Genomic DNA, 225,707 nt, shown 5'->3' on the forward strand with positions numbered 1-225,707 from the left:
ATATTCCACATCATGTTACCCAACGCGGCAACGGGCGGGCGCAAACCTTCTTCTGCGATGATGACTATGCGCTCTATCGCGATCTCCTGGCCCATCATTGTCGTGCCGCTGGCGTAGAGGTCTGGGGCTGGGTGTTGATGCCCAACCATGTTCACCTCATCCTCGTTCCGACGGATGCAGACGGTATTCGCCGCGCACTGTCTCGCGTTCATCGCACCTATGCCGGCCATATCCATGCAAGGCTGCGCCGGACCGGCCATTTCTGGCAGGGCCGCTTCGGTTGTGTCGCCATGGATGAAGAGCATCTGGCAGCAGCACTCCGCTACGTCGCCCTCAATCCGGTGCGCGCTCGCCTTGTCGAGCGAGCTGCCGATTGGCGATGGTCGAGTGTCGCGGCACAGTTTGGACTGATTGAGGATGACGGCGTCACGACCACAACACCGGTTCGCGCTCGCTTTCCCGATTTCGCCGCCCTCCTCACTGCCGGAGAAGAAGAGATGGCATTTACCGCGCTTCGCCGAGCCGAAAGCATCGGTCGCCCCATTGGCAATACCGACTTTTTAGACCGGCTCGAAGACCTCACCGACGCCACCCTCAAGCCGGCTCGTCGCGGCCGCAAAGCCAAGGCCGTCGTTGGAGAGAATTAGTGCACTGTCACCGTAATTCCCGATAAAACAGTCCCATCACGATGCGCACGACGTTTTATCACGAAGAACATTTAGAGAACAACCTTATTGACATGCATGATATAGGATGCAACGTTCGCCGAAGTTGCAATTGTCCAAAACTACCACCCAGCGGAATTATAATGCATCTTCACCGAACGAAGCCCATAGCGAGCATTATGTGCCTAGTGGTTAGCGCGTTGCTCTTAAACAGCTGCGATTTGTTTGATTCGAAACTTGTCACGGCCTGCGAGACAATTCTCAAGCAGCGCCTGCTCCCGTCATCGGAATATAAACGCATCAAGGTTTCCGAACTCGACGAACTAGAATTGGATAGAAGATTGCTCGAAAGCTATCTCGTGACGAGACAACAGCGATCCAAAGCGTCGGGCTACCCGCTAGCTATAGACGATGCGTGGATTCAAACTGAACTAAAGGCGTTCGACAATGGCATCTCAAGGCCTTCTTTTTTGGCGCGTCGATAGTTTATGAGACGCTCAATGATCTTCAAGAGCCGGTGAGGCACCTTGCGAAGTGTGTATATGTTGGCAACAAGAGCGACTCGTCTCTCGGGTGGGAAGTTGAAACCACCGTGGATGGGCTGACTGCACTTGAGTGGAGTTACAGCAACATAAAGTCACATTAGGCTCATTAGTCATGGAGCAGCCTGACCCTCTACCCCGCCTCCCGCGCTCTGATCGCCTCCGTCTCCTCCTCCACCGCCTGGCAATAGCGCCCGTCCATCGCCTTCAGCACGGCGATGTCCTCACGGCGCAGGAGGTTGCCGGTCAGTTGCAGCCAGGCCAGCATTTCCTGATGGGAGAGCGGCGCCGGGCCGGAAAGGCCGGGAGCCTGCGCCGAGCGCAGATCCCAGAACCAGTCCCAGAGCGCATGGCCCGCCTCCGGCACCTCGGCCTCCGGGCTGATAAGCTCGAAGGCCTCGTTGCGCTCGCGCCGGGTCTCGCCGTTTGTATCGCGCACGCAATCATAGCGTGCGACGATCCCTACGGCTTCTGAAAGCCCTTCGGCAAGCTCTTCATAAAATTTGCGCGGTCCTCCGAGGCGCCGGCCACCTGGTCGTAGATCCACCCGGCTTCCTCGACGACTTCGCGGGCCTTCTCGAAGGAGAGCACGGGCTGCTCGCCCTTCCACTGCTGCTCTCCCCAGCTCCAGGAAGCGATGGCGGCGGCCGCCTTGTCGAGATATTCGGCCTCGACCTTGCTGGTCGTCAGCTTCTTCTTGCGGCTGGCGAGGAAACGGTCGCTATGCTGGCGAACAATCTTCTTCACCTCGTTGCTCTCGGCCGAGCGGATCATGAAGGAGATGCCGAGCGGCTCCTCGGTGGCCGGATGCAGAAGCTGCAGCTCGAAGAGATCTTCGGAATTGACGAGACTGGAGATATCCAAGGAAACACCTTATCGGTTGGGACATGTGAGAGTGGCCGCGCGCCGCAGGAGAGCGACGCGCGCAAGATTCCGTAAGATCGCGCTTACGGCGTGGTGACGGGATCGACTCGGATCGGCAGCTGGTTGAGGCCGACCTTGAACTTCTCAAGATCGAAATCGTCGGAGCCGCCGCCGGGATAAAGCGGGCCCGAAACGACTCCGCGCGAATAGAACACCGTATTGGTCTTGCCCTGCGGCGCGTTGTTGCGCTCGACCTTGATCGCCATGTTGTTGACGTTGAGCGGGTCGCCGAAGGTGCGCAGGATGTCCTGGCCGGGATCGTCGGCGATGGAGGCGACCTCGAGCTCCGGATCGCCGGCGTTGGAAACGCCCTTCTGCTTCTGCTGCACCGGCTCATCGAGCGTATTGTAGTGGTTGATGGTGGAGTCCGAGCCGAAATCGCCGACCTTGCCGACCTTGCCCACCTGCACCCAAGTGAGCGCGGCATAGGCCGTGGCCGTCAGGTCGGTATTCTGGGGCGTCTCGCATACGTAGACTTTCGAGCCCTTCTTCGTGCTTTTATTCGCCATGGATCATGTCTCCGGTTCAAAGGCGGTGTAGGGAATGGTGACCGGTATCTGCACCCGGTCATCCTCTTGGATCGGGCCTGCGGCCCACGGCTCGCCACTGATCGTGATCTTCACGCCAGAGGCGAATAGCGTCTTGTTGTTGAAATGGTCGATGACCTGGCCGGCGGCATCGAGTGGCTTGATCAGCCCGCCGCCGGCCTTCCAATAGACGGAAACCTGCAGAAGCCCGAGCTTCTGCTGCGGATCGTCGCCAAGCGTCACCTGCCGGGGACGATTGGGCAGGTAGCTGACCGCCAGATAGTTATCCGGCTTAGCTTGCCCCGCCGGCGGAAAGGCAATGCCCGGCTGCGCCACCGGCAATGGCGGCTGAAATTGGAGTGCCGCCAGATGATCCAGCAGCGCAGCCAGAATGAGAGCGTCCGTTGCCGTCGCCATGCGTCACCTTGTCTAAGTTGTTGAGATTTCGAGAGGTCAGTCCGCCGTGTCACGTGCGGCGCGCTCGACGATGTCAGGCCATTGGCGCGCCGCAAGCCGCACCATGCCCTGCCCCGCCTGCCCATCCCTGCCATATTCGACGGCGGCGGCATGGGCGGCGGTGAAACCCATATGGATCAGGCCGCCCAGCGACACGCCGAGGCCGGCCAGATTGACCGGCTGACCGTCATCCTTCCCCTCGGCATCCCCGCTTTGCCGCGGCGGGGCGGAGACCCGGAAGGAATTGACAAGTTCGCCGGAGGCTACCGGCGTAGCCTCGACGATCGCCTCGGCCAGCCGCTGCGCGGAGAAGTTCACCACCTCTTCCATGCGCTTCTTGGTTCGCTCGGCCCAGGCGGCGATGTCATTGGAAAAATTCGAGGAAGCCATGTCGGATACCTGCTGATAAGGTTAGGCGTCATCGGCGGCATCGCCCAGTGAAGAGCCACGCCGCTCGAAATTCAAAAGGGTAAGATGGCCGTAGCGGGCGCGAACCGCAGATTTGGCGGTTCGGGATTCGGCTTTCATCCCACCGCTTTTTTCAATCCCCGGCAACGGTGAAACCCGGTTGAGCAGCAGTATGGCGCGCGCCAACAGCCAAAGCGTCAGGATCGTCTTGAAACGTACGAGCGCCGTCATCGCCGCACCTGCAGCTGCCAGAAGACGATAGTCCCACCTGGCGACAGCGGCTGGATATCGACGATCGCATGCTCGGCGCCGCCGATCAGCACCCTGTCGGCTAATGTTGGCGTGACCGAGAGCCCCTCGGTCGAGAGATAGACCATGCGATCGCCGCGCTGGATCAGCGTGTCGGCGACATGCGCCTGGGATTGGTCGAGATCGACGAGCGAACACGGAAAGTCCTCGCTCGTCTGCACGGGATCGTAATCCGGCCCGGCACTCGTAATGCGCCGCAGAACGGCTTTCTGGCCGAATTTGGCAATCAACCGCTCGGCGGCAACCCGCGCCTTGCCGTAATCGAACGCCTCCATCACACCACCAGAATGCCCGGCAACACCGGACGCAGGAGAGGATAAAGCAGCCCGTCGAGCATGGTCAGGACCGGCTTTGCGGAGGCGATCATGTCGTCGCTCGTGTCGGCAACGGCATATTCCGTCTCCAGCGGTCCCACCTTCTCGCGCTTCACCGTGCGAGCCGCGACGATAACAGGCGTCAGGCTGCCCGGTTCGGAAAGCTCGAGCGCGGCAGCCTCATAGGCTGCGTAGGTCACGGGCAGAGGCGTTGCGTCATCCGCGATCACCGCACCGTTCACCGTCGTCGCCCCGCTACGAGGCCAGGACAGCACCTGATCGTAGCCGCCGGTCCGCCGGCCAGTGAATCTCGGCTCATAGAGAGCATCGATCGCCTGAGATCCGCGCACCAGCGCCGCCAGGCGATCACTATCACTGGCCGCGGCCCAGCCCGCCTTGCCGCGATCGGCAAAATAGGCGTCAGCGGCAGCGAGCGTGCCGTAAAAAGAAACGGACATGAAAGCTCCGATGTCGGTCGTTGGAAAGAAGGGCCCTCCCTCCGCATGAAACGGAGAGAGGGAGTTCAGCGTCAGGCAGCGGTGATCTCGTCACCGTAAGCCATAGCCGCCGGCAGGCGCACCTCGGTGCCTCCAGTGCGGGCGATGATGCCGGTCTCGAAGCTCATGATCGACTTCTGGCGCGGCTGCAGCACCCGGCGCGGCATCGGCAGATGGAAGCGCAGCACCTCCGGATCGCGACGATAGACGACCATGCGGCCGCCGCCATCCTGCGAGGCCGTGGCAAGCTCGCGTAGCGGCTGGATATCGAGCGGCTGGCCCGTCTCGGCGGTATAGACGTTGCCGCGCCGCAGGAAGTCCAACACGGTGATGTAGCCATCGCCATCGGCAAGCCGCTTGGTGGCGATCAGGCGGAAGGCTTCCGGCGGCAGGCGCAGGCTGTCGATCCACTCGACTTCGCCGGTCCGCTGCCGCACGCCGCCGATAAGATCGTTGACATCGCGCAGGATCTGATCGGCCGTCTTGGCGGACCAGTGGGTCGAGCCGCCCGTGCCATCGGCAGTGACATCGACGCGCGACACCTTCGGATCGTTGACGAAACCGGTCCAGCCCTTCTCCGTCGAGCCGATCATGGCGACGGAATTCAGCAGGCGCTCGATCTTATCGGCGGCGAAAATGGCGTTGGAAGCGTTGAGGTCGAGATTGTAGAGAGCGGCCTGATTGACCTCTTCGAGATTCCACTCCCACCCGGAGCCGATCATCGCGAAATCATGGCTGGCGCTGTCGCGGGTCGACTGGTTGAACGGCATATCGGTGCCTGCGGCGGAGAGGAACTTCGCCTCACCAGCGCTGTCGACAGTGAAGAAGGTCGTGCCGGAGGCCCATTCATTGCCTTCGGTGACGACAGGGACATGGAGGCCGTAGTTGAGGGTCGGATAGCGGCGCTGGTAGATGCGCGTCTCGATATTGCGCCCTTGCGCGATGACGAAGGAATAGGCGGCCTGGGCGTCGGCAAACTGCTGTCGAACGAACTGGTTCATGGATTAGGCGCTCCTGTGCTTGAGCGAGATCTCGACGATGTCGCCGTTGCTGCCGCTCGTATCGAAGAAACAATCGGGAATGGGGCCGACGATGCCGGTGCCGGCCGCGTTGACGTAAGTGTCGGTCGTCGGGTTGTAGTAGACCGCATCACCGTCCGAGACGGCGCCGCCCGCCCGCACATACATCTGACCGGAAGTCAGGAATGCACCCGTGACGAACTGGGCATAGCCGCCGGATGGCGCCACATCGGGCAGCACGTTCGGTGTCAGCACGGCAATGCCGATGAACTTGCCGCCTGCGGCAAACGGCGCGACACCATGATCGGCAAGGCCGCGCTGGACAGGCTGCCCGAACTTGATGCCGGCGCCATTTTCGATCGTGCGGCTGATCTTGTTGGCCTTTTCCTCAGAAGCGACCTGCCCGTGCAGGCCCTTCCGAGGAGCGTTTCCATAGGTAGTCTGATAAGTCGCCATTGAAGCGTCTCCTTTTCGTTGACCTGGTTAGGTGGGATTGGCCGCCCGATGCGCGCTCTCGAGGTCACGCACCATGGCGGCGTAAGCGGCAAAGGCAGGGGAAGTGGACGTCTGCGCCGAGGTGATGCCATCTCGGACAGCATCCGCAAAAAGATCCGACTTCTTACGCAGCCCTTCTGCGAGCATGTCGAAGCGCGCATCGATATAGGCGTCGGATCGGCCCTCGATGGCGCCCTCGCCTGCCTTGGCGACGACAACGGCCTTGCGGATCGCGGCGTCTGAAAGACCTGATGTCTGGACGCTGCCGGCAATTGCCTTGGCAAGGCCGATCAGGTCGGCACGCGCCTCGGCGCGACGCTCGATCTCCGCTTCATCGAAAAGCGCCGCCTTCAGCGCATCGAGTTCGGCATCCCTGATCGCGACGGCCTTCTGATGGCCGGCCTCGGCGTCAGCAAGGCGCTGCCGCAATGTCGTGATGATCTCTGCAGCCTGATCGGAGACTTCGATCTCGGTGCCGTCGATCATGATCGTCTTCGTGGGCATCATTCCTTCCTTGCTTTGCTTGTCATCGGAAAGGGGGCGTGGGGCTGCGAGAGGAGAACAGCCCCACGGTGCGGCTGCATCGCCGATGCGGACTTTCGAGCCCGCACGGCCACGGCGCACAATGGCGATATGATTGATGCGAATGTTTCGCTGAATGGCGTCGTAGGCCTCGCCGATGGGCGTCACGCCGGCCGTAAAATCGACGTCGCAGACATAGCCGGCCGACAGTTCCTGCTTGCCGCTTTCGATGTCTCGGATCGTTTCCTCATCGCTGACCATCAACGGTACGCGGAGGAATATGCCATCGCCGGCAATTTCGTCGCCGGTCTGGCCGACAGCATATTTCTTCCAGTTTTCCGAGGTGACCATTTCAGGCGGGTGCTCATTTGTCACCGGCCGGTGAGCGGCACTCTTGAGCGTGTCTTCGGAGAAGACTTCGCCGCCGGGCCGATAGATCCGCACGGTGGGCGTCTCTGGCCTGCCGATCTCGGCGCCGGCGTAGGTTTGAATGCCAGTGCGAGCAATACGGGCATCGGCCACAAGATAGCCGTCTCCCGTCCGTCGCGTTCCCGCGACGGTGACAGTGTCTGTGAAGTTCATGTTGGGATTTCTCCTGGCCGAAGCCGATGTGGTCCGGGTGAAAGCCGCTTGCCTAGGCGAAGCGGCCCCGTCAGCGGCGGCGCCGTGACGGCATCGGGTCGTTAAGTTGCGTCGGAGCTTGTTGCAGATTGCCCGACATCATCCGGCAAGTCCGTTGTCTTTGCCGCCGCTTCCAATCCTGGCAGCGATCCATCTTCCACGAAGGCATTCAGCAGAGCTTCAGAGAGCGCCTGGCGAGGGATGATCTCTTCCCCCGAAACGGAGCCGAACAGGGCTCGCGCCGCCTCAGCCTTCGTCTTGAAGATATTGGCCCGCTCCATTTCGCTCATTTGCTCCAGGGGCGCCCAGATCGAATAGATTGCAGGATCACGCCCGCCTGTGGCCGAGCGAATGAGGCATTCGTCGAGCCGGGACATTGCCGGCGTATAATCGAGCTCCTGGATCGCCTGGATCCCGTCGTGATAATTCTTCATGTCGGCTGTGCCTGTCGCGTTCATCCCGGCGGGCGATTGACCGAGCAACCGGGTGACGGGAATGTCGGCCGCGCCGGCGACAATCTGCAGGAAGGCCATCAGAATATCCGTGAGGCCGGAGAGCGGCGCGCTCTTGCTGTCGTATTCCTCCTCGGCATCAAGAATCAGCGTGCCGTTGACCCCCTTGATGGTGTTGGCGAGCGCGTAGCGACGCAGCACGGCATCTTCATAGGCCTGATTGCCTATATTGGCGGAAAACTGCGGGACCTTGATAATGTCGATCTTGGCCTCGAAGACGAGGCTGGCGATGTTGGCCGCCGTACTGTCGGCGTTCTTGATCGCATCGAAAGTCGCGGCGAGCACGCTTTCACCCCAGGCACAATTACCCATCTCACCAAATTCTTCATTCGGCGTCATCGCCCCTTTGAAGATGACGAGCCTAGACGGATGGATCGTCACCTGCATACCATTGCCACCGGTCAGCGTGTAGAATTTCGGCTTGCCGTACCATTCAGAAGCTGGGTCGCTGTCGATGTCACCAGCAGCCAGTTGGCGACGCGTCAGGACGGTCAGATGCTTGAGACCACCCTTACCGATCAGATCCGCCTCCAGCGGCAGTGCAGGATCGGCATCCTCGGAGCCGATGAACAAGGCGGCACCACCGAAAAGGCGCGCTTTCGTCGATACTTCCAGCACTTTGCCGCGTAGATTGAGCCGGCGCTCCTCGGCATCGATCAATCCGATCTGATCGCTCGCAGCCTGCCAGTTTCGCCATTTCCGGCAGCTATCCAGCGCCGGAATATCGACGATCTTGCGTGGCAGCCAGGAGCCGCGATACGCAGCAATGATCTGCTCGTCCGTCAGGATCGGCTGCGTATAGAAAACAGATGCCGCCTTGTCGCGTTCGGTGCCCATGCGGGATGCAAGGCTCACCAATCCGTCGCGAACCATCGAGAATATCTGCCCCATGGATTGTCCTTTAATGTCATGTGATGAAGAGGCTCGCGACAGCGAGCTAGAAATTCGTGAAGCTGAAAGAGGAACTCAGCGCGAGCTCGTTCAGCGCATCGGCGAAGGCGTCGACCTGATCGTCGAACTGCCCGTTTGGAAAGGCACAGACCTCATCGAGAAATGCCTCGTTCCAGTCCCCGCGCAGAAGCTTGACGTTCCCCGCCTCCGCTTGTGCCGAAGCCGGTTTGGCGCGCGTCGCCTTGTCGCCGGTTGGTGATATAGCCTTTACCGGAAAGCCAGCCAGTAGCTTGATCTTCGTTTCGGCATCAGCCTTCCCAGCCGCGCCCGGGTCCTGCGGCATACGGATCGTCACCGTTGGCCCATCCTGTGACGCCGTGTTCTTCAAATTGCGTTCCACTTCGGCGGGCGACCAGCGACCACGAGCGATGGTTTCGATGTAAAAAATACCATCGACCCACGCGATGCGAAGGCCGACCGTCCAGTCCGGTTGGCGGCCGTGACGCTCTTTCGAGGCGGCGAAATCCCAGGCGCGGCAGCGCCTAGCACCCGCAGGCACCGCCTCGACGATCTCGAAATCGCCCCGCTGAAACAGGCCTCCCGAGCGCGGTGCAGGCCGCTGCTGAAACTGACCGGCAACAGCATAGGAACCGAGCGGTATCTTGTCCCGCTCCACCACTGCGCGCGGAAAACGTTGCGGGAAGAGCAGTTCCCCTTCTTCCGTTCGAGGATCGACAAATCCAATCGATGTCCTGCAACGGCGCTCCGGCTCGAATTCCATGGGCAACATCAGATGCTCGTAGCCGAGCCCGAGAGCAAGGATCGTGCCGGAGACATCCGCCTCGTGCAACCGCTGCATCACGACGACGATCGCCGAGCGCTGGGGATCGTTGAGCCGTGTCGGCACGGATTCGCGAAAAGTTCGCACCGTAGACAAACGTTCCGCTTCGGATTCCGCACCATCGACAGAATGAGGATCGTCGATGATCACCCGATCACCACGTCCCCCCGTAAGCCTTGAGAACGGCACTCCCTGCCGCGAACCCGTGCTGGTGTTGGCGAAGGCCATCTCGCCGGTTCTCGTCAGCTTGACCCGATCGCCCCAGAGCGCCTGATACCATTCAGACGCGACGAGATCGCGCATGCGCCTGTTGTCGCGTTTTGCGTAATGTTCCGAATAGGAAGCGCCGAGATAGCGCATCTGCGGCTTGCTCTTCGGCCCCCATTCCCAAGCCGGCCAGAAGACGCCACACAGGAGCGACTTCATCGTGCCCGGCGGAACATTGATCAGCAACCGCGTAATGTCACCCGCGGTCACCGCTTCGAGATGCTTGCAGATCGCGTCGATATGCCAGCCATGGACATAGTCGACAGCGGGTTCGACCACATGCCAGGCCTCTCGAACGAACCCTGTCAGCGATTGGCAGTTGGCACGTATCCGCTCCGCATCAGCGGCGATCTCCCGAACACGCTTGGCCTGCTCGCGCTCAGCTATCCGCCTCGCCTTCTCCTCCCGGACCGCCGTCATCATCATCGCCCGATCCGGCAAGCGGACCGAAGAGGGATTCGAGTATCGCAAGCTGCTCATCCGTTGCATTGGTTAAGTCTATGGTGAGACCTCGGTCTCCCTTGCTCCCGACACCCGAGCGCTCGCTCGGCTTCTGGTGAACATAGGAGGCTGCTATCTTCGCCATTTCATCGCGCCGCTTCTGATCCGCCTCGTGGTCGCGCATCACCTTCAACATGTAATCGAGCGGCGTATCGCTGGAATTGGCCTTGCGACGGCGCGCACGCGGCTTGCGCGGCACGACCGGCTTGTCGGCATTGGACATGCTTAAAATTTCCGATGGAATTTTAAAGGAAAACAAGCGGTTCAGGACATCGCTTGCGGTCGGCAGTGCATCGCTGCAGCTGTTCTCATCATGCCAAAATAGATACCCCAATTCGGCGGGTTTGGCGACACCCCTGGAGGACGATGGCGCTGCAAGGAATGGAGATCTTGACGGTGGGCGCAGATAATTAACTGAAATTACGGGGAAATATCGCACTGTCCGGTCCGACGAAATGAGCGAAATTGTCTTCATCTCATCGCAACATGCCTCAGCTTGCGACATATCGATGATGCGGATACGCGACGCAATGCAGTCGAGCAAACATCTGAAGCGGGTCGCCGCTATACTTTCGGAGCTCGCCATGGAATGCATGGCACCGCCAAACTCGCCGACTTTGATCAGCCGCAGCGGAGACGGCATCCGATAATGCTAAAATGAGCGAATGAGGGAACATATTGGAACATCGCTTGAAGAGCAGCGTGGACCTAGACTGGGTGCGGCAGTTCATTGCTACCAATCTTCCGATTCTGCCCGTTCCCGGCATTCCGCAGATTCGCCTGCACAAAGCGGGTCCGCGCAGCGGATTGCGGCGCCTTGCGGAGAGAGATCCGCAATTCGGCTCGCCTTATTGGGCACATCATTGGGGAGGAGGCTTGGTGTTGGCTCGCTATCTTCTCGACAGACCGGAAGCCATCGCGGGCCGCCGCGTGCTCGACCTCGGCGCCGGTTCGGGAATCGTGGGCATCGCAGCAGCAAAGGTCGGTGCTCGGGAAGTGTACGCTGCCGACGTCGATCCCTATGCCATCGCAGCCATCGGGCTCAATGCCGCCCTTAATGAGGTCGCAATAAAAGCCGTCCTCGCCGACCTGACGACCGACGAGCCTCCCGCAGTCGATATCATCTGCGTCGGTGATCTTCTCTATGAAGAAGCGCTTGCGAAGGGCGTCACCGGATTTCTGCATCGCTGCGCGGCGCAGGGCATAGAGGTCTTGATCGGCGATCCATGGCGCGCCTACCTCCCGGCATCGCAACTTCGGCTTTTGTCGGAGTATACCGTGCCGGATTTTGGCGAAGGTGCAGCAAGCTCCCGGCGAAGCGGAGTCTTCGCATTCGAGAGCAACATGTCATCATGAAAGGTAAAGGCAATTGGAAGCGTCGGTAGCGGCAAAATCCGGGTTCGGACCGGCTATGCCGCCGCGGTTTAGGCTCTCAATTTCGCGCGCCTGCGGTTGCCGCGCTCCAGTCGCTTCGCAAGTTCGGCAAGCGCCGGGCTTGCCGCATCGAAAACAGGCTTAGCGTCGTCCGCCAGCCAGTGCATTTCGTGCTTGGTCACCTCTGGTTTCACGCGCTCCGAACCGCCCGCTGAGTTCGGCATCATCGGCGCTATGCGCGACCAGTCAGGCTCCTGCAATGTCGGTGAAGTGGCGCGAAGCACGCTCGCGATACTCTGAAATTCGCTCTAGATGCGTCGTTCCGCCGTCCGCCGCACACGTCCCGTTCGAGCACAGAAATCCCGGAAGGATCCGGCTACATAAGGTGCGGCAAGGCAAACGGACCAGCGCGAAAGCAGGATACGACGCTCTTCATCTCGAACATGGATCCGCAGCCAATCCTGCAGGACTTCTTCCGCTCGGCTGATGGCGGCGGCGCTCGGGCGGTAACGAACGCGGATATCTGCATGATCCATCGGTTCGGGCAGAACTTCCGGCCAGAGCGTGCGCATTCTATCCGGGCGAACGCCGCGAACATCGAGGTGCACCATCGTATCCGCTGCCTCAACGAAGCGGCCACGAACGACGAGGCTCAAGTCGGCGATTTCGGCCGCTTGCTGGGACAGATCTTCAAACGGCGAGATGGATAGGTGCATCGAGGCGTCTCTCCAATTCCCAATAGATCAAGGTTCGCAGCGTCGCACGAACCGGCCAGGGCCGCCTCGCCACGGCATTCAGGCGCAGCGAAGCAAGTGCAATGTCATCGAAGGCACCGAGCAAGTCGCCCGGGCGCCGAAGCGCCCAGTCCTGGCGTTGCGCGAGAACGTCGGAGACGGCGCCGATCGTATCGGACCACAACTCGTCCCGATTATTGACGGTTTGGCGGATACAACGCAGCACGAAGACCAGATGTCCGTCACCGTAGCGCCCGCGGATTTCCTGCATCGTCCCACGAGCATGGCTCTCTGCCGGGGCACGCCGGCGATGGACCGGAACGAGTTTTATTCCGAGACCATCGAGAAGAAGGTCGAGCTTACCCTTGGTCATTGACCGAACCGCTCCTTTCTGACGATGCGTTCGCTAGTTCCGTTGCGGCAAAGGAATCACGCCATATTCCCAGAAGCAGAAACCGCGGGGTCGGGCGATCTTGGTTTGAAGAAAGCCTCCGCTTTTGAAATCGCCTCGACTTTTGCGCCATCGCGCAGCATGGGCGTGTTGAGATAGGCGACCATCGCCTCCCCGGCGGCAGCCTTTGCGGCATCCGGCGTGGCAAAGACAATGGGTTCACCTCGCCCGTCTTTGAGGATCTCGTTCGTCGCCCGGTGAACCTTGCGAATCCAGCCGAGATGTCCGCCGGCAACCGCCTCAGTTCCAATTTGAAATTCATTCATAGCAACCTCCCCCAGCCGGCAAGGCCAGGCCTGTATGTTGGGTTTTTGATTGGTTTCGTGGGACAGCATCACTGCCTTCAGCGTCATTCCGTCGGGCGTATTGGCCTTACCGCGCGGTTGGTTCCAGCTCCGGTCAATCGAAAGTGAATCTGGTCGCCCTCAGGGGCCCCGGACTCGTCTTCCGGGCATCCGGATACCAATCTGCAGACGATTGCCTTCAACTCCGCGAGCATGAAGCCAAGGAAGAGTGTCACCCCGATGCAGGCCAAGAAGCCCTCAAGCATTTCAATCATGAGAACCTCCCATGTAGACAGGCTGTTCGGCCTCAAGCTCGGAACCGAGCGTCTCGGCCGGCGTCACGGTTGCGTTGCAGCCTTCACAATGCAGCTCGATGACTTCGGCAATCGACAAGGCCCGATGACACGCCGGGCAACCCCAGAAATGGTCGAAACCACCTGCTTGGACCTCCAATCTCCTGCCTCGCTTATTCGCAATCATGCCACCACCCTTCCAAATTCACCGCCCAACGAACGTCGGACGAGCCTTCATGCCGGCGCCGCAGCGAAATACGCTTCGAGCACCTTGATAAACACCAATTATGTTGATAATACTATTCGTGTCAACATGATTTATGTTGATAATTTTGCGAGGGTCGGAAAATGCAAAAATCAATGGGCGAACGACTGAGGGCGGCGCGCGAAGCCGCAAATTATCCATCGGCAACGAAAGCGGCGGAAGCGCTCGGGGTGAGCCTCTCCACCTATCGTGCCCACGAAAACGGCCAGAACGAGTTCAGCGCCGAGATCGCCAATCGCTATGCCAAGAAGTTCGGCACAACGGCTGGCTACCTTCTGACGGGAGAAGGCTCACATAAGGTGGCGCGCACGATGCCAAACATCGTCACCTCTTTCGATCCGGACGAGCAAGACAACGAGGGATTTGCCGAGGACGGAGGGGAGCTTAGCTACAGTCGCGAACATTGGCAGCCGCAGATCGCCGGGGCGACGCCCGAAGTAGATGTCAAGCTTGGCGCCGGCAGTGGTATCGTTGGCGAAGTCATCAACCTTCCCGTCGGTTCCGGGAATGTTGCCGGGCATAAAATCGTGGCGGAATGGCTCATTCCGACTGGATATCTGCGGAATGAGGCCAAGGCCTCGCCGAACCACACCATCATCATGGAAGTGATCGGCGATTCCATGCAGCCAACCTACATGCCCGGCGATCGCGTCATCGTCGACCTCTCGCAGAACCAGATGACGACGGACACCGTCTATGCCATCAGCGACGGCTACTCCGAGCCGCAGATCAAGCGCCTCCAGCGTGTTCCGTTCAGCCAACCCGGCGAGGTCAAGATCATCTCGGACAACCCGGCGCTGGAGACTTTCACTGTCGAGCTGGAACGCCTGACGATCATCGGCCGCATTTGCGGACACATTGCCCGCAAATAGGAAATCGGCACCTCGGCAACCCGGCTGTCGTGCCAAACCCACGTTCATTGTCAGAACACCGGCTGCCGCAAGCCGAGAACATCTTTGGTGCTCTTTAAACATAAATCATGTTGACATAAATCGTGTTTAGTGCCAATTTTCCCAGCAGAGCCATTTGGCACTGGAAGGAATGAGCCCGAGCAAGCCTAAGAAATCTTGCCCGAAGTCAGCGAAACCCGACAGAGCCATTAATAGCGATTTGAAGGGAGAAGACTGCTAATGCATGCCAAGACCAGTACTGCGACCGAACCCGCGGAAGCGTCTAAAGTGAGCGGATATAAAACTGGACGTGAAGCGCAATCAGCATCGAACGAAGAGATGGGAAGATAATGACCCAGATCGCGGCTTTTTCCTGCGAATATTCGTTCGATGAACTCTCCATCCGCCTCTGCGACCGCTGGGAAACCGGATTGCTGCTCTATGGCCGCGCCGAATTGACGTCGGCCGGAGCTGACTATGAAGATGAGTTTTATGTTTCGGCGATCCGGCTGGATGGCGGAGCGCGGCTGGCAAGGCCAAATGCCCAGAGCGCGGCTAGCAACTTCGAGTCGGAATTGTTTCGACGCATAGCCGCTGTCATCGAAGACGATAGAACGCACCCGGGCCGTCACGCTGCCGAGCTTTTCGCGGATGAGTTGGAGCAATTCAGAGAAGCCGATTGCGATCAAGCCTACAAGATTGGGCGGGAACGGGTCCTCGAGACCTCTGCATAAAGCCTAGCGCGCCCGAGGCGCTGCGCCGCCGCCCTTCCCGTCACTGGTCGCTTCGGACAATCCGAGGCTATCTGCCATTCTGATGAGGTCGGCGATGGAGTCCGCCTGCATCTTACGCATGACCTGGCCGCGATGGACCTTCACGGTGATCTCGCTCAAACCGATTTCGGCAGCGATCTGCTTGTTCAGGAGGCCGCGCGCCACCAATGCCATCACCTCACGCTCGCGCGGCGTCAGCGAGGCGAAATGTTCGTGAAGATTGAGCGCAGCGGCTTCCTTGTGAAGGCGAGCGCGATCCACATCCAAAGCCTGCCGGATTGCGTCGAGAAGATCCTGTTCCCGAAAGGGTTTTAGAAGAAACTCCACCGCGCCGGCCTTCATGGCCCGCACGGACATCGGCACATCGCCATGGCCGGTGAGAAAGATGACCGGCGTCAGATAACCAGCCTTCGCAAGCTCATCCTGAAAATCGAGACCGCTCGCATCCGGCATTCGGACGTCGAGGACGATGCAGGCCGGGCTGTTCGAACGCTGATGCAAAAGAAAATCGCGCGGCGAGGCGAAGCCCCGCGTCTCATAGCCGACGGAACGCAGGAGACTATCCAGCCCGTCGCGCACGGATGGATCGTCGTCGATCACATAAACGGCCGGTCGCTGCTCTTGCATATTCTATCCTCTTGCCTTTCCGTTCACTGGCAGGGTGAAGCCAAATACGGTCCCGTGCGGGAAATTCGGTGCCGCATAGACGGCACCACCATGCGCTTCGATAATCGACCGGCTGATTGCGAGCCCCATTCCCATGCCATTCGGCTTGGTCGTGTAGAAAGCTTCGAATATCCTGCCGAGCCTGGCCGGCGCCACACCAATACCTGTGTCGCGCACGCTGACCGTGATCTTGCTTTCGGCGGCGGCAGCGCTGACGAGCAACTCACGGGCCTCCGCGTCGACATCAGCCAAGGCTTCAATCGCGTTCATGACAAAATTGAGGACCACCTGTTGAAGCTGCACGCGATCGCCGGAAACGAATGGCAGATCATTCGCCAGCTCGGTGCGAAGAAGGATCTGGTTCTTCCGGATTTCGCCGCGAACGAGCTCCAGCACATCGCCAATCGCCTCGATCAGATCGAACATATCGCGCGAAGGAGACGACCGCGCGACGAGCTTGCGAACACGAGCAATGACATCGCCCGCCCTGTCAGCATCCTTGACGATCCGCTCGATGGCCCGCCGTGCCTCCTCCTGATCGGCAGGCGTAGCCGCAAGCCATCGAAGCGCGGCATTGCCATTCGCCGTGATCGCCGTGATCGGCTGACTGACTTCATGGGCAATCGATGTGCCAAGCTCGCCGACAATCATCAGGCGCGACATCCGCGCAAGTTCGGATTGCGCCTCTCTTGCTCTTGCATCAAACGTCTCGATCCTGATCGCCAGATAGGTCGTGGCACCGATGGCAACCAGGCTGAGAATGCCGTTGATCAAGCCGGCGTGGGAGGCGCCGTGGCGTGTCAGAAAATAACTCAGCACCGTAAGGACCGCGCAGACAAAGCCGACGACCGCAATCGCTCCGGTTCGCCCGAAATTGACCGATAGCAGGATCACCGAGACATAGAGAACGGCAAACGCAATCTCCAAATCCGTGATAGTGTCGCCGATAAAGATGAGGCCAGCAAGAACTGCGATGCCGAGCCAGAGCAAAGGCATATCGAAAAGATATTTCAGAAACTCGCGTCTCATGCCTATGGTCCTATCAGCGTTTCGGCACGTAGCGTGCGCGAAAGGCAAACTGCCTCAGCCAACGTGCGAAAACAACCGCAGCCTTCAATCGCCTCATCAGCCTATAGCAATGATTTTATTCAACGAGAGCCTCGGCCCGCCAGCGTGCGGCCGTCACCTGCGGCTCAAGACTGAGCCGGCCGACGATGTGTTCGAGCACGGCATCTTCACGGTGATCGGCGGTAACGATGGCTGCCACCTCCACCCGGTCGCTATCTTCGATATTGACGCTGTCCAGTTGCTGAAGATGCAGTTTGGCTGAACCGAGCCCCTGAAGCATCAATGCACGAACATGAGCCTCACCCTCATTCCGGCAAACCGTGGTCACCGTATATCGAACGATAAGCTCCGTGGTTGCTATGGATTGCCGGGCAATCACTTGGATCAAGGGACGCAGCGCCAGATTGACCAGGATGACGAAGGCCGTCGCAATCAGGGCGTGCAATGGATAGCCAGCACCGGCCACAAGCCCGACAGCAGCGGAGCACCAGAGCGTCGCGGCGGTATTCAGACCCCGAACATTGAGCCCTTCCTTGAAGATGACGCCGGCTCCAAGAAAGCCGATCCCGGAGACGACTTGCGCCGCCACCCGGGTCGGGCTGCCATCCCCTGGAAAGAGGCTCGCAAAATTGACGTATATGGCCGCTCCCAAGGCGACGAGCGTATTCGTCCGCAGGCCGGCAAGACGCTGCCGCCACTGCCGCTCGAAACCGATAATGGCCCCGAACACGAAGGCCGTACCCAGATTGAGAGCGATTTGATCAAGTTCGACGGTCATGATTGTCGTTCCCGGCATAATGATTAAGGAGACGCCGGCGTTGGCTGCGCCGGAGAATGACAAGGCTTTTTCGATTGAGGCACGCTGCCAAGCGAAGCAGCGCGCGCGTCTGGTTCACGGAGAGAAAGCCGCGGAAAAACAGCCAAGTAGCCCATCGCATGAGCCAGTGCGCACCCCATAGGAGTGCCCGCATGGCGGCCAGTCCAGCATGATCCTTCAGGCGCGCCAATCGCGTGCGGACGCACTTCCTTCCACCCAAGTGCCGAGGCTTTCCATTGCCGGGCTTGTTTCGGCTATTCCTGCTGCAAGCCTCCAGAAAGCGGCCAAGTTCTTCGCTGTCCCTGGGCATGACGATCCATCCCGCAGCCGGAAAGGCCGCGCGAGCGCAGATCGCCAGCTGTGACGATCAGCCGGAATCCCCTGCGCTAAGTCCTGCCTTGGCTGCTTATCAAGTTCAAAAATATGATGAGGCCGGTCGCCGCCTCAGCCGGCGGCGGCCCCGCTGCGTAACATTCGACAGCGTGTCTCAACTCGGGTTCTCCAGCGTGAACAGGTCCGCATTCTCGTCGTAGGCAAAATATTCCGCGTAGCGGGCCCAGTTCGTGACCGCCTTGATGGTAATATCCGCGTAATCTTCCGACATGTAATCCTCGAGCTCGTCGCGGAACCGCCGCGCCGGGGCGCGATGGGTTGGGCGCTCGTCGAGCACGCGGCGGATATGCGCAGCTAGCGGCACATAGGTCGCCAGATGCTGTTCGAAAAGCTTCTTGCGCTCGTCGACATCGCTGTCGGAGAAACGCAGGCCTGCCGCGGTCAGCTTGATGTCACCCCCTTCGAGATCGGCGAAGCGCAGGAGCTGCAGCGTTTCCGCGACGGGGAAAAGATCATTGATGCCAAGATGCAGATGCGTGGCCAGCGGCGGCAGGTCGGCCTGACCACGATAAGGCTCGGCGGCAAGCGTCTCGATGAGACCCGACATCAGGTTGGTCGACACCCGAGGCAGTTCCATCGCGATACCCGTCCCGGGGAAGAGACCTTCGCGGGTCGGCACTCCGGTCTTCGCCGTCATCCGCGCGTATATGTCTTCGACCAACATGCGAAATGCCGGGTCGAGGCGGTTGCGCGGCTGCGGCAGATCCACCTTGATTTCAGCGATCACACGACCGGGATTTGATCCGAAGATCAGGATGCGGTCGCACATTAGCACAGCTTCTTCGATGTTGTGCGTTACCATCAGAACCGACTCGATCGGCATGCGCCCTTCGCACCACAGGTCGAGAAGGTCCGTACGAAGCGTTTCCGCGGTCAATACGTCGAGCGCCGAAAAAGGCTCATCCATCAGCAGCACCTTGGGCCGAACAACAAGCGCACGGGCAAGGCCGACACGCTGGCGCATGCCGCCCGACAACTCCTTCGGATAGGCGCTTTCGAAGCCGTCGAGACCGATAAGGTCGATGGCGGCCAGCGCGCGCTTGCGGCGCTCCGCCGCAGCGACACCCTGGGCTTCGAGACCAAGTTCGACATTCTGCAGCACGGTCAGCCACGGGAACAGAGCGAAGCTCTGGAAGACTACGGCAACGTCGGAATTTGGTCCAACCACCGGCCGGCCTTCGAAGGTGATGTCACCTTTGCTCGGGCGGATCAGACCGGCAATTGCGCGCAGCAGCGTGGACTTGCCCGAGCCGGAGCGACCGAGCAGACCGACGATTTCATTCGGATAGAGCTGGAGGTCGACATTGTCGAGCACGACGAGCGAACCCGAAGCGCCTTTGTCGTATGTCTGGCAAACCTGCTTGGCCAGAACCAGCGGTTCGCCCCTTGCGATATCGGCTTTCTTGGAGACGACAGCGTTTTCCATGTTCATTTCTCCGATCTGTGATTAATCGAGACGCAGGCGACGTTCAGCGAAGACGTAGAGCGGCCGCCAGAGCGTTCTGTTGAAAAGGGTGACGAAGATCGACATGACGGCAATGCCGAGAATGACTCGCGGAAAATCGCCCGCTGCGGTCGCCTTCGCGATGTATGATCCGAGCCCAAAGGCTTCGAGCTTCGTATCTCCCCAGCTTGCCAGCTCAGCGACGATGCTCGCATTCCAGGAGCCGCCGGAAGCCGTCAGTGCCCCGGTGACGTAATAGGGGAATATTCCCGGCAGTATCGCGCGGCGCCACCAGGTCCACGAGCGGAGCCGGTAAACCGCCGATGCTTCGCGCAGATCGGTAGGGAAAGCGCTTGCCCCGGCAATCACGTTGAAAAGAATGTACCACTGCGTACCCAGCACCATCAGCGGCGACAGCCAGATGCTGGGGCTGGCACCCGTGGCAACGATCGCAATCACCGCAACCGGAAAGAGCACATTTGCAGGAAATGCGGCGAGAAACTGCGCAATCGGCTGAACCCGCTCCGCAACAGCCGGTCGCAGGCCGATCCAGACACCGAGCGGGACCCAGATCAGGCTTGCGACCGCAATCAGAACCACCACGCGGGCAAGGGTGACGAACCCGCCGGCAAAGGCGATCCAGACATCGGCCCACGACAGCGTCTGGCTGAGATAGGATGCGATGACCCAGATGCTCCATGCGCCAATGGCGGCGATCAGCGAGAACCAGCAGAAATCGATAAGTCCGCTGACAGCACTCTGTTCGCCCCGGCTCTTCGCAATCGCTCTCGGCGCAGACCGGAACCGCAGCAGAAACAATGCGTTCCATACCGCGGCAAATGGCGCGGTCACATGCTTCAAAAGGCGTGTGCGGCGGATCAGCGAATAGACCCAGGAACGCGGCTTCTGCTGGCCGGCGGTCTGCTCGAAACGGAACTTGTCTGCCCAGGCGACGATGGGGCGGAAGAGCAGCTGATCGTAGAGCAGGATCACGATTGCCATCGCGAGCACAGCCCAGCCGACGGAAACGAAATCCTGTTTGTCGATGGCAAGCGCCAGCCAGGAACCGAGGCCCGGAAGCTGCACGGTGGTATCGCCAACCGTGATCGCCTCCGAAGCGACGACAAAAAACCAACCGCCGGACATCGACATCATCGTATTCCAAACGAGACCAGGCGCCGCAAAGGGTGCCTCCAGCCGCCAGAAGCGCTGCCAGGCGGACAGGCGGAACCCGCGGCTGACTTCATCGAGATCGCGCGGCACCGTCCGTAGCGACTGATAGAAGGAAAAAGCCATGTTCCATGCCTGGCTGGTGAAGATCGCAAAGATCGAAGCGCACTCGGCCCCCATCTGGCTTCCGGGAAACAGGCCCATGAAGAAGGTCACCGTGAATGTAAGGAAGCCGAGTACCGGCACCGACTGCAGGATGTCGAGAGCCGGAATGATGATCTTTTCGGCGCGCCGGCTCTTCGCGGCAAGCGTTGCAACCACGAAAGTGAAGATGAGCGAGGCAACGATCGCCGCCATCATGCGCAGCGTCGTGCGCAGCGCATATTCAGGCAGATAGGCAGGATCGAGCGAAATCGGCGCAGTGGAGAGGCTCGATAGCGGCGCCCGCATCTCGCCCACCCCATGAAGGGTGAGATAGGCTGCGGCAGCGATGAAGGCGAAGGCGGCGAGATCGTAGCCATTCGGCAGGATGCGTGCGCCAGCCAACGCGGCAACCGCACTGCGCTCGCGTCGATCATTGGCAAGGAAAACCATGCATAACCCCTTGAAAACAGGATGTTACCAGTAGTGCGCATCCGCATTGCGCTGCATTTGCAACGCCGCGGGATACGCTTGACGGAAAGGTCTAGGCCGCTCGACGACTGTCATCCTCATCGGAGACGGCATTGCCTTCGGTCGTCCAAAAGCACTCCTGCTTCCCTGTCTGGGGATTGGTGTGCCAGACGGCGACCAGGCGCGGACGTCGCGAAGACGTGGTCCAGACGGGCGACGGCGAAAAAGCCGCAGCAGCCGGGACAGGTGCGGTGGAAAACTTGGTTGCGAATCTGCGTTCGCGGAAAAGAATGACGTTGTTCATGGCTCACCTCCATGATCTGCTTGTCGGCAGATCCGTGGGCGAGCCGAACAGGACAGGCTATGCCGTACCGTCGGTCGCCCGGCGATTGCCGGAAGCGGTCCAGGTTGTTGCGATAGCCATCCGGATGCGGCTCGACGCCACAACCGGACAGCGACTAGGGTAGCTGTCCATTTGCTTCTTGTTCTGTTGTTTCGTTAGCCGTTGCAGCTTGTTGCGCAGGCAGAGCCGTCTTGTCACACCCCTCCTGGAGCGTCAATCAAGCGATGGTGCAGTGCAACTATACCAAGGTATAGGCTTTGAAATTTCGGAGCCATCGAGCTTTGCCGTTCGCACAAAAAAACATGACTTTAGGGGAGTTTAGGGCGCTGGCGGAACTTTAGGATCGCCGACCTTGCGGAACGGTTTTTGTCGGAAATTCCCGATTGGTCCGTATGGCTCCTGCATTCAACCCGTGAAGAAGCGGCCGTCCATGGCAGCCCCAAATAGGCCGACCTTCGATTCCAGCTGCCGCCAGGCACAAGATGCGCTCGGCCAGTTCCAGGCCTCGCCAGACAATATCGACCGGATGTCCGATCCCAGCCTCGCAGACAGGCTTTCGGCCGCAAATTCGGCAATGCTGCGCCATAGCGACAAGGCCTGCGTCTTTGTGCGCGGGGTCAGCAAAACCAATCTCGATTTCGAAGTCGACCGATGGCTGTCACGCGTCCCGCCAGGGCGCGGCGACATAAGGTCTCTATTGCTGAGGTTCATAAAAGGGCGGGTTTCTGAGGACAGTGTCAGAGCGATGTAAATGGTGGGCCCGGAGGGACTCGAACCCCCAACCAAGCGGTTATGAGCCGCCGGCTCTAACCATTGAGCTACAGGCCCGGCACGAGAACAGGATTCCCGCGCTAGAGGCTCCGAAGCAATGGTTCCCCGGAAGCCGACTTGGCTCTAACCCAATTTCTCTTTTCGGACAAGGGACTGCCGTAATACCTTCACAATCAATCAGCAAAAGCGAAACTCGAGGGATTATCAACCAAGGAACGAATGATGCTACGGACGAAAACCAGAGATTTTGCTCTTGCCGCTCTTGTCAGCGCCACTTTCTTCATGCCCGCCGCCACTGCCTTTGCCGAAGATGCCAAGCCCCACGAAGCGGTCATCACGGTCACCGGCGAGGGACATGCGGCAGTCGCGCCCGACATGGCGGTGGTAACGCTTGCAGTCGTCCAGCAGGCAAAGACGGCGCAGGAAGCACTCGAGCAGAACAACAAGGCCTTGGGCGCCGTTCTAGTGACGCTGAAGGAGAGCGGCATCGCCGAGCGCGACCTGCAGACCTCGGGTTTCTCCGTCCAGCCGCAATATACCTATCCGAACGAAAAGGATGGTCACACCCAGCCGCCGGTCCTGACCGGCTATCAGGTGACAAACGGCCTGACCGTTCGGGTGCGTGATCTCTCCAAGCTCGGCGGACTGCTCGACCAGGCGATCAAGCTCGGCATCAACCAGGGCGGGGATATTCAGTTCACCAACGACAAGCCGAACGCCGTCCTTGAAGAGGCTCGCAAGATGGCAGTCGCCGATGCAGCCGCAAAAGCGAAGACTTTGACGGACGCTGCCGGCGTCAAGCTCGGCCGCGTCATCGCAATCCATGAAGGTGGCGTCGCCGCCCCGCCGCAGCCCTATATGCGCGCCATGGCTGCCGCGGCCCCGATGGACAAGGCCGTTGCCGTCGCCACCGGCGAGAACGAATACAACGCGTCGGTGAGTATCACCTACGCGATCCAGCAGTAACTAAAACAATTCCAGGAAAAGTGCGCAGCGGTTTTCCGTCCGGAATTGCGGGAAACCAGAAGATGGAGCGGTTCTCGGATCTCGCGAAGAACCGAACCACTCCAAAACAAAACCGCCCTTCGCCCAGATCCCTTGAGGTCGAGCAAAGGGCGGTTCCGCGGCCCCCGCCAATAAGGCGAAAAGGTCAGAAAATGAAGAACGGGCGCACTTGGCGCCCGTTGTGTTTATCGGCGACCGAGCATCGGGCAGCCGCGAACATTGGCAAACATCATCGTATCGGGACCGCGACGACCGAAGCCATCAACGACGACACGACGCGGCGTTACATCCACGACACGGGCGCGGCGCAGGCCATAGCTGCGGGCGACATCCAAAGCCTCACGCGGATCGCAGCCACGGCGACGATCGAAACGCGGCGGCGGGTTGTCGTAATCCGGCGGTGGCGGCCGATGACGGCCCGGACCGACATAGATGTCCAAGTTCTGTGCGGAAGCGAAATCCGCCGTGCCGGTCAGCGCAGTAACTGCGATGGCGATGGCGACCCCCAACTTAGCCAGCAATTGTCTCATTCTGTTCTCCATAGTGCAAAAAGGCTCCTCCCTCTTGCCAGCAACATATGCCGAGCGAGTGCCCATGAGGTAAAGGTGCGATACTGAACACGCTCAGAATCGGCCATTCATCCATTACTCAAGTACAATGAACGCCAAAGCTACACCAGACGTTCGATGATAGCACAGCTTGATAAAACAAGGCCGCCTCGCTTGCCGAGGCGGCTTCGGATCTACCGAATAGGTGTGGAAAACCTGGGCAATCCAGTTACCGCCATTAGCGGCGGATGAGCGGGCAACCCCGCACGTTGGCGAAAACGATCCGATCCGGACCGCGACGGCCGAAACCTTCGACAACGACACGGCGCGGCGTGATATTGTCGATGCGGGCGCGGCGCATGCCCATGTCGCGCGCCTTCTGAACAGCCAGAACCGGCGAGCACGAACGGCCGCGATAGTGCTCGTAGCGAGCCTGCTGGATGCCAGGATGGAAATCATTGGCCGATGCCGTGACAGCGGTTGCAGAAATGGCGCCGAGCGCGATGAGTGCCGCAATACCTGCTTTGGCAAAAAGATTGGTCATGGGTGTTTCTCCTTCTAATCCTTGCTGCGGATTGTTGCCATCCCGATATCCGGCTCGACGCCTTTGGGATTGAGGACACGTTATGTCGGTCAAGCTGAACCGAACGCGAACTGGTCATTCAGATTGTATTCATGGCGGTTAACGATCGGTAAACGGCAGAGTTGCAGCAGATCAGGCGGAAAGATGCAGGACGATTTCGCGCCGGTGCGGCCGGTCGCGATGCTCGAAGAGATAGATTCCCTGCCATGTGCCGAGCGCCAGGCGGCCATTCATGACCGGAATGCCGATCGAGACTTGCGTCAATGCAGCCTTGATATGCGCGGGCATATCGTCCGGCCCCTCCGTCGTGTGCACGATCCAGCGCATCGACGGATCGGAACACGGCGGCACCAGCCGGCGGAAGAAGGCGTTGAGGTCCGTCTTCACATCGGGATCCGCATTTTCCTGGATTAGCAGCGAGCAGGATGTATGCCGTACGAAAACGGTCAAAAGCCCCTCGCCGCCACCGGCCGCAGTCCGCGTGAACTGCGCCGCCTGATCGGTGAACTCGTAAAGCCCCTGACCGCGAGTGGCCAGCGTGATGACAGTTTGCGGCATGGCTTTTCCCGACAATGGCAATGGCAATGGCGATCCACATCACCTCGGGCGCAACCGCCGCATTGTCAAGGCCGCGCAGTCTGGCACCTATGCTTCGACAATAATGCGGAAGCCGCCGTAGATCATGCGCTTGCCATCGAAGGGCATGTTCTGCATCTCGTCCTTAAGGCGAGGATCTGCCATGACTTTTTCCAGGATCTCGTCCCGGCTCTGCCTGGATTCATAAGTGATCCAGGAGAAAACCACGACTTCATCTTCCGTCGCCTGGACTGCACGCGGGAAAGAGGTCAGTTTGCCATAGGGAACGTCATCTCCCATCGCCTCGACATAGCTGAGCGCGCCATATTCCCTCCAGACCTTCCCCGCCTTGTTCGCCAGCGTTTTGTAAGCCTCGATCTTGTCTTTCGGCACAGCGACAATAAAACCATCGACATAGGACATTTCCATCTCCTTTGCTCTATGTTCGCGTTCGAAGGACGATCGACCGCGGCAATATCCGACATAGAGCACACACTTTCTTTGGCCACCTAGCGCCTGCCCGGGGCGCGGCGGAAGTAGCGGTACTGCCAGCCGGGAGGATACACATGCAAATTGAATTCAGAGATGACCCAGATCCTGGAAACGAAGCCCTAAATACGCTCTGGGCAAACGCATGGGATGCCCGCTCCGCTCGGGATTTTTCGCCGATCCTGTCGCGAAGCCTCGCCCATGTCGGCGCATTTGCAGGCACTCAGCTGGTAGGTTTTGTGAATGTCGCCTGGGATGGCGGCATTCATGCCTTCATTCTCGACATCTGCGTGGATCGCGAATTTCGAAGGCAGGGCATCGCAAGCGGCCTTCTCCAAAGGGCGAAGATCCTGACTCGCGACCGGGGCGCTGAATGGCTGCATGTGGATTTCGAACCGCATCTTATCAATTTTTATCGCCGCACCGGTTTTGCGCCTACCGAAGCGGGCCTGATGAGACTGCGCGATTGAGACCACATCATGATCTTTCGAGAAAGTATCAGGCGGATGCACGAGTTTGCAGGTGCAGCCGGTAGCCCGCAGCCGTCAGTTGGTTCTCGATAAGGCAGCACACCAGACTTCCCTTAGAGATACGGCGCGCAACCAGTGAGCGGTGCATGAGCGCGGAGCCCCGTCCCGGCACGGCCAAGCCGGATCGCTAGATCAAGACCGCGGGACTGAAAGTCCGGGCACTGACAGCCGAAGGCCATCTTGAATTCGATATCCGGATGCCAGTGGCAAAAAATCCGGCGATCGAGATGTCAGCCGTTGGCTGGAAAACTCCGGGGAAACAGAAACTGCGATACCTCGAACCGGCACCCTTGCACGGAGAGACACGCTTCAGATGTGCCAGAAACTCCTTGCCTTGGTTCGTTCAAATGTGCCGATTGTCACGTTCGATGTTGTCTCAACTGGAGATTCCCCTCGGCCGATAGATCAAATCGCGGCGACGACGAACTGAGTATTCCTCGTCTGGTCTGCAACGACCAGACGGCAGCCAGCTCAGCCGCAATCGCATCGATCAGGCGCGGTACGTCGCGGCTTGCCGAGCCGTGCAAGGCCTCGGCCACGATCAGCACGGATCGCGTATCCTCGCGCACAGCGGAAAGACCGCTTTGCCGGTTGGTCCAGCGTCGGGCATGAGCTTGTCCGGCCGTGTCTGCGAAGATGACCTCACGGGGTTCCGGGTGCTCTGTCTCGCCGGAAAAGGTCAGATAGGACTCGCTGCCGTGCGCATGGCGCACCTCAAGATCGCCCGAGACCTTTTGACGGTCGAAGACGGCGACGGGAATGGCGAAGGCGATGGAAACGGCATTGCAGAGATCGACGAGGGGATGCAGCCGCGGCAGCGATCCCTCCTGGCGAAAGCGACGCAGCAAAGCCTCCGAAGCGCAGCGATATTGCGTGGGCTTCATTCCCATTTTCGAAAAGGCACGCCGCCAGGCTTGAATTTCCGGCATTTCGCTTTCGCCGCCCTGCGCCAGCCGCTCAGCAGCGACTGTATGATAATGGGCCACGCGTTCCGTGACGGTGACATCGGCGGTGATTCCTTCGGCGAACAATACGCCGGGAACCAGCTCTGGAAACTCGCTCCACATCTCGTTCGAATGACGGAAATACATGACTTCTCCTTCTGCAGTCTCGCTTGGCGTTGCAGAAAACCTCGTCATCGTCGCGCGGTCTTGAATGAAATTGCAGAGGTATCAGCAGGCCGCCGCATAGGCGCCCGGCGAAAGGCCGAAATTGCGCACGAAGAGCCGCGTCATGTGGCTTTGATCGGCAAAGCCGCAGGCAAACGCCACTTCGGCCAGCGGCGTGCCGACCGCGATCAACCGCCGAGCCTCCTGGATGCGTCGCTGCAGCAGATAGGCATGCGGCGTAAGCCCCGTCGCCTTGCTGAATGCCCGCAGGAACTGGAAATGGCTTAGCCCGCAGACGTCGGCGAGTTCAGCAAGAGTGAGTGGTGCTGCAGGATCATCGTCAATCAGTTCGCGGGCGCGACCGATGGCTGCGGGAACGGCGATATCGCGCGGCCCCTGTGCCCCTTCGCTCATGACGGCGGCAACGAGGGACAGCAGCAGCCCATCCTGCAGCAATGCATCCTGCGGCGCGGATTTTCTGGCGAGAAGCGGAAACAAAGCCCTGAACGTCGCAACCAGTTCAGCATTCCGAATGACGGGAGACGGAAATTCGACCGCGCCCATCCTCCCCTCGCCAATGTCCTTCAAGAGATCGGCAATGACGCGCGGATCGAAATAGAGCATCGACCATGCCCGGCTGTCACCGACAGGCATGCCGTCATGCACCTCGTTTGGATTGACGCTGATGATATCGCCGGCCTCGGCCTGCACCATCCCTCGCCCGCTGAGCGAAGCCTGGGCACCAGCCTCGACGAGACCTATGCCGAACTGATCATGCGTGTGTTTGGGAAAGCTGTGCCCCGTTTCCGCCTTCACGGCTTCGATGCTGGCCAGCTGAGTGCGGAATATCCTGAATTGGCCGGACCTCATCCGTGTCGCATCCCCAACGAGATAGCATCCCTGCCTGGGATGCTGGCGAAGCTTAGCGCGGTGCCGTGATGGCTGGCAATCTCGATTGGACACGATCATGCTTATTATCTTTCCGGTGCTTCGGCCCCATCCTCCTGCGTTGTCGCCAAGGCCGCCTGCGTATTGCCGGCGACTGCTGCTGGCAGCGGCGTGCCGCGCTTTCGCTCGCGCGCCAGCGTCAGCAGACCGGAAAAGATGATGAGGAGGATGCCGAAAGCCATGGGCATATCGATGCTATCGTTGAACAGAAGATAGCCGAAGACGATCGCCCAGAGCATCTGGCTGTACTGCGGCGGCGCAACCAGATTGGCCGGAGCCATATGAGCCGCGTTCATCAGCAGCACGTTGCCGAGTGCGCCCAGCAGGCCGTAACTTGCCAGGAAGATCCATTGCGTCGCAGTCGGCGCTGTGACTTCCGAAAGCATGAGGAAGCCGCTGACAGCAAGCGTGCCGAACAAGCCGGCGCCATAGAGCGAGATGCGCTTTTCCTTCGACCCCAGCGCGCGATTGATGACGATCGAAATCGCGGCGGCAAGGCCACCTATCGCGGCACAGAAATGGCCGACCGAGAGCTCGCGAAAACCTGGGCGCAAGACAACCAGCACGCCGACGAAACCGAGAATGACCGCCGTCCAGCGCTGCCAGCGCACATCTTCCTTGAGGAAGATCACCGAGAGGATCGTCACGAAGGACGGCAGCAGGAACAGCAGCGCAAAAGCTTCCGCCATCGGCAGCTTGGTGAAAGCAATGACCGAGCAGATGGCGCCGGTCGCGCCGCAAATGAAGCGCAGCAGCCACATCGGCCGGTTCGAAGTCTTCACCATATCGAGCCAGGCATCCTCCCGCCTCTTCAGGAAGGGCACGGCCGCAAAGCCGAACAGCGCCCCGATGAAAGCAACCTGGTAGGAGGGAACCGCGCCATGTAGAATCTTGATCGAGGCATCGCTGAAGGCAAAGACGGCATAGGCCGAAAAGGCCACGAGAACACCCCGCAAGGCGGAGCGGCCAGCGGCCGCGGAACTGGAATCGGCTGTAATCGAGGACATTGGAATCATGGAAAAGTGCGACGGGAGGGCACTGAATCAGTAGGATACAGGCAATTGTATGATGAAATGATCAGAATTTCGATTGGGCTGGAAATAAACTATTGTTTCAGAGGCGTCTGATGCCCTACCCGACGGACTAATTCGTTGGGAGATTAAGGCTTTTCCATTGATCTTGCGGTATGGAGGCACCAAGGCGGTACGCAAAGGATACCACCCTCATCGCTCCAGCATCGACACCGCATTTTACACCAACATAACGATAACCATCAGACGTTCGATATACCGCCTTGTCCGTCTCTATACTCCGGTTGGCGCTTCGGTTCTCCGAAGCGCTTGGCAGGCCAAAACGAAGTACATGCAACCCAGCAGCATTAAGCTGAGCTGCACCCTCGGCGTTGCAAAGCTGACTCATCCGCATCTGTATAGAAAGTTCCTTCCACTGGGCCAAAAAGCCTTTTGGAAGTCGAGCAAGCTCGTTCGCTGAGTAAAATCGCTTAGCTTGAATAAACGGTCCTGCAGAAGCGGCTGCACCCATTTTTCCAGATACGACAACTCTGGTCTTCTGTTCTCCTTTATTAGGCTTGGAAGCAGAAATCTCCCGTCGCCGCTCGGACATTGGCTCAACAATCAATCCCGTGCCGCTCTGTTCGCCCGCGGTGCCGGAGGAATCATTGTCGTGGCTCACTTGAGGCTGCCCGGAAGTTGTGATGCCCGGCAAGGCGATTTGTGGAGCGTCGCTGTTGGTATTAGCCTTAGTTTCTGCCTGTGTTCCCACAGCCGTCTGATCGAGCTGTCGCTTCTCCTGCGGATCGACTTCGGTTTCCGATGGTAAGTCTGTCGCAAGCAGTTCCGGCTTCGATGTCGAAGCCGTGTCATCTGACGGGTGAGAAGTCGACGAAATAGCACTCGACTGATGGGGCTCACTTTGTACGGTCGACGCTGAACTTTGCGATTGAGACCTGAAAGCCTCATTAGGTGACATAGAATCCGCGAGCTGCGAGATCTTGTCATTTTCTGCTGCTTGCTCGGCAACAGATGACGCGTTGTTATTGGTGGTCGCCGATGCTGTGGACTCTTCTAAAGGTTGGCTATCGTTTACCCTGGGCGATAGCGTCGCGTTCTCCACACTAGGCGTATCGGCTTCTTTCGGTGATGACGAAGCCTCCTTGCTCGGCTCCTTTTCCTGGGAATTGGCTGTCGACTTTGGAGAAGCAGCGGCCGCCTGCTTAACTTCAGGATTCGCTGATTTCCGGTCTGAAGGCTCACTCTTTGCGTCGGCAGGCTTTTCTGCGGCAGACGGCCGCTTCTCCGCCTGCTCTTCAGGCTTATCGGCTTTGGCCTCAGCAGATTTTGCCGCAGGCTTCTCTGCCTGCTCCTTGGCTTGTGGGTCGGATTGCTTTGGCGGCTGTTCGTCCGATTTCTTTCCCTGAGGCTGCTGCGGCTCCTGCTGGGCTTCGGCCGTCTGCTGCGCCGGTTTGTCGTCAGGCTTTTGCGTCGGCTTCGGAGGCTGGTCGGGCTTCTCGTTCGCCTTCGTCGCAAGCTCCTGCTTTTCCTGCTGCTGCGGCACGAGTTCGACGTTGACGCTCTGCTCGAGCTTCGCCTGCGGCGGTGCCGGCAGCAGAGGCAACAGGAAAATGGCGACAAACAGGACGTGCAGAAGGATCGACAGGACAAAGCCCGGCCTCATCTCCTTATCCCGTTTTTCCGCAACCCTTTCCATCGTTCAGCGGACGGCTCGCGAAGAGAAAGCAATCAAGAAGGCATATCGCATCGAATCATTCGATCCTTACCGGCAAACAGATCAGCGAACTTTCAGGTCACCGACATATGGTATCCGACAGCACGTCGGGAAAGGGGCAGGTGCCGAAATCGAACTTGTCAGGCCTCCGCCCAATCCGCAATGGCGCAAAAACAAACCTGCAAGATCGCATGGCTCGAAAAACGGCGCATCCACCGTTAGAAGAACTCGTCCAGCAGCTGATAATAGGCCATCTTTTCCGCCTGCGGCTCAAAATCGCCATAGGCCTTTAGAAACTCGGCAAGCAGATCGCTTCCGAAATTGCGTTCGATGCTGCCGCAGGCAAGCGCGATATCCTGATGGCGATCGGCAATGCCGAGGCGGCCGCAGTCGATATAGCCGCTGAACTCACCATCCTCGGCCATGAAGTTCGGAAGGCAGGCATCACCATGGGTGACGACGAAATCCTCGGTCGCCGGCCGGCGCTCTTCGAGTTCGCGGAAAAGATCCTGCGCAGATCTTCCCAGCCTTTCGTCGTCGAAGTCATCCTCATCGACACGACCGGCAAGCAGATGTGCCTTTGCCTCAGCAACCTTGTTGTCCAGGCGATGATCGAAGGGGCAGCAGGCGATATCGACATCATGCAAGCGCCGCAAAGCATGCGCCAACAGGCGCACGCGCTCCGCCGGCGACATCCCCTCTTCGCTGACGAGATCCGCGCCCCGAAGCGCGCTCATCAACAACCATTCACGCTCTTCGTCTCTCTCGTGGGCGATGACCTGCGGGCAGGCAAAGCCCCGCGAAGCAAGCCAGCGCAGCCTCGCAACCTCCCCCGGCAATTCGCTCAGGGGATGGACAAGCTCGGTCTTGAGGTAGACGGGCGCGCGGCCATCGGCTTCCAGCCGGAAGACATGGGCCGACGAGCGGCCGAGCGCATCCTGCCGCCATTCGTACCCAACCAGCATATCCCGCAGCCGTGACGGCAAAGATAGTTCGAAAGCCTGTGGTTTGCTTGCCATGGCCAAAACCTCAATCCCGATCTGATTTCAATGGAAAACCCGGCTCGCTTTCGCAAACCGGGTTCGATTTCGTGACAATGCCGGCTTGCGGCAGATGTCAGCTGTCGAGGAAGCTTCTGAGCTTGCGCGAGCGGCTCGGATGCTTGAGCTTGCGCAGCGCCTTAGCCTCGATCTGGCGGATACGTTCGCGAGTGACCGAGAACTGCTGGCCCACTTCTTCGAGCGTATGGTCGGTGTTCATACCGATGCCGAAGCGCATGCGCAGCACGCGCTCTTCGCGCGGCGTCAGCGATGCCAGAACGCGGGTCGTCGTTTCGCGCAGGTTCGCCTGGATGGCGGCATCGATCGGCAGAAGCGCGTTCTTGTCCTCGATGAAATCGCCGAGATGCGAATCCTCTTCGTCACCGACTGGCGTTTCGAGCGAGATCGGCTCCTTGGCGATCTTCAGAACCTTGCGCACCTTCTCGAGCGGCATGGCGAGCTTTTCGGCCAGTTCTTCCGGCGTCGGTTCGCGGCCGATTTCATGCAACATCTGGCGCGACGTGCGAACGATCTTGTTGATCGTTTCGATCATGTGCACCGGAATACGGATCGTGCGCGCCTGGTCGGCGATCGAACGGGTAATCGCCTGACGGATCCACCAGGTGGCGTAGGTCGAGAACTTGTAGCCGCGGCGGTATTCGAACTTATCGACCGCCTTCATCAGGCCGATATTGCCTTCCTGAATGAGGTCGAGGAACTGCAAACCGCGGTTCGTGTATTTCTTGGCGATGGAGATGACGAGGCGCAGGTTGGCTTCGACCATTTCCTTCTTTGCGATACGAGCTTCGCGCTCGCCCTTCTGAACCATGTGAACGATACGACGGAATTCCGAGATGGAAATGCCGGTTTCGGTCGCGAGGTTCTGGATCTCCTGGCGGATGTCGCGGATCGTGGTGTTTTCGCTCTTGGCGAATTCCTTCCAGCCGCGGGCTGCCAGATTGCCGATCGACTTCATCCAGTTCGGATCGAGTTCTGCGCCCTGATACTGCTCCAGGAAGCTGTCGCGCTTGACGCCATAGGATTCGGCAAGACGCAGCAGGCGGCCTTCGTTCTGCACGAGGCGCTTGTTGATGTCGTAGAGCTGCTCGACGAGGGCGTCGATGCGGTTCTGGTTCAGCGACAGAGACTTGACCGACTTGACCAGCTCATCCTTCAGCTCCTTGTAGCGGCGCTCCTGCGCCGACGACAGCGTGCCGGAGGCCGACAGGCGCTGCTCGACCTGCTGGTCCTGCAGCTTGCGCAGCTTCTTGTAGGTTTCGGCGATGGTGTCGAGCGTCAGCATGACCTGCGGGCGCAGTTCGGCTTCCATAGCAGCCAGCGACAGGCTGGACTCGTCTTCGTCTTCTTCCTCTTCCTCGATCGGCAGGCCCTCGCCACCGACATTGGTAATGTCGTCCTCGGAGGAGCCGCCGCGGCCGCGACGGGCCTTTTCCTTCTCCTCGGCAGCCTTGCGGTCGGCCTCGATCTTCTCGGGGCTCTGGAACTGCGGGGCCGCCTTGGCTTCAGGACCGGAATAGGTGGTTTCGAGATCGATGATCTCGCGCAGCAGCGTGGTGCCTTCGTTGAGTTCGTCGCGCCAGATAATGAGCGCCTGGAACGTCAACGGGCTCTCACAGAGGCCGCCGATCATGGTCTCGCGGCCAGCCTCGATGCGCTTGGCAATCGCGATTTCGCCTTCGCGCGACAGAAGCTCGACGGAACCCATTTCGCGCAGATACATGCGCACCGGATCGTCCGTGCGGTCGGTCGGCTCTTTCTTCTTGGTGGTCGCAAGCGCGGAACCCGTCGAAGGAGCCAGTTCGCCGCCTTCGCTGTCCTCATCGCCGCCGGCATCGTCATCGTCGTTGGAAGCAGCACCTGCCTCTTCGACATCCTCGTCCTCGATGACGTTGATGCCCATGTCGGAGAGCATGGCCATCGTGTCTTCGATCTGCTCCGACGTCACTTCTTCGGAGGGAAGAACGGCGTTGAGTTCGTCCATCGTCACGTAGCCGCGCTTCTTCGCGGCCTTGATCATCTTCTTGACCGCGTCATCGGAAAGATCGAGAAGCGGGCCGTCGGAGGTGCCGTCGCGTTCGACTTCAGCTTCTTCGTTCTCTTTGACCTTTGTTGCCATCTCTATATCGTCGCTTTCCCTGACGCTGCAAACTTACATGCGGTAGAACATTTCAATCGAGCCGGCGCGCCCTGCGCCAGCCCCGACTCACCGACAAACACCTACGGAATGATCTTTAATGCCCGATTAACCACGATCGCCGCTACCGGAGTGCAAAGCTGGATTGCGTCTAGGTTTCCGGCCATGGTATCAGGTGATCCGCTCGATCCAGTCTTACCGTTCTTTCCGAAGTCAAACGGTGATTCCCAGAATTTTAGTTCTCGTCAAGCTTTTCCAGCAAAAAAGCCCGTTAAATACGCGAAAAAGCCTTATCCACAGGCCCAACGCGTCACAATCAATTGTTTTCCGTATTTAGGAAGTCCCCACGCGATGACAAGAGGATACTAAAGAAACCTGCGCGTTTACGTCATCGGCTTGCATGACCGATGCCGTAAAGCGACAGTTCCGATCAGTTCCAGTCCATGACGACCTTGCCGGAATTGCCGGAGCGCATGGCTTCGAAACCGTCGCGGAAATCATCGATGCCAATACGATGCGTGATGACCGGAGAGACGTCGAGGCCGCCCTGCACGAAGGCAATCATCTTGTACCAGGTCTCGAACATTTCGCGGCCATAGATGCCCTTCAGGTTCAGCATCTTGAAGATGACCTTGTTCCAGTCGATCTCGAAGCCGGCCGGCGCGATGCCGAGAATGGCGATCTTGCCGCCATTGTTCATCTTGTCGATCATGTCGCGGAAGGCCGGTGCCGCCCCCGACATCTCCAGGCCGACGTCGAAGCCTTCGGTCATGCCGATGGATTTCATCACATCGGCAAGGTTTTCCTTCGAGGCGTCGACGACGTAATCGATGCCGACCTTGCGGGCGAGCGCCAGCCGGTTGGGATTGATATCGGTGATGACGACCTTGCGGGCGCCGGAGCGCTTCGCAACCATCGCCCCCATGATGCCGATCGGCCCCGCGCCGGTAACAAGCACGTCCTCGCCCACCAGATCGAAGGAAAGTGCCGTGTGCACAGCATTACCGAACGGGTCGAAGATCGCGGCGATCTCATCCGGAATATCGTCCGGGATCGGAACGACGTTCGATTCGGGAATGCAGACGAATTCGCCGAAGGAGCCGGGGCGATTGACGCCGACGCCGAGCGTGTTGCGGCAGAGATGGCCCCTGCCCGCCCTGCAGTTGCGACATTTGCCGCAGACGATATGCCCTTCGCCGGAAACGCGCTCGCCGACGTGATATTTCGTCACGGCAGAGCCGATCTCGGCGATCTCGCCGCAGAATTCGTGACCGACAACCATCGGCACTGGAATGGTCTTCTGCGCCCATTGATCCCAGTTCCAAATGTGGACGTCGGTCCCGCAGATCGCCGACTTCTTGACCCGGATCAGGACATCGTTCGGCCCGACCTCGGGAACCGGAACATGCTCCATCCACAGCCCGACCTCAGGCTTGGCTTTGACCAAAGCTTTCATCATGTTCGACATGATCGGTTCTCTCCAACCAACTCAAATGATTCCAAGTTCTTTTCCGGCTTCCGCGAAGGCCGCGATCGCCTTTTCGACATCGGCCCTCGAATGGGCGGCCGACATCTGCGTACGGATGCGCGCCTGCCCCTTGGGCACGACCGGGAAGGAAAAGCCGATGACGTAGACGCCCTTCTTCAGCATCAGCGCCGCCATATCCTGCGCCAGCTTCGCATCACCGAGCATCACGGGAATGATCGGGTGATCCGCCCCGGCAAGCGTGAAGCCGAGCTTCGTCATCTCGCTGCGGAAGAGTTCGGCATTGCTCCTCAGCCGCGCCCGCAAGGCGTCGCCATTCTCGATCATCTCGAAAACCTTCAGCGATGCGGCAGCGATCACCGGCGCCAACGTGTTGGAGAAGAGATAGGGGCGCGAGCGTTGCCGCAACCAGTCGACGATCTCGCTCTTGGCAGAAGTATAGCCGCCGGAAGCGCCGCCGAGCGCCTTGCCGAGCGTGCCGGTGATGATATCGATCCGGCCCTCGACGCCACAATGCTCCGGCGAGCCGCGGCCATTCTTGCCGACAAAGCCAACGGCGTGGCTGTCATCGACCATGACCATGGCGCCGTATTTCTCCGCCAGATCGCAAACGCCGCCAAGATTGGCGATGATGCCGTCCATCGAAAAGACGCCGTCTGTCGCGATCAGCTTGAAACGGCTGCCCTCGGCCTTCTTTAACTCCTCTTCCAGCGCCGCCATATCGTTGTTGGCGTAACGGAAGCGCTTCGCCTTGGAGAGCCGCACGCCGTCGATGATCGAGGCATGGTTGAGCGCATCCGAGATGATCGCGTCTTCCTCGGAAAGCAGCGTCTCGAACAACCCGCCATTGGCGTCGAAGCAGGAGGAATAGAGGATCGTATCTTCCATGCCGAGGAAGGCGGAAATCCGCGCCTCGAGCTGCTTGTGCTCTTCCTGCGTGCCGCAGATGAAGCGAACGGAGGCCATGCCATAGCCATAGCGGTCGAGCGCCTTTTTTCCCACTTCCGCGAGTTCCTCATTGTCGGCCAGGCCAAGATAGTTGTTGGCGCAGAAATTGAGCACGCGCGCTCCGCCGTCGACGGCGATTTCACCGGCTTGCTTGGAGGTGATGACGCGCTCGGACTTGTAAAGTCCGGCCTCCTTCAAGCCGGCAAGCTCGCTGCGCAGGTGTGATAGGAATTCTGAGGTCATTGTCGCATTCCGTTGCTGATCATGGCGGAAACAGGCCGAGAGATAACACAGGATTAGCACACCTGCCGCATTCATCAGCGGCAAAAATGCATGAAGCCATGACGCTGGCGCGACATGCCGCCACGCAGTCCGATTATCACCGCCGACATGGCGTCTCAACGCACCATTTATGGCGAATTGCGGTTGCAGCTATTGCAAAAATTACTTGACTCAGTCCATTATCATCCAAGCATAACACTCCGGCTTACACGCCTGACGAGGATATCATGAGCATATTCGAGAGATTCTCCCTGAAAGGGCGGGTCGCCCTGGTTACCGGCGGCGGACGCGGACTGGGATTCGAGATGGCCCAGGCGCTTGCCGATGCCGGCGCGCACGTCATCGTCAACGGGCGGACAGCGGCGACGCTGGATGGGGCCGTCCAAGCGATCCAGGCACGAGGTGGCTCTGCCGAAGCCGCAGCCTTCGACGTCGCCGACCGCGAGGCGCAGCGCGCGGCTATGACGGATATCGAGAAAAACCACGGCCGGTTCGATATATTGGTGAACAATGTCGGCGCGCGCGACAGACGCCTGCTCGCCGACTTCGACGACGAAGCCATCCTTGCCTTGCTCAACACGGATCTTGCGGCCTCGATCATGCTCTCCCGCGATGCGGCCCGCTTGATGAGGCTACACAATCATGGCCGGCTGATTTCGATCACCTCGATCAGCGGTCAGGTCGTCATGCCGGGAGATTGCGTCTACCCGGCAGCCAAGCAGGGGCTGACCGGGCTCATGCGCGGCATGGCTGTGGAGTTTGGTCCGTATGGCATCACCAGCAATGCCATAGCGCCGGGCTGGTTTGCGACGGAAACGAACGCTGCGATGGCCGCGAATGAAGAGCTGATCCCCTTCGTGCGTCAGCGCATCCCGGTTCAGCGCTGGGGGAGGCCTGATGAGATTGCCGGCGCCGCGCTCTTCCTTGCCAGCGACGCCGCATCCTTCGTCAATGGCCATGTCCTGACGGTCGACGGCGGCATGACCGTGCGCATGTAGCCTGGAGATTGCAGCGCTTTCGAACTCCGCCACCAAATATCACCGGCTGGCAAAATCTGAAATCACCGCGAGAAACGCGTCGCCATAGCGCTCGAGCTTCGACTGTCCGACACCCGAAATCCCGAGAAGCGCCTTGTGGTTCTTTGGCCGCTCCGTCGCGAAGGCAATCAGGGTCGTATCGGGGAAAACGACATAGGGCGGCACGCCCAATTCTTTGGCGATCCTGGTGCGTTCGGCGCGCAGCGCATCGAACAGCGCCTGTTCCTCGCCGGCAAGACCATGCGCCTGCCGCTCCGATCGCGCTATTTTTTTGCCGCGACGTCCGGCCTCCGGCCGATCCTTGCGGAAGAACACCTGACGTTCACGTTTGAAGACCGCCCGCGCCTCCTCTTCCAGCTTCATGGCGCCGTAGGCTGCATGATCGACGCTAAGGAAGCCGCTCGCCAGCAATTGCCGGAAAATCGATTGCCAGCTGCGGGCTGAAATATCTTTCCCGGCACCGAAAACGGGCATGTCGACATGACCGAATCGCTCAGTCTTGTCATTGATAGTCCCAGTCAGCACGTCGATGACGTGGCCGGTGCCGAAACGCTCGCCGGTGCGATAGACCGCCGCAAGCGCCTTGATCGCCGCTTCAGTCCCGTCCCAGGTCTCGACTGGTTTCAAGCAGGTATCGCAATTGCCGCAGCCGCCGCCATGAGCCTCGCCGAAATGGGCAAGAATGGCCTGCCGCCGGCAGCCGGCCGTTTCGCAGATGGCAAGCAGCGCATTGAGCTTTCCCCGCTCCACCCGCTTGATGTCATCGGCCGCATTGCCCTCATCGATCATGCGCCGCCGCTGGATGACGTCGGCCATACCGTAGGCCATCCACACATCGGACGGTAGCCCATCACGCCCGGCGCGGCCCGTCTCCTGATAATAGGCTTCGACCGAGCCCGGCAGATCGAGATGGGCGACATAGCGCACGTTCGGCTTGTCGATGCCCATGCCAAAGGCAACCGTCGCCACGAGACACAAGTCTTCTTCCTTCAGGAACGCATCCTGATTGGCGTCGCGAAGCGCCCTGTCCATCCCGGCATGGTAGGGAAGCGCGCGCACGCCCTGCCCTTTCAGCCACTCGGCCGTGTCCTCGACCTTGGCGCGCGAAAGGCAATAGACGATGCCGCTATCGCCGCGATGGCCATCGAGAAAGCGCAGCAGTTGCTGGCGCGGCTGATCGCGCTCGACAATCTCATAGGCGATATTCGGCCGGTCGAAGCTGGTGGTGAAGACCTTGGCGCCTTCAAGCGCAAGCCGCTCGATGATGTCATCGCGGGTATGCGGGTCGGCCGTCGCCGTCAGGGCAATACGCGGCACGCCGGGAAAGAGTTCGGCAAGCCTGCCGAGATCGCGATATTCCGGCCTGAAATCATGCCCCCATTGCGAGACGCAATGCGCCTCGTCGATCGCGAACAGCGCGATCTTCGCTCTGCCGAGCATTTGGCAGAAGCCTTCCGTCACGATGCGTTCCGGCGTCACATACAGTAGATCGAGCTTGCCCACGGAAATGGCGCGATAAACATCGCTCGCCTCCTCGCGCGACAGAGACGAATTCAAGGCGGCGGCGCGGATGCCAAGCTGCTTCATCGCCTCCACCTGATCCCGCATCAGCGCGATCAGCGGAGAGACGACGATGCCGATGCCATCGCGGCAGAGCGCAGGAATCTGGAAGCACAGCGACTTGCCGGCTCCGGTCGGAAACAGCACGACGGCATCGCCGCCGGAAACGACATGCTCGACCACTTGCTGCTGCTTGCCACGAAATGCGGAATAGCCGTAAACGCGCTTCAGGACATCGAGCGGCACAACACCGCCGGCGTGCAAGCCGAACAGGGCGTCATCGGCGGAGAACCGCGGTTCTTGTCTATCCGGCTGTGACATTCATCCCCTACTTTCCCGCGGCACCTTTGACGCGGCCGGAGAGAACGCCGAAGCCATCGATGATCGCCTCCTGGTTTTCCAGCCGCACCGCTTCGAGCTGCACTTCCTGTAAGGCGCGCATCAGCTGCTCGATAAGCTCGCCATCGCCATCTTCCGTCGCCTCGGCGATCGCGCCTTCCAACTCGATCTTGTGCCACCGAAGGGCCTTCGACCGTTTGTGAAGCGCCAGCGCTTGACGATAACCCTCGCGCGCGTCTTCCATCGCCGCGACCTCGGTTGCCGTCCAAAGTCGGGCATTGCGGATCTGCTGCTCGAGACCCTTCAGCAATGCACCAAATTCCTGCTCTTCCAGCTGCTCGACCAGCCGCTCGCGGGTGAGCTGCGGTCCGACGATGGCGGCAGCAATCCCGAGCACCGCAGACCAGAGGCGCTGCAACTCGCGGCTTTCGTAATCGATCGCGGCGATCTCGTCATATTCGTCCTGCAACAGCAGCGGATGATTGACAATGGTCAGCGCCAGGACGCTTTCGCGCAGGCTCGGAACATCCTGATGCCCCTTGATCATGGCCGAGCGCGTCAGCCGATCGGATGCCGTCGTGCTGACTGCCGCCCGATCGCGACCCTGCCCGCCGCGGCCGCCCGAAGAACGGGCATTGCCTTCCCGAGAAAAACCGCGCGCCTGCTGATTGCCGCCACGCTGGAACTGCGGTTGGAAGAGCCCGTTCAGCCGCTCGCGCATGCTCTGTTGGTAATGGCGCCGAACATCCTCGTCGACGATGACGGACACGATGCGCCGCAGCCGTGCCTCAAGCTCCGCGCGCGCCTCCGGCGTCTCGAAGGTGCCGCTGCCGGCTTCCCTGGCCCAGAGCAGATCGGCAAGCGGCTTTGCCTGTGCCATAACCTTGTCGAACGGCGTGCGCCCGTCATGGCGCACGAGATCGTCCGGATCCTTGCCATCGGGCAGCAACGCGAAACGGACCGTGCGGCCCGGTTTGATATGCGGCAAGGCCAGATCGGCGGCGCGATTGGCGGCGCGCATGCCCGCGCCATCGCCATCGAAGCACAACACCGGCTCCGGCGTCATTTTCCAAAGGAGATCAAGCTGGCTCTCCGTCAGCGCCGTGCCAAGCGGTGCGACCGCATTCTCTATCCCCGCCTGATGCAGGGCGATGACATCCATATAGCCTTCGACGGCAATGATGGTGCCGGCCCCGTCGGCACCCTGGGCGGCGCGACGCGCGCGCGCGAAATTGTAGAGTACGTTGCCCTTGTGAAAGAGCTCGGTTTCGTTGGAATTCAGATACTTCGCCGGTGCATCCGGCGACATGGCGCGTCCGCCGAAAGCAATCACCTTCTCGCGCGACGACAGGATCGGAAACATGATGCGATCGCGAAAACGGTCATAGGAGACCGGCACATTCTCGTGCACAACGAGGCCACAGGCTTCCATCTGCTCCTTGAGCACACCCTTGCTGGCGAGATGCTCCTTCAACGCATTGCGGCTGTCGGGCGAATACCCCAAACGGAAGGTCTCGATGGTACGGCCGCTGAGGCCACGGTCGCGCAGATAGGCTCGCGCCCGCGCGCCATTGGCAGTCTGAAGCTGATCCTGAAAGAACTGAGTCGCCATCTCCATGACATCGAGCAGCGACGTGCGTTCCTTCTCCCTCTTCGCCTCCATCGGATCGGCGACCGGCATGGGAACGCCGGCCATGTCAGCGATCTGCTGCACCGCCTCCGGAAAGCTCAAGCCTTCCAGCTCGGTCAGAAAGCGGAAGTGGTCGCCGGTCACGCCGCAGCCGAAGCAATGATAGCGTCCCTTGCGGTCCTCGCAGTGGAAGCTCGGCGACTTCTCGCCGTGGAAGGGGCAGCAGGCCCAGTAGTCCCCGCGCGGCACGTTGGTCTTGCGCCGATCCCAGGTCACACGACGACCGATCACGTCTGAAATCAAAACGCGGTCGCGAATCTCGTCGAGAAACGTATTGGAAAATCGCATGGCTACCTCTGGCTCGCCCCATATAAACAGGAATGATCGGCATTGCCACGACGACCGTAGAGCCACGCGCGGTATTCACAGTCCTTTGCAGGCGATTGCAACTCCTCTTTTCCAATCACAACTTCGTGAAGTCATCGTCGTGATTCAAGCGCAGACATCGGCGCTACAAATTGCCCTCAGCGTTGCCAAAGCGAGCACCCGCATCATCCCCAACCAGACCAACAAGACATTCGCCCTAATGGAAAAACAGTTTCTCTTTTAGAAAAGACGCGGAAAAGCAAAGGCTTGCACATCTTGCGGTGGATTGAGGGGTGTACGGCACATGCGCGCGACAATCGCTGAATGCAGCGCATGTCGGACGCAACGGCTCCTTCCGGTGGCACATTTATGGTATGGTTTGTAAGCCAAACATTATTTTTTTGTAATTTGATTGTTGATGTGCAGCGCAATAGCGTCCTTCTTACGGGGCGAGACAAGCCGGCGAAGAAATTGCTTCGCGACGCGACATGCCGAGACGCCCTAACAAACGGGAAGCCAAAAGCTACATGGCTTTCAGTTTAGGAGAGGAAATAAGCACTCTTATCGCACCGTTAGCCAGTGCGGCCATTTGCTACGGCGATTAATCGCTAGGCCGCGACGACGAACGACAGTGATGAATTGAGTGCATTTTATGCTGGCGCGGGATACCGGCTGCGAGCAGACATGAGGTACCTGCCCCTGCGGCAGGCGTTAAGGTTCAAATGCCCGGACTGCCGCCGCAGGCGTTGGCTCTGCCTCGGAGTTCAGGATTTTCAGTTAGATTCAGCAGATACTCAGGTGGGGCACCATCCCTACCCCCGGCGCCGCCCCACCTGAGTGCCTTTGCAATAGACGTTTGATTTTGGGCCCCACCCTGCGTCATCAAACGCCTGCAAAGCGCAAGAAGGCAGGAGCTCCCCCAGCTCCTGCCTTCTCTAATTTGCGGCAATGACAACGACGAACATCCTTCATGTGGGATATCGTTTCATCCTGCCCGCCGCCATCTTGACGTCGTCGATACGATCTATATTTTTTAGAATATTAAGATATACAATCTTGACGTTCATTCTCTTCGGACAATCTGGAATTTTGTTCAGTTCATCGGAGATGGCTGCATGTCTTTATCCGCCAAAGAACTTGCTCAAGACCCCAATTTTTTCGCTGAAATCCTGAATTATACGCGAGAGATCCTATCCACGTACAACCAGAATCAGCGAATATGTTCCGTCTTCGCTTCGCAACAGCGCTGGCTGATGGCACTCGCCGGTTTCGGATTGTACTATGGCGGCATCGACGGAGAGCCGCGGGGCCTCCACGCAAACCGCTTCGCCACTTATGTGGTCGAGCACGAGATCGCCAGCCACAACACCGCGCTCAGCTTCCTGCAGCAAATGCTGGCCGAAGGATTCTTACGCTATCTGCCCGTCACGACGGATCGCCGCGCGCGGCCGTTGGAGCCGACAGAGGAAGCCGTCCAGCAGCTGGTGAAATGGCTCACCATCCATCTTTCTGTGCTGGACCGGCTGGACGGCGGCAAACGCAGCGCCACGCTCTGCAAACGCCCCGAGCTCATTGCCGCGTTGCAACCCGCCATTTCGGACGGCATCGTCAACAGCAATGATCTTCGCCATCCGGGAAATACGTTCGATCTGTTCACATGGGTCAATTCCGGCGGCGTGATCATGGATTACCTGATCTCGCGCGTCGGGCCGGTGGACATGACAACTCAAAGGGTCGTGGTCGGACGAATTGCCTTCACCGATATCTGCCGCCGCTTTCTCATTTCCAGAACACATGCAAAGCGGCTCATGATCAGAGCCGCGAGAATGCAAAGCATCGGATGGACGGGGTCCTCGGGACGGAGCCAGCTTTGGTTATCCTGCGGCTTTATACAGGAATACCGGAATTTTCAGGCGGAGAAATTCTCCATCATGGACACCGCCTGGAGAAGCGCCTTCGGCTCGCGACAAATCCGCTCGCCGAAGGCAAAACAGGCCTTTACTTCAGCAACTCCTTGAGAATGGCCGAGGCCTTGGCGAAATCCATCTGGCCCGCATAGCGCTCGCGCAGGGCGGCGACGCACTTGCCCATATCCTTCAGGCCCTGCGCGCCGAGTTCGGCAACGATGGCGACGCAGATCTCGCGCACCTTCTCTTCGGAAAGCTGCTCGGGCATGAAGCCCTGGATCACCGTGATCTCCTCACGCTCCTTCGCGGCAAGCTCGGGGCGACCGCCCTCGACATAGATCTTCTCCGACTCTTCCCGCTGTTTGATCATTTTGGCGAGCAGCTGCAGGATCTCGTCGTCGCTTGCCTGCTCCTTGCCGAGACCGCGATTGGCGATGTCCTTGTCCTTGACGGCCGCAAGGATGAGACGCACGGTCGAAAGCCTCGCCGCATCCTTGGCCTTCATGGCGTCCTTCTGGGCGTTGGAAAGGGTTTCGCGGATCATGTCTCTAAACTCCTTGAAGCAGGTGGGCGACGATCGCCCGTCCCCTTATTTCATCTTGCCTGTCTCTTAGACCATCAGCGCCAATTAATGCAATTGCGTCGAGCCGGTCGAAACGGGGCGAATTCCCAGGCAGGAAAGCAAAAGCGTGCATTGACCGGCCCGCCTTGTTTAGCTATGTCCATCACCTGCACATTAGATCGATATGAAGATCTCAAGCCGTGACCTCGGTCGCCGGCTGTACCTTGCTACAAACATGGCGGAAGCCTACGGCCTCTTCAAGGCCGCGCACGACGCCGGAAACGGGATGACTATGACCGCGACAGCCCCATGGACCACCGAAAAGCCGACTGCTCTTCTCGTTCTCGCCGATGGCACAGTCATCGAAGGCAAGGGTATCGGCGCGACCGGTAAGGTCCAGGCCGAAGTCTGCTTCAACACCGCGCTGACGGGATATGAGGAGATTCTGACCGATCCATCCTATCTCGGCCAGATCGTCACCTTCACCTTCCCTCACATCGGCAATGTCGGCACGAACGAGGAAGACATCGAAGACCTGACGCCGGCTGCCCGCCACGGCGCGGTCGGCGTCATCTTCAAGGCCGACATCACCGATCCTTCGAACTACCGGGCCGCCAAGCACCTCGACCAGTGGCTTAAGGCGCGCGGCATCATCGGCCTCAGCGGCATCGACACCCGTGCCCTCACCGCCTGGATCCGCGAGAACGGCATGCCGAACGGCGTGATCGCCCATGATCCGAACGGCGTCTTCGACGTCGAGCAGCTGAAGGTCGATGCCAAGGCCTGGAGCGGCCTCGAAGGCCTCGACCTTGCCAAGGTCGCCTCCTCGGGCCAGTCCTCGCAATGGTCGCAAACGCCCTGGATCTGGAATGAAGGCTATGGCGAACTTGGCGCGGCCGACGCCAAGTACCACGTCGTCTGCCTCGACTACGGCGTCAAGCGCAACATCCTGCGCCTCTTCGCCGGCCTCGACTGCAAGGTCACCGTTCTGCCGGCAACCGCCTCGACCGACGAAGTCCTCGGCCTCAAGCCGGATGGCATTTTTCTCTCCAACGGCCCCGGCGATCCGGCCGCGACCGGCGAATATGCCGTGCCTGTCATCAAGGATCTGCTGAAAACCGAAATCCCGCTGTTCGGCATCTGCCTCGGCCACCAGATGCTTGGCCTCGCGCTCGGCGCCAAGACGGCGAAGATGCATCAGGGCCATCACGGCGCCAACCACCCGGTCAAGGATCATACCACGGGCAAGGTCGAGATCGTTTCGATGAACCACGGCTTCGCAGTCGACTCGAACTCGCTGCCGGAAGGTATTGAGGAGACTCACGTTTCGCTCTTCGACGGCAGCAATTGCGGCCTGCGGGTCGCTGGCAAGCCGGTCTTCTCCGTCCAGCATCACCCGGAAGCGTCTCCCGGCCCGCAGGACAGCCACTATCTTTTCCGCCGTTTCGTTAATCTGGTGCGCGAAAAGAAGGGCGAACCGGCCCTGGCGGAGCGCGCCTGATAGCGCTGACGACATGATTGCATGAGAAAAGCCCCGGATTGGCGACCAATCCGGGGCTTTTCTCTTTGTAAGTCAAGTTGGGAGGTCTTTTCGTCACATCGGTTCAGCGTGCTGAAACTCAGGCCCGCAGGCGGCGCTGCTTGACCACTTCAAGCTCGCTCATCAGGATTTCCTCGAGGAACTCGAAGTCCGACTGCCCGAATTCAACGAGGCCGAACCTCAGCTTGTAGCCCCAGTTCTTGTCCTGGGTGAAATCGAGCCAGCCCAAGAGCGGACGAAGCGGCTGTTCGGGCGCATCAAGCCAATCCACATCCTTGCGGTAGGCCTTTCCGCAGCCCATCTCGGCAAGGTAAGGCTCGCCCTCACGGACAAAACCGATGGCGGTGAAGCTCTGAAAACCGTCTTTCTCGCCCATTTTGATGGATGGGGAGTAGTAAACGATGCCGTCGCCCGGCCTGATCCGCTTCAATGGAGCCCGTTTGCCGTGGTTCACCTGCATGAACCCATGCTGGCGCCCAATGCGCACATGCTCGGCGCTGGCGACGGCCAGCCAGTAGGATCTTTGCTCCGGCTCAGGTCGCCGGGACGATGTATTGGCGTGCGGAAAGAGGCGCACGGCAGCGCCCTGCCGGATGATGTCTTCCCGCGGGAAAAGCGCGGCATCGGTACGATCGCTTGCTTTGAATGTCATGGTCGTCTCCCGTCTTTGGTATGAGACAGTTATAGACGATCATGCTGTCAATTTTTGTCAGCAGTCTTGCGGACTGACAATAGACTCTTCCGTCTCAGCCGGCGGCCTTTTCCGAGCGTACCAGCAGATAGAAACGCGTGCACAGCATCGCAGCCGCGGAGCCCAGGCCAAGCAGGAAACCGAACCATATGCCGATACCCCCGAGGCTAAGCGGGAATGCCAGCAGCCAGGCCAGAAAGAAGCCGATCGGCCAATAGGCAATCAATGCCATGATCATCGGCACGCGAGCATCCTTCAGGCCGCGCAGCAGGCCGCTGGCGATCGACTGCAGGCCGTCGACCAGCTGGAACAGGCCCGCCACGACGATCAGCGGTGCCGCATAGGCGAGCACCTTCGGTGCGTCGACGGAGGTGACATCCAGGAACCAGCTTCCGAACCATGTCGGCATGGTCGCGAACAGGATGCTGCCCAAAAGCGAGATACAGCTCGAAACGACCAGCACGACGATCGCCGCACGCTTCAGGCCGACATGATCCCCTTGCCCATGCGCAACACCGACCCGCACCGTCGCAGCCTGGCTGAGCCCAAGCGGGATCATGAAGGCGATTGACGCCCACTGCAGGGCAATACCGTGCGCCGCAAGCTCGATCGTGCCGATCTGCCCCATCAGCAGCGACGCAGCGGTGAACAGGCTGACTTCGGCGAGAACCGTGACGCTGATCGGGAAGCCGAGGCGGATCACGTCCCACAGAGCATGCCAATCGGGCCGCCAGAAGCGGACGAAAATCTCATAGCGGCGCGTATCCTCATGCGCCTGAACATAGCCGACGATGAAGAAGAAGCCGGCCGTCTGCACGGCCACCGACACGATCGCCGCACCATGCAGCCCCATCGCCGGCAAGCCGAAATGGCCAAGCACGAGGATGTAGGCAAGCACCGCATTCATGACCAACATGGCGATGGTGACCTTGAGGATGATGCCGGCCCGGCCGATGGCGCTCACCAGGGCGCGGATGACATTGTAGAGCAGCCCCGGCAGCACGGCAAAATGACCGATGTCGATATAGCCGCTGGCCAGGCGCGCAACATCCGGCTTCTGCCCGGCCGCCAGTAGGATCTGCTCGGAATAGAGGAAAGCAGGCTGCGCCAGGAGCCAATAAGCCGTGACGACCCACAGGCCCATGCGCAAGGCCCGGCGAACCGAAGCCACATCCCCTTGGCCGTAGGCCTGCGCCACCAGCGGCACCACGGCAATGGAGAAGCCCGAACCGAAAATCAGAATCGTGAACAGGAACTGCGCAGCCAGCACCATTGCCGCCAGTTGTTCCGCACCAAGCCGTCCAACGATCATCACGTCTGTGGTGTTGATGCCGAGCTGCGCCAGCTGCGCGCCGATCAGCGGTATGCCGAGCGCAAGAGTTGCACGAATATGTGCAGACCACGAATTATTGTTGTCATGCGCGTGCGGGCGCGCAGCGAACGGCATATCCATCACGAAAACTCGATCTTTTGAAACGCGCGAACCGCCCTACCAATGCGTGCGCGAGCTTGCGGCATTATCGCAACTTAGGGCAAAAAGCCAGCAGACAAGACCGAAGTGCTAAAGAATTCATCATATCATCAAAATATCTGATGAAATTCTAGGCTGCCTCTCCTGCTTCCGATTGTGCAACCGTCGTCGGCACGGTCTTGCGGACCTTCGTCAGCAGCACCACGAGAGATATGGCAATCAGAATTGCGCTCATGATGAACGGTGCGCCAGCGAAGACCACGGGTGCCGTCGGCTCGGTATAGTAGCTGAAGAGGTATGGGAACAGCACCGGCCCGACAATTGCGGTGATGCTCGTCATGCTGCCGAGCGCTCCCTGCAGTTCGCCCTGCGCCGAAGGCGGAACCTTGCTGGCGGCGATGGAACGAAGCGGCGCATCCGCGACGTTTTCGATAACGGTCAGGACAACGACCGCATAGACCATCCAGCCCTGCCAGGCGAAAGCATAGCCCATCAACCCGAGGCAGGAGAAAGCCAGCCCAAGCAACGCAGTCTTCCACTCACCAAGCACGGGCACCAGACGAGGCAGGACGAGGCCTATGACGATCGCCGCGCCGATGCCGTATACGCCAAGGGAAAAGCCGATTTCTCCCTCGCTCCAATTATAGCGATAGGAGGTGACGAAAGCCCAGACCGCCGGATAGACGCCGTGGGCGAGCCAGTTCAGGAACATCACGACGCAGACCCAGCCGATGCCGTGATACCGCCGTACCTGCCTGAGTGCGCCGAGCGGATTGGCCCGCCGGATATCGAACGGCCGGCGATTCCTGATATCCAGCGTTTCCGGCAGAAGGAAATAGGCTCCGACGAAATTCAGGAACGCCAAAGCGGCGGCGCCGTAGAAAGGCACGCGCGGGCCGAATTCGCCGAGGAAACCGCCGATGACAGGCCCGAGCACGAAGCCGACGCCGAAAGCCATGCCGATCAGGCCGAAATTCTTCGCCCGGTTCTCGTCGTTGCTGATATCGGCGATATAGGCAGAACAGGTCGAGAAGCTCGCACCGCTGATGCCGGCAAGAACGCGGCCGACGAACAGCATCCAGTAGGAGCCGGCGATCGCGCAGATGAAATTATCGATCGCAAACGTCAGCACCGACGCGAGCAGCAGCGGACGGCGACCGAAGCGGTCGCTCAGATTGCCGATCAGCGGCGAAAACAGAAACTGCATCGCGGCATAAGCCAGCAGCAGCCAGCCGCCTTCCGTGGCCGCGGCGCTGACGGAGGCACCCGTCAGCTCTTCCAGATATTTCGGCATTACCGGCATGATGATCGCAATGCCGATGACGTCGAGGAAGAGGATGAGGAAGACGAGGAACAGGCCGCGCCGTGCGAATTTCGGATCGATCATGGAGTTGCCTTTAGGGGCTCCGTCTCCATGAAAGAGACAGAACGTGAACGAAAAATGAGGATGTTCCAATACATAAAGATTTTAGCCGAAACAATCCGTGAACGCTTCAATCTTATTGATTTATCGACCGGTTTTTTTGATCTTTAGGTCTCTGGCGTCCATCTGTCGCGGCTGCGCCGCTGCTCGAGATTGAGGAAATCGACGAAGGCCCGCAGCGGTGCCGGCATGTGCCGGCGGCTGGCATAATAAAGAAACGGACCGGAAAATGCCGTGTCCCATTCTTCAAGGATCGGCACCAGTTCACCTCCAGCGATCTGCGGCGCGATGAACTCCCGAAACGTCCTGATGATGCCAAGCCCGGCGACGGCGGCGCTGCGTTCGATCTCGATCGAATTCGTGGCGACGACCATGGAGGGAGCGATGAAGATCGTCTCGCCGTTCCTTTCGAATTCCCACGGCACGACCGATCCGCTCAGGAAACGATGACGGATACAGCGATGTTCGAGTACGTCGCGCGGATGCTGCGGCGTGCCGTTTGCGGCCAGATATTCCGGCGCGGCGGCAGTAATATAGAATTGTCGCCTTGGCCCGATCGGTACAGCGATCATGTCCTTTTCCAGCCTCTCATCGTAGCGAACCCCGGCGTCATAACCAGCTGCGACCACGTCGATGAAACTGTCTTCAGCAACGATCTCGACGGAGATGGCCGGATACAGCACCAGAAAGCGGCTGATGATATCGGGCATGACGACCATGGCGGCGACGGTGGGCACGTTCAGCCGCAATGTTCCGGCGACGTTATCGCGGAAGCTATTGATATCGTCGAGCGCTATGGCAATCTCGCCCATGGCGGGCGTCAGGCGCTCCATCAGCCTCTCCCCGGCTTCGGTCGGCGTCACGCTACGGGTCGTGCGATTGAGCAGGCGCACGCCGAGGTGCTCCTCCAGCCGCCGAACCGCTTCGCTTAGCGAGGATGCGGAAGCGCCGCGTTTGCGCGCAGCCTCGCGAAAGCTGCGCTCTCGGGCAACGGCGGTAAAAGCAACCAGATCGGCCAGCGGCAAGTCATCCATTGTGCGAAATTCCAAACAACCCGTTTCGATTTACCCGGATTATCGCACAGAGGCCGATGGAGTAAAATATGCCCTGAACATCATAGAGGCTCTGAAAATGAGCGCACGCCTCCGACAAAGGAAAACCACGATGGAAAAGCATCAATTGGGAAAGAGCGGACCGCAGGTATCGGCTCTCGGCCTCGGCTGCATGGGAATGTCGGGCATGTATGGCCCATCCGATCGTGCCGAAAGCATAGCCACCATCCACGCTGCCCTCGATGCCGGCATCAACTTGCTGGATACCGGCGATTTCTATGGCATGGGCCATAACGAGATGCTGATCGGCGAAGCCATTAAGGGGCTGAAGCGGGATGATTTACTCCTCAGCGTCAAGTTCGGCGCCCTCCGCGATCCCGCCGGCGCATGGCTCGGCTACGACGCCCGGCCGGCAGCGATCAGAAATTTCGCCGCCTATTCGCTGCAGCGTCTCGGCGTCGACCACATCGACATCTACCGCCCTGCCCGTCTCGACCCGAACGTGCCGATAGAAGACCAGATCGGCGCGATGGCCGATCTCGTCAAGGCAGGGTACATCCGGCATATCGGCCTGTCGGAAGTGGGCGCTGATACCATCCGCCGCGCCGCCGCCGTCCACCCGATCGTCGACCTCCAGATCGAATACTCGCTGATCTCGCGCGGCATCGAGGACAAGATCCTGCCAACCTGCCGCGAACTCGGCATCGGCATCACCGCCTATGGCGTGCTCTCGCGCGGTCTCATCAGCGGCCATTGGCAGAAAGACAGTGCCCGGAAAGGCGATTTTCGCGCCATGAGCCCGCGTTTCCAGGCCGGAAATGTCGAAAAGAATCTGGAGCTGGTGGAAGCGATACAAGAGATCGCCGAGACGAAGGGCGCCAGCGTCGCTCAGATTGCGATCGGCTGGGTCGCAGCTCAGGGCAAAGAGATCGTCCCTGTCATTGGCGCCCGCCGTCGCGACCGCCTCACGGAGGCCTTGGGAGCGCTGTCGGTCAAATTGTCGGAAACCGATACGGCGGCGATCGAATGCGCCATCCCCAAGGATGCGGCAGCCGGGGGCCGCTATCCCGAAGCGCAGCTCACCCATCTCGACAGCGAGAAGTAATAGACTAACGAAGATGCCCGCTCGCCGGTATTCCGGGAGCGGGCAAGCAAGATCAGACAGGATTGTTCAGCGTATCGCAATCGCTGAGCTTGCCGGAATCGAAGCCCTTCTTGAACCACTTGACGCGCTGTGCAGAGGTGCCATGGTTGAAGCTGTCGGGAACGACATAGCCCTGGCTGCGCTTCTGCAGCGTATCGTCGCCGATCTGCTGGGCGGCATTCAGCGCCTCTTCGAGATCGCCGGCTTGCAGGATGCCCTTCTGCTGCGTGAACTTGCCCCAGATGCCGGCAAGGCAATCGGCCTGCAGCTCGATGCGCACCGACATCTTGTTCGCATCCACCTCGCTCATAGAACGGCGGGCCTGGTTGAATTTCGGCAGGATGCCGAGCTGATCCTGAACGTGGTGGCCGACCTCATGCGCAATCACATAGGCCTGCGCGAAATCGCCGGATGCACCGAACTGATCCTTCATCTGCTTGAAGAAGGCCATGTCGAGATAAACCTTCTTATCGCCTGGGCAATAGAAGGGGCCGGTTGCGGCCGAAGCCTGACCGCAAGCCGAAGGGAAGCTGCCGGAGAACAGCACCAGCTTCGGATCCGTATAGGTCTGCCCCATGGACTTGAAGATGCCGGTCCACGTGTCTTCCGTATCGGCGAGAACGGTGGCGACAAACTGCTTCATCTCGTCATTGGCCGGCTGGCCGCCGCTGCCACTCGAGGTGCTCTGCTGGTAGCCGGAGCCGCCGCCCTCCAGCACGCCGGTCTGCTGCAGCAGTCCCATGACATCGACGCCCATGGCTCTCAGGATCAGGAAGATCACCACAAGGACGATGATGGTACGAAAGCTTAAACCGCCCCCGCCTATGCCGCCACCGGGAAAACGAAAGCCACCGCCCCCCGTACCGCCGCCGATCGGCGACGACCCGCGTTCGTCCTCGATATTGTCGGATTGCCGACGCCCCTTCCAATCCATAGTGCACCTCCTGGCGATGCCTAAAATCAAAGTCCCTTGAGGCATTTATATATCCAGGAACGAGGACAAAGCCAGTTGGCTATCGACAGAAGATCAGGTTAAGCGGCGGCGGTGCCACAATTCTTTGGACACAGCCCATAGAAGAACGAGCGCGATAGCTGCCAGGACGGCAAAGGGTGCAATTTCGTCGCCGGTAAAAACTATCCTGTTCATCATGCGGCCTGGAATGAACGTAAATATCCCAGCGCCGACGATCCCGCCGAAGTAGAGGCCTCTGACGATACGTTTATGCGCCTCGATATTGTGCTTGCGAGCATTGACGATGGCACCCCAGCAACCGAAGAGAACGTATAGCGACAGCAGATGAATGGGGCTGAAACCATAGAACATATTGATCTGGTGAATGAAAAAGCTCGATAGCGCCGTGACCACCATCAGGCACAGCCATATCTTGCCGAGCAGGCGGTGCCTCGGCGTACCCTTGGGTCTCAACAGAAGATAAGCGCCGAGCAAGGCAGCCGGAACGACCGCCGCAACATGAATCTGGATTGCGATCGGGGCATGAAGAAGCGGCTCGAAAGTCATGGTGGGGATCCGGTTGAGTTTGCCGAGCCTTTCCGCGATATTGTTGTTCTCTCAATCGAAATTGCGCGGAAAAACGGGAAAAATTCGTGGATCACACCCTTCTGCAATCCACGCTTCGCGAATTGCAGGTCGTCTGGCGCTCGCCGCGGCTCTGGGCAACCTTCGTCATCGTCGTCCTGATCTTCGCCGTAACCGGCCCCTACGGCACGTTTGCACAACTGGGGCCCGCCGCGCGGCTCGGTTATTGGCTGGCCCTTCATGCCATGGCTTGGTCCATAGCGATTCTTTTTTCGGTTGTGGCCGAACTCCTCCTGCGCAATTGGACGCCAAGCATGTTCGCCCGGATGATGACGGGATCGATCATCGCCGCACTGCCGATCGGCTTCGGCATCTCGCTTGTCGATCTCGCATTCTTCGGCACAGCGCCCACCGTGACGGGCAGCCTGCATCAATCGCTCACGTCAATCCCGCTTTGCCTGCTCTTCTGTTTCCTCGCCTATATGACGATGCACCAGCAGATCGCGATAGCGACCGAAGCATCGAGCGCCGAGAAGCAGGCGCCTGCTCCCGTAAAGACGTCCGAGATAAAGACCCCACCCGCGCAAGCGCCGATCCTGTCGCGCCTGAAACCGGAAAATCGCGGAACGCTCGTAAGGCTTGCCGTACGAGACCACTATACCGAAGTCGTCACCAGCCGCGGCCGCGAACTCGTGCTGCTGCGCTTTGGCGATGCGTTGATGGAACTCGGCGATACCGAAGGCATGCGCCTGCATCGATCCCACTGGATAGCCACAGGCCATGTCGCCGGGTTGAAACGCGATAACGGCAAGCTTTTCGTCGTTGCGCGCGACGGCACCGAAATGCCCGTAAGCCGCTCCTATGCCGAGGCCGTCCGCCGCCGTTTCGGCTAGCGGAGGCAAAGCATGCAGAATTCATGTCGATTCCGCGATTTATGGGGTTCCGTTTGCAAATACATTTGCCTATAAGCCGCTTCTAGCCTGAAAAGACTTGTCCATGCGCCCCCGGCCGGTGATCTCCCACCCTGGCCGGTTTTTCGCGCAACAAAAAAACGGATGTGAGCCCATGCCGAAGCGCCAAGATATCAAATCGATCCTCATCATCGGCGCGGGGCCGATTGTTATCGGACAGGCTTGCGAATTCGACTATTCCGGCACGCAGGCCTGTAAGGCGCTGAAGGAGGAAGGCTACCGCGTCATCCTCGTCAACTCCAATCCGGCAACGATCATGACCGACCCGGGCCTCGCGGATGCGACCTATGTCGAACCGATCACGCCGGAAGTCGTCGCCAAGATCATCGCCAAGGAGCGCCCCGACGCGCTGCTGCCGACCATGGGCGGCCAGACCGCGCTCAACACGGCGCTCTCTCTGAAGCGTATGGGCGTGCTCGACCGCTACAATGTCGAGATGATCGGCGCCAAGCCCGCCGCCATCGACATGGCCGAAGACCGCGCCCTCTTCCGCGAAGCCATGGCCCGCATCGGCCTTGAAACTCCGCGCTCGATGCTGGCAAACGCCACCGACATCAAGGATGCCGACCGCAAGACCCACGAGGCCGAGCGCAGCAAGCTCAAGGCGCAGCTTACCGGCGCCGAGCTCGACAAGGCGCTCGATGCGCTGGAGAACCAGTGGAACCTCGGCGAGAGCGACCGCAAGCAGCGCTATATGAGCCATGCCATGGCGGTCGCTGCGCTAGCACTCGACCATGTCGGCCTGCCCGCGATCATTCGCCCCTCGTTCACGCTCGGCGGCACCGGCGGCGGCATTGCTTACAACCGCTCGGAATTCTTCGAGATCGTCGGCGGCGGCCTCGATGCCTCCCCGACCACGGAAGTCCTGATCGAGGAATCGGTTCTTGGCTGGAAGGAATTCGAGATGGAAGTTGTCCGCGACAAGGCGGACAATTGCATCATCATCTGCTCCATCGAAAACATCGATCCGATGGGCGTTCATACCGGCGACTCGATCACCGTCGCCCCGGCGCTGACGCTGACGGACAAAGAATACCAGATCATGCGCAACGCCTCGATCGCGGTGCTGCGCGAGATCGGCGTCGAAACCGGCGGCTCGAACGTGCAGTTCGCGGTCAACCCGAAGGACGGCCGCCTCGTCGTCATCGAGATGAACCCGCGCGTGTCGCGCTCTTCCGCCCTCGCCTCGAAGGCGACAGGCTTCCCGATCGCCAAGATCGCGGCCAAGCTCGCCATCGGCTACACGCTGGACGAACTGGAAAACGATATCACCGGCGGCGCGACCCCGGCCTCCTTCGAGCCGTCGATCGACTATGTCGTCACCAAGATCCCGCGCTTCGCCTTCGAGAAGTTCCCCGGCGCCTCTCCGGTTCTGACCACGGCGATGAAGTCGGTCGGCGAAGTCATGGCAATCGGCCGTACCTTTGCCGAATCGCTGCAGAAGGCGCTGCGCGGTCTTGAAACCGGCCTGACCGGCCTGGACGAGATCGAGATCCCCGGCACCGAGGAAGGCGAAGGCAGCCGCAACGCCATCCGCGCCGCCATCGGCACGCCGACGCCGGACCGCCTGCGCATGGTCGCCCAGGCGCTGCGCCTCGGCTTGAGCCCGGAAGAGGTGCACGAAGGCTGCAAGATCGACCCTTGGTTCATCGCTCAATTCAAGGCCATCGTCGACATGGAAGCCCGCATCCGCGAGCACGGCCTGCCGACCGACGAAGTCAATCTGCGCATGCTGAAGGCCATGGGCTTCTCCGACGCCCGCCTCGCGACCTTGACCGGCAAACGCCCGAAGGAAGTGGCCGAGCTCCGCAATTCGCTGAATGTGCGCCCGGTCTTCAAGCGCATCGACACCTGCGCGGCCGAATTCGCCTCGCCGACCGCTTACATGTACTCGACCTACGAGACGCCTTTCGTCGGCGCCGCTCGTTCCGAAGCCCAGGTCTCGGACCGCAAGAAGGTCGTCATTCTCGGCGGCGGCCCGAACCGTATCGGCCAGGGCATCGAATTCGACTATTGCTGCTGCCACGCCGCCTTCGCGCTGAAGGATGCGGGCTATGAAGCCATCATGATCAACTGCAACCCGGAAACGGTTTCGACCGACTACGACACCTCCGACCGGCTCTATTTCGAGCCGCTGACGGCCGAAGACGTCATCGAAATCCTGCGCGCGGAGCAGGAAAACGGCGAAGTGGTCGGCGTCATCGTCCAGTTCGGCGGCCAGACGCCGCTGAAGCTTGCCGAAGCGCTCGAAAAGAACGGCATCCCGATCCTCGGCACCGCGCCGGACGCGATCGACCTTGCCGAAGACCGCGACCGCTTCCAGAAGCTCTTGATGAAGCTCGATCTCAACCAGCCGAACAACGGGATTGCCTATTCGGTCGAGCAGGCACGCCTCGTCGCCTCCGAAATCGGCTTCCCGCTGGTCGTGCGTCCGTCCTACGTTCTCGGCGGCCGGGCCATGCAGATCCTCCATTCGGAAGGCCAGTTACAGACCTATCTGCTAGACACGGTCCCCGAGCTGGTGCCGGAAGACATCAAGCAGCGTTATCCGAACGACAAGACCGGTCAGATCAACACGCTGCTCGGCAAAAACCCGCTTCTGTTCGACAGCTACCTCGCCAACGCCATCGAAGTCGACGTCGACTGCCTGTCCGACGGCAAGGACGTCTACGTCGCCGGCATCATGGAGCATATCGAAGAGGCCGGCATCCATTCGGGCGACTCCGCCTGCTCGCTGCCGCCGCGCACGCTCTCGCCGGCCATGACCGATGAGCTGGAACGCCAGGCGAAAGCCATGGCCAAGGCCCTGAACGTCGGCGGCCTGATGAACGTCCAGTTCGCCATCAAGGACGACACGGTCTACGTGCTCGAGGTCAACCCGCGCGCCTCGCGTACGGTCCCCTTCGTCGCCAAGACCATCGGCGCGCCGATCGCCAAGATTGCCGCCCGTGTCATGGCGGGCGAAAAGCTGGATGCGACCTTCGCCGCCTACGGCGAGAAGCCGAATCCGCGCAAGCTGAAGCACATAGCCGTCAAGGAAGCCGTCTTCCCCTTCGCCCGCTTCCCGGGCGTCGATACCCTGCTCGGACCGGAAATGCGTTCGACCGGCGAAGTTATCGGCCTCGACACCGATTTCGCGCTGGCCTTCGCCAAGTCGCAGCTCGGCGCCGGCGTCGAATTGCCGCGTGACGGGACGGTCTTCGTCTCGGTCCGCGACGACGACAAGCCCCGCGTGCTGCCGGCCATCCGCATGTTGACGGAACTGGGCTTCAAGGTGCTCGCCACCGGCGGAACCCAGCGCTTCCTCGCCGAAAACGGCATCGAGGCTACGAAGATCAACAAGGTGCTCGAAGGTCGCCCCCATATCGAGGATGCAATCCGCAACCGTCAGGTCCAGCTGGTGATCAATACCACCGATAGCAACAAGGCGATCTCGGATTCGAAGTCGCTGCGCCGGGCGACGCTGATGCAGAAGGTGCCCTACTACACCACCATGGCCGGTGCAGAAGCCGCAGCCATGGCGATCAAGGCGCTCAAGGCCGGAAACCTCGAAGTTCAGCCGCTGCAGAGCTACTTCTGACACGCAAGAATTGTCGCGGCGGATGTGAGTGGCAATAGCCGGCTTACATCTGCCGCGGTATCATGAGATCCGTGCGACAATTTTGATGCCTGCGGCCTCGTCGCTTGCAGGAGATTGATCTGCAACGCGTGCGAGCAGGGAGTGGCCTTCCTTCAAGCATCGAATCTTCTGGAAATCGGCTGTCGCAATCTGCTATAGATGACAAAATGATGGCTCTACTGGTTCCGAAGTACCGCTTCGGAACCTGTTTTCTTTTGTGTGTGCGAAAGAGCAGCGCAGGGACTGAAGGATAAGGAAAATGGTTGAAAAGGTACCGATGACGCAGAGCGGGTTCGTCAAGCTGCAGGAAGAACTGCGCTGGCGTCAGCAGGAAGAGCGCCCGCGAATCATCGAGGCAATTGCGGAAGCACGCGCCCATGGCGACCTCTCCGAAAACGCCGAGTACCATGCCGCCAAGGAAGCCCAGAGCCATAACGAAGGCCGCATCAGCGAACTCGAAGACCTGACGGCACGCGCCGAAGTCATCGACCTCACCAAGATGTCCGGCTCGAAGATCAAGTTCGGCGCCAAGGTAAAGCTCGTCGACGAGGATACCGAAGAGGAGAGGATCTACCAGATCGTCGGCGATCAGGAAGCCGACGTGAAGGCTGGCCGCATCTCCATCTCCTCGCCGATCGCGCGTGCCCTGATCGGCAAGGAAGTCGGCGACTCCATCGAAGTCAATGCACCCGGCGGCGCCAAGGCATACGAAATCCTCTCCGTTACCTGGGGCTGATTGCCCGTGCGCGATCGCGACATAGCGCATGCAGACGATCTCCGCGAGATCGAGATCATCGCAACGAATTTCAAACGCCGGTTGTCCGGCGTTACGTCGACGATCGTGCAACTGATCCCCAAGCAGATCGAGCTTGGCTATCATATCGCCACTCTCGGCCCCGGCCTGCCGGAGGATCTGCCCAAGCTCGGCTGGCTTAGACTTCCGGGCCTTTGGATGAGGCCACGCCGGCATCGCAAGCGTATCTGGCATGCCCGCCGCAACAACGAGATGCTGGTGGGCCTGCTGCTGCGCTCAGTCCTGCGCATGCCTCTGAAGCTGGTCTTCACTTCGGCCGCCCAGCGCCGCCACAGCGCCTATACGCGCTGGCTCATCAGGCATATGGACGCCGTCATCGCCACCAGCACGCGCTCCGGCAGTTTCCTGGTGGTGCCTCACACCGTTGTCCAGCACGGCGTCGATCTCAATCGCTTTCATCCACCCGAAACTCCCGACGATCGCATGGCCGCTACCGGCCTGCCCGGCACCTATCTGATCGGCTGCTTCGGCCGTGTCCGGCATCAAAAAGGCACCGATCTCTTCGTCAAGGCGATGATAGAGCTCCTGCCACGTTATCCGGATTGGACGGCGATCGTCTGCGGCCGGGTCACGGCCGAACATCGCGGCTTCGGCGAAGAGCTGGAAAAGATGGTCGCGGCCGCCGGCCTCTCCGACCGCATCCGCTTTATGGGCGAAGTCGACGATATCAAGCCATGGTATCGCCGCGCGAGCCTTTACGTCGCTCCGTCCCGCAACGAGGGTTTTGGTCTGACTCCGCTCGAAGCCATGGCGTCGCGCACCGCAGTCGTCGCCTCCGATGCGGGCGCCTATGCCGAGATGATCGTTCCGGGCGAGACCGGTGCCGTCGTTCCCGCTGGTGATGGCGACGCATTGACCAAAGCTATCGCCTTCTATCTGGCCAATCCCGAGGAAGCGCTACGCCAGGGTGACAACGCAGTGCGCCATGTGCGCAGCGAGTTTGCCTTGGAGAAGGAAGCGACCGCCATCGGAGACGTCTATCGGCAGCTGCTTGCCACAGACCGCTAGAGCATTCCGCTTTTCTTCGAATCGCGAAAACGCTCTACCCTCTTATTTCCCAGCGCATTCCGGACGGAAAACCGCTGCGCGCTTTTCCTGGAAATGCTCTAAGCCGACAGATTGACGCCAAGGTCAATGCGGCGCACCTCACGCCCTCAGCGCGAACCTGTCATCGTAGCCGAAATCATATTTCAGCAATGCCGAAACCGGCGAATAGTTGACGAGCGAAACGCCACGCTCCCCGGCCATTTTCCGGGCAAGCACGAAATGTTCGACGATGCGCCCCTCGGCCCGCGCAATGCCGGAGAAGGCGGTATCTCCGCTGGTTTCATAGAAACGAGGCTCGCTGGCGTTGGATATATCGATACCCAGAAAGCCGATGGTTCGATGTGCAGAATACAAAGCAAATTGCAGCGTCGATACAGCGACGGATCCGCCAACGAAAACGCCACGATCCGGCAGGAGTGAAAGACCGGTGGAACCGGCCGCGTCCATCCTTACATGGTGAAGCTTCTTGAGGTCATCGAGCGAGCGGCGCCGAGCGCCATACGGCCGGCGGATGTCGTCGATCAGGATGACCATCTTGTCCCTCAGCCAACTCGCGTCGATTTCGCAAAGAGCCCGCAACACCGAAACGGAAAAGAGACAGAGCGAGCCGGGGGTTATCTTCTCGCGCATCATGCGATGGTGCCGCCAGACGAAGCGCTCGTCCTCGATCGCAACCGCCAGCGGTTCACCAATCCGCTCCCCTGCCAGCCTTATGGCGCCATTCAGAAGGATAGCACTACCGGATTCGACGCCCCCGAGGTCACAGTCACGAATGGATGGCCCCGAACCGACAATATAGATCGTCTCGCCGGACCGTTCGCGCAGCCTGTCCATCCCCGCAAGATCCGCAACCTTAGCGCCGTGATAACGCACGTCGCCCCTGCTTTCGTTGCGAACAATGCTCAGTCCGGGAAACCAATCCTGGACATGAGCCAGCGAGCCGCCAAGGAATACGCGCGTGCCAGACTTGATCAGCGATCGATGCCAAGGCCGGTGCGTCATCTGCCTAGAGCTCTACGAGACCGAGCTTCTTGACTTGTCGGATAGTCAACATCGTGCGCACCGTATCGACATGTTCGTTCGCGGTCAGAACCTCAATGACGAAATCCTGGAATCGGGTGAGATTCTCCGCGACGCAATGTAGCAGGAAATCGCTGTCGCCGGAAACCATCCATGCCTGCCGCACCAGCGGCCACGCCGCGGTCGCGCTGGCGAAAGCCTTGAGATTGGCCTCCGATTGGTGCTTGAGGCCGACCATGCAGAAAGCCACGAGATCGAAGCCCAGCTTCGGGCTGTTCAACATGGCGTGATAGCCTTCGATAACGCCGGCTTCCTCCAGCTTGCGCACCCGGCGCAGGCATGGCGGCGCGGAAATGCCAACCCGATCAGCGAGTTCGACGTTGGTCATCCGTCCGTCCCGCTGGAGTTCCCGCAGAATCTTGATATCGATGGCATCGAGTTCAGCGCGAAGCACTTTCATCGCCTTTCTTTAATTCGCCCTCGCCAGCTTCTATATAAGGCACGAAAATTCGCAAGAAAGTTTCTCCGGGGTAACCGATTCTTACACAAAGCAGATTTGCTCTGTTAGTAATGCAAGGCTGCCCTTGAATAAATGCATAAGGCAATCATAAATGTAGCGGCGGATCGCGAAATCGCCGGCTTTGAGCGTTTGAAGCGGCGGTTTCCCGTTCGCTGAATTGAAAGGACTGACTATGCCTGCCCGCCACACGAAGGTACTCATCATCGGCTCCGGCCCAGCCGGTTATACGGCCGCTGTCTATGCCGCTCGCGCGATGCTGCAGCCGGTTCTGATCGCCGGCCTGGAACAGGGCGGCCAGTTGATGATTACCACGGATGTCGAAAACTATCCGGGCTTTGCCGATCCCATTCAGGGGCCGTGGCTGATGGAGCAGATGCTGCAGCAGGCCCAGCATGTCGGCGCCGAGATCGTCAACGACCTTGTGACCGAGGTCGATACCAATCAGCGCCCCTTCGTCGCCCGCACCGACAGCGGCCAGGTCTGGACCGCCGATACGCTCATCATAGCCACTGGCGCCAAGGCGAAGTGGCTCGGCATCGAGAGCGAACAGCATTTTCAGGGCTTCGGCGTTTCCGCCTGCGCCACCTGCGACGGCTTCTTCTATCGCAACAAGGACGTGATCGTGGTCGGCGGCGGCAACAGCGCCGTCGAGGAAGCGCTCTATTTGTCCAACATCGCCAAATCGGTGACCGTGGTGCATCGCCGCGATACCTTCCGCTCGGAAAAGATCCTGCAGGAACGCCTGTTTGCCAAGGCAAACGTCAAGGTTCTTTGGAATACCGAAGTTGCCGAAATCACCGGCACCCCGGCCAAGCCGCCGATGCCGCCATCGGTGACCGGCGCTCGCCTGCGCGATGCGCGCACCGGCGCCATCACCGAAATGCCGATCGACGGCGTTTTCGTCGCCATCGGTCATGCGCCGGCGACCGAGCTCTTCAAGGGCAAGCTGAAACTCAAGGACAACGGCTATCTCTGGACCGCTGCCGATTCGACCGCGACCAGCGTCGAAGGCATCTATGCCGCAGGGGACGTGACCGACGATACGTTCCGACAGGCGATCACGGCAGCGGGGATGGGCTGCATGGCGGCGCTTGAGGCGGAGCGCTATTTGACCGGGCATATGCCCGTCGCCGTGGCTGCGGAGTGATGCAGCCGATGAGGGGAAGTGGCATGCCATTGGATTGGGACAAGCTGCGTATTTTTCACGCGGCTGCCGAAGCGGGTTCGTTCACCCACGCGGCGGATAAACTGCATCTGTCCCAATCCGCCATCAGCCGACAGGTCAGTGCTCTTGAGCAGGATGTCGGCATCAAGCTATTCCATCGTCATGCCCGCGGCCTGATCCTGACCGAACAGGGAGAACTGCTTTACCGCACGGCCCATGACGTTCTACTGAAGCTCGAAACGGTCAAGATGCAATTGACCGAAACGACCGACAAGCCAAGCGGCAAGTTGCGCGTGACGACGACGGTCGGCCTCGGCCAGGGCTGGCTCACCGACAAGATCCAGGAGTTCCTCCAACTCTATCCCGACATGCAGATCCAGCTCATCCTCGACAACGAGGAGCTGGATGTGAACATGCGCCACGCGGACTGCGCCATCCGTCTGCGCCAGCCGCAACAGTCGGACCTGATCCAGCGCAAGCTCTTCACCGTGCATATGCACGTCTATGCAGCCCCCTCCTACATCAATCGCCACGGCGAGCCGCAATCGGTGGAGGATCTGGACGAGCATCGCATCATCAGCTTCGGCGAGCCGGCGCCCAATTATCTGCTCGACGTCAATTGGCTTGAGATCGCCGGCAGGTCGTCCGACAACAAGCGCATACCGCATCTGCAAATCAACAGTCAGACCTCGATCAAGCGCGCCTGCCTGCTCGGCATCGGCATAGCGGTGTTGCCCGACTACATCGTTGGCCGCGACCCGGGACTCATCCAACTTGCGATCAATGCGGACGTGCCGTCCTTCGACACGTATTTCTGCTACCCTGACGAGATGAAAAACGCAGCAAAGCTCAAGGTTTTTCGTGATTTCATTGTGGCGAAGGCTCGTAACTGGAACTTCTAGTCCAAGATAAGCCACTGATAACGAACTCTTTTTAGCCCCAGTACATCAGCCGCGCGTATGACGCATAGCTGATATGCACAAAGCAGAGTTGAAGCCTGCCCATTTAACTACCATATCGCACTCAGCTGATGCACACGGTGGCTTTCCTCCCAGTTCCACCGCATTGGCTGTTCCCCTCTGGAGGTTTTTAACCTTCATACCTATAGGGCCCTGGTTTACACCGGCGGCCCTTTTTTTTTGCTCTTCTGCCGCCGGCGCTGCAAATGCATAACTGCCATGCACAAAAAAGCATTGCGCACTGCACAAATTAGCATCATAACGCACACAGCTGATGCACACGGTGGCTTTTCCTCCCAGTTCCACCGCATTGGCTGTTCCCCTCTGGAGGTTTTGACCTTCACACCTATAAGGGCCCTGGTTTATACCGGTGGCCCTCTTTTTTTTGCCCATTTTCTAAGCATCCTAACTGGCTGCCATGCAGCAAATAATATTTTGCGGCCGGCCTTGATATATCGAAAATCGTCGATACATAAATCGAAATTATTCGATATTCACCCAGTGAACACCATGGACAAGAGCGAAATCCTCAAGGCCCTCGCCCACCCGGCAAGGCTCGAGATCCTGAACCACCTCAAGGATCCGCACACGCATTTCCCGACGCAGGAGCATCCGCTGGAACTCGGCGTTTGCGCCAGCCAGTTCGAACGCTGCGGCCTGTCGCAATCCACCGTGTCCGCTCATCTCAGCACGCTGCATCGTGCTGGCCTTGTGACGACAAAGCGCCTGGGCCAGTGGATTTTCTACAAGCGCAATGAGGAGACCATCGCGGCCTTCCTCGAAGCCATGCAAAAGGAACTCTGACCATGGCTCTTGCACATCTCGTTCTCGCGCTTAGCCCCTTCGCCACCTCGCGTCTCAAGAATGAGGCCCTCGCCTCCTCCTGATCCCTCTCCTCTTCCCGCCCCCAAAGAAAGGACGAACCATGACCAAACTATTCGAACCGACGAAGCTAGGCGACATCTCGCTTGCCAACCGCATCGTCATGGCGCCGCTGACGCGCAATCGCTCGCCGAATGCCGTGCCGAACGAGCTGAATGTCAAATACTACGCCCAGCGCGCGACCGCCGGCCTGATCATTACGGAAGCAACCGCAATTACCCATCAGGGTCAGGGCTATGCCAACGTACCGGGCCTCTACACCAAGGAAGCACTCGACGGCTGGAAGAAGGTGACGGACGCGGTGCACGCCAATGGCGGCAAGATCGTCGTTCAGATGTGGCATGTCGGCCGCATCTCGCATACCACCCTGCAGCCGAACGGCGGCAAGCCGGTCTCCTCGACCTCCAGGCGCGCCGAGAATTCGAAGACCTATCTGGTCAACAGCGACGGCAGCGGCGGCTTTGCGGATGTCTCCGAACCTCGCGCGCTCGAAACCTCGGAAATCCCTGGCATCGTCGAGGATTACCGCAAGGCTGCTCGCGCAGCGATCGACGCCGGCTTCGATGGCGTCGAGATCCATGGTGCCAACGGCTACCTGATCGACCAGTTCCTGCGCGGCGATGTCAACGACCGCGCCGACCAATATGGCGGTTCGATCGAAAATCGCGCCCGCTTCCTCTTCGAAGTGGTCGATGCCATCACCAAGGAAATCGGCGCCGGCCGCACGGCAATCCGCATTTCGCCGGTCACGCCATCCGGCGATGCTAGCGACGCTGCTCCGCAGCCGCTGTTCACCTATGTCGTCGAAGGCCTGGCGAAGTACGGCCTCGCCTATATCCATGTCGTCGAAGGCCAGACCGGCGGCAAGCGCGACTTCCTGCCCTTCGACTATGAAGCCCTGCATGCGGCCTATAAGGCAGCAGGCGGCAGGGCCGGCTGGATGGTCAACAATGCCTATACCCGCGAGATGGCGATCGAAGCCGTCGAAAGCGGCAAGGCCGATGTCGTCGCTTTCGGCAAGCCCTTCATCTCCAACCCGGATTTCGTCCGCCGCCTGAAGGAAAACGCTTCGCTGGCCCAATGGGATCAGGCAACGCTCTACGGCGGCGGCGCCAAGGGCTATGCCGATTATCCGACGCTGGACGAAGCTGCTTAAGCTCCTGCCGAGACGGATCTCGTCACCTGCAGCCATGCACCCGGCGCCGGGTGCAACGCAGACAAAAAAGCCCCGCAACGAAATGTTGCGGGGTTTGTCCGTTCAGGTAGTTGAAAATCGGCAAGGCACAACCGAATTAACTTGCATATGCGCTTCAAGCGCCCATCCCGACCCGCAATAAAGCCGAAACATGTTCGACTTCTATATCGACCGCTGGTCGTTGACGCAAAACGGCGATCCCATCGTCACCCATTCCAGCCATCTGCTGCCCGTCCTCTGGCGAGGCAAAGCCGCCATGCTCAAGATCGCTTTGGATATTGATGAGAAGTTCGGCAATCGCGTGCTGCGCTGGTGGGACGGCGACGGCACCGCCTTCGTCTACGAACATGACGACGCTGCTGCCCTTATGGAGCGAGCGACCGGAGAAGGCTCCCTGCTCGCCATGGCGATGGAAGGCGAGGACGATGAAGCAAGCCGGATCATGTGCCACACAGCGGCAAGGCTGCACGCTCCGAGGGCAAAACCGCTGCCAACGGATCTGGTGCCTCTGGATCGTTGGTTCCGGGAACTCGAACCGGCGGCCCGCATCCATGGCGGCATGCTTGCCGCTTGCGCGGAGGTCGCCCGACACCTGCTTGCCGATCAGCGCGACCAGACCCTATTGCATGGCGACATTCACCACGAGAACATTCTCGATTTCGGTCCCCGAGGCTGGCTCGCCATCGATCCCAAGCGGGTCTATGGCGAACGCGGTTTCGATTTTGCCAATATCTTCTGCAATCCCGAGCTGCCCACTGTCGCCAAGCCAGGCCGCCTGCAGCGGCAATTGCCGATCGTTTGCGCCGAGGCAGGCCTTGAACCGAAACGCCTGCTGCAATGGATCATCGCCTATGCAGGGCTTTCGGCAGCATGGTTCTTGAGCGACGGCGATACGAAGAACGCGGATTCCGATCTCGCCGTCGCAGGCATTGCCTTTGCCGAACTCGATGCCTGATCAGCGGCTCATGCCGCCGGCAGGCAGCCGATTGCTGCAAGACTTGCTCTCACCGCCGCATCCATCGGCGTATGCGGCTCTTCGCCGAGTACGGCCAGCAGCTTGTCGTTTCTCATTTCCAACGGCACGTCCCAAAGATAGCTCATCTCGCGCAGTTCGCGCATGAAGGGTACGAAAGGGGCAGCCAGCGGCACAATCCACCAGGGAAACGCCTTGACCTTGATCGAACGCCCGAGCACGCGCCGCACGGCATCGACCATTTGAGCGCCATCTCCATCCCAATGGCCGCGCATGTGATATGTGGCGAAAACGGGCAGTTCGTCGCCTTTCTCGATCAGCCGGATCATCGTCTCGGCAACGTCAGGCAGATAGGCCCATTGATGGCCGACCCCACGCTTGCCGGGATAGGTCACGGAGCTGATCAACTTGCCCGGTGTCACCATGGCCTGCGAGAACCAGCTGTTGGCGCGGAATCCACCGAAGAAATCGCCGGCGCGAACGATGATAACAGGCGTGCCATCCTGCTCCGCAGCCGCCTTCAAGCGCCGTTCCATCTGCACGCGAATGGCGCCCTTGCGGGTCTTCGGCCGCTGCGCACTATCCTCGGTGACATTCGGGAAGACATCGGGGCCGAAATTGTAGACCGTACCCGGCAACACGATCCGTGCACCGACTGCCTTTGCAGCGGCGATGGTATTGTCCAGCATCGGCAATACGAGCTGTCCCCAGTTACGGTAGCCGGGCGGGTTGACCGCATGCACGATGACATCGGCTCCCTCGGCTGCCTTCAGTACGTCCTCGGCCTGCATGGCGTCGCCCTGGACCCAATCGAAATATGGCTGGCGGCGTGCCGCTTCGGCAGCGTTACGGCCCAAAGCCCGGATGCGCCAGCCGCGAAGGGCAAGCCCCTGGGCAACGGCGCCGCCGATGCCGCCGGTGGCGCCGAGTATCAAAGCTGTTTTTGCATCTTCTGTCTGGTCGCTCATGGTCATCTCCATCGGTTTCGATGGGCTGACTATGTCGCGTGATCGCGATAAACGAAATTGCCGAAAAATCTGCATATGATATACATAAATGTATGGCTCCGTCATCTGAACCAAGCTGGGATTTCTACCGCACCTTTCTCGCCGTGCTGGAACACGGCTCTCTATCGGCAGCTGCCCGCGAACTCGGCCTGACACAACCGACTGTCGGCCGTCATATCGATGCATTGGAGCAATCGGTCCAGGCTGAACTATTCACCCGTTCGCAGCAGGGCCTGTTGCCGACCGATGCAGCGCTTGTCCTGAAACCCTATGCCGAGACGCTGGCCAGCACGACCGCCGCCCTGTTACGGGCCGCCTCCGGCTCGAAGGACAATGTCAGCGGCACGGTGCGCATCAGTGCCAGCGAAGTCATTGGAACGGAGGTCTTGCCGCCGATCCTCGCTGATCTGCAGGCTAAATATCCCGAACTGGTCGTTGAATTATCGGCTTCGGACGCAGTGGAGGATCTGCTGCAGCGCGAGGCCGATATTGCTGTGCGCATGGTTGCGCCGTCGCAAGAAGCCTTGCTGGCGCGGCATATCGGCGTCATCTCACTCGGCCTCTTTGCCCATCGAGGCTATATCGAGCGGCACGGCAAACCCACAACGATCGAGGAATTGCGCCAGCATAAATTGATCGGCTTCGATCGCCAGACCGCTTATATCAGAATGATGATGAAGCGTTACCCGTTCCTCGACGGTATACGTCTCAGCTTTCGCTCCGATCATAGCACTGCCTTGCAGAATGCCCTGCGTGCCGGCATCGGCATCGGCTTCTATCAGACGCCCTTGGCGAGACGCGACGCAAACCTCGTGCACCTTCTGCCCGAGGTCGAGGTAGCGATCGAGACTTGGGTCGTCATGCACGAAAACCTGAAAACATCGCCGCGTTGCCGCGTGACGTTCGACGCCCTCGTCGCGGGATTACTGGGCTATATCAGGGGAAACGACATCGAGGAGCGACCATAATCGCGTGAGCGACGGTGGAGCCGATAGAGACGACCCAAGCTGGCCAGTGCACTCGAGCACCTCCGCAACAAGCTCGAGCAACTGCTTGCACCTTACGTCTTAACGACAGGGCATATCGGCAGCCCGCCCATCCTCCGCCTCGCCGATGACAAGCTGAAATTGCGCCTGCCGAAATCTGCCGGCACGACGGTGCCAGCAGCACCGCGGAGAAAGGTCACTTCGCCGACGCGATTGCCGAAAAGGCGGCCAGCATAAGGCGCATCGCGCAACGGCTTTGCGTCAACACGTGCCGGAGATCCAAGAGCTAAAGCGCGAGACGCGCGGCTGAACGATCGTGACGCGCATCAGACGCCAGGAGCCGTGTCGACCGGCGGGAAATGCACCTGGCCGTCGATGACTTCCGTTTCCGGTCGGTCGCCGCCATCGGCATATTCCTCATGCCATTTGCCGCTCTCGTCCTGCCAGCTGATTTCGGCTGAGTCGCCTTCGACCTGCTGTTCGGCCGCCACGATCCTGGCTGCCTCCACCGCCTCGGAATGTGTCGGAAACGCTTCCGAATAAACGTCGCGGAAACGATAAGCCCATCCACCGTCATGCGGCACGATTTCGTAAACGACCTTGACCATTCAAACCTCCTTCTCATCTGCCAAGACCTTTGGGACCGGATGTTACCGGCAAGGTCGCGTGCATCTGAGACGGGTTTCGAGTATGCCGCGACGTTTGTGGGTTGGGCAGACACTTATTTCCGCAGTATTCCATTAAACGACACGGACTGCAAATCATGCTCTGCGATTGCGCGCTTGATGTGCGAAATCATTGATTTAGAGTGCAACCGTGAATCGGCATGAAGGGTGAGGAAGTGATTACGGCAAACTGGTTCAGGCAGGAAAAAGCCCTCTTGGTGGCAGTGGCGGTAGCGCTCCTTGCCGTTGCTGGCGAGCATTCCCTGCTGGAAATGGGGCAAGCGGCAGCGATGGCTGCGGCTGCAGCATTGATCGCAACGATTGTATTGGTATCCATGCGCGTTGCCCACCACGCTGAGACGCTTGCAGTGAAAGTCGGCGACCCCTACGGCACGATGATCCTGACGCTCTCGGCCGTTGCCGTGGAAGTCATCATCCTTGCCATCATGATGAGCGGCGAGAGCTCGCCGACGCTGGTGCGCGACACGATTTATGCGGCCGTCATGCTCGACATCAACGGCATCCTCGGCCTCGCCGCCCTTCTCGGCGGGCTGAAGCATGGCGAACAGCCTTACAATGATGATTCCAGCCGGACCTACGGCGTGATGATCCTGACCGCCATGGGCATTTCGATGATCGTGCCGGAATTCATTCCCAGCGTGAAATGGCACTATTATTCAGCCTTCACCATCTTTGCGATGATCGCGCTCTACGGGCTGTTCCTGCGCATGCAGGTGGGCAGGCACAGCTATTTCTTCAGCTATAGCTATCCGCGCACGGAGAAGAAGCTCCCGGCATCCGAGGAACATCACGAGGAAGAATCCACCACGACATCGATTGCGACGATCCTGATCGGCGTCGTCCTGATCGGCGTGCTGGCCGAATTCATGTCCGCTTTCATGGATACCGGTTTGAAAGGTACAGGCGCTCCGCCGGCCATCGCCGCGATCGTCGTTGCCGCCATCTCGGCAGCACCGGAAATCCTGACTGCCTTGCGGGCCGCACTCAGAAACCGCATGCAGGCGACGGTCAACATCGCCTTGGGCGCCTCGCTATCGACCGTCATTCTGACAGTGCCCGTCATGGAGGCGATCGCACTCTACACCGGCCAGCCCTTCATGATGGCCATGTCGCCGGTGCAAACCGTGATGGTGATGATCACGCTGATCGTCGCCGCCATCAACCTCAATGACGGCGAAACCAACGCCATCGAAGGCATGACGCATTTCATTCTCTTTACCACATTCATCATGCTGACGGCGCTCGGTCTTTGATCCCGATTTCAAGGACTTGCACCGAATAGCGGACTCAAATTGCGAAACACCTGAATCAGTTGATGAACTCGAAACCGGTAGCCTGAATACAAAAGGCCCGCCATCTCTGGCGGGCCTTTCATTTGGTTTATCGTCGGCTGCTTACTTGCAGGCTGCGCAGAAGCGCTGGATGCGGCGGCAGGCTTCTTCGAGCAGCTCTTCCGAGGTCGCGTAGGAGATGCGGAAGTTCGGGCCGAGGCCGAAAGCCGAACCGTGCACGACGGCGACGCCTTCCGATTCCAAGAGCTCGGACACGAAATCCTCGTCCGTCTCGATGACCTTGCCGGTCGGAGCCGTCTTGCCGATCAGGCCGGCGCACGACGGATAGACGTAGAAGGCGCCTTCCGGAACCGGGCACGAGATGCCCTTCGCCTGGTTCAGCATCGACACGACGAGATCGCGGCGGCCTTCGAAGATCTTCTTGTTGCGCGGAATGAAGTCCTGCGTGCCGTTCAGCGCTTCGACGGCAGCCCACTGGGCGATCGAGGTCGCACCCGAGGTCTGCTGACCCTGGATCATGTCCATGGCCTTGATGAGCTGCAGCGGGCCGGCAGCATAGCCGATACGCCAGCCGGTCATCGCATAGGCCTTCGACACGCCGTTCATCGTCAGCGTGCGGTCATAGAGGCTCGGCTCGACTTCGACCGGCGTTGCGAACTTGAACTCGCCATAGGTCAGGTGCTCGTACATGTCGTCGGTCAGGACCCAGACATGCGGATGCTTGACCAGCACGTCCGTCAGCGCCTTCAATTCGGCATGCGTGTAAGCAGCGCCCGACGGGTTGGACGGCGAGTTGAACATGAACCACTTGGTCTTCGGCGTAATTGCCTTCTCAAGATCGGCAGGCTGGAGCTTGAAGCTGTTGGCCTGCGTCGTCGCGACGAAAACCGGCGTGCCACCGCACAGCGCTACCATTTCCGGGTAGGAAACCCAGTAAGGCGTCGGGATGATGACCTCATCGCCGGGGTTCAGCGTCGCCATGAAAGCGTTGAACAGGATCTGCTTGCCGCCCGTGCCGACGATGGTCTGCTCCCAGGTATAGTCCAGATTGTTCTCGCGCTTGAACTTGGCGGCGATCGCCTTGCGCAGTTCCGGGATGCCGGAAACCGGCGTGTACTTCGTCTCGCCGCGATTGATCGCGTCGATGGCGGCCGTCTTGATATTATCTGGCGTATCGAAATCCGGTTCACCGGCGCCGAGGCCGATCACGTCGCGTCCTTTTGCTTTCAGCTCGCGCGCTTTCTGGGAAACGGCGATGGTGGCAGAAGGCTTTACACGGGAAAGAGCGTCGGCAAGAAAGGCCATGGTGATCGGTCCTATTCGGTTGAAGTGGGCAGAAAGCCTGTGGACCAGATTTCTGCGCTAAGCTCTATGTCGAATATAGGCCGACGTTTCAAGCGCAAAGGCGTCACAGTGGCTTTATTTCCTGGCTTTCGGGGCTATGTCTTCGATGTCGATTTCGAGCGCCGACACGGTGGCCGCGGCGGTTCGCAACCCGCCATCCACGCCTCTATCCGCCGAACTTCATCCCGTATGCTCCCGCGCACACTTGAATCAATTTGCGAAGCGCTTGATTCAGCCTCTGAAGAGAATCAAGATTTCTCTTTGTAAAATAACAGCTTGTCGCAAATACCACTTCCCGCGAACCTGCGCTAACGCACAGTTGGCCAAAAGGCTCATGCCTCCGCGCGCTCAACGGCTCCGGGGATCGACGGATGGCCGTGCCGAATTCGCAAACACAAAGACGTTATCGACACCGCACACGATCTTGAACGGCAAGTTGCGCGACCCACCTTGCAAAGCAGCGATTTTCGGGGCGGAGTCGAAAACATGCACGCGGCAAGAACGGGAGTTTCGATTGTCCTGGCGGCCTCTGCGCTGCTGTCGGCCGGCGTTGCCTTTGCCGACCCCTCGCAAACTTTCAAGACGCAAAAAGTGACCGTCAAGGTCGAGACGGTTGCCACCGGGCTCGAACACCCTTGGGCGGTCGCCGTGCTACCGGATGGTGCCTATCTCGTCACCGAACGGCCCGGCCGCCTGCGCCTTGTCCGCGACGGCAAAATATCGCCTGCCCTCGCGGGATTGCCCAAAGTCTATGCCCGCGGACAGGGTGGCCTCTTGGACATCGAACTCGATCCGAAATTCGGCAGCAATCGAACCCTTTATTTCACCGCCTCGGTGGCCGGGGATGGCGGCAGCGGCACGGCCGTCTTTCGCGCCAAACTGTCATCGGATGAAAAACAGCTGACCGATGTGACGCGCATCTTCGCGATGAACAAGCTGTCGAGCGGCAATATCCAATATGGCTCGCGCATCGCCATCGCGAGGGATGGCAGTCTCTTCGTCAGCCTCGGCGATCGCGGCGAACAGGACCGTGCCCAGGACTTTCAGGACGACGCCGGCTCGATCATCCATATCGGGGCCGACGGCAGCATCCCTGCCGATAATCCGTTCAAGGACGGCAAACGCGCCCTGCCGGAAATCTGGTCGAAGGGCCATCGCAATCCGCAGGGCATCACCTTCGACCGCGAGACGAACAGGCTCTACACGTCCGAGCACGGCGCCAAGGGCGGCGATGAGATCAACACGCCCGAAGCCGGCAAGAACTACGGCTGGCCGGTCATCTCCTACGGCACCAATTATGACGGTACGAAGATCGGCATCGGTACGGCGAAGAAAGGCATGGAGCAGCCGCTTTTCTATTGGGATCCCTCGATCGCCCCCGGCGGAATTGCCGTCTATCGCGGCAAGATGTTTCCCGAATGGGACGGCAACTTCTTGGTCTCCGCGCTGAAATTCCAGCTGCTGTCGCGCCTCGACCGCGATGGCAGCGGCAAGATCACCGAACGGGAACGCATGTTCGAGGACAAATTCGGCCGCATGCGTGACATCGTCGTCGCGCCCGACGGTGCGCTTCTCATCACCACGGACGAGAATAACGGCGCTCTCTTGAGGGTTTCGCGAGCAGCAGGCTAGGCGGCTCGCGCTGGTCGCTTGCGACGCCTTTCACCCTTGCCGCGCGCAAAAGCAACTGCTAACGGTCATCTCGCTCCTTCCTCCCCTCCCCGCAGGATTAAGATGTCTCGCATACAGGCGAATTTGTTGTTGTTGCTTGCTGCCGCGATCTGGGGCGGCGGCTTCGTGGCGCAATCGACAGCGATGAAGGCGATCGGCCCGCTCTGGTTTATCGGCCTGCGTTTCGCCGTAGCCACCATGGTCGTCCTGCCCTTCGTGTGGATGGAAAACAGAAGAGCCGTAAAGCCGCTGACGTCACGCAACTGGCTCCTTCTCGTATTGATTGGCATTACCCTCTTTGGCGGCGCTGCAACACAGCAGCTCGGGCTTTTGACGACGACAGTGACGAATTCCAGCTTCATTACCGGCTTGTACGTGGTCTTCGTGCCGCTGATTGCTGTCGTCTTCCTGCGCCGCGCGCCGCATTGGATCATCTGGCCCGCGGCGCTCATGGCGCTCTGCGGCATCTACCTGCTGTCGGGCGGCTCCTTCTCGCGTCTGACGGACGGCGATTTCCTGACTGTGGTCTGCGCGCTCTTCTGGGCGGCCCAAATCACCCTCGCCGGCTCGGCCGTCAATGAAACGGGCCGCCCGCTCGCCATTTCCGCCATGCAATTCGCAGTTACGGCCGTGCTCGCACTTGCCGTTGCCGCTGCCATCGAGCCGATCAGCATCGTCGCCATCCGTGCAGCGCTGGGCGAGATCCTCTATGTCGGCATCTTTTCGTCCGGGCTGGCATTCGCGCTGCAGGTGATCGGTCAGCGTTATACGACCGCACCGCAGGCAGCGATCTTCCTCTCCTCGGAAGCCTTGTTCGGAGCATCCCTGGGGGCGCTGTTCCTGGGCGAGACCATGGGACCGGTCGGCTATGCCGGCTGCGCCCTGATGTTTGCCGCCATGCTCGCCGTTGAACTGGTTCCTGAATTGGTTCGTCGACGCAACGCAGCAGCCTGAAAACGCTTAAAATACGCGCTATGGCTGTCTGTCTGCAACGACTTTTCAATTTTTTTTGACGACCGAAAACCGGCGTTCATGCCGGCCAATTTGGGAAAATCTCGTCAAAACTATATCGCGAGCGATGGAAAAACCTTAGAAACTTGTCCGAAAGTGAGAAAATTCGCGAATCGCTATAGCACATTTGCATTACCGTACTGTGCCTCTCCCGATACGTTAAAAAACTTTTGCTTGCCAATTCCCAATAAACACAGCACTCTCAACGATGTTCGGGCATTTTTAGAGCATGGGAAGTCCTAAGAAAAACGCGCGCCGGAGACGCTGATATTCCGGTCAGCCTGATTGAAATGCGGGGTGGCAAACATCGCATCAAGATCATGCCGAGGTATAGGGGACCTTTTCCTTACAATTTCGAGAATTGCCTGCAAGCGCCCGCAAGGGCAACACAGTAATGCTGCCCGTGTGGATGGTGGGCAGAGAGAAAAGGACCTGAGGCATGGCCGAGACTGGCACTGTAAAGTTTTTCAATACCGATAAGGGCTTCGGTTTTATCAAGCCGGACAAGGGTGGCGCAGACATCTTTGTACACATTTCTGCAGTTCAGGCCTCCGGCCTGGCAGGATTGTCGGAAAACCAGAAGGTAAGCTTCGACACGGAACCGGATCGCCGCGGCAAGGGACCGAAGGCCGTCAATCTGCAGATTGCCGGCTGAGACCTTACGGCTATCATTCGAGTTGAGGCCCGGCAGCAATGCCGGGTTTTGTCATTCAGTCTGTATTCAGTTTGCCGCGTATAGTTTGCCCGTCATGAAAAAAGCGGGAATGACAATTGTCCCGCTTTCGTTAGAGGATAGGCCAATGAGCATACTCGGCAAAACCCTCGTCATGTCCGCTGTTGCCGCGGCATTGACGGTCACTTCCATAAGCGCCGCGTCCGCCGATGAATACTGGCGCCATCGCGACCGTGATGGTTGGGCGCTTGGCGCTGCCGGGCTTGCGACAGGCCTGATCGTCGGCTCTGCGATCGCCAGCCAGCCGCGCTATGTCGAGCCGGCGCCGGTCTACGTCGATCCGGGCTACGATGCACCTCCCCCAGCCTACTACTATCGCCCTGCACCCCGTCGCGTCTATGTCGAGCGGGATGTCAGCTATTATGCGCCGCCGACGGCTTCCGGTCTGCGTCCATGGTCTTCCGCATGGATGCGCTATTGCTACGATCGCTACAGAAGCTTTGACGGCCGCAGCGGCACTTTTGTCGGCTATGACGGCATGCGTCATTTCTGCACGGCCGACTGAGTTCCGACCGCAGCCGACCAACCAAGCCGTGAGCTGAAGCCGCCGCTTGCGCGCAGTTGAAGATTGAACTCATTCCTGTCGCAAGATACCATTTTACCGCGTGTCTTGCGACAGCCTTGCCACGACATGGCTGACCGTTTCAGCCTCTCGCCAGCCAATGCCACATGCCGGAGAGCCACCTCCAAGGCACACCGCCGCAATGTCTTGCGGCGATCATATTGCCCCCCTATTCGGGCTGTTGCTGCATCGTGCGGCGCCAGAAAGCTTTCAGAACAGGGTCTGCAAATGGGCGTTAGGAACTATCTAATCGAAGGCGTTTCAGGAAGCGGGAAGACCTCGGTTGCCACTGAATTGCAGCGGCGCGGCTATAACGTCATTCATGGTGACCGCGAGCTGGCGTACAAAGGCGATCCTGAAACAGGGGAACCGCTAGTTGGCGCACCGCAGGCAGGTGGCGGTGCGGACGTGGGTTTCGAGCACCGGCATCACCTCTGGAATGTCGACAAAGTCAAATCCCTGGTTGCCGATCAAAGCCACTCGATCTCCTTCTTTTGCGGTGGCTCCAGGAATCTCCGCCGCTTCATTGGTCTCTTCGATGCGATCTTCGTTCTAAATGTGGATGCAGACACGGTGAGCAGCCGGCTCGCCGACAGACCGGAAGACGAGTTCGCCGGAAAGCCGGCGGAGCTGGACTTCGCTCTAAGGCTGCACGCGACGCAAGAGGATATTCCGAAGAACGCAACAGGCATCGACGCCACTGCCCCGCTCGCCAGCGTCGTCGATGATATTCTTTCCAGATGCGGCGAGCACCGCTAGATTGCCTCCGGCAGCCCCTCAGTGCCTCTTATAGCCCGCGCAGAAAAGGATTGCTGCGGCGCTCGTCGCCGATCCGGCTGCCCGGCCCGTGACCGCAGATGAAGCCCACCTCATCGCCCAGCGGGAAGACCTTGTCGCGAATCGAGTCCAGCAGCTGCTGGTGATTGCCGCCCGGCAGATCCGTTCTCCCGATCGAGCCGCTGAAAAGCACGTCGCCAAGATGGGCAAAGCCCTGCTTCCGGTTGAAATAGATGACATGGCCGGGCGCATGACCGGGGCAATGGAAAACCTCGAACTCGTGCTCGCCGAAGGAAACCTTGTCTCCCTCTTTCAGAAAGCGATCGGGCACCACGTTGCGCACGCCGTCGATGTTGAACATTTTGGCCTTGGCCTCGATATCCTCGAGCAGGAACCGATCATCCTCATGCGGGCCTATCACTTGGATGCCAAGCGCCTCGCGAACCTCGTCCGCGCCGCCGGCATGATCGATATGCCCATGGGTCAGCCAGATGGCCTTCAGGGTGATGCCGTTCTCGCGCACCGTCTGCAGGATGACGTCGACGTCGCCGCCGGGATCGACCACAACGCCTTCCTTCGTATCCGGGTCGAACAGGATGGTGCAATTCTGTTCGAAAGGGGTCACCGGAATGATGCCGGCCTGGAGCATGCCCATGAAACGCCTCGTCTGTCTGAATGTCGTGCCGCCGGTATAGCGGCAAACTCCGCGCAAAACAGCCCCTGAAGGCTGGCGAGCGCCTAGCATATCACGCTCCCACGCCGCGAAATCCGAAATAGTAAAATAACTCCGCCCCTTATGGGATCTCGTTACCAGTCAGCAGCAGGACCAAACCGTGCCGATCGGAACAGAGAAGCGCGCAACGCGTTGAGACTCTGTCTTTAAAGGCAGAAGGAGTGAACCAATGTCCTTGAAGAGAAATCTACTCCTGGCTGGCCTCGCCCTCGTCGGCAGCGCTGGCCTGGCGCAGGCTGAGATGTCCGCCACGACCGCAAGCGACATCGAAGTGCGCTCAGGACCTGGCGCCGAGTTTCCGGCGGTCGGCGTCGCAACGCGTGGCTCGCAAGCGACGCTCGATGGCTGCATCGAAGGCAGTCGCTGGTGCCGGGTGGACGTCAACGGCATGCGTGGCTGGGTCTACGCCCAATATCTCAGCGTCGAACAAAACGGTGAGCGGGTTGTCGTGCAAGACCATCGCGATGACCTCGGCATCCCCACCATTACCTATGAAGAGACCAATTCCATTCAAACGGGAAGCGTCCAGGCCGCACAGCCCGGCCCTAACGATCAGTTGCTCGGCCCCGTTGGGAACGGTGGCGATGTCGTAGCAATCACTCCACCTGACGAAGTCCGCGACTATATCGATGACAATCCGGTCGATACGGTCCAGTTGAGTGGCAATGTCGTCGTCGGCTCCACACTTCCGCAAAGCGTCGTAGTGCACCGCATTCCGGATTACCAATACAGCTATGTCGAGGTGAACCACCAACCGGTGCTGGTCGATCCCGGCACGCATCGTGTCGTCTATGTCTATCAGTGATTCGCGTTTCTAGCTGAGTAAAATGGTGAAATTTGCATGCGGCCGGAAGGCCGCATGCCTCCGCAGCGGATTTCCCCTAGAATTATCAGGGAATTCTCCCGTTTGAGTTGACCTTCTATTTCCACCGACCGGTGCATGATGTAATCCTAATGCCAGTGAGGATTATCGCCGCTCCCGGCATCGATCCGGGGCACGCGAGAGGGCATCCGGAAGCGTCTCCGGAACTATGGGAGAAGGGCAATCATGGGAAGTCTAGGGCCTATCATCACGCAATTGATAGCCGGCGCCATCGGCGGCAACGCCGCAAGTGCCGTTTTGAAACAGGACGGCGTCAATCTTATTGCCAGGACAATTGCCGGCGCCATTGGCGGACTGGGCGGCGGTTTCATCCTCAACCTGATCGGCAGCGAAGCCCTTACCGGCTTGATAGCGCAAGGCATATCCTCGCTGATCGCCGGCGGCGTGCTTTCGGCAATCGTTGGCGCGGTCCTCGGCCGCAAGTCGTAAAAATCAGATCACAGAGGTCGGAGACACCTCCGACCTCTGTGATCATGTGCAAATCTGCTTCAGAGCCGCAGCTTGCTCCAGCGGCAGCTCATTGGCGCCTTTCCACGTGCAAACCATGTGGGGGAGCAGACGCCTGACATCGCCTGTACAGCGTGCTGCGCGGAGCGTGTCAGCACGTTGAAGCGGTCGCTCTGCGAAAGACGCTCTTGTTCCGTCACGCCTCCCACAGGAGCCGCATGTGTTCAGAACGATCTTGCGTTCGCCGGTTGATCGCCATCCCCACGACGCCTGTCCAAGCGAGACAGGGATCGCCCGAAATATGCTGGAGTTTTACTGGGGCGACACTTAATTTCCCGCTACAATAATCTCTTTAGGTCGCGCGGCATTGTGCGGAAGCAACCGATGGCGTAAAATTACGTCAATAGCGCTGACATATTTTTGCGTAAATTTCGCAAATGTCTCCAAAATTAAAAGGAAATGCTACAGTGCCACGACAGACGAGCCAAAACGCGGCAAAGGCGGAGTTGTTGGCAACGCCGATGCAGAATGCGGGGAACATCGATTTCGAGATCATCGAGCTGCTTTTCTTCGCCTACCGCGATTTCGTATCGGATCCGGACCAGATCCTGGTCAAGAGCGGTTTCGGACGGGCACATCACCGCGTCGTGCATTTCGTTAACCGCGAACCAGGCATGACAGTTGCGGACCTTCTGGAAACATTGCAGATCACCAAACAGAGTTTGGCGCGGGTTCTCAAACAATTGATCGATTCGGGTTATATTCGTCAGGTCGCGGGTCCGGAGGACCGGCGACAGCGTAAGCTCTATCCGACACAGGCCGGCCGCGATCTGGCGCTGGCGCTGGCGGAGCCGCAATCGCGCCGTATTGAACGGGCATTCGAGGGCGCATCGGAAGCGACACGCGCAAGTGTGAAGCGTTTTCTGAGGGGGATGCAAACGGAGAAGTGACGGCAGTTCCAGCCGCAAACCGCGAGGAACGCCTCATGTCAATCAACGGGTAGGACAGGATCGAGACGGATCGAATGACCACGACGAAAGCAGTTATTTCGGACGATGCGGCCCATCTTCTGGTCGTGGACGACGATACGCGCATCCGCGCCCTTCTCAATCGCTACCTCATGGAAAAGGGATTCCGCGTCACGGCCGCCGCAGATGGCGCCGAAGCGCGCCGCAAGCTTGAGGGTCTCGATTTCGATCTCATCATCATGGACGTGATGATGCCTGGCGAGTCCGGCATCTCGCTGACCTCGAGCCTAAGGGCTATAAAGAACATCCCCATTATCATGCTGACGGCGCTGGCCGAAGCTGATTCCCGCATCGCGGGCCTCGAAGCCGGTGCCGACGATTACCTGCCGAAGCCCTTCGATCCGCGCGAACTGGTGTTGCGTGTCAACAATATCCTGCGGCGCAATACGCCGGCCGATGCGCCAAAGATCGAGCTTGTGATGTTCGGACCCTATACGTTTTCCTTAACCCGCAAGGAGCTGAAGAGGGCCGCCGAGCTCATTCGGCTGACGGATCGGGAACAGGAAATCATGCTGCTCTTCGCCAAGCGCGCCGGCGAGACCATACCGCGCCACGAGCTTATCGGCAACGAGGCCGAGGTCGGCGAGCGAACCATCGACGTTCAGATCAACCGGTTGCGCCGCAAGATTGAAGACGACCCGGCCAACCCAATCTGGCTGCAGACGGTGCGAGGCATCGGCTACCGCCTGAGCATAGACTAAGCCCGGTATCCAGGATCAGCGGCGATGGTGACATTCGATTCGATCAGACGCGAGCAGGATCACACGCCGTCCAGCGGGCTTCGGTGGTTTTCGCGCTGGATGCGCCGATATGTGCTGCCGACGGGTCTCTATGCCCGCTCTCTGCTGATCTTCATCCTGCCGATGATCATTCTGCAGGCCGTCGTCACCATCGTCTTCATGGAGCGTCACTGGCAGATGGTGACGCAGCGGCTGTCGATGGCGACGACCCGCGATATCGCCGCCATCATCACCATCATTCAAACCTATCCGCAGGATGCCGACTATTCCGCCATTACCCAGATGGCGCGGCAGAAGCTCGATCTCAGCATCTCGATCGAGCCGGGCGGTGAATTGCCGCCGCCACGCGATAGGCCTTTCTTCTCGATCCTCGACGGCATCCTGAGCGATGAGATAAAAGATCAGATCAACCTGCCCTTCTGGATCGACACGGTCGGAAACTCCAGCCTGGTCGAGATCCGCGTCAAGCTGCCCGACAAGGTGCTGCGCGTCTTTGCCAAGCGCAGCCAGACCTATGCCTCCAATACCCATATCTTCATCCTCTGGATGGTGGGCACTTCGCTGGTGCTGATCGGCATCGCCGTGCTGTTCCTGCGCGGCCAGATCCGGCCGATCCTGGCCTTGGCCCAGGCGGCCGAGAGTTTCGGCAAGGGGCAGCGGCTCGAAAACTATTCCCCTCGGGGTGCCGACGAGATTCGGCGTGCGGGCCTCGCCTTCATCCTCATGCGCGAGCGCATCGAGCGGCAGCTCGAACAGCGTACGGCGATGCTGTCAGGCGTCAGCCACGATCTGCGCACGGTGCTCACCCGCTTCAAGCTCCAGCTCGCCCTCGTCGGCGACAATCCCGATCTCATTGGCCTCAACGAGGACGTCGAGGATATGCAAAGCATGCTCGAGGGCTACATGGCCTTCGCACGCGGCGAGGCGGAGGAGGATGTCGGCCAATTCAAGCTCAGCGATATCCTTGACAAGATCCGGCAGGACTTCACGCTGCACGGTAAGTCCATCGACTTTTCCATCGAGGGCGACGACGAGATCTCCGTTCGCCCGAACGCCTTCACCCGCCTAGTCACCAATCTCGCCACCAATAGCCGCCGATATGCCAAGAGCCTGCGCATAGAGGCCAAGCACAGCGCCAAATGGCTGACGATCGTCTTCGACGATGATGGCCCGGGCATTCCCCCCGAAGCGCGCGAGGATGTCTTCAAGCCATTCTTCCGGCTGGATTCGGCTCGCAATCTCGACAAATCCGGCACCGGGCTCGGTCTGGCCATTGCCCGCGATATCGCCCGCAGTCACGGCGGCAACGTCACCCTCGGCGACAGCCCGCTGGGCGGCCTGCGCGCCACCATCCGAATTCCTGCCTGAGGAGACGCCTTATGCCTCTCGACATCGATGGCATGCATTGGCTGAATGCGCCTCCCGTCTGGGAAATGAACCAGGGACGACTGCTTGTGCGCTCGGACGACAAGACCGATTTCTGGCAGGAAACCTATTACGGATTTCATCGCGACAATGGTCATTTTCTTGGGAAACCCCGCCGCGGCGATTTTACCGCGGAAGTGACCTTCATCGGACATTACCGCGAACTCTACGATCAGGCCGGCCTGATGATCCGTCACGACGCCAGGCATTGGCTGAAATGCGGGATCGAATATACAGACGGCGCCAAGCATTTCAGCGTCGTCGCCACCAGCGGCAATTCCGACTGGTCGGCCTTCCGGCTGGACCATGAATTCGACGCCATGTCCGCGCGTGTCACGCGCAACGGTGATGCCCTCTTCGTTCAGTACCGCACCGATCGGATGAACGAATGGCGCATGGCAAGGCTCGCCTGGTTCGATCCGGCACTGGAGGAGGTGTCCGTCGGCCCGGCTTGCTGCTCGCCACAGAGGGAAGGCTTCGAGGCGGAGTTTCTCCACTTCAGCCTGACCGACCCGCTTTCAAGAGACATTCATTGAACCTGTTCCCTTTCGATAACGAAAGGGAACGCAGCTTACATCATCCTCTTGCCGTTCGGCACCGGCTGCGTCACGGCCGCAAGGACGATCGCCCCTGCCTCATCCTCGAAACCCAAGGTCAGCACCTCGGAACGCACCGGGCCGATCTGGCGCGGCGGAAAATTGACCACGGCGAGCACCTGCCGTCCGACAAGCGTCTCCGGCGTATAATGGACGGTAATCTGCGCTGACGAGCGCTTGACGCCGATCTCAGGCCCGAAATCGATCCGTAGCTTATATGCAGGCTTGCGCGCTTCCGGAAAATCCTCGGCCTCGATGATCGTCCCGACGCGAATATCCACCCGCTCGAAATCGCCATAGGTGATCTCTTCCGCCATGCCTCTGCCTTTCCCATGAAAAGCCAGATCGGCTCAGCGCCTCATCGAAGCACTGAATCGATCTGGCTTTTTGTTTTACGCAATTCCGGACAGAAAACCGCTGCGCACTTTTCCTGCAATTGCTCTAGCCGGCCAGCTCCTGAGCCCGTTTGCGCGCCGCTTCCAGGGCTGCATCGAACAGGGGCTGCATGCCGTCTTCCGCCATCAAAACCCCCAGCGCCGCGGCGGTGGTGCCGCCCGGCGAAGTCACGTTCTGACGCAGGCGCGATGCGTCATCGGGGGACTGATGGAGCAATTCACCAGCCCCCGCGACAGTCTCCCGTGCAAGCCGCATGGCGAGGTCCGCCTGCAGGCCGAGCTTGCGCCCCGCCTCCGCCATGCATTCGACGAGATAGAAAACATAGGCAGGCCCGCTGCCTGAAACCGCTGTCACCGAATCGATGTCGGCTTCTTCCGGCACCCATTCGACCGGCCCGGAGACCTTCAGAAGATTCTGAACAAGCTGCCGCTGCTGCTCGCTGACCCTGGCATTGGCAAAGGCGCCGGTGACGCCGCGTCCGACCATGGCAGGCGTGTTGGGCATGGCACGCACCGTCGCGGCTTCTCCCAGATGCTTCTCAAGCGAGGCGATCGTCCTGCCGGCGGCGATGGATACGACAACCGTCTCCGCGCTCAAAATCGCTTTGAATGGCGGCAAAACCGTATCCATGACCTGGGGCTTGACGGCAACAAAGAGGACGCTTGCAATGACACCTGCGGGAACGCCAGTCAGATGGCTGGCGCCCGCATCCGCAATCATCTGCCGCATCGCTTCGGATGGATTGGGATCGACGACAATCACCGAAGATCCGGACACGCCGTTCTTCAGCCATCCCGTCAGCAGCGCGCCTCCCATATTGCCCGCGCCGATCAGGACGATCGGCCCGGAGGACGCCAGGGTGCCGGCGGAATGTTCGCTTGTCATATCACGCTTCGCCTACAGTTTCGAAAAGCACGGCTTCCATGGCGCGGTTGGCATCGAGGCCCGACCATACAACGAACTGGAAAGCCTGATAATACGCCTCGCAAGTGTCAAGCGCATTGGAAAGCAGCACTTCCACCTGTCGATTGGTAGGCTCGGCTCCCCCCGAAAGCAGCAGTGACTGGCGGAAGATCACAATGTCTTCCTGCCGCCACAGATCGAAGTGGCCCATCAGCACCTGTCCGTTGATGCATGACAGCAGCTTGATCACCTCATTGACGCGCGGCTCGGGAACCTTCACGTCGAAAGCGCAGGCGATATGCAGCGCCTCGAACTCTTCCATCCAGGAGAAGGAGACGTGATAATCGGTCCATTTCCCTTCGACGGTCATGGCGAGTTCATCCTCGCCCGACCGTTCGAACGACCAATCATTGTTGGCGGCCACGAACTCGATCATGTCAACCGGATTCGATTGTCGTTCGACTTCCACTTCCATAAGGCTCATGCAGCACCTTCTTGACCGGAACGAATGCAATTTTCCCGTGGTTCAACACTGAAAGAACGCAAACTGCTTTACTCCGGAAACATCTTCGGAATGATGTTGAACGGCTGCCAGACTAGCGTGTCCACCCTGCCCGGAGCTTACCAAGTCCGTTTCGAATCATCATTTAAAATCAGTGTATAGCCGCATGCCCGGCCTGCCAGCCCCTGAGCATCGTTTTTGAAAACGGCGCTGTGGAAAGCTCTTCCGACGCCTATTCAGAAGGGAGTCATAACCGACTCTGGCGATTGGCTTTTTTGCCTATGTCCACAGGTGGATAAACTAATAAAATTTTCAGTAAAAAAATGCGCGGCAAACGCGTGCCGCGCCGATCTACAACGAAAGATTGTTTGCTTGTCAGCCCTTTGAGGCCAGCTTTGCTTCGAGCGCTTCGATTCTCGCGAGCAGCGCGTCGTTTTCGTCGCGCGCCTTGATCGCCATCTCGCGGACGGCCTCGAATTCCTCGCGCTTGACGATATCCATGCTGTTCAGCCAGCGTTCGGCCTGCGCATTGAAAGCGGTCTCGACCTCGCGGCGCACGCCCTGCGCAGCACCGGCGGCATCGGTCATCAGCTTGGCGAATTCATCCAGGATACGGTTCGGTCCAGTGCTCATAGCAATCTCCTTGCGGCCGTCGGCCCGGAACGGTGAGGCATCGGTGTGGGCCAGATAGTGCTGAGGTAGGATTTCCAAGGGGTCGATGCAAGCAAATAGAGATAGGACGGGACAACACGGCCCCGATAACGCGGCGAACAACAAACGACTTGACCGTTTCGGCAGCGAACGCCATGTTCCGCGCACATTTGCATATAGCATGCTCTCATTCCGAAAAGGCAGAGTGCTTTCTGGAATCATGCGACAACGGGCCTGACGATCTTGCTGACATCCGCCAATCTCGCCGCCATCCTGCCGTTTCCGGATATCGATCCCATTGCCGTTTCTCTGGGACCGCTCTCGATCCACTGGTACGGGCTTGCCTATGTGGCGGGTATCCTGCTCGGCTGGTTCTATGCCCGCCGGTTGGTCGACAACGGCAAGCTCTGGCTGAACGACACGGCCCCGATGACACGCCAGCATCTGGACGACTTCATCCTCTGGGTCGCGCTCGGCATCGTCCTCGGCGGCCGCGTCGGCTATATCCTGTTTTACGATCTCGATCAGGTCCTGGCCAATCCCATCCGTGCGATCCAGGTCTGGAACGGCGGCATGTCCTTCCATGGCGGGTTGATCGGCACGACCATCGCCATGTTCCTGTTCGCAAGACGCAACCAGATCCCGGCCTGGAGCATGTTCGATATCGTTGCGGCCGTCGCACCGATCGGGCTTTTCTTCGGCCGCATCGCCAACTTCATCAATGGCGAACTCTGGGGCCGGGTGACGGACGTTCCCTGGGCGATGGTATTTTGCAGCCCGCATGTGATCGCCGCCCATAACGGCGTCTGCCCCGCCGGCCCCGATCCGCGTCACCCGAGCCAGCTTTACGAGGCCGGCATCGAGGGCGTCGTCTTGTTCCTCATCCTCTTCATTCTGACGCGCTGGGCTCTGGCGCTGAAGAAGCCGGGCACAGTCAGCGGCATTTTTGTGATCGGCTATGCTTTCTCGCGTATTTTTGTCGAATTCTTCCGTCAGCCTGATGAACAGCTTGGCTATCTTCTCGGTACGAACTGGCTGACGATGGGCATGGTGCTGTCGCTGCCGATGGTGGCCATCGGTCTTTGGGCGGTCATTCGTGCCCGTCAGGCGGCGGCCAGGCAGACGGCGTAAGTTGGGTTCAATATCGCGTGATCCTTGCAAAAAACGCTTCCCGTTTTTCCGGATCACGCATTAGCGAAAGCAAAGAATGACGACGGCGCTCGGTGAAAAGATCAAAGCCATCATCCGCACGAACGGGCCGCTGAGCATCACGGATTATTTTTCGCTGTGCCTCGCCGATCCCGTGCATGGCTATTACAAGACGCGCGAACCCTTCGGCCAATCCGGCGACTTCGTCACCGCACCCGAAGTCAGCCAGCTCTTCGGCGAGATGATCGGCGTCTTCGTGGTGCACGCATGGCAGCGCCATGGGACGCCGGCAGATGTGCGCCTCGTCGAGATCGGCCCTGGCCGCGGCACGATGATGTCGGACATGCTGCGCGTCATCGGCAAGCTTGCACCGCAGCTCTATGACGCCATGACGGTGCATCTGGTCGAAACCAGCGAGCGCCTGCAAGGCTTTCAGCAGCAGACCCTGGAGGCTCACGGAGCGAAGGTCTCGTGGCACACGGACTTCGGCGAGGTGCCGGAGGGCTTTACCCTGCTTGCCGCCAACGAGCTTTTCGATGCCATCCCCATCCGCCAGTTCGTGCGCACCGCGAACGGTTTTCGCGAGCGCGCGGTCGGCTTGGACATTAACGACGAGCTGACGTTTACCACCGGCGTTGCCACGCTCGATCCCACTCTTCTTCCGGAGGGCGGCCCGCCGCCGATCGGCACCATTTTCGAAGTCGCACCTGCCCGCCAGGCCGTCATGACGACGATCTGCGACAGGCTGGCAGCGCATGGCGGCACGGCACTCGCCATCGACTACGGCCACATGGCGACAGGTTTCGGCGATACGCTGCAGGCCGTGCGCATGCATGAATACGACCCGCCGTTGGAGCACCCCGGCGAAGCAGATCTGACCAGCCATGTCGATTTCCAGCATCTGGCGCAAACTGCGCTCGCCTCCGGCATGCACATCAACGGCTGCTGTCACCAGGGAGATTTCCTGATCGGCCTCGGCCTGCTGGAGCGGGCGGCAGCGCTTGGCCGCGACCAGGATGCGGCAACTCAGGAAAACATTCGCGCCGCCGCGGAGAGGCTGGCCGGTGCCGGTGAAGGCAAGATGGGCGAGCTCTTCAAGGCGCTCGCGGTCTCCAGCCCGGCGATCGACCTCCTACCCTTTCGTCCCGTCAGCTGAACCCTGACCATCAATCCTGCGGATTGACAGCCCGCGTCGGGCTGGGTCAACATCCCCATCAAATTGAACTGCTTCGCCGCAGCTGCGTTATTCATCGCACAACAGGCTAACGAGATATCAAGGAACGCTCCAGTTGCCGACACCAATTGCAAGCACGCTGCTGAGCGCCGCCGAGACGGCCGGCATTCGCCATGGCTATTTCACCCGTGCCGGCGGCGTTTCGGAAGGCATCTATCGCGGATTGAACGTCGGGCTCGGCTCGAAGGACGATCGTGAGCGCGTGCAGGAGAACCGCCGCCGCGTCGCAGACTGGTTCGGCCTCCCCCTGCAACGGCTTGCCACCGTACATCAGATCCACTCGCCGGATGTCGTGACGGTCGACGCACATTATCACGGCAACCGCCCCGAAGCCGACGCAATGGTAACGGCCACACCGGGCATCGTGCTTGGCGTGCTTGCCGCTGACTGCGGTCCCATCCTCTTCGCCGATCCGGAAAATCGCGTCATTGGCGCCGCCCATGCCGGCTGGAAGGGGGCGCTGACGGGCGTGCTTGAAAACACCATCGACGCGATGGAGGCGCTTGGCGCGAAGCGTGAGGCGATCATTGCCTGCCTCGGCCCCTCCATCAGCCAGGCAAGCTATGAAGTCGGCCCGGAATTCGTCGACCGCTTTCTCGCGCACGATCCGGGCTATGCCAAATATTTCGCTTTGTCCGAGCGCGCCGGCCACGCCATGTTCAATCTGCCGGCGCTGACGGTCGACCGCCTGCGCAAGGCGGGCGTGACAGCCGATAGCCTGAACCTATGCACCTATCCTGACTCCGACCGCTTCTTCTCCTATCGCCGCACGACGCATGCGAAGGAGCCGGATTACGGCCGGCAGATTTCGGCCATCGCGATCGGGGAGACGAGTTGATATGGCTCTGCATTTCGAACGCAGCGAATACGACGCACGCCTCGCCCGGCTGCTTGCCAGGATGCAGGAGGAAAAGCTCGACGCCATGCTGCTGTTCGCGCAAGAGAGCATGTACTGGCTGACCGGTTACGACACATTCGGCTATTGCTTCTTCCAGACGCTGGTGGTCAAGGCAGATGGGTCGATGACGCTTCTGACGCGCTCCGCCGATCTTCGCCAGGCGCAGCTCACCTCGGTCATCAAGGATATTCGCATCTGGGTCGACCGCCTCAATGCCGACCCCACCCTCGATTTGAGGGAGACGCTTGCGGATCTCGACCTCCTCGGTGCCCGGATCGGGGTCGAATATGATACGCATGGCATGACCGGCCACATCGCCCGCCAGCTCGATCATCAGCTCACCAGTTTTGGCCAGATCGTCGATGCCTCCTACCTTGTCAGCGGCCTGCGTCTGACCAAGAGCACGGCGGAGATCGCCCATATCGAGCGCGCTGCGGCACTCGCCGATGATGCACTCGATGCCGCGCTGCCCCTGATCAAGCCGGGTGCGGACGAAGCCGATATCCTGGCAGCCATGCAGGGCGCCATCTTCTCCGGCGGTGGCGACTATCCAGCCAACGAATTCATCATCGGGTCCGGCGCGGAGGCCCTGCTCTGCCGTTACAAATCCGGCCGCCGCAAGCTTGATGCCGACGATCAGCTCACCCTCGAATGGGCTGGTGTCGATGCCCATTACCATGCCGCGATGATGCGCACGGTCGTCATCGGCAATCCCAGCCATCGCCACCGCGAACTCTACAGCGCCTGCCTGGAAACCCTGCAAGCGATCGAAACGATCCTGAAACCCGGCCATACGTTCGGCGATGTTTTCGATATGCACGCCAGGATCATGGACGAGCGCGGCCTTGCCCGTCACCGGCTGAACGCCTGCGGTTATTCGCTCGGCGCACGATTTTCCCCCTCGTGGATGGAGCACGAGATGTTCCACATGGGCAATCCGCAGGAGATCGGGGAAAATATGTCGCTCTTCGTACACATGATCATCATGGACTCCGACAGCGGCACCGCCATGACCCTCGGACAGACCTATTTGACGACCTCACAAGGCCCCAAAGCCCTCTCTCGGCACCCACTCGAATTTCTTAACCCTTAGCGGCGTAAGATAGCGATCCTGAACGGGAGGACCGTCGAGAGGAAGGATCGTCGCGCAATGGGACTGGTCAGGACAACATTGAGTGTCGCCGGCTTTTGCCTCGCGCTTTCGGCCTGCAACACCACGGACGCGCTGACGCCGCCCGAAGCCATCGGCGATGCCGGCTCCACTCCTGTCACGCAGCGCGATGTCGAGCGCATCGCCGCAGCACCACAAACCCGCCGAAGCCTTCAAGACACGCAGCAGAGCTATAGCTATCAACAGCAATCCTCCCAGCAAGGCTATCAGCCGCAAAGCTACGGCGGAAACGGCTCGCTCGACGACCAGGCGTCGGCACTGAGGTCGAACGGCACCAACCCCTATGCCTCCCGCCCTCTCGATGACGCCCGCACGGCATCGATCGCGCCTGCGAACAATCAGTTTTCCGAGGCCGATGAGCAGCGCGAGGCGGACCGCCGCCTCTCGGAAGATCCGCAACCGCAGCAGCAACAGGCCGCCGACGATCAACAGCCGGACCAGCAACAGGCATCGCTGCCGCCCACAGCCGCAACCGGCAACAGCAGCATCCGCTTTCTGCCGATCATCGGCGCGCCGGTGCAAGCCGTCACGCCGCTCTCGCGCCAGCTCGGCACGGACGCCCGTTCGCTCGGCCTGACGATCAAAAGCTCCAGCGACGCGAGCGCAAGCTACATCTTGAAGGGCTACCTATCCGCCTTCGAAGACGGGCCGCAAATCTCCGTGACTTACGTCTGGGATGTGCTGGATAGTGCCGGTAACCGCGTACATCGAATCCAGGGGGCTGAAAGTGCGCCGCTGAAGCGCGGTGATCCCTGGACGGCCGTTCCGCCGGCCGTCATGCAGAAAATAGCCACGAAAACCATGTCGGAATTCAATTCCTGGCGCAATTCCAGCGGTGGATAGTCACAAGCTTTTCAGAAATATGAAAGCTAACGCGCCTCTACCCCTTGCATTCGAGAGCGAGGTGATTAAAAGCGCGGCTATCAGGTTGGTAACAGGCGGACCACAATGAAGGTTTTCGCAGGCAATTCGAACCGGCATCTTGCCGAAGCGATCTGCAATTATCTCAACGTTCCCTTAGGCAAGGCTAGTGTCAGGCGTTTCGCCGACCAAGAGATTTTCGTAGAGATCCAGGAAAACGTCCGTGGCGAGGATGTCTTCCTCGTGCAGTCGACATCGTTTCCGACCAACGATCATCTGATGGAATTGCTGATCATGATCGATGCGATGCGCCGTTCGTCGGCGCGGCGCATAACCGCGGTCATCCCCTATTTCGGCTATGCCCGCCAGGATCGCCGCGCTTCCGGGCGTACGCCGATCTCGGCTAAATTGGTGGCCAATCTGATCACCGAAGCTGGCGCCGATCGCGTCCTCACGCTCGACCTTCATGCAGGCCAGATCCAGGGCTTCTTCGATATCCCGACCGACAACCTCTATGCGGTGCCGGTCCTGACTCGTGACATCAAGGCCAACTACGACATCAGCAACGTCATGGTCGTTTCGCCCGACGTGGGCGGCGTCGTCCGCGCCCGCGCGCTTGCCAAACGTCTCGACTGTCTGCTGGCGATCGTGGACAAGCGCCGTGATCGCCCCGGTGAATCCGAAGTGATGAACATCATCGGCGAGGTGGAAGGAAAAGACTGCCTGCTGATCGACGACATCGTCGATTCCGGCGGCACGCTCTGCAACGCGGCTGATGCCCTGCTCGCACAAGGCGCAGCAAGTGTCACCGCCTATATCACCCACGGTGTTCTCTCCGGCGGCGCCGTAACCCGCGTGACGAATTCGAAGCTGAAGGAACTGGTGATTACCGATTCCATCCAGCCGACGACAGCAGTGCAATCGGCGCCCAATATCCGCGTCATCACGACGGCAAGCCTCATCGGCGAAGCCATCAACCGCACCAGCCAGGAAGAATCGGTTTCCAGCCTGTTCGACTAAGATCGGACAGCGTTTCAGGAGGCTTTGGCTTCGGCGGGATGCGTCTGCCTCCATGCCAGCAGACCGATTCCGATCAAGCCGGAGATGAAGACGGCTGCGCCCGACCCCATGATCGACGGAGCGATGCCGAACCATGCAAACAGACTCGGCGACATAAGATAGGCCAGAAACAGGCCGGAAAAGATCGCGCACATCATCAGACGATAGACCTGCCCGAGGCGATGCGGTTCGCTGCGCGTCTGCATCAGATGCAGCATGGCCAGATTTTCGAAGGGACCGTTGATTGCCGCGAAGCACGCGACGATCATCAGCCACATCCGGTCATGCATTAGAGGCAGCAGGAAAACCCCTGCCCCGAAAATCAGCTTCGCCGCGATGATCCAGACGACCGGCCGGCGCGGCTTGATGCTGCTGAGAATGAGGTTGGTCGTGACATTGCCGACACCATAGGCCGTCATCATCAGGCTATAGTCAGTCAGCGGATCGGTGCTGGTTTCGCGCAGATGCAGGATCATGCCGAGCAGGATGCCCATCGCCCAGGCGATGTTTCCCATCAGATTGGTGAACAGGCCATAGAGAATGGCGGCGTGACCGCGGGCGACGCGCCACCCGCCGAGGACGCCGTCCACAACGGCGGCCATGCCTGAAAATTCGCGCCGGCGCGGTGCGGCCGGCAGTTTTGCCACCGCCAGCCAGACGGCAAGCGCGGAGAGCAGGAAGGTTGCCGCCGTCACGGTGAAGAATTGCGACTTCGGCAGGAAGCCGTTCACGAGCGCAATCAGGCTTGGCCCGAGAATGCGCGCCATGCGCCGCGTGGCATCGAACAGGCCGTTGGTGGCGTGCCGGATATCCGGATCGACAGCGATGGTCGGCAGGGTCGCCTGCAGCGACGGATCGAATGCCGAGGTCAGCAACGCAATGCTTCCGGCGAGCATCATCAGCAGCGGCAGGCTCATCAGATGCAGAAGGCCGGCAAGCGACAGCATCAGCAGGAGAGCCGCCCTTACGAGATCGGTCGCGATCATCGTCGTGCTGTGCCGCCAGCGATCCGTGAGGATGCCGCCGAAAAGACTGCCGAACAACAGCGCGCCGGACTGCAGCGCGGATACATATCCCGCATTGCTGCCGATGAAATCCGCCGCGATCCAGACGACCGCGACCATGTAGAATTCCGAGCCGGTGGCCGCCAGCACCTGACCGGCCCACAGCAGAGAGATCGAGCGCTGGCTCAACGGCCTCAGAACAAACATGGTCGCATTCTGATTTCGGATTGGCTTACTTTATGACCTGGCCGTTGACCGTCACGCCACCGGTGTCGGAAAGATCGATATCCCAGCGCGAGCGCCCATCAGCATCCGTCTTGGCAAAGCCCTTGGCCATCATCAGGCCGAAGGAGAGCTGGGCAAGATCAGCCTTCGTCTTGGCGGCCTCCTGGACGGCGGCGATCGTCTTGTCGAGATCGCGAACGAGCACGGTCATCTTCATCGACACGCGGTCCTTCTCGGTCAGCCAGCCACGCATGCTGCCGCTAGCCTCGACATCGTAGAGACTGGAGATGGCACTGATCTTCGGGAAGTTGATCATCATCGTTCCATCCGGGAACATGGCCTGCTGCAGCTTGGTGTCCACGGCCGCATTGCTTTCCGGATCCTTGAAGTCGCTCTGCTGCAGAACCTCCATCAGAGCCGAAAAGTTCAGGTTCGGCACCTGCAGCTGGAAGTCGGCTGTATCGGGAACGAAGGCGATAAAATCGTCAGGCACGAGACCCGTTGCGAGCGTCAGCTTGGCGGCGTTCAAGCCGAAATCGGCGTTCATGGCATTGGCCGGCCCCGCCAGCTTGACGAAGTAGCCGAGTTTCTGCAGGCCGCCATCGCCGAACGGCGTCGTGACGGCAATGTCCCTGGCGGCGATGGACTCTTCGAACGAGCCGACGATCGGCATGGCTTCCAGCAGTAGCGCCTTCAGCGCCTGGCTGTCCGCATCCGAAAGGGTCTTCTCGTCCTTGTGCTCGGAAACGAAGTGCAGCAGGGAATTCACTGCCTTCAACGGCAGCTTGGTCGCGCCGAGGTTGAAATCGATCGCCGCGACCTTCACTTCGCCGAGCGCGACATCCTCGGACGAAATCTTGTCGTAGAACGACTGCATGCTGCCGTTCATCTTCATGTCGAGCCTGCCCGGTTCGCCGCTGTCGGCGGAAGAGAGCGTGTAGCCTATGCTGTCGGCCGTGGCGTCGTTCTTTTGAACGCTGTTGTTTTCGTCCGTCGTCTTCGTGGCGAAGGTGATGCCTTTGCCCTGCAGATCCATCGAACGCAGATAATGAAGGGCCGGATCGAAGACGCCCTTGAACGTGGAGGAGGCCAGCGCGTAGCGGAATTCCATGGCAGGGCCGCTGCCGGGCTTGGAATTCGCCGTGATGTCGAATGCATTGTTGCCTTCGATATTCCAGAGACCGCTGTCCTGCGGCGTCGCAAGCATCATCAGCGGCTTCAGGCCAGTGATGGTGAGGTCGCTGATATCCAGCTTGCTGAACAGGGCCTGCAGATCATAGGTGATCTCATAGTGCGGGCTGACCGGCTTTACCGAAATTCCGCCGCTTTTGACGATATCGTCAGGCAGGAAATAGGTCAGATTATTGAACAGGTCCTTCGCACCCTGCTCGTTGACGTCAGCCGCTTGCGTCGCACCAGCTACACCCGCAGCAAGAACAGCTGCCACGGCAACCGCTTTAAAACGCATAATTCACCCCCAAATATGATGGAAAACAATGTAAAAACTCGAAAACGCCCGGCGGGCACTTCGAGCGGAACTATATTATTGCCCCTAAACACGACCCGCCCTCGCGCCGCATCACGGCTTCTTCATCACCTGCCCGTTTACCGTCACTGTCCGATTTTCGTCCATTGTGACATCCCAGCGCAGGCGGCCGTCCGGATCGGTCTTTGCGAAGCCCTTTGCGGCGAGCAGGCTGAAGGAGACCCTGTTCAGACCGGGCTCGGCTTTCGCAGCCTCCTGAATGGCCGAAACGGTCTTGTCGAAATCACGCGCCAGGATCGTCGCCTGCAGCGAATAGTCGGTGTGAGCCTTGGTTGACCCCTTCAATGCGCCCGAGATCTCTATGTCGTAGACGCCCGAGGTAGCGCTGATCTTTGGAAATTCTAGCGTCCCGTATCCGCTCGGAAACATCGTGCGTTTGACGACCTCGCCGGATACCGGCGTCTCCCGCGTCGCGACCGCATCGAGGGCCGTATCGATGAGGCCGGAGAAATTGATATTGGGCACGCCGAGCTGCACATCGAGTGCTTCAGGCAGGAAAGGCGCATAGCCTGCGGGAATGAGATCCGCATCGGGCGTGAAATGCTCTGCCCGCAGCTCGAGATTGACGTTGGACGCCTTGGTCAGGCCGTCCATCCTGAAGCTGTAGTCGACGCGCTTGACGCCAACCTTGCCCTTGTCCGTCGCCACGGCAGCATTGCTCAATGTCACCGTTTTGGTGAGCGACCCGAAAATAGGCAAAGCGTGATGCACCAGCTGCTCGAACTTCTCGCTGCCGCTTTCCGAAAGCTGCTTCGTCTTGACGTGCTGCACGAAGAAACGGATGAGCGCGCGCAGTTCCTGGGCGGGCAAGCTCGTGGCAGTCACATTGCTGGTGACACTATCGGCACTGAAGCTGACGAGCGGACCATGCGGCAAGGTGAACTGCTCGCTCAAGCGCTGCAGCGAGCCTTGCATCTGCAGATCGACCTTGCCCGCTTCGCTGCTGTCGGTCACCGTGTGTGCAAAAGAGGCGCTGTCGATGGAGGCGTCGACCTTGCGGCCGCTCTTGGCTCCGCTGCCAACGCTCGCGAATTTCACGCCGCTGCTCGTGATACCCATCGACCGCATCATCTCGATCGTCGGATCGAATATGCCGTCGAAGGAGCTGGAGCCGATCGAGTAGACAATATCGGATGTCGGCGAATGCACGGCGATATCAAGGCTGTTGTCGCCCTTCAGGTGCCATTGGCCTTTTTCGACAGGCTGCGCAAACAGGGATAGCGGCTTGAAACCGGTGACGGAGAGCACGCTGGAATTGATCTTGTCGAAGAACTTCGCAAGGTCGTAGGTAATCTCATACTGATCGCCTGCCGGCTTCACGGTCACGAAGTCGCTGCGAACGAGGTCGCGCGAAAGCGATTCCGTCAGAACGTTGCGAAGATCGGTGGCACCTTGCTCGCTGATATCGGCGGCCTGCGATGCGCCGGCAAGGCCCACGGAAAAAATCGCGGCAACGATAACCTTGGAACGCATGCTCGACCTTTCTCTTCCTGACTCTGATCGATTGGATTCGACTGTTGAAGAGCCCAAGCGTATATGTCAAGGCGTTGATAGAAATGGCGCGGACAGCTCATAACGTGAGTTGCAATGTCATCACAGGCCCTGGCATTCCGGAGGCGCTTGCACCCTGGGCCAGTTTGTATTATACGCCACGCGTTCGCGTAGACACCCTTGGAGGCAACGCGGATGAGGCAGGGCATGCCCTCCTCCAGTTCAGCCGACACGGCAATGGCCGACCGGATGAACTCTCCAAATAACCTCGAAAGGAATAGCTATGAGCCACGAAAGCTACGAGCTCAAGGCCGAGGCGCGCGAACGGGTTGGTAAGGGGTCCGCCCGTGAACTTCGCCGCAATGGTTTCATCCCCGCTGTCATCTATGGTGACAAGCAGGCCCCCATTTCCATCGCTCTCAACACCAATGAGGTGACGAAGCGCATCCACGCCGGCGGCTTCCTGACGACGATCGCCACGATCGACGTCGACGGCAAGAAGATCAAGGTTCTGCCGAAGGACTACCAGCTCGACCCGGTCCGTGATTTCACGGTTCACGTCGACTTCCTGCGCGTTTCCGGCAACACCACTGTTACGGTCGAAATCCCGGTTCACTTCGAAAACAACGAGAAGTCCCCGGGCCTCAAGGCCGGCGGCGTGCTGAACATCGTTCGTCACGAAGTCGAAGTTCATTGCCCGGCCGATGCCATCCCGGAATTCTTCACCGTCGACCTCAGCGGCCTGAAGAGCGGCGACAGCGTCCACATCTCCAACGTGAAGCTGCCGAAGAACGTTACGCCTGTTATCGCTGACCGCGATTTCACGATCGCAACGATCGTTGCTCCGGCTGCCGGTCTTACCGAAGAAGCAGAAGGCAGCGAAGAAGCCAGCGCCTAATCGGCCTCTTCATCGCAAGCATTCGAACCCGCCTCCCTTCGGGGATGGCGGGTTTTTTCATGCTTTGCGAGAATATTAGAGAAAGTAAAAATAAGAATTTCTTGAATCTATACTTTCATTGATTTCCATTAACCCCAGAATTTCAGCAACATTTAACGGATTCATGAAAATCTGCGCGAAAGGGTTGCAGGGAACGGTGCCCCAGATCCGCCGGCCTATGACTGGGGAGCAAACGGAACGATGAGCCATTCGGTCGAAAACAGGTTTTTCGCGATCGTCTGTGGTGCGCTGCTGGTTTTCGTGGCGCCGCTCTTCATTCTATTCCTCTTCCTGTCCTCCGAACGCGCGGAAAAGGAAATCAAGGATCACATCACCGTTCTGCTCGTTGCCAATGCTCAGGCTCTGGCGAAGCCTTTGTGGGATCTGGACGAAGACAGCGTGACGCAAATCAGCGCCACGACGGTCGCCGAGGGTGCTATCGTCAGGGTGAACGTCCGCGATCTTTCCGGTCAGCTCGACGTTACGCAATCGACCATCCCGAAATCCTACAGGGGCAATTTGGAAGCGGTCTCCCGGGCGATCATCTACAACGGCATCGACGGCGCGAAGAAACTCGGCACCATAACCGTCTACTATCCGGAACTTGGCCTCTTCGACGGCCTGAAGAACGAAGAAATCGTCTTCATCTCCATCTTCATCTTCGCCGTGCTGACGGTCTTCGGTGCAGCGCTGATCGGCAATCGCATTTTCGTCATTCAGCCGCTGATGCGGCTGACGCACGCCATAGAGGCCACGCGCAGGCTCGGCTCGCGTCATCACGTCGACTGGCAGTCGAACGACGAGATGGGCCGGCTCGCCAGCAGCTTCAACGACATGCAAAGCAAGCTGCAGCGTGAAGAAACGGAACTGAAGTTTGCTCATCGCCGGGCAACAGATACATATAATCTGACGCCCGCCATGCTTTTCTCCCTCGACAAGGACGATTGCATTGCAGCCGTCAGCGACTATTGGCTCGTCGCCACCGGCTATGATCGGTACGAAGTGCTTGGGCGCCAGTTTGCAAGCCTGGTCCTACCGGAATCCCGCGCGGAATATGCGGAACGCAAGTACAGCAATCCGGGCAGCGCCGCGCGCCTGGCGGTGACGGTGAAATTCCTTTGCCGGGACGAACGTATCATGGATGTCCTGATCCTCGAGACCACGGCAATCCAGGACGGCCTCTCGCTTTCGGTCATGACCGACGTCACGGAACTCAAGCAGTCCGAGGACCGCAATCTACGCCAGGCGATCACCGATCATCTGACCGGCCTTCTCAACCGCCAGGGCTTCGAGACGGCGCTCGATGCCAAGATCAACGAGTCGGACCTGCGCCGGTGCGAGCTCGCCTGCCTCTTCGTCGACCTCGACCGCTTCAAGTGGATCAACGACAACATGGGTCATGCCGCAGGCGACGCGGCGCTGCGCGAACTCGTGTCCCGTCTGCAGCAGTGCCTGAAACCGGGCGATATCGCCGCCCGCCTCGGCGGTGACGAATTTGCGATCCTGCTGCTGGCCGAAGACGCCGAAGCAAGAGCCTTCGACATGTCGGCTCTTATTGCCGAAATCTTCGAGACACCCTTCGATGGCGATGCCCGCCTCAGCGCCAGCATCGGCATCGCGATATATCCGCGCCAGGCTGCCAATGCGGCCGAACTGCTGCTCAAATCCGATATTGCCATGTATGCCAAGAAGCGCGACGGCAAGAACGGCGCGCAGATCTTCAACAACAGCATGCTCGACGATTCCCGCGGCCGCGCCGAACTGGAGAATAATATAGAAAGCGGTCTCAACGAAGACTGGTTCGAAGCATATCTGCAGCCGGTCGTGAATGTCGACGACCGCTCGATTGCCGGCTTCGAGGCACTGATGCGGCTGCATCACCCGCAGAAGGGAATCCTGCCCCCTGCCCGCATCATCGAGGTCGCCGAGGAGACGGGTTCCATCATCCGCATCGGCAACCGCATCATGGAAAAGGCGATCGCCACTTTTGCGAAGCTGTCGCGTTTTGATGGCATGGAGGACACCTACCTCGCCATCAATTTCTCGCCGCTCCAATTCGAGCCGGAGCTGCCGGTACGCATCGCCGCCCTGCTCTCTCGCCACGATATTTCACCGCGACGCATCGTCGTCGAGATCACCGAAGCTGTGCTCATGGACGACAATCCGGAGACGCGCATGGTCATCAACGAACTCTGCCGCTACGGCTGCCGCATCGCGCTTGATGATTTCGGCACCGGCTACTCGTCGCTGAGTTACATCAATCGCTTCCCGGTCGACATCATCAAGATCGATCAGTCCTTCATTCGCGCGATCAACGATACCGCTTCCGATGTCAGCGCAAAGAGCCGCATGCTGGTGGAGAGCATCACCACGCTGTCGCACAAGATGAACTGCACGGTTATTGCCGAGGGTGTGGAAACCGAAGAGGAATGCACGACCCTGCGCGGCATGGGCATCGATTACGGCCAAGGCTATCTGTTCTACCGACCGCTGCATCCGGACAATCTGATGAAAACTCTGACGGTCCTGCAGCAGGATCGTGTCTCCCCCGTAGCACAAGCGTCATAGCGATGAGGAACCGCATGCGAAAACAGCTATTCATTCTTGCAACCAGCCTGTTTTCGTTGACTTTTCTCTCTCCTGCCCACGCCCAAACAGTTCATTTCACCACCGAGGAATACCCGCCTTTCAGCTATCGCGACGGTAAGACGCCAGTCGGGGCAAGCACCGAGCAGGTACAGAACGTGATGGCCGCGATCGGTGTCGACTATACGATTACCGTCCTGCCCTGGGTCCGCGCCTATAATCAGGCATTGACGGACCCCATGACCTGCGTCTTCTCCACCGCGCACAATGAAGAACGCAATAGGCTCTTCAAATGGGTGCAGCCATTGCTGATCGACCGGAATATCCTGATAAAGCACAGCGGCTCGAAGGTCGAAGCGGCAAACCTCGACGAGGCCAGGAAATATCTCGTTGGCACCTGGCGGGAGGATTACACGGAAACGATATTGCGCGGGAACAATTTCCCGCGCATCGACGTGGGCAGCGACTTCAAGGCAAGCCTGAAGAAACTGATGAGCGACCGTATCGATCTGATGCCGATCTCGGAACTCTATTTCGACAAGTTGAAAGAGGAAGGCAATGCGGTGGAGAAAGTCACCGTCCTCTCGCAGCAATCCTTGGGAATCGCCTGTCAGAAGGACTTCCCTGCCGACCTTCTGAGCAGAATGCAGACGGCGCTGAATGCGCTGATTGCAGACGGAACGCAGAAGCGGATTTTCCTGAAGTACGGCCTGCACCTCGGCGATTGACCGCATCGCACCTTGACTTCGCCGCGAAATCCCTGTCGTGAAGGGCATCGGCATTTTCCAAGGGGTGAAGCGCATGCTTCTCATCGCGGGTCTCGGCAATCCCGGCGCCAAATATCAGGGCAACCGCCACAATATCGGCTTCATGGCCGTGGATGCGATCCACAGCCGCCGGAGCTTTTCGCCGTGGTCGAAGAAATTCAAGGCGGAGATTGCCGAAGGCGAACTCGGCGGCCAGAAAGTGCTGCTCATCAAGCCGCAGACCTTCATGAATCTCTCGGGCGAAGCAGTCGGCGAAGCCATGCGCTTCTACAAGCTGCAGCCATCCGACCTCGTTGTCATCTACGACGAGCTCGACCTGCCGGCGGGCAAGGCGCGGCTGAAGACGGGCGGCGGCCACGGCGGCCATAACGGCATCAAGTCGATCGACGCTCATTGCGGCAAGGAATATCGCCGCCTGCGTCTCGGCATCGGTCATCCAGGCGCCAAGGAACTCGTGCACAATCACGTTCTCGGCGACTTCGCCAAGGTGGACCGAGACTGGCTTGAACCCTTATTCGATGCGCTTGCCGATAACGCCGACATGCTGGTGCGCGGTGAGGATTCGCAACTGATGAACAAGATCGCGCTCGCGCTCGGCGGCAAGGCGGAGGAAGACGCGCCGAAGCCGGAGAAGAAGGCGCCGGCCGCCAAGTCGCATATTCATCAGGCCCGCAATCACAGCCAGCCGAAAATCCCAGAAACCGGCCCGATGGCGGAAATGCTGAAAAGGATGTTCGGCAAGAAGGACAATTGAAATGCCTGATACAGCCGTCAAGGACGCCGCAAATCTCGTCATCCGGCCGATCGCGAGGGCGGACCTGCCGGGGCTGCTTGCGCTCTACCAGCACCTGAACACCGAAGATCCGGTACTGGAACAGCAGCTCGCGGAAAGCCGCTTTGCCGAAATCCTTGCCCATCCCGGCATGACGATCTTCGCAGCCCTTGACGGCAAGCTGGCTGTCTCGTCCGTCACGCTAATAATCATTCCCAATCTCACGCGCGGCGGCGCGCCCTATGCCTTGATCGAGAACGTGGTAACGCACGCCGATTACCGCCAGCGCGGCCTTGCCGGCGCAGTCATCCGCCGGGCGATAGAGAGCGCCTGGGAAAAAGGCTGCTACAAGGTCATGCTGCTGACAGGGTCGAAGGACCCGGCAACGCTGCGCTTCTACGCCAATTGCGGCTTCACGCAGGACAAGACCGGTTTCCAGGTTCGCCGCCCGGCTTGACAGACGCCCAGCGTTCCTATTCTTCCGGCTCGGTCGTGAACATCAGCGGGAATCCGGCGCTTTTTGCAAGATCGACCGCCTCCTGGGCCTTCGTCTCGGCAATATCGCGCGCACAGACCATGACAACGCAGGTTCCGAGCTTGTGCGCCGTCATCATGACGCGATAGCCGGTCTCCTCGCTCATGCGGAAGACGGCCTTGAGCACCATAGTGACGAACTCTCGCGGCGTATAATCATCATTCACGAGAATGATCTTGTAGAGCTTCGGCCTCTCGACCTTCGGCTTCGTTTTAGGCTTTGGTTTCAGGACAACATCATTGTCACTCATCGGCATCACCGTTGACGACAGGGGAAACGAGCTTTGGGCTAATAGCTGCATTATAGTGCAGCGCACCACATCGTTCAAGGACGGTCGTGTCAGGGAGACAATGCGACCGACGCCCCGTAATACCCTTCCATCAGCAGAAAAGTGGCTCTTTGCATGCCCAAGACTTGACCCGCAACGGCCCTTCCCCCATAGGCACTGCAAAGATTTTCAAGATATGGACAAGGTGCCATGGGTTTCAAATGCGGTATCGTCGGACTGCCGAATGTCGGCAAGTCCACTCTGTTCAACGCGCTGACCAAGACGGCGGCCGCGCAGGCGGCGAACTATCCGTTCTGCACGATCGAGCCGAACACGGGTGAAGTCGCCGTTCCCGATCCGCGCATGCGCAAGCTCGCAGACGTCGCCAAGTCGAAGGAACTGATCCCGACGCGCATCTCCTTCGTCGATATTGCCGGCCTCGTGCGCGGCGCATCGAAGGGCGAGGGCCTCGGCAACCAGTTCCTCGCCAATATCCGCGAAGTCGATGCCATTGTGCACGTGCTGCGCTGCTTCGAAGACAGCGACATCACCCATGTCGAAGGCCGCATCAATCCGGTTGCCGACGCCGAGACGATCGAGACCGAGCTGATGCTCGCCGACCTCGAAAGCCTTGAGCGCCGCACCGAGCAGACGCGCAAGCGCGCCACCGGCAAGGACAAGGAATCCATGGCGATGCTGCCGATCATGGATGCTTCCCTGGCATTGCTTCAGGAAGGCAAGCCCGTCCGCACGCTGCTGTCGAAGCTGGACGCCGAGGAAATCCGTATCCTCAAGGGTCTGAACCTGCTGACCTCGCACCCTGTGCTTTACGTCTGCAACGTCGCCGAAGGCGATGCGGCGACCGGCAACGAGCACACGGCGGCCGTCTCCGCCATGGCCAAGGAGCAGAATTCGGAAGTCGTGATCATCTCCGCCGCGATCGAGGCGGAGGTGGCACAGCTTCCCGATGAAGAGGCGAAGGAATTCCTCTCTGCGCTCGGCCTCGACGAAGCCGGTCTCGATCGTCTGATCCGCGCCGGCTACAAGCTCTTGCACCTCATCACCTACTTCACCGTAGGACCGAAGGAAACGCGCGCCTGGACGATCGAGCGGGGCACCAAGGCGCCGCAGGCTGCCGGCGTCATCCACTCGGATTTCGAGCGCGGCTTCATCCGCGCCAACACCATCGCCTATGACGATTACATCGCCTACAATGGCGAAACCGGCGCAAAGGAAGCCGGCAAAGCCCGCGACGAAGGCAAGGAATACGTCGTTCAGGACGGCGACGTCATCCACTTCCGCTTCAATACCTGATCGCCTCTATCTTGCCGGCGCCTATCTGAGCGCCGGCAATCTGGCCTGCATACCGGCGGACAAACGCCGCACGATGAGGCGGCGCAGATCGGCCCAACCGATACCGATCACAAGCACGACCAGGCCGACAATCATCAGCACCAGGAAGCCGACCTTGTCGAGACCGGCATTGTTATGCCGAAGAATGGCCGCCGTCGCGAGGCCGAGCGACACCAGCCCGGCGGTCACGAAAGCGCGGCGATCGATGATGAGCCCGATCAGCATCATCACCAGCACCGCCACCAGAACAGTTACCGCCTGCAAGTAGCCTCCGAAGAGGGCGTCAGTGAGATTGGTAAAGGCGATACCACCGCTGGCAAGTTCCAGGCGCAGGGCCAGAAGGACGGTCGAATAAAGCAGCGCCGGCGCGGTTGCGAGATGCAGCCAGAACGCCACGTCGGAACGGCGGGTCACCCTCTGCGGATCGCTGAGATCGAAACGCATCGCCAGGGCGAAACTGCCGAGCGCGGTCACCAGCAGGATCATGAGCGTCTGGATTGGATAGTCTGCCGGCACGTTCGAGGAGCCCGTCACGGTGCCGGCGACATAGAAGACCACTGCAAGGAACAATCCGAACAATGAGAACAGGAATAGCGCCAGGGAAAGCGGGACCCGGTAGCGCCAGTAAAACAATGCGAGCATCGGTGGGAATGGCGCCGCCAGGATAAATGCGCCGACAGTGAAATTATCGACCAGCGCCGGCGTGGAGGAGACATAACTCACCACCGTATGGAAAAGCCAGACGACGAGCGCGATGGTCAGGACCACGGCGGGAAGCGCCAGGCGCTGACGGCGCACCAGGATTTCCGCCAGGATGACGATTGCCAGCAGAGACACGTAACGGCTCGTCAACCCCCAGAGCCCGACCAGCAGCACAATGATGCCGATGGTGATGAGCACATCGTGAAAGCCGCGCACGAAACGCGGCGCTTCCGTATCTTCCAATGGGTTGGAATCATCAAGCGAGCGCGGGGCCGAAAGAACCTGACGTGTTGGTAACGCGCCGATATTCCTCGCGGTCAGGTAGGGCAGCAATCGCTCGGCCTGGCTGGAGGATATGATCCCCTCGCCTGCGGCATCTCCCAGTGCGATTTCGAGCTTGCTCATTTTCATTCCCAATCCGTCTCGCCACTACAAGCCTCAACACATCGCCGCCATACAATCAAGAGCTGCCGGGCACCAATAGATAATCTCCTTTTGCCATGACCCGCTATCGCCATGAAAATGCTTGCGCCACCACTCCTGGCCATGCGATTGCCCTTGGGCAAGATGTGGAGGACGACAGAAGACATGACGAAACTCGTCTACGAAGACTTCCAGCCGGGACGGGAATTTCCGCTCGGCCCCAAACATATGACGGCGGCGGAGATCATAGAATTCGCCAGCGAATTCGATCCGCAACCGATGCATCTGGACGAGGAAGCCGGACGCGCCAGCATTCTCGGCGGCCTGGCCGCTTCCGGCTGGCATACCTCGGCGGTGTTCATGCGCATGATGTGCGACTCCTACCTCCTCGCGACCGATGCGCAAGGTGCGCCGGGCATCGATTTCATGGAGTGGAAGAAGCCGGTTCTGGCTGGCGATACGCTGTCGGGCAGATCGATCGTGGTCGAGGCGCGTGCCATGCGCTCGCGTGCCGGCATCGGCATCGTCACGTTCCGCCATGAGGTCGAGAACCAACGTGGCGAGCTCGTCTGCCTCAGCCAGAATGCAACGATGATCCGCATGCGCGCTGGCGCGGAGGTTTCGGCATGAAGATGAGCGAACTCTATGCCATCGGCGAACGCGTCGAGATCGGCAGCCATACCTTCACGCGCGAAAGCATCGTCCACTTCGCCTCACGCTTCGATCCGCAGATCTTCCATATGGATGCGGACGCGGCCAAACACTCCTTGTTCGGCGGGCTCTGTGCCTCCGGATGGCATAGCTGCTCCATGTGGATGCGCAGCTTCGTCGATCATTGGAAGTCCGAAACGGCCAGACTGATCGCCGAAGGCACGACGCCTCCCAATCTCGGCCCCTCGCCCGGGTTCAAGAACCTGCAATGGCTGCGACCGGTCTTTGCCGGCGATACGATCACCTATGGCGTCGCCATCCTCGGCAGCCGCCCGCTGGCCTCGCGCCCTGGCTGGACGCTCTACACACTCGCCTGCGACGGCGTGAACCAGCATGGCACCCCGGCCCTGCGCTTCGAGAGCACCGTACTGGCCTTTGAATAGCGACCTGCGGGGCCGTTCGCAGCGGCCCCATCAGTCTTTGCGACACGCTCAGTGTCCGGAAAATTCCACCAGCGTATGAACCGGCACATCAAGCTCTTCGAGCTTCTTGCGGCCGCCGAGGTCAGGCAGGTCGATGACGAAACATGCCGCGACGACTTCGGCTCCGATCTGGCGCAGGAGCTTCGTCGCGCCGACGGCGGTGCCGCCCGTTGCGATCAGATCATCGACCAGGATGACCCTTTCGCCAGGATTGACCGCATCGCGATGCATCTCCATCTCGTCGACGCCGTATTCCAGGCTGTAGGCGATCCGGACGATATCGTGCGGCAGCTTGCCCTTCTTGCGGATCGGAACGAAGCCCGACGATAATTGATGCGCGACCGCACCTCCGAGAATGAAGCCACGCGCTTCCATCCCGGCGACCTTGTCGATTTTTGTGCCGGCATAGGGCTGTACCAGCGCATCGACGGCGCGGCGAAACGCCCTGGCATCGCCAAGCATTGTGGTGATGTCACGGAAGATGATGCCGGGCTTGGGATAATCCGGAATGGAGCGGATGCTGGCAGCAAGCTCCGAAGCGATAGTGTTCATCAAATATAGTCTCTCAGGCTGTGATAGGGCCGGCGGCACCCTATCAATATGCGGGCGCTATACCAACAAAAAAGGCGGCCACGAAGGGCCGCCTTTTCCTGTCATTATCGTGGATACTCAGTGAGCGCCGGCCTTGGCATAGACGGAACGCTTGGTGAGGTAGATCAGCACCGAGAAGATCAGCAGGAACACTATGACCATGAAGCCGAGGTGCTTGCGATCTTCCAGATGCGGCTCGGATGTCCACATCAGGAAGGCGGACACATCGCGCGCATATTGATCGACCGTCTGCGGCGAGCCGTCGTCATAGGTCACCTGGCCGTCCGAAAGCGGCTTCGGCATGGCAAAAGTCGCGGCCGCATCGAAATACGGGTTGTAGTGCGAGTTCTGCGGCACCTTGAAGCCGGCCGGCGGTTCTTCATAGCCGGTCAACAGCGAGTAGATATAGTCCGGGCCGCCTTCCTGGTACTGGGTGAAGATATCGAAGATGAACTGCGGGAAGCCGCGTTCGATTTCGCGCGCCTTGGCAAGCAGCGACATATCCGGCGGCACAGCCCCGTTGTTGGAAGCAGCAGCAGCCTCGTCGTTCGGGAACGGCGAGTTGAAATGGTCAGACGGAACTGCCTTGCGAGTGAACATCTCACCCTGGGGGTTCGGCCCGTCCTGCACTTCGTAGTTGGCTGCAAAGGCCTTCACCTGGGCTTCCGTATAGCCGAGATCGCCCAGCGTACGGTAGGCCACCAGCTTCATCGAGTGGCAGGCGGAACAGACTTCCGTATAGACCTTGAGGCCGCGCTGAAGCTGCGCCTTGTCATAGTGGCCGAAAGGGCCGGAGAAGGTCCAATGCTGCTCGCGCGGCTCCTTCAGCGGATAATGCGGCGTCTCGGCTTCTGCGGCAGGCTTCGTTTCCGCCGCAATGGCGGCAACGGTGGCCGAACCGCTGATGAGCGCAAGCGACAGAAGGCCGACAATAAGTTTCTTCATCGTTTTCTTCCTCTATCGCCGGTTATGCCTGAGCCGGAGCGGCAACTTTACCGCCCTGCTTCTCAAGAACCGCTTCCGTAATGGAGTTTGGAACGCGCCTCGGTGTCTCGACCAAGCCGAGCACCGGCATGATGACGAGGAAGAACAGGAAGTAGAACAGCGTCGCGAACTGCGCAGCCGTGGTGTAGATGCCTTCCGCCGGCTGCGAGCCGAGCCAGCCGAGCAGAACGGCATCGGCGACGAACAGCCAGAAGAACAGCTTGTACCACGGACGATAGACGGCGGAGCGAACCTTCGACGTATCGAGCCACGGCAGGAAGAACAGTACGATGATCGCACCGAACATCGTCAGAACGCCGCCGAGCTTGGAGTCGATCGGGCCGATGTTGAAGGTGATCGAGCGCAGCATCGCGTAGAATGGCAGGAAGTACCATTCCGGAACGATGTGGGCCGGCGTCTTCAGCGGGTTGGCCGGGATGTAGTTGTCGGCGTGACCAAGGAAGTTCGGCAGGTAGAAGACGAAGTAGGCGAAGACCAGCAGGAAGATGGAAACGCCAAGCGCATCCTTCAGCGTCGCGTAGGGCGTGAAGGCCACCGTATCGGTCTTCAGCTTGACCTCGACGCCGGTCGGGTTCGTCTGGCCCGTCACATGCAGCGCCCAGATGTGCAGGATCACGACACCGGCGATCATGAAGGGCAGCAGGTAGTGCAGCGAGAAGAAGCGGTTGAGCGTCGGATCGTCGACGGCGAAGCCGCCGAGCAGGAAGGTCTGAATCCAGTCGCCGACCCATGGGAAGGCGGAGAAGAAGCCGGTGATGACGGTCGCCCCCCAGAAGGACATCTGGCCCCAGGGCAGAACATAGCCCATGAAGGCGGTTGCCATCATCAAGAGGTAGATGATCACGCCGAGGATCCAGAGGATTTCGCGCGGCGCCTTGTAGGAACCGTAGTAGAGGCCGCGGGCGATGTGGAGATAGACTGCCACGAAGAAGAAGGACGCGCCGTTGGCATGCATGTAGCGCAGCAGCCAGCCATGGTTGACGTCGCGGACGATCTTTTCGACCGAGTTGAAGGCGATCGCCGTATTGGCCGCATAATGCATGGCAAGCACGACGCCGGTCAGGATCTGCAGGACCAGCATGACGGCCAGCATGGCGCCGAACGTGTAGGCATAGTTCAGATTGCGCGGGACCGGATAGGCAATGAAACTGTCATAGACCATGCGCGGCAGCGGAAGCCGCGCGTCGACCCATTTTTCGAGCCCTGTCGATGGCTCGTAAGACGAATGACCACTCATGATTCAGCTCCCCCCTCAACCGACCTTGATCTTCTTATCCGACGTGAACGCATATTGCGGTATGGAGAGGTTCTGCGGTGCAGGCCCATGGCGTATGCGGCCGGCGGTATCGTAGACCGAACCATGGCAGGGACAGAACCACCCGCCGTATTCCCCCGCCTGGCCGAGCGGTATGCAGCCGAGATGGGTGCAGACGCCGATCATCACGAGCCAGTTTTCCTTGCCCTCACCTGCCGAACGGGCAACATCGGTTGCCTGCGCATCGGATGGAAGGTTGGCATTGCGAGCAACCGGATCCTTGAGGTCCGAGAGCTGCGTGCCCTTGGCATCGTCGATTTCCTTTTGCGTGCGGTTACGGATGAAGACGGGCTTGCCGCGCCACTTCACCGTCAGAGACATGCCAGGCTCAAGGCTCGACACGTCGACTTCGATGGAAGCAAGAGCAAGTGTCGATGCATCCGGCCGCATCTGGTCGATAAACGGCCACGCGACGGAAACTGCGCCAACAGCACCAGCCATACCCGTCGTCAAATAAAGGAAATCGCGGCGCGTAGGCTCGCCTATGGATTCAGTTGTCGTACTATGCTCGCTCAAGGCTGCACTTCCTCTTCCGCAAACCACGGCAGAACCGCGGCACCCCCTCACTAACGGCGAATCAACGCGACCATATTTCCGCCATAGATTCCTCCGTAACCCGCTGCGTTCTAAGCTTGATCGCAAATTATGTCCAGTCTTGGCAAGCGCAGAGGGCACAATGTCGCGGCAAAACTGCGCCATTGCGTCGCAAGGTCGCGGCCTGCGCTCTCCCTCTGCCAAAACAAATACCTAAGCACATGAAAAAGCTGAAGATTTATATGGAAACCAGTCACGCTGCGGGGCGAGAAGAGCCGCGTTTCCAGCGCTGCGGCGCAACGAAAGCGGTTGAAATCTTCCACAGACCACCCATGAAGCTGTCTGCCGACGCTCAAAAAACGAAATCTATTTCATTGGCAATTTATCAGCAGGCGCCACAGTCGCGCGGTAATACTGAGGCGCTGCAAATTGAGACCCGAAGCGTTTTATAAGACATAGGATTATTGTGTACTACGCGCCCTCCCCGCGCTTATCGTGGGCATTCCGGCGGCTCGCTACGTCACCGACCTATCGATATTGGCATTTTTGAAAGCTTCCAGACCCATTTCAGCCTGCTTGCGATCGCCTTGGCGCTGGCCGCACCTTTCTCCGGCGGCATGGCCGATCAAAGCCGTCGCATAGGGCACATCAATCGATCTTGTTTTCGCCCGCGCGCCGTGACAGCTGATATCGATGAGGCAGACCCCGGATGCGATGAGCTCGAACCATTTTGACCCGATGACAAAGTTCGGAATTTCCCGGTAAGGTACTGACATCATGCGCATTTGGTTCAACATTGCGCAAGAGCTGCCTACTCTGCATCCGCCGCGATGAAGCCGCCGGACTGGCGCGCCCACAGCTCGGAATAAAGGCCTCCGCGCGCTATCAGCTCGTCGTGACTGCCTTCCTCGATGATCTCCCCCTTATCGATGACAATCAGCCGGTCGAGCTTGGCGATGGTCGAAAGTCGATGCGCGATCGCCAGAACGGTTTTGCCTTTCATCAAACCATCGAGGTTGGACTGCAGCACGGCCTCGGCCTCCGAATCCAGCGCTGACGTCGCCTCGTCGAGCACCAGGATCGGCGCGTCCTTGAGCATGACACGCGCGATCGCGATCCGTTGGCGCTGGCCGCCTGAGAGCTTGACGCCGCGCTCGCCGACATGGGCTGCGTAGGCTGTACGTCCCTTCTGATCCTCGAGAGTGTTGATGAACTCGTCGGCCTCAGCCTGTCGCGCGGCTTCCACCATCTGCTTGTCGCCGGCATCAGGGCGTCCGAACAGGATGTTGTCGCGAATGGATCGATTGAGAAGCGCCGTGTCCTGGGTCACCATGCCGATGGCGCTCCGCAGCGATTCCTGCCGCACGCCGGCAATGTCCTGTCCATCGATCAGGATGCGGCCGCCTTCAAGGTCGTAAAAGCGTAGCAGCAGGTTGACGAGCGTCGTCTTGCCCGCTCCCGAGCGGCCGACGATACCAATCTTTTCCCCCGCCCGCACCGAAAGAGAGAAACTGTCGATAACGCCCCCGCCGCGCCCATAGTGAAAGGTCACGTTGTCGAAGCGGATTTCCGGACCGCTGATCGTCAGGTCCTTGGCGGCAGGTCGATCGACCAGGCCGATAGGCTCGGAGATCATCTCGGCGGAATTCTGAATCGTGCCGAGATTGCGCATGATGGCATTGAACTGCGCCATCATGCGGCCGAAGAGCATGTTCAGGCGCAGCACCATGCTGAGCGTGAAGGCAACACCGCCCGTCGAAATCTCGCCGGCCAGCCAGAGATGCACGGCGAGTGCGCCGATGGTGGTGATCATCACGCCGGACAGCAAGGCAAGGGACGCGCGAACGCCGGTGAGCAGCCGCGTGAAAGGCATAACGGCCGCCTGAAAACGGTCGAATCCGCGGCGGATATAATCATCGTTCTGCTCTTCCCGTCCGAAGAGCTTGAGTGTCTGGATATTGGCATAAGCATCGACCATGCGGCCGTTCAGCATCGAGGACGCTTCGGCCGCATTGCGCGCATGCTGCCGGATGCGTGGCACGAAATGGCGGGCCAGCAGCGAGAAGATGCCGATCCATATCGTAATCACCAGCGCCAGCCGCCAGTCGAGCCCGCCGACGAGCGCAATGGTCGAGGCTGCATAGATGATGATGAACCAGACCACCTGCAGCAGCGACACGACAAGATCGCCCGTCGCCTGCCCTGCCGACCAAACCTTGGTGACGACGCGGCCGGAAAAATCATTCTGGAAGAATTCGACCGATTGTCTGGCCACATGCCGATAGGCCTGCCAGCGCACGAGATTGAGAAAGCCGGGAACGACAACCTGTTCCTCGACCAGCGCGCCAAGGCTCACGACCACGAAGCGCACCACGAGCACCACAAAGACCATGCCGAGAAGTGCGGCGCCGTGACCGGCAAGCAGCCCGCTCCATCCCTCCCCTGGCTTCACCTTGTCGAGAATGTCGACCAGATGGCCGACGAACCAGAAGAGCGCCGCCTCCAGCATCGCGACCGCCCCGCCAAGCGCCGCCATCGCCAGGAACGGGCCCTTCGCCTGGCCGACATAATACCAGATGAAGGCGCCAAGCGACCGCGGCGGACGAAGGTCGCCGCTGCGATAGTAGGGATCAATCCACGTCTCGAACAGACGAAACACCGAACGAATGAACATGGAAGCGATATAGGGAATTTCTCGAGGGCCGGAAAGTAAAGGCAGGCGCCAGCAAAGGTTACATTTTCGTTAGAATGCCGTGCCTGTCGGTTATGGTTGAAGTTCGGCGCGAGATGGCGGCGACGCGCAATTTCATTCAAGACCGAAGAACACGGCAGCTCGATATTGCTCGATACGATCATCGAGCGAGAGCCATGCCCGCTATTTCCCTTCAAGCCGACGCGATATATCCGCGTCATCCGTCGCCATTGCGCTACTCTTCCATGGGCGCAACCGCATGAGCATGGAATTTCTGATAACGACCCTCATCATCGTGGCATCTCCCGGCACCGGAGCAATCTACACGCTTGCTGCCGGATTATCGGGCGGTGCGAGGGCGAGTGTGATCGCAGCATTCGGCTGTACGCTCGGCATCATCCCGCATTTGCTTGCCGCGATCAGCGGCCTTGCAGCACTTCTGCACACCAGCGCCATGGCGTTTCAAGCGCTCAAATGGCTCGGGGTCGCCTATCTGCTCTATATGGCCTGGTCGATGTTTTTGGAACGGGGCGTCTTGCGCGTCGATGGTGCACCGACCGACAAGAGTACGCGGCAAGTGATTGCCTCGGCAATCCTGATCAATCTGCTCAATCCAAAATTATCGATCTTTTTCTTCGCCTTCCTGCCTCAATTCGTGACGCCGGATCAGGCAAGTCCGATCACGCTGATGCTGAAGCTCAGCCTGATCTTCATGGCGCTCACCTTCATCATCTTCGCGGGATATGGTGTGTTTGCGGCCTACCTTCGCCGCCATATCGTCTCAAATCCGACTGTTCAGTCGTGGATGCGCCGAAGCTTCGCGACCGCGTTCGGACTGCTCGCAGTGCAACTCGCTCTTGCGAGCCGTTAGCTTTTATCGTCGCCTTCCAGGCCCGTTAGTTGCGCTTTGGATTGTGGCGAAGTAGCCAACTTTGCCTCTACGTTGAGCGCCAATGAAAGCATTGAGAATACCGGCCCGACGGCTTTTGCCCCTGCGAAAACAGTATGGCCGAAAAGAGAGTTGAAACAGCAACTGGGGCATCTTGCCGCCCCAGTTGCCCAGTCCATTATTGCGCGGCCGCTTCGGCCTCTTCGTGATCGGCGAGGAAGCCGCCGGACTGGCGGCTCCAGAGTTCGGCGTAGATGCCGCCATTATGAGCCAGTTCCTGATGCGTGCCCATCTCGATGATCCGGCCCTTGTCGAGAACGACGAGGCGGTCCATTTCGGTCAGCGTCGACAGGCGGTGGGCAATCGCGATCACCGTCTTGCCGTGCATCAGCGCGAAGAGGTTTTCCTGGATCGCCGCTTCCACTTCGGAATCGAGCGCCGAGGTCGCCTCGTCGAGCACCAGGATCGGCGCGTCCTTCAGGAAGACGCGGGCGATCGCGATACGCTGCCGCTGGCCACCTGACAGTTTGACGCCGCGCTCGCCAACCTGCGCGTCGAGCCCCGTGCGACCATGCATGTCGACCAGGCCTTCGATGAATTCCCAGGCATTGGCGCGCTTGGCCGCCCGGATCACCTCCTCATCGGTCGCGTCGGGGCGGCCATAAGCGATGTTATCGCGGATCGAGCGGTGCAGCAGCGACGTATCCTGCGTCACCACGCCGATCATCGAACGAAGGCTGTCCTGCGTGACGCCTGCGATATCGTGACCGTCGACGGTGATGCGGCCACCCTCCAGATCGTAGAAGCGCAACAGCAGGTTCATCAAGGTCGTCTTGCCGGCGCCGGAGCGACCGACCAGGCCGACCTTTTCGCCGGCGCGGATATCGAGGGACAGGTCCTCCATAACGCCCTTCGCCTTACCGTAATGGAAGCGAATGTGGTCGAAGCGGATCGCACCCTGCTTGGCGACGATCGCCGAGGCTGCCGGCTTGTCGACGATGTCGTGCGGCTTCGTCATCATCCCCATGCCGTCATAGACGGTGCCGATGTTTTCGAAAAGCGCCGACACTTCCCACATCACCCACTGCGACATGCCGTTCACACGCATGGCAAGGCCGATGGCAATGGCAATGGAGCCGACCGAGATCGAACCGTTGAGCCAGAACCAGATCGAAAGCGCCGAAACGATGAACAACGCCGCGCAATTGTTGAAATAGACCGAGGCGTGGAACAGCGTCACCTTGCGCATCTGCTTGTGCACGGTATCGAGGAATTCCTCCATGCCGGCCTTGGCATATGTCTCCTCGCGTCCCGCATGCGAGAACAGCTTCACCGTCGCGATGTTGGTGTAGCTGTCGACCACGCGGCCGGTCATCATCGAGCGCGCATCGGCCTGTTGCGACGCAATCTTGCGCAGCACGGGCACGAAATAAGCGACGATCCCGACATAGACGCCGAGCCAGAGCAGGATCGGAATCATCAGCCGCCAATCGGCCGCTGCGATGACGAGGATCATCGACAGGAAATAGGTGAAGACGTAGACGAAGACGTCGAGGATCTTCATGACCGTTTCGCGCACGGCAAGCGAGGTTTGCATCACCTTGGTGGCGACGCGGCCGGCAAACTCGTTGGCGAAAAAGGTCATGCTGTGGCGCAGCAGGAAGCGATGCATCTGCCAGCGCGCGATCATCGGATAGTTGCCGAGCAGCACCTGATGCATGATGAAGCTGTCGAGGATCGCCGCAGCCGGCAAGCCGACGAGCACCATCGCGCCCATCCAGAAAAGCCTGTGCCATTCCGTCTGCAGGAAGGTGGCCTTATCCGCCTTCGTCAGCCAGTCGACGATATCGCCCAAGAACTTGAACAACGCCACCTCGCCGATCGCGATCGACATGGTGAGGAAGCTCATGGCGATCAGCCATGGCACGGCCGGCTTGGAATAATGCCAGCAGAATGCAAAGAGGCCGTGCGGAGGCGTATCAGGCACCTCGCTCGGAAATGGATTTAGTCGGCGTTCGAACCAGCCAAACATTGAAATGCTCCAAAGACTCGACCCTGTGACCACTGCCGCGCCTGAAGGTCGCAGACTCATATGGTGGTCGGGCGATAAAACAACGAGGCCATGCCGGCCGCGCAATGACTTACAAAGGGGAATACTTGCGAAAGCGCGCCTTACGGCGCTCAGCAGGTCCGAAAATACGCAGACCGGAGGCGCTTCATCACAAACAAGATATCCATCATGAGCCTCCTTCGTTCACAAGTTGTAGAGCGCCCGTCTTTTAGCGCGACTTTTCCTGTTTGAAAAGCGAAATATGCCTGAAAAACGGGCTCAAACCTTCAATTGTGCTTATGGGAAACATCACAAAAATCGAGGAATCCGCGAAAATCAAAGACAAATCCGGGCGATTTCGCTAGTCGCAACACATGACCAAGCTCCACATCGCCCTCTATCAACCCGATATTCCCGGCAACACCGGCACGATCCTGCGGCTTGCTGCCTGCCTCGGCATCGGCGTCGACATCATCGAGCCGGCCGGCTTCGACATCTCGGACCGCAACCTGAAGCGCGCCGGCATGGATTATCTCTCGGCCGTCACCCTGACGCGGCACGTGAACTGGGAACGGTTTGAGGCATGGCGCCAGGAAAGCGGCCGCCGGCTGGTGCTCGCCTCGACCAAGGCAGCGCTACCCTACACCGATTTCGCCTTCCGCAGCGACGACATACTTCTTTTCGGCCGCGAAAGCGCCGGCGTGCCGGAACATGTGCGCGACAAGGCCGACAGCCGCATTCTGATCCCCATGGTCGAGGGCCAGCGCTCCATTAATATCGCCATGTCCGTGGCCATGATATCGGGGGAAGCGCTGCGGCAGACGCAATGGTCGCCGACCTCGACACTGGGCCTGAATGTCGCACCCGAATAGGCGTTGGCACGCCGAATAAAGTGTGAGAAGCTTGGCCTTGGAATGCTCTAACTCAGGCAGCCTTGGCGAGGTGACCCATGTTCCAGACGGCATTCACGCTCTCCCTCACACAGTTCGCGCGCACCCTGAGCCTACCCGAGCGGCTTCAGCGCTCACCGGCCCGAAATCTCGCTCTCGAAGGGCTTCGTCAGCGGAACCTCGCGCTCGACGCGCTGTTCTACGACATCAAGGTGATCACGCCGGAGGAAGCCTTCTACCTCAGCGACTCGCTGGCCGCAGAAGGCGCGATCATGATCGTCCCGCCAAGTGGAGGCGCGGCGATAACTCTTTGCGAGACGGTGGACGAATTCGTCTTGAGAGGCGGCGATAAGGTGCAGGCCCTCGCTGTCGCCGGCATCGGCGGCTCCGCATTGGGCGCGGCGGCCTTTGCCCGCAACGTGGCCGATGCGATCCAGGGACCCGTCGCCGCCGTCGTCTCCGGCTATGGCATCGCCGATGCCATTATCGAGCCGTTCGGCGGGGTCTTCCTCTTCGGTCATCTGAGAGGCCTGCGTCCGTTTCTGGAGATATTCGACGATCTCGCTGGCCGGCCCAAGGTTGGAGCACATGGCGACGAATCGGCCGCCCGCACCAGCCTCGATACGCGAACCGTTCAGGCACTTCTTGCGGACCCTCGCCTGTCCTTCAACCTCTTGACCGGCCACTCCAAGGGTAATCTGGTCCTGTCTGCCGCCCTGCACGACCTGTGCAGGCAAAACGCCTCACGGATCGTGAAGCTTGCCGCAGACATGAAGATCGTGACGATCGGAGCGCGCATCGCCATGCCGCCGGCCTTCACCGAAGTCATCGATGTCATGGGTGCGTGGGACTGGTTCGGTGAGATCAATTCCCGGCCGTTCATCCACGCCGACCGCCGCGTCCCTCATGCCTGGCATCACACGAACACCGACCTGAACGGGCATTTACCCGTGACAGCCACGCTCAGGGACATCCTGGCGACCTCGCCGATGATCGCGAAAAAGCAGGCAGCGATGCGCGAAGCCGAACCCGCAGATGAGGCATTGCCGACATCGGCGGAAGCGACCGTTTCCCCGCCCTCGACCCGCCCAAAGCGACGACCGGCGACGATTGAAAACGTCAAACATGCCTTCGCCGTCGGCATATTGCCGAACGCACCGCAGGTCGAACCGGGCTCACCCGACGAACTGCCGCCGCCCAAGGCTCATTGATCGGGCCGCGCGCAATTATTGATCCGATATGTCGCAAGCAATGGTGGACTACCGTTGCAGCAAGCGTATAATGCTTAGCCGGCAAGTAAATTCTCCACGTTTAACCCAGTGCCACAGCACACAGAAATTCAAGAATTTTCAGTAGGTTATCATCATTTTCGGAATCATTGACGATATAGCGGCATGAGAGAGATTTAGCAGAAAATGGAATCCACCATCGTCATGATCAATCTGTTCGGCGCCGTCGGCCTTCTGCTGTTCGGCCTTGCGCAGGTAAAGGACGGTGTATCGCGCGCTTTCGGTGCCCGCCTCAGAACAGGCCTTGCCAAAGGAACCCGCAGCGGCGCGCGATCGTTCGCATCCGGCTTCGTGGCGACAATCGCCTTGCAAAGCTCCACGGCAACCGCGCTCATGATCGCTTCTTTCGTCGAGCGCGACCTCGTGCTTCCGAGCATGGCGCAGATCGTGCTGCTGGGCGCCAATGTCGGCACGGCGGTCACCGCATGGATTGTCGCGACCGGCATCGAATGGCTGTCTCCCCTCATCATCCTGGTCGGCATCATCTTATATCGCCGCACCTCGACCTCTCAGCAGGGTGCCGGCACCGCGCTTATCGGCATCGGGCTCATGCTGCTTTCTCTGCAGCTGCTCAGCCTTGCGACCGCGCCGATGCGGCAATCGGCAGCGCTTGGCGCCTTCATCGGGCTGCTGGACGGCGCGCTGCCGGTAGCGCTCATCTTCTCGGCGGTGCTGGCCTTTGTGTCCTCGTCCAGCCTTGCGGTCGTCGTGCTGATACTCTCGCTTGCATCGACCGGCATTCTGTCGCCGGCATTGACCGTCGTTCTCGTGCTCGGCGCCAATCTCGGCGGTGCAGTTCCGCCTGTCATGGCCACGCTGTCTGGCCCGGCAACCGTCCGGCGCGTGACCCTGGGGAACCTGATCGTGCGCGCAATCGGTTGCCTCATCATGCTACCGCTCGCAGGCTATATCGGCGATTGGACGCAGGGCCTGCATTTCTCGCCGGCCAAACTGCCCGTAGACGTGCATCTGCTTTTCAATATCGCCCTCGCCATCTGCGCATGGCCCTTCTCGCGCCTGCTCTCGAGGACCATGCTCCGGGTCGTGCCTAACGATCCGCAGACCGACGATGGCCCGAAGTTTCTCGACCAGCAGGCCCTGCAAACGCCCGTCGTGGCGCTTGCCAGCGCCACGCGAGAGGTTCTCGCGGTTGGCGACCTCATCGAGCGCATGCTGATCCGTACCGAAAATGCCTTCAACAACAACGACCTGTCGCCCTTGAAGGAAATCCCGGTTCTGGAGAAGCGCGTCGACCGCCTCCAGCAGGAGGTGAAAATCTACCTGTCGAAGCTTGGACGTGACGGGCTGGACGACGAGAACGGCCGCCGCTCCATCGTCATCATCGATTACGCCATCAATCTCGAACATATCGGCGACATCATCGAAAAGGGTCTCGCCGAACAGGTGGCGAAGAAGATCGACAAGGGCCTGACTTTCTCGGACGATGGATATCGCGAGCTCAAAAGCCTCTTCAGCTTGACGGTCGATAATCTGCGCGTCGCCCAGACCATCCTCGTGACCCGAGACTTCAATCTCGCCCGCCAACTGATGGAAGTGAAGGTGGATGTCCGCCGGCTCGAAAAGCAGTCTTCGGAGCGCCATCTCGAAAGACTGCGCGACGGCCGGGTCGATAGCCTGCAGACCAGCTCGCTCCATCTCGACATGCTGCGCGATCTGAAACGCATCAATGCGCATATCGTTTCGGTTGCACATCCGATCCTGGACGAGAGCGGGCAGCTGATCGAGAGTCGGTTGAGGAAGGCACAATAGCTCGGTTCAGGCTTATCGCCTGCCGCTGCAGCCAGTCATTTCGTCCTCTTCAATCCGCCGACGGCAAACGCCGCATGGTGAACTCGATGCGATCACCCTCGATCTGACGCCAGCTTTCGACTTCGGTCCAGTAGGCGGCTTTCGGGAATTCATCGAACCATTCACGTGCCTTGGCACGTGCTTCTGGGCGACTGAGACAAAAAGTCTCGCGAACGAAATCACTCTTTCCGCCGGCGGGATGCTCTTGCCGGTAGCGGAATATTCTGCTTCTCAACCCATCAAGGGGCGGCGGTCCGGGTATCTTCATGATAAAACCTCGCCTTTGCGAGGGGGAACATAATACCGCAACAGAAATTTTGCGAGTCGATTTTCCTTCAAGGGCGCTGCACTGGTTGTGCCGCAGTGTTGCTGTTATTCAACATCACGATACATACGGTGCGAATCGCGGGCCGCCGGCCGCCCGCGCCCTCGGAGAGCATGAATGGAACGACCCAATCTTCCCAAAGGACTACCTGAGGATATTGAAGCAAAAAAAGAGGCCGCGAGAATCTGGTTCGAGAGCCTGCGCGATGCGATCTGCGCCGAGTTCGAGAAGCTGGAAGACGAGCTTGCCGGCCCCCTCTCCGATCAGAAACCGGGGCGTTTCGTCGCCAAGGACTGGCAAAGGGAGGCCGGTCAGGGCGGCGGCGGTCGCATGTCGATGATGGAAGGCCGCGTCTTCGAAAAGGTCGGCGTCCACACCTCCACCGTCTATGGCGAGTTCTCTCCCGATTTCCGCAGCCAGATACCGGGCGCCGAGGAAGATCCGCGTTTCTGGGCTTCCGGCCTGTCGCTGATCGCCCACCCCGTCAATCCGAACGTGCCAGCGGTACATATGAATACCCGCATGGTGGTGACGACCAGCCAATGGTTCGGCGGCGGCGCCGACCTGACGCCCGTGCTCGACCGTCGCCGCACCCAGGAAGACCCTGACAGCGTCCTCTTCCATCGCGCCATGCAGATCGTCTGCGAGCGGCACGCGGTCGCCGACTACGAGCGCTTTAAGAGCTGGTGCGACGAGTATTTCTTCCTGAAGCATCGCAACGAGCCTCGCGGCATCGGCGGCATCTTCTTCGACTGGCTGCATTCGCAGGAAGAAGCTGGCGGCTGGAACGCCGATTTCGCCTTCACCCGCGACGTCGGGCGCGCCTTTTCCATGGTTTATCCGCGCATCGTCCGCTCAAACTTCAACGAAGCATGGACCGAAGAGGACCGCGACGAACAATTAATCCGTCGCGGGCGTTACGTGGAGTTCAATTTGCTGTATGATCGGGGTACAATATTCGGACTGAAAACAGGCGGCAACGTGGAGTCGATCCTATCGTCCCTGCCGCCCGTGGTACGCTGGCCTTAGGGCATCCAACATAAAACGATCCAATAAGCCCTGAAATCGGCGGAGTGAGTGCATAGGTTAGGTAATGCTCGTTTCAATCGGAGGAGGTTGTAATGGCAGTACAGAATCAGGTCACGGAAGTTTCGAAGGAAACGAGGCTTTCGCGCACTGTCGATAGTCCGGAGTTCATCGTCCGGCTAGCCGAGGACATGAGGGTCCGCAGCGGGTCCGATTTGCCTCTCTCCTGCTTCATCGAGCAGGTCAGAATGCAGCTTGCAGGGAATAAGTCGCCAAGCGATCTCGCTCGCATGGAGGCCGATCGCTCGGCAAGGCAGGCGGCGTCCGTTACGAGATATCAGTCGTCTGACTGCTTCAAATCCTGGGCGATGCCGGATTGAAATCCGGAAGAATGCGTCCGGCAAGCGTTGGAACCTTGCCGGACAGAGAAACCTTTTCCCGTCCGTAGCGTTCTAACCTTCGTGTCCTTCGGCATGAAGGACAGCAATTCTGTCGAATATTGAGGAGGAAGACATGCGACTGTTCGAATGTGGTACGCTTGTACCCGGCTGCGCGTGGCACACTCGCGCCAAGGACGATGCCGAGGTGGTTCGTCGCGCTGTCGAACACATGCGTGATGCGCATGGCGAAACAATCGTCCGGGAAAACATGATCGACAACATCAAGGCACGCATACGCGACGAAGCCAATGCAGCCTGACCGGCGCCCCGCCGTCAGGCGTTAGCCAGATCCTTCAACCGGGCGAGAAGACCCGCCCGGTCGACAGTGAAGTTCCCCTCAAGCCATTCCTGCTCCAACTTGCCGAGAAGTTCGCCGACGCGCGGGCCTGCCCCGATGCCTGCGGCAAGTGCATCCGCTCCGCTGAGCGGAAAAGCAGGCTTCTTCCATCGCGCCGTCCGCTCCAGCAGCTTGCCAAGCCGCGCCGTGCGCGCCATCTCCTCGAAATCGCCTTCCGCCTTGCTCCGCGCAACGGCCAGCGCCAGCTTCAGCCGGGCGGCTATGCCGGATGGATCATGGCGGTAAAGCAGACGGTCGAAAGCGGCCTCCGATATGTCATCCTTGATGGCAGGCGCATTCGCCCAGGCCTGCAGGTAGGCTGCCTCGGCCTTCGACAGGCGCAGGCGCTCGGCAAGCTTGCCAAGTCTCGCTGCGTCCGGCGGCACGATTGCGGCAAGCCGCAGCAAAGGATCCGCCGCCCAACCGAAAGCTTGCTCGGTGGCAATCAGCGCGGGAATGGCATCGATACCCCATTTTTCCGTTTCGGGCAGAACCTCAGTCAACACCCCAACCTGGCGCATCCAGAGCAGCGCCCGGCCGGGATCCTTAGCCGAAAGCAGCTTCTTCATCTCCGACCAGACACGCTCGGCCGACAGTGTCACGATCTTCGATCGCGCCGCCGCGCAGGCGCGCAGCCCGTCCGCATCCGGACGGCCGCTGCCGTAATGCGCGAAAAAGCGGAAGAAGCGCAAAATGCGCAGATGATCCTCGGCGATCCGCGTCGCGGCATCGCCGATAAAGCGGATATTGCGCCGTTCCAAATCGGCAAGTCCGTCGACGAGGTCGACAACCCCGCCGTCGGCGGAAGCATAGAGCGCATTGATCGTCAGGTCGCGCCGCTCCGCATCGGCCTGCCAATCCTCGCTGAAGGCAACGCGGGCGCGACGCCCATCCGTTTCGACATCCCGCCGCAGAGTCGTGATCTCGAACGGCTTCCCGTCGATGACCAAGGTAACGGTTCCATGCGCGATACCGGTCGGCACCGCCTTGATCCCCGCCACACCCGCTCTTTCAACCACGGCCTCGGGCAACAGCGTCGTTGCGATATCGATATCGGCGACCGGCAGCCCCATAAGGCTGTTGCGCACTGCACCGCCGACGACACGGCCCTCACCGCCATCGGCATTCAGCAAGGCCAGCACCCGCTGCAGCGCCTCATCCCGGAACCAGGCCTCATCGGCAACGGACGTCATGTGTAAAGCCTTTCATAAAGCGTGCGGACGATGCCCGCTGTAATGCCCCAGATCATGCGCTGCCCATAGGGCATACGATAGAAATGGCGTTCGCTTCCCTGCCAAAGCATGGTGTCTGTCGTATGGTGGCTCGGGTCCATCAAGAAGGAGAGCGGCACCTCGAAGGCATCCTCCACCTCGGTCGGGTTGAGAGCGAGATCAAAGCCCGGCTTTACCACTGCAAGGATGGGCGTGATGCGAAAGCCGGTGGCGGCCAGATAATGCGGGAGCCGCGCAACCGGCTCGATGAAGATACCGGCAAGCCCGATCTCCTCGCCTGCCTCGCGCACGGCCGCCATTTCCGGAGAAGCGTCCTCCGGATCGATGGCGCCGCCGGGAAATGCGATCTGGCCGGAATGCTTGCGCAAGGTCGAGGTCCTGAGCGTGAAGATCACCTTGGCGTCATCGCCGCTGTCGACAACAGGCACGAGCACGGCGGCATCCTTCAGCTTCAGCCCCTCGACCTGCGATATGGTCTCGGGATTGAGGCGATGGTCGCCATGATCGCGCCAGGCAAGCTCGACCGGACCACCGCTCTGCCTGAGCGCTCGGCGCCGGAACTCATCCGCGGAATAAAGGGGAAATTCGCTCATCGTGTCAGCGCATCCAGTTCGGCAACCGTCATGACGGGAAAGATCGATCCGCCCGAGCGCACGCAAAACACCTCCCGCCCGGCGATCTCGACGGGTTCGCCGAGTTCGACGAGATCATACATGACAGCGCGCGTCACCAGGGCCTCCAGACGGCCGCGGACGTGCAGGTAAGGCTTCAGCTCGTCGTTCTCGCCGCGGATGACGAAGCGGATCGGATGATCCCTGCCCGCCTCGACGACATCGCCGACATTGGTACGGAATGTCAGCACCTGCCTACCATCGCGCTCCGTGACGCTCATCTCCACGGCGACAAATGGTGCATCGACGACGCGAATGCCGACCTTTTCCACAGGTGTGACGAGATATGTCTTCCGGTCGTCGTCCTTGCGCAAGACGGTAGCGAATAGCCGCACCAGCGGGGCGCGCCCGATCGGCGTGCCCAGATAGAACCAGGTCCCGTCGGCTCTGATTTCCATGTCGATATCACCGCAAAACGGGGGATTCCAGCGGTCGACCGGCGGCAAACCCTTCTTGCCGCCGCCGCTGTCGCCAGCGGCACGCGATATCAGGGCTGCGAGACTCGCCGCATCGCCGGTAGCCTTGATTTCCTCGGTTGCCATTCTTCCGTCCCGGTTCGCCGTTAGTCACGAATACGACAGTTTCTCACGAGATAGTCATTCGAAACGCGCTTGTCAGCCATGTTCGTGGCGATAAGTTGTATTGATTATGGGGCAAATGTGTAAGGTCTGCGAATCGCGCGCACCGCTTTTCTGCCATTGGAGACGCAAATGGGCATGATCAAATCGACCGAAACGAGCCTCGACGAGCAGGCCATCATCGCTTCAGCCGAAAAGGCGCTGAGCGATATCGCCCGCATCCGCGAAGAGGTCTCGAAGGTCATTTTCGGCCAGGAAAGCGTCGTGGAGAATACGCTGCTTGCTGTGCTGGCCGGCGGTCACGCACTGTTGGTCGGTGTGCCGGGTCTCGCAAAGACCAAGCTCGTCACCACGCTCGGTGCGGTTCTCGGACTCGATTCCAATCGCGTCCAGTTCACGCCCGACCTGATGCCGTCGGATATTCTCGGCTCAGAAGTCATGGATCAGGACGCAACCGGCCGTCGTTCATTCCGTTTCGTCAAAGGTCCGGTCTTCGCGCAGCTGCTGATGGCCGACGAAATCAACCGCGCCTCGCCGCGTACGCAATCGGCCCTGCTGCAGTCCATGCAGGAATATCACGTCACCATCGCCGGCCAGCGTTATGACCTGCCAGCCCCTTTCCACGTTCTTGCAACGCAGAATCCTCTGGAGCAGGAAGGCACCTATCCATTGCCGGAAGCCCAGCTCGACCGCTTCCTGCTGCAGGTCGATGTCGGTTATCCAGAGCTCGCCGACGAACGCCGCATCCTGCTCGAAACGACGGGCTTGAGCGAAGCGACGCCCCAGGCGGTTATCGATGCCGCGCGTCTGCTGGAAATTCAGCAGCTGATCCGCCAGATGCCTGTCAGCGACGGCGTGGTCGATGCGATCCTGTCTCTGGTGCGCTCTGCCCGCCCGGGCCAAGGCAACGCCTCAACCGACAAGCATGTCGCCTGGGGTCCGGGCCCCCGCGCCGGCCAGGCCATGATGCTCTGCGCCCGCGCCCGCGCCCTCTACGAAGGCAGGCTTGCGCCCTCGATCGATGACGTGCATGCGCTTGCCGAGCCTGTGCTCGAACACCGCATGGCGCTGACCTTTGCGGCGCGCGCCGAAGGCATGTCGGTGCGCGATGTCATCGCAGGGCTGGCAAGACAGTCGAGAACCTAAGCTGGATGTCGAGGAGAGTATAGCGCGTGGCATCCATCGGACAGATCGTCAGACCGACCTCAGGCAATGATGCGCTCTCCCGTGCCCGCAGCCGCGCCGCCCTCATGCCTGATTGCCTTGTCGAAGCCAAGCGCATCGCCAACACCGTGATTGCCGGATGGCACGGCCGGCGCAAGCGCGGCATCGGCGAGAATTTCTGGCAGTTCCGCCCCTATACCGAAGGCGAGAGCCTGTCGCGCATCGACTGGCGCCGCTCGGCCCGCGACGATCATACCTATATCCGCGACCATGAGTGGGAGGCCGCTCATACGATCTGGCTCTGGGCGGACCTCTCGCCATCCATGATGTATAAGTCGACCTATGGCCACGCCTCCAAGGAAAGCCGGGCGCTCGTCATCATGCTGGCGCTTGCCGAAATCCTCTCACGTTCGGGCGAACGGATCGGCTGCCCTGGCGTCATGGAGCCGGTCTCGACCCGCAATGCCGCCGAACGGCTGGCCGCCGCCCTGATGCACACGCCGCTCGAAGGCGGCCTGCCGCAGACCGCGATGATCCGCGGCTGGAGCGATATCGTGCTGATCGGCGATTTTCTCGACGATGCCGACAGCGTCATGAGCCGGATCGGACCGCTGGCGCGCCGCGGCTTGCGTGGTCACGTGATCGAAGTTGCCGACCCGGCCGAGGAAATCTTTCCTTATAGCGGGCGCACCGAGTTCAGCGATCCTGAAACTGGTTCGAAGCTGATTGCCGGCCGTGCGGAAAATCTGCGAGACGATTACCGCCGCGCCTATCTCGCCCGGCGCGAAAACCTTGGCCAATCGCTGCGCCATCTCGGCTGGACCTTCATCAGCCATCGCACCGATCGCCTGGCATCGGAAGCGCTGGTCGCCGTGCATATGTATCTTTCCGGCATGCCTGCGCGGGTAGCCTCCGGAGGTCAGCCATGAGCGGCCTTTCCTTCGCGTTCGCCTCGCCCGCCATCCTCGCGGCCCTGATCCTGCTTCCCGCGATCTGGTGGCTTCTGCGCCTGACGCCGCCGCAGCCGCGGGCGGAAGTCTTTCCGCCGCTTCGCATCCTGGCGTCCATCCTCAAGCGTGAGGAAACGCCGGCTCGCAGCCCGTGGTGGCTGACGCTGCTGCGCATGCTGCTGGCGGCGCTGGTGATCTTCGCGATCGCCAATCCGATGTTCAACCCGCGCACCAACACTCTGTCGAGCGGCGGCCCGCTGGTCTTGATGATCGACAACAGCTGGGCGAGCTCGTCGGACTGGGAGCGCCGTGTCCGAACCGCAGATGCGCTGATCGACGATGCCGACGCCAAGGGCATCCCGGTCTCGATCTCCTTTACCGCCGAGCAGGGCAATGACGCGACACCGGGCGCCGCGACGGCTGCCCGCGATAAGCTGCACGCAATGAATCCGAGGCCGCTGGTGCCCGATAGACAACGTGCCGCCGACGCCGTGAAGGCAGCGCTCGCCGGCAGCAAACCCGGCACGATCGCCTTCATCTCCGATGGCATCGAGAGCAAGGACAAGGACGATATCCTCAGCCGGCTCGCCGCCCTTCAGCCAAGCGAGCTGCGCCTGATCGAAGGCGACGGCAACGACATTCTCGCGATCACCGGCGCAGCCAACAATGCCAATGACATGACCGTTACGGCGACCCGGCTGAATGGGGCTAATCCGCTGCGCCTGCAACTTATCGCTCAGGATAACCAGGGCCGCCCGATCGCCAACGGCTCGCTGAATTTCGCCGGCGGTCAGACGGTTGCGACCGGCGCCATCGCCGCGCCCTTCGAGATGCGCAACGATTTTGCCCGCATCAACGTCGACCGCTATGCCAGCGCCGGCACCGTTCACCTGCTCGACGACGGCTTCCGCCGCCGCCGTGTGGCGCTTCTTTCCGGCCAGGCCGCCGACGAATTCCAGCCGATCCTTTCGCCGCTTTACTATATCGAGCGCGCCCTTAACCCCTATGCCGATCTGATCCAGCCCAACAGCGCGGACCTGGCAAAGTCGATCCCGCAACTGCTCGCCGGCAACCCTTCCGTGATCATTATGGCCGATGTCGGCCGCCTGCCGCAGGAAAGCTATGCGCCGCTGCGGCGCTGGATCGAGAATGGCGGCACCCTGATCCGCTTCGCCGGACCGCGCCTTGCCGCCGCACCCGCCGATGACCCGCTCGTCCCCGTGACGCTGCGGCAGGGCGAGCGCACCTTCGGCGGCGCACTTTCCTGGGCCGAGCCGCAGCCGCTCGCCGATTTCCCCTCGTTCGGCCCCTTCGCCGGCATGCCGAAGCCAACCAATGTGCTGATCAAGCGGCAGGTTCTGGCCGAACCGACACCGGACCTTGCCGAGCGCACCTGGGCAAGCCTTGCCGACGGAACGCCGCTTGTCACCGAAAAGCAGATGCGCGCAGGCCGCGTTATTCTCTTCCATGTCAGCGCCGAGCCGCAATGGTCGGATCTGCCGATCTCGGGCGATTTCGTCGAGATGCTGCGCCGTATCGTCCAGCTGTCGCGCTCCGGCGGCGTGACCTCGACGGAAGGTGCCGCCAAGACGGCCGAGGCAATGCCGCCCTACCGGCTTCTGACGGCCAAGGGTGTGCTGACCAGCGAAATCGGCAGCGCCCGGCCGCTGGAGCCGAACCACAAGGGCGCAGCCGTCGCGAGCTTCGACAACCCGCCAGGTCTCTATGGTTCAGAAGAAGGCTTTACGGCGCTCAACGTGCTAGCCCCCGGCGCCGCGCTCAGGCCGCTGGACGCATCAGCCGCAGGAGCGGTCGCGCGGGAAGGCCTCATCGGGGGCGAAGCATGGTCCGCCAAGCCGATCCTCTTCACCCTCGCCTTCCTCATCCTTCTGGCCGACAGCCTGATCGTGCTCTTCATGAACGGCGCCTTCCCGCGCCTTGGCAGGGGAGCGAAGACGGCGGCCGGGGGAGCCGCGGTGCTGCTGCTAGCGCTTTCGGTCACGATCTTCCTGCATCCGGCAAGTGCCTTGGCCGATGATTCCAAGCCTGGCGACGACGCCATCTTTTCGCGGCTGGACAAGACGCATCTTGCCTATGTCGTTACCGGCGAATCCGACGTTGATCGCATTTCCGAGCGCGGCCTTGCCGGCCTCTCCGACTATCTGACCTACCGCACGACATTGGAGCCAGGCCCGCCGGTGGGGCTGGACCCGGCGAAGGATGAACTCGCCTTCTATTCGCTGATCTACTGGCCGATTTCCGCGTCGGCGCCGATGCCGTCCAACGACGCCATCAACCGCATCGACGCCTATATGCGCAACGGCGGCACCGTGCTTTTCGACACGCGCGACGCCATCAACACCATGGGCGACACAACATCGCCGAGCCCGAACGGCCAGCGGCTGCAGCAGATCCTCGCCAATCTCGATATTCCGCCTCTGGAGCCTGTGCCATCAGGCCATGTGCTGACCAAGTCCTTCTATCTGCTTTCAAGCTTTCCCGGCCGTTATGCCGATAGCCCGCTCTGGATCGAGGCACGGCAGGATACCCGCCGCGACGGCAATGCGGTCGCCTCCTCCGATGGCGTGACGCCGATCTTGATCACGGGCAACGACTTTGCCGGCGCCTGGGCGATCGACGAAAACGGCTCATCGCTCCTGCCGACCGTGCCGCCGGACGAGACGCAGCGCGAATATGCTTACCGTTCGGGCGTCAACATCATGATGTACATGCTGACCGGAAACTATAAGTCCGATCAGGTGCATATCCCGGATATCCTGCAGCGGCTGGGGCAATGAGATGAATATCGGTTTTGCCCCATTCCTTCCCTGGCCCGTACTATCAGCCCTCGCGGTGCTGACCCTTGTCATCGCGGCCATAGCCATCTATCGGCGCCTGCGCGGCAGCTGGATCCGTGCGCTCGCCGGCATCGCTCTCCTGGCCGCCCTCGCCAATCCCGTGCTGCTGCAGGAAGATCGCGATCAGCTCACCACCATCGTCCCCGTCGTCGTCGACCGCAGCCTCAGTCAGGACACGCCGGAACGCACCAAGATGACGAACGATGCTTTGGCCATGCTGAAGGACCGGCTGGCGCAATTCCCGCGCATAGAGCCCCGTATCGTCGAGGCACGCGATCCCGCGGAATCCGACTCGCCATCGACGCGGCTTTTTTCCGCCCTCTCCTCCGCAATCGCGGACGTACCGCCGGCTCGGATCGGCGGCGCGATTTTCCTCACCGACGGCCAGATCCACGATATCCCAGGCGTCAACCAGCAGCTCGGTTTCGACGCGCCCGTCCACGGACTGATCACCGGCAAGCCCGATGAGTTCGATCGCCGCATCGAAATCGTGCGTGCCCCCCGCTTCGGCATCGTCAACGACGAACAGCAGCTCGTCTTCCATGTCGTCGATGACGGCAAAAGCCCCGGCAGTGTTGCGGACGTCACCGTCAAGATGAATGGCGACGAGATCGCCACGCTGCAGGCGACGCCCGGCCAGGATACGCCTTTCAGCTTCAAAGTGCCGCGCGCCGGCAACAACGTCCTCGAATTTTCCGTCGCTGAACTCCCCGGCGAAGTGACGCCCGTCAACAATCGCACGGTCCAGCTGATCGAAGGCATTCGCCAGAACATGCGCGTCCTGCTCGTTTCCGGCGAGCCGCATTCGGGTGAGCGCGCCTGGCGCAATCTGCTGAAATCGGACGCGTCGGTCGATCTCGTGCATTTCACCATTCTGCGTCCGCCGGACAAGCAGGACGGGACGCCGATCAACGAATTGTCGCTGATCGCCTTTCCGACGCGCGAACTCTTCGTCGACAAGATCAACTCTTTCGACCTGATCATTTTCGACCGTTACCAGGACCGCCAGAATGTCCTGCCGACGATCTATTACGATTACATGGCGCAATATGTCGAAAACGGCGGCGCATTGCTCGTGGCGGCCGGCCCCGAACATGCCGCCGGCAATTCCATCGCCTTGACGCCGCTCGCCTCGGTTCTCCCCGCAGAGCCGACCGGGCAGATGATCGAGAAGCCCTTCTATCCGCGCCTGTCGGAGCAGGGCCGCAAGCATCCGGTGACGCGCGGCCTCGACGGATCCGACGTGGAGCCGCCGCATTGGGGCCGCTGGTTCCGCAGCGTCGATGTCGAAAAGCCGCAGGGACAGACGGTCATGGTCGGTGCCGACAACAGTCCATTGCTAGTGCTGAACCGCGTCGGCCGTGGCCGCGTCGCCATGCTGCTCTCGGACGAAGGCTGGCTCTGGGCGCGCGGCTTCGAGGGCGGCGGCCCGCATGTCTCGCTCTACCGGCGCATTGCCCATTGGCTGCTGAAGGAGCCGGCTCTGGAAGAAGAGGCCCTGACGGCAAATGCCGCCGGCCGCACGCTGCAGGTGACACGCCAGACCATTGGCGACGATCCCGGCCCGGCGACAATCAAGTCACCCTCCGGCAAGACGCTGACATTGCCCCTGAAACAAACACAGCCCGGTCTCTTCCAGGCTCAGAAGCACATGGACGAGATCGGGCTCTTCCAGATCGCCGATGGCAATCTTTCGACACTGGTGCATATCGGCGCCATCGATGCCCCCGAGTTCAAGGCGATGATCTCGACCACCGAAACGCTGAAGCCCCTGGCGCAGAAAACCAAGGGCCTCGTCACCCGCGTCGCAGGCGCAAATGGCGGCGTCACGGTTCCGCAGATCCTGCCCGTTCGCGGCGCCGTGCGCGTCGCGGACGGCCAGCGACTGACCATCCGCATGACCGACGAAACCGTGCTGAAGGGGATCAATAGTCTGCCCCTGTTCGCTGGCTTTGCCGGTCTTGCCGTACTCCTCTTTGCCTTCTCGGCCACATGGTGGCGTGAAGGACGGTGAATATGATGACGCAATTCGATATAACCGACGCCCCCTCGGAAGCCGATCTTGCGGCGATCGGCGAAGGCCTGACAGCCTTCAATGCCGCCGATATCGGCCCATCTGAGAGGCGATCGCTGGCGGTGCTGATCCGTGACGAGAACGGCAAGACCATCGGCGGCATTTCCGGCTACACGGCGTGGGGATGGCTGTTCACGCAATGGCTGTTCGTGCCGGAAACCTTGCGCGGCCAGGGCACGGCGGGCAAGCTGCTCGAGGCGGCGGAAGCCGAAGCGGCAGCCCGCGGCTGTTTCGGTGCCTGGATCGATACGTTCAATCCGCAGGCGCTGCGCGCCTATCAGCGGCAGGGTTATGCGATCTTCGGTGAATTGCCGAACTTCCCCGTCGGCCGCACCCGCTTCTTCCTGCAAAAGAAACTGTCGCCTCGCTGATCGCGGCGCGGCAACGTTTTTTCCATAGATCGCAGGGCTTAGACGGCAATCGCCGTCCGCTGCATCATGTCGTCGAGATCTTCGTCTTCGTCCGCGATAGCCGAGGCATAATCATCGCGCCAGGCGATAGAACCCTGCAGCCGCGCATGCGTGTCGGCGGCAATCGGCACGACCAGGACGCGGTTCGGATCGACCGGGCCTGGGAAAGCCAGGGCGTTGTAAGCAACCGTTTCGAAGCCGAGCGGGCAGTAGTATGGCGGGTCGCCTACGAGGATGACGGCTTCGGAACCGCTGCGCTTGGCTGCCTCGACGGCGATCCGCACAAGCTCGCGACCGATACCCCTGTTCTTATGCGAGGGCCGCACGGCAAGCGGTCCGAGCAAGTGCCCTTTGACCATGCCGGCAAGAACCGGCGTCATCCGTACCGAGGCGATCGTCTCGCCGTCGTCGGCGCAGATGAAGGACAGCGAGCGGTCATGCGGGCCTTGCTCGCGAATCCGCGCCGCGGCACGCGTAAACCGACCCGGGCCGAATGCTTCTTCGTTGATGAGTTCGATGACAGCGTCGTGCGACGCATCCTCAGTGAGGTAGATCAGATCGTGCTTGTACATTAGACCAAGGAAACCGAATAGACAGACGGAATTGTTCTCGAAGGCGCTCGTCGAGCGTTCGGGATCATCGGCGTCGTCGCAGGCTTCTGGTAACTTTCATGTCAAGTGGTCCTCAAAATATGACAAGCCCGATAGCAGGAAATATCCGGCGCGTCCAATGCAAAATGCATGCTGCCATCTGTTGATGCAAGATGATGTCCGCATGATGACGGCAGCACAAAATCCAAGGACAAAATCAGTGGATGCATCCGACGATCACGCCAGCTACGCAGTGTTCAGCGTTTATCATCTCGAAATTTGACGGCCATGCCGTATCTTCCCTCTCAAATCTCATTCCGAAAGGACAGAACGATGGGCATGTTGGTTGACGGCGTCTGGCACGACGTCTGGTACGACACCGAAAAGACGAAAGGCCATTTCAAGCGCGCCGCGTCGCAGTTCCGCAACTGGATCACGCCTGACGGCGCAGCCGGCCCAACCGGAACGGGCGGCTTCAAGGCTCAGGCCGGACGTTACCACCTCTATGTTTCGCTCGCCTGCCCCTGGGCACACCGAACGCTGATCGTCCGCAAGCTGAAGAAACTGGAAGATCTGATCCCGGTCTCGATCGTCGATCCCCTGATGCTGGAAAACGGCTGGGAATTCAAAGGGAAAGACGGCGGAACGATCGATCCCCTTTTCGGCGCCAAGGCGCTGTGGGAAATCTACGTCAGGGCCGACCCGCACTATTCCGGCCGGGTGACCGTCCCCGTTCTCTGGGACAAGCAGACGGGAACGATCGTCAACAACGAGTCGGCCGAAATCATCCGCATGTTCAACAGCGCATTCGACGCATTGACCGGCTCCAGGGAGGATTTCTATCCCGCCGATCTGCGCGCCGATATCGATGCCCTGAACGAACTCGTCTACGACAGGGTCAACAACGGCGTCTACAAAGCGGGCTTCGCGACGGCGCAAGACGCCTACGAGGACAGTGTCCGCCACCTCTTTGAAACCCTCGATATGCTCGACACCAGGCTGTCGACGCAACGCTACCTGTTCGGAGAAGGTCTGACCGAAGCCGATTGGCGGCTGTTCACCACGCTCGTGCGTTTCGACGCCGTCTATGTCGGCCATTTCAAATGCAACATCCGCCGCATCGCCGACTATCCGAACCTAACGGCATATCTGAGAGACCTCTATCAGGTTGCCGGCGTGGCGGAGACCGTGAATCTCGATCACATCAAGAATCACTATTATCGCAGCCATAAGACGATCAATCCGACCGGCATCGTTCCCGTCGGCCCCGAGCTGGATTTCGATCGTCCGCATGGCCGGGAGCAGCTCGCGAAAGCGGCCTGATTGGAGAGCACAAGTCTCCCGCCACCGGCGGGCGGCTACCAGTAGCTGGAGGGGCGCTCAGCCCCTTCCAGCTCCTCCAGCCTGCGATATGTCGCCTGCGTTGTACCCGGAGGAAGTGCGTTGCGCGGAAAGAACCCGGTTTCGACGATTTCACGATCCGCCATGCGCGGCGCGGTCTGCGTTACCTCGACACGGTAGAAGACGACATGATCGCGTTTGCTGATGCGGTTGTTGAAATAAACGTGGAAGAGCTGCGGCTCGCCTGAGATCACCAGATTGCCTTCCTCGCGCAACTCCTTCTCAAGCGCCTGCGCCACCGTTTCGTGGCGCTCGACACCGCCGCCGGGCATGTGCCAGCCGGCGATATAGGAATGCCGTACCAGAAAGATCCGCCCTTCGCTGTCGAAGCACGCCGCGCGCACGCCAAGCGTCATGCTGCGCGTCATCACGAAATATACATGCAATGCTCGGCCGAAGAGCCATGCCCATGCGCTCGTCTTTTCGCTCCGGCCAACCTTCTCACTCATGCACGAACCTTCATCCCTCGCCCTGCAATCAAACGGGCGATCTATTTGTTTTGACGATAGACTGGGCTATGTCTCATCCCATGTTCAAGCTAGCGCATATTTCCGATATTCACCTCGGCCCGCTGCCGCGCCTTTCGATCAGAGAGCTCGCCTCCAAACGCATTACCGGATTTGTGAACTGGCACAGGAACCGGCGCAAGCATCTTTTTGGCAATACGCTTGACCTGCTTCTCGACGATATCAAGGCGAAGCAGGCCGACCATCTCGCCGTAACGGGCGATCTCGTCAACCTTGCGAGCGGCATCGAGATCGAGACGGCGGCAACATGGCTGAAGCTGGTCGGCGATCCCCTGAACACTTCGGTCGTTCCCGGCAATCACGATGCCTATGTGCCCGGCGCCTACGAGAAGGCCATGCGCGCCTGGTATCCCTATGTCAGAGGCGACCGCGCCCCTGCCGAGTGGCGGGAGGATCAGCGTGTCTTCCCGTATCTTCGCATTCGCGATCAGGTCGCGCTCATCGGATGCTCGACCGCCGTCGCCACGCCGCCTTTTGCCGCCAGCGGCTTTTATTCCGCCCGCCAGGCGCGCGAGACGGTGAACATGCTTCGTGCTGCCGGGGACGCCGGGCTCTTTCGCATCGTCATGATCCATCATCCGCCCATCCGCGGCGCAACCAGCTTCTACAAGCGCATGATCGGCATTCGCCGCTTTGCGGCGGCCGTCTCGACCGGCGGGGCCGAACTGGTTCTTCACGGCCATACCCATCTTAATACTTTGCACTGGCTGCACGGCCACGCCGGCCCGGTGCCGGTTGTCGGTATCGCATCGGCCTCCCAGAACGTCGGTGGCTTGAAGCCGCCCGCAGCCTACAATCTTTTCACGATCGCCGGCCGAGCCGGCGCCTGGGAGTTGAAGGCCGAACGCTATAGCCTCAACATCGCTGGCGACGGCGTGGATGCGGACGGCGTTGATATTCTTGCGCCTTGACCCACGTTTTGCGGCCATAGACCTCGTCGTATCAGTGGCGTTTTCTAAGATGCCGAGCTACAATTGCAACCTCGGAATCCCGGAGGATAACATGGGTCTCAAGGTCTCGATAAAGAGCTCCGCAATAGCGACGATCGCTGCCGGATTTTTGCTCGCCACCAGCCTGCAGGTTCTTGCTGCCGGCTCGGAAAGCGATGAAACGGCCCCACCGCAGAAGAGTAAAACGACGACCGAATGCACCGGCGGCAAGGTGTGGGACAAGGACAAGAAGGAATGCGTGAAGCCGAACGAAAGCGGCTTCAACGACAACCAGCTTTTCCAGGCCGCGCGCGAATTCGCCTATGCCGGCCAGTATGAGAATGCCATCACCGTTCTGAAGCTGGCCAGGAACCAGAACGATCCGCGCATCCTCAATTATCTCGGCTATTCCAATCGCAAGGCCGGCCGCATGGAGCTCGGCATGAGCTACTATCGCAAGGCTCTGCAGCACGATGCGAACTACATTCTTGCGCGCTCATACATGGGACAGGCGCTGCTCGAACAGGGCGACGTTCAGGGCGCACGCGTGCAACTCGTCGAAATCCGCGATCGTGGCGGCGAAAACACCTGGGCCTATCGCTCGCTGCTGCAATCGCTCAAGGGTCGTGTCGTTTATTGAGGAGTGATCCGATGGCATCCCGGCGCATCGCCAGCTCGATAACAGGCAACCACGCGGGTGCTTTTGAAGACTTGCGAAGCGGCACAAAAATGGTTCATACCAACACAGGACGATCATTCCGTTCGCATCGCCCTTTCCAAGGGGAAGGCCCACATTTGCGGGAAGACGTCGTCGACGCCACAACCTCCAACGCCTCTTTGGAACGACCATGCACACGCCGGTAGCAGCAGCCATCGATATCAGACGCGACCTGGTCGGGCTTCTTCCGAAGCTGCGGCGCTTCGCAGTGACTCTGACCGGCGACCTCACCGAAGCCGATGAGCTCGTCCAAGGCGTCTGTCAGCGCGGCATAGCCAAGTTCCACCTCTGGAACGGCACCGGCAAGCTGGAAAGCTGGCTCTATACGATGGCTCGGAATCAATGGGTCGATGAAGCCCGGCGTCACAAGCTGCGCCCCTCCAAGGGCAACGCTCTCGAGCAGGGCGAGCCTGCAGCCAGCCTGCACCCAAATCCTGTGGAAGCTGGAGAAGCCCATCGCTTGGTCACATCTTTGCCCGAAGGATTTGCCAGTGTCTTCCTGCTGGTCGATGTCGAAGGGCATAATTACAAGCAGGCGGCCGAGATTCTCGGCATTCCCCAGTCGGCATTGGCCTCACGGCTCTCCAGCGCTCGTCTTTACCTCGCCTCCCAAGGCCATAACCGTTCGTCTCGAAGGTTTTAAGCATTGCAGGACATGAAGAAAATGCCGCTCGAAGTTCGCTTGTCCGCCCTCATGGACGGCGAAATGAGCCGTGACGAAAAGGAAGAGCTGGAAAAGCTGGTCGCCTCCGATCCCGAGGCCCGGCGGATTCTCGATGAATTGAGACATGGCTCCGATGTCGGCCGCAAGGCTCTCGACGAAGTGTTGAAAGAGCCGGTGCCCCTGGCGCTCGTGCGATCCATCAAGAGCGCTCAGGCTCCAAAGACGCGCGACCCTTCTCCCCGGCTCGCGCGACCGTCATTCAAGCTTGCGCCGACAGGCCGGCAGTCGCTTGCCGCGGCGCTGATTTTGTTCGTGCTCGGTGGCGGTATCGGCTACCTTTTCGGCATGCAGCCGGCCCAGGTGCCTGCAGCCAGCCCCCCTACCCAGGCGCAGATCGCGATGCGCAATTGGCTGGATGATATCGCGGCGTATCATCGCGTCTATTCGCGGCAATCGCGCCACATGGTCGAGTTGCAGGCCAGCGAACAGGATGAGATCAGCAAGTGGCTGTCGAGCACGGTCGGCGTGAAGTTCAATTTTCCGGATCTTGCCGCCGACGGCCTCGTCTTCCAGGGCGCCCGCATGTTCATCGCCAGCGGCAAGCCTGTGGGTCAGCTAATCTACAAGAATCTCGACGGGGACGTCGTCGCCATTTGTTTCACCAAGACAGACGGCGTGGCGAACAGCAACAATTTCGACGAAACCATCAAGGACGATGTCAGCATCGTCTCCTGGTACCGCGACGGCGCGACCTATGCCGTTGTCGGCCCATCCTCGGATGCTATGCTCGACCAGATCGCCAACAGAGTATCAGCCGAAATCTGATAGAGCGCCGCTCGCTTTACGGCTTGCGGCGACCCGCCGGCCGATGGATAATGCTATGCGATAATCGCACTGGATTGATATCCTCGCTGGAGTTTCAATATGTCCGACGTTCTGCTCACCATTCCGGAAATCGACAGACGCATAGCGGTGATCAGGGAAAATCTTCGCGAACTGATCGAACAGGCCACCGCCTTCTCCGGCGCGGCCGACGAAGAACGGACGTCGGAGCGCATCTCCGAGCAAGAGGAAGAGCTTGAGCGCCTGACGAAGCAGCGCGATGAGCTTGCCAATCAGAAGCCATGAATGCAGCGAGGACGGTGTCTCCGTCCTTCGGCGACGGCCAGCTTCAGCGCTGGCCGCGATTCTTCTCTACATGGACTAAAATGCAATGGCCGACGATTTTCTGATCCGATTCGTGACACCGCAAGACCATGAGCAGTGGCTTATCCTATGGGAAGGCTACAACAGGTTTTACGGGCGCTTCGAGGCAACAGCCCTTCCGGCCAATATCACGCAGATGACGTGGCAGCGCTTCTTCGATGCCTATGAACCCATGCACGCACTCGTGGCCGAAAGAAATGGCCGGCTGCTCGGGCTGTCGCATTATCTCTTCCACCGCAGCACCATAGCCGTCGAGCCAAGCTGCTACTTGCAGGATCTGTTCACCGACGAAACGGCGCGGGGAACGGGCATCGGATCGGCATTGATTGAAGCCGTTTATGCACAGGCCCGGCAGGCTGGCTCGCATCGCGTCTACTGGCAGACGCATGAAACGAACGCCAAGGCAATGCGCGTTTACGACAAGATCGCGGAGCGCTCCGGATTTGTCGTCTATCGCAAGTCATTGTGAAACGGCTACCCCGCCTACCAAACTGCTCGCCATAAGCAGAACGAAAAATCCCCCCGACGATATCGAGGGGATCGATTTTCACTGAATTTAGTGGATTGGATTTCAGCCCTTAGCAGCCTTGATATCGAGCACGCGGTTTGCGGCCGAAACGATCGCCTCAAGGGAAGCGGCGACAATGTTCGTATTGATGCCGGCACCGAAGAGCTTGCCGTCCGGATAGGAAACCTCGACATACGAAATCGCCGCCGCGTTGGAGCCATGCTGCAGCGAGTGCTCGGAATAGTCCTCGACGGACATCGAAACGCCGAGATAGATCGAAAGCGCGTTGATGAAGCCGTCGATCGGGCCATTGCCACGGCCTTCGATGCGTTTCGCCTCGCCATTGTCGGAAATCTCGGCCGCAACGATACGCTGACCCTTGTGTTCGGGATCGGCGAAAGTGTGATGATCGATAAAGCGAATCCGGCCTCCGGGCTGGGTGACATAACGCTCGATGAAATGCTCGTAGATGCGCTTGGACGGCAATTCCTTGCCTTCCTCGTCGGTAATGCGCTGGATCTCCTCGCGATATTCCACCTGGAGATTGCGCGGCAGGTTCAGCCCGTAGTCCTGCTGCATGATGTAAGCGATGCCGCCCTTGCCCGACTGCGAGTTGATGCGGATGATCGCCTCATAAGTGCGGCCGACATCCTGCGGGTCGATCGGCAGATAGGGCACTTCCCAAACCGGATCGTTGGCGACCTTCGCCGCCTTCATGCCCTTGTTGATCGCATCCTGATGCGAACCGGAGAAGGCGGTGTAGACCAGCTCGCCGACGTAAGGGTGACGCTCGCCGATCGCCATCTGGTTGGAATATTCGAAGACTTCCTTCATGCGCTCGATGTTCGAGCAATCCAGCTCCGGATCGACCCCTTGCGTGAACATGTTCAACGCCATGGTGACGACATCGACATTGCCTGTGCGCTCGCCATTGCCGAACAAGGTGCCTTCGACGCGGTCGGCACCGGCCATCAGCGCCAGCTCGGCGGCTGCGATGCCCGTGCCGCGGTCATTGTGCGGATGCAGGGAGATGATCAGATTTTCGCGATTGTCGAGGTTGCGGCACATCCACTCGATCTGGTCGGCATAGATGTTCGGCGTCGCCATTTCCACGGTGGACGGCAGGTTGATGATCAGCTTGTTGTCCGGCGTCGGCTTCATGACGTCGATGACCGCGTTGCAGATTTCCAGAGCCACATCCAGCTCAGTGCCGGTAAAGCTTTCCGGCGAATATTCGAAGCGGTAGCCGCCGCCAGCCTTGGCCGCCATGTCGCTGATCATCTTGGCTGCATCGACAGCGATCTGCTTGATGCCGTGCACGTCCTTGGCAAACACCACGCGGCGCTGCAATTCGCTGGTGGAATTGTAGAAATGCACGATCGGCTTGTTGGCGCCTTTCAGCGCCTCGAAGGTGCGGGTGATCAATTCCGGACGGCACTGCACCAGAACCTGCAACGATACGTCGGCAGGCACATTGCCCTGCTCGATGCACCAGCGGGCGAAGTCGAAGTCGGTCTGGGAGGCCGAGGGGAAGCCGATCTCGATTTCCTTGAAGCCCATATCCAGCAGCAACTGGAACATGCGCGCCTTGCGGTCGTGACCCATTGGATCGACGAGCGCCTGATTGCCGTCGCGCAGGTCGACCGAGCACCAGATCGGCGCCTTGGTGATGACCTTGGACGGCCAGGTCCGGTCGGGAATGTTGATCTGCGGATAAGCGCGGTATTTTACCGTCGCTTCGGGCATGCCTTTGGGGGAATGGCTGTTCGCGTCCATGGTCTCGTCTCTTCCTTTCCCGTCATTTTATCCCGCGTCTTAGCCGATCGCATGCGGCTTGGCGATGATAAATGCGGACCCTTTGCGGGTATGCTGTCGATTTTAGGGTAAGTCACGAGGAGCGATGGCCAGCGGGCTTTTCGGCCGCCGGGCGCTCCTCAACGGACCCGGCAACCGCGCGTAAGGCCGAGGAGAAGAAGCGAGGTAAGGGCGCGCGTATTGTCACGCAAGGCTACGCGCCCACGTGCAATCTGTTCGGAAATCTTTGCGCCAGTCAACTTCATGGCCGCGCTTATAGCCGCCGGATCGAAAAGAAGCAACCCCTTGGTCACGTCTTCAGCATCTGCACGCCGCGCGACAGCGCCAACATCAGCCCGCCCGCGATCAGCCCCCAGAAGGCGCCGGAAATCCCGCCGAAGGAAACGCCCGATGCCGTCACAAGAAACGTGATCGCGGCAGCCTCTCGCGATTCCGGCTGCTGAAACGCATTCAGCGCCGAATTCGACAGCGCACCGACAAGCGCCAGACCGGCGACGGCCTCGATCAGAATCGGCGGCGCAAGCGCGACGAAAGCCGTGACGGCGCTCGCAAGCAGGCCCAGAATGACGTAGCCGATGCCGGCGGTGATCGCCGCCCAATAGCGCCGTTTGGGATCGGCATGTGCATCCTGCCCGGCGCACATGGCGGCGGTAATGGCGGCAAGATTGACGGCATGACCGCCGAAAGGAGCGGCGAGAAGCGAGAATAGGCCGGTCACGGCAAACAGCGGCCCCGGCTTCGGATCGTAGTGATGCACCTTGAGCACGACGATGCCCGGTATGTTCTGCGAGGCCATCGTCACGATGAACAGCGGCAGCGCGATGGACACGATGCCGGCAAGCGTAAAGACCGGCTTTACGAATTCGACCGTCGGCAACAGCGAATGCTCGATCGAGCCAAGTGCGCCGTCCGGTATTTTCACGCCGAAGGCCAGAACGAGAGCAAAGGCAGCAAGGGCGGCCGGCACAGCCCAGAGCCTCTTGAACGCGCCGACGACGATCCAGGCAAGAATGATCGGCAGGCCGAAAGCCGGATTGAAGGCGATCGCCTTCACCGGCGCGAAGCAAAGACCGAGCAGAACGCCGGCGAGCATGGCATTGGCCAGCGGCGCCGGGATGGCGGCAACGGCACGGCCGAACGGGCGAAAGAGCCCGGCGATGACGATCAATATACCGCAGATGAGGAACGCGCCGACCGCCGCCGGAAAACCACCCTCGATCGCTCCACCGCTTGCGAGTAACGCCGCTCCGGGCGTCGACCAGGCAATGCTGATCGGCAATCTGGTCACCACGCTGAGCACAATGGCGCAAAGACCCATCGCAACAGAAAGCGCCATCAGGCCCGATGCTGCTTGCGCGTCCGTCGCGCCGACAACCTGCAGACCATGAAAGACGACTGCAAAGGAGCTGGCAAAGCCGACAAAGGCCGTGAGGCACCCCATGAAGAGGCTTTGGACGGAGAAGTCTTTGAGCATGGCGACGGAGACTCATAGGAAGAGCGATTGAACCCGCATGGAGCATTACAAGCGTCGGGCGTGCAAGTGCAGTTTCGAGGCAAAGTGGCGGCAGCGGCGATCAAGTCGATCGCCATATGCATCGTCATCGGCTCTAATCGTGCATAAACATGTAAATTGACTCTCTTGTTTACACACGATAATGAAAGTTTATGAGCAATTCACTTCCATTATCCCGCCGAGATGTCATCGAGGCACGGCTTGCAGAGGGACGGCAGATCGTCGCCGCATCGCTTGCCGTGGAGTTCAATGTTTCCGAGGACGCCGTGCGCCGCGATCTGCGGGCGCTGGCCGCAGAAGGCAAATGCCGGCGCGTCTACGGCGGCGCACTGCCTCTCCTGACGCCCTCGCAACCCATGTCCGCACGGATCGGACAGGAATCCGAGCGCAAACGGGCTTTGGCGCGCGCGGCCGTTGCGATGATCGAACCAGGGGAGTTTCTGTTTCTCGACAGCGGCAGCACGAACCTTGAGATCGTGGAACTGCTGCCGAAGAACCTGGAAGCGATGATCGCGACGAATTCCATCGACATAGCCGCCGCGGTCATGAAGCGCGGCGATATTCCGCTCGTGCTGATCGGCGGGGCGGTCAATCCCATTGTCGGCGGCAGCGTCGATGCTTCCGCGGTTGCCGCCGTCGAAGCCATGAACATCGGCCGCTGCTTTCTGGGCGTCTGCGCCATTTCGGCAAGAGGCGGCATCAGCGTGTACGAACATGCAGATGCGATCTTCAAACGGACGCTTCTTAGAAGAAGCGCAGCACGCATCGCGCTGATCACATCCGAGAAATTTCACGAACGCGCGCCGCACCGGATCGGCGGCGCTGCGGATATCGACTGGCTTGTTGTCGAGGATGACCTGCCTGGCGATGACGAGAAGGCGGCCATCGAAGCTGGTTTCTCGCTCCTGCGGCTGCGCGACGTCACTCCATCCTCCTAATCTCGAAAGACGAGGAACCATCATGCAATCCACCGATCGGCCGGAAACCCGGCTGGCAACACGCCTTGCCTTTCTGGTCGCGGGTTTTGCCCTCGCCTGCTGGGCGCCGCTCGTCCCATTCGCCAAGGATCGTCTTGGCGTCGATGACGGCGTGCTCGGTATGCTGCTGCTTTGCCTGGGGCTCGGTTCCGTCGCTGCAATGCTTGCCACCGGCATGTTGAGCGCGCGCTACGGCAGCAAGCCGATCATCATCGCGGGCGGCTTGGGCCTTGCGCTCATCTTGCCGACCTTAACCGTGGCCAGCACGCCCTTCACCCTCGGTATCGCGCTCGCGGCTTTCGGCGCCTGCCTGGGATCGCTGGATGTTGCCATGAACATTCACGCCGTCGAAGTCGAAAAAGGCGCGGACCGACCGTTGATGTCCGGCTTCCATGCGCTGTTCAGCATCGGCGGCTTCATCGGCTCCCTGGTCGTCACGCTCCTCCTGTCCGCCAAGGCCGGTCCGCTCGTCGCCACGCTGCTATGTTCGGCCGTGATGATCGTCGCCATGGTCGCCGCTTGGCCGCGGCTGCTGCGCACCGTCCAAGCGGAGGATGCGCCGCTCTTTGTCATGCCCCGCGGCTTCGTGCTGCTGCTTGCGGCTCTTGCCGCCATCACCTTCCTCGTCGAAGGCGCCATCCTCGACTGGAGCGCCCTGCTCCTCACCACTCAAGGGAGGGTCGATGCAAGCCATGGCGGTCTCGGCTACATGCTGTTCGCGGTCGCGATGACAATGGGTCGCCTGGGCGGCGATGCCGTCACCGCCAGGTTCGGAGACAAGGCGATCATGCTATGGGGCGGCGTGGTCGCGATAGCGGGTTTTGCCATCCTTCTCCTCAGCCCGATCGCGATAATTGCCATGAGCGGCTTCCTGCTGATCGGCCTCGGCGCCTCCAACATCGTCCCGGTTCTTTTCCGCAAGGGCGGCGCGCAGAAAGTCATGCCGGCTGGCCTGGCGGTCGCGGCGATCACCATGACCGGCTATGCAGGCGTCCTGGTCGGCCCGGCCGGCGTTGGCTTCGCCGCGGATCATCTGGGCCTGCCCGGCGCCTTCTGGTTGCTGGCCCTATTGCTCTGCGTCGCGCCACTCTGCGCCGGCACCGTGACCCGCAATCGAGATCAGGAAGAAGGAGAGGCAGATGCGCCTCGCTCATACGGCTCCATGGACGCCTGAATCGGCACTGCGGCGGCGTTCCGGGGGCCATTTCGGTGTGACGGTCGGCAAGCCAGATCGTACCTGCAACCGGCCTCGGACATCCCTCTAGAGCAGCGGCAATCTTTCGAGTTCGCCACCTCCGGAAACGTTGCACCCTCTCGAGTGGCGAAGGCTGGCGACGGATTTTTCCGTCGCCAGCTTATTTCTTCCGATCAAAGCCGATCCGGATCGAAAACCTCAAAAAGCAAAACGCCCCCGCCTGCCGTCTGGCAAGCGAAGGCGCTCGAAGCAATCGGCAAAACCCGCTAGGTCAGATATCCGCCTGCGAGGTCACGATGCGCGAGACGAGGCCGTAGGACTTGGCTTCCTCGGCGGAGAGCCAATAGTCGCGGTCCGTATCCTTCGCGATGCGCTCGACGGGCTGGCCGGTGGCTTCCGAGAAGATCTTGTTCAGGCGCTCGTTCATCTTGATGATTTCGCGGGCCTGGATTTCGATATCGGAGGCCATGCCGCGCGTGCCGCCGGACGGTTGGTGCAGCAGGAAGCGCGTGTTCGGCAGGCAGATGCGGCGCTCCTTCGGAGCGGCGACATAGATCAGCGCGCCGGCGGAAGCGACCCAGCCCGTGCCGATCATCCAAACCTTCGGCTTGATGAACTTGATCATGTCGTGAATGGAATCGCCGGATTCGACATGGCCGCCAGGCGAATTCACATAGATGCGGATATCGTCGTCGCTGGCGGCGGCAAGCGCTACGAGCTGCGAGCACACCTTCTGCGCCAGCTCCTGGGTGATGCCGCCATAGATGAAGATCGAACGCGACTTGAAAAGATTCGCCTCCGCGTCCTTGCCCAAAGGCAGCTCGGTCTTCTTGTCTTCCTGTTCGTCTTCGTCGTTCATTCAACTCTCCAGCATGATGCGTCGTTCACCGCACATAGTGCGACTCAATGCGTAAAACAATGCTGGAAAAAGACAAGGCGGGAATAGCGGCTGACAACATGGTGTTATGGTTGCGGATTACCGAAATGTAACTTGAAAGGCTTTGAAAAGCCGAGATTGGATCCTACGTCAGGTCAGCGCGAGAGGAATCGCGCCCCGAATTTGCAGCAACAGATTGCCAAGGAGGCCATCATGTCGCCTGAAGAACGTCAATTGCTCGCCTCTCTCTTCGATCGCGTGCGCACCGCTTCCAGTACCCAGCGCGACGCCGATGCAGAGACCTTCATCAACCAGTCGGTTCGCGACCAGCCCTATGCGCCCTATTTCCTGGCGCAGGCCGTCATCATGCAGGAACAGGGCATGAAGGCTGCGGCCGATCGCATCCAGCAGCTCGAAGCGCGTGTGCACGAACTCGAGCAGCAGAACGCCCAAGCCAATCAGCCGCAGGGCCAGAGCGGCGGTTTCCTCGGCGGAATAGGCTCGCTCTTCGGCGGCGGCCAGCAACAGCAGCGTTCGCCCGCGCCGCAGGCCGCCAGCCCGCAGCAGCAGGGTCGCCTCTATGACGATTATGCCCGCAATGCCCCGCAACAGCAGCCCGGCCCATGGGGCGGCCAGCCGCAACCACAGCCATCCGGCCCCTGGACCCAACAGGCCGCGGCTCCTTCCGCCGGCGGCAGCTTCCTGCGCGGCGCGCTCGGCACTGCAGCCGGCGTGGCCGGCGGCGTGATGCTGGCGGAATCGCTCTCCAGCCTCTTCAGCCCGCATCTCGGCGGCACAGGCGGCGGTCTCTTTGGCGGCAATGCCGGCAGCGGCCTCTTCGGAGGCACGGCAGCCAACGCAGCCGAACAGCCGGTGCAGGAAACCATCATCAACAACAACTATTTCGGCAACGGCGATAATAGCGATCAGAATGATCAGAGCGCGGCCGATTACGCCCAGGATGCTGCCCAGGACGCTGAGGACGACGCCAATGACGATTCGTTCGACAACAGCGACGACGACAGCTCGTTTGCCTGAGCCGAAACCGCTATAGACCTTGCAAAAAGCCGCCATCCTCGGATGGCGGCTTTTTCATTCAGCCTCGGCCGCGATAGGGCTGAACGCCCTGATCCGGCAGCCAGACGCCTTCCGGCGGCTTGCCGGTCTGCCAGAAAACATCGATCGGGATGCCGCCGCGCGGATACCAGTAGGCGCCGATGCGCAGCCACTTCGGCTCCAGCAGCTCCACCAGACGCTTGGCGATGTAGATCGAGCAATCCTCGTGGAAGGCACCATGATTGCGGAAGGAATGAAGGAAGAGCTTCAGCGACTTCGATTCCACCAGCCATTCGTTCGGGACATAGTCGATGACGATATGGGCAAAATCCGGCTGTCCCGTCATCGGGCAAAGCGAGGTGAATTCAGGCGCGGTGAAGCGCACGACATAGTCCGTGCCGGCATGGCCCGCCGGCACTTTTTCCAGAACGGCGGATTCGGGGTTGGCAGCCGTTTCCGTTTGGCTGCCAAGCATCGACAGGCCGGACACATCGGTTTTTGGCATCTCAGGTCTCCTTGATCATTTTGACGCAGATCCCACGGGCTTCCCTGCCCCCCGGCTCCACATGAATGGTTATTTCGGCACCCGCATGGATCGCCCTTGTGGCGTCTTCAAGGCGATTGGGCAGCTGTTATACGTTGGCCCAAGAAAAGCCGCACTGTAAATGCCGTTTGCGATCCGACGCTAAGCTGTGCTTCAGCCCGATATGCGAGGATGGACAGCATCGACCGACGAACCATCACTATCTACGAAACCATGGTTGAACATGCCTATCTTTGAAAATCCCGCCGGCACCTCTGCAGCTTCGCTGGCCAATGCCCCTGCCAACACCGCGGATCATCTGGTTGCAGCCGGCGCCTTTACCGAAGAAGAACGCAATGCCGTGTACCGCGCCATCGAAACGCGACGCGACGTTCGCGACCAGTTCCGGCCCGATCCCCTGCCCGATGACCTCGTCAGGCGCCTGCTCGAGGCGGCCCACTCCGCCCCATCCGTCGGCTTCATGCAGCCGTGGAACTTCGTTCTCATCCGCCAGGGCGAGACGCGCGAACGCGTGTGGCAAGCATTTCATCAGGCCAACGAAGAAGCCTGCCGGATGTTCGAGGGTGATCGCCGCGCGCAATATCAGCGGCTGAAGCTGGAAGGCATCCGCAAGGCGCCGCTCAGCATCTGCATCACCTGCGACACCAAACGCGGCGGTCCGGTCGTGCTCGGTCGTACCCATAATCCGGATACCGATGTCTACTCGACCGTCTGCGCCGTCCAAAATCTCTGGCTTGCCGCACGGGCCGAAGGCGTCGGCGTCGGCTGGGTCAGCATCTTCCACGAGGATGCCATCAAGGCGATCCTTGGCATACCCGAGCACGTGAAGATCGTTGCTTGGCTCTGTGTCGGCTATGTCGACGAGCTCTACGACATGCCGGAGCTCGCCGTGAAGGGATGGCGCGATCGCCTGCCGCTCGACAAGCTTGTCTTCGAGGAAGGCTGGCAGGATTGCGAGGATATGTAAGGGTGGCCGCTTTGCGGCAACCCTCGATAGATCAAAGTGTTACGACCTGAACGTAACAAACGAGATCACGTTGCCATCCGGATCGCGCACGTGAAAATCAGTGCCACCCCAGGCCTGCTTCATCAGCGGCTGTGCGAACTCAACATCCCTCTGCTTGAACTCCTCGAACAACCCCTGGACATTCGAGACCTCGATAGAGGCGAGGATGAGCGATTTTTCCTTCGCCGCAGCGGCGGCAAAATAGGGCACATAGACGAGCCGCAGGTGAATCCAGATACCATCGCGCGACACCGCTCCATAGAACGGCGGCGATCCATGCAGGAAATCCTCTGAGAAACCCAGCTTCTCCCTGAAGAAGGCCGCACTCGCAGTCACATCCCGCACGAAAAGGATAGGAATGATGCTCTTGAAAACCGGCGGCTCCGCTGATGCGGGCGGCATCTTCGGCGCATCAGCCGCCACAACCTTCAACTCGGCCCAGCTCTTGTGCCCGACCTCGACCGCAACGATCTCCTGCGCCAATGAGAGAGGGAACTTCATCGCCAGGATCTCGCGATCCGTCAGCTCCTTGAAACGATCGAGCGTTCGCACTCTTCCGCCAATGGAATAGTCACGCTCACGGTGCCAGCGCATCAAGAGCTTCGCTTGTTTACGGTAGGTATCGAGGGTTGGCATAGGCAGACTCCTGCTGAATGATATCAGCGGGCAGGCCTAGCCCTTTCGGCCCGATGCCGATGTGCCCCACAGGAACGACGCAAAGATTAGGATACAACCGGAAGCAAGTCAAACCACCTCAAGGCAAGGTATGGCTTGCCGCAAAGCGCCCATCCTCATTATGCAGACGCAAGGACATTCGCAACATCCAAGGCAGCGACGTCCAGAGGCCTGAGGTCAATCCCGCCTGCCTCAGCCCGGCAGCCGTCCAGGTATTGCATCCCATCAGCGCGTTGAAATAGCCCCGTGCTTCGAAGAACGCATCGCTTGGTCCGTAATTGCTGCCAGGCAAGGATATCGGGCCACTGTCGGAGCGATCAAAGCTGGCGAGAATGAATTGCTTGAGCCGCTCCAATCCCTCGGCGTCGATGCTAATCACGGTGACGGCTGGAGCATCCAGCGGAGTATCACCCGCCAGCTCTGCATGGATGACGGAGCGGTCCAGCGTGAAGCTCTTCAGGACAGGATCCGCCTTCAAATCGGCCCATGTCTTCGTCTCGATATAGAAGCTGCGGCCACCCCAGCCGAAAACGAAATAGCGCAGGTTTGGGTTGTCGAGATCGAGCCCGGCGGTCCGCAGGAATGCGAAACGGCTCAGGAGGTCGCCATCGACGGGAATGGCAATATCCGTGTGGATGGGATTGCTGAGCATGAGGATTTGCTGTGAGCGCTCGGCTTTTCCAACCGGCTCGTCATGCCAGAGCGGCCGCGGTACGACGATGCCGATGCCGACCACCGTCAAGACGGTAAGCATGGCGAAGAAACCGCCCTTGAGTATCCTTGAAATCACCGAACAAAGGCCCCGCCGACATTGAATGTCTTCCGTGGCTTGTTGGCTCTTTCAAGGCAAAAGCGCCCCCACGCACTCTTTCCGAGTACATGGGGGTATCGAAACTTTGGGACTATAAGCTCTCGCGTCAGGCAGCCTTCGTCTTCACCCGTCGCGCCAGGTGCGCCACGACATTCTCGATCATCCGCATGCCGGCATCGCCGCCGAGCGTCATGATCGATTCCGGGTGGAACTGCACGGCCGCGATCGGCTCCTTCACATGCTCGATACCCATGATCGTGCCGTCTTCGCTCTCGGCCGTGATCATGAAGTCGCGCGGCAAGCTCGACGGATCGGCAAAGATCGAGTGATAGCGGCCGACCGTCACCTCGCGCCCGAGGCCGGAGAAAACCAGGCCCGGCTCCAGCACACGGATGCGCGAAGGCTTGCCATGCATCGGGATCGCCAGATGACGCAGCTCACCGCCATAGGCTTCGGCAAGCGCCTGTAGACCCAGGCAGACGCCGAAGATCGGCAGGTTTCGCGCCCTCGCCTTCTTGATCGTCGCCTTGCAATCGAAATCCTTCGGATTGCCGGGACCCGGCGACAGCACGACGAGATCCGGATCGAGCCGGTCGAAGACTTCTTCCGGCACCGGCGTACGCACGGTCGAGACCGTCGCGCCCGTCTGGCGGAAATAATTGGCCAGCGTATGGACGAAGCTGTCTTCATGGTCGACGAGCAGGATCTTCACGCCCTTGCCGACGGAAGCGACGTCACGTTGCTGTTTGCCGGAATTGCCGGTCTTGGCATCACGGATAGCGGAAAGCATGGCGGAGGCCTTCAGTTCAGTTTCGGCTTCTTCTTCCTCGGGGATCGAATCGTTGAGCAACGTCGCGCCGGCCCGCACCTCGGCAATGCCGTCCTTGATGCGAACGGTGCGCAGCGTGAGACCGGTGTTCATGTCGCCATTGAAGCCGACCATGCCGATCGCGCCTCCATACCAGGCGCGCGGGCTTTTCTCGTGGTTTTCGATGAAACGCATCGCCCAGAGCTTCGGCGCGCCGGTGACGGTAACGGCCCAGGCGTGGCTGAGGAAGCCGTCGAAAGCATCCATATCATCGCGCAGGCGGCCTTCGATATGGTCGACCGTGTGGATGAGCCGCGAATACATCTCGATCTGGCGGCGGCCGATGACCTTCACCGAACCCGGTTCGCAGACGCGGCTCTTGTCGTTGCGGTCGACGTCGGAGCACATGGTCAGCTCGGATTCGTCCTTCTTGGAATTCAGGAGCTTCAGGATCTGCTCGCTGTCGGCAATCGGATCGTCGCCGCGCTTGATGGTGCCCGAGATCGGGCAGGTCTCGATGCGGCGGCCGGAAACGCGCACGAACATCTCGGGCGATGCACCGACCAGATATTCCTGATTGCCGAGATTGATGAAGAAGGAATAGGGCGACGGATTGATCGCCTTCAGGCGCTTGGAAATGTCTGATGGTTTGCTGTCGCAGCGCTCCATGAACTTCTGGCCGGGCACGACTTCGAAAAGATCGCCCTTGCGGAAGCTCTCCTTCGCCTTGACGACCAGCTCGGCATACTCACCCGGGCGATGGTCGCTCTTCGGCGGAATGGCGTCGGTATGGCGGAACGGCTTGGGCGCGATCTCGCCGGACTTGCCTTCCGTCGATTGGCCGTCCTTGGCGAAGTCGTAGCGGTCGATCCAGGCCTTGGCGGAATAGTTGTCGACCACCAGAATCTCGTCCGGCAAGTAGAGTACCATGTCGCGCTGATCGTTCGGGCGCTCAAGCTTCAGGTTGATGGCGTCGAACTGGAAGGCCAGATCGTAGCCGAAGGCGCCATAGAAGCCGATGCTGGAATCAGCTTGGGAATAGAACAGTTCGGTCACCGCACGCAGCACGGTGAACACCGTCGGCATCTTAGAGCGCTCTTCCTCGGTGAAGACGCGGTCCGGCGTCTTCACCGTGAGATCAAGCCGGCGCGGCGTCGAAGCGCCGAGAACGACTTCGGAAACCGTCTTCAGCTTCTCCGCGATTAAGCCGAGGATAACTTCACCGCGCTCGTTATAAGCTTCGATCCACACATCGCGTCCATTGCAGGAAAGACCGAGCGGCGGGTCGACGATGGCGGTATCCCAACGTGTGTAGCGGCCAGGATATTCGTAGTTGGAGGAGAAGACCGCGCCGCGGCGCTCGTCGAGCTTGTCGATATAGGACGATACGGCATCCGCATAAGGCGTCGGCCGGCGCTGCCGGGTGACGGTAATGCCGCCCTTCGTCTCATAGATTTCCGCACCATCATCCCGAAGGATCGTTACCATTGTTCCTCACTCCGTTGTCAGGCCCGGATGACAGGCGGCCAATATAACAAAAAAGCCGCCTCGAAATCTCGGGCGGCTCACTCGTCGTCTTTGAACACGATTGGTCGAGGCCGCCTCAGCGCGCCCACCACCAAACTGCAGTGTTGTTCAAGGACATGTTCATGGCGGGAATTGTTAGCGTGAGATGCTGCGATGCGCAAGCCGCAATCTCGACAACGGGCAGAAACGATTTTGCGTCGCTGCCCATTCCTTATCCTAGTCTTGCGTTCTGGCCGCTTCGAAGAACTCCTCCGGACCATCCACTTCGACCAGCCGCTTCCGGTCGATGAGCCAGAAGCGATTGCCGACCGAGCGCACGAAACTGCGGTCATGGGAAACGAGCAGGCAGCTTGCCTCGCCTTCCGTCAACTCTTCCTCCAGCGCCTCCTGGCCGTCGATATCCAGATGGTTGGTCGGCTCGTCCAAGAGATAGAAGTTGGGATTGGTGAGCCGCAGCACCAGCATGGCAAGCCGCGCCTTCTGCCCGCCGGACAGACGGCCGATCTCCTTCCCCTGCATCTCGATGCCGATTCCGACGCCGGCAAGCACGGTGCGGGCACGCTGCTCGCCGAGCTCGAACAGGCGCGTGATCATCCCAAGCGGCGTGTCGTTCTGGCCGAGATTGGAGAGCGCCTGGTCGCTATAGCCGAGCACAAGCGACGGCGTCGGCTTGATCGCTCCACCGCCAGACGGATCGGCGATGGCCCTGCGGATCATCTCCACGAAGCGTGTCTTGCCGGCGCCATTCCGCCCAAGCAGCACGATGCGATCGCCCTGGCAAATCCACTGCTGGCCGGTCTTGAGCAAAAGCGTACCGTCTGGCGTCGTCACGGCGGCATCCTCCAGCGTCAGAAGTACCTTGGCCTGGATGCCGCGATTGGCGAGCTTGATCGAGCCGGAAGAGCGTTCGCGGTAGCCCGGCCTCGCGCTGTCCTCTAGCTTCTCGGCCCGCGCCTTCAACTGCTTCGTCTTGACGGTCAGCAGATCGCTGCCGGAATTGACGCCCAGATTATAGAGCTTGGCCGCCTGCTTGCGCAGCTGCTGCGCCGTCTTCATCTCCTTCTGGTAACGACGCTCGTCCGAGGCATCGACCTCATCCAGCGCCATCCGCGCCCGGCTATAGGGCAGCGCATAGCTCTGCGGCTGCTCCTGACGCAGGAAAAGCGTCCGGTTGCAAACGGCATCGAGGAAGGCGCGGTCGTGGCTGGCGATGATCACGGGCACGTCACGCGGCAATGCATTCAGCCAATCCTCCAGCAGCGCGATCTTGGCGAGATCGAGGTGGTTCGTCGGCTCGTCCAGTAGCAGCACGTCGGGCTCCGTCACCCATACGCGGGCAAGCATGGCAAGCCGCTGCCAGCCGCCGCTGAGCTGGGCAAGCGCCCTCTCCCGCATCGCCGCCGGCACTGCCAATGAATCGAGCGTGACATCGACGCGCCAGCTTTCGCTCGCGATCTGCTCCTTCGGCAGCGCGCAGAGAACGGCATCGTAGAAGGAAACTTCCAGCAGGTTCGCCGGCACATTCTGCTCGACGTAACCGACGCGGAGACCGCGGGCGCGGGTAATATCGCCGGTCGTCGGCTCCTGCCTGCCCGCTAGGCAGTTGAGCAGCGTGGTTTTTCCGCGTCCGTTCGCGGCCACGATGCCGACGCGATCACCGGCATCGACGGTGAAGTTGAGATTGGAAAACAAAGGCGCACTCATGGTGACGCCGAGATTGCGGAGGTTGATCAGAGCCATGGTCTTTTCCGGTCTTGCTCGAGCATTCCTTAGACATCGCCGCCGGCTCCTCTTGCCGCGCTGCAGATGCGGTTGGCCATATGCCGGCCAATGCTCGAAAACATGTCATGACGCGGCCGCGCAAAAGCGTGAGCCTGCGTCTCCCAAAAGGGCAGACCAGAAGAAGTGAGTGAGTGACAGCCTCTGATCAGCCCTGCAAACGCATCTGCAGGGCACGATTCGGACCGAACTGGCGAATATGCCAGACTATCTTTGTCACACGGTCCTCCTCTCTTTTCTCTCAATAGGCTTAAAGACTGCGCATCTCCCATAACACCGGAGGATACGATTTGCAATTGCACAAGCCGTCCGACACCACCCTAAAAAGAGCAAGAAGAGGCGACGCCGAAGCATCGCCCCTAAGCTTGCTGCGCCGATGAAACCGCTTAGAACCGCTGGGTCAGCGTCAGCTTGAAGGTCCGGCCGGGCTCGGAATAGTAGGCCGCGGGCTGGGTTTGCGTGCCGCTGTAAGATGGAGAATTGAGCGAGTCGTAGTAGGTTTTGTTGAAGATGTTGTAGATACCGCCGCGGATGGTGAGCCCCTTCACCGGCTCCGGCTCCCACCAGCCCGTCAGATCGAAGATGCCGTAGCCGGGCGCGCGCAAGGTATCGCCCGTCTTTTTCGGCTCGCTGGTCGCGGTGACGAAGGTCAGGTCCGTTCCCCAGACTTCGGTGGCGTAGCCGACCGTGAAGGCCGCCTTTGCCGGAGCAACGGAGTCGATCCATTGGCCGGTGTCGGAGTCCTTGCCGTTGACATAGGCAAGAGCGCCCTTGATGTGCATGCCGTTGTCGAACGTCTTGTGCGCGTTCATCTCGACACCGTACATGCGGACATTGGCACGATTGAAGTATTCGGTAATGCCAAGCGGATAGGTGCCGGTCGGATCGTTCGACCGCGACGTGTCGATGAAGTTCCTGTACTTATTGTAGAAGACGCCGACATGGCCGCCGAAATCGTCGTCGCCGAGATTGGTGCCGATTTCGATGCCGTTGCTGGTTTCGGGCTTCAGGTTGGGGTTGCCGTAGCTGACATAGCCGCCGGGCACGCCGTAGTTCACATAGAGTTCGCTGACGTTGGGCGCTCGGAAAGCCATGGCCCACTGCGCGTAAAGCTCGATATTGTCTTGCGGCTGATACGAAGCGCGCAGCTTCGGCGAGATGCGGCTGTCCGACTGGCCGGCAGGCAGGCCCTGATAGTTGGCGCTGTCGCGGAAGGCGGCCGTGTTCTTCGGCGAGTAGTCATACCAGTCGAAGCGCAGGCCCGGCGTCAGCGAGAAGCCGCTGGAGCCGAATTCGATCTTGTCGTCGATGAAAGCGCCGACGCGCTTGCTGTCCACATCGGGCATGTCGGACTGGTTGGTATGCAGGAACGAGCAAGAGAAGGCCCAGCGCGGATTGGCGCAACTATCCTTGCCGGCCGAATACTGATGCACCTTGCCGAAAGACGTATCGAGACCGAAGGTGACCTTGTGATGCAGGCTGCCGGTGTCGAACGACTTCGACGCGTTGCCGCTAAAGCCGATGCTGCGGTTCTCCATTTCGTTGCGGCGCCAATAGTCGCCGATAACGGAGGTGTAACGGTAGCCTTTGACACCGTTTTCACGCAGGAGATTCTGCCAATAGAAAACGGCATTGGCGGTCTCGAGGAGAGAATCGGCGCTCTCTGCTTCATACTTGTAATCGAGCGAGATGCGATTGCGCTCTACGTTGTCGGTCTGATCGTAGTTGCCGGGCCGGAAGTTGCCGGTCGGGCTCTGCAGATGCATCGCATCGATCGTCTTGTCTTTGTTGTAATGCTCCGCCGTGATGCCGAATGTGCCGATATCGGTATATTGGCGGATTTTGAAGAGGCCGCTCTTCTGATTGTAGTCGGCCGGATCCGCCTCCGTGCGCTTGGTCGAATAGCCGCCGATATCGCCGTTGTTCTCAAGCTCGTGACCACGCGTATAGCCACCCTCGAAAAGAACGGCAGTATTGTCGATGCGCTTGGCAATCGCCGCCGACCCGCCGATGCTCCGGTCATCGCCATTATAGCCGAACTTGAAGACGCCGCCCCAGTTAGAACCGGGCGCGATCAGATCCTCGGGCTCCAGCGTGCGCAGCACGAAGGCGCCGCCGAGAGCCCTCGAACCGCCGCGGCTGGAATCGGCACCACGTACGATGTCGACACTGGAAAGCGCGTTGAAATCGAAGCTGTTGATACCGCCTTTGGCATCGCGGGAGGCGTCGAGCAGATAGGGGATTTCGATGCCGTCGACCGTCGTCAGGACACGATCGTCGCCAAGACCGCGAATGTTGACGCCACCCGTGGTGCGATTGAAGCCAACGCCGACCTCGGTGCTCCGACCGAGATCCTCGACACGCGTGATCTGCTTGTCGTCGATTTCCTTTGCCGTCGTCTCGCTCGCGGTCGGAGAGTCGGCGAGCACATCCTGCGTCGCCTTGGCCTTACCCTTGACGACGATCGGCTTCAGATTGGTCACACGATCGCCCTTGGCAGTCTCGCCCGTTGCCGCGTCGTTCTGGGTTGTTGTTTGCGCAAAAGATGTCGTCGCCAGCGCAAGGGCGAAAAACGCAGTGCATGCCAAGAGGGTCGAGCGGTAGCGCCGGACAACCATAACCATTCCTTTCGAATTGCTTCACCGGGCTGGCTGGTTGCTGCATCGGAAGCAGACAAGGGGCTGGCTGGGTAGGTTTTGTTAACAGGACGGAAATATTCCGCCTTCTTTCTGCCGCATAGAAAACATGAGTATTATTGTCAATATATTCGGCGCAAATAATCATGAATAAAATTATCATGTTTAAAGCCAAACCGAGAAAGTTGCTGAATTGCAACGAAACGACCACGTCAGGCGTTCTATCGGCATCATCATTAGAATTGGCTGATTTACTTGATGCTGTTTAGAATCGTTTCACTAAGCTCTACGCTCCTTATGCTTATGGCCGCTGCCCTTCCGCAAACCGGCCCGATACCGGAACAAAGACCGGACAGTAAACAGGAGCAACCGGCCGAGACCCCGCCGATCCCCATGACAAAGCCGGCAGTGTCTTCGGAGGAGCTGGCGATCCCAGAAGATCAGTCGGCTACTGGCAAAATGCAGGGTCCGCCTCGCCCGCCCCTGACGATCGCCTCGGAACCGGACGAAGAGCACATGGCCTGCATGACGGAGCTGACCGCCATGGGCGCGACCCTCAAGGAAATCCCACGCATTGACGATGGCAATGGCTGCGGCATCGACAAGCCCATCGCCCTCGCCTCGCCGCTGTCAGGCATAGAACTCAAACCCGAGGGCAAGATGCGTTGCGAAACCGCGCTGGCGCTCGCTCAATGGATGAAGACAAGCGTCATCCCCTCCGCTGCCGTACTGGAGAACGGCAAGATCGTCACGATCAATCAAGCATCGACCTATATCTGCCGCCTGCGTAACAATGCCTCTGCCGGCAAGATTTCCGAACATGCCCGCGGCAATGCCATCGATATCGCCAGCTTCACTTTCGAAAACGGCAAAACCATCGGCATCGAACCCAGGCGCGAAGATCCGACCCTGACGGGCGCATTCCAGCGCGCGGCAAGCGCTTCGGCCTGCCTCTATTTTACGACCGTTTTAGACCCGGAGAGCGACGCCGCCCACGAAACGCATTTCCATCTGGATGTGCTCGAAAGGAATGGCGGCTTCCGATATTGCCATTAGGCGAAGGCATCTGAAAACCACATATCCCTATAGATCGCGACCGCTGTGTCATCGGGCGCGCGATCACGCGTCAGCCAGACCGATCGGATGGACCAGGCGCCTGCAACGGTTGGGACCTTGCTGCATTCAGCTGGATCCGATGCGCCGACGCAAGGAATGAAATAAGCGGGCATCAGTGCCCGAGCATCATACCCCCATTTCGTGCGGGTGATGCGAACGGCAAGGCCGATCCTGTCATTGGCTTGCCACGGCATGATGATCCGGCCTCCGGGCCGCAACGCCTGCAGCCACGACATCGGCGGCACGACCACGCCGGCGCTCACGTAGATCAGGTCGGCATCCGGCAACTCCAACGAGGTTGCATCGCCGTGAATGACGGAAATGCCCTCGAATGAAGCGAGATTCTCGCGTGTCCGCTTCGCCAATGCCCTGTCGATTTCAATAGCGTGAACATGGCCGCCCGGCGCCACGAGCGTCGACAGAAGAGCAGTGTAATAGCCTGTTCCCGTTCCGACATGAATGGCCGTCTCGCCAGGCCTCGGAGCGACAGCACCAATGAAGGCAGCATGGAGAAAGGGCTCGCCATTGTTGATCCCCCTTGTTCTATCCAGCGCAACGAGCACATTCTGATAGAGAAAGGCGGGATCGTCACCCGGCGTTTCGATACAGCGCCTGTTGACCACGATCTGCCACGGCCCCGGCCCCATGAACGCTTCACGCTTGACCATGTTGAAGGCCCGCTCCAGCCTCCCATCCGTCGAGTTGCTGGCGGCCGCCATCATCTTCGCATAATGGGCGCGTACTTCATCCAGACTGGCACGGCTACCTGCGGTCACGGGATGCCTCCATCGTCAAGTGCGATATTGTCGGCGCCCGTTACCGATCTTGCTAGCGATTTTTGCCACGTCAACGGCACAGACGCATCAACGCCCCGCATAACGACAATTCTTCCCGCCAGCGACTTCCAAGCCGGCAGGCGGCCCGAAGAATTGAACCAGATTCTGAACTTAAAACAGTCCTTCGATGTAGCCCTGATCATTGAGGAAAATCCTCTCGGCAGCCGGTGCTTTCGGCAGGCCGGGCATGGTCATGATCTCGCCGGTGATGGCGACGACGAAACCGGCACCGGCCGACAGCCGCACCTCACGAACCGGCACGATATGCCCTTCCGGTGCGCCGCGAACGTTTGGATCCGTCGAGAAGGAATATTGCGTCTTCGCCATGCAGACCGGCAGGTGGCCATAGCCCTGGTCTTCCCACGACCGCAACTGATCCCGCACGGCTTTGTCCGCAGTAACCTCGCCGGCATGGTAGATCTTAGAGGCGACGATCTCAATCTTCTCCAGCAGCGGAAGATTGTCCGGATAGAGCGGGTGGAAATTCGCCTGACCGGATTCGGCAAGTTCCACCACCTTGAGCGCAAGATCGACGATGCCGGCCGAACCCTCGGCCCAGTGACGGCAGAGGATCGCATCGGCACCAAGGCGCGCCACATAATTCTTCAGCGCCTCGATCTCCGCTTCCGTATCCGAAACGAAGTGATTGATGGCAACGACGACGGGCACGCCGAACTTGCGGACATTGGCGACATGCCGGCCGAGATTGGCGCAACCCTTGACGAGTGCCTCGACATTCTCCTTGCCGAGATCCTCCTTCTTGATGCCGCCATTCATCTTCAGCGCCCGCACGGTCGCGACGATGACGGCCGCATCGGGAGAGAGGCCGGCTTTGCGGCATTTGATGTCGAAGAATTTCTCCGCACCGAGATCGGCGCCGAAGCCGGCTTCCGTCACGACGTAATCGGCAAGCTTGAGCGCCGTGCGCGTCGCGATCACCGAATTGCAGCCATGGGCGATATTGGCGAAGGGGCCGCCATGCACCAGCGCCGGATTGTTCTCCAGCGTCTGCACGAGGTTCGGCTGCATGGCATCCTTCAGGAGCACGGCCATGGCGCCATCTGCCTTCAGGTCGCGGGCATAGACGGGCGTCCGGTCGCGGCGATAACCGACGATGATGTTGCCAAGCCGCTTTTCCAGATCCTTGAGGTCGGCTGCCAGGCAGAGGATCGCCATGACCTCGGAGGCCACCGTGATGTCGAAGCCGCCTTCGCGGGGGAAACCGTTGGCAACTCCACCAAGCGAGGAAACGATATCGCGCAGCGCACGATCATTCATGTCCATCGCGCGGCGCCAGGTGATGCGGCGAATATCGATATTCTGCTCGTTGCCCCAATAGATATGGTTGTCGATCAGCGCGGCGAGAAGATTGTGGGCGGAGGTGACCGCATGAAAATCGCCGGTGAAATGCAGGTTGATGTCTTCCATCGGCACGACCTGCGCATAGCCGCCGCCAGCCGCGCCACCCTTCACGCCGAAACAGGGGCCAAGCGAGGCCTCGCGCACGCAGACCACCGTCTTCTTGCCGATTCGGTTCAGACCGTCGCCGAGGCCGACCGTCGTAGTCGTCTTGCCCTCACCCGCCGGTGTCGGATTGATGGCCGTAACGAGAATGAGCTTGCCATCCTTCTTCTCGGCCTGCGCCGCAATGAAGTCGGCACCGATCTTTGCCTTGTCATAACCGTAAGGCGCCAGATCTTCCGCCGGAATGCCGAGCTTGGCACCAATCTCAATGATCGGCAGCTTATTCGCTGCACGCGCGATTTCGATGTCAGATGCGACGGTCGCCATCAAACTTGCCCCCAACACACGGTCATTTGCATGTCGGGATAAACCAATATGTTTCCGGTGTGAATAGGAGCGGCGCAGCGTCTTCCGCGAAACGGCCCGCCTTGCCGCGAGACATCTGCACACCTATTTTCGGGATCCGAATTCAAAGCGAGAACAAAGGAAAACATATGAAGTCCCTGGAATTGCTGGTCGAGCGCATCATCCTCTCCAGTCGCTGGCTTCTGGTGATCTTCTATCTCGGTCTTGCCGCTTCGCTCGCCGTCTATGCCGCCTCATTTATCTATAAGTTCTACAAGGTCGCGATCAACGCGCTGGTCTATGACGAAGCCGATATGATCCTGGCCATTCTCGGCCTCATCGACGCCGCCCTGGTGGCGAGCCTGATCGTCATGGTGATGATTTCCGGCTACGAAAATTTCGTCAGCCGATTCGATGAAGGCGAAGACCAGGTATCGTTCCTCGGAAAGCTCGATTCAGGCAGCCTCAAGATCAAGGTCGCCTCCTCGATCGTCGCCATCTCCTCGATCCACCTGCTGCAAATCTTCCTCAACGCCACTCAGTATGACAACGCCAAGCTGATGTGGTTCACCATCATTCATCTCGCCTTCGTCGTCTCCGCGCTGCTGCTTGGATTCCTCGAAAAGATCATGGCGAAAGCAAAAGCCAAGGATAGCTGAGGCTGGAATCCCGGCTATTGACCGACCATGGCCGATCGGCCGGCCGGCGATGGCGGCGGCGCGACACAATCCGAGATCGACTGGTTGGTCCCGCAGTTGCGGGCCGAAACCAGCTCAATGGCATCGGCAAGTTCCGTCGTCAATTTCAGCTTGAGGGCATCCATCTGCGAAATAAGGTGAATGCCGTTGGGGTCGGTTCCCAGCATCAGGTCGACAACCGATTTATCGATGCCCATCTTGCCCAGGAATCCGACCAGCCGCGCCTTCTGCGCCTTGTCGAGTTTGGTCGTATCATACTTGCCGACGAATTTGCGCCCGATCTCCCTCTTGGAGAGGATCTTGCGCTTGCCGTCCACGACTTCATATTCGGTGCGATATTGAACGCGCACCTCGCTATAGGTCGTGGTAATCTGATGTACGCCCATGAGTGCGAATGGGCTGTAGACACGCCGGACACCGCCGGTGAAAAACAGCGGACAGGCGGAAAAACAGACCGCGTCTGCAGAATACGGTTCTCCCTTGATCGAGCCATCCTTGGCGATCGCAGCCGGGCAAATAGGCTCGGCGTAGGGGCATAGGCGCGAGCGGGTGCGGCCAACCGCAATGGAGAGCTTCTGCCTGCGGATCGCATAAGCCATCTCCGTCGCGGCCTTCACATCGCCGCCGGGCGAATTGACGACGATCGGCAGCTTTCGATCGCCGAGCTGTTTCAGGAGCTTCTGCAGCTTTCTCGGCGAATCCGCCATGATCTGCCCTTCCGCCGAGATCCAATCGGGGCACGTATCATCACCGCGGCATTGGCCCATATCCCCATGAACGAGCAGAAACCGCATGGGCTGGCCGCTGGCAACCTCGGCCGCATCGACAGCCGCAGGCGACAGGAGCAGAAGCGAAGCAGCCGTCAGAAGCCACAGTGCCGTTTGACAAAACCGCATTGCAAGCTGCGGCAGGAAGCGAAAGTTCATGAGATAGACGCCTGGAAGCGATTGCTTTGGCAAGACCGATATCAACCGCTTTGGGCCTTCGCAAGGCAGGGCACAACACCATCATGCTATTTAGGAAAAGACAGGCTGATAGCACGCTTTGGGCGGATTTGGCTGCTGTCAGCAGTCTAGGCCTCGGCCGGTAAATTTGATCGATGAAGACCTAGCTGCAGCCACAACTCACCACACCATATAAACAGACAGTCGCTCCACCCTAAGCATGCCTAGGAGATGGTTCAAGTTCATCGTCATACCGGGGATGATCCACAACCTCCGGATAAGCCGCCTCCGACGTGGTTTGAGATCATGGCCATTCTCTTGGCAGATCCCGTTCTGATGCCGCCAACTGTATATTGGGGTCGTATTTGCAAGTATCGGAAGCGAAATTTCCGCTCGCAATGGCCGCATTGGCGAAGTGCGCACAACCTCATTAGTTACAATATTAAAATATATGAAAATGAATTTATTTCTGGTTCTGTGATATTTTTGCGTCTAGCATTCACTTGTAGATCGGGTATTTGATAACGATAACACGCTGTGGGCGCTTCTACTCATATGTCCTATATCATTGCTGCTGAGAGACAATTGCTGCTTTCTGCCGAGTTGGCTGCTGCTCGGACACAGACAGCGTTCACCCTCGCGCTCGAACGGTCAGGGACTGCCTTCGGCTTCAGCCATGTGGCCGTCATGAATGCCCCGGTTCCCGACGATTCAATGATGGCAGCGCTGCTGATCGCGGGATCCGTACCAGCTCAATTTGTGCGTGAATTCGATCGTCAGCAACTGGTCCGGCGCTGCCAGACATTGCTGCGCACACGTGATTCCGTGATGCCACGCTCCTGGCATCTGCTGGAAAAAGACAGTGCCCCGGACGTCGATCTGTCGCGCGAGTTCCATGCTCTGCTGATCAATTATAATTGCCCGATGAACGTGATCATTCCGATCAACTCAGCGGACGGGCAGCGTCTTCTTTTCTGGTTCATGGGCAATCGCAGCACACTCAGCCAGAGCGAGCTCAACGAGCTCACCATGATCATGATGCAGGCGCTCGATTCCTATAATTGCCTGAAGCGTAGCGACGGTTCGGCGCCGCATACGCTTTCGGCTCGTGAACTCGAAGTGGTTCGCTGGACGGCGCAGGGCAAGACGTCGGTCGAAATCGGCCAGATCCTTTCCCTCTCCGACCACACGGTCAACGCATATATGATGAACGCGATCAAGAAGCTCGATTGCGTCAATCGCACGCAACTCGTCGCGAAAGCCATCCGGCTCAAGCTGATCAGCTAGTCCTTCCAGCCGCCATCACGCCTCCTCCCGCACGGCAGCGCCGGCCGCTCGCGGCGCGGTTTCATCGTGCTTTATCAGGCCGACCGGCCAGGAGTTTCCCCCTTAGCGACCACCCAGAACCGTGCGGATTTCAACGAGATTTGACCGCACCCGCAGGACATGAAAGCCCATCGTCGCAAGATGGCTCGGCATGAAGGAACTGTCTTCGCTGCCATTGGAGATGATGAATGGCTGGATCCGCAGCGCCGCCCGCAGCATCTCGAGGGTGCCGCTCCAGAGCACGCCGGCATTGCGTTCGGCGATGACCTGCTGAAAGTCTGCGCCGGCCGCGCTCAAAATGCCGTAAGTGGCGTAAAGCTGGCCGTAAGCGAACCAGAAGCGATCGTCCGCACGCGTGTCGAACCATCCGTAACTGTAATTTTGAGATCGGTCGGCCAAGATATTGGCCGTGCTGCCGAGGTCACCGGCGATATGGTCGACAAACTGCAGCAGACTGTCGGCACGTCCGTCGAAAATCGTCTTGCAGGTGCTCAAATCCGCATTGAAGGCACGAAGATTGACGATAGCCACGCGATAGTAGCTTGGCGACGGCGTCTTCGGCCCGAAGGGATGCATCCCGAAATACCAGCTGGACTCGTCGAACTGCAGGTTGCCGCGCGCCTTCTGCAGATCGCTGTTGATGCCGGAGGTTCCGCGCACGCGGCCAATCGTGTCGACGAGTTCCGCCGATGTCCGACGGACCACCGAGTTCACACCCCGCTGGAAGGAGGCCTTGTTATCGAGAAAAGGCGTATCGTCCCATGACATCCCGAACAAGCCGAGCTTGTAAAGCAGCATCGACGAGACCCAGGCATTCTGATTCACGTTGAAATCGGTCAAATCGGCCGCGACATCGACCACCGCCGAAGTCTGGCAGGCCTTCGGCGCGGTGGCGGCAGCCTGCTGCCCGCTCGTTGCCGGCAACTCCTGTCCGGCGGAGAATTTGCGCTCGGAGAATTTATAGACATCGGGATAGGCCGTATTGAAGCCGGACCAGACCTGCGTCTGCCAGATGAAATAGATGTAGAGTATCGCGAGCAGGGCCACGAAGGCGGCGATCGGCAGCTTGATCATCCAATTGCGCTGCCGATACCAGCCGTGCGCGGCCAGAAAAGGCCAGGCAATCCCGACGAAGACGAGCCCCAGCCATCGTCCGATAGCGGCAGTCATCCGCTTCCAGAGTGCCGTGATCGAACCAAGCATGGACACGTCTCCTAAACCGCACCGCGCATCCCGCATCATGCGAAGGACGCCACACACCAAACCCTGCGCATCGGCCTTCTCGAAAATCCCTTTCGATTTCCGTGCTATAGGGCTTCGTTGCTATTCGTTTTCAGCAAATATGTGTTCTTGAGGAAAACAACAACAGCCCGCATGGAATTTTCGGCGCCAAGCGCCATTCATCCTTCCGGTTGCACGTCGTCGGAAGTCTCTTCCACCTCCGCAGGCGCGGACAGCAGATGTGGTTCCAGCCGCCTGGCGAATACGAAGTCGACATGCGCCTTGCGTGCCGCCAGATCATGCCCGGCCAGCACATTCGACTCGAACGCCTGGATCAGACTTTCGACCGCCGCCGGTCGAACCGCCACCAGTGACGGTGGATCGACCTCCAGCGCCAGTGCCTTCAATAAAGCGATGCGCTGCTCGATATCGACCGTGAGCTTGCCCGCCATGGCACCGACGGCGGCGATCTGCGCATTCAGGACTCCCGCCAACCCCTCATAAATATCGATAAGGCGCTGGCGCATCATTCGATCGGACTGCAGTCCCCTCTCCCGCTTGCGAATTTCATCCTGCTCGGCCAGCAGATCGCGGTAGTCCTCTCCCAACTCCGGATGAGCATCGGGATGAGACGCTAAAGGCAGGCTGCGGCGCAGGCTGGCGATCCTGGTGATCACCGCATCGGCATCGCGCTGCACCTCCTCGATCTCGAAATCGAGTTTGCGCCGTCGCTTGATTGCCCCTTCCAGATGGATTTCGCAATCGTGAAAGCATCGAGACAATGCGGGCCGCGCCTGCTTGAACAGGAGATCGAGCGTTGCAGAGGCACTCAAGGCGGCGTCGAGATCGGCAATGATCGCCTCCGGCTTCATCGGGCCGCGGGCCAGCTTCCGGCGAAGCAGGCTTGCATCCTCAAAGCCGGCGTTTTCGTCAAACCGCCGTCGATGCTGCAGATCCGCCTCCGCCGTCACGCGATCCAGGTCTTTTACCAGCGACAAGGCAAGGGATTTCCATCGGTCCAGCAGTTCGACCGTCTCACGCACCAGCGTTTCCTCGACCGGGAAATTGACGGTGTCGATGCGCTCCTCGCCTCTGGCATGGCTGGCGAGCGTCGCCACTGCGGCGCTCGTGCTGCCGATGGCGTCGTCGAGCGTCACCTGCGCCTTGTCGAGCACGCTGTCGAAGGAATGAGGTATGGCCATGAAAGCGTCTCTCCCCTGCCTCTCGGCGCGAGACTAGCCGCTTCCGCATGACATGAAAATGCCCTGCCTCATTTATCGGGCAGCAGCTGGATTCCGCAAATAGGCGATCAGATCATCGAGGTCCTTGTCGCTCTTCAAACCGGGGAAGGCCATCCTGATGCCCTTCACCAGAGACTGCGGTGCCGGCAGATATTTGCGCAGCAAGGCTTCGTCCCAGATCTTGCCGTCAGCCCCGAACGCCTTCATCGCCGGCGAATAGTTATAGTCCGGCACGCTCGCGACTGGACGACCGACAACGCCCATGAGCGACGGCCCGACGCGGTTCTCGTGCGCGGTCGCCGTGTGGCAGGCGGCGCATTTCCTGAAAACGGCAGCGCCGGCCGCTGCGTCTCCATCCGCAAAGGCCACGGAGCCGGAAGCGAGTATGATCGCCGCCAATGTCAGATAGAACAATTTCATCACGCCCTCCATCCCATCGCGTGGCCTCACCTTACTCGCCCGATATCGCCTCCTCCCAATGACGGCGGCAGAGCGAAACATATTTGTCGCTACCGCCGATTTCGATCTGCGCGCCCTCGCGCACGACCTCCCCGGTGGCATCCAACCGCACGACCATGGTCGCCTTGCGGCCGCAGTGGCAGATCGTGCGTACCTCGCGCAATTCGTCCGCGATGGTCAGCAATTCCTGCGATCCCGGGAACAGCCTTCCATGAAAATCCGTACGCAGCCCATAGGCCATCACAGGCAGGCCAAGGCGATCGACGATATGGGCGAGCTGCCACACCTGCTCGCGCGTCAGAAACTGCGCCTCGTCGACGAAGACGCAGGCCAGCGGCTCGCTTGCATGCATTCCATCGATCAACGCATAGAGGTCGTCGCCGATCTCGAACGGCATGGCATCCATCGTCAGCCCGATGCGCGAGGCGATCTTCCCGCGGCCGGCACGATCATCCAGGGCCGCAATCAAGGCGGCTGTGCGCATGCCGCGCTCCTGATAATTATAGGCGGCCTGCAGCAACATGGTCGACTTGCCGGCGTTCATCGTCGAATAGTGGAAATAGAGCTTGGCCATGACATTCTCCTTGAACGCTTCATGGGTTCTGCGCGACGATAAGAAAAGACATTCTCCGAGAAAACCACAGGATTAAGAAGCACGCGTAGGGGCGTCCAAGGCCCCCGTAACGCTCGCGCAGAAAAATAACGGCGTCGCAATCAGCCCCCTCAAACCGGCGCAAATACACTGTGGTCGCTTGAAAATGTCAGTTATTGGTGGTTGCTTGGGAACGTTACACTGGGAGTCACGCAATGATAAAAATGACCCTTACCGCAGTCGCATTTGCTTCAGCTTTTTCAGCTCTGACACTGGGCGCCACCGCTGCTTCCGCAGCCGAGGCGGCGAGCTGTGGCACCGTACATTTCGCCGATGTGGGTTGGACCGACATCACCTCCACTACCGCAACGGCCTCCGTCCTCCTGAAGGCGCTCGGCTACGACACCGACGTCAAGGTGCTTGCTGTGCCGGTGACCTATCAGTCGCTTAAGAACAAGGACATCGACGTCTTCCTCGGCAACTGGATGCCCTCCATGGCCGAGAACATCAAGCCGTTCGCGGAAGACAAATCGGTCGAAACCGTCCGCGCCAATCTCGAAGGCGCCAAGTATACGCTCGCCACCAATGAAAAGGGTGCCGCGCTCGGCATCAAGGACTTCAAGGATATCGCCGCCCATAAGGGCGATCTCGACGGCAAGATCTATGGCATCGAGCCGGGCAATGACGGCAACCGCCTGGTCATCGACATGGTCGACAAGAACACTTTCAGCCTGAAGGGCTTCGAAGTGGTCGAGTCCTCCGAGCAGGGCATGCTCGCGCAGGTCGCCCGCGCCGACAAGGAAGGCAAGCCGATCATCTTCCTCGGCTGGGCGCCGCACCCGATGAACACCACCTACAAGATGACCTATCTGTCCGGCGGCGACGACGTCTTCGGACCGAATTTCGGCGGCGCGACCGTCTACACCAACGTCCGGGCCGGCTACCTGCAGCAGTGCCCGAATGTCGGCGCCCTCGTCAAAAATCTCGTCTTCTCGCTGCCGATGGAAAACGAAATCATGGGCAAGATCCTGAACGATGGCAAGGATCCGGAAGTGGCCGCAAAGGAATGGCTGAAGGCCAATCCGGCAGCCGTTACCCCCTGGCTCGCCGGCGTCACCACCAAGGATGGCACAGACGGCTTGGCGGCGGTCAAGTCCAAGCTTGGCCTGTAATAACAGCGGTTGATTGAGGGGCGGCCAAACCGCCCCTTTCTCTTCCGTGGACGGACTGCTCCCTTCGCGTCCCGCCATTCCCAGGACAACGGTCCGTGTGGCGTGACAGACCGTTATTCTTCGGCGGCACCTTCCGGAACATACGATATCATCGGAACAGCCGCCCCCAATCGTGGGCAAAGACGTGAACTGGTTAACCGATTACCGCCTCCCCATCGGGCCATGGGCCAAAGCTGTCGTGGACTGGCTGACGACCAACGTCACATGGTTCTTCGACGGCCTTTCCTTCGTCGTCGCGCATGTGATCAACGCATTGCTGTTCCTGCTTCAGGCGCCGCATCCCTTGATCGTCGTCATCGCATTCACCGCTGCAGCCTATTGGATGCGCCGCAGCGCGGGTGTCGCAGCCCTCACCTTCATTGGCCTGCTCATCACCATCAACCAGGGCTACTGGAAGGAAACGACGGAAACATTGGCACTGGTGCTGGCCTCGACCTTCGTCAGCATGCTTGTTGGCGTGCCGCTCGGCATCGCTGCCGCCCGTCGGCCCTGGCTCTTCGCTTTCATGCGGCCGATCCTTGACCTGATGCAGACCATTCCGACCTTCGTCTACCTGGTGCCGGCCATGATCCTGCTCGGCCTCGGCATGGTGCCCGGCCTCGTCGCCACGGTCGTCTTCGCCATCCCGGCCCCGATCCGCATGACCCGTCTCGGCATCATCTCCACGCCTCCCTCTCTGGTGGAAGCAGCGGAATCATTCGGCGCCACGCCACGACAGGTACTGCGCAAGGTGGAACTGCCTTTCGCCATGCCGCAGATCATGGCAGGCCTGACGCAGACCATCATGCTGTCGCTCTCGATGGTATCGATCGCCGCACTCGTCGGAGCTCCCGGTCTCGGCGTACCGGTTCTGCGCGCGCTCAATAGCGTCAACGTTGCCAAGAGCTTCGACTCTGGTGCCTGCATCGTCATCCTGGCGATCATTCTCGACCGTATGTTCCGCGCCCCTGGCGAAGGAGATCGCTCATGACCACCGCTGTCGCATTCAACAATGTCAGCATCATCTTCGGCGATCGCCCCGATGCAGCGCTGAAACTCGTCGACAATGGCAAATCGCGTGACGAAATCGGCAAGTCCACAGGCATGGTGCTTGGTGTCGCCAACGCCTCGCTGGAGATCGAGGAAGGCGAAATCCTCGTCCTGATGGGCCTCTCCGGCTCCGGCAAATCGACGCTGCTGCGCGCCGTCAACGGCCTTGCCCCCGTCGTGCGCGGCGAGGTCGTCGTCAATACCAAGAACGGCCCGGTCAATCCTTATTCCTGCAATCCCAAAACGCTGCGCGATCTGCGTATGCACACGGTCTCCATGGTGTTCCAGCAGTTTGCGCTGCTGCCGTGGCGCACCGTCGCCGACAATGTCGGCTTCGGCCTTGAGCTTGCCGGCGTTCCGGAAGCCGAGCGCAAGAAACGCGTCGGCGAACAGCTCGAACTCGTCAACCTTACGCAATGGGCCAATCGCAAGGTTAACGAGCTTTCGGGCGGCATGCAGCAGCGCGTCGGCCTGGCGCGCGCCTTTGCGACCGGCGCCCCGATCCTGCTGATGGACGAGCCGTTCTCCGCGCTCGACCCATTGATCCGTACGCGGCTTCAGGACGAGCTGCTCGAATTCCAGCGCCGCCTGAAGCGCACGATCCTCTTCGTCAGCCACGATCTGGACGAGGCCTTCCGCATCGGCAACCGCATAGCCATCATGGAAAGCGGCCACATCATCCAGTGCGGGACGCCACAAGAGATCGTCAAAAACCCTGCCGATCAATACGTGGCCGATTTCGTGCAGCACATGAACCCGATCAGCATGCTGACGGCGCGCGATGTCATGCAGCAGGGCGTCGGGCACTCGGCCAATGGCGGTTCCGTCACGGCTACGGCCACCGCCGCCACGCCGCTCGTCGATATCCTCGACGCCCTCACCCGCCAGCCGGGCAATATCGGCGTTGTTGACAACGGCACGATTATCGGAACGATCTCTGCGCAAGACGTCGTGGCTGGCCTCACCAGCCACCGGCGAAAGGAGTAGTCGTTCGCGACTGCTCCTCAATTCATGGAGCAGTTAATGAGCGATAAACCATCGATAATCCGGGAAACGGACGAGGATGCGCGCAACCAGGCGCGCATCCTCGTCCATACGGCCTCGCATGCAGCTCTGGCCGTCATCGACCCCGAGACCGGCTTTCCGTCCGTCAGCCGCGTTCTGACGGCCATGGATACGGACGGCGTACCCGTCATTCTCGTGTCCGGCCTTTCCTCTCATACGAAGGCCCTGGTGAAAGACCCGCGCGCTTCGGCGCTGTTCGGCGATCCCGGCAAGGGCGATCCCCTCGCTCATCCCCGCCTGACCGTGCGCTGCAGCGCCGAACGCGTCGATCAGCAAGGCGAGGCCCATGCGCGCATTCGCAAGCTTTTTCTTGAGCGTCACCCCAAGTCCAAGCTCTATATAGACTTTCCGGATTTCTGCTTCTTTCGCCTGGTTCCGCTTGATGCAAGCCTGAACGGCGGCTTTGGAAGGGCCTATATTCTGTCCTCGAAGGACCTTGTGATTCTTTAGGCTGAAAACAAATTTCCGTTGCAATAAGGCCATACAATAGTGCGAGAATTAGTAGCTGGGTAGCCAGAGATAGTTGCGACCATTATTGGTAGGTTTCTATTCAATAGCCCGGAAAACCGGGCGATTTCTGATCTATATGTGATCGCAACCGACCTATTTTGGGTTAATTGATGTTCTGAAACGGACCCGGGCCGCCCTTTATGACATCGCGCGGCTGTCATACGTACATGCCTAAAACAGCATACCCGATACCTTAAATTTAGGTATATACAATCTTCGGCTCCTATTGGTATTGTTCAATATCGGTTTGGTACCGGCATAGAAATAGCACAATTTCTGATGTGCGCTCCGCATTGGGAAGTTTAAAACATGAAGACAAGAAATTTAGCCGAACACTCTAATGTTGCGGCGGCATTATTATCTGCAATGGCGAACCCAAAGCGTCTTTTGATTCTTTGCAGTCTTGTTAAAGGTGAGGTTCCCGTTGGCGTTTTGGCCAATCAGGTCGGACTGAGTCAATCGGCACTTTCCCAGCACCTTTCGAAGCTTCGCGCTCAGAAGCTGGTGAAGACGCGCCGTGATGCTCAAACGATTTACTACTCCAGCACGTCGGAATCGGTCATCCGGGTTCTCGAAACGCTGGAAGACATTTATTGTGAACCTGAAAAAAGTAGATCGGCTGCCTAAGGGCTCCAACGAGCCCCGGCTTTGCCGGCGAACGGTCTTGCAGGGACACTTTCTACCCCGGAAGATCGACTTTCTTTCATCACCACACGCTTAACTGCTTCAGCTGGCAAATCAGTGATTTGCCGGCTTTTTCATTTGTGTTTCGGCACCACCCGCAGGCAAGCTGCCTCCCACGGGATCAAGTCCGATCCGCCGCCCGAGCAGACGCGCCCCTTTCATGCCGCCCCTCCCCAACACCATCTTTGCCTTGACGCAAAAAGGCCGGCTGATAATTTGACCAGGCAGTAAATATAATCGCGCGGCGTAGCGCCGCAGACGGGAAATGGCCCCCGAATGGCCATTGGAGAACAGCATGTCGGACCGTTTGAATGCCACCCCCAACGATTTGCGCGCCTTCTGGATGCCGTTTACGGCCAACCGTCAGTTCAAGAAGGAACCGCGCCTCTTCGTCGGCGCCAAGGATATGTACTACACCACCCATGACGGTCGGCAGGTACTGGACGGAACGGCGGGCCTGTGGTGCGTAAACGCAGGGCACTGCCGCCCGAAGATCACCGAAGCGATCCGCCAGCAGGCGGGCGAGCTCGACTATGCCCCCGCCTTCCAGCTCGGCCATCCCAAGGCCTTCGAACTGGCGAACCGCCTCGTCGATATCGCCCCCGAAGGCCTGGACCACGTCCTCTATACAAACTCCGGCTCTGAATCGGTCGAGACTGCGCTCAAGATCGCGCTTGCCTATCACCGCGTGAAGGGCAATGGCTCACGCTTCCGTCTCATTGGCCGCGAGCGCGGCTATCACGGCGTCAACTTCGGCGGCATCTCCGTCGGCGGCATCGTCTCGAACCGCAAGATGTTCGGCACGCTCTTGACCGGCGTCGATCACATGCCGCACACGCATCTGCCCGGCAAGAACAACTTCACGCGCGGCGAGCCCGAGCATGGCGGCGATATCGCGAGCGAACTCGAGCGCATCGTCACGCTGCACGATGCCTCGACCATCGCGGCCGTCATCGTCGAGCCGGTTGCAGGCTCCACCGGCGTCCTCATTCCGCCGAAGGGCTATCTGCAGAAGCTGCGCGAAATCTGCACCAAGCACGGCATCCTCCTGATCTTCGACGAAGTCATCACCGGCTTCGGCCGTCTGGGCGCTCCCTTCGCTGCTCAGTATTACGATGTGAAGCCTGATATGATCACCACGGCCAAGGGCCTGACCAACGGCGTGATCCCGATGGGCGCGGTGTTCGTCACCTCGGAAATCCATGACGCCTTCATGCAGGGACCCGAGCACATGATCGAGTTCTTCCACGGCTACACCTATTCCGGCAATCCGATCGCCTCTGCCGCAGCGCTTGCGACGCTCGACACCTACAAGGAAGAAGGCCTGCTCACCCGCGCAGCCGAGCTTTCCGACTACTGGGCCGATGCCTTGCATTCGCTGAAGGACTGCCCGAACGTCATCGACATTAGAAACACCGGCCTGATCGGCGCCATCGAGCTCGACCCGATCGCAGGCGAGCCCACCAAACGCGCCTTCACCGCCTTCCTGAAGGCCTATGAAAAGGGCCTGCTGATCCGCACCACCGGCGACATCATCGCGCTTTCGCCACCGCTGATCATTGAGAAGCACCATATCGACGAGCTGTTCGGCAAGCTTCGCGAGATCCTGCAGAATAATATCTAAGGCGAAATCGCACCATCTCGTCTCAATGAGGCAAAATGGTATCAGCGAATTCGAGGGCATCCCCTCTCCCCGCTTGCGGGGAGAGGGTTAGGGTGAGGGGCTGTTCATGGCGATGTTAGATGCGCGGTCCGGAGCCTAAAACCACGCAGCGCGCACGCAAGCCTCCGTCAGTCGGACAATGATGCCGAAGCGAAATTATGGTCGGAACTTCGCAACCGACGACTGAACGGCTTCAAATTCGTCCGGCGGTTTCCAATCGGTCCTTATTTCGCTGATTTCGTCTGTCGGGAGCGAACTCTCGTCATCGAAGTCGATGGCAGCCAACATGCCGAGAACAGGCGTGACGCCATCCGCGATGAATTCATGACCTGCGAAGGTTGGTCTATCGCTCGCTTCTGGAATGTTGACGTTCTTACAGCTATGCCATCCGTTCTTGAAACCATCATAGCCATCTGTGATGGCAGATTGACCGAGGCGGTGGTGGCCCGTGACTTCAAGTTCCTTCCGGCAATGCCGCAGAAATAGCCCCTCACCCCAACCCTCTCCCCGTTTTACGGGGAGAGGGAGTCTGTCGAACTCCCAAAACACCGTCCGATCAACAAATTCGGATAGATCCCCTCTCCCCGTAAAACGGGGAGAGGGTTAGGGTGAGGGGTAATACGGAATCACAGCGGATGCAGGAAGACACCATGACCACCAAACTCGAACGCTATATCGACCAAGGCGTCGGCCGGGAGCCTGCGGACATTGTCCTGAAGAACGGCCGCTTCTTCGATCTGGTGACCGGGGAGCTGGTCGCCTCGGACATCGCCATTTGCGGCGACCGCATCGTCGGCACCTGCGGCACCTATCAAAGTCGCAAGGAGATCGACATCTCCGGCCGCATCGTCGTGCCCGGCTTCATCGACACCCACCTACATATCGAATCCTCGCTGGTAACGCCGCATGAGTTCGATCGCTGCGTCCTACCCTATGGCGTCACGACCGTGATCTGCGATCCGCATGAGATCGCCAATGTGCTCGGCACCGAAGGCATCCGCTATTTCCTGGATTGCTCGCTCGAAACGATCATGGATATCCGCGTCCAGCTTTCCTCCTGCGTGCCGGCAACGCATCTGGAAACCTCGGGCGCCGATCTGCCGATCGAAACGCTGCTGCCCTTCCGCAACCATCCGAAGGTGATCGGCCTTGCCGAATTCATGAATTTCCCCGGCGTGATCCACAAGGATCCCGTCTGCATGGCGAAGCTCGAAGCCTTCCAGGGTGGCCATATCGACGGCCACGCGCCGCTGCTGCGCGGCAACGACCTCAACGGCTATCTCGCGGCCGGCATTCGCACGGAGCATGAATCGACGACCGCCGAAGAGGCGCTGGAGAAGATCCGCAAGGGCATGCAGGTGCTGGTGCGCGAAGGCTCCGTCTCCAAGGACCTGCATGCGCTGATGCCCATCATCACCGAGCGACTGTCGCCCCATCTTGCGCTCTGCACCGACGACCGCAACCCGCTCGATATCGCCGAGCAGGGCCATCTCGATTACATGATCCGCACGGCAATCGCGCATGGCGTGGAGCCGCTCGCGATCTATCGCGCAGCCTCCATCTCCGCCGCCCGCGCCTTCGGCCTGCGGGATCGCGGCTTGGTGGCGCCCGGCTGGCGCGCCGATCTCGTCGTCATCGACAGCCTCGAAAACTGCAAGGCCGAGATTGTCTTCTCCGCAGGCAGACGGGTGACAGCCGAACTCTTCGCGACCCGCAAATCTGTCGACCCGGTCGGTCTTGACAGCGTCAAGGCCCGTCCGATCAACGCCGCTGATTTCGGTGTTCCGGTCAGCGAGGGCGAAAGCTCCGTCATCGGGGTGATGCCCGGCAAGATCATCACCCAACATCGCCGTTATCGCCTGCCGACCAACGGCAACCAGACCGATATCGATCTCGGCAATGATGTCATCAAGGTCGCCGTCATCGAACGCCACGGCAAGAACGGCAATCACGCCAACGGCTTCGTCCAGGGTTTTGGTCTGAAGAAGGGCGCGATCGCCTCGACCGTCGGTCACGACAGCCACAATATCTGCGTCGTTGGCGTCAATGAGGACGATATGGCACTTGCAGCCAATCGCCTCAGCGACATCAACGGCGGCTTCGTCGTCGTTGAAGATGGTGTCGTGACAGGTGAAATCGCCCTGCCCATCGCCGGGCTGATGAGCCTGGAGCCCTATGAAAGCGTGCGCGATACATTGCATCATCTGCGCCAGGCGGCCTATGCCCTCGGCGCGACGCTGGAGGAACCCTTCCTGCAGCTCGCCTTCCTGCCCCTGCCCGTCATCCCGCATCTGAAAATATCGGACAGAGGTCTTGTCGACGTCGACAAGTTCATGCTGATCGGCTGATCGGGCGAGCCTGCCGCAATAAACATCCGGCGGATCGCAATTTGTGTCGCGAAGATATCGGCAACCAAACAATTCGAGCCCCGGGGCTTCAATTGATGAAAGCCGATTGCTATCTTTCTTCTACGATATGAAAACCGTCTAGAGCAATTCCAGGAAAAGTGCGCAGCGGTTTTCCGTCCGGAATTGCTGGAGAATAAAGAGATAGAGCAGTTCGGAGATTTCGTGAAAAGCTGAACCGCTCGAGTCCTTGAAAGAACAATCGTGACAAAGCTTGAGCAGATTGAGAAAAACATTGTCGATTTGGCGCCGGAAGACTTTAAGGCATTTACCGAATGGTTCGAAGCCCTGAAGGCGACCCGTTGGGACAGGCAGATCGAAGCTGATGCAGGTGCCGGCAAGCTGGACCGGCTGGCGGACGGAGCCCTTGCCGATTTTCGCGCCGGAAAGACGCGACCGCTTTGAAGCATCACGCCGCGCCACGATTTTGGCAGGCTTATGAAATGTTGCCGAAGCATGTGCAGGAACTCGCCGACCGCAACTTCGAACTGCTGAAATCAAATCCGAGGCATCCCTCGCTCCATCTTAAGCAGGTAGGTCGTTTCTGGTCGGCACGGGTCGGGATTTCCTGGCGAGCGCTTGCCGTCGCTGATGGCGACGATCTCGTTTGGTTCTGGATCGGCTCCCACACCGATTACGACAAGCTCATTCGCTAAAGCATGTCGTGCGGAGGCTTTGCGACGCCGGCATGCGTAAAATCAAAGATCTAAAGCGCGAGAAGCGCATCAGAAAGATCGCGGCGTGCCTTAGATCATTTCCGCTCTTCTTCGAATCGCGAGAACGCTCTACCTCCTTGTTTTTTGCGCATTCCGGACGGAAAACCGCCGCGCACTTTTCCTGAAATTGCTCTAACTACCCCATCTGTGCACAGAACACATCCAGCGCTGCAAGCGCCACCGTCGACCCTGCGTCGGCGGTGGTGAACCCCGGCATGGCGATCGTCTTGCCCAGCTTGATATCCTTGGGCAAAACGACCTTCACCGGCTTGCGGGACAGATTAAAGACGAACAGCAGCGTTCCGCCATCCTTGGAGCGTGTGAAGGCAAGAACATCCTCCTCGGTGTCGAGGAAAGTCATGTCGCCATCGCGCAAGGCGGCATGCGCGGAACGGAAGGCCAATGTCTGCCGATAGTGATGCAGCACGGAATCCTTGTCCGCCTCCTGCCTGTCCGCCGCAAGCGCCGCATGCTGGTAGGGAACGGGCAGCCACGACTTGTCGGCCGTCGTAAAGCCGGCATGGGCGCGGCTCGCCTCCCACGGCATCGGCGTACGGCATCCGTCACGTCCCTTGAAAGCCGGCCAGAAGCGGATGCCGTAGGGATCGCGCAGATCCTCGAAGGCAAGCTCGGCCTCGGGCAGGCCCAGCTCCTCGCCCTGATAGAGGCAGATCGAGCCGCGCAGAGTCGAAAGCAGCGAGATCGCAAGCTTTGCGACGCGCGGCTGCTCTTCCTCCGTTTCGGCAAAGCGGCTGACATGGCGCTGGACGTCGTGGTTCGAAAAAGCCCAGCAGACCCAGCCGTCGACCACGTTGTCCTGGAAGTCGCTGACGCAACGGCGGAAGTGTGCCGGCGTGAAATCGGGGCCCAAAAGGTCGAAGGTATAGCACATATGCAGCTTGTCGCCGCCGCTTGTATAGGCGGCCACAGTCTGCAGCGAGCGGGCGCCGTCGCCCACTTCGCCGACCGTCGCGCGGTTCTCGTATCGATCGAGCAATGCCCGGAAGCGCTTCAGGAAGCCGATATTCTCCGGCTGTGTCTTGTCGTAGAGATGGTTCTGCATCCCGTAAGGGTTGCTCTCGGGGGCATCGAGCCCGCTCGTCGCGACAAGCGCCGCCGGATTGTCCCGCAATTTCTTGTCGCAGAAATAGTAGTTCACCGTATCCAGGCGGAAGCCGTCCACGCCACGGTCGAGCCAGAATCTCACGGCCGAAAGCACTGCGTCCTGAACCTCGGGATGGTGAAAATTCAGGTCCGGCTGCGAGGTCAGGAAGTTGTGCTGGTAATATTGCCGGCGCACGCCGTCCCATTCCCAGCCCGGCCCGCCGAAGATCGACAGCCAGTTGTTCGGCGCCGTGCCGTCCGGCTTCGGATCTGCCCAGACGTACCAATCCGCCTTCGGATTGTCACGGCTTGCCCGGCTCTCCACGAACCAGGGATGCCGATCCGAGGTGTGCGAAATGACCTGATCGATGATGACCTTGAGCCCCAGCTCGTGCGCTGCCGCCATCATCTCGCCGAAATCGGCAAGCGTGCCGAAAATCGGATCGACATCGCAATAATCGGCGACGTCATAGCCCATATCGGCCATCGGCGAAGTGAAGAAAGGCGCCAGCCAGATCGCATCGACTCCGAGCGCGGCAATGTGAGGCAGGCGTCGGGTAATCCCCTTTATGTCGCCGAGCCCGTTGGCATCCGTGTCTTGAAACGACCGCGGGTAGACCTGATAGATTACCGCCCCGCGCCACCAATCGGCCTGCGCCGCTTTATTCGTCGATTTCATCAAGCCGCCTCGATATCGCACAAGGCTTCCCAGTTTGCATACTCGGACGCGGGCGGCAAGCCGCAATCAGTGGCTGGTCCGAATGCTACTGGCGAGCGTGTAAATTCGCGCTATCAATTTTAGAGATTTATCAACATGGAAGTTCGCAGCTGGATCGTGTCCGTCTCTTTTGGGCTTGAATGCGACGCGGCTTCGGATAACTTCCGCCACTGACCCGCAAGGATGGGTCGCCTGAGGATCAAAAATACCCCTGTAAAATCAGGGACAATAACTCCAGAAAGGTGGGAAAACATATGACTCATATCGCCAGAAAATTCCTAGCGACGGCTCTCGTCAGCACGGTATTGAGCTTCTCCGCACATGCCGCGACCCTCAATATCCACAATGGCGGCGACCCGACTTCGCTCGACCCGCAAAAGATTTCCGGCGATTGGGAGAACCGCATCGACGGCGATATTTTCGAAGGTCTGGTGACTGAGGATCCCAAGGACAATCCCATTCCGGGCCAGGCTGCGAGCTGGACCATTTCCCCCGACCAGAAGGTCTATACCTTCAAGCTGCGCGACGGCATCAAGTGGTCCGACGGCCACCCGGTCACCGCTCAGGATTTCGTCTTTGCATTTCAGCGCCTGATGGATCCGAAGACTGCCGCCCAGTACGCCTACCTGCAATACACGATCAAGAACGCGGAAAAGATCAACAAGGGCGAGATCAAGGATCTGAGCCAGCTGGGCGTCAAGGCAATCGACGACAAGACGCTGGAAATCACGCTCGAGAACCCGACGCCCTACTTCCTCAACGCCTTGATGCACTACACGGCCTATCCGCTGCCGAAGCATGTCGTCGAAGCCAAGGGCGACCAATGGGTCAAGATCGAGAATATCGTCACCAATGGCGCCTATAAGCCGGTGGAGTGGGTGCCGGGCTCGCATGTCACCAACGTCAAGAACGATCAGTATTATGACGCCAAGGACGTGAAGATCGACAAGGTGAACTTCTACACACTGGAAGATCAGGCAGCCGCCCTGAAGCGCTATCGCGCCGGCGAATTCGATGTCGTCACCTCGTTTCCCGCCGATCAGTATGAATGGCTTCAGAAGAACCTTCCAGGCCAGGCGCATGTGGTGCCGTTCCTTGGCACCTATTACTACGTCCTGAACGCCACCAAGCCGCCCTTCAACGACAAGCGCGTTCGTCAGGCTCTCTCCATGGCCGTCAACCGCGAGGTCATCGGTCCGAAGATCCTCGGCACCGGCGAGTTGCCGATGTATTCCTGGGTGCCGCCGGGTACGGCCAATTACGGCGAACCGGCCTATGTGAGCTGGAAGGACGAACCCTACAAGCAGAAGGTCGAAGAGGCCAAGAAGCTGCTGAAGGAAGCAGGCTTCGGCCCCGATCATCCGCTGAAGGCACAGCTTCGCTACAACACCAACGACAACCACAAGCGCATTGCAGTCGCGATCGCCGCCATGTGGAAGCCGCTCGGCGTCGATGTTGAGCTCTACAACACCGAAACCAAGGTGCATTACGATGGAATGAAGCGCGGTGAAGTGGAGATCGGCCGTGCCGGCTGGCTCGCCGACTACAACGACCCGATCAACTTCCTCAGCCTGCTCTCGACCGGCGTCGACATGAATTACGGCCGCTGGAGCAATCCGAAATACGACGCACTGATCACTCAGGGCAATGAGCAGACCGACCTGAAGAAGCGCGCCGAGATCTACAAGCAGGCCGAGCAACTGGCCCTCGACGATAGCGCCGCGATCCCGATCTACTACTACGTTTCCCAGAACATCGTCGCCCCGAAGGTCCAGGGCTTCGTCGACAACATTCAAGACATCCACCGCACGCGCTGGCTGTCGATCAAAGAATAATTGGGAACAGCCTCCCTCCCGGGCAAAAGCGGGAGGGAGGCGTCTAAGACCATGTTTGGCTATGCTCTCCGTCGTCTGCTGTCGACAATCCCCGTCATGTGGATTGCCGTAACGGTATGCTTTTTCATTCTGCGTCTCGCTCCCGGCGGCCCCTTCGATGGCGAAAGGCCATTGCCGCCGGAAGTCAAAGCCAACCTCGCGGCTCATTACAACCTCGATAAGCCCCTGGTTGAGCAATACCTGATCTATGTCGGCGACGTCATGAAGGGCGACCTTGGCCCCTCTTTCGCCAATCAGGATTTCACCGTCACCCAACAGATCATGTCCGGCTTCCCCTATACGCTGACCATCGGCGGCGCTGCCTTCGTGCTCGCAACCGTCGTCGGCGTGTTCATAGGCTGTCTCGGGGCGCTTTATCAGAACCGTGCGGCCGACTATTGGCTGGGCGGCGGGCTCCTCATCGGCCTGGTCATGCCGAGCTTCCTGATCGCTCCGATCCTTCAGCTCGTCTTCGGCAACACGCTCGGCTGGCTGCCGGTCGGCGGCTGGGGCGACGGCTCGATCAAATTCCTGATCCTGCCAATCATCGTGCTGACGCTGCCGCATGCGGCCCGCATCTCGCGGCTGATGCGCGGCTCTATGATCGAGGTGATGGGCCAGAACTTCATCCGCACCGCCAAGGCCAAGGGTATCGGCCCGCGGCTGACGATCATGCGCCACGCATTGAAACCAGCCATGATGCCCGTCGTCTCCTATCTCGGACCGGCGGCAAGCTATCTGCTCACCGGTTCGCTGGTCGTCGAAAGCATTTTCGGCCTCCCCGGCGTCGGCCGCTACTTCGTTGGCGCAGCCCTTAACCGTGACTACGGCATGGTCCTCGGCACGGTCATTTTCTACATGGTCCTGATCGTGGTCCTCAACCTGCTGGTCGACATCGCCTATGCCTGGCTCGACCCGAAAGTGAGAATGCGATGATCCTCAATTCCGCCAAGAGAGAATTGCTGGAAGCGGAATTGCTTTCGGCAGAAGGGCTCGCACCCAAAGGGCGATCCCTCACCGGCGATGCGATGCGTCGCCTCCTGCGCAACAAGGCAGCCGCGCTTTCGCTGATCGTGCTGGCATCGCTGGTGCTGATTGCCATTTTCGGCCCCAGCTTCCTCCCCTTCAACTATGAGGATCCTGACTGGACGTCCTTCCGCGGCGCTCCGGATTTCGCCGCCGGCCACTACTTCGGCACCGACGGCAACGGTCGTGACCTGCTGGCGCGCACGCTCTACGGCACCCGCGTCTCGCTCACCGTCGCGCTCGTGGCAACGCTCGTCTCCGTGGTCATCGGCGTGCTGTACGGCGCTGTCGCCGGCTATTTCGGCGGCCGCATCGACGCCGTCATGATGCGCTTCGTCGACATCATGTACGCCTTGCCCTACGTGCTCTTCGTCATCCTGCTGATGGTGATCTTCGGCCGTAATGTCTATCTGCTCTTCGCAGCGATCGGCGCGCTCGAATGGCTGACCATGGCCCGTATCGTGCGCGGCCAAACCCTGTCGATCAAGCAGCGGGAATTCATCGAAGCCGCACGGGCCTCGGGGCAAAGATCGTTCAAGATCATCCTCAAACACATCGTGCCGAACCTCGTCGGTCCGGTGGTCATCTATGCGACGCTGACCATCCCGGAAATCATCGCCACGGAAAGCTTCCTCTCCTATCTCGGCTTCGGCGTTCAGGAGCCGCTGACATCGCTCGGTACGCTCATTGCGGAAGGCTCGGCCGGCATGGAGACGACGCCCTGGCTGCTGCTCTTCCCGGCCGGATTCCTGGTCGCGCTGCTGATGAGCCTGCTCTTCATCGGCGACGGTCTGCGCGACGCTTTCGATCCGAAGGATCGCTGACATGACAGAAACACTTCTCGAACTCAAAGACTACTCCATCACCTTCCGCACGCCGGAAGGCGAAGTGGCGGCGGTCTCGAAGATGAACCTGAAGGTCGGCCGCGGCGAGCGCATTGCCGTGGTCGGCGAATCCGGTTCCGGCAAGAGCCAGACCTTTCTCGGCCTGATGGGCTTGCTCGCCAAGAACGGCCGCACCAGCGGCCAGGCGCTGCTTGACGGCAAGGACCTGCTGACGCTGAAGCCGCGCGAACTTGACCACGTGCGCGGCAAGGACATGGCCATGGTCTTCCAGGACCCGATGACCGCCCTTAATCCGTCGCTGCGCATATCGCGGCAGTTGACGGAGCAGCTGGAGGTTCATGGCGGCCTTACAGCACGTGCTGCCTCAACGGCGGCGCTGGACATGTTGAAGCGTGTCGGCATTCCTGACCCGACGCGTCGCTTCAGCCTTTACCCGCACGAACTTTCGGGCGGCATGCGCCAGCGCATCGTTATCGCCATGGCGTTGCTGACCAAACCGAAGCTTCTCATTGCCGACGAGCCCACCACTGCGCTCGACGTGACGATCCAGGCGCAAATCCTCGATCTTTTCAACGAGTTGACGGCGGAAATGCACACGGCGCTCGTCATGATCACCCACGACCTCGGCGTCGTCGCCGGTCTCGCCGACCGCGTCGCCGTCATGTATGCCGGCCGCATCGTCGAGGAAGCACCGGTCGAGGAGCTCTTCGAAGATCCGGCGCACCCCTACACGGCGGCGCTGCACGCCTCGATCCCGCGCCCCGATCAGGATGTCGACGATCTCGCCGTCATCCCCGGCCGACCGCCGAACCTGATGCACCTGCCGCGCGGCTGCGCCTTCTCGCCGCGCTGCGCCCATGTGGAGGACGACTGCCTCGACGCCGCGCCGCCGCTAAACCAGCTCGCGGCACGTCGCTGCGCGGCTTGCTTCCACCCCCTTTCGACTGATCAGGAACGGAGCCTCGTCCATGGCTGAACAAACGCTTCTGAAGGTCGAACATCTGACCACCGAATTCGAGCTGCCGTCGAAGTCCTTCTTCAAGCCGCCACTGGTTCTGACGGCAGTCAACGACGTCAGCTTCGAGCTGAAGACCGGTCGCACGCTGGGCATCGTCGGCGAGTCCGGTTGCGGCAAGTCCACGCTCGGCCGCTCCATCCTGCGGCTGATCAAGGCGCAGAAGGGCCGCATCATGTGGCAGGGCGGCAACCTGCTCGACCTCTCCGAAGAGGAAATGCGCGCCGCACGCCGCGACATGCAGATCATCTTCCAGGATCCGATCGCCTCGCTCGATCCGCGCATGACCGTCGGCGACATCATCGCCGAGCCGCTGACCGTGTTCGAGCCGAAGCTGAGCCGCGCGCAGCGGCAGGATCGCGTTCGCGAGATCATGGCGGCCGTCGGTCTCGTTCCCGAGATGATCAACCGCTACCCGCATGAATTTTCGGGCGGGCAGGCGCAACGCATCGGCATTGCGCGAGCGGTCATCACCCGGCCGAAGCTCATCATCTGCGACGAGCCGGTCTCGGCTCTCGACGTCTCGATCCAGGGGCAGGTCATTACGCTCTTGCGCCGGCTGCGCAAGGAGTTCGGCCTGACGCTGATCTTCATCAGCCACGACCTTTCGGTCGTGCGCCTGATCTCGGACGATGTACTCGTGCTCTATCTCGGCAAGGTCGTGGAAGCTGGCGATGCCGCCACGGTCTTCGACCATCCGGCCCACCCCTATACCCAGGCATTGTTCTCTGCGGCCCCTATCCCAGACCCGAAACTGGCACGGAGCCGCGAGCGCATCCGCCTGCAGGGAGATCCGCCCTCGCCGCTCAACCCGCCGCAGGGCTGCGTCTTCTCGCCCCGCTGCTGGAAGGCGACGGATATCTGCCGCACGCAGATGCCGCCGACCCAGCAGGTGCGCGCCGGTCAGACGGCGGCCTGCTATCATATGGATAGGCCGTAGAGCAATTCCAGGAAAACTGCGCAGCGGTTTTCCGTCCGGAATTGCGAAAAGACAAAGAGATAGAGCGGTTCAGAGATATCGTGAGGCGGCGAACCGTTCTAGAATGTCAAAAGTGGGCGGCGGCGACCGCCGCCTACCTTGCTCAAGCCGCTGCTTGCGCGTATGCAGCAGCCGGACAGAATGCAGGAGGCAGTCTTGAGCGGGCATTTTCTTTCGATCGGTGAATGCATGGTGGAACTGTCGCAGGCCGATGACGGACACCTGCGCAAGGGCTTTGCCGGCGACACATTCAACACCGCATGGTATGCCCGCGCCTGCCTGCCTGAAGACTGGTCGGTCGACTATTTCACCGCGCTCGGCGACGACGCCATGTCCGATGAGATGGCAACCTTCATGGGCTCTGCCGGCATCGGCACGGCAAGCATCCGCCGCCTTCGCGGCAAGACCCCCGGCCTCTACATGATCAATCTGAAGGACGGCGAACGCTCCTTCAGCTATTGGCGCGACAGTTCCGCCGCCCGCCAGCTCGCCGCCGATGGCGACGCGCTGCGCGCGGCGATCGAAGCCTCCGATGTGCTATATTTTTCGGGCATCACGCTGGCGATCCTGCCGCGCGAGGATGCCTATACGCTGCTGGCCGAACTTCGCCGTGCCAAAGCGGTCGGGAAGCTCGTCGCCTTCGATCCAAATCTGCGCCCTCGCCTGTGGTCCAGCCTCGACGCGATGCATACCCTGATCGCCGACGGCGCCCGCGCCTCAACCCTCGTCATGCCGAGTTTCGATGACGAGGCCGCGCATTTCGGCGACGATTCCATCTCCAGCACCATCCGTCGCTACCGCCAGTACGGAGCCAATATGGTCGTCGTCAAGAACGGCCCCGAAGGCGCGACGATCGGATCTGGCGCAGACGAAACGCTTGTCCCCGCCGTCAAGGTGAACAAGGTCGTCGACACCACCAGCGCCGGCGACAGCTTCAACGGCGGATTTCTCGCCCACTACCTGCAACATGGCGATCCGCTCGCCGCCGCCGCTTTTGCCGCCGAAATCGCCGCGAAAGTCATTCAGGAGCACGGCGCGCTTGTCTCGCCCAAGAAGCTGAAGATCGCCTGATCTGCGCTGTAATAATTCCATCATGGACACCCCCCACAATATAGTGGGCGCGGGAATCATGTTTGAAGCACCGCAATCGCTAGAGCCGGATGATTTTAGGTCTGCTTGACCTAAAATCTGAATCCGCTCGAGAATTAAACAAATAGAGCATGATGTCGTCCGAAAACCGCATACACTTTTCGGCATCATGCTCTGGCACCGTCGTCATGAGGATGCGGTGCGGATAGGCTGTTTTGGGCATGTTGCAACGCTTGTCGAACATCGAAGACAATATTTGGGCGCAGGCGGCGACGCCCGTCGCGATACCGGAGCGGTTGCTCATCGTCAGCGATGCCTGGCATCCGCAGGTCAACGGCGTCGTCCGCTCCATCGAAAACACCAATCGCGAGCTGATACGCCGGGGCGTGGACGTGTCCATGATCACGCCGGACGGCTTCCGCAACATTCCCTGCCCGACCTATCCGGAAATCCGGCTTTCGATCGCGTCCTATCGCAAGGTGGCAGCCAAGATCGAGGCGGCACGCCCGACATATATCCATATCGCCACGGAAGGGCCTCTTGGGCTCACCGCGCGTCGCTGGTGCATCCGAAACGGAATGCCTTTCTCGACGAGCTACCACACACGGTTTCCTGAATATGTCGCAGCGCGCCTGCCCATACCGAAAAGCTGGCTCTATGCCTTCGTCAAATGGTTCCACAATGCCGGCTATGGCTGCATGGTCGCAACCCCCAGCCTGGCCGATGAACTCCAGCAGCGCGGCATCCGCAATCTGCTCCCCTGGAGCCGCGGCATCGATTCGACACTCTTTCGCCCCTACCCGCTGGAAGATAACCCCTTCGACCTACCGCGACCGATTTTCATGACCGTCGGTCGTGTGGCGCTTGAAAAGAACCTGCCGGCCTTCCTCGATCTGGATCTGCCGGGATCGAAGGTCGTCGTCGGCGATGGGCCGGCACGCGCGGAGTTGGAGAAGCTCTATCCCGACGTGCATTTTCTCGGCGCGAAGTTCGGCGAGGAACTGGCACACGCTTACGCTCAGGCCGACGTCTTCGTCTTTCCCTCGAAGACCGATACGTTCGGCAATGCAATCCTCGAAGCACTGGCAAGCGGCGTCCCGGTCGCCGCTTATCCCGTTACCGGCCCCGCCGATATTCTTGCCGGCAACGAGAAAGCCGGCGTGGTGGATGCAGATTTGGCAAAAGCCTGCATCGCCGCGCTTTCCTGTTCGCGCGAAGCCGCTCGCACAGTTGCCCTCAGCTATTCCTGGGAGGCCGCCACCACGCAATTCATCGGCAATGTCCGCGTTGCCAATCATCGTGGCCGAAAGCAGACGCATGGCATGAGCTTTTAGCCCGGCAAGGCTCGATAATGATTTCTTGATACTTACCTGCAGATATTTGATAGCAGCGGGCTCAGGCGCCGCTGTCGGCACGCGCATATCGCGTGACATGCGTCGCCTTCTCGACATGAAAGTCTCGATGGCACCCGCAGTGCCCAGCGGGTGGCCGCCGCAAATTGGCTCTCCCAAAAAATACCAGAAATCCGTAGCCGTTACACGCTTTTTGGCGTACAATTATTTATCGCACGATTTAGGCAATCCCCCCAGGGAGTATTGGAAATGGCGGACGACCCGCTGAAATTGGACACCTTCATCTGCTTCGCTCTCTATTCGGCGAACCACGCGATGAATCGACTGTACAAACCCATGCTCGACGCGCTGAATCTGACCTACCCGCAATATCTCGTCATGGTGACGCTGTGGGAAGAAGACGGGCAGACCGTCGGCGGCATCGGCGAAAAGCTCTTCCTTGAATCGAGCACGCTGACGCCGCTGCTGAAGCGCCTGGAAGCGGCCGGTTTCATCCAGCGCATCCGCAGCAAGGAAGATGAGCGTCAGGTGCTGATCCATCTGACCAGCGAAGGCGTGGCCCTGAAGAAGAAGGCCGCAAGCATCCCCGCCTGCATTCTCGATGCCTCGGACCATACCGTCGAGGAATTGACGCGATTGAAGGCGGAGATCACTACATTGCGTGCGGCATTGAGCAAGAACGCGGCCTGATCAACGATGCCCATGAGCGGGCAAGCGCATCAGGTCCGCTTCTTCTTGTTCTCGTAAGGGTTTTCCGATGAACGGAAATGGATGCGGATCGGCACGCCGGGTATGGAGAAATCCGCGCGCAGGCCGTTGATCAGATAGCGTACATAGGAATCCGGCAGCGCGTCCGAGCGCGTGCAAGAAATCATGAAGGCCGGAGGCCGCGCCTTCACCTGCGTCATATACTTAAGCTTGATGCGGCGGCCGGAAACGGCCGGTGGCGGATGCTGGACCTGCTGCGTCTCGAGCCAACGGTTGAGACGTGCGGTCGACACGCGCTTGTTCCAGACCTTGTCGGTATCGACGATCGCCTGCATCAGGCGGTCGAGCCCCTCGCCGGTCTGCCCGGCAATCGGTATGGCGCGGATGCCGCGCGCCTGCGGCAAGAGCCGGTCGGTCTTCTCGCGCAAATCGGCAAGCACGGCCTGACGATCCTCGATCATGTCCCACTTGTTGAAGGCGAGCACGGCGGCGCGGCCTTCGCGGATAACCAGATCGACGATCTGCAGATCCTGCTTCTCGAAGGGAATGGTCGCATCGAAGACGATGACGACGGTTTCGGCGAAGCGGATGGCGCGCAGCGCATCGGCAACGGAGAGCTTCTCAAGCTTCTCCGTGACCTTCGCCTTGCGGCGCATGCCGGCGGTGTCGAACATTTTTATGGTGCGCCCGCGCCAGCTCCAGTCCACGGAGATCGAATCGCGCGTGATCCCGGCTTCGGGGCCGGTCAGCAGCCTGTCCTCACCGAGGAAGCGATTGATAAGCGTCGACTTGCCGGCATTCGGGCGACCGACGATGGCGACGCGCAGCGGCCGCGTGTCGTCATAGGCGGGTTCCTCGTCGATCTCCTCGGCATCTTCGCCGGCAGCGGGACGCGGGATGGAAACATTGGTCTCCGCCTCATCGTCCACCTCCGGAAACGCGCGCTCGTGGCCGATCGCCTCGATGATCGCGTCGCGCAGATCCATCATGCCCTGGCCGTGCTCGGCCGAAATCGGACAAGGCTCGCCAAGGCCAAGCGTATAAGCATCGTAGAAGCCGCTATCGGAACCGCGCGCCTCGGACTTATTGGCGACGAGTACGACGGGCCGACCGTGCTTGCGCAGCATTTCGGCCAGCGTCTTGTCGACATGGGTCAGTCCCATCTTGGCATCGACGACGAACAGCGTCAGATCGGCTTCGTCGATCGCCGCTTCCGTCTGGGCGCGCATGCGGCCTTGAAGGGATTCATCCTGGGCCTCTTCAAGGCCGGCCGTATCGACGATGCGGAAGCGAAGATCGATCAGCTTGGCGTCGCCGGGTCGGCGGTCACGCGTGACACCCGGCGTATCGTCGACGAGCGCTAGCTTCTTGCCAACGAGACGATTGAAAAGCGTAGACTTGCCGACATTCGGGCGACCGACGATCGCAACCGTAAAGCTCATTTGGCGATCCTTCAGCCTTTTGCGACCGGAGCCTTGCCGGATGCGGTGATGAGATCAAGCAGCATCTGCGCACGATTGACGACGTTGCGCGGGCTCTGCGGATCGTCGACGATCGCCTGGAACCACTGCCGGGCCTTGGCGAAATCGCCGGCCTTGTAGGCGGCAAGACCCAGAACGTCACGCGCCGAATGGCGGAAAGCATTCGCCGGCACGGCCAGTTCCTGAGCTTCGGCCGCAACCTGATCATAGGTGCCGGTATCGACGAGCATGTAAGCGGCGCGCAGGCGTGCCGCGTCGCGAACGACGACCGGAACGTCCGTCTGCTTGCCGACGGCGGAGAAGACGGCAATCGCGCCGGCCTTGTCACCCTTCTGCGCCTGCAGCGTGGCCGCGCGCAGACGTGCGAGCAAAGGATAGGAACCCGGGCCGCTCTTTTCGATCGTGGCCAACGCGGCAAGCGCATCATCCGTCTTGCCCTGATCGGCCAGCGTCAAAGCGGCGAGGAACTGGTCGCCACCGGCACCGGCCTGGTTGCCTGACCAATAGCGATAGCCGCTAAAGGCTGCCGTGCCGAGAACGATGAGCACGGCTCCGCCGATGATGAGCCGGCCAAAACGGCGCCATACGAACCGCAACTGGTCCGAACGCAGTTCTTCGTTCACCTCGCGGATGAAGCTGTCGTCATTGAATGCCATTCTCGTCTCCGGCCCAAGCCAAATAATACCAAAAAAGCTTAGAGCATGATTCCAAAAAGTGTCAGCGGTTTTCGCGCGACATCATACTCCATCTCTTAAATTCTGGAGCGGATTCAGATTTCAGGTCGATGCGACCTGAAATCATCCGGCTCCAGCGTTAGTGGGGCCTTCTACTCCATTTTGCGGCCGTTGTAAGGGGGAATGGCAGAAATCGTCACATAACCAGCGGCGAAACTCCGATAATCCACGCATGAAGCTTCCAAATGATCAGGCCCCAAGCGACGGCGCCGATGACGATCGCATAGAGATCGTATGTCGCCGAAACGAACGGACGCAGAGTGATCTCGCCGGCGCGCTCGCGCCGCTTCAGCGAAATGCGCAGGATCACACCCCAGGCGAGGAAGGCGGCAAAGAGCAGGATGGCAGCGCCATCGCCATTCGACAGAAGATGCGCCAGCGCCCAGATCTTCACCGAAAGCACCATCGGATGCTTCGTTCTGACCGCGATGTGCCCCGCCGGAAGCAGCGAGGCGGCCAGACAGATCAGCGCAAGCAGCATCAGCAGGATGGTGATGTGGCTCATCCAGAACGGCGGCGACCAGATCGGCGTCATGTCCCGCGCCTGGCCGAAGCCGTAGATCAGGACGACCAGCGCGACGATGCTCGCGATCGAATAGGCAATCTTCCAGCCGGCCTCGCCGAGGCTTGCGATCAAAGAGGTTCGAAATCCGGGTGCGACGACGCGGACCAGGTGGATGCCAAGAAAAAGAACAATGCCGAGAATGAGCAATGACATGGATGAAATCCCCTACGTGCAGCAATATCCTTATCGGCAGCCGCAAAAAATTGCCAGCTTCACCGCAGCTTCGCCGCATTTGCACGAAAGGAAGGAGCCCACCCTGGGGTATGCCGTCCAATATCGCTGGACGATCTTTGGCAAGGCATGCTCGATCAAGCAATATCGGTGCCCATGTTTCGCTCAGCTTCCTGCCTCTCGCTTGCGTTTTCCCTCGCCCTGCCAGCCATCGCCCAGGCGGATGAAAAGCCCAAGCAACTGGTCATGATTTCCTTCGACGGCGCTCATGACAACGCGCTCTGGACCAAGAGCCGCGAAATCGCTTCGCGCAACGGCGCGCATTTCACCTATTTCCTCTCCTGCACCTTCCTGATGAACAAGGCGCAAGCCAAGGCCTATCAGGGGCCGATGCAACGTGCTGGCAAATCCAATGTCGGCTTCGCCAAGAGCGAAGACGATGTGCGCACCCGCATCGCCAATATCTGGGGCGCCCATCTGGAAGGACACGATATTTCCAGCCACGCCTGCGGCCACTTCGATGGTAAGGGCTGGAGCGCAGGCGATTGGAAACAGGAGTTCGTGAACGCCCGCACCGCCCTTCGCGATGCATGGAAGAATGTCGGCATCGCCGATCAGGAACCGCAAGGCTGGGAAGATTTCGCCACGCATGACGTCAAAGGCTTCCGCGCCCCCTACCTTTCCGTCAGCGACGGCCTGATGCCGGCGGAAAAGGAGATGGGCTTCCAATATGATGCGAGCCTGGTGACGAAGGGGCCTGCCCTGCCGCAGGTGGTCGACGGCATCTATCGCTTCGGTCTGCCATTGATCCCCGAAGGCCCCGAGCATCGCCCGGTCATCGGCATGGACTATAATCTCTATGTCCGGCACTCCAAGGGCGCCGAAGACAAGGCGAACGCCAAGATCTATGAAGACCGCGCCTTCGATGCCTTCGAAGCCGCCTTCAACAAGCAATATGACGGCGAGCGCATTCCACTGCAGCTCGGCTTCCATTTCGTCGAGATGAATGACGGCGCCTATTGGCGGGCGCTCGACCGCTTCGTCAGCGATGTCTGCCACAAGCAGGATGTCGCCTGCGTCAGCTATTCCGAAGCCGTCCCGCTGATCGCAGCCCGAGGCAAGTCGCAGCAGGGGTGAGGAACGGTCGGGCGAAGCCCGAGCAATCGACCCGGTGGGACGATCGCAGCGACGAACGCCCTGAGCCAAAACGAAGGGCTGGCGTTAGAACGAACAAAGATCTGCTCATCGCCGTCGCAAGTGCAACAGGCCTCGCCTCCCCGCTATTGCCGTCATTGAAAAAGGCTCCGTTTCCGGAGCCTTTTTGTCAGCCGTCTGCCTGAATGACGCCCGCTTCACGCTCGAGGTAACGCTGATCGATCGATGGCAGCGGCACATTGTCGATCGCGGCTTCAAATGTCTTCAGGCGCTTGTGGATCGACAGAAGCTCGATGATCGTCGTCCAGGAATTGACGAGATACTGGAAGGAATTGCTGACCTGCCCGAACGCCGTGGCGATCTGCTGATAGATACCGTAGGTGATGACGCCCGCAACGAAGGTCGGCACCAGCATGAACAGAACGAACATCGTATCGGCCTGCAGATAGAAATATCGGGCGACGTTGAAATAGACGTAGTGGAAGTAGATGCGGAAATAGTTCCGCCGCACATTGGCGAAGAGCTCCTTCACCGTTGCCGGCTGCGCGCGCTCCTCATGATCCTCGCCATAGACAAGTTCCTTGCGATAGGCCGCTTCGACACGCTGGTTCTTGAAGTTGAGGCCCGGCAGTTTGATCCCCGCGACGGCAAGCAGGACGGTGCCGAAAATCGACCAGAAGAGCGCCAGCCAGAAGAGCGAGTGAGGAATCTTGCCGATGATCGGCAATTCAGTGACGTAGGTCGAAAGCGCAAGCAGGATCGGCAGGAAGACGATCAAGGTCATCACGGAATTGATCAGGCTGATACCCAGGCCTTCCAGCACGCTGGAAAGGCGCATCGTATCTTCCTGAACACGCTGCGAGGCACCCTCGATGTGACGCAGTCTCTCCCACTTCGACATGTAGAAGTCGTTCATCGCCGTGCGCCAGCGGAAGATGTAGTGGCTCGTAAAGAAATCCGTCAGGATCGAGACGAACATGCTGAGGAACGCAATCTGCGCAAAGATAATCATCAGCGAATAGAAACTTTCGGTCGTCACCCCCGGCTGCTTTGTCAGCGCAGCCTGCAATAGATCACCAAACGGACGGCGAAAATTATTGATGACCACGCTTACCTGAACACCGAAATAGGTGACCAGGATGATGAGCGCCGAGCCCCAGAGCGACCAGATTTTCCAGGGATGGTTCCAGGCACGAATGTGCCATGCGCCGCAGAAGACGAGGATACAGACAAGGAAGAACCCGTAAAACCAGAGATTTCCCCAGAGCAGGAAATAGCTGAGATCGTATGGCTCCTTTCCCTCCCCCGGCATGACGAAGCCTAACCGAGTTCCCAAGCCGGAAAAGAACGAATACCAGACCGCGATGCAGGCAAGCGTCCAGACCGCCATCGAGATGAAGAACAATTTGGGCTGAGGGAAGAAGGAGTGGAACACGGCAGATAAGCTTCCTTGATCGGGTTCTGAGCGGAACCGCAATGACATCAGTACCCGGGGAACCTAAGACAGTTCGCCAGGAGCGGCAACCGGCAGAGAGCTATTCTTACGTAGATGTAATTGCTTATCCCGCGATCGTGATGCAGTTGTTCAGGATCAAATCTTCACTCATTGAGTGAATTCATCTTTCTCTGAGCGCCCCCTTCTCAACCATCCCCTCCCGGAAATCACCCCTCTTGCGGATAACTATCTTACGATATATATCTTACGACATGACTAACGATACAAACCTTCACACTTTAAAAGGAGAAACGAAATGAGAGGTTTCAGAGATCGCATGTTCGGAGATAGCTTTGACATCGTCGAGGCATATATCCTACGACACGGCCGAGGCCGTGAATCGCACGGCGAGCACAGGAGAGACTTCATGAGAGGCTTCAAGGGCGGCATGTTCGGCGGCGGGTTTCGTACCGGCCGCAAGTTCGACGCAGCCGACCTGCAGCTCATCATCCTCGCCCTGCTCTCGGAGCAGCCGCGCCACGGCTATGAACTGATCAAGACTTTTGAGGAGCGCTCCGGTGGCTTCTATGTGCCGAGCCCTGGCGTCATCTACCCCGCCCTCACCTATCTCGAAGAAACGGGCCAAGCCGAAGTCGAGGTGAGCGGCACGAAGAAGCTCTACCGCATCACCGAAAGCGGCCAGAAGCGCGTCGACGACAATCGTGATCTGGTGGAAGCGACATTCGCCAAGCTCACCGCGATCGGCGAAAAAATGGCCCGCGTCCGCGAGGTTTTCGACGGCGGCGAGGATGATGGCCGCGACAGCCCGTTCGATCGCCATGGCGCCGGCGACGTGCATCGCGCTCGCCACCTGCTGCGCTCCGCGCTTCGCTCGAAATTCCCCTGGAGCAAGGCCGAAGGCGCACGCATCGCCGCAATCCTCGAGCGCGCCGCCGCCGACATCATCCGCGGCGAACCGAAAAACGGCGAAGAGTAGAATTCCGGCGATTGAGCCCGGACATCAATTATCCGGCAATGTCAGGATGACCGGCCCATTGCGGGTGGCAACGATCGTGTGTTCGTACTGAACCGTGGGCGCCTGCGGATCGGCATAGAGCGTCCATGCATCGTCGCCACCCTCTGCCCAGGTGGCGCCGAGCGACAGAAACGGCTCGACCGTGAAGACCAGGCCGTCTTCCATGATCCGGGTCTCGGAAGGATCCGCCCAGGTGGAAACTTCGCCGGGCTCTTCGTGCAGCGAGCGGCCGATACCGTGGCTGGCGAGATTGGCGATCAAAGTATAGCGGTTCTTCTGCGCGAAAGCGCCGACGGCCTGCCCGATCTTCGCAAGCGGCGCGCCGCTCTTCACCTGATTGAGGCCGACCCAGAGCGCCCGTTTGCCGTCCCGGCAAAGACGCTCGATCTTCGGCTTGGCCGGCGGCACGGTAAAGGATGCGCCGGTATCGGAAAAGAAGCCATCCTTCTCGGCCGAAACGTCGAGATTGACCAAGTCTCCAGCCCGGATGATGCGGGGACCGGGAATGCCGTGGGCCACTTCCTCGTTGACGCTGATGCAGGTGGCGCCGGGAAACTTGTAAACCAGTTCCGGCGCCGACTGCGCGCCGGCATCCTCCAGCACCTTGCGGCCGATCGCATCGAGCTCCAGCGTGGTAATGCCCGGCTCGAGTGCAGCGGCCATCGCCTGCAGCGCATTGGCGCAGATACGGCCGATATCTTTCAGCTTGGTCAGTTCTTCTTCAGTCGAGACGATCATTTACGGCTTCCGGCATGCTCGTGCTCTCGGCAATGGTCTGCGAGAGGTTAAGATTTGGCTTTCGCCTCTTCACCCCACACAGTCAATGCCTTTCTGGCCGATGGGACGGACTTTCGCCTTTCGAAGTCGGATCAAAGGCGCGGATCGTCCGACAGTAATGCCCAGCGCTCGTGATCGCACCATTCCCCGCCGATCTTCAGATATTTCGGCGAGAACCCCTCCTTGCGGAAGCCTAGCCGCTTGACCAAAGCGATCGAAGGCTGGTTGCCGGGCTGGATATTGGCCTCCAGCCGATGCAGGCCGACCGCATCGAAGGCATGTGCCACAGCCAGGCGAACAGCTTCCGTCATGAAGCCTCGACCGGCAAAGCCCACCATGCCGTGATAGCCGAGAAAGGCGCTGCGGAAACCGCCCCAAACCATCTGGCTGATATTGACGACGCCGATAATGCCGCCGGAACCGGGATCGCGCGCCACCAGACCGATGTTCGGCCCTGTCACCGTCTGACCGAACCAGGCGTCGAAGCCGGCCCGATCAAGAAAAGGATGAGCCCATGGCACATGATGAGTGCTGCTCGCGATATTGGCGGCGATGAGTTCGTCCGCATCCGATTGCCTGACGGGCGCGATGATCACTTGCGGCATGGCTCGTTCCCTGTTTCCACCGGAGTATGATGCCGAAAAGTGTTAGCGGTTTTCGGACGACATCATGCTCCATTTCTTTGATTCTGGAGCGAGCGTTAGCAAATCGAATCAGAAATCAAAAGCTTCGATCGGAAAACGGAATCATTCTGCGAACCGCTTCATAACGAAGATAAAGTCCGCCCCAGGCGATCACGCCGACATAGACGCCGAACAGCAGATGCGAAAAGATCGGGCTGCCGACGCGCAGATGGGTGGCGATCGCCCCTCCAAGAAGACCCGTCAGCAGGATCGCACCGAGGACCGACGTTCTCGGGATCGCATAGAGAATGGCGCAGCCGAGTGTGATGACGCCGAGAAGCCGCGCAAGCGCTGGGTCGGCGGAATAGCCGAGCCCCGCCATCGTCTCCGTAACCACCGGAAGCGGGATGATCTTGATCACGCCATCGAAGACAAGAAAGGCAACGATCAGCCCGCTGAGGATCATGCCGGCCACGCGCTGGGCTCGCGTGACGGACGAGGTAGATGAATCGAGTGCATAAGACATGTTCGTATCCCCCGGAATTGAATCGGAAATTCAGATCTTCGCCGTCAATGCGGCAAGCTGCTCGGCACATTGGGCCCATCCCTGACGGAAGCCCATCTTCTCGTGCGCCTCGCGATCCTCGGCTGACCAATGCAGCACGGTTGCCGTATAGCGGGTCTTGCCGCCGGCGCGAATGTCGATCTTGGCAGCCGACACCGTCCATGGCAGCGGAGCAAACCACTGCTTCAGCAGCTCTTCCTCCGTCCAGCAGCGGAAGATCTCGTCACGCGGCGCGTCAATGATGCGCGTGAACGAGAGTTCGTGGCGCTGGCTCCGCTCGGTCATATGTCGGTTCCTCTTTGCAACTTCGCACGGCCTGCGCCGCTTATACTCTAACGACGTTCGGGACCGCCGCTTTCAGACAGCGTGGACACAAATTTTTCGATTATTTTGCTGCAGCAGCGACAGCATCTGCGCTCAGACGATCGAGCTGGTGGCGGATATGGGTCGCCTCGGCGGGCGAGCGGGCAAGTGCAATTGCCCTATCGAAGGCGATGCGTGCCTCCTGCGGGCGGCCGAGCTGCGCCAGCAAGCCGCCCGTTACGCCATGAAAATAGAAATAGCCACCGAGCTGCGTTTCGAGCGGCGCGATCAGCGCCAGAGCCGCCTCCGGCCCCTTCAGCTTGGAAAGCGCGACCGCCCGGTTGAGCGTGACGACAGGAGACGGTGTCAGGCGTTCCAGCATTTGATAGAGAAGATCGATCTCCGCCCAGTCGGTGTCTGCGGCGCGCTTCGCCCGCGAGTGCAGCGCCGCGATCGCTGCCTGCACCTGATAAGGTCCCGGACGGCGATGGCGGATCGCCTTGTCGAGCAGGGCAAGCGCCTCGTCGATCGAAGTCCGGTCCCAGAGCGAGCGATCCTGCTCTTCCAAAAGGATGATCTGCCCATCCGCGTCGAACCGCGCCGCCTTGCGCGATTGCTGCAGCAGCATCAGCGCCAGCAGCGCCATGGTTTCCGGCTCAGCCGGAAAGATCCGTAGCAGCAGCCGGCCAAGCCGGATCGCCTCGTCGGCAAAGGCTGCCGCCTCGCGATGCGTTCCGCCGGCCGAATAGCCTTCATTATAGATCAGGTAGATCATGGCGCTGACGAGCGCCAGCCGCTCGCTTCGTTCCACGGCACCAGGTGTTTCGAAAGGAACGCCCGCGGCGGCCACGCGCGCCTTCGCCCGGGTGATCCGCTGTTCCATGGCACTGTCGCTGACCAGAAACGCGCGGGCGATTTGCTGCACGGAAAGGCCCGAGACAATACGCAGCGCGAGTGCAATCTGCTGTGTCGCCGGCAGATCCGGATGGCAGCAGATGAACAGCAGCCGGAGAATATCATCGCGATAGCCAGAGCCGTCGAGCCGTTCGGCAAGGTCGCTCTCTGCATCCTCAGTATCGGAAATCGCCTCCTCGTCCGGCAGGCTTTGCAATTTCGCCTGCTTGCGCACCGTATCGATGCCGCTGTTGCGGCCGACGAAGATCAGCCAGGCGATCGGATCGCGTGGCGGCCCCTTGTCGGGCCAGGCCTTCAGCGCCCGCAGGCACGCCTCCTGAAAGGCTTCCTCTGCGGTATCGAGATTGCGGAAATAGCGCAGCAGCGCTCCCAGCACCTGCGGCCGGGCATTGGTGAGCGCGATATCGATCCAGGCAAGATCCGTCATGTTGCTATTGTCCCCGGCCTGAACAGATAAAGCGGGCGAATTTCATAGGCTCCCACACCCGGATTGGCGGCTGCCAGCTCCTTCGAGAATTCGAGTGCCGCCTCGAGCGATTCGAAATCGACGACGTAGAAGCCCAGCAATTGCTCTTTGGTCTCAGCGAAGGGGCCGTCGATGACGATCGGCTCGTTCTTGCCCTTGCGCAGTGTCGTCGCCGCCGTCGTCGGCATCAGGCGCGCCACCGGCCCAAACTTGCCGGCCTCGGCGAGCGGCGCCTGCACCGCAATCAGCCGCGCCATCGTCGCCTCTTCCTGCTCCTTGGACCAGGCGAACACGGCGTCTTCATCGTTGTAACATAGGATCGCGTAGAGCATGAGGACTTCCTTCTCCAGTAAAGACGAGGAAGTATCACTCGTACCGACAGGTCCCGTCAAAAAATTATCGTTGGAGATGACCGGCTTGGCGGATGAGGTCGATCAGGCCGGCGACCTCGCGTAGACGCGGAGACGACAGTTGCAGATCGCGGTCCGTACGCTCGACGATGACCAAATCGTCATGCGGGATGACGAAGGCGTATTGCCCACCCGCTCCCCAGGCAAAATAAGAGCCGGCCGGAAGGTGAAATACGTTCCTGCCACCATTCCCCGTCGACGATACGGCTTCGCTCGTCCACCAGAGATATCCGTAGCCCAATCCCTGATCCGCATCCGAATGAGGCGTCGTGCTTTCACGCACCCATTGCTGGGGAACGATCTGCTGACCGTTCCAGTGCCCGTCATTCAGAAAGAGGAGCGCAAACCGGGCAAGGTCGCGCGCACTCATTCGGAATGTGTAGGCAGCATGGATGGATGCCTCTCCAAGAAACTTGTGTTGGGCACGCGGGTCGTAATCCTGCATGTCGATCTTGCGGGCGATTTCGTTTTCGAAAGCGTCATAGATCTGCGTGCCGGTCGCCTTTTCGTAGATGGTTCCGAGCGCGTTGAAATCCCAGTTGTTGTAATACCAGAAGGTGCCGGGCGCATGGCTGAATCGTTGCGGCCGCGCTGCCGCCATGGCCGGCGTCTCGTAGAGAGCCGGGTGATACACGCCGGACCGCGCCTCAAGCAGCATCTGGATCGTCGCCTGCATTTCCTGCGCCGATAGCGACGGCGGATTGTCGTCGATCGCAGCCTGTTGCAGCGTCGCACTGAGATCGATCTTGCGATGCGCAACCGCAATCCCGATCAGCGCATCAAGCAGACTTTTACGGATCGACGCCAATTCCATCGGCTTCTCCGTATCCCCCCACTCGGCAACGACTACCCCATGCTGAACGACCATCACTGCGCTGACATCATGCTCGTCCGCAAACGCTTCCGCCTCGGCCAGCTTTGCCGCCGACCACCCGGATTCCTCTGGTGACGGATGCGCCCATTCTGCGGAAGGAACCGTTTGCGCCATCGCTGGAGCCGATAGCATTGCAGCGAATAGCAGAGAGACGAAACGCAAAGCTGATGTCCTGTTTCAAAGTTGTCGCTGAGATTTCGAGGAATCGAGCGTTTTCAGTGACGGAGCCCGGTCCCGCTCGTTTTCTCGGAAATATCAAGGTGAAAGTTTCGCAGCCATAGCCTCTAAGTACCGTTTCGCCGGATGCTCAGAGCGCCCGCCTTTGCATCAAGCTCTGCGACCGCCCCCATGAAAACGCTCGCCGGGCTGTTGCCGTGCCCGAGTGGTAGACCGCCAAGTACCGGCACCTCAAGCTCGGCCAGATGTTCGCGCAGGATATCGATGACCGAAAAACGGCGATCGAATTCGAAATCGGTAAACTGGCCGACAGCCACGCCCGCCAAGCCGCTCAAATGTCCCGCCTTGCGCAGCATGGTCATCTGCCGGTCCACTTGGCCACGATACATGCCCACCGCCTCGAGCAGCAGGATCGCGCCATGCAGATCCGGCAGCGCCCAACCGGCACATGTCGCAACCATGTCGAGATTGCCGCCGATCAACCGACCCCGACACTCTCCACTTGTCGTCAAAGCGAAGGTCGGCTCCTCCGGGCGCGAGGCAATGACGATGTCCTCGGCTGTCATCATCGCCCGGTGTAGCAGCTCGCACGTGTAAGCACTGACACCATCGTCATTGGCCCCGGCAAAGAAAGCTCCGTGAATGCTGGCCAATTGGCCGTTCTTCAGAACGCTGAGCAGCAATGCCGTGATGTCGCTGAAGCCGATAACGAACTTGGGGTCGCGTCGGACCGCCTCGAAGTCCAATTGGTCGGCGATGCGATACGAACCTTTGCCGCCGCCTGTGGCGAAGACCGCCCGAACATCGGGATCACGAAACGCGGCGTTGAGATCCGCCAATCGCTCCTCGTCGGTGCCTGCAAGATAATCTCGTTTGCAAAAGGCATGTTCGCCGAAGTCTATGCTTAGTCCCCAGCCTTTCAGGATTTCGGCATGCCTCAAAACCCTATCCCTGTCGGGTGGACTTGCGGGCGAGACGAAACACACCTTATCGCCCGGCCGCAATGGCGGCGGGATCATGATCCGATCCGTGCTGGTCCGACTCAATGATTCCATGCCGAATTTTTGCACGAAATATCAGCCGGCGTCAGCCCGCGTGACGACTGGTCCGATGAAGGATTCCAACGGCCCCTACCCGGCGGTCAATGTCCGCTTCACGGCGTTCTTCCATCCCTTCAGCTTGGCGTTTCGGGTCGTGCCGTCCATGTTCGGTTCAAACCGGCGATCGCGCGCCCAAGCCTTGGCGAAACCTTCGCGATCCGGCCACACGCCGGCTCTGCTGCCTGCCAGCCAGGCGGCCCCGAGTGCCGTGGTTTCCAGGATGGTTGGACGGTCCACGGGCGCATCCAGCAGATCGGCCAGCCGCTGCATCGTCCAGTCAGAGGCGACCATGCCGCCATCGACGCGCAGCACCGTATGCTGGCCGCTGCCGCTGCGCCAATCCTTGTGCATGGCGTCCAGTAGATCCCGCGACTGATAGCAGACGGCCTCCAGCGCCGCCCGGACGATTTCCTCCGGACCTGTATTGCGGGTCAGCCCGAAGATCGCGCCGCGCGCATCGGGATCCCAATAAGGTGCTCCGAGACCGGTAAAGGCCGGGACGAGATAGACCTCCTGAAGCGGATCGGCCTTGGCCGCGAGATCGCCGGAATCGGAAGCGCGCTGGATTGCCTTCAAGCCATCGCGCAGCCACTGCACGGCAGCACCGGCGATGAAGATCGAGCCTTCCAGCGCATAGGTCGTCTCGCCGTTCAGCCGATAGGCGATGGTTGTCAGCAGACGGTTCTTCGAGCGCACCATGTCCGCGCCGGTATTCAGCAGCGCAAAGCAGCCGGTGCCGTAGGTGGATTTCATCATGCCGCGTTCGAAGCAGGCCTGGCCGATCGTCGCCGCCTGCTGGTCGCCGGCAACGCCGAGGATCGGGATTTCGGCGCCGAAATGCCTGGGATCGGTTACGCCGAAATCGGCAGCGCAGTCCTTCACCTCGGGAAGCATCGCAGCGGGCACGCGCAGGATATCCAGCAGCCGCTCGTCCCATTCGTTGCTGGCGATATTATACATCAAAGTCCGAGAGGCATTGGTCGCATCGGTGAGGTAGCTCTTCCCCCCTGTCAGTCGCCAGATCAAAAAAGTGTCGATCGTGCCGAAGCAGAGTTCGCCCTTGGCAGCGCGAGCGCGCGCACCCTTCACATTGGTGAGCAGCCAGGAAAGTTTCGTTCCGGAGAAATAGGGATCCAGCAGCAGGCCGGTGCGACGGGTAAAGAGCGTCTCCAGATCCTGCCGCTTCAGCTTCTCGCAATAGTTTGCCGTACGGCGATCCTGCCAGACGATGGCATTGTGGATCGGCTTGCCGGTCTCGCGATCCCAGACGACGACGGTCTCGCGCTGATTGGTGATACCGAGCCCGGCGATATCCTTGGCGGTAATGCCGGCGGCTTCGATGGCCTTGCGGACGGTGAAGAGAACGGAGGACCAGATTTCCTCCGGATCGTGTTCGACCCAGCTGGGCTTCGGATAATGCTGGGTGAACTCCTTCTGACCGACGCCGGCGACCTTCATCTTGCCGTCGAAAACGATAGCCCGCGTCGACGTCGTCCCCTGGTCGATCGCCAAGACATAACCGCTCATGCATTCCTCCCTGTTTCCTTGGTATCAACAGATACGCGAGCAAAACGAATGTGAAAAGAAAGCGAAACGAAATTTTCCGCAGAAACTCGCTTTCCCGCCCATGCCATGGCGGTCGGCAGCATCGCGAAGGAACCTGACGGCGATACGATTGCCATGTTCGCGGGTTTGGGACTAGGTTCAAATGCTTTTGCATTGCAGCAGGAAGCTGCCCTGTCCAAGGAGAAGATCATGGCAAGAACAGTTGTCGTCACCGGTTCCACGAGCGGTATCGGCCTCGCGATCGCGACGGCCTTCGTCGCCAAGGGTGATAACGTCGTCATCAACGGCTTCGGAAAGCCCGAGGAAATCGATGGGATCAAGAACAAGCTGGAAGCCTCGGGCGGCGGCAAGGTGATCTATCATCCGGCCGACATGACGAAGCCTGCCGAGATCGCCGACATGATCGCAACGGCCAATAACACCTTCGGCAGCGTCGATGTTCTCGTCAACAATGCCGGCATCCAGCACGTCGAGAAGATCGAGGACTTCCCGATCGAGAAGTGGGACCAGATCATCGCGATCAATCTGTCCAGCTCCTTCCACACGATCCGTGCCGCCATTCCACTGATGAAGGCGAAGAAGTACGGCCGCATCATCAACATCGCCTCGGCGCATGGCCTGGTCGCCTCCCCCTTCAAATCCGCCTATGTCGCTGCAAAACATGGTATACTTGGCCTGACCAAGACGGCAGCGCTCGAGCTTGCCGAATTCGGCGTCACGGTGAATGCCATTTGCCCAGGCTACGTCCTGACTCCGCTCGTCGAAAAGCAGATCCCGGACACGGCAAAGGCTCGCGGCATGACCGAGGAGCAGGTCAAGAACGAGGTCATCCTCAAGGCTCAGCCCACGCATGAATTCGTCAAGGCCGAGGAGATCGGCGCCCTGTCGCTTTACCTTGCGAGCGACGAAGCGCGTCAGGTAACCGGCACGCACGTCTCGATTGACGGTGGCTGGACCGCGGAATAACCATATGCGGTTAGGGCCGGATTCGCGCCAGCGCCTCCGGCCCCGACAAACGAAGAATAAACGGGAACGACATGAGCGACAGCATCCGCTTTATCCTCAACGGCGAGGATATCACGCTATCCAGCCTGCGCCCGACCGAGACGCTGCTCGACTTCCTGCGCCTCAAGCGACGCCTGACGGGAACCAAGGAAGGATGCGCGGAAGGCGACTGCGGCGCCTGCACCGTGCTGGTCGGCCGGCTGATCGATGGCGGGCTTCATTATGAGTCGGTCAATGCCTGCATCCGCTTCGTCGGCTCGCTGCATGCAACCCATGTCGTTACCGTCGAACATCTCGCCGCGCAGAACGGCACGCTTCATCCGGTGCAGCAGGCCATGGTCGATTGCCACGGCTCGCAATGCGGTTTCTGTACGCCTGGCTTCGTCATGTCGCTTTACGGCCTCTGGCTGACGACGGAAAAGCCGAGCCGGGCCCAGATCGAGAAGTCGCTGCAGGGCAATCTCTGTCGTTGCACCGGCTACGAGCCGATCATCAAGGCCGCCGAGCAGGTTAGCCAGAAGCGGCCGAGCGCACTCTTCGATCCACTCGAGAGGACGAGGGCCGATATCATCGCCCGCCTGTGGGCGATGCAGGGCGGCGACACCATCGAGATTGCCGAGGGCGAGGATCGCCTCATCGTGCCCGGTTCCGTCTCGGAGCTGGCGCGGATACTTGCCGACGAACCGAATGCGACGGTTGTCGCCGGCTCGACCGATGTCGGGCTCTGGGTCACGAAACAAATGCGCCGGCTCAACCCGGTCGTCTTCATCAACCATTTGACCGAACTGCAGAAGATCTCGGTGGAAGCGAAAGGGCTGACCATCGGCGCCGGCGTCACCTACAGCCGCGCCTTTGCCGTGATCGCCGAAAAGATCCCGGCCATGGCCAACCTCATCGACCGCATCGGCGGCGAGCAGGTGCGCAATATGGGCACCATCGGCGGCAACATCGCCAACGGCTCGCCGATCGGCGACACGCCCCCACCGCTGATCGCGCTTAGCGCAACGGTCAAACTCCGTTCGACGGCAGGCACGCGCAGCCTGCCGCTGGAGGATTTCTTCATCGACTATGGCAAGCAGGATCGCAATCCCGGCGAGTTCGTGGAGAGTATCTTCGTGCCCTATCCCGCCGACGATGCGCGTTTCGCCGTCTACAAAATCTCCAAGCGCCGCGACGAGGATATTTCGGCCGCCTGCGGCGCCTTCCATCTGTCGCTGGACACTGCCGGTAATGTCGCCGATATCCGCATCGCCTTCGGAGGCATGGCCGGCACGCCGAAGCGCGCCCGCAGCGTCGAGGCGGAGCTGATCGGCAAGCCGTGGACGGAGGCAGCCGTCACCGCTGCGCGCGATGCCTTCGACAACGACTACACGCCGCTGACCGACTGGCGCGCCTCGGCCGACTATCGGCAATTGACCGCCAAGAACCTTCTCATCCGCTTCTACCTGGAGACGGCCGGTGCACCGCAGGAACTGAAGCGCTTCGCGACCGCGGAGGCCTGAACCATGGACAAATCCACTTTCGAAGAACACAAGGTCGTCATTAACGGATCGATGCACGGTTCGCTGCGCCATGATTCCGCACATAAGCATGTGACCGGAGCCGCCGATTACATCGACGATATTCCGGAGCCTGCCGGGCTGCTGCACGGCGCGCTCGGCCTTTCCGACCGCGCCCATGCCGAAATCGCTGGCATCGACCTCTCGGCCGTCAGAGCCTATCCGGGCGTCGTCTGGGTGTTCACCGGCATCGACATTCCCGGCGTCAACGACACCAGCTCCAACGGCATGCATGACGAGCCTCTGCTTGCCGAAGCGAAGGTCGAGTTCCATGGCCAGCCGATCTTCGCGGTCATCGCCGAAACGCGCGATGCGGCGCGCCAGGCCGCGCGCCTTGCCAAGATCGATTATCGCGACCTGCCGCATTGGAGCGATATCGACGGGGCGCTCGCCAACGGCGCGCCGCTCGTCTACGAGCCGATGACGCTCAAGCGCGGCGAGCCGGAAGCCGAAATGGCCAACGCCAGGCATCGCATCAAGGCGCAGATGCGCATCGGCGGACAGGAGCATTTCTACCTCGAGAGCCATATCGCCATGGCGATCCCCGGCGAAGACGACGAAGTCGCCGTCTGGTCGTCGACGCAGCATCCGAGCGAAATCCAGCACATCGTCGGCCATGTCCTCGGCATTCCATCCAACGCCGTGACGGTCAATGTGCGCCGCATGGGCGGCGGCTTCGGCGGCAAGGAAACGCAGGGCAACCAGTTTGCGGCGCTCGCCGCCGTCGCCGCCAAGAAGCTCGGCCGCGCCATCAAATTCCGGCCCGACCGCGACGAGGACATGAGCGCCACGGGCAAGCGGCACGACTTCCTGGTGGACTACGAAGTCGGCTTCGACGATGACGGCCGCATCCGCGCGGTCGATGCGACTTATGCCGCTCGCTGCGGCTTCTCATCCGATCTTTCCGGCCCGGTCACCGACCGTGCGCTCTTCCATGCGGATTCCAGCTATTTCTACCCGCATGTACATCTGGTGTCGAAGCCGCTGAAAACGCACACTGTCTCCAACACTGCCTTCCGCGGCTTCGGCGGTCCGCAAGGCATGGTCGGCGGCGAACGCATGATCGAGGAGATCGCCTATGCGCTCGGCAAGGACCCCTTGGAAATCCGCCGCGCCAATTTCTACGGCCAGCCGGGCTCTGGCCGGACGCTGACCCCCTATCACCAGGAAGTCACCGACAACATCATCAACCGCATCGTCGACGAGCTGGAACAGACCTCCGACTACCAGGCACGGCGCAATGCCATCATCGAGTTCAACCGCTCCAGCCGTTTCATCCGCAAGGGCATTGCGCTGACGCCGGTGAAATTCGGCATTTCCTTCACCATGACCGCCTTCAACCAGGCCGGAGCGCTGGTGCATGTCTATCAGGATGGCTCCATCCACCTGAACCATGGCGGCACAGAGATGGGCCAGGGCCTCTACACCAAGGTGGCGCAGGTCTTGGCCGACAGTTTCCAGGTCGATATCGACAGGGTGAAAATCACCGCGACGACGACCGGCAAGGTGCCGAATACTTCGGCGACCGCGGCTTCATCCGGCTCAGACCTGAACGGCATGGCCGCCTTCGATGCCGCCCGGCAAATCAAGGAGCGGCTCGTCGCTTTTGCAGCGGAAAAGTGGGGCGTCGGCACTGAAGACGTACAGTTCCTGCCGAACCGAGTGCGCGTCGGCAATGAGGAAATCCCCTTCCCGGATTTCGTCAAGCAGGCCTATTTCGCCCGCGTCCAGCTCTCGGCTGCCGGCTTCTACAAGACGCCGAAGATCCACTGGGACCGCAAGGCCGGTCGCGGCACGCCCTTCTATTATTTCTCCTATGGCGCCGCCTGCTCGGAAGTGTCGATCGATACGCTGACGGGCGAATATCTGATCGACCGTACCGATATCCTCCACGATGTCGGACGCTCCCTCAATCCAGCGATCGATATCGGCCAGGTCGAAGGCGCCTTCGTGCAGGGCATGGGCTGGCTGACGACCGAAGAGCTCTGGTGGGACGCGAGGGGCCGTCTGCGCACGCATGCGCCCTCCACCTACAAGATCCCGCTTGCCTCCGACCGGCCGAAGATCTTCAACGTGCGTCTGGCGGAATGGTCCGAAAACGCGGAAGCCACCATCGGCCGCTCGAAGGCCGTCGGCGAGCCACCCTTCATGCTCAGCATATCGGTGCTCGAGGCACTTTCGATGGCGGTCGCCAGCGTCGCGGATTACCGCGTCTGCCCGCGCCTCGATGCGCCGGCAACGCCGGAGAGGGTGCTGATGGCGGTCGAGCGGCTCAAGGGAATGTGATGTCCTTTAGAGGACGAACTGGAGATTCGAGTATGCTGCGGCATACTCAAATCATAAAGGTTGCGACCAATCCTTTAAAACCTCACCCATCCGCGCCCTAGCCATCCTCATCGAAATCGGCAATGAAGGAGAAGCATCCAAAGCTCCTTGCCACCTACAGCAGCCGCCTATCGTCATAACGCGGCTCGCGCCCATCCAGAAATCCAAGATCGCGCTTCAGCCGGTCCGGCATCTCGTCAAGATCCAGATTCGGCGATGGCTCGGCACGCTTCGCAAAGACCTGCATCAACGATTCCAGAACCCGTGCCAGAACCGTGGGCCGGGCTACTTCCACCTGCTCCACGACATAGCAATCCATAACGACACCTCAATTAAATCAGCGATATAAATTGCAGTTTGGCGTGAAAAATGCTGAAATTCCAATTGAAGTATCATCTGCATACATAAAGAGAGCTTATTCATGAAGCTGTCCAAACGCTTCCCTCTGAATGCACTTCGCGTCTTCGAGGCTGCCGCCCGGCTCGGCAGCTTTACGCGGGCCGGCGAAGAGCTCGGCATGACGCAGACGGCGGTCAGCTATCAGATCAAGCTTCTGGAAGAGACAACGGGCGAGCCGCTTTTCCTGCGCCGCCCGCGACAGATTCTATTGACGGAAGCGGGAGAACAGCTAGCCCCGAAAGTGGCAGAAGCTTTTGCCATGCTGCAGGACGCCGTGGCCTCGATCAGCGGCGACGCCGAAACGACGCTGCACATCCACTCCACCCCTACATTCGCGTCCCAGTGGCTGGCGCAGCACATCGGCACGTTTCAGCTCAAGCACCCCAAGATTGCCGTTCGCCTCGCCACTTCGGGATCGATCATCGACTTCGCCCGGGAACCGTCCGACATTGCCATCCGTGCCGGGCGCGGAACATGGCCCGGATTGCGCGCACATCTGCTGATGAAGATGCATTTCACGCCCATGCTGAGCCCAGCCCTGGCCGCGACGATCGGCGGCGTGCATGAGCCGACCGACCTCCTCAAGCTGCGCATCATCGATGCCGGCGATCCATGGTGGGTTCAATGGTTTCAGGAAGCCGGCGTACCGGATCCCGGGCTTCAAGGCAGGCCGCGCAGCCGGCTCGGCGCCCAGTCCTTCGAGGCAAGCGCCGCCATAGCGGGCCAGGGAGTGGCCGTGCTAACCCCCGAATTCTACGCGGATGACCTGGCCTCCGGCCGTTTGATCCAGCCCTTCGATCTGCTCTCGACCGACGGCTCCGACTATTGGATCGCCTATCCCGAAAACAGGCGGCACACGCCGCGCATCCGCGCATTCAGGGACTGGATCCTCGGCGAATTCGGCATGCCGCTCGATTAGGGTGATCCCGGGAAAGGGGCGCAACGGTTCCGCGTCCGGAATTGCGTAAAAGCAACGGGACGGAGTGGTTCAAAAATTCGTGAAGAGCCGGACTGCTGCAGCGCTCACTCGGACATATCGGGCGCATAGAAGCAGCGCGGCGTATTCTCGTCCGGAAACAGACAGAGATGATAGGCGCCATCCGGCGAGTGCATCGCTTTCCTCTGCGGCAGGGTGAAGATGTGCTCACGCGTCACGCTGTGATGATCGCCGGGATTGATCGTCACCCGATAGCCGCCTGGGATGATCGTGACCGTGCGCGAGGGGATCATCTGGCAATCCCCGCTCTCACCATCGCCATTGCAACAGTAGGGATCATAAGACCAGCCGGAAGGCGCGTCGTGCGCCATGGCAGAGACTGCGAAAAAAAGAAAGACGAGCGCCAGAATACCACGCATGGGCAATTCTCCGTCGAAAAATAGGCGGCCGCCGCGGACACGGTCCGCTTCCAGCAGCCGACGGCATTTTAGTAAAAACTGCTATAACCTGAGATAATGCGCTCCGGGCGCACGACAAGATCGAAGCTTTCGGTCGGCTCACCAAACTCTCTCCTTCCATCCGACCTCAACATTTTGCAAAGTGCCGAGTCGAAGAACGAAAAAAGGGGACCGGAATGTATGAATACGCCATAGCGTGGGAGTGGCTCGCCTTTGCCGCACGCTGGTTCCACGTCATAACCGCCATTGCCTGGATCGGTTCGTCTTTCTACTTCATCGCGCTCGATCTCGGGCTGGTGAAGCGGCCGCATCTTCCGCCTGGCGCCTATGGCGAGGAATGGCAGGTTCACGGCGGCGGCTTCTATCATATCCAGAAATATCTCGTCGCTCCCGCGCAAATGCCCGAGCATCTGACCTGGTTCAAATATGAGAGCTATTTCACCTGGCTTTCCGGCTTCCTGATGATGTGCATCGTCTATTATGGCGGCGCCAACCTCTTCCTCATCGACCGGCATGTGCTTGACGTCAGCGTTCCCGTCGCGATCATAATTTCGCTGGCGTCGCTCGCCGTCGGCTGGATCATCTACGATCTGCTCTGCAAGTCGCCGCTCAGCAACAATACCTGGGGTCTGATGATCGTGCTCTATGCCGTTCTGGTCTTCATGGCCTGGGGCTACACGCATCTCTTCACCGGCCGCGCCGCTTTCCTGCATCTCGGCGCCTTCACGGCGACGATCATGTCGGCCAACGTCTTCATGATCATCATCCCCAATCAGAAGATCGTCGTCGCAGACCTCATCGCCGGTCGCACCCCCGACCCGAAATACGGCCGCATCGCCAAGCAGCGCTCGCTGCACAACAACTACCTGACGCTGCCCGTCATCTTCTTCATGCTGTCGAACCACTATCCCCTGGCCTTCGGCACGGCCTACAACTGGGTCATCGCAGCGCTGGTCTTCCTGATGGGCGTCACCATCCGCCACTGGTTCAACACGACGCATGCCCGCCAGGGTCGTCCGACCTGGACGTGGATCGTCACGCTCGTCCTCTTCATCGTCATCATATGGCTTTCAACCGTTCCGAAAGTGCTGACCGGCGAAAAAGAAGCCAACGTCGTCTCGCCTGCCTTCCAGCAATTCGCCTCGGACCAGCATTTCCCCGCAGTCAAGCAGATGATCTCGACGCGCTGTTCCATGTGCCACGCGGCAGAACCCGTCTATGAGGGCATTGTCCGCGCGCCGAAGGACGTCAGGCTGGAAAATGACGAAGAAATCGCTATGCATGCCCGGGAAATCTATATCCAGGCCGGGCGCAGCCATGCCATGCCTCCGGGCAACGTCACCGATGTGACGCCCGAGGAGCGCAAATTGCTGGTCGCCTGGTTCGAAAGCTCCATCGGAGAAAAAAGCCAATGACCACCCTTTTGCGCGGCCGCCTGCTTTCCTTCAAGCGCCTGCCGCAAAGCCTCGATGACACCGACAGCTACGTTTACGAAAGCGATGGCGGCCTGCTGATCGAAAACGGCGTGATCGCCGCGATCGGCCCTTACGCTGATATCAAGGCGCAGGCGCCGGCTGACGTCACCGAAATCGATCACCGCCCGCATCTGATCCTGCCCGGCTTCATCGACATGCACCTGCATTTCCCGCAGATGCAGGTCATCGCCTCCTATGCCGCCAACCTCTTGGAATGGCTGAATACCTATACCTTCCCCGAGGAGTGCCGCTTCGTCGAAAGCGCGCATGCTGAGCGTATCGCCACACATTTCTACGACGAGATGATCCGCCACGGCACCACGACGGCCGTCGCCTATTGCTCGGTGCACAAGACCTCCGTCGACGCCTATTTCACTGAGGCCATGCGACGCAACATGCGCATGGTCGGCGGCAAGGTGATGATGGACCGGAATGCGCCGCAGGGTCTGCTGGACACGCCCGAGATGGGTTATGACGAGACCCGGCAGGTGATCGCTGACTGGCACGGCAAGGGCCGCAACCACGTCGCCATCACGCCGCGCTTCGCCATCACCTCCACGCCAGCGCAGATGGAAGCGACCGCGGCCCTCGCCCGCGAATTCCCGGATCTGCATATTCAGACGCATCTTTCGGAAAACCACGACGAGATCGCCTTCACCTGCGAACTCTATCCGGAAGCAATCGACTACACCGATATCTATGCGCGCTACGGGCTGCTTGGCCCCAAGAGCCTGTTCGGTCATGCGATCCATCTTTCCGAGCGCGAAGCCGACGCCATGAGCGAAGCTGGCTCCGTCGCGGTGCATTGCCCGACCTCGAACCTGTTTCTCGGCTCCGGCCTCTTCCCGCTCAAGGCGCTGGCACGCCGCGAAAAGCCCGTCCGCATCGGCGTCGCCACCGATATCGGCGGTGGCTCCAGCTATTCCATGCTGCGCACCATGGATGAGGCCTACAAGATCCAGCAGTTGCTCGGCGAGCGCCTGAACCCGCTGGAAAGCTATTACTACATGACGCGCGGCAACGCGGAATCCCTCTCCCTGGTCGACAAGATCGGCACGCTCGATGCCGGCACCGAAGCCGATCTCATCGTCCTCAACGCCGCGGCAACGCCGGCCATGGCGCTGAAGATGGAAGTGACAAAGAGCCTCACCGAGGAGCTGTTCCTGTTGCAAACCATGGGCGACGACCGCGCCGTCGTCGAAACCTATGTCGCCGGAAAGCCGATGAAATCGATCCTGCAATAGGGATCGCAACCTAAGCAACACAATCCGAGAAAGCAAAGAGCCATGACCGCGCCGCTGACCATCGCCGAATTGAAGACGCTTGCGCAGCGGCGCGTGCCGAAAATGTTCTTCCAATATGCCGATTCCGGTTCCTGGACCGAGTCGACCTACCGGGCGAACGAGGCTGACTTCGCCAAGATCAAGCTGCGCCAGCGCGTCCTCGTCGACATGTCCGACCGGTCGCTCGCCACCACCATGGTTGGCCAGAAGGCCTCCATGCCGGTGGCGTTGGCGCCGACCGGCCTCACCGGCATGCAGCATGCCGATGGCGAGATGCTGGCGGCACGGGCAGCCGAGGAATTCGGCATTCCCTTCACCTTGTCGACCATGAGCATCTGCTCGATCGAGGACATTGCTTCGGTCACGAAGCAGCCCTTCTGGTTCCAGCTCTATGTCATGAAGGACCGCGATTTCGTCCTCAACCTGATCCAGCGCGCCAAGGCGGCAAAATGCTCGGCGCTGGTGCTGACGGCCGACCTGCAGATCCTCGGTCAGCGCCACAACGACATCCGCAACGGGCTTTCCGCGCCACCGAAAATGACGGTGAAGAACCTGTGGCAGATGGCAACACGGCCAGGCTGGTGCATGAACATGCTGAAGACCAAGCGTCATTCCTTCGGCAATATCATCGGTCATGCCAAGGATATTTCCGACATGACGACGCTGTCGCACTGGACGCATTCGCAGTTCGACACCAAGCTTTCCTGGAACGATGTCAGCTGGATCAAGGAGCAATGGGGCGGCCCGCTGATCATCAAGGGCATTCTCGATGTCGAGGACGCGAAGGCGGCCGTCGATACCGGCGCCGACGCCATCATCGTCTCGAACCATGGTGGCCGGCAGCTCGACGGCGCCCTTTCCTCCATCAGCATGTTGCCTCGGATCGTCGATGCCGTCGGCGACAGGACCGAGGTGCATATGGATGGCGGCATCCGCTCCGGTCAGGATGTGCTCAAGGCGGTGGCACTCGGTGCGAAGGGCACCTTCATCGGTCGCCCCTTCCTCTATGGCCTCGGCGCCATGGGCAAGGAAGGCGTCACGCTGGCGCTGGAGATCATCCGCAAAGAGCTGGATATCTCCATGGCGCTCTGCGGCAAGAGGGATATCAAGACTGTGGATCGGTCGATCCTGGCTGATCTTTGAAGCGCATGTCGATGCCGCAAAACCGCTGCACACTTTTGCGCGACATGCTCTACCGCAGCCATCCCGTCGCCAGGCCGCTCGCCCACTCCGCGCGACCATTCTCTACCGCGAGCTTTGCCATCGCCATGTGATCATAGGCGACCTGCCGGAACACAGGCAGCCAAGTCTCACCCTTCTTTTCAAGAATGGCGTAGGAGGCGAAGGGATGGCCGGCTTCCACCTTGTGATAGTGGGGCAGATCGTCGTCGTAGGCGGGGCAACCGACACTGCCGGGGTTGACGATCAAACGACCGTCGGAAAGCCTGACAATACGGGGAATATGCGTGTGTCCGCACAGGATCAGCGGAAAATCGATGCCTGCGGCCAGCGCCTCGATATCTTCGATCGGCTTTTGAAAGACATGGCCATCCGCCGAGACGGATTGCAGCCAATAGACGTTATCGGCAGCCGGCGTGGCATGACAGAGATAGGCGGCGTCCCGGTAGACGGCGCTAAAGGGCAAGCCGCGCAGCCAATCGAGATGGCGCTCGGTCAGTTGTGCATAGGCCACCTTGTCGGAGGGGTGCATCGCTTCCGGCGCCTGTTCGATCAGATACCGGTCGTGATTGCCGCGCACGGTCAGTGCATTCAGCGCCAGCAGCATATCCGCCGTCTTACCAGAGGTCAGCGGACCGCTGAAGCAATCGCCCAGGTTGACGATATCGGTAATGCCCTGTGCACGGATGTCCTCCAGCACTGCTTCGAGCGCCAGATGATTGCCGTGGACATCCGCAATGGCAGCGAAACGCACGCCTCAGCTCCCGCGGTAGGTTGAATAGCCGTAGGGCGAAATCAGCAGCGGCACATGATAATGCGCCGTCGTATCGGCAATGCCGAAACGGATCGGCACGAGGTCGAGAAAGGCGGGCTCGGCCAGCTTCGCACCGCTCGCACGCAGATAGTCGCCCGCGCGGAACAGCAGCTCGTAGGTGCCGGCGACAAAGCTGTCGCCGATGAGAATGGGACCGCCATCCACACGCCCGTCGGAATTGGTCACGACCGTCTTCAGATGGGTGCGGGCATCGCCCTCGATCCTGAAAAGATCGATGGTCAGGCCTTCTGCCGGCTTGCCGAGAGCGGTGTCGAGCACATGGGTGGTCAGTCCGGTCATAGCGTTGGCGCTCCGATGGTGAAGGGCGTATCGAAGAAATACTCCTCGAGATTGTTTCCTGGCCCGTCGCGATCGACGACGAGGAAATCGCTCGGCTCGCCAAGTGCCATCAGCGGATAATGCCAGGCATTGACGCGGTAGTTCACGCCCTGATCGCCCCGCGCCTGAAAGGCCTGCGGCCTGCCGGGCTTGCCGTCCTCATCCTGCGAGACGACGACGAGAAACGGCCGGCCGTTCAGCGGGATGAAACATTGGCTGCCGAACGGGTGGCGCTCCATCATCTCGATCGTGAAAGGAAAGGCCCGCGGCTGACCGCGAAAGATGTTCAGGATAACCCGAGCGCCCTCGCCAATGGCTTCGGCGCTGGAGAGCGCGTGGAAGCGTTCGGTCGTTCCGCCATTGATGAAGCGCATCGTTGCCGGATCGGCCTCGATCACATCGCCGAACGGTGCGAATGCGGCCTTTGTCAAAGGTTTGATGTCTAGATGCCGTGTCATTGAATGATTATTCGCCTTCCGCTCGCCAGTGGCGAATGGAGTCCAGTTGCAGGAGCAACCCAGGAAGAGATTTGTGGGCGAGATCCCAAAGGGCCGTCAACTCGATGTCGAAATACCCTTGCGCAATCCGATTCCTGAAGTCGCGCATCACATGCCAAGGTAGATCCGGATGGTCAACGACAAACTCCGGATATTCCTCCGCAATGCGCGCCGCCGCCTCTGCGATGACAAGCAGATTCATGCCGACAGCACGCTGCCTTTCGACCGCGCCGAAAAACGCATCCCTATCCATCCCTTGCAGAAACCGACCGATTTCAGATCCGGCCCGCTGCATATGATCAAGATGGGTAATCAGCCGATCCAGGCTCATGTCACGAGACTCCTCTCCAGCCAATCCTTAAGCCATGAGCGAAGTGAATGACAGCGCGCCATTATCGCCGAAGCGCCTGCGTCGAGATTTGAGGTGAAACACCGTCCGCATATCAGCTCTCCGGAAGCATGGATTGCAGGCGCAGCAGAGCGATCTTCTCCACCTGCGCCGTTGCCGTAGCAAACTCGGCGTCGCGATCGTTGCCGATCCGCGTCTCGAAAGCGGCAAGGATATCGTCCTTGCCGAGACCCTTGACCGCAATGATGAACGGAAAGCCGAACTTGGTCACATAGGCGCTGTTTAGCTCGGTGAAGCGGGCGTGCTCCGCCGGGCTCAGCCGGTCGAGCCCGGCGCCAGCCTGCTCCTTGCGGCTATCCTCGGTAAGCTCGCCGGCAATAGCCAACCGGCCGGCGAGATCGGGGTGAGCCCGCAGGACGGCAAGCCGCTCGTCGGCACTCGCCGCACGGAAAACCTGCACCAGGGCGCCGTGCACGCCGCCAGAGGTCAACGGCTCCGCGATGGCGCCGGCGTCATAGGCACGCTCGGCGATGAAGGGAGAATGTTCGAAAACGCCGCCGAAGCGGCTCACAAGGTCATCGCGCGAGATCATCTCAACGTCCGCTCGCCGGAAGATGATGTTCGTGCCAATGCTTGGCGATCTCAATACGCCGGGGAACCCAGACCTTGTCGTGCTTCAGCACGTATTCGATAAAGCGGCGCAGGGCCGCGGCACGGCCGGGACGGCCGACAAGGCGGCAATGCAGGCCCACAGACATCATCTTCGGGCTGCCCTCTTTGCCTTCTTCGTAAAGCGTATCGAACGCGTCCTTGAGATAGGTGAAGAACTGGTCGCCGGAGTTGAAGCCCTGCGGCGTGGCAAAGCGCATGTCGTTGGTTTCGAGCGTATACGGAATAATCAGGAACGGCTTGCCGTTCAGACCGTCGACCCAGAAAGGCAAGTCATCGGCATAAGAATCGGAGGAATAGAGGAAGCCACCCTCCTCCATGACGAGCCGCAGCGTATTGTCGGATGGCTTGCCCTGATACATGCCGTAGGGCCGCTCGCCGGTCAGTTCGGTGTGCAGCCGCACAGCCTCTTGGATGTGCTTGCGCTCGAGATCTTCGGAAAAATCCTTGTATTCCAGCCAGCGGTAGCCGTGGCTGGCAATTTCCCAGCCGGCTTCCTTCATCGCGGCAACCGCTTCCGGATTGCGCGCCATGGCAAGCGTCACACCATAGACCGTCGCCTGAACCTTGAGTTCGGTAAACATGCGCCAGAGCCGCCAGAAACCAGCACGCGAGCCATATTCGTAGATCGACTCCATGTTGAGGTTACGCTGGTTCGGCCAGGATGCCGCACCAATGATCTCGGACAACAGGTTTTCCGAGCCCGGATCGCCGTCGAGAATGCAGCTTTCCCCGCCCTCTTCATAATTGATCACGAACTGCACCGCGACGCGGGCATCGCCGGGCCATTTTGGGTCGGGAGTGTTGCGGCCATAGCCGATGAGATTGCGGGCGTAGTTTTCCGACATTGAAGCACCTTCTTGAACAAGCAGAACGGTAGCATCCATGCGGCGAAAGTCGAGACGGAAAGTGGGAAAATCACTTTCTCTTCAATGGCAAGCCGGCAGGGCGAATAGCACCTGCCAACCTAGGCAATCTTACGGGCGCTCACCTTGCCCATCGGATGCAGGGAGTGCACCCGGAAGGGGCCGCCGGAGCCCTCTTCCATCATCAAGGCGATGTTGGAAACGGGGATCGGCGCGGCAAGTGCGGGCTCGAAGAAATCGCGCAACGCCCGTTCGATGCGCGGAATGTCGCCGGGGCTGACCGTGCCGGTCAGCATCATCTGAAAGCGGAATTCGTCCATCACATGCGGATGGCCCCAACGGTGCAGATTGGCGAATTGCGTCGCCGAGAGACCGTCCGGATCGATACGCTCGATCTCTGCCTCGGTCAGCGGCGCACGATAGAGGTCGAAAGCCTGGACCAAGGAGGCAGCGAGAAAATGCATCTTCTGACTGGGTTCGGACGGAACGAGGCCGAGAGCGCTGCCGAGCCGCGCAACTTCCAACCGCGGAATCTCGAACGGTGCGACCGAGCCGGAAAAACGCATGAGGTCGCGCAGCAAAGAGGCCTCGGACATGTCTTCCGCCAGCCTGAACGGCGCCTTCAGCAGGCCCATGAAACCATAGCGGCGGGGAACGGCGGTATAAAAGGCGATCTCATGGATCCCCAGCCCGCGGATGGCCGGCGGGTCGACCATCTCGCCGGAATAGACGTTGCGGCCCAGCCAATTTGCGGCCGCAAGCGTCAGCGGATCGCTCGCAGACGGCGTGAAGCAAATGGCGTAGCGCATAAAATCTCCTCCAAAGCGCGACAGTCCGGCTGACCAAACCGGGTTCAGACGGCCAAGGAGATAGGTGATTTGCGTGACAAATTGACGACCCGAAAGGGCGTATATTCACGTTTTATGTGATACGACGGCAATATGACTTGCCAAGGTGAATGACTGCGGCAACTTGAAGCAACACGGCATATTTGCGGCCTCGCACACGGCCGCTTCTGCCAGCCGATGCGCCAATCCAAAGCTCACTTTGAAGCCGCCGGTCAGGGCGATCAGCGACGGATGGTCGGGATGAGCACCCACCATCGGGTCGCGATCGACCGCCTTCGGTCGCAACCCGGCCCAGCGTTCGACCACTTCCGCTCCAGCCAAAACCGGCGCCATTGCGCGGGCTGCGGCGAGCAAATCGCCCAACTGACCGTCGGTGGCTAACGGGTCTTCGAAGCGATTCTCGCTGGTGCTGCCGACCGCGACCAGCCCGCCCTCATGCGGAACGATATAGAGCCCGTCGCGAAAGATGACCGGGAGAGCTTCGTCGATATCAGCCTTCAAGAGCGCAGCCTGCCCCTTGACCGGTTGCCCCAGGGTGGATTTGCGGTCGCGCGTCAATCCGTCCAGGATCGGGAAGGACTTGTAACCGGCCGCCAGAATGCAGCGGCCGAAGCGGATATCCTCTCCATTCGTGACAGCAACACCGCCGTCCGGATCGATCCGATCAATGCTGAGGCCTTCAACAAGCCGCACATGTCTGGCGGTTGCAAGAAATCTCTGAAGCACGTTCAGCAGGGCACGCGGGGCGACGCGCGCCGCCAGCGTATCGAAGACGAAGCCGTTCTCGCCGGCGGCCGGATCGATCCAGCCGGAAACGGGAGCGGCATCCAGCACCTGCCAGTGAAATTCGCGCCCACCCTGACGCCAATGGGTTTCGGCATCCCGCGCGTGACCAAGCGCGATCTGCCGCAGGTGCGGCTTCGGCAGCGGGATCAGGCGGCCGGCGCGACGATAGCATGCGGAAAGCCCGGTCACCGCTTCGAGCGCGGCGATCTCCTCCTCCAGAGACACAAGCGCATCGAACTGAAACTGCTTCTTTTCCGACCACTTGTCCGGCATATGCGGCATCAAGGCCCCGAGCAGGCCGCCGCTCGCCCCCCGCCCGAAGCCGTCGGCATCAACCAGCAGCGTTTGAATGCCAAGACGCTCGGCATGGACGGCCGCCCATAAGCCCATGATGCCGCCGCCGACGATCAGCAGATCGACGGACGATTGACCAGCAGGTCCTGGAGGATTATCGGCTCTTTCCATGACAGATCCAGTTTCCGATCGGACGCAGGCGTCCGAAACCAACGCGGCAAGCCCGGAGCTCGAATGGCGCGACGGCGATATGCCCTATTCGCCGGCTTTTGGCGACCATTTTTATTGCCAGACCGATGGCCGGTTGGAATGCGGCCATGTCTTCCTCGCCGGCAACGGTTTGCCCGCACGCTGGGAACAACAACGGCATTTCCTCATCGGCGAGCTTGGCTTCGGCACCGGCCTGAATTTCTGCGAGACATGGCGCCGGTGGCGGCCGCAGGCGACGCCGGGCTCGGAACTGCACTTCATGTCCTTCGAGCTCTACCCGATGCGCGCCGAAGAGATCGATCGCGCCCTGTCACACTGGCCCGAGATCGACGGTGAACGCCAGGCTCTCGTCGCCGCCTGGCCAGCTGATCCGCAAGGCGTGGTATCTCTGAGGCTCGACGCCCACACGCGACTGACCGTCGTCTGCGGCCCAGCGCTGGAAGGCGTGCGCAAGGCGCAGCCGGGCTTCGACGCCTGGTATCTCGATGGTTTCGCCCCGTCGCGCAATGCCGACATGTGGTCGCTGGAGCTGATGCAGACACTTTGCGACAAGACGGTTGCGAACGGCACCTTCGCCACCTATGCGGCCGCCGGCTTCGTGCGCCGCAATCTGCAGGCGGCAGGATTTGCCGTCGAACGGCGGCAGGGCTTCGCCGGCAAACGGGAAATGCTCTGCGGCGTCAAGGCCTAGTTGTTGGAGCGATCGGCTTTCATAGCTCCAGCGTCAAGCCAGTGCTGGATCTTTCCTTCGAGAAGCTCGGGACTGATCGGCTTCGAGAGGCAATCGTCCATGCCCGCCTCCATGCACATTACGCGATCTACCTCCAGCGCCTGTGCCGTCACGCCGATGATCGGCACATGCCAGCCATGGCCGGCCTGTGCCTCGAACTGACGGATCATCCGCGTTGCCTGGTGACCGTTCATGACCGGCATGGAAACATCCATCAGGATCAACGACGGCCGCAACTGGCGCCACGCGTCCACCGCCGCCTGACCATTTTCCACGACAAGGAAGCGCAGCTTCGTGGCTTGCAGGATCTGCGTGAAGACGATCTGGTTCACCTCGTTGTCTTCGGCCACGAGAACGTCGATGGTGTTGCCGGGTCTTGCCGAAGTCATCTGCTCGGTGGTCTGGATCGCCGCGGCGGCTTCGACGTCTATCGGCAGGCGCCGGGCAGCGGGGCTAGGCTGCCTGCTCGCCCTTCGACGCCTCGACGTGCGGACGATGTCGATGATCGTATTGCGCAGCACATTGGCGCGCACCGGCTTCATCAAATGCAGCTGGCCGTTGACGGCGGTGAATTCCTTTTCGGAACCGGCTGTCCCCATCGATGTCAGAAACATGACCGGCAGCGCATCGAAGCGGGGATCGGCACGAACTGCACGCGCGACCTCATGGCCGTTCGTGTCGCATATATTGCAGTCGACAACCATGGCATCGACAGGCACGCCCATATCGAAAGCGGCATTCAAAATGGCAAGCGCCGTGCTGCCATCTTCGGCGGCGTAGCCGTCGAAGCCCCATTGTCCGAGCTGTTCGGTCAAGATTCGCCGGTGGATCTCGTGACCCTCGACGATCAGGATACCCGCGCCTTTGACATCGGCCGGCAGATCCGGAGGCCTGCCTCGCTCGGCGACCAGCGGCATGGGCAAATGAACCGTGAAAACAGACCCCTTGCCCCATTTGCTTTCGACCGACAACGAACCACCGAAAAGATCGACCAGGCCGGCCGTGATGGCGAGCCCGAGACCGGAGCCTTCGAGACGCCGCGCAAAGGACGAATCCGCGAGCGAGAATTTATCGAAGATGGTAGAGAGCTTCTCGTCTGGAATACCGATGCCTGTGTCTTCGACACGCAGCATCAAGAGCAAATCTTCGCCGGCTTCCGCCTGGCTATCCAGCTCGACAAGGACGTGACCGCGCTCGGTAAACTTGATCGCGTTGCCGACAAGATTGGTCACGATCTGCCGGAAGCGCCCGGCATCGCCAAGTATTGCCGCCGGCACACCGGGCGCGGCACGCACGATCAGCTCAATATTCTTTTCCGATGCGGCAGCAGCCAGCAGCGCCGCGATATCCTCGAGCGCCTCTATCGGGTCGAATGCCATCTTGCGCAGATGCATCTCACCGGTATCGATCCGCGAGAAATCGAGAATATCGTTGATGATGGTCAAAAGCGCATTGCTGGATTTGACGATGATATCGACGAAGGTCTTTTGCCGCGCGTCGAGACCGGTCTTGGCAAGCAATTCCGCCATGCCAAGAACTCCGTTCATCGGCGTGCGGATTTCATGGCTCATATGGGTAAGAAATTCGGATTTGGCCCGATCCGCCGCGCTGCTGCGAGCCAGCAGAAGCTGCAGATCGGCCTCGCGCTCCTTCATTTCGGTGACATCGGTCAGCACCACGGTCCAGCGGCGATGCCCGCCGATCGCCGCGTCGAGTTGTATCCAGCGATCACCGACGACCTGGAACACATAGTAGATCGGCTTACCTGCCTTGACGCTTTCGCCCCAGGACTGCCGTACCGACTCCGGATCGTCACCAAAATCGCCGCGTGCCGCGCAATAATTGAAAGCGGCGGACCATTTCTTGCCGGCCTCCACGAGCTCCGCAGGCAGATTCAGCATATGCCGCAGCGTGTCGTTTGCCAGGATAATCGTGCCGTCCTGAACGATCACCATACCCTGCGACATCGCCTGCATCGCATCGGAAACGAGCTCGCCGAGGCGTTCCAGCGCCAGCCGAGTCTCGGTAATTTCCTGCGACTGTTGCTTCACCGAGGAGATGTCGGTGTAGGTCATCAACGTACGACCATTGGAAATTCGGCGCGCATCGATAATGACGGATTTGCCGTCGGCAAAATCCACTTCCGTCTGCAGGTGCGACCCAGCCTTACGCATGGCTGCCAAACGCGCCTGATAGATATCTTCGACGCTCTGATTTTCGGGGCCAAAACGCTCCAGCGCGAAGTGCCTGGCGATGAGATCGCGATAGGGCTGCCCCTCGAAACGCACGTCCTTGGAGAACTCCCAGATTTCGTACCAAGCGTCGTTGACGTATTCGACCATGTAGTCGCTGTCATGGATCAGAACCCCGATCGGCATCGAACGGAGAATATTGTCGAGATCGTGGTGCAACGCCTCTGCACGCGCCTGCGCGTCGATGATTTGCATTTCTCGCTGTTTCAGCGCCGAGATGTCGGTGACGGAGCCGATCGTGTAATGGCTTCCGTCGGCCGTTGTCCCCCGGTTGAGGCGGATCTTCACCGGCCGCCTCACCTGCTGCCGGTCGACCATCTCGCTTTCGAATTCCTGCCCGCGCCCTTCCCTTAAGGCAGCCTCGTTTGCGGCAAAGAAATCATCGGCCCCGACGTCGAACATCTCATGCTCGGTCTTGCCGAGCATTTCGGCACGATCGAGCCCGGTGATATCGGCATGGGCGGGATTGGAATAGATCAGCCGATGATCCGCGCCGCGCACGAAGGTCGCAACCGGCAGATCCTCTAGAACGGTACGGAAGAAGCTAGCCTGATCGACATTGGTCCGAGCTTGGCCGGGACCTGGGCCGGGACCGGGGACGGAACCGGAGGCGGCCGGCGCATCGAGAAACATGCCGAAGATATAGACGCGATCTTCAGAGGGAGAAAAGCTCTCGATCTGTATGCGTGCCCGCTGGCGGCCGGTAGGGTCGAAGCATAGTGCCGTCTCCTCCGAAGAGAAGACAAGGGCGCGGCGCTCTTTGTCTTCCCTCTCGGCGCTCTCGCCCTCATCGAGGAGATCGTGACTGCGGTTGCCGATGAAATCGGAGATATCATGCCCGAAAAAGCGCGCATAAGCTTCGTTGACGGCGACGTAGCGCAGCTCGCTGTTCTTGATGTAGGCCGACCTGTCCAGATTGGCGATCCGGCGGCATGCTATGTCAAGCAGTTCACCGTCTAAGGTCAAGCGGAGCCTCTCTTCTCACCACGTATGATAGTCCATAAAGCGATGCTCTATCACAGATCGTTTTAACAAGGCGTTAACCATGTTCGTCCCGCGGGCGAGGCGGCGCTTGACCCACGCATCAGGGAAGCACGCGCCTCCCGATGCCTGCGCCGCCGGACGCTAGGAAGGAGTTAACACGAGCGCCGGCTCCCGGAGTGAAATCGGAACTCTCCGCGCTTCCACAATGAACAAAATTTAATGCCGCGCTCCATTTTTTAGCCGCGACTTCGCCCCGTTCTCCGCGCACCGTCAAGCTCGGCTTCGGCTGGGAGGCCTTTGTTTCGGAAAGGGATTTCGATGTCTGTGCTTCGCACTCTAACGACGGCTGGCTTGATTGCGCTGACGCTCGGCAGCGCCGCCGCCGTGACCACCACCAATGCCGGCGCCTCCGAGCGCGGCGCCTTCTTCGGCGGCCTGGCCGCCGGTGTTATCGGCGGAGCTCTGGCCGCCGAAGCGGTACGACCGGCCTATCCTGCTTATTATCCGGCCTACCGCGCCTACCCCGCTTATTATGACGGCCCGGCCTATGAACGCGTCTATGTGCGCCCCTATCCCAGCTGCTACTGGGCCTGGCGCCACGATGGCTGGGGCCGCCCGTATCGGGTCGAGGTCTGCCGCTGAGGCTTGAACGCGGCAGGGTCCGCTACCCCCAGTATCAATGATGCCGCCGGATTTCGGCGGCATTTTCGTTGGCCTGTTGAAGAGCTTTTGCCCGCCCTCTTGACTTTAGCTGCAAAAAAGACCAAATGCGCCTCAGCTTTCACCTTCCGGCCGCCGCGTGAGCGTGCCCTGCGGGACTAGACGTACGCAAGAGAAGGACAAAAGCGCTTTAGATAATGAGACCGTACCCAAGACGGTCAGATGCGCTGGAAAGCTATTTTCCAACTTACAAGTTCCCACTTCACGCGGGGTTCTTGACGCCAGAGACAGACCGGACCGCATGGTGCGACCCGGCCTTTTTGCTTTGGCGCCCCCGAAAGGTATTGAATTGACCGATTTTCACTCGCTTGGTCTCTCCAAGCAGATTGTCGATACGCTGTCGCAGAACAACTTCGCCACTCCGACGCCGATCCAGGCACAGGCGATCCCGCTCGTTCTCCAGGGCCGCGATCTCGTTGGCCTCGCCCAGACAGGCACCGGCAAGACGGCCGCCTTCGGCCTGCCGATCATAGAAATGCTGTTGAAGGACCCCAAGCGTCCGGACAACCGCACCGTCCGCACGCTGATCCTCGCTCCGACCCGCGAGCTGGTGAACCAGATCGCCGACAACCTCAAGCTCTTCGTGCGCAAGACGCACTTGCGGATCAACCTCGTGGTCGGTGGCGCTTCGATCAACAAGCAGCAGCTTCAGCTTGAGCGCGGCACCGATATCCTCGTCGCCACCCCGGGCCGCCTGCTCGATCTCATCAGCCGCCGCGCTCTGTCGCTCGGCCACGTCACCCATCTCGTCCTCGACGAGGCCGACCAGATGCTCGACCTCGGCTTCATCCACGACCTGCGCAAGATCGCCAAGCTCGTCCCGGCCAAGCGCCAGACCCTGCTGTTTTCGGCCACCATGCCGAAGGCGATTGCCGATCTCGCTTCCGACTACCTGACCGATCCGGTCAAGGTCGAAGTGTCGCCTCCAGGCAAGGCGGCCGACAAGGTGGAGCAGTATGTCCACTTCGTCGCCGGCCAGAACCACAAGACCGAAATCCTCAAGGAAACGATCTCCGCCAATCCGGATGGCCGTGCCATCGTCTTCCTGCGTACCAAGCACGGTGCCGAGAAGCTGATGAAGCATCTCGACCATGTCGGCTTCGCCGCCGCCTCCATCCACGGCAACAAGAGCCAGGGACAGCGCGAACGGGCGCTCAAGGGTTTCCGTGATGGTGACGTCCGCGTTCTCGTCGCCACCGACGTCGCCGCCCGCGGCATCGACATTCCCGGCGTTTCGCATGTCTACAACTTCGACCTGCCGGAAGTGCCCGACGCCTATGTCCACCGCATCGGCCGTACCGCGCGCGCCGGCCGCGACGGCATCGCCATCGCCTTCTGCGCTCCGGACGAAATCCGCCTGCTGCGCGACATCGAGCGCCTGATGGGCATCGAGATCGCCGTTGCCAGCGGCGAAGCTCCGGCCGACCGTGGCCGTCCGGCCCGCGGCAACAATCGCGGCGGCGCCCGTGGTGGCCAAGGCCAGGGCCAGGGTCGCGGCGCCGGTCAGGGTCGCTCTGAAGGCCGTCCGGCTCGCCCGGCCCGTCGTCCCTTCTTCGACAAGGAAAACGGCGAAGCGCGCGGCCAGACCGGCGAGCGTCAGGAACGCCGCCCGCGAGAAGATCGTCCGCAGCGTGAAAACAACCGCAACGCCGATTTCCGCGGCCAGCGCCGCAACGAGCAGACGCCGCGCCCGGAAGTGGACAACGATCTCGTATCGACGTCCGATTTCCGTCCGGCCCGCAAGCCGCACCACGGCAACTCCGCGAACGGCACCGGCGCAGGGCATGAAGGCGGCGCCCATCGCGGGCAGCGCCACTCCCATGGCCGCCCGGCAGGTCGTCACAATGAAGACCGCAACCAGGGCGAACAGCGCAACGGCGGCAATGGCCGCATGAAGCGCCGCGGCCCCGGCAACGGCGGCCAGCGCCGCGAACGCGCCTGATGCATGATCAAAAAAGGGGGCCGATTGGCCCCCTTTCCTTATTCTGTCATTCCATTCTATTCCGGCACCACATCCGCCGTGCGCCGGTTCGTCAGATAAACGCCCAGCACCACGATGGCCGTGCCGATGATGATCGGCAGCGTCAGTGGTTCGCCAAAGGCGATCGCCGCTTCGATGGCGACGGCGGGCGGCATCAGGTAGATCAGCGATGCCGCTCGTGAGACCTGCCCCCGGCGGATGAGATAGAGCAAAAGGCCGACAGCCCCCATCGACAGTCCGAACACTGACCAGAGAAGCGACAAGATCGCCGTCTGCGTGCCGTCGAAGCGCAACCCTTCGAAGACGAAGGCCAGCGGCACGGTGACGATCAATGCGCCGACATATTGCAATGTCGCGATGGTGCGCAGATCGCCGGTCTGAAGATAACGCTTCTGGTAGAGGGTTCCATAAGTCACCGATACCATCGCCAGAAGGTTGACGACGAGCGGGATCGCGGACTGCCAGAGATCGGCCGTGCCCGACGCCAGCAGCTTCGGCGATATCGCAATGGCGATGCCGAGAAAGCCGAGCAGTAGCCCAAGTCGCTGGATCGGCTGGATGCGCTCGCCGACGATGAACGGCGCCGCCATGGCCGTCATCAGGGGCTGCAAGGCCGCGATGATCCCGGAAATGCCGGCCGGCACACCCTCGGCGATCGCCCACCAGAGACCCGCCAGGTAAATGCCATGCAGGAAGATGCCGGAATAGACGGCGCGATAGACGCTCGACCAATCGCGCGGCCAACGGGCGCCGGTTGCCGAACAGACCAGCACGAACGCAAGCGCCGAGAGGCTGTAGCGGATCATCAGAAAGGTGAACGGCCCCGAATGCAGCGAAGCATACTTGGCGACGATCCAGCCGGTGGACCAGAGAAGGACGAAGATCGCCGGGGCAAGTCTATCAAGGGACATGAAAATCGGACCGATATGTCTTTGGCGCGTCGGAGGTCAAATCGAAGGCGAACGCAGAATGCTGCACGGAGGGGTCGCAGGCTGATAGCCGATGCCGCTGGCGCGGTCAAAATCCATCTGCTGAAAACAGCGATCAACTTTTCTTAACCGTCGGCGGACCGCAATTCGCAGCTGAAGAAACCAATGTTGCCACCTAGGCGTTCGGTCCGCAAAGCGGGCAAATGCTCAAATTTTGATCCGCGTAATGCCGCAGGATCCGGCCAGCAGCAGCTGCTCTATTCTTAAATGCCTGTAAATCCGGCATTTTTCGACCTTTCGAAATTCGTACCGGCAACTGCGCATACTTCTTGCATTGTAAAAATCATTGTATTCAAATGGGTAAAAACACGGGGATCGCGCCTTTGGCATTTGATGAAATGATGACTGCGGATGAAAGTCCGCGCGCACCTTATGAGAAATACTTCGAGTGGTACTCCGGTCAGGATAGAGGCCACCTGATTGCCAAATCCCGAGATGCGGAAAACATCTTCCGAAAAACGGGAATTACCTTCGCGGTCTACGGACACGCAGACTCCTCCGAAAAGCTCATCCCCTTCGACATCATCCCCCGCATCATTTCCGGCCGTGAATGGCGAAAGCTCGCACAGGGCATCGAACAGCGGGTTATCGCTCTTAACGCCTTCCTCCACGACATCTACCATAAGCAGGAAATCATCCGCGCCGGCCGCATCCCGCGCGAGCTGATCGAGAGAAACGACGCGTTCCTGCCCGAGATGATCGGCTTCCGCCCCCCGGGCGGCGTCTACACCCACATCGTCGGCACCGATATCGTCCGCACCGGCGAGGATCAGTTCTACGTGCTCGAGGACAATGCCCGCACACCTTCAGGTGTCAGCTACATGCTGGAAAACCGCGAAACGATGATGCAGATGTTCCCCGAGCTGTTTCATCAGAACAAGGTGCAGCGCGTCGAGGATTATCCGCTCCTGCTGCGCCAGAGCCTGGCGTCGCTCGCCCCTCCCGGCTGTAACGGCAAGCCGCGTGTCGCAGTCCTGACACCCGGCATCTACAACTCTGCCTATTACGAACACTCCTTCCTCGCCGACATGATGGGCGTGGAGCTGGTGGAAGGCTCTGATCTGCGCGTCATCGACGGCAAGGTGAAGATGCGTACGACGCGCGGCTATGAGGCGATCGACGTGCTCTACCGCCGCGTCGACGACGACTTCCTCGACCCCCTCACCTTCCGCCCGGATTCCGCGCTTGGCATTCCCGGCATCATGGATGTCTATCGCGCCGGCAATATCACCATCGCCAATGCGCCCGGCACCGGCATTTCCGACGACAAGGCGATCTATTCCTACATGCCTGAAATCGTCGAATTCTACACCGGCCGCAAGCCGATCCTCGAAAACGTGCCGACATGGCGCTGTTCTGAGCCCGACAGCTTGAAATACGTGCTCGAAAACCTGGCCGATCTCGTCGTCAAGGAGGTCCATGGCTCCGGCGGCTACGGTATGCTCGTCGGACCGACGGCCACGAAGAAGGAGCGGGCGGTCTTTGCCGAGAAGCTCAAGAGCAAGCCGAACAATTATATCGCGCAGCCGACCCTTTCGCTGTCGACGGTGCCGATCCTCGTCAACAAGGGCATTGCACCGCGGCATGTCGATCTGCGGCCCTATGTCCTCGTCTCCGACAAGGTGCGGATAATCCCTGGGGGGCTGACCCGCGTGGCGCTGAAGGAAGGCTCGCTGGTGGTCAACTCCAGCCAGGGCGGCGGCACCAAAGATACCTGGGTTCTGGAGGACTGATCGGACATGCTGGGAAGAACCGCGAATGGCCTCTACTGGATGTTCCGTTACATCGAGCGCGCCGAAAATATAGCCCGCCTGGTCGATGCCGGACAGCGCATGTCGCTGACCCGCAGCGACGCCGCCGATGACGATTGGGACGGCGTCCTGCAAAGCGCCGGCGTGCGCGAAGCCTATGGCGAAGTGCACGACAAGATGACTGGCGCCGACGCCATCGACTATCTGATGCGCGATCGGTCCAATCCATCGAGCGTCATGTCCTGCATCGAATATGGCCGCAACAACGCCCGCATGGTGCGCACGGCGCTGACCCGCGACACCTGGGAAGCGACCAACGAATGCTGGATCGAGCTCAAATCCCTGCTCGGCAAGAGGTTGAAGACGGCCGAGCTGCCGGAGACGATCGATGTGATCAAGCAACGCGCGGGACTGATCCGCGGCGCCTTCCACGGCTCGATGCTGCGCAACGAGCTCTATAACTTCGCCCGCATCGGCACCTTCATCGAGCGCGCCGACAATACGGCCCGCATCCTCGACGTGAAATACTACGTCCTGCTGCCCTCAGTCTCGCATGTCGGCTCATCGCTCGACAATGCACAATGGGAGTCGATCCTGCGTTCGGTGTCGGCACACCGGGCCTATAAATGGGCCTATGATCCGGAATACAAGCCGGCCAACATTGCCGATTTTCTCATCCTGAACGGCCAGATGCCGCGTTCGCTCGCCTATTGCTACGAGAAGATCGTCAGCAATATCGGCTATCTCAGCGCCGAATATGAAAAAAGGCTGCCGGCGCACGATACGGCGGAAGCCATTCGCCAATCGCTGCAAAAGCTGACGATCAAGCGCATCATGGATCAGGGTCTGCATGAGTTCCTTGAGGATTTCGTCGCCCGCAGCAACAAGCTGGGTGCGGAAATTTCCGACGGCTATCGGTTTTACGAATAGGCGGGCGATATCATGAAACTGACGATCAGCCACATCACAGAATATCGCTACGACGAGCCGGCACAGTTCTCGCTTCAGCGCCTACGCCTGACACCGCTGACCGGGATCGGGCAGACGGTTGTCGACTGGAAGCTCACGGTCGAAGGCGCCAAGCCCGAGGTCGAATATGACGATCAGTTTGGCAATCGCATCACGCTGGTCTCGCTCGACGGCCAGCAGGACGCGACGAGGATCATCGCATCGGGCGAAGTCGAGACGCAGGATCTCAATGGCGTTGTGGGATCGCATCTCGGCTTTGCCCCGCTTTGGCTCTACTTGCGCGAAACGCCGCGCACGAAGGCCGGCAAGCTGACCAAGGATCTGTTGCGCGGCATCTCCGGCGACAGCGAGCTCACCAGGATGCATGCGCTGATGGCGGCGATCCACAAGACCGTGGAATACAAACCCGGCACGAGCGACACCGAAACCACCGCCGAGCAAGCGCTTGAAAGGAAGAGCGGCGTCTGTCAGGACCACGCCCATATCTTCATCGCCGGCGCCCGCGCATTGCAAATCCCGGCACGC

General features: G+C 60.1%; 223 protein-coding genes, 1 tRNA gene and 1 pseudogene (2 of these 225 cut by a window edge). 109 read left to right on the forward strand and 116 right to left on the reverse strand.

Going from position 1 to position 225,707, the window contains the following annotated elements; all coding sequences use genetic code 11:
- Nucleotides 1-647, forward strand: partial view of a transposase gene (locus tag RHSP_RS10705; RefSeq protein WP_004116240.1) — the 3' portion only. Its footprint begins 31 nt before the window's first position; only the last 647 of its 678 coding nucleotides appear in the window; its start codon lies off the left edge, out of view; the stop codon is at nt 645-647.
- Nucleotides 648-1,340: 693 nt separating this feature from the next.
- Here RHSP_RS10705 and RHSP_RS10715 read toward each other — a convergent pair.
- The 14 genes from RHSP_RS10715 to RHSP_RS35560 form a co-directional block, all read right to left on the reverse strand.
- A complete protein-coding gene (locus tag RHSP_RS10715) occupies nt 1,341-1,754 on the reverse strand; it encodes a phage tail assembly chaperone (protein ID WP_240535404.1) in 414 nt (137 codons plus the stop codon).
- Entirely contained in the window at nt 1,670-2,071 is a 402-nt protein-coding gene (locus tag RHSP_RS10720) for a hypothetical protein (RefSeq protein ID WP_004116243.1), read from the reverse strand. The genes RHSP_RS10715 and RHSP_RS10720 overlap by 85 nt, the downstream gene beginning before the upstream one ends.
- Before the next feature lie 83 nt (nt 2,072-2,154).
- Nucleotides 2,155-2,640, reverse strand: coding sequence for a hypothetical protein (locus RHSP_RS10725; RefSeq protein ID WP_004116245.1), 486 nt, complete (start codon nt 2,638-2,640; stop codon nt 2,155-2,157).
- 3 nt (nt 2,641-2,643) lie between these two features.
- The gene (locus tag RHSP_RS10730; RefSeq protein ID WP_004116247.1) at nt 2,644-3,075 is read right to left on the reverse strand and encodes a phage tail terminator-like protein; all 432 of its coding nucleotides are present in this window, start codon (nt 3,073-3,075) and stop codon (nt 2,644-2,646) included.
- Between the two features lie 36 nt (nt 3,076-3,111).
- Entirely contained in the window at nt 3,112-3,504 is a 393-nt protein-coding gene (locus RHSP_RS10735; protein WP_004116249.1) for an HK97 gp10 family phage protein, read from the reverse strand.
- Between the two features lie 21 nt (nt 3,505-3,525).
- A complete protein-coding gene (locus tag RHSP_RS10740) occupies nt 3,526-3,753 on the reverse strand; it encodes a hypothetical protein (RefSeq protein WP_004116252.1) in 228 nt (75 codons plus the stop codon).
- Nucleotides 3,750-4,106, reverse strand: coding sequence for a hypothetical protein (locus RHSP_RS10745; RefSeq protein ID WP_004116254.1), 357 nt, complete (start codon nt 4,104-4,106; stop codon nt 3,750-3,752). Before RHSP_RS10745 ends, RHSP_RS10740 begins: the two co-directional genes overlap by 4 nt.
- Nucleotides 4,106-4,603 (reverse strand): DnaT-like ssDNA-binding protein, encoded by a 498-nt coding sequence (locus RHSP_RS10750; RefSeq protein ID WP_004116256.1) that lies wholly within the window; start codon nt 4,601-4,603, stop codon nt 4,106-4,108. Before RHSP_RS10750 ends, RHSP_RS10745 begins: the two co-directional genes overlap by 1 nt.
- 71 nt (nt 4,604-4,674) lie before the next feature.
- Complete coding sequence (locus RHSP_RS10755) at nt 4,675-5,643, reverse strand: DUF2184 domain-containing protein (protein WP_037151135.1); 969 nt, start codon at nt 5,641-5,643, stop codon at nt 4,675-4,677.
- Between the two features lie 3 nt (nt 5,644-5,646).
- Nucleotides 5,647-6,117: a structural cement protein Gp24 gene (locus tag RHSP_RS10760; RefSeq protein ID WP_037151138.1), complete on the reverse strand. Its 471-nt coding sequence runs from the start codon at nt 6,115-6,117 to the stop codon at nt 5,647-5,649.
- A gap of 27 nt (nt 6,118-6,144) precedes the next feature.
- Nucleotides 6,145-7,260 carry a DUF2213 domain-containing protein gene (locus RHSP_RS10765; protein ID WP_004116260.1) on the reverse strand — a complete coding sequence of 372 codons (1,116 nt, stop codon included), beginning with the start codon at nt 7,258-7,260 and terminating at the stop codon, nt 6,145-6,147.
- A 101-nt stretch (nt 7,261-7,361) separates the two neighbouring features.
- Nucleotides 7,362-8,702 (reverse strand): DUF1073 domain-containing protein, encoded by a 1,341-nt coding sequence (locus tag RHSP_RS10770; RefSeq protein ID WP_004116262.1) that lies wholly within the window; start codon nt 8,700-8,702, stop codon nt 7,362-7,364.
- Nucleotides 8,703-8,748: 46 nt separating this feature from the next.
- On the reverse strand, nt 8,749-10,233 hold the full coding sequence (terL, locus tag RHSP_RS10775) for a phage terminase large subunit (protein WP_200863256.1): 1,485 nt from the start codon (nt 10,231-10,233) through the stop codon (nt 8,749-8,751).
- Nucleotides 10,190-10,906, reverse strand: a complete 717-nt coding sequence (locus tag RHSP_RS35560; RefSeq protein WP_240535405.1) for a hypothetical protein — start codon at nt 10,904-10,906, stop codon at nt 10,190-10,192. Before RHSP_RS35560 ends, terL begins: the two co-directional genes overlap by 44 nt.
- A 95-nt stretch (nt 10,907-11,001) precedes the next feature.
- Here RHSP_RS35560 and RHSP_RS10790 point away from each other — a divergent pair, with 95 nt between their 5' ends.
- Nucleotides 11,002-11,667, forward strand: coding sequence for a class I SAM-dependent methyltransferase (locus RHSP_RS10790; protein WP_200863253.1), 666 nt, complete (start codon nt 11,002-11,004; stop codon nt 11,665-11,667).
- A 68-nt stretch (nt 11,668-11,735) separates the two neighbouring features.
- On the opposite strand, the gene RHSP_RS35565 is transcribed toward RHSP_RS10790, so the two are convergent.
- From RHSP_RS35565 to RHSP_RS10805, 4 genes are read right to left on the reverse strand one after another with little or no spacing between them, the layout of a single operon-like run.
- On the reverse strand, nt 11,736-11,969 hold the full coding sequence (locus RHSP_RS35565) for a hypothetical protein (RefSeq protein ID WP_240535406.1): 234 nt from the start codon (nt 11,967-11,969) through the stop codon (nt 11,736-11,738).
- Nucleotides 11,970-11,993: 24 nt separating this feature from the next.
- Nucleotides 11,994-12,401, reverse strand: coding sequence for a DUF6362 family protein (locus tag RHSP_RS35570; protein ID WP_004116268.1), 408 nt, complete (start codon nt 12,399-12,401; stop codon nt 11,994-11,996).
- Nucleotides 12,376-12,792 carry a hypothetical protein gene (locus tag RHSP_RS10800; RefSeq protein ID WP_004116270.1) on the reverse strand — a complete coding sequence of 139 codons (417 nt, stop codon included), beginning with the start codon at nt 12,790-12,792 and terminating at the stop codon, nt 12,376-12,378. The genes RHSP_RS35570 and RHSP_RS10800 overlap by 26 nt, the downstream gene beginning before the upstream one ends.
- A 56-nt stretch (nt 12,793-12,848) precedes the next feature.
- On the reverse strand, nt 12,849-13,223 hold the full coding sequence (locus RHSP_RS10805) for a hypothetical protein (protein ID WP_240535407.1): 375 nt from the start codon (nt 13,221-13,223) through the stop codon (nt 12,849-12,851).
- Between the two features lie 171 nt (nt 13,224-13,394).
- Here RHSP_RS10805 and RHSP_RS34625 point away from each other — a divergent pair, with 171 nt between their 5' ends.
- From RHSP_RS34625 to RHSP_RS10820, 3 genes are all read left to right on the forward strand, one after another.
- Entirely contained in the window at nt 13,395-13,823 is a 429-nt protein-coding gene (locus RHSP_RS34625) for a hypothetical protein (RefSeq protein ID WP_004116274.1), read from the forward strand.
- Complete coding sequence (locus RHSP_RS10815) at nt 13,796-14,584, forward strand: XRE family transcriptional regulator (RefSeq protein WP_037151151.1); 789 nt, start codon at nt 13,796-13,798, stop codon at nt 14,582-14,584. Before RHSP_RS34625 ends, RHSP_RS10815 begins: the two co-directional genes overlap by 28 nt.
- A gap of 368 nt (nt 14,585-14,952) precedes the next feature.
- On the forward strand, nt 14,953-15,336 hold the full coding sequence (locus RHSP_RS10820; protein WP_004116277.1) for a hypothetical protein: 384 nt from the start codon (nt 14,953-14,955) through the stop codon (nt 15,334-15,336).
- A gap of 3 nt (nt 15,337-15,339) precedes the next feature.
- On the opposite strand, the gene RHSP_RS10825 is transcribed toward RHSP_RS10820, so the two are convergent.
- From RHSP_RS10825 to RHSP_RS10855, 6 genes are all read right to left on the reverse strand, one after another.
- Nucleotides 15,340-16,002 carry a response regulator transcription factor gene (locus RHSP_RS10825; protein ID WP_037151155.1) on the reverse strand — a complete coding sequence of 221 codons (663 nt, stop codon included), beginning with the start codon at nt 16,000-16,002 and terminating at the stop codon, nt 15,340-15,342.
- 3 nt (nt 16,003-16,005) lie between these two features.
- On the reverse strand, nt 16,006-17,070 hold the full coding sequence (locus RHSP_RS10830; RefSeq protein ID WP_037151156.1) for a sensor histidine kinase: 1,065 nt from the start codon (nt 17,068-17,070) through the stop codon (nt 16,006-16,008).
- Between the two features lie 115 nt (nt 17,071-17,185).
- Entirely contained in the window at nt 17,186-17,890 is a 705-nt protein-coding gene (locus RHSP_RS10835) for an MgtC/SapB family protein (RefSeq protein ID WP_420820090.1), read from the reverse strand.
- A gap of 523 nt (nt 17,891-18,413) precedes the next feature.
- Complete coding sequence (locus RHSP_RS10845) at nt 18,414-19,745, reverse strand: ABC transporter ATP-binding protein (RefSeq protein ID WP_004116283.1); 1,332 nt, start codon at nt 19,743-19,745, stop codon at nt 18,414-18,416.
- A gap of 21 nt (nt 19,746-19,766) precedes the next feature.
- The gene (locus RHSP_RS10850; RefSeq protein ID WP_004116285.1) at nt 19,767-21,527 is read right to left on the reverse strand and encodes an ABC transporter permease; all 1,761 of its coding nucleotides are present in this window, start codon (nt 21,525-21,527) and stop codon (nt 19,767-19,769) included.
- 91 nt (nt 21,528-21,618) lie between these two features.
- Complete coding sequence (locus RHSP_RS10855; protein ID WP_004116287.1) at nt 21,619-21,849, reverse strand: hypothetical protein; 231 nt, start codon at nt 21,847-21,849, stop codon at nt 21,619-21,621.
- Nucleotides 21,850-22,318: 469 nt separating this feature from the next.
- Here RHSP_RS10855 and RHSP_RS34630 point away from each other — a divergent pair, with 469 nt between their 5' ends.
- Nucleotides 22,319-22,639, forward strand: coding sequence for a hypothetical protein (locus tag RHSP_RS34630; protein WP_004116289.1), 321 nt, complete (start codon nt 22,319-22,321; stop codon nt 22,637-22,639).
- Between the two features lies 1 nt (nt 22,640).
- Here the strand turns inward: RHSP_RS34630 and RHSP_RS10865 are convergent.
- Nucleotides 22,641-22,716: transfer RNA gene (locus RHSP_RS10865), tRNA-Ile, on the reverse strand.
- Between the two features lie 225 nt (nt 22,717-22,941).
- On the opposite strand from RHSP_RS10865, the gene RHSP_RS10870 reads away from it, so the two are divergent.
- A complete protein-coding gene (locus RHSP_RS10870) occupies nt 22,942-23,625 on the forward strand; it encodes an SIMPL domain-containing protein (protein WP_240535413.1) in 684 nt (227 codons plus the stop codon).
- A 224-nt stretch (nt 23,626-23,849) separates the two neighbouring features.
- Here the strand turns inward: RHSP_RS10870 and RHSP_RS10875 are convergent, their stop codons facing one another.
- The 4 genes from RHSP_RS10875 to RHSP_RS10890 all read right to left on the reverse strand — a co-directional run bounded on the left by RHSP_RS10875 (nt 23,850) and on the right by RHSP_RS10890 (nt 25,794).
- On the reverse strand, nt 23,850-24,194 hold the full coding sequence (locus RHSP_RS10875) for a hypothetical protein (protein WP_004116292.1): 345 nt from the start codon (nt 24,192-24,194) through the stop codon (nt 23,850-23,852).
- Nucleotides 24,195-24,450: 256 nt separating this feature from the next.
- Nucleotides 24,451-24,756 (reverse strand): hypothetical protein, encoded by a 306-nt coding sequence (locus tag RHSP_RS10880; protein WP_004116294.1) that lies wholly within the window; start codon nt 24,754-24,756, stop codon nt 24,451-24,453.
- Between the two features lie 171 nt (nt 24,757-24,927).
- Entirely contained in the window at nt 24,928-25,353 is a 426-nt protein-coding gene (locus tag RHSP_RS10885; protein WP_004116295.1) for a secondary thiamine-phosphate synthase enzyme YjbQ, read from the reverse strand.
- Nucleotides 25,354-25,440: 87 nt separating this feature from the next.
- Entirely contained in the window at nt 25,441-25,794 is a 354-nt protein-coding gene (locus RHSP_RS10890) for a DUF1428 domain-containing protein (RefSeq protein ID WP_004116297.1), read from the reverse strand.
- A 143-nt stretch (nt 25,795-25,937) separates the two neighbouring features.
- On the opposite strand from RHSP_RS10890, the gene RHSP_RS10895 reads away from it, so the two are divergent.
- Nucleotides 25,938-26,330, forward strand: a complete 393-nt coding sequence (locus RHSP_RS10895) for a GNAT family N-acetyltransferase (RefSeq protein WP_004116300.1) — start codon at nt 25,938-25,940, stop codon at nt 26,328-26,330.
- 419 nt (nt 26,331-26,749) lie between these two features.
- Here RHSP_RS10895 and RHSP_RS10900 read toward each other — a convergent pair whose 3' ends face one another.
- From RHSP_RS10900 to RHSP_RS10935, 8 genes are all read right to left on the reverse strand, one after another.
- Entirely contained in the window at nt 26,750-27,481 is a 732-nt protein-coding gene (locus RHSP_RS10900) for a B3/B4 domain-containing protein (protein WP_004116303.1), read from the reverse strand.
- Between the two features lie 81 nt (nt 27,482-27,562).
- Nucleotides 27,563-28,369, reverse strand: coding sequence for an AraC family transcriptional regulator (locus RHSP_RS10905; protein WP_037151170.1), 807 nt, complete (start codon nt 28,367-28,369; stop codon nt 27,563-27,565).
- Between the two features lie 104 nt (nt 28,370-28,473).
- On the reverse strand, nt 28,474-29,454 hold the full coding sequence (locus tag RHSP_RS10910; RefSeq protein WP_004116309.1) for a DMT family transporter: 981 nt from the start codon (nt 29,452-29,454) through the stop codon (nt 28,474-28,476).
- 136 nt (nt 29,455-29,590) lie between these two features.
- The gene (locus RHSP_RS10915) at nt 29,591-31,141 is read right to left on the reverse strand and encodes a DUF930 domain-containing protein (RefSeq protein WP_004116313.1); all 1,551 of its coding nucleotides are present in this window, start codon (nt 31,139-31,141) and stop codon (nt 29,591-29,593) included.
- A gap of 269 nt (nt 31,142-31,410) precedes the next feature.
- Nucleotides 31,411-32,226: an APH(3')-II family aminoglycoside O-phosphotransferase gene (locus RHSP_RS10920; RefSeq protein WP_420820091.1), complete on the reverse strand. Its 816-nt coding sequence runs from the start codon at nt 32,224-32,226 to the stop codon at nt 31,411-31,413.
- Nucleotides 32,227-32,308: 82 nt separating this feature from the next.
- Nucleotides 32,309-34,369, reverse strand: a complete 2,061-nt coding sequence (gene rpoD / locus RHSP_RS10925) for an RNA polymerase sigma factor RpoD (RefSeq protein WP_037151173.1) — start codon at nt 34,367-34,369, stop codon at nt 32,309-32,311.
- Between the two features lie 448 nt (nt 34,370-34,817).
- Nucleotides 34,818-35,855, reverse strand: coding sequence for an L-threonine 3-dehydrogenase (gene tdh, locus RHSP_RS10930; protein WP_004116322.1), 1,038 nt, complete (start codon nt 35,853-35,855; stop codon nt 34,818-34,820).
- A 21-nt stretch (nt 35,856-35,876) separates the two neighbouring features.
- A complete protein-coding gene (locus RHSP_RS10935; RefSeq protein ID WP_037151177.1) occupies nt 35,877-37,064 on the reverse strand; it encodes a glycine C-acetyltransferase in 1,188 nt (395 codons plus the stop codon).
- Between the two features lie 266 nt (nt 37,065-37,330).
- Between RHSP_RS10935 and RHSP_RS10940 the strand changes: the two genes are divergently transcribed.
- Nucleotides 37,331-38,101: an SDR family oxidoreductase gene (locus RHSP_RS10940; protein ID WP_004116327.1), complete on the forward strand. Its 771-nt coding sequence runs from the start codon at nt 37,331-37,333 to the stop codon at nt 38,099-38,101.
- A gap of 39 nt (nt 38,102-38,140) precedes the next feature.
- Here the strand turns inward: RHSP_RS10940 and recQ are convergent, their stop codons facing one another.
- Together recQ and dnaG are read right to left on the reverse strand one after the other, a co-directional pair.
- Entirely contained in the window at nt 38,141-40,021 is a 1,881-nt protein-coding gene (gene recQ / locus RHSP_RS10945; RefSeq protein ID WP_004116329.1) for a DNA helicase RecQ, read from the reverse strand.
- A gap of 7 nt (nt 40,022-40,028) precedes the next feature.
- Nucleotides 40,029-42,017, reverse strand: a complete 1,989-nt coding sequence (gene dnaG / locus RHSP_RS10950) for a DNA primase (protein ID WP_004116332.1) — start codon at nt 42,015-42,017, stop codon at nt 40,029-40,031.
- Between dnaG and RHSP_RS10955 the strand changes: the two genes are divergently transcribed.
- Both RHSP_RS10955 and RHSP_RS10960 read left to right on the forward strand, forming a co-directional pair.
- Nucleotides 42,016-42,279 (forward strand): hypothetical protein, encoded by a 264-nt coding sequence (locus RHSP_RS10955; RefSeq protein WP_037151180.1) that lies wholly within the window; start codon nt 42,016-42,018, stop codon nt 42,277-42,279. The two genes, dnaG and RHSP_RS10955, sit on opposite strands and share 2 nt — an antisense overlap.
- A 1,093-nt stretch (nt 42,280-43,372) precedes the next feature.
- Nucleotides 43,373-44,053 (forward strand): hypothetical protein, encoded by a 681-nt coding sequence (locus tag RHSP_RS10960; RefSeq protein ID WP_240535408.1) that lies wholly within the window; start codon nt 43,373-43,375, stop codon nt 44,051-44,053.
- On the opposite strand, the gene RHSP_RS10965 is transcribed toward RHSP_RS10960, so the two are convergent.
- The gene (locus RHSP_RS10965) at nt 44,034-44,486 is read right to left on the reverse strand and encodes a GatB/YqeY domain-containing protein (RefSeq protein ID WP_004116337.1); all 453 of its coding nucleotides are present in this window, start codon (nt 44,484-44,486) and stop codon (nt 44,034-44,036) included. The genes RHSP_RS10960 and RHSP_RS10965 overlap by 20 nt on opposite strands.
- 310 nt (nt 44,487-44,796) lie before the next feature.
- Here RHSP_RS10965 and carA point away from each other — a divergent pair, with 310 nt between their 5' ends.
- Nucleotides 44,797-46,005 (forward strand): glutamine-hydrolyzing carbamoyl-phosphate synthase small subunit, encoded by a 1,209-nt coding sequence (gene carA / locus RHSP_RS10970; RefSeq protein ID WP_037151385.1) that lies wholly within the window; start codon nt 44,797-44,799, stop codon nt 46,003-46,005.
- Nucleotides 46,006-46,123: 118 nt separating this feature from the next.
- Here the strand turns inward: carA and RHSP_RS10975 are convergent, their stop codons facing one another.
- The 4 genes from RHSP_RS10975 to RHSP_RS10990 all read right to left on the reverse strand — a co-directional run bounded on the left by RHSP_RS10975 (nt 46,124) and on the right by RHSP_RS10990 (nt 50,663).
- A complete protein-coding gene (locus tag RHSP_RS10975) occupies nt 46,124-46,696 on the reverse strand; it encodes an EVE domain-containing protein (protein ID WP_004116346.1) in 573 nt (190 codons plus the stop codon).
- 94 nt (nt 46,697-46,790) lie between these two features.
- On the reverse strand, nt 46,791-48,188 hold the full coding sequence (locus tag RHSP_RS10980) for an MATE family efflux transporter (protein ID WP_004116349.1): 1,398 nt from the start codon (nt 48,186-48,188) through the stop codon (nt 46,791-46,793).
- Between the two features lie 148 nt (nt 48,189-48,336).
- A complete protein-coding gene (locus RHSP_RS10985; protein ID WP_004116366.1) occupies nt 48,337-49,593 on the reverse strand; it encodes a TCR/Tet family MFS transporter in 1,257 nt (418 codons plus the stop codon).
- Between the two features lie 143 nt (nt 49,594-49,736).
- A complete protein-coding gene (locus RHSP_RS10990; RefSeq protein WP_037151186.1) occupies nt 49,737-50,663 on the reverse strand; it encodes a LysR family transcriptional regulator in 927 nt (308 codons plus the stop codon).
- Nucleotides 50,664-50,793: 130 nt separating this feature from the next.
- Between RHSP_RS10990 and RHSP_RS10995 the strand changes: the two genes are divergently transcribed.
- Entirely contained in the window at nt 50,794-51,786 is a 993-nt protein-coding gene (locus RHSP_RS10995) for an aldo/keto reductase (protein ID WP_037151189.1), read from the forward strand.
- A 52-nt stretch (nt 51,787-51,838) separates the two neighbouring features.
- Here the strand turns inward: RHSP_RS10995 and ypfJ are convergent, their stop codons facing one another.
- A complete protein-coding gene (gene ypfJ, locus RHSP_RS11000) occupies nt 51,839-52,759 on the reverse strand; it encodes a KPN_02809 family neutral zinc metallopeptidase (protein ID WP_004116376.1) in 921 nt (306 codons plus the stop codon).
- A gap of 93 nt (nt 52,760-52,852) precedes the next feature.
- Complete coding sequence (locus tag RHSP_RS11005; RefSeq protein WP_004116383.1) at nt 52,853-53,344, reverse strand: DUF2306 domain-containing protein; 492 nt, start codon at nt 53,342-53,344, stop codon at nt 52,853-52,855.
- Nucleotides 53,345-53,430: 86 nt separating this feature from the next.
- Between RHSP_RS11005 and RHSP_RS11010 the strand changes: the two genes are divergently transcribed.
- The 4 genes from RHSP_RS11010 to RHSP_RS11025 all read left to right on the forward strand — a co-directional run bounded on the left by RHSP_RS11010 (nt 53,431) and on the right by RHSP_RS11025 (nt 59,774).
- Entirely contained in the window at nt 53,431-54,255 is an 825-nt protein-coding gene (locus RHSP_RS11010; protein WP_004116385.1) for a LytTR family DNA-binding domain-containing protein, read from the forward strand.
- A gap of 172 nt (nt 54,256-54,427) precedes the next feature.
- Complete coding sequence (carB, locus tag RHSP_RS11015; RefSeq protein WP_037151192.1) at nt 54,428-57,913, forward strand: carbamoyl-phosphate synthase large subunit; 3,486 nt, start codon at nt 54,428-54,430, stop codon at nt 57,911-57,913.
- 298 nt (nt 57,914-58,211) lie between these two features.
- Nucleotides 58,212-58,688 carry a transcription elongation factor GreA gene (greA, locus tag RHSP_RS11020; protein ID WP_004116390.1) on the forward strand — a complete coding sequence of 159 codons (477 nt, stop codon included), beginning with the start codon at nt 58,212-58,214 and terminating at the stop codon, nt 58,686-58,688.
- 6 nt (nt 58,689-58,694) lie between these two features.
- Nucleotides 58,695-59,774 (forward strand): glycosyltransferase family 4 protein, encoded by a 1,080-nt coding sequence (locus tag RHSP_RS11025; RefSeq protein ID WP_004116392.1) that lies wholly within the window; start codon nt 58,695-58,697, stop codon nt 59,772-59,774.
- 138 nt (nt 59,775-59,912) lie between these two features.
- Here the strand turns inward: RHSP_RS11025 and RHSP_RS11030 are convergent, their stop codons facing one another.
- Complete coding sequence (locus tag RHSP_RS11030; protein ID WP_004116394.1) at nt 59,913-60,815, reverse strand: hypothetical protein; 903 nt, start codon at nt 60,813-60,815, stop codon at nt 59,913-59,915.
- Between the two features lie 4 nt (nt 60,816-60,819).
- Nucleotides 60,820-61,287, reverse strand: a complete 468-nt coding sequence (locus tag RHSP_RS11035) for an Lrp/AsnC family transcriptional regulator (RefSeq protein WP_034476732.1) — start codon at nt 61,285-61,287, stop codon at nt 60,820-60,822.
- 238 nt (nt 61,288-61,525) lie between these two features.
- Between RHSP_RS11035 and trxB the strand changes: the two genes are divergently transcribed.
- A complete protein-coding gene (gene trxB, locus RHSP_RS11040; RefSeq protein WP_037151195.1) occupies nt 61,526-62,500 on the forward strand; it encodes a thioredoxin-disulfide reductase in 975 nt (324 codons plus the stop codon).
- Between the two features lie 23 nt (nt 62,501-62,523).
- Nucleotides 62,524-63,420, forward strand: a complete 897-nt coding sequence (locus RHSP_RS11045; protein WP_004116399.1) for a LysR family transcriptional regulator VtlR — start codon at nt 62,524-62,526, stop codon at nt 63,418-63,420.
- Nucleotides 63,421-63,465: 45 nt separating this feature from the next.
- Here RHSP_RS11045 and RHSP_RS35115 read toward each other — a convergent pair whose 3' ends face one another.
- Nucleotides 63,466-63,870, reverse strand: coding sequence for a hypothetical protein (locus RHSP_RS35115; protein ID WP_167332650.1), 405 nt, complete (start codon nt 63,868-63,870; stop codon nt 63,466-63,468).
- 117 nt (nt 63,871-63,987) lie between these two features.
- Between RHSP_RS35115 and RHSP_RS11050 the strand changes: the two genes are divergently transcribed.
- The 3 genes from RHSP_RS11050 (at nt 63,988) to RHSP_RS11060 (ending at nt 66,509) form a co-directional block, all read left to right on the forward strand.
- A complete protein-coding gene (locus tag RHSP_RS11050; protein WP_037151198.1) occupies nt 63,988-64,281 on the forward strand; it encodes an ArsR/SmtB family transcription factor in 294 nt (97 codons plus the stop codon).
- A 121-nt stretch (nt 64,282-64,402) separates the two neighbouring features.
- Nucleotides 64,403-65,515 carry an alkene reductase gene (locus RHSP_RS11055; protein ID WP_004116404.1) on the forward strand — a complete coding sequence of 371 codons (1,113 nt, stop codon included), beginning with the start codon at nt 64,403-64,405 and terminating at the stop codon, nt 65,513-65,515.
- Between the two features lie 190 nt (nt 65,516-65,705).
- Nucleotides 65,706-66,509 carry an aminoglycoside phosphotransferase family protein gene (locus RHSP_RS11060; protein WP_004116407.1) on the forward strand — a complete coding sequence of 268 codons (804 nt, stop codon included), beginning with the start codon at nt 65,706-65,708 and terminating at the stop codon, nt 66,507-66,509.
- Between the two features lie 8 nt (nt 66,510-66,517).
- Here RHSP_RS11060 and RHSP_RS11065 read toward each other — a convergent pair whose 3' ends face one another.
- Nucleotides 66,518-67,495 carry an NAD-dependent epimerase/dehydratase family protein gene (locus tag RHSP_RS11065; RefSeq protein ID WP_037151202.1) on the reverse strand — a complete coding sequence of 326 codons (978 nt, stop codon included), beginning with the start codon at nt 67,493-67,495 and terminating at the stop codon, nt 66,518-66,520.
- Between the two features lie 92 nt (nt 67,496-67,587).
- Here RHSP_RS11065 and RHSP_RS11070 point away from each other — a divergent pair, with 92 nt between their 5' ends.
- Nucleotides 67,588-68,502 (forward strand): LysR family transcriptional regulator, encoded by a 915-nt coding sequence (locus RHSP_RS11070; protein ID WP_037151205.1) that lies wholly within the window; start codon nt 67,588-67,590, stop codon nt 68,500-68,502.
- 344 nt (nt 68,503-68,846) lie between these two features.
- Here the strand turns inward: RHSP_RS11070 and RHSP_RS11075 are convergent, their stop codons facing one another.
- On the reverse strand, nt 68,847-69,128 hold the full coding sequence (locus RHSP_RS11075) for a DUF2188 domain-containing protein (RefSeq protein ID WP_004116412.1): 282 nt from the start codon (nt 69,126-69,128) through the stop codon (nt 68,847-68,849).
- A 218-nt stretch (nt 69,129-69,346) separates the two neighbouring features.
- Between RHSP_RS11075 and RHSP_RS11080 the strand changes: the two genes are divergently transcribed.
- Entirely contained in the window at nt 69,347-70,459 is a 1,113-nt protein-coding gene (locus RHSP_RS11080; protein WP_004116414.1) for a calcium:cation antiporter, read from the forward strand.
- Between the two features lie 141 nt (nt 70,460-70,600).
- Here RHSP_RS11080 and RHSP_RS11085 read toward each other — a convergent pair whose 3' ends face one another.
- Entirely contained in the window at nt 70,601-71,803 is a 1,203-nt protein-coding gene (locus RHSP_RS11085) for a pyridoxal phosphate-dependent aminotransferase (RefSeq protein WP_037151208.1), read from the reverse strand.
- Nucleotides 71,804-72,328: 525 nt separating this feature from the next.
- On the opposite strand from RHSP_RS11085, the gene RHSP_RS11090 reads away from it, so the two are divergent.
- The 5 genes from RHSP_RS11090 to RHSP_RS11110 all read left to right on the forward strand — a co-directional run bounded on the left by RHSP_RS11090 (nt 72,329) and on the right by RHSP_RS11110 (nt 76,578).
- Nucleotides 72,329-73,474: a PQQ-dependent sugar dehydrogenase gene (locus RHSP_RS11090; protein ID WP_004116420.1), complete on the forward strand. Its 1,146-nt coding sequence runs from the start codon at nt 72,329-72,331 to the stop codon at nt 73,472-73,474.
- A 102-nt stretch (nt 73,475-73,576) separates the two neighbouring features.
- On the forward strand, nt 73,577-74,467 hold the full coding sequence (locus tag RHSP_RS11095; RefSeq protein WP_004116422.1) for a DMT family transporter: 891 nt from the start codon (nt 73,577-73,579) through the stop codon (nt 74,465-74,467).
- A 496-nt stretch (nt 74,468-74,963) separates the two neighbouring features.
- Nucleotides 74,964-75,179: a cold-shock protein gene (locus RHSP_RS11100; protein WP_004116423.1), complete on the forward strand. Its 216-nt coding sequence runs from the start codon at nt 74,964-74,966 to the stop codon at nt 75,177-75,179.
- Between the two features lie 145 nt (nt 75,180-75,324).
- On the forward strand, nt 75,325-75,762 hold the full coding sequence (locus RHSP_RS11105; RefSeq protein ID WP_004116426.1) for a BA14K family protein: 438 nt from the start codon (nt 75,325-75,327) through the stop codon (nt 75,760-75,762).
- A 285-nt stretch (nt 75,763-76,047) separates the two neighbouring features.
- On the forward strand, nt 76,048-76,578 hold the full coding sequence (locus RHSP_RS11110; RefSeq protein ID WP_004116430.1) for a DEAD/DEAH box helicase family protein: 531 nt from the start codon (nt 76,048-76,050) through the stop codon (nt 76,576-76,578).
- A gap of 28 nt (nt 76,579-76,606) precedes the next feature.
- Here the strand turns inward: RHSP_RS11110 and RHSP_RS11115 are convergent, their stop codons facing one another.
- Nucleotides 76,607-77,251 carry an MBL fold metallo-hydrolase gene (locus RHSP_RS11115; protein ID WP_004116433.1) on the reverse strand — a complete coding sequence of 215 codons (645 nt, stop codon included), beginning with the start codon at nt 77,249-77,251 and terminating at the stop codon, nt 76,607-76,609.
- 247 nt (nt 77,252-77,498) lie between these two features.
- Here RHSP_RS11115 and RHSP_RS11120 point away from each other — a divergent pair, with 247 nt between their 5' ends.
- The 6 genes from RHSP_RS11120 (at nt 77,499) to RHSP_RS11145 (ending at nt 82,388) form a co-directional block, all read left to right on the forward strand.
- The gene (locus RHSP_RS11120) at nt 77,499-78,134 is read left to right on the forward strand and encodes a DUF1236 domain-containing protein (protein ID WP_004116435.1); all 636 of its coding nucleotides are present in this window, start codon (nt 77,499-77,501) and stop codon (nt 78,132-78,134) included.
- Between the two features lie 243 nt (nt 78,135-78,377).
- Nucleotides 78,378-78,641, forward strand: coding sequence for a hypothetical protein (locus tag RHSP_RS11125; RefSeq protein ID WP_004116438.1), 264 nt, complete (start codon nt 78,378-78,380; stop codon nt 78,639-78,641).
- A 485-nt stretch (nt 78,642-79,126) separates the two neighbouring features.
- The gene (locus tag RHSP_RS11130) at nt 79,127-79,609 is read left to right on the forward strand and encodes a MarR family winged helix-turn-helix transcriptional regulator (protein ID WP_004116440.1); all 483 of its coding nucleotides are present in this window, start codon (nt 79,127-79,129) and stop codon (nt 79,607-79,609) included.
- 74 nt (nt 79,610-79,683) lie between these two features.
- Nucleotides 79,684-80,388 carry a response regulator gene (locus RHSP_RS11135; protein ID WP_004116442.1) on the forward strand — a complete coding sequence of 235 codons (705 nt, stop codon included), beginning with the start codon at nt 79,684-79,686 and terminating at the stop codon, nt 80,386-80,388.
- A 24-nt stretch (nt 80,389-80,412) separates the two neighbouring features.
- The gene (locus RHSP_RS11140; RefSeq protein ID WP_004116444.1) at nt 80,413-81,795 is read left to right on the forward strand and encodes an ATP-binding protein; all 1,383 of its coding nucleotides are present in this window, start codon (nt 80,413-80,415) and stop codon (nt 81,793-81,795) included.
- Between the two features lie 11 nt (nt 81,796-81,806).
- Entirely contained in the window at nt 81,807-82,388 is a 582-nt protein-coding gene (locus tag RHSP_RS11145) for a DUF1349 domain-containing protein (RefSeq protein ID WP_004116447.1), read from the forward strand.
- Nucleotides 82,389-82,423: 35 nt separating this feature from the next.
- On the opposite strand, the gene RHSP_RS11150 is transcribed toward RHSP_RS11145, so the two are convergent.
- From RHSP_RS11150 to RHSP_RS11165, 4 genes are all read right to left on the reverse strand, one after another.
- A complete protein-coding gene (locus RHSP_RS11150) occupies nt 82,424-82,765 on the reverse strand; it encodes a tRNA-binding protein (protein WP_004116449.1) in 342 nt (113 codons plus the stop codon).
- A gap of 124 nt (nt 82,766-82,889) precedes the next feature.
- Entirely contained in the window at nt 82,890-83,729 is an 840-nt protein-coding gene (gene proC, locus RHSP_RS11155) for a pyrroline-5-carboxylate reductase (RefSeq protein WP_004116451.1), read from the reverse strand.
- Nucleotide 83,730: 1 nt separating this feature from the next.
- Complete coding sequence (locus tag RHSP_RS11160) at nt 83,731-84,231, reverse strand: type III secretion system chaperone family protein (RefSeq protein WP_004116454.1); 501 nt, start codon at nt 84,229-84,231, stop codon at nt 83,731-83,733.
- 393 nt (nt 84,232-84,624) lie between these two features.
- Nucleotides 84,625-84,882: an accessory factor UbiK family protein gene (locus tag RHSP_RS11165; RefSeq protein WP_037151213.1), complete on the reverse strand. Its 258-nt coding sequence runs from the start codon at nt 84,880-84,882 to the stop codon at nt 84,625-84,627.
- Between the two features lie 261 nt (nt 84,883-85,143).
- Here RHSP_RS11165 and lgt point away from each other — a divergent pair, with 261 nt between their 5' ends.
- The 6 genes from lgt to RHSP_RS11195 all read left to right on the forward strand — a co-directional run bounded on the left by lgt (nt 85,144) and on the right by RHSP_RS11195 (nt 91,233).
- Nucleotides 85,144-86,031 carry a prolipoprotein diacylglyceryl transferase gene (lgt, locus tag RHSP_RS11170; RefSeq protein WP_037151218.1) on the forward strand — a complete coding sequence of 296 codons (888 nt, stop codon included), beginning with the start codon at nt 85,144-85,146 and terminating at the stop codon, nt 86,029-86,031.
- Nucleotides 86,032-86,107: 76 nt separating this feature from the next.
- Nucleotides 86,108-87,205: a class I SAM-dependent methyltransferase gene (locus tag RHSP_RS11175; RefSeq protein ID WP_004116466.1), complete on the forward strand. Its 1,098-nt coding sequence runs from the start codon at nt 86,108-86,110 to the stop codon at nt 87,203-87,205.
- Nucleotides 87,206-87,338: 133 nt separating this feature from the next.
- Entirely contained in the window at nt 87,339-88,121 is a 783-nt protein-coding gene (pgeF, locus tag RHSP_RS11180; RefSeq protein ID WP_004116467.1) for a peptidoglycan editing factor PgeF, read from the forward strand.
- A 1-nt stretch (nt 88,122) separates the two neighbouring features.
- Complete coding sequence (locus RHSP_RS11185) at nt 88,123-89,274, forward strand: M24 family metallopeptidase (protein ID WP_004116469.1); 1,152 nt, start codon at nt 88,123-88,125, stop codon at nt 89,272-89,274.
- A gap of 57 nt (nt 89,275-89,331) precedes the next feature.
- Nucleotides 89,332-90,195, forward strand: coding sequence for a hypothetical protein (locus RHSP_RS11190; protein WP_004116471.1), 864 nt, complete (start codon nt 89,332-89,334; stop codon nt 90,193-90,195).
- A gap of 105 nt (nt 90,196-90,300) precedes the next feature.
- Complete coding sequence (locus RHSP_RS11195) at nt 90,301-91,233, forward strand: ribose-phosphate pyrophosphokinase (protein WP_004116473.1); 933 nt, start codon at nt 90,301-90,303, stop codon at nt 91,231-91,233.
- A gap of 14 nt (nt 91,234-91,247) precedes the next feature.
- Here the strand turns inward: RHSP_RS11195 and RHSP_RS11200 are convergent, their stop codons facing one another.
- The 3 genes from RHSP_RS11200 to RHSP_RS11210 all read right to left on the reverse strand — a co-directional run bounded on the left by RHSP_RS11200 (nt 91,248) and on the right by RHSP_RS11210 (nt 95,520).
- Nucleotides 91,248-92,483 carry an MFS transporter gene (locus RHSP_RS11200; protein ID WP_004116475.1) on the reverse strand — a complete coding sequence of 412 codons (1,236 nt, stop codon included), beginning with the start codon at nt 92,481-92,483 and terminating at the stop codon, nt 91,248-91,250.
- 25 nt (nt 92,484-92,508) lie between these two features.
- Nucleotides 92,509-93,969 (reverse strand): hypothetical protein, encoded by a 1,461-nt coding sequence (locus RHSP_RS11205; RefSeq protein WP_004116477.1) that lies wholly within the window; start codon nt 93,967-93,969, stop codon nt 92,509-92,511.
- Between the two features lie 111 nt (nt 93,970-94,080).
- On the reverse strand, nt 94,081-95,520 hold the full coding sequence (locus RHSP_RS11210; RefSeq protein WP_004116480.1) for a hypothetical protein: 1,440 nt from the start codon (nt 95,518-95,520) through the stop codon (nt 94,081-94,083).
- A gap of 301 nt (nt 95,521-95,821) precedes the next feature.
- On the opposite strand from RHSP_RS11210, the gene RHSP_RS11215 reads away from it, so the two are divergent.
- The 5 genes from RHSP_RS11215 (at nt 95,822) to RHSP_RS11235 (ending at nt 101,057) form a co-directional block, all read left to right on the forward strand.
- Complete coding sequence (locus RHSP_RS11215) at nt 95,822-96,436, forward strand: 50S ribosomal protein L25/general stress protein Ctc (RefSeq protein ID WP_004116484.1); 615 nt, start codon at nt 95,822-95,824, stop codon at nt 96,434-96,436.
- Between the two features lie 240 nt (nt 96,437-96,676).
- The gene (locus RHSP_RS11220) at nt 96,677-99,043 is read left to right on the forward strand and encodes an EAL domain-containing protein (RefSeq protein WP_004116486.1); all 2,367 of its coding nucleotides are present in this window, start codon (nt 96,677-96,679) and stop codon (nt 99,041-99,043) included.
- A 14-nt stretch (nt 99,044-99,057) separates the two neighbouring features.
- A complete protein-coding gene (locus tag RHSP_RS11225; RefSeq protein WP_037151223.1) occupies nt 99,058-99,789 on the forward strand; it encodes a substrate-binding periplasmic protein in 732 nt (243 codons plus the stop codon).
- Between the two features lie 73 nt (nt 99,790-99,862).
- Nucleotides 99,863-100,582, forward strand: coding sequence for an aminoacyl-tRNA hydrolase (gene pth, locus RHSP_RS11230; protein WP_004116489.1), 720 nt, complete (start codon nt 99,863-99,865; stop codon nt 100,580-100,582).
- Nucleotide 100,583: 1 nt separating this feature from the next.
- Nucleotides 100,584-101,057, forward strand: coding sequence for a GNAT family N-acetyltransferase (locus RHSP_RS11235; RefSeq protein WP_004116491.1), 474 nt, complete (start codon nt 100,584-100,586; stop codon nt 101,055-101,057).
- A 16-nt stretch (nt 101,058-101,073) separates the two neighbouring features.
- Here RHSP_RS11235 and clpS read toward each other — a convergent pair whose 3' ends face one another.
- The gene (gene clpS, locus RHSP_RS11240) at nt 101,074-101,385 is read right to left on the reverse strand and encodes an ATP-dependent Clp protease adapter ClpS (protein ID WP_004116496.1); all 312 of its coding nucleotides are present in this window, start codon (nt 101,383-101,385) and stop codon (nt 101,074-101,076) included.
- Nucleotides 101,386-101,613: 228 nt separating this feature from the next.
- Here clpS and ychF point away from each other — a divergent pair, with 228 nt between their 5' ends.
- On the forward strand, nt 101,614-102,717 hold the full coding sequence (ychF, locus tag RHSP_RS11245) for a redox-regulated ATPase YchF (protein WP_004116500.1): 1,104 nt from the start codon (nt 101,614-101,616) through the stop codon (nt 102,715-102,717).
- A gap of 21 nt (nt 102,718-102,738) precedes the next feature.
- Here ychF and RHSP_RS11250 read toward each other — a convergent pair whose 3' ends face one another.
- Nucleotides 102,739-103,863 (reverse strand): hypothetical protein, encoded by a 1,125-nt coding sequence (locus RHSP_RS11250; protein WP_037151227.1) that lies wholly within the window; start codon nt 103,861-103,863, stop codon nt 102,739-102,741.
- Nucleotides 103,864-104,046: 183 nt separating this feature from the next.
- Here RHSP_RS11250 and RHSP_RS11255 point away from each other — a divergent pair, with 183 nt between their 5' ends.
- Both RHSP_RS11255 and RHSP_RS11260 read left to right on the forward strand, forming a co-directional pair.
- Nucleotides 104,047-104,511: a MaoC family dehydratase gene (locus RHSP_RS11255; RefSeq protein ID WP_004116505.1), complete on the forward strand. Its 465-nt coding sequence runs from the start codon at nt 104,047-104,049 to the stop codon at nt 104,509-104,511.
- On the forward strand, nt 104,508-104,975 hold the full coding sequence (locus tag RHSP_RS11260) for a MaoC family dehydratase (protein ID WP_004116509.1): 468 nt from the start codon (nt 104,508-104,510) through the stop codon (nt 104,973-104,975). Before RHSP_RS11255 ends, RHSP_RS11260 begins: the two co-directional genes overlap by 4 nt.
- A gap of 48 nt (nt 104,976-105,023) precedes the next feature.
- On the opposite strand, the gene RHSP_RS11265 is transcribed toward RHSP_RS11260, so the two are convergent.
- From RHSP_RS11265 to petA, 4 genes are all read right to left on the reverse strand, one after another.
- Nucleotides 105,024-105,566, reverse strand: coding sequence for an adenine phosphoribosyltransferase (locus RHSP_RS11265; protein WP_004116512.1), 543 nt, complete (start codon nt 105,564-105,566; stop codon nt 105,024-105,026).
- A 117-nt stretch (nt 105,567-105,683) separates the two neighbouring features.
- Entirely contained in the window at nt 105,684-106,550 is an 867-nt protein-coding gene (locus RHSP_RS11270) for a cytochrome c1 (protein WP_037151230.1), read from the reverse strand.
- 22 nt (nt 106,551-106,572) lie between these two features.
- Nucleotides 106,573-107,847 carry a cytochrome b gene (locus tag RHSP_RS11275; RefSeq protein ID WP_037151232.1) on the reverse strand — a complete coding sequence of 425 codons (1,275 nt, stop codon included), beginning with the start codon at nt 107,845-107,847 and terminating at the stop codon, nt 106,573-106,575.
- Between the two features lie 15 nt (nt 107,848-107,862).
- Nucleotides 107,863-108,441: a ubiquinol-cytochrome c reductase iron-sulfur subunit gene (gene petA / locus RHSP_RS11280; RefSeq protein ID WP_037151237.1), complete on the reverse strand. Its 579-nt coding sequence runs from the start codon at nt 108,439-108,441 to the stop codon at nt 107,863-107,865.
- A 239-nt stretch (nt 108,442-108,680) separates the two neighbouring features.
- Here petA and RHSP_RS34635 point away from each other — a divergent pair, with 239 nt between their 5' ends.
- The gene (locus RHSP_RS34635) at nt 108,681-108,911 is read left to right on the forward strand and encodes a hypothetical protein (protein WP_157385337.1); all 231 of its coding nucleotides are present in this window, start codon (nt 108,681-108,683) and stop codon (nt 108,909-108,911) included.
- Between the two features lie 359 nt (nt 108,912-109,270).
- On the opposite strand, the gene RHSP_RS11290 is transcribed toward RHSP_RS34635, so the two are convergent.
- Nucleotides 109,271-111,133 carry an ABC transporter ATP-binding protein gene (locus RHSP_RS11290; protein WP_004116522.1) on the reverse strand — a complete coding sequence of 621 codons (1,863 nt, stop codon included), beginning with the start codon at nt 111,131-111,133 and terminating at the stop codon, nt 109,271-109,273.
- Between the two features lie 277 nt (nt 111,134-111,410).
- Between RHSP_RS11290 and RHSP_RS11295 the strand changes: the two genes are divergently transcribed.
- Nucleotides 111,411-112,022: a LysE family translocator gene (locus RHSP_RS11295; RefSeq protein ID WP_004116526.1), complete on the forward strand. Its 612-nt coding sequence runs from the start codon at nt 111,411-111,413 to the stop codon at nt 112,020-112,022.
- A 196-nt stretch (nt 112,023-112,218) separates the two neighbouring features.
- Here the strand turns inward: RHSP_RS11295 and RHSP_RS11300 are convergent, their stop codons facing one another.
- Nucleotides 112,219-114,072 carry an ABC transporter ATP-binding protein gene (locus tag RHSP_RS11300; RefSeq protein ID WP_004116529.1) on the reverse strand — a complete coding sequence of 618 codons (1,854 nt, stop codon included), beginning with the start codon at nt 114,070-114,072 and terminating at the stop codon, nt 112,219-112,221.
- A 392-nt stretch (nt 114,073-114,464) separates the two neighbouring features.
- Here RHSP_RS11300 and RHSP_RS11305 point away from each other — a divergent pair, with 392 nt between their 5' ends.
- The 3 genes from RHSP_RS11305 (at nt 114,465) to RHSP_RS11315 (ending at nt 118,039) form a co-directional block, all read left to right on the forward strand.
- Nucleotides 114,465-114,962, forward strand: a complete 498-nt coding sequence (locus RHSP_RS11305; RefSeq protein WP_004116532.1) for a tRNA (cytidine(34)-2'-O)-methyltransferase — start codon at nt 114,465-114,467, stop codon at nt 114,960-114,962.
- Between the two features lie 77 nt (nt 114,963-115,039).
- A complete protein-coding gene (locus RHSP_RS11310) occupies nt 115,040-116,191 on the forward strand; it encodes a hypothetical protein (RefSeq protein WP_004116534.1) in 1,152 nt (383 codons plus the stop codon).
- A gap of 204 nt (nt 116,192-116,395) precedes the next feature.
- Nucleotides 116,396-118,039, forward strand: coding sequence for a Na/Pi cotransporter family protein (locus RHSP_RS11315; RefSeq protein ID WP_004116537.1), 1,644 nt, complete (start codon nt 116,396-116,398; stop codon nt 118,037-118,039).
- A gap of 49 nt (nt 118,040-118,088) precedes the next feature.
- Here the strand turns inward: RHSP_RS11315 and RHSP_RS11320 are convergent, their stop codons facing one another.
- The gene (locus tag RHSP_RS11320) at nt 118,089-118,346 is read right to left on the reverse strand and encodes a hypothetical protein (RefSeq protein ID WP_004116539.1); all 258 of its coding nucleotides are present in this window, start codon (nt 118,344-118,346) and stop codon (nt 118,089-118,091) included.
- A gap of 174 nt (nt 118,347-118,520) precedes the next feature.
- Here RHSP_RS11320 and hemF point away from each other — a divergent pair, with 174 nt between their 5' ends.
- The 3 genes from hemF to RHSP_RS11335 all read left to right on the forward strand — a co-directional run bounded on the left by hemF (nt 118,521) and on the right by RHSP_RS11335 (nt 120,128).
- On the forward strand, nt 118,521-119,432 hold the full coding sequence (gene hemF, locus RHSP_RS11325) for an oxygen-dependent coproporphyrinogen oxidase (RefSeq protein ID WP_004116542.1): 912 nt from the start codon (nt 118,521-118,523) through the stop codon (nt 119,430-119,432).
- Between the two features lie 92 nt (nt 119,433-119,524).
- On the forward strand, nt 119,525-119,809 hold the full coding sequence (locus RHSP_RS11330; protein WP_037151245.1) for a hypothetical protein: 285 nt from the start codon (nt 119,525-119,527) through the stop codon (nt 119,807-119,809).
- 133 nt (nt 119,810-119,942) lie between these two features.
- A complete protein-coding gene (locus tag RHSP_RS11335) occupies nt 119,943-120,128 on the forward strand; it encodes a DUF1059 domain-containing protein (protein WP_037151247.1) in 186 nt (61 codons plus the stop codon).
- Between the two features lie 14 nt (nt 120,129-120,142).
- Here the strand turns inward: RHSP_RS11335 and RHSP_RS11340 are convergent, their stop codons facing one another.
- Genes RHSP_RS11340 through RHSP_RS11350 form a run of 3 tightly spaced genes read right to left on the reverse strand, consistent with a single transcriptional unit; the run spans nt 120,143 to nt 122,651 of the window.
- Entirely contained in the window at nt 120,143-121,399 is a 1,257-nt protein-coding gene (locus RHSP_RS11340) for a CCA tRNA nucleotidyltransferase (protein WP_004116545.1), read from the reverse strand.
- Nucleotides 121,396-122,031 carry an NUDIX hydrolase gene (locus RHSP_RS11345; RefSeq protein ID WP_004116548.1) on the reverse strand — a complete coding sequence of 212 codons (636 nt, stop codon included), beginning with the start codon at nt 122,029-122,031 and terminating at the stop codon, nt 121,396-121,398. The genes RHSP_RS11340 and RHSP_RS11345 overlap by 4 nt, the downstream gene beginning before the upstream one ends.
- Entirely contained in the window at nt 122,028-122,651 is a 624-nt protein-coding gene (locus tag RHSP_RS11350) for a DUF1285 domain-containing protein (protein ID WP_004116550.1), read from the reverse strand. The genes RHSP_RS11345 and RHSP_RS11350 overlap by 4 nt, the downstream gene beginning before the upstream one ends.
- Before the next feature lie 168 nt (nt 122,652-122,819).
- On the opposite strand from RHSP_RS11350, the gene RHSP_RS11355 reads away from it, so the two are divergent.
- Genes RHSP_RS11355 through RHSP_RS11375 form a run of 5 tightly spaced genes read left to right on the forward strand, consistent with a single transcriptional unit; the run spans nt 122,820 to nt 130,104 of the window.
- Entirely contained in the window at nt 122,820-123,833 is a 1,014-nt protein-coding gene (locus RHSP_RS11355; RefSeq protein ID WP_004116553.1) for an AAA family ATPase, read from the forward strand.
- A gap of 26 nt (nt 123,834-123,859) precedes the next feature.
- Nucleotides 123,860-124,780 (forward strand): DUF58 domain-containing protein, encoded by a 921-nt coding sequence (locus tag RHSP_RS11360; protein ID WP_004116560.1) that lies wholly within the window; start codon nt 123,860-123,862, stop codon nt 124,778-124,780.
- Nucleotides 124,777-127,599, forward strand: coding sequence for a DUF4159 domain-containing protein (locus RHSP_RS11365; RefSeq protein WP_004116564.1), 2,823 nt, complete (start codon nt 124,777-124,779; stop codon nt 127,597-127,599). The genes RHSP_RS11360 and RHSP_RS11365 overlap by 4 nt, the downstream gene beginning before the upstream one ends.
- A 1-nt stretch (nt 127,600) precedes the next feature.
- Entirely contained in the window at nt 127,601-129,673 is a 2,073-nt protein-coding gene (locus tag RHSP_RS11370; protein ID WP_004116567.1) for a hypothetical protein, read from the forward strand.
- Nucleotides 129,674-129,678: 5 nt separating this feature from the next.
- Nucleotides 129,679-130,104 (forward strand): GNAT family N-acetyltransferase, encoded by a 426-nt coding sequence (locus RHSP_RS11375; protein ID WP_037151398.1) that lies wholly within the window; start codon nt 129,679-129,681, stop codon nt 130,102-130,104.
- Nucleotides 130,105-130,142: 38 nt separating this feature from the next.
- Here RHSP_RS11375 and RHSP_RS11380 read toward each other — a convergent pair whose 3' ends face one another.
- Nucleotides 130,143-130,715 (reverse strand): GNAT family N-acetyltransferase, encoded by a 573-nt coding sequence (locus tag RHSP_RS11380; protein ID WP_004116572.1) that lies wholly within the window; start codon nt 130,713-130,715, stop codon nt 130,143-130,145.
- Nucleotides 130,716-131,066: 351 nt separating this feature from the next.
- On the opposite strand from RHSP_RS11380, the gene RHSP_RS11385 reads away from it, so the two are divergent.
- Nucleotides 131,067-132,056, forward strand: coding sequence for a glutathione S-transferase family protein (locus RHSP_RS11385; protein ID WP_037151250.1), 990 nt, complete (start codon nt 131,067-131,069; stop codon nt 132,054-132,056).
- Between the two features lie 35 nt (nt 132,057-132,091).
- Here RHSP_RS11385 and RHSP_RS11390 read toward each other — a convergent pair whose 3' ends face one another.
- A complete protein-coding gene (locus tag RHSP_RS11390) occupies nt 132,092-132,583 on the reverse strand; it encodes an NUDIX domain-containing protein (protein WP_004116578.1) in 492 nt (163 codons plus the stop codon).
- 50 nt (nt 132,584-132,633) lie between these two features.
- Here RHSP_RS11390 and RHSP_RS11395 point away from each other — a divergent pair, with 50 nt between their 5' ends.
- From RHSP_RS11395 to RHSP_RS11420, 6 genes are all read left to right on the forward strand, one after another.
- Nucleotides 132,634-133,572 carry a metallophosphoesterase family protein gene (locus RHSP_RS11395; protein ID WP_004116583.1) on the forward strand — a complete coding sequence of 313 codons (939 nt, stop codon included), beginning with the start codon at nt 132,634-132,636 and terminating at the stop codon, nt 133,570-133,572.
- Between the two features lie 91 nt (nt 133,573-133,663).
- Nucleotides 133,664-134,230 (forward strand): hypothetical protein, encoded by a 567-nt coding sequence (locus RHSP_RS11400; protein ID WP_004116585.1) that lies wholly within the window; start codon nt 133,664-133,666, stop codon nt 134,228-134,230.
- Nucleotides 134,231-134,438: 208 nt separating this feature from the next.
- Nucleotides 134,439-134,951, forward strand: coding sequence for an RNA polymerase sigma factor (locus RHSP_RS11405; RefSeq protein WP_004116586.1), 513 nt, complete (start codon nt 134,439-134,441; stop codon nt 134,949-134,951).
- Between the two features lie 21 nt (nt 134,952-134,972).
- Nucleotides 134,973-135,797, forward strand: a complete 825-nt coding sequence (locus tag RHSP_RS11410) for an anti-sigma factor family protein (protein ID WP_004116588.1) — start codon at nt 134,973-134,975, stop codon at nt 135,795-135,797.
- Nucleotides 135,798-135,896: 99 nt separating this feature from the next.
- Nucleotides 135,897-136,100 (forward strand): hypothetical protein, encoded by a 204-nt coding sequence (locus RHSP_RS11415; RefSeq protein ID WP_037151257.1) that lies wholly within the window; start codon nt 135,897-135,899, stop codon nt 136,098-136,100.
- Between the two features lie 85 nt (nt 136,101-136,185).
- The gene (locus tag RHSP_RS11420) at nt 136,186-136,647 is read left to right on the forward strand and encodes a GNAT family N-acetyltransferase (RefSeq protein WP_004116595.1); all 462 of its coding nucleotides are present in this window, start codon (nt 136,186-136,188) and stop codon (nt 136,645-136,647) included.
- 102 nt (nt 136,648-136,749) lie between these two features.
- On the opposite strand, the gene leuA is transcribed toward RHSP_RS11420, so the two are convergent.
- Together leuA and RHSP_RS11430 are read right to left on the reverse strand one after the other, a co-directional pair.
- On the reverse strand, nt 136,750-138,462 hold the full coding sequence (gene leuA, locus RHSP_RS11425; RefSeq protein ID WP_004116599.1) for a 2-isopropylmalate synthase: 1,713 nt from the start codon (nt 138,460-138,462) through the stop codon (nt 136,750-136,752).
- A gap of 328 nt (nt 138,463-138,790) precedes the next feature.
- Nucleotides 138,791-139,975, reverse strand: coding sequence for a benzoate/H(+) symporter BenE family transporter (locus RHSP_RS11430; protein ID WP_037151260.1), 1,185 nt, complete (start codon nt 139,973-139,975; stop codon nt 138,791-138,793).
- Between the two features lie 191 nt (nt 139,976-140,166).
- On the opposite strand from RHSP_RS11430, the gene RHSP_RS11435 reads away from it, so the two are divergent.
- Together RHSP_RS11435 and RHSP_RS11440 are read left to right on the forward strand one after the other, a co-directional pair.
- Entirely contained in the window at nt 140,167-140,952 is a 786-nt protein-coding gene (locus tag RHSP_RS11435) for a DeoR/GlpR family DNA-binding transcription regulator (protein ID WP_004116603.1), read from the forward strand.
- Nucleotides 140,953-140,974: 22 nt separating this feature from the next.
- Nucleotides 140,975-142,165: an MFS transporter gene (locus RHSP_RS11440; protein WP_004116605.1), complete on the forward strand. Its 1,191-nt coding sequence runs from the start codon at nt 140,975-140,977 to the stop codon at nt 142,163-142,165.
- 292 nt (nt 142,166-142,457) lie between these two features.
- On the opposite strand, the gene RHSP_RS11445 is transcribed toward RHSP_RS11440, so the two are convergent.
- Nucleotides 142,458-143,045, reverse strand: coding sequence for an ATP-dependent Clp protease proteolytic subunit (locus RHSP_RS11445; protein WP_004116607.1), 588 nt, complete (start codon nt 143,043-143,045; stop codon nt 142,458-142,460).
- 231 nt (nt 143,046-143,276) lie between these two features.
- On the opposite strand from RHSP_RS11445, the gene RHSP_RS11450 reads away from it, so the two are divergent.
- On the forward strand, nt 143,277-144,101 hold the full coding sequence (locus tag RHSP_RS11450; RefSeq protein WP_004116609.1) for a DUF2076 domain-containing protein: 825 nt from the start codon (nt 143,277-143,279) through the stop codon (nt 144,099-144,101).
- 58 nt (nt 144,102-144,159) lie between these two features.
- Here RHSP_RS11450 and queF read toward each other — a convergent pair whose 3' ends face one another.
- Complete coding sequence (gene queF, locus RHSP_RS11455) at nt 144,160-144,624, reverse strand: preQ(1) synthase (protein WP_004116611.1); 465 nt, start codon at nt 144,622-144,624, stop codon at nt 144,160-144,162.
- A 262-nt stretch (nt 144,625-144,886) separates the two neighbouring features.
- Here queF and bluB point away from each other — a divergent pair, with 262 nt between their 5' ends.
- On the forward strand, nt 144,887-145,630 hold the full coding sequence (gene bluB / locus RHSP_RS11460) for a 5,6-dimethylbenzimidazole synthase (protein ID WP_004116612.1): 744 nt from the start codon (nt 144,887-144,889) through the stop codon (nt 145,628-145,630).
- 39 nt (nt 145,631-145,669) lie between these two features.
- Here bluB and RHSP_RS11465 read toward each other — a convergent pair whose 3' ends face one another.
- The 5 genes from RHSP_RS11465 to RHSP_RS11485 all read right to left on the reverse strand — a co-directional run bounded on the left by RHSP_RS11465 (nt 145,670) and on the right by RHSP_RS11485 (nt 153,887).
- Nucleotides 145,670-146,305: a glyoxalase superfamily protein gene (locus RHSP_RS11465; RefSeq protein ID WP_004116615.1), complete on the reverse strand. Its 636-nt coding sequence runs from the start codon at nt 146,303-146,305 to the stop codon at nt 145,670-145,672.
- Between the two features lie 118 nt (nt 146,306-146,423).
- Complete coding sequence (locus tag RHSP_RS11470) at nt 146,424-147,098, reverse strand: TIGR02117 family protein (RefSeq protein ID WP_004116618.1); 675 nt, start codon at nt 147,096-147,098, stop codon at nt 146,424-146,426.
- Between the two features lie 163 nt (nt 147,099-147,261).
- Nucleotides 147,262-149,451: an anthranilate synthase gene (locus RHSP_RS11475; protein WP_004116622.1), complete on the reverse strand. Its 2,190-nt coding sequence runs from the start codon at nt 149,449-149,451 to the stop codon at nt 147,262-147,264.
- A 255-nt stretch (nt 149,452-149,706) separates the two neighbouring features.
- Nucleotides 149,707-151,230 (reverse strand): ABC-F family ATP-binding cassette domain-containing protein, encoded by a 1,524-nt coding sequence (locus tag RHSP_RS11480; RefSeq protein ID WP_004116625.1) that lies wholly within the window; start codon nt 151,228-151,230, stop codon nt 149,707-149,709.
- Between the two features lie 425 nt (nt 151,231-151,655).
- The gene (locus RHSP_RS11485; protein ID WP_037151266.1) at nt 151,656-153,887 is read right to left on the reverse strand and encodes a TonB-dependent hemoglobin/transferrin/lactoferrin family receptor; all 2,232 of its coding nucleotides are present in this window, start codon (nt 153,885-153,887) and stop codon (nt 151,656-151,658) included.
- Between the two features lie 276 nt (nt 153,888-154,163).
- On the opposite strand from RHSP_RS11485, the gene RHSP_RS11490 reads away from it, so the two are divergent.
- A complete protein-coding gene (locus RHSP_RS11490; RefSeq protein ID WP_004116630.1) occupies nt 154,164-154,961 on the forward strand; it encodes an extensin-like domain-containing protein in 798 nt (265 codons plus the stop codon).
- Here RHSP_RS11490 and RHSP_RS11495 read toward each other — a convergent pair.
- Both RHSP_RS11495 and RHSP_RS11500 read right to left on the reverse strand, forming a co-directional pair.
- Nucleotides 154,958-155,797, reverse strand: coding sequence for a protein-L-isoaspartate O-methyltransferase family protein (locus RHSP_RS11495; RefSeq protein WP_037151269.1), 840 nt, complete (start codon nt 155,795-155,797; stop codon nt 154,958-154,960). The two genes, RHSP_RS11490 and RHSP_RS11495, sit on opposite strands and share 4 nt — an antisense overlap.
- Before the next feature lie 171 nt (nt 155,798-155,968).
- Entirely contained in the window at nt 155,969-157,648 is a 1,680-nt protein-coding gene (locus RHSP_RS11500) for a formate--tetrahydrofolate ligase (protein WP_004116632.1), read from the reverse strand.
- A gap of 167 nt (nt 157,649-157,815) precedes the next feature.
- On the opposite strand from RHSP_RS11500, the gene RHSP_RS11505 reads away from it, so the two are divergent.
- Nucleotides 157,816-158,325 (forward strand): TIGR00645 family protein, encoded by a 510-nt coding sequence (locus RHSP_RS11505; RefSeq protein WP_004116634.1) that lies wholly within the window; start codon nt 157,816-157,818, stop codon nt 158,323-158,325.
- Nucleotides 158,326-158,339: 14 nt separating this feature from the next.
- On the opposite strand, the gene RHSP_RS11510 is transcribed toward RHSP_RS11505, so the two are convergent.
- Entirely contained in the window at nt 158,340-159,290 is a 951-nt protein-coding gene (locus RHSP_RS11510) for a COG3904 family protein (RefSeq protein WP_004116637.1), read from the reverse strand.
- Between the two features lie 573 nt (nt 159,291-159,863).
- Between RHSP_RS11510 and RHSP_RS11515 the strand changes: the two genes are divergently transcribed.
- Nucleotides 159,864-160,595: a helix-turn-helix transcriptional regulator gene (locus RHSP_RS11515; protein WP_037151272.1), complete on the forward strand. Its 732-nt coding sequence runs from the start codon at nt 159,864-159,866 to the stop codon at nt 160,593-160,595.
- Nucleotides 160,596-160,697: 102 nt separating this feature from the next.
- Here the strand turns inward: RHSP_RS11515 and RHSP_RS11520 are convergent, their stop codons facing one another.
- From RHSP_RS11520 to RHSP_RS11535, 4 genes are all read right to left on the reverse strand, one after another.
- Nucleotides 160,698-161,837, reverse strand: coding sequence for a DUF2333 family protein (locus RHSP_RS11520; RefSeq protein WP_004116643.1), 1,140 nt, complete (start codon nt 161,835-161,837; stop codon nt 160,698-160,700).
- 197 nt (nt 161,838-162,034) lie between these two features.
- Nucleotides 162,035-163,030: a CCDC113/CCDC96 family coiled-coil domain-containing protein gene (locus RHSP_RS11525; RefSeq protein ID WP_240535410.1), complete on the reverse strand. Its 996-nt coding sequence runs from the start codon at nt 163,028-163,030 to the stop codon at nt 162,035-162,037.
- Nucleotides 163,031-163,129: 99 nt separating this feature from the next.
- Nucleotides 163,130-163,516, reverse strand: a complete 387-nt coding sequence (locus RHSP_RS11530; protein WP_004116649.1) for a c-type cytochrome — start codon at nt 163,514-163,516, stop codon at nt 163,130-163,132.
- 31 nt (nt 163,517-163,547) lie between these two features.
- On the reverse strand, nt 163,548-164,129 hold the full coding sequence (locus RHSP_RS11535) for a thymidine kinase (protein WP_004116652.1): 582 nt from the start codon (nt 164,127-164,129) through the stop codon (nt 163,548-163,550).
- A gap of 233 nt (nt 164,130-164,362) precedes the next feature.
- On the opposite strand from RHSP_RS11535, the gene RHSP_RS11540 reads away from it, so the two are divergent.
- From RHSP_RS11540 to RHSP_RS11585, 10 genes and pseudogenes are all read left to right on the forward strand, one after another.
- Nucleotides 164,363-165,319 carry a choline ABC transporter substrate-binding protein gene (locus RHSP_RS11540; RefSeq protein ID WP_037151275.1) on the forward strand — a complete coding sequence of 319 codons (957 nt, stop codon included), beginning with the start codon at nt 164,363-164,365 and terminating at the stop codon, nt 165,317-165,319.
- A gap of 184 nt (nt 165,320-165,503) precedes the next feature.
- Nucleotides 165,504-166,349, forward strand: a complete 846-nt coding sequence (gene choW, locus RHSP_RS11545; protein WP_240535411.1) for a choline ABC transporter permease subunit — start codon at nt 165,504-165,506, stop codon at nt 166,347-166,349.
- Entirely contained in the window at nt 166,346-167,395 is a 1,050-nt protein-coding gene (gene choV, locus RHSP_RS11550; protein WP_004116660.1) for a choline ABC transporter ATP-binding protein, read from the forward strand. Before choW ends, choV begins: the two co-directional genes overlap by 4 nt.
- Nucleotides 167,396-167,431: 36 nt before the next feature.
- Nucleotides 167,432-167,923 (forward strand): HugZ family pyridoxamine 5'-phosphate oxidase, encoded by a 492-nt coding sequence (locus tag RHSP_RS11555; protein ID WP_004116662.1) that lies wholly within the window; start codon nt 167,432-167,434, stop codon nt 167,921-167,923.
- A gap of 369 nt (nt 167,924-168,292) precedes the next feature.
- The gene (locus tag RHSP_RS11560; protein WP_004116664.1) at nt 168,293-168,610 is read left to right on the forward strand and encodes an ArsR/SmtB family transcription factor; all 318 of its coding nucleotides are present in this window, start codon (nt 168,293-168,295) and stop codon (nt 168,608-168,610) included.
- A 352-nt stretch (nt 168,611-168,962) separates the two neighbouring features.
- Nucleotides 168,963-170,291: an omega-aminotransferase AptA gene (aptA, locus tag RHSP_RS11565; RefSeq protein WP_037151283.1), complete on the forward strand. Its 1,329-nt coding sequence runs from the start codon at nt 168,963-168,965 to the stop codon at nt 170,289-170,291.
- A 119-nt stretch (nt 170,292-170,410) separates the two neighbouring features.
- Nucleotides 170,411-170,816, forward strand: a pseudogene (locus RHSP_RS33555) (endonuclease domain-containing protein).
- Nucleotides 170,817-170,980: 164 nt separating this feature from the next.
- Nucleotides 170,981-172,678 (forward strand): adenine deaminase, encoded by a 1,698-nt coding sequence (gene ade / locus RHSP_RS11575; protein ID WP_200863254.1) that lies wholly within the window; start codon nt 170,981-170,983, stop codon nt 172,676-172,678.
- A gap of 261 nt (nt 172,679-172,939) precedes the next feature.
- Nucleotides 172,940-173,140, forward strand: a complete 201-nt coding sequence (locus RHSP_RS11580) for a hypothetical protein (protein WP_037151289.1) — start codon at nt 172,940-172,942, stop codon at nt 173,138-173,140.
- Entirely contained in the window at nt 173,137-173,391 is a 255-nt protein-coding gene (locus RHSP_RS11585) for a type II toxin-antitoxin system RelE family toxin (protein ID WP_037151291.1), read from the forward strand. Before RHSP_RS11580 ends, RHSP_RS11585 begins: the two co-directional genes overlap by 4 nt.
- 196 nt (nt 173,392-173,587) lie before the next feature.
- Here the strand turns inward: RHSP_RS11585 and bglA are convergent, their stop codons facing one another.
- Complete coding sequence (bglA, locus tag RHSP_RS11590) at nt 173,588-175,234, reverse strand: beta-galactosidase BglA (RefSeq protein WP_037151293.1); 1,647 nt, start codon at nt 175,232-175,234, stop codon at nt 173,588-173,590.
- A 293-nt stretch (nt 175,235-175,527) separates the two neighbouring features.
- Here bglA and RHSP_RS11595 point away from each other — a divergent pair, with 293 nt between their 5' ends.
- The 8 genes from RHSP_RS11595 to RHSP_RS11630 all read left to right on the forward strand — a co-directional run bounded on the left by RHSP_RS11595 (nt 175,528) and on the right by RHSP_RS11630 (nt 184,143).
- Nucleotides 175,528-177,108, forward strand: coding sequence for a peptide ABC transporter substrate-binding protein (locus RHSP_RS11595; RefSeq protein WP_037151295.1), 1,581 nt, complete (start codon nt 175,528-175,530; stop codon nt 177,106-177,108).
- A gap of 51 nt (nt 177,109-177,159) precedes the next feature.
- Nucleotides 177,160-178,083 (forward strand): ABC transporter permease subunit, encoded by a 924-nt coding sequence (locus tag RHSP_RS11600; RefSeq protein ID WP_037151297.1) that lies wholly within the window; start codon nt 177,160-177,162, stop codon nt 178,081-178,083.
- Complete coding sequence (locus RHSP_RS11605) at nt 178,080-178,997, forward strand: ABC transporter permease (RefSeq protein WP_004116680.1); 918 nt, start codon at nt 178,080-178,082, stop codon at nt 178,995-178,997. The genes RHSP_RS11600 and RHSP_RS11605 overlap by 4 nt, the downstream gene beginning before the upstream one ends.
- A 1-nt stretch (nt 178,998) precedes the next feature.
- A complete protein-coding gene (locus RHSP_RS11610) occupies nt 178,999-179,994 on the forward strand; it encodes an ABC transporter ATP-binding protein (protein WP_004116683.1) in 996 nt (331 codons plus the stop codon).
- Nucleotides 179,987-180,973: an ABC transporter ATP-binding protein gene (locus RHSP_RS11615; protein WP_004116684.1), complete on the forward strand. Its 987-nt coding sequence runs from the start codon at nt 179,987-179,989 to the stop codon at nt 180,971-180,973. The genes RHSP_RS11610 and RHSP_RS11615 overlap by 8 nt, the downstream gene beginning before the upstream one ends.
- Nucleotides 180,974-181,168: 195 nt before the next feature.
- Nucleotides 181,169-182,083, forward strand: a complete 915-nt coding sequence (locus tag RHSP_RS11620; protein WP_037151409.1) for a sugar kinase — start codon at nt 181,169-181,171, stop codon at nt 182,081-182,083.
- 239 nt (nt 182,084-182,322) lie between these two features.
- Nucleotides 182,323-183,435 (forward strand): glycosyltransferase family 4 protein, encoded by a 1,113-nt coding sequence (locus RHSP_RS11625; protein WP_037151299.1) that lies wholly within the window; start codon nt 182,323-182,325, stop codon nt 183,433-183,435.
- A gap of 267 nt (nt 183,436-183,702) precedes the next feature.
- A complete protein-coding gene (locus RHSP_RS11630; protein ID WP_004116691.1) occupies nt 183,703-184,143 on the forward strand; it encodes a MarR family winged helix-turn-helix transcriptional regulator in 441 nt (146 codons plus the stop codon).
- A 29-nt stretch (nt 184,144-184,172) separates the two neighbouring features.
- On the opposite strand, the gene der is transcribed toward RHSP_RS11630, so the two are convergent.
- The 3 genes from der to RHSP_RS11645 form a co-directional block, all read right to left on the reverse strand.
- The gene (der, locus tag RHSP_RS11635; protein WP_037151304.1) at nt 184,173-185,603 is read right to left on the reverse strand and encodes a ribosome biogenesis GTPase Der; all 1,431 of its coding nucleotides are present in this window, start codon (nt 185,601-185,603) and stop codon (nt 184,173-184,175) included.
- Nucleotides 185,604-185,614: 11 nt separating this feature from the next.
- Nucleotides 185,615-186,298, reverse strand: a complete 684-nt coding sequence (locus RHSP_RS11640) for a tetratricopeptide repeat protein (RefSeq protein ID WP_004116710.1) — start codon at nt 186,296-186,298, stop codon at nt 185,615-185,617.
- A 214-nt stretch (nt 186,299-186,512) separates the two neighbouring features.
- Nucleotides 186,513-187,094 carry an NnrU family protein gene (locus RHSP_RS11645; protein ID WP_004116712.1) on the reverse strand — a complete coding sequence of 194 codons (582 nt, stop codon included), beginning with the start codon at nt 187,092-187,094 and terminating at the stop codon, nt 186,513-186,515.
- A 174-nt stretch (nt 187,095-187,268) separates the two neighbouring features.
- Between RHSP_RS11645 and RHSP_RS11650 the strand changes: the two genes are divergently transcribed.
- On the forward strand, nt 187,269-188,249 hold the full coding sequence (locus tag RHSP_RS11650; RefSeq protein WP_037151412.1) for a polysaccharide deacetylase family protein: 981 nt from the start codon (nt 187,269-187,271) through the stop codon (nt 188,247-188,249).
- Between the two features lie 187 nt (nt 188,250-188,436).
- Here RHSP_RS11650 and sbmA read toward each other — a convergent pair whose 3' ends face one another.
- Nucleotides 188,437-189,702 carry a peptide antibiotic transporter SbmA gene (gene sbmA / locus RHSP_RS11655; protein ID WP_037151307.1) on the reverse strand — a complete coding sequence of 422 codons (1,266 nt, stop codon included), beginning with the start codon at nt 189,700-189,702 and terminating at the stop codon, nt 188,437-188,439.
- A 427-nt stretch (nt 189,703-190,129) separates the two neighbouring features.
- Between sbmA and RHSP_RS11660 the strand changes: the two genes are divergently transcribed.
- Nucleotides 190,130-190,699, forward strand: a complete 570-nt coding sequence (locus RHSP_RS11660) for a PadR family transcriptional regulator (RefSeq protein ID WP_004116719.1) — start codon at nt 190,130-190,132, stop codon at nt 190,697-190,699.
- A gap of 24 nt (nt 190,700-190,723) precedes the next feature.
- Here the strand turns inward: RHSP_RS11660 and map are convergent, their stop codons facing one another.
- The 9 genes from map to glpK all read right to left on the reverse strand — a co-directional run bounded on the left by map (nt 190,724) and on the right by glpK (nt 198,475).
- The gene (gene map / locus RHSP_RS11665) at nt 190,724-191,476 is read right to left on the reverse strand and encodes a type I methionyl aminopeptidase (RefSeq protein WP_004116722.1); all 753 of its coding nucleotides are present in this window, start codon (nt 191,474-191,476) and stop codon (nt 190,724-190,726) included.
- A 131-nt stretch (nt 191,477-191,607) separates the two neighbouring features.
- On the reverse strand, nt 191,608-192,120 hold the full coding sequence (locus RHSP_RS11670; protein WP_004116726.1) for a GNAT family N-acetyltransferase: 513 nt from the start codon (nt 192,118-192,120) through the stop codon (nt 191,608-191,610).
- 115 nt (nt 192,121-192,235) lie between these two features.
- The gene (locus RHSP_RS11675; protein WP_004116730.1) at nt 192,236-192,664 is read right to left on the reverse strand and encodes a DoxX family protein; all 429 of its coding nucleotides are present in this window, start codon (nt 192,662-192,664) and stop codon (nt 192,236-192,238) included.
- 30 nt (nt 192,665-192,694) lie between these two features.
- Complete coding sequence (locus RHSP_RS11680; RefSeq protein WP_004116733.1) at nt 192,695-192,988, reverse strand: SRPBCC domain-containing protein; 294 nt, start codon at nt 192,986-192,988, stop codon at nt 192,695-192,697.
- A gap of 100 nt (nt 192,989-193,088) precedes the next feature.
- A complete protein-coding gene (locus RHSP_RS11685; RefSeq protein ID WP_004116743.1) occupies nt 193,089-194,348 on the reverse strand; it encodes an RNA polymerase sigma factor in 1,260 nt (419 codons plus the stop codon).
- Nucleotides 194,345-194,719, reverse strand: a complete 375-nt coding sequence (locus RHSP_RS11690; protein ID WP_004116745.1) for a YciI family protein — start codon at nt 194,717-194,719, stop codon at nt 194,345-194,347. Before RHSP_RS11690 ends, RHSP_RS11685 begins: the two co-directional genes overlap by 4 nt.
- Nucleotides 194,720-194,783: 64 nt before the next feature.
- Nucleotides 194,784-195,785, reverse strand: coding sequence for a serine hydrolase domain-containing protein (locus tag RHSP_RS11695; RefSeq protein WP_240535412.1), 1,002 nt, complete (start codon nt 195,783-195,785; stop codon nt 194,784-194,786).
- Nucleotides 195,786-195,955: 170 nt separating this feature from the next.
- Nucleotides 195,956-196,903, reverse strand: coding sequence for a S66 peptidase family protein (locus tag RHSP_RS11700; RefSeq protein ID WP_037151310.1), 948 nt, complete (start codon nt 196,901-196,903; stop codon nt 195,956-195,958).
- A 75-nt stretch (nt 196,904-196,978) separates the two neighbouring features.
- On the reverse strand, nt 196,979-198,475 hold the full coding sequence (gene glpK, locus RHSP_RS11705; RefSeq protein ID WP_004116754.1) for a glycerol kinase GlpK: 1,497 nt from the start codon (nt 198,473-198,475) through the stop codon (nt 196,979-196,981).
- Nucleotides 198,476-198,703: 228 nt separating this feature from the next.
- Between glpK and RHSP_RS11710 the strand changes: the two genes are divergently transcribed.
- From RHSP_RS11710 to xdhB, 3 genes are all read left to right on the forward strand, one after another.
- Nucleotides 198,704-199,480 carry a 3-hydroxybutyrate dehydrogenase gene (locus RHSP_RS11710; RefSeq protein ID WP_037151415.1) on the forward strand — a complete coding sequence of 259 codons (777 nt, stop codon included), beginning with the start codon at nt 198,704-198,706 and terminating at the stop codon, nt 199,478-199,480.
- A 71-nt stretch (nt 199,481-199,551) separates the two neighbouring features.
- Nucleotides 199,552-201,021, forward strand: a complete 1,470-nt coding sequence (gene xdhA, locus RHSP_RS11715; RefSeq protein ID WP_004116759.1) for a xanthine dehydrogenase small subunit — start codon at nt 199,552-199,554, stop codon at nt 201,019-201,021.
- Nucleotides 201,022-201,024: 3 nt separating this feature from the next.
- A complete protein-coding gene (gene xdhB / locus RHSP_RS11720) occupies nt 201,025-203,364 on the forward strand; it encodes a xanthine dehydrogenase molybdopterin binding subunit (protein WP_004116760.1) in 2,340 nt (779 codons plus the stop codon).
- Nucleotides 203,365-203,518: 154 nt separating this feature from the next.
- On the opposite strand, the gene RHSP_RS11725 is transcribed toward xdhB, so the two are convergent.
- Nucleotides 203,519-203,722 (reverse strand): hypothetical protein, encoded by a 204-nt coding sequence (locus tag RHSP_RS11725; RefSeq protein WP_037151315.1) that lies wholly within the window; start codon nt 203,720-203,722, stop codon nt 203,519-203,521.
- 102 nt (nt 203,723-203,824) lie between these two features.
- Here RHSP_RS11725 and RHSP_RS11730 point away from each other — a divergent pair, with 102 nt between their 5' ends.
- A complete protein-coding gene (locus RHSP_RS11730; protein ID WP_004116761.1) occupies nt 203,825-204,721 on the forward strand; it encodes a LysR substrate-binding domain-containing protein in 897 nt (298 codons plus the stop codon).
- 104 nt (nt 204,722-204,825) lie between these two features.
- Here the strand turns inward: RHSP_RS11730 and RHSP_RS11735 are convergent, their stop codons facing one another.
- A complete protein-coding gene (locus RHSP_RS11735) occupies nt 204,826-205,158 on the reverse strand; it encodes a hypothetical protein (RefSeq protein ID WP_004116763.1) in 333 nt (110 codons plus the stop codon).
- Between the two features lie 215 nt (nt 205,159-205,373).
- Between RHSP_RS11735 and RHSP_RS11740 the strand changes: the two genes are divergently transcribed.
- The 3 genes from RHSP_RS11740 to RHSP_RS11750 are packed head-to-tail and all read left to right on the forward strand — an operon-like array spanning nt 205,374 to nt 209,098.
- Nucleotides 205,374-206,612, forward strand: coding sequence for a urate hydroxylase PuuD (locus RHSP_RS11740; RefSeq protein ID WP_004116765.1), 1,239 nt, complete (start codon nt 205,374-205,376; stop codon nt 206,610-206,612).
- Complete coding sequence (gene guaD, locus RHSP_RS11745) at nt 206,609-207,916, forward strand: guanine deaminase (protein ID WP_004116766.1); 1,308 nt, start codon at nt 206,609-206,611, stop codon at nt 207,914-207,916. Before RHSP_RS11740 ends, guaD begins: the two co-directional genes overlap by 4 nt.
- Before the next feature lie 42 nt (nt 207,917-207,958).
- On the forward strand, nt 207,959-209,098 hold the full coding sequence (locus tag RHSP_RS11750) for an alpha-hydroxy acid oxidase (protein ID WP_004116768.1): 1,140 nt from the start codon (nt 207,959-207,961) through the stop codon (nt 209,096-209,098).
- 49 nt (nt 209,099-209,147) lie between these two features.
- On the opposite strand, the gene RHSP_RS11755 is transcribed toward RHSP_RS11750, so the two are convergent.
- The 8 genes from RHSP_RS11755 to RHSP_RS11790 form a co-directional block, all read right to left on the reverse strand.
- Nucleotides 209,148-209,888: a metallophosphoesterase family protein gene (locus tag RHSP_RS11755; protein WP_004116770.1), complete on the reverse strand. Its 741-nt coding sequence runs from the start codon at nt 209,886-209,888 to the stop codon at nt 209,148-209,150.
- A gap of 3 nt (nt 209,889-209,891) precedes the next feature.
- The gene (gene uraH / locus RHSP_RS11760) at nt 209,892-210,248 is read right to left on the reverse strand and encodes a hydroxyisourate hydrolase (RefSeq protein WP_004116772.1); all 357 of its coding nucleotides are present in this window, start codon (nt 210,246-210,248) and stop codon (nt 209,892-209,894) included.
- Nucleotides 210,245-210,745 (reverse strand): ureidoglycolate lyase, encoded by a 501-nt coding sequence (locus RHSP_RS11765; protein WP_004116773.1) that lies wholly within the window; start codon nt 210,743-210,745, stop codon nt 210,245-210,247. Before RHSP_RS11765 ends, uraH begins: the two co-directional genes overlap by 4 nt.
- Before the next feature lie 7 nt (nt 210,746-210,752).
- A complete protein-coding gene (locus tag RHSP_RS11770; RefSeq protein ID WP_004116792.1) occupies nt 210,753-211,115 on the reverse strand; it encodes a HepT-like ribonuclease domain-containing protein in 363 nt (120 codons plus the stop codon).
- Between the two features lie 112 nt (nt 211,116-211,227).
- Entirely contained in the window at nt 211,228-211,725 is a 498-nt protein-coding gene (uraD, locus tag RHSP_RS11775) for a 2-oxo-4-hydroxy-4-carboxy-5-ureidoimidazoline decarboxylase (RefSeq protein WP_004116821.1), read from the reverse strand.
- A gap of 1 nt (nt 211,726) precedes the next feature.
- Nucleotides 211,727-212,650, reverse strand: a complete 924-nt coding sequence (gene puuE, locus RHSP_RS11780) for an allantoinase PuuE (RefSeq protein ID WP_004116825.1) — start codon at nt 212,648-212,650, stop codon at nt 211,727-211,729.
- A 119-nt stretch (nt 212,651-212,769) separates the two neighbouring features.
- The gene (locus RHSP_RS11785; protein WP_004116828.1) at nt 212,770-213,477 is read right to left on the reverse strand and encodes a DUF1045 domain-containing protein; all 708 of its coding nucleotides are present in this window, start codon (nt 213,475-213,477) and stop codon (nt 212,770-212,772) included.
- A 105-nt stretch (nt 213,478-213,582) separates the two neighbouring features.
- Nucleotides 213,583-214,767, reverse strand: coding sequence for an NAD(P)/FAD-dependent oxidoreductase (locus RHSP_RS11790; protein ID WP_004116836.1), 1,185 nt, complete (start codon nt 214,765-214,767; stop codon nt 213,583-213,585).
- Here RHSP_RS11790 and mnmC2 point away from each other — a divergent pair.
- Complete coding sequence (gene mnmC2, locus RHSP_RS11795) at nt 214,766-215,497, forward strand: tRNA (5-methylaminomethyl-2-thiouridine)(34)-methyltransferase MnmC2 (RefSeq protein WP_004116839.1); 732 nt, start codon at nt 214,766-214,768, stop codon at nt 215,495-215,497. The two genes, RHSP_RS11790 and mnmC2, sit on opposite strands and share 2 nt — an antisense overlap.
- Here the strand turns inward: mnmC2 and RHSP_RS11800 are convergent.
- Nucleotides 215,494-218,754 (reverse strand): response regulator, encoded by a 3,261-nt coding sequence (locus RHSP_RS11800; protein ID WP_004116841.1) that lies wholly within the window; start codon nt 218,752-218,754, stop codon nt 215,494-215,496. The genes mnmC2 and RHSP_RS11800 overlap by 4 nt on opposite strands.
- Before the next feature lie 336 nt (nt 218,755-219,090).
- Here RHSP_RS11800 and RHSP_RS11805 point away from each other — a divergent pair, with 336 nt between their 5' ends.
- Complete coding sequence (locus RHSP_RS11805; RefSeq protein ID WP_004116844.1) at nt 219,091-219,414, forward strand: hypothetical protein; 324 nt, start codon at nt 219,091-219,093, stop codon at nt 219,412-219,414.
- Between the two features lie 319 nt (nt 219,415-219,733).
- Nucleotides 219,734-221,434, forward strand: coding sequence for a DEAD/DEAH box helicase (locus tag RHSP_RS11810; RefSeq protein ID WP_081615311.1), 1,701 nt, complete (start codon nt 219,734-219,736; stop codon nt 221,432-221,434).
- 56 nt (nt 221,435-221,490) lie between these two features.
- Here the strand turns inward: RHSP_RS11810 and RHSP_RS11815 are convergent, their stop codons facing one another.
- A complete protein-coding gene (locus RHSP_RS11815) occupies nt 221,491-222,384 on the reverse strand; it encodes a DMT family transporter (RefSeq protein WP_037151324.1) in 894 nt (297 codons plus the stop codon).
- Nucleotides 222,385-222,785: 401 nt separating this feature from the next.
- Here RHSP_RS11815 and RHSP_RS11820 point away from each other — a divergent pair, with 401 nt between their 5' ends.
- The 3 genes in view from RHSP_RS11820 to RHSP_RS11830 are tightly spaced (at most 12 nt apart) and all read left to right on the forward strand, a layout consistent with a single transcriptional unit that may run on beyond the window.
- A complete protein-coding gene (locus RHSP_RS11820; protein ID WP_037151327.1) occupies nt 222,786-224,195 on the forward strand; it encodes a circularly permuted type 2 ATP-grasp protein in 1,410 nt (469 codons plus the stop codon).
- A gap of 6 nt (nt 224,196-224,201) precedes the next feature.
- Nucleotides 224,202-225,143 (forward strand): alpha-E domain-containing protein, encoded by a 942-nt coding sequence (locus RHSP_RS11825; RefSeq protein ID WP_004116852.1) that lies wholly within the window; start codon nt 224,202-224,204, stop codon nt 225,141-225,143.
- 12 nt (nt 225,144-225,155) lie between these two features.
- A protein-coding gene (locus RHSP_RS11830; RefSeq protein WP_004116855.1) for a transglutaminase family protein crosses the window boundary here: on the forward strand, nt 225,156-225,707 show its 5' portion. The gene runs 273 nt beyond the window's last position; only the first 552 of its 825 coding nucleotides appear in the window; its start codon is at nt 225,156-225,158; its stop codon lies beyond the right edge, outside the window.

The sequence above is a fragment of the Rhizobium freirei PRF 81 genome, assembly GCF_000359745.1.
GTDB classification, from domain to species: Bacteria; Pseudomonadota; Alphaproteobacteria; order Rhizobiales; family Rhizobiaceae; genus Rhizobium; species Rhizobium freirei.

What these genes read in the sequence shown, in the direction of transcription:
- RHSP_RS10725 (WP_004116245.1), bottom strand. Translation starts at nt 2,640, where the DNA reads ATGGCGAATAAAAGCACGAAGAAGGGCTCGAAAGTCTACGTATGCGAG.
- RHSP_RS10730 (WP_004116247.1), bottom strand. Translation starts at nt 3,075, where the DNA reads ATGGCGACGGCAACGGACGCTCTCATTCTGGCTGCGCTGCTGGATCAT.
- RHSP_RS10735 (WP_004116249.1), bottom strand. Translation starts at nt 3,504, where the DNA reads ATGGCTTCCTCGAATTTTTCCAATGACATCGCCGCCTGGGCCGAGCGA.
- RHSP_RS10740 (WP_004116252.1), bottom strand. Translation starts at nt 3,753, where the DNA reads ATGACGGCGCTCGTACGTTTCAAGACGATCCTGACGCTTTGGCTGTTG.
- RHSP_RS10745 (WP_004116254.1), bottom strand. Translation starts at nt 4,106, where the DNA reads ATGGAGGCGTTCGATTACGGCAAGGCGCGGGTTGCCGCCGAGCGGTTG.
- RHSP_RS10750 (WP_004116256.1), bottom strand. Translation starts at nt 4,603, where the DNA reads ATGTCCGTTTCTTTTTACGGCACGCTCGCTGCCGCTGACGCCTATTTT.
- RHSP_RS10755 (WP_037151135.1), bottom strand. Translation starts at nt 5,643, where the DNA reads ATGAACCAGTTCGTTCGACAGCAGTTTGCCGACGCCCAGGCCGCCTAT.
- RHSP_RS10760 (WP_037151138.1), bottom strand. Translation starts at nt 6,117, where the DNA reads ATGGCGACTTATCAGACTACCTATGGAAACGCTCCTCGGAAGGGCCTG.
- RHSP_RS10765 (WP_004116260.1), bottom strand. Translation starts at nt 7,260, where the DNA reads ATGAACTTCACAGACACTGTCACCGTCGCGGGAACGCGACGGACGGGA.
- RHSP_RS10770 (WP_004116262.1), bottom strand. Translation starts at nt 8,702, where the DNA reads ATGGGGCAGATATTCTCGATGGTTCGCGACGGATTGGTGAGCCTTGCA.
- terL (WP_200863256.1), bottom strand. Translation starts at nt 10,233, where the DNA reads ATGATGACGGCGGTCCGGGAGGAGAAGGCGAGGCGGATAGCTGAGCGC.
- RHSP_RS35560 (WP_240535405.1), bottom strand. Translation starts at nt 10,906, where the DNA reads ATGCATTCCATGGCGAGCTCCGAAAGTATAGCGGCGACCCGCTTCAGA.
- RHSP_RS35570 (WP_004116268.1), bottom strand. Translation starts at nt 12,401, where the DNA reads ATGCACCTATCCATCTCGCCGTTTGAAGATCTGTCCCAGCAAGCGGCC.
- RHSP_RS10800 (WP_004116270.1), bottom strand. Translation starts at nt 12,792, where the DNA reads ATGACCAAGGGTAAGCTCGACCTTCTTCTCGATGGTCTCGGAATAAAA.
- RHSP_RS10805 (WP_240535407.1), bottom strand. Translation starts at nt 13,223, where the DNA reads ATGACGCTGAAGGCAGTGATGCTGTCCCACGAAACCAATCAAAAACCC.
- RHSP_RS34625 (WP_004116274.1), top strand. Translation starts at nt 13,395, where the DNA reads ATGCAGGCCAAGAAGCCCTCAAGCATTTCAATCATGAGAACCTCCCAT.
- RHSP_RS10815 (WP_037151151.1), top strand. Translation starts at nt 13,796, where the DNA reads ATGCAAAAATCAATGGGCGAACGACTGAGGGCGGCGCGCGAAGCCGCA.
- RHSP_RS10820 (WP_004116277.1), top strand. Translation starts at nt 14,953, where the DNA reads ATGACCCAGATCGCGGCTTTTTCCTGCGAATATTCGTTCGATGAACTC.
- RHSP_RS10825 (WP_037151155.1), bottom strand. Translation starts at nt 16,002, where the DNA reads ATGCAAGAGCAGCGACCGGCCGTTTATGTGATCGACGACGATCCATCC.
- RHSP_RS10830 (WP_037151156.1), bottom strand. Translation starts at nt 17,070, where the DNA reads ATGAGACGCGAGTTTCTGAAATATCTTTTCGATATGCCTTTGCTCTGG.
- RHSP_RS10845 (WP_004116283.1), bottom strand. Translation starts at nt 19,745, where the DNA reads ATGGAAAACGCTGTCGTCTCCAAGAAAGCCGATATCGCAAGGGGCGAA.
- RHSP_RS10850 (WP_004116285.1), bottom strand. Translation starts at nt 21,527, where the DNA reads ATGGTTTTCCTTGCCAATGATCGACGCGAGCGCAGTGCGGTTGCCGCG.
- RHSP_RS10855 (WP_004116287.1), bottom strand. Translation starts at nt 21,849, where the DNA reads ATGAACAACGTCATTCTTTTCCGCGAACGCAGATTCGCAACCAAGTTT.
- RHSP_RS34630 (WP_004116289.1), top strand. Translation starts at nt 22,319, where the DNA reads ATGGCAGCCCCAAATAGGCCGACCTTCGATTCCAGCTGCCGCCAGGCA.
- RHSP_RS10870 (WP_240535413.1), top strand. Translation starts at nt 22,942, where the DNA reads ATGCCCGCCGCCACTGCCTTTGCCGAAGATGCCAAGCCCCACGAAGCG.
- RHSP_RS10875 (WP_004116292.1), bottom strand. Translation starts at nt 24,194, where the DNA reads ATGAGACAATTGCTGGCTAAGTTGGGGGTCGCCATCGCCATCGCAGTT.
- RHSP_RS10880 (WP_004116294.1), bottom strand. Translation starts at nt 24,756, where the DNA reads ATGACCAATCTTTTTGCCAAAGCAGGTATTGCGGCACTCATCGCGCTC.
- RHSP_RS10885 (WP_004116295.1), bottom strand. Translation starts at nt 25,353, where the DNA reads ATGCCGCAAACTGTCATCACGCTGGCCACTCGCGGTCAGGGGCTTTAC.
- RHSP_RS10890 (WP_004116297.1), bottom strand. Translation starts at nt 25,794, where the DNA reads ATGTCCTATGTCGATGGTTTTATTGTCGCTGTGCCGAAAGACAAGATC.
- RHSP_RS10895 (WP_004116300.1), top strand. Translation starts at nt 25,938, where the DNA reads ATGCAAATTGAATTCAGAGATGACCCAGATCCTGGAAACGAAGCCCTA.
- RHSP_RS10900 (WP_004116303.1), bottom strand. Translation starts at nt 27,481, where the DNA reads ATGTATTTCCGTCATTCGAACGAGATGTGGAGCGAGTTTCCAGAGCTG.
- RHSP_RS10905 (WP_037151170.1), bottom strand. Translation starts at nt 28,369, where the DNA reads ATGAGGTCCGGCCAATTCAGGATATTCCGCACTCAGCTGGCCAGCATC.
- RHSP_RS10910 (WP_004116309.1), bottom strand. Translation starts at nt 29,454, where the DNA reads ATGTCCTCGATTACAGCCGATTCCAGTTCCGCGGCCGCTGGCCGCTCC.
- RHSP_RS10915 (WP_004116313.1), bottom strand. Translation starts at nt 31,141, where the DNA reads ATGAGGCCGGGCTTTGTCCTGTCGATCCTTCTGCACGTCCTGTTTGTC.
- rpoD (WP_037151173.1), bottom strand. Translation starts at nt 34,369, where the DNA reads ATGGCAACAAAGGTCAAAGAGAACGAAGAAGCTGAAGTCGAACGCGAC.
- tdh (WP_004116322.1), bottom strand. Translation starts at nt 35,855, where the DNA reads ATGTCGAACATGATGAAAGCTTTGGTCAAAGCCAAGCCTGAGGTCGGG.
- RHSP_RS10935 (WP_037151177.1), bottom strand. Translation starts at nt 37,064, where the DNA reads ATGACCTCAGAATTCCTATCACACCTGCGCAGCGAGCTTGCCGGCTTG.
- RHSP_RS10940 (WP_004116327.1), top strand. Translation starts at nt 37,331, where the DNA reads ATGAGCATATTCGAGAGATTCTCCCTGAAAGGGCGGGTCGCCCTGGTT.
- recQ (WP_004116329.1), bottom strand. Translation starts at nt 40,021, where the DNA reads ATGTCACAGCCGGATAGACAAGAACCGCGGTTCTCCGCCGATGACGCC.
- RHSP_RS10955 (WP_037151180.1), top strand. Translation starts at nt 42,016, where the DNA reads ATGGCTACCTCTGGCTCGCCCCATATAAACAGGAATGATCGGCATTGC.
- dnaG (WP_004116332.1), bottom strand. Translation starts at nt 42,017, where the DNA reads ATGCGATTTTCCAATACGTTTCTCGACGAGATTCGCGACCGCGTTTTG.
- RHSP_RS10965 (WP_004116337.1), bottom strand. Translation starts at nt 44,486, where the DNA reads ATGATCCGCGAAACCCTTTCCAACGCCCAGAAGGACGCCATGAAGGCC.
- carA (WP_037151385.1), top strand. Translation starts at nt 44,797, where the DNA reads ATGACCGCGACAGCCCCATGGACCACCGAAAAGCCGACTGCTCTTCTC.
- RHSP_RS10975 (WP_004116346.1), bottom strand. Translation starts at nt 46,696, where the DNA reads ATGACATTCAAAGCAAGCGATCGTACCGATGCCGCGCTTTTCCCGCGG.
- RHSP_RS10980 (WP_004116349.1), bottom strand. Translation starts at nt 48,188, where the DNA reads ATGGATATGCCGTTCGCTGCGCGCCCGCACGCGCATGACAACAATAAT.
- RHSP_RS10985 (WP_004116366.1), bottom strand. Translation starts at nt 49,593, where the DNA reads ATGATCGATCCGAAATTCGCACGGCGCGGCCTGTTCCTCGTCTTCCTC.
- RHSP_RS10990 (WP_037151186.1), bottom strand. Translation starts at nt 50,663, where the DNA reads ATGGATGACTTGCCGCTGGCCGATCTGGTTGCTTTTACCGCCGTTGCC.
- RHSP_RS10995 (WP_037151189.1), top strand. Translation starts at nt 50,794, where the DNA reads ATGGAAAAGCATCAATTGGGAAAGAGCGGACCGCAGGTATCGGCTCTC.
- ypfJ (WP_004116376.1), bottom strand. Translation starts at nt 52,759, where the DNA reads ATGGATTGGAAGGGGCGTCGGCAATCCGACAATATCGAGGACGAACGC.
- RHSP_RS11005 (WP_004116383.1), bottom strand. Translation starts at nt 53,344, where the DNA reads ATGACTTTCGAGCCGCTTCTTCATGCCCCGATCGCAATCCAGATTCAT.
- carB (WP_037151192.1), top strand. Translation starts at nt 54,428, where the DNA reads ATGCCGAAGCGCCAAGATATCAAATCGATCCTCATCATCGGCGCGGGG.
- greA (WP_004116390.1), top strand. Translation starts at nt 58,212, where the DNA reads ATGGTTGAAAAGGTACCGATGACGCAGAGCGGGTTCGTCAAGCTGCAG.
- RHSP_RS11030 (WP_004116394.1), bottom strand. Translation starts at nt 60,815, where the DNA reads ATGACGCACCGGCCTTGGCATCGATCGCTGATCAAGTCTGGCACGCGC.
- trxB (WP_037151195.1), top strand. Translation starts at nt 61,526, where the DNA reads ATGCCTGCCCGCCACACGAAGGTACTCATCATCGGCTCCGGCCCAGCC.
- RHSP_RS11045 (WP_004116399.1), top strand. Translation starts at nt 62,524, where the DNA reads ATGCCATTGGATTGGGACAAGCTGCGTATTTTTCACGCGGCTGCCGAA.
- RHSP_RS35115 (WP_167332650.1), bottom strand. Translation starts at nt 63,870, where the DNA reads ATGGGCAAAAAAAAGAGGGCCACCGGTATAAACCAGGGCCCTTATAGG.
- RHSP_RS11050 (WP_037151198.1), top strand. Translation starts at nt 63,988, where the DNA reads ATGGACAAGAGCGAAATCCTCAAGGCCCTCGCCCACCCGGCAAGGCTC.
- RHSP_RS11055 (WP_004116404.1), top strand. Translation starts at nt 64,403, where the DNA reads ATGACCAAACTATTCGAACCGACGAAGCTAGGCGACATCTCGCTTGCC.
- RHSP_RS11060 (WP_004116407.1), top strand. Translation starts at nt 65,706, where the DNA reads ATGTTCGACTTCTATATCGACCGCTGGTCGTTGACGCAAAACGGCGAT.
- RHSP_RS11065 (WP_037151202.1), bottom strand. Translation starts at nt 67,495, where the DNA reads ATGAGCGACCAGACAGAAGATGCAAAAACAGCTTTGATACTCGGCGCC.
- RHSP_RS11070 (WP_037151205.1), top strand. Translation starts at nt 67,588, where the DNA reads ATGGCTCCGTCATCTGAACCAAGCTGGGATTTCTACCGCACCTTTCTC.
- RHSP_RS11075 (WP_004116412.1), bottom strand. Translation starts at nt 69,128, where the DNA reads ATGGTCAAGGTCGTTTACGAAATCGTGCCGCATGACGGTGGATGGGCT.
- RHSP_RS11080 (WP_004116414.1), top strand. Translation starts at nt 69,347, where the DNA reads ATGAAGGGTGAGGAAGTGATTACGGCAAACTGGTTCAGGCAGGAAAAA.
- RHSP_RS11085 (WP_037151208.1), bottom strand. Translation starts at nt 71,803, where the DNA reads ATGGCCTTTCTTGCCGACGCTCTTTCCCGTGTAAAGCCTTCTGCCACC.
- RHSP_RS11090 (WP_004116420.1), top strand. Translation starts at nt 72,329, where the DNA reads ATGCACGCGGCAAGAACGGGAGTTTCGATTGTCCTGGCGGCCTCTGCG.
- RHSP_RS11095 (WP_004116422.1), top strand. Translation starts at nt 73,577, where the DNA reads ATGTCTCGCATACAGGCGAATTTGTTGTTGTTGCTTGCTGCCGCGATC.
- RHSP_RS11100 (WP_004116423.1), top strand. Translation starts at nt 74,964, where the DNA reads ATGGCCGAGACTGGCACTGTAAAGTTTTTCAATACCGATAAGGGCTTC.
- RHSP_RS11105 (WP_004116426.1), top strand. Translation starts at nt 75,325, where the DNA reads ATGAGCATACTCGGCAAAACCCTCGTCATGTCCGCTGTTGCCGCGGCA.
- RHSP_RS11110 (WP_004116430.1), top strand. Translation starts at nt 76,048, where the DNA reads ATGGGCGTTAGGAACTATCTAATCGAAGGCGTTTCAGGAAGCGGGAAG.
- RHSP_RS11115 (WP_004116433.1), bottom strand. Translation starts at nt 77,251, where the DNA reads ATGGGCATGCTCCAGGCCGGCATCATTCCGGTGACCCCTTTCGAACAG.
- RHSP_RS11120 (WP_004116435.1), top strand. Translation starts at nt 77,499, where the DNA reads ATGTCCTTGAAGAGAAATCTACTCCTGGCTGGCCTCGCCCTCGTCGGC.
- RHSP_RS11125 (WP_004116438.1), top strand. Translation starts at nt 78,378, where the DNA reads ATGGGAAGTCTAGGGCCTATCATCACGCAATTGATAGCCGGCGCCATC.
- RHSP_RS11135 (WP_004116442.1), top strand. Translation starts at nt 79,684, where the DNA reads ATGACCACGACGAAAGCAGTTATTTCGGACGATGCGGCCCATCTTCTG.
- RHSP_RS11140 (WP_004116444.1), top strand. Translation starts at nt 80,413, where the DNA reads ATGGTGACATTCGATTCGATCAGACGCGAGCAGGATCACACGCCGTCC.
- RHSP_RS11145 (WP_004116447.1), top strand. Translation starts at nt 81,807, where the DNA reads ATGCCTCTCGACATCGATGGCATGCATTGGCTGAATGCGCCTCCCGTC.
- RHSP_RS11150 (WP_004116449.1), bottom strand. Translation starts at nt 82,765, where the DNA reads ATGGCGGAAGAGATCACCTATGGCGATTTCGAGCGGGTGGATATTCGC.
- proC (WP_004116451.1), bottom strand. Translation starts at nt 83,729, where the DNA reads ATGACAAGCGAACATTCCGCCGGCACCCTGGCGTCCTCCGGGCCGATC.
- RHSP_RS11160 (WP_004116454.1), bottom strand. Translation starts at nt 84,231, where the DNA reads ATGAGCCTTATGGAAGTGGAAGTCGAACGACAATCGAATCCGGTTGAC.
- RHSP_RS11165 (WP_037151213.1), bottom strand. Translation starts at nt 84,882, where the DNA reads ATGAGCACTGGACCGAACCGTATCCTGGATGAATTCGCCAAGCTGATG.
- RHSP_RS11175 (WP_004116466.1), top strand. Translation starts at nt 86,108, where the DNA reads ATGACGACGGCGCTCGGTGAAAAGATCAAAGCCATCATCCGCACGAAC.
- RHSP_RS11185 (WP_004116469.1), top strand. Translation starts at nt 88,123, where the DNA reads ATGGCTCTGCATTTCGAACGCAGCGAATACGACGCACGCCTCGCCCGG.
- RHSP_RS11190 (WP_004116471.1), top strand. Translation starts at nt 89,332, where the DNA reads ATGGGACTGGTCAGGACAACATTGAGTGTCGCCGGCTTTTGCCTCGCG.
- RHSP_RS11195 (WP_004116473.1), top strand. Translation starts at nt 90,301, where the DNA reads ATGAAGGTTTTCGCAGGCAATTCGAACCGGCATCTTGCCGAAGCGATC.
- RHSP_RS11200 (WP_004116475.1), bottom strand. Translation starts at nt 92,483, where the DNA reads ATGTTTGTTCTGAGGCCGTTGAGCCAGCGCTCGATCTCTCTGCTGTGG.
- RHSP_RS11205 (WP_004116477.1), bottom strand. Translation starts at nt 93,969, where the DNA reads ATGCGTTTTAAAGCGGTTGCCGTGGCAGCTGTTCTTGCTGCGGGTGTA.
- RHSP_RS11210 (WP_004116480.1), bottom strand. Translation starts at nt 95,520, where the DNA reads ATGCGTTCCAAGGTTATCGTTGCCGCGATTTTTTCCGTGGGCCTTGCC.
- RHSP_RS11215 (WP_004116484.1), top strand. Translation starts at nt 95,822, where the DNA reads ATGAGCCACGAAAGCTACGAGCTCAAGGCCGAGGCGCGCGAACGGGTT.
- RHSP_RS11220 (WP_004116486.1), top strand. Translation starts at nt 96,677, where the DNA reads ATGAGCCATTCGGTCGAAAACAGGTTTTTCGCGATCGTCTGTGGTGCG.
- RHSP_RS11225 (WP_037151223.1), top strand. Translation starts at nt 99,058, where the DNA reads ATGCGAAAACAGCTATTCATTCTTGCAACCAGCCTGTTTTCGTTGACT.
- pth (WP_004116489.1), top strand. Translation starts at nt 99,863, where the DNA reads ATGCTTCTCATCGCGGGTCTCGGCAATCCCGGCGCCAAATATCAGGGC.
- RHSP_RS11235 (WP_004116491.1), top strand. Translation starts at nt 100,584, where the DNA reads ATGCCTGATACAGCCGTCAAGGACGCCGCAAATCTCGTCATCCGGCCG.
- clpS (WP_004116496.1), bottom strand. Translation starts at nt 101,385, where the DNA reads ATGAGTGACAATGATGTTGTCCTGAAACCAAAGCCTAAAACGAAGCCG.
- ychF (WP_004116500.1), top strand. Translation starts at nt 101,614, where the DNA reads ATGGGTTTCAAATGCGGTATCGTCGGACTGCCGAATGTCGGCAAGTCC.
- RHSP_RS11250 (WP_037151227.1), bottom strand. Translation starts at nt 103,863, where the DNA reads ATGAGCAAGCTCGAAATCGCACTGGGAGATGCCGCAGGCGAGGGGATC.
- RHSP_RS11255 (WP_004116505.1), top strand. Translation starts at nt 104,047, where the DNA reads ATGACGAAACTCGTCTACGAAGACTTCCAGCCGGGACGGGAATTTCCG.
- RHSP_RS11260 (WP_004116509.1), top strand. Translation starts at nt 104,508, where the DNA reads ATGAAGATGAGCGAACTCTATGCCATCGGCGAACGCGTCGAGATCGGC.
- RHSP_RS11265 (WP_004116512.1), bottom strand. Translation starts at nt 105,566, where the DNA reads ATGAACACTATCGCTTCGGAGCTTGCTGCCAGCATCCGCTCCATTCCG.
- RHSP_RS11270 (WP_037151230.1), bottom strand. Translation starts at nt 106,550, where the DNA reads ATGAAGAAACTTATTGTCGGCCTTCTGTCGCTTGCGCTCATCAGCGGT.
- RHSP_RS11275 (WP_037151232.1), bottom strand. Translation starts at nt 107,847, where the DNA reads ATGAGTGGTCATTCGTCTTACGAGCCATCGACAGGGCTCGAAAAATGG.
- RHSP_RS34635 (WP_157385337.1), top strand. Translation starts at nt 108,681, where the DNA reads ATGAAAAAGCTGAAGATTTATATGGAAACCAGTCACGCTGCGGGGCGA.
- RHSP_RS11290 (WP_004116522.1), bottom strand. Translation starts at nt 111,133, where the DNA reads ATGTTCATTCGTTCGGTGTTTCGTCTGTTCGAGACGTGGATTGATCCC.
- RHSP_RS11295 (WP_004116526.1), top strand. Translation starts at nt 111,411, where the DNA reads ATGAGCATGGAATTTCTGATAACGACCCTCATCATCGTGGCATCTCCC.
- RHSP_RS11300 (WP_004116529.1), bottom strand. Translation starts at nt 114,072, where the DNA reads ATGTTTGGCTGGTTCGAACGCCGACTAAATCCATTTCCGAGCGAGGTG.
- RHSP_RS11305 (WP_004116532.1), top strand. Translation starts at nt 114,465, where the DNA reads ATGACCAAGCTCCACATCGCCCTCTATCAACCCGATATTCCCGGCAAC.
- RHSP_RS11310 (WP_004116534.1), top strand. Translation starts at nt 115,040, where the DNA reads ATGTTCCAGACGGCATTCACGCTCTCCCTCACACAGTTCGCGCGCACC.
- RHSP_RS11315 (WP_004116537.1), top strand. Translation starts at nt 116,396, where the DNA reads ATGGAATCCACCATCGTCATGATCAATCTGTTCGGCGCCGTCGGCCTT.
- RHSP_RS11320 (WP_004116539.1), bottom strand. Translation starts at nt 118,346, where the DNA reads ATGAAGATACCCGGACCGCCGCCCCTTGATGGGTTGAGAAGCAGAATA.
- hemF (WP_004116542.1), top strand. Translation starts at nt 118,521, where the DNA reads ATGGAACGACCCAATCTTCCCAAAGGACTACCTGAGGATATTGAAGCA.
- RHSP_RS11330 (WP_037151245.1), top strand. Translation starts at nt 119,525, where the DNA reads ATGGCAGTACAGAATCAGGTCACGGAAGTTTCGAAGGAAACGAGGCTT.
- RHSP_RS11335 (WP_037151247.1), top strand. Translation starts at nt 119,943, where the DNA reads ATGCGACTGTTCGAATGTGGTACGCTTGTACCCGGCTGCGCGTGGCAC.
- RHSP_RS11340 (WP_004116545.1), bottom strand. Translation starts at nt 121,399, where the DNA reads ATGACGTCCGTTGCCGATGAGGCCTGGTTCCGGGATGAGGCGCTGCAG.
- RHSP_RS11345 (WP_004116548.1), bottom strand. Translation starts at nt 122,031, where the DNA reads ATGAGCGAATTTCCCCTTTATTCCGCGGATGAGTTCCGGCGCCGAGCG.
- RHSP_RS11350 (WP_004116550.1), bottom strand. Translation starts at nt 122,651, where the DNA reads ATGGCAACCGAGGAAATCAAGGCTACCGGCGATGCGGCGAGTCTCGCA.
- RHSP_RS11355 (WP_004116553.1), top strand. Translation starts at nt 122,820, where the DNA reads ATGGGCATGATCAAATCGACCGAAACGAGCCTCGACGAGCAGGCCATC.
- RHSP_RS11365 (WP_004116564.1), top strand. Translation starts at nt 124,777, where the DNA reads ATGAGCGGCCTTTCCTTCGCGTTCGCCTCGCCCGCCATCCTCGCGGCC.
- RHSP_RS11370 (WP_004116567.1), top strand. Translation starts at nt 127,601, where the DNA reads ATGAATATCGGTTTTGCCCCATTCCTTCCCTGGCCCGTACTATCAGCC.
- RHSP_RS11375 (WP_037151398.1), top strand. Translation starts at nt 129,679, where the DNA reads ATGACGCAATTCGATATAACCGACGCCCCCTCGGAAGCCGATCTTGCG.
- RHSP_RS11380 (WP_004116572.1), bottom strand. Translation starts at nt 130,715, where the DNA reads ATGTACAAGCACGATCTGATCTACCTCACTGAGGATGCGTCGCACGAC.
- RHSP_RS11385 (WP_037151250.1), top strand. Translation starts at nt 131,067, where the DNA reads ATGGGCATGTTGGTTGACGGCGTCTGGCACGACGTCTGGTACGACACC.
- RHSP_RS11390 (WP_004116578.1), bottom strand. Translation starts at nt 132,583, where the DNA reads ATGAGTGAGAAGGTTGGCCGGAGCGAAAAGACGAGCGCATGGGCATGG.
- RHSP_RS11400 (WP_004116585.1), top strand. Translation starts at nt 133,664, where the DNA reads ATGGGTCTCAAGGTCTCGATAAAGAGCTCCGCAATAGCGACGATCGCT.
- RHSP_RS11405 (WP_004116586.1), top strand. Translation starts at nt 134,439, where the DNA reads ATGCACACGCCGGTAGCAGCAGCCATCGATATCAGACGCGACCTGGTC.
- RHSP_RS11410 (WP_004116588.1), top strand. Translation starts at nt 134,973, where the DNA reads ATGCCGCTCGAAGTTCGCTTGTCCGCCCTCATGGACGGCGAAATGAGC.
- RHSP_RS11415 (WP_037151257.1), top strand. Translation starts at nt 135,897, where the DNA reads ATGTCCGACGTTCTGCTCACCATTCCGGAAATCGACAGACGCATAGCG.
- RHSP_RS11420 (WP_004116595.1), top strand. Translation starts at nt 136,186, where the DNA reads ATGGCCGACGATTTTCTGATCCGATTCGTGACACCGCAAGACCATGAG.
- leuA (WP_004116599.1), bottom strand. Translation starts at nt 138,462, where the DNA reads ATGGACGCGAACAGCCATTCCCCCAAAGGCATGCCCGAAGCGACGGTA.
- RHSP_RS11430 (WP_037151260.1), bottom strand. Translation starts at nt 139,975, where the DNA reads ATGCTCAAAGACTTCTCCGTCCAAAGCCTCTTCATGGGGTGCCTCACG.
- RHSP_RS11435 (WP_004116603.1), top strand. Translation starts at nt 140,167, where the DNA reads ATGAGCAATTCACTTCCATTATCCCGCCGAGATGTCATCGAGGCACGG.
- RHSP_RS11440 (WP_004116605.1), top strand. Translation starts at nt 140,975, where the DNA reads ATGCAATCCACCGATCGGCCGGAAACCCGGCTGGCAACACGCCTTGCC.
- RHSP_RS11445 (WP_004116607.1), bottom strand. Translation starts at nt 143,045, where the DNA reads ATGAACGACGAAGACGAACAGGAAGACAAGAAGACCGAGCTGCCTTTG.
- RHSP_RS11450 (WP_004116609.1), top strand. Translation starts at nt 143,277, where the DNA reads ATGTCGCCTGAAGAACGTCAATTGCTCGCCTCTCTCTTCGATCGCGTG.
- queF (WP_004116611.1), bottom strand. Translation starts at nt 144,624, where the DNA reads ATGCCAAAAACCGATGTGTCCGGCCTGTCGATGCTTGGCAGCCAAACG.
- bluB (WP_004116612.1), top strand. Translation starts at nt 144,887, where the DNA reads ATGCCTATCTTTGAAAATCCCGCCGGCACCTCTGCAGCTTCGCTGGCC.
- RHSP_RS11465 (WP_004116615.1), bottom strand. Translation starts at nt 146,305, where the DNA reads ATGCCAACCCTCGATACCTACCGTAAACAAGCGAAGCTCTTGATGCGC.
- RHSP_RS11470 (WP_004116618.1), bottom strand. Translation starts at nt 147,098, where the DNA reads ATGCTTACCGTCTTGACGGTGGTCGGCATCGGCATCGTCGTACCGCGG.
- RHSP_RS11475 (WP_004116622.1), bottom strand. Translation starts at nt 149,451, where the DNA reads ATGGTAACGATCCTTCGGGATGATGGTGCGGAAATCTATGAGACGAAG.
- RHSP_RS11480 (WP_004116625.1), bottom strand. Translation starts at nt 151,230, where the DNA reads ATGGCTCTGATCAACCTCCGCAATCTCGGCGTCACCATGAGTGCGCCT.
- RHSP_RS11485 (WP_037151266.1), bottom strand. Translation starts at nt 153,887, where the DNA reads ATGGTTGTCCGGCGCTACCGCTCGACCCTCTTGGCATGCACTGCGTTT.
- RHSP_RS11490 (WP_004116630.1), top strand. Translation starts at nt 154,164, where the DNA reads ATGCTGTTTAGAATCGTTTCACTAAGCTCTACGCTCCTTATGCTTATG.
- RHSP_RS11500 (WP_004116632.1), bottom strand. Translation starts at nt 157,648, where the DNA reads ATGGCGACCGTCGCATCTGACATCGAAATCGCGCGTGCAGCGAATAAG.
- RHSP_RS11505 (WP_004116634.1), top strand. Translation starts at nt 157,816, where the DNA reads ATGAAGTCCCTGGAATTGCTGGTCGAGCGCATCATCCTCTCCAGTCGC.
- RHSP_RS11510 (WP_004116637.1), bottom strand. Translation starts at nt 159,290, where the DNA reads ATGAACTTTCGCTTCCTGCCGCAGCTTGCAATGCGGTTTTGTCAAACG.
- RHSP_RS11515 (WP_037151272.1), top strand. Translation starts at nt 159,864, where the DNA reads ATGTCCTATATCATTGCTGCTGAGAGACAATTGCTGCTTTCTGCCGAG.
- RHSP_RS11520 (WP_004116643.1), bottom strand. Translation starts at nt 161,837, where the DNA reads ATGCTTGGTTCGATCACGGCACTCTGGAAGCGGATGACTGCCGCTATC.
- RHSP_RS11530 (WP_004116649.1), bottom strand. Translation starts at nt 163,516, where the DNA reads ATGAAATTGTTCTATCTGACATTGGCGGCGATCATACTCGCTTCCGGC.
- RHSP_RS11535 (WP_004116652.1), bottom strand. Translation starts at nt 164,129, where the DNA reads ATGGCCAAGCTCTATTTCCACTATTCGACGATGAACGCCGGCAAGTCG.
- RHSP_RS11540 (WP_037151275.1), top strand. Translation starts at nt 164,363, where the DNA reads ATGATAAAAATGACCCTTACCGCAGTCGCATTTGCTTCAGCTTTTTCA.
- choV (WP_004116660.1), top strand. Translation starts at nt 166,346, where the DNA reads ATGACCACCGCTGTCGCATTCAACAATGTCAGCATCATCTTCGGCGAT.
- RHSP_RS11555 (WP_004116662.1), top strand. Translation starts at nt 167,432, where the DNA reads ATGAGCGATAAACCATCGATAATCCGGGAAACGGACGAGGATGCGCGC.
- RHSP_RS11560 (WP_004116664.1), top strand. Translation starts at nt 168,293, where the DNA reads ATGAAGACAAGAAATTTAGCCGAACACTCTAATGTTGCGGCGGCATTA.
- aptA (WP_037151283.1), top strand. Translation starts at nt 168,963, where the DNA reads ATGTCGGACCGTTTGAATGCCACCCCCAACGATTTGCGCGCCTTCTGG.
- ade (WP_200863254.1), top strand. Translation starts at nt 170,981, where the DNA reads ATGACCACCAAACTCGAACGCTATATCGACCAAGGCGTCGGCCGGGAG.
- bglA (WP_037151293.1), bottom strand. Translation starts at nt 175,234, where the DNA reads ATGAAATCGACGAATAAAGCGGCGCAGGCCGATTGGTGGCGCGGGGCG.
- RHSP_RS11595 (WP_037151295.1), top strand. Translation starts at nt 175,528, where the DNA reads ATGACTCATATCGCCAGAAAATTCCTAGCGACGGCTCTCGTCAGCACG.
- RHSP_RS11600 (WP_037151297.1), top strand. Translation starts at nt 177,160, where the DNA reads ATGTTTGGCTATGCTCTCCGTCGTCTGCTGTCGACAATCCCCGTCATG.
- RHSP_RS11605 (WP_004116680.1), top strand. Translation starts at nt 178,080, where the DNA reads ATGATCCTCAATTCCGCCAAGAGAGAATTGCTGGAAGCGGAATTGCTT.
- RHSP_RS11610 (WP_004116683.1), top strand. Translation starts at nt 178,999, where the DNA reads ATGACAGAAACACTTCTCGAACTCAAAGACTACTCCATCACCTTCCGC.
- RHSP_RS11615 (WP_004116684.1), top strand. Translation starts at nt 179,987, where the DNA reads ATGGCTGAACAAACGCTTCTGAAGGTCGAACATCTGACCACCGAATTC.
- RHSP_RS11625 (WP_037151299.1), top strand. Translation starts at nt 182,323, where the DNA reads ATGTTGCAACGCTTGTCGAACATCGAAGACAATATTTGGGCGCAGGCG.
- RHSP_RS11630 (WP_004116691.1), top strand. Translation starts at nt 183,703, where the DNA reads ATGGCGGACGACCCGCTGAAATTGGACACCTTCATCTGCTTCGCTCTC.
- der (WP_037151304.1), bottom strand. Translation starts at nt 185,603, where the DNA reads ATGAGCTTTACGGTTGCGATCGTCGGTCGCCCGAATGTCGGCAAGTCT.
- RHSP_RS11640 (WP_004116710.1), bottom strand. Translation starts at nt 186,298, where the DNA reads ATGGCATTCAATGACGACAGCTTCATCCGCGAGGTGAACGAAGAACTG.
- RHSP_RS11645 (WP_004116712.1), bottom strand. Translation starts at nt 187,094, where the DNA reads ATGTCATTGCTCATTCTCGGCATTGTTCTTTTTCTTGGCATCCACCTG.
- RHSP_RS11650 (WP_037151412.1), top strand. Translation starts at nt 187,269, where the DNA reads ATGTTTCGCTCAGCTTCCTGCCTCTCGCTTGCGTTTTCCCTCGCCCTG.
- RHSP_RS11660 (WP_004116719.1), top strand. Translation starts at nt 190,130, where the DNA reads ATGAGAGGCTTCAAGGGCGGCATGTTCGGCGGCGGGTTTCGTACCGGC.
- map (WP_004116722.1), bottom strand. Translation starts at nt 191,476, where the DNA reads ATGATCGTCTCGACTGAAGAAGAACTGACCAAGCTGAAAGATATCGGC.
- RHSP_RS11670 (WP_004116726.1), bottom strand. Translation starts at nt 192,120, where the DNA reads ATGCCGCAAGTGATCATCGCGCCCGTCAGGCAATCGGATGCGGACGAA.
- RHSP_RS11675 (WP_004116730.1), bottom strand. Translation starts at nt 192,664, where the DNA reads ATGTCTTATGCACTCGATTCATCTACCTCGTCCGTCACGCGAGCCCAG.
- RHSP_RS11680 (WP_004116733.1), bottom strand. Translation starts at nt 192,988, where the DNA reads ATGACCGAGCGGAGCCAGCGCCACGAACTCTCGTTCACGCGCATCATT.
- RHSP_RS11685 (WP_004116743.1), bottom strand. Translation starts at nt 194,348, where the DNA reads ATGACGGATCTTGCCTGGATCGATATCGCGCTCACCAATGCCCGGCCG.
- RHSP_RS11690 (WP_004116745.1), bottom strand. Translation starts at nt 194,719, where the DNA reads ATGCTCTACGCGATCCTATGTTACAACGATGAAGACGCCGTGTTCGCC.
- RHSP_RS11695 (WP_240535412.1), bottom strand. Translation starts at nt 195,785, where the DNA reads ATGGCGCAAACGGTTCCTTCCGCAGAATGGGCGCATCCGTCACCAGAG.
- RHSP_RS11700 (WP_037151310.1), bottom strand. Translation starts at nt 196,903, where the DNA reads ATGGAATCATTGAGTCGGACCAGCACGGATCGGATCATGATCCCGCCG.
- glpK (WP_004116754.1), bottom strand. Translation starts at nt 198,475, where the DNA reads ATGAGCGGTTATGTCTTGGCGATCGACCAGGGGACGACGTCGACGCGG.
- RHSP_RS11710 (WP_037151415.1), top strand. Translation starts at nt 198,704, where the DNA reads ATGGCAAGAACAGTTGTCGTCACCGGTTCCACGAGCGGTATCGGCCTC.
- xdhA (WP_004116759.1), top strand. Translation starts at nt 199,552, where the DNA reads ATGAGCGACAGCATCCGCTTTATCCTCAACGGCGAGGATATCACGCTA.
- xdhB (WP_004116760.1), top strand. Translation starts at nt 201,025, where the DNA reads ATGGACAAATCCACTTTCGAAGAACACAAGGTCGTCATTAACGGATCG.
- RHSP_RS11725 (WP_037151315.1), bottom strand. Translation starts at nt 203,722, where the DNA reads ATGGATTGCTATGTCGTGGAGCAGGTGGAAGTAGCCCGGCCCACGGTT.
- RHSP_RS11730 (WP_004116761.1), top strand. Translation starts at nt 203,825, where the DNA reads ATGAAGCTGTCCAAACGCTTCCCTCTGAATGCACTTCGCGTCTTCGAG.
- RHSP_RS11735 (WP_004116763.1), bottom strand. Translation starts at nt 205,158, where the DNA reads ATGCGTGGTATTCTGGCGCTCGTCTTTCTTTTTTTCGCAGTCTCTGCC.
- RHSP_RS11740 (WP_004116765.1), top strand. Translation starts at nt 205,374, where the DNA reads ATGTATGAATACGCCATAGCGTGGGAGTGGCTCGCCTTTGCCGCACGC.
- guaD (WP_004116766.1), top strand. Translation starts at nt 206,609, where the DNA reads ATGACCACCCTTTTGCGCGGCCGCCTGCTTTCCTTCAAGCGCCTGCCG.
- RHSP_RS11750 (WP_004116768.1), top strand. Translation starts at nt 207,959, where the DNA reads ATGACCGCGCCGCTGACCATCGCCGAATTGAAGACGCTTGCGCAGCGG.
- uraH (WP_004116772.1), bottom strand. Translation starts at nt 210,248, where the DNA reads ATGACCGGACTGACCACCCATGTGCTCGACACCGCTCTCGGCAAGCCG.
- RHSP_RS11765 (WP_004116773.1), bottom strand. Translation starts at nt 210,745, where the DNA reads ATGACACGGCATCTAGACATCAAACCTTTGACAAAGGCCGCATTCGCA.
- RHSP_RS11770 (WP_004116792.1), bottom strand. Translation starts at nt 211,115, where the DNA reads ATGAGCCTGGATCGGCTGATTACCCATCTTGATCATATGCAGCGGGCC.
- uraD (WP_004116821.1), bottom strand. Translation starts at nt 211,725, where the DNA reads ATGATCTCGCGCGATGACCTTGTGAGCCGCTTCGGCGGCGTTTTCGAA.
- puuE (WP_004116825.1), bottom strand. Translation starts at nt 212,650, where the DNA reads ATGTCGGAAAACTACGCCCGCAATCTCATCGGCTATGGCCGCAACACT.
- RHSP_RS11785 (WP_004116828.1), bottom strand. Translation starts at nt 213,477, where the DNA reads ATGCGCTACGCCATTTGCTTCACGCCGTCTGCGAGCGATCCGCTGACG.
- mnmC2 (WP_004116839.1), top strand. Translation starts at nt 214,766, where the DNA reads ATGACAGATCCAGTTTCCGATCGGACGCAGGCGTCCGAAACCAACGCG.
- RHSP_RS11790 (WP_004116836.1), bottom strand. Translation starts at nt 214,767, where the DNA reads ATGGAAAGAGCCGATAATCCTCCAGGACCTGCTGGTCAATCGTCCGTC.
- RHSP_RS11805 (WP_004116844.1), top strand. Translation starts at nt 219,091, where the DNA reads ATGTCTGTGCTTCGCACTCTAACGACGGCTGGCTTGATTGCGCTGACG.
- RHSP_RS11810 (WP_081615311.1), top strand. Translation starts at nt 219,734, where the DNA reads ATGGTGCGACCCGGCCTTTTTGCTTTGGCGCCCCCGAAAGGTATTGAA.
- RHSP_RS11815 (WP_037151324.1), bottom strand. Translation starts at nt 222,384, where the DNA reads ATGTCCCTTGATAGACTTGCCCCGGCGATCTTCGTCCTTCTCTGGTCC.
- RHSP_RS11825 (WP_004116852.1), top strand. Translation starts at nt 224,202, where the DNA reads ATGCTGGGAAGAACCGCGAATGGCCTCTACTGGATGTTCCGTTACATC.